The sequence below is a fragment of the Sporosarcina sp. P29 genome (assembly GCF_002743265.1).
Lineage (GTDB): Bacteria > Bacillota > Bacilli > Bacillales_A > Planococcaceae > Sporosarcina.
Map to the genome: position 1 here is coordinate 1 of NZ_PDYX01000003.1, position 230,686 is coordinate 230,686.

Sequence of the window (230,686 nt, forward strand, 5' to 3'; positions counted from 1 at the left end):
CGTCGCTACGCCTACCACAGCAGGCGCCTTCGTTAGATAGTGTGAATGGCAGTTCCTACACTTCTTTTTCAAGAAATACATACTAGCTATCACGATGTCCTGATCTTCTTCCTATTAGAACCACAACCAGAATAACTACCACTTAGTAGCGCAGGCACAACTGCGGGGTAGGCCGTGGCCAAGAGACAGTTGGCGGAACTTTGCCAGCTGGCTCCTGGCTGTAGGCAATCCCCCACGTGCCTGCGCGGTCCCAGAAAACAGACACTCACTAACTTCAATGCCCGACAGCCGGTCGAGAGACGCCCCGACGTAAAGTGACAAAGACTCGTATCCGTATAGTCATTCCGCCAACCGCATTTGAGGTTGGGTAAGATACGCAATTAATCATTCTTGGAACCACAACCAGAATAACTACCACTTAGTAGCGCAGGCACAACTGCGGGGTAGGCCGTGGCCAGGAGACAACTGGCGGCACTTTGCCAGATGGCTCCTGGCTGTAGGCAATCCCCCACGTGCCTGTGCGGGTCCAGAAAGCTGACCCTCACTAACTTCAATGCCCGACAGCCGGTCGAGAGACGCCCCGACGTAAAGTGACAAAGACTCGTATCCGCATAGTCATTCCGCTAACCGCGTTTGAGGTTGGGTAAGATACGCAATTAATCATTCTTGGAACCACAACCAAAATAGATTCCACTCACCAACTTCCGTCCCCAACAACCAGTCGAGCAACGCCCTCAACCCAAAAAGCCAAAGCCACGAAGCCGCCTAGTAACTCTGCCGGGTGAACCACACATCGATCCGGTCCTCTCAAGTAAATCCGAAACATTGAAAAACACCAATGGTAGATATCCGACATGCGTTAAAAGCATTATATTTCCAAGGATGAATAGCATGAATGGTACAGAGAAATAATATATTAATATTATATTGACAAGTTAAAGCGCTTTCATGGTAGAATGGTAATGTCTATGACTACAAATAGAAAAGGGGAGATGGTCACATGAAGAAAAACTCACTTCGCCTACTGGCGTTAGTTTCCATGCTCGCGCTTCTTGTGCTCGCAGCTTGCGGTAACGACGAAAAAGCTGACGGCGACAAAGGTGCAGACGGAAACAAAGAGGAAGGTAAGGCAGAGCAAGACTACAAGTTCTTGAGCTTACTTACTGGGGGAACACAAGGAACTTATTATCCACTAGGTGGATCTTTTGCTGAATTCATTACTCAAGAAACAGGCATCAAGACGACTGCTGAAGTATCTCAAGCATCTGCTGCGAATATGACAGCGCTTAAAGATGGAGACGCAAACATTGCATTCGTACAAACAGACATCGCATACTACGCTTCTAAAGGTGAAATGATGTTTGACGGAGATGTAATCGACGAGGTATCTGCTGTAGGTTCACTTTATCCTGAAACAGTTCAGTTGGTTACGTTGAAGAAAAGCAATATTAAGACATTTGAAGATCTAAAAGGCAAAAGCGTATCAATCGGTGCTCCAGGTTCTGGAACAGCTGCAAACGCTGAGCAATTACTTGAAATTCATGGTTTAGCTTTAGGCGATATCAAAGCACAAAACTTGGACTTCGGTGAGTCACAAGAAAGTCTACAAGCTGGACAAATTGACGCTGCATTCATTACAGCTGGAACTCCAACAGGTGCTGTTGAAGGTCTAAACGCTACTTCTGAAGTTTTCATTATTCCAGTAGAAGACGACAAGGCTGATGAATTAATTGAGAAATACCCATACTACGCTAAAGAAATGATTCCTGCTGGAACGTATGGTTCTGAAGTAGAGACGCCTGCAGTATCAGTAGGTGCAATGCTTGTTATGCAGAACGATATTTCTGAAGAACTTGGTTACCAGATCACAAAGGCGATTTATGAAAACGCTTCGAAAATTCAACATGCCAAAGGTGCTTTGATTAAAGCAGAAAATGGTTTGAATGGTATTGGTATTCCTGTACACCCAGGTGCACAGAAGTACTTTGACGAAGTGAACTAATAAACTGAGTTAGTTATCTGATAGGAGCACGTGGGGACGGTAAAGCGAAAGCTTTGTCCGTCCCATTCTTAATTTTTTAAAGTAATTAGCGAATTTCATACACTATTGTGCTTATTGCATGTATTGTAACAGAAAGGAATAGGCGGATGAAATCAAGAAAAATCGTTCTTCTGCTGACGTTTCTGATAGGAGTTGTAATGCTGATCACATTGTTTTATCCATATAGACAAATGATCATACTAGAAGAGGTTCGGAGCGAACAGCCAAAGGCGTATTATCTTCCATTACACGAGAGTCGACATTTTCAAATTCATTATATTCACTCCATCCATTTGTCTAATGTGAAAGAGCAATATCGCATTACCGACAATGGAAAGCTCCGTTTCGAATTTATGCAGTATGAAGATGTAGCCATCGGATTACCAGGTTATGCAGAAGAAGGCGAAGTACTGCAAGTTGAAGATGGTGTTTATACGCTTACATTCGAAAACCGCGTGATAGATTCGTTTGTTCTCTATATAGGTAGGGTGAATGCAGATCTGTCTTTGCGATATGAGCAACAAGATTATCATCTGAAAGAATTTCTTCAAAAGGGTCATTCTTATGAATTCCATGTGGCAAAGGTATCAAATTATAAGATGTTAAAAGGAGTCAGATTAAATGGAAAATAATAAAGACCGGGAAAAAGATATTCCCGCCATTTCCGATGAAGAAATGGGTACGCTTTCTGAACAAGAACAACTTGAAATTCTTCAAAAGTACGACCCAGAATCCAATACGAGAGATTTGAAAGGCTTATTTGGCAAGATTGTATTTTTCGGTTTGTTGGCATTTTCAATTTTTCAGTTATATACCGCGATTGGTAAACCATTTACAGCTCAAATTCAGCGATCTATTCACTTAGGTTTTGCTTTATCACTTATATTCCTCATGTTCCCTGCTAGAAAAAAGATCGGTGTGCGCCGCGACAAAGTACCGTTTTATGATATTATTTTATCTTTATTGGCGATAGCAGTTGGTTTATACTGGCCACTATTTATCAACGAACTAGTATTTCGTGTAGGGCGAGTATCTGATCTCGATTTAATTATCGGTATTTTAGCGGTACTACTAACATTAGAAGCAGCGAGACGGGCGGTAGGAATGCCAATCACCATCATCTCAGTTGTGTTTCTGGCTTATGCATTCTTCGGGCCTTATTTCCCAGGGTTCCTTGCACATAGAGGACAAAGCGTGGAAAATCTCGTTCAATTAATGTTCTTTACAACGGACGGGATCCTCGGTACGCCGATTAGTGTATCTGCCACCTTCATATTCGTCTTCCTTTTGTTCGGGGCGTTCTTAGTGAAGACGGGCGTAGGTAACTACTTCAATGACTTAGCTGTAGTATTGGCAGGTCGTTTGACTGGTGGACCTGCAAAAGTCGCAATATTCTCAAGTGCGTTGCAAGGTACTATTTCAGGTAGTTCTGTAGCCAACGTTGTAGGATCCGGTTCATACACGATTCCTATGATGAAGAAGCTAGGTTATCGTAAGGAATTCGCAGGTGGAGTCGAGGCAGCTGCCTCTACAGGTGGACAGATTATGCCGCCGATTATGGGAGCCGCTGCATTCCTAATGGTTGAATTTATCGGCGGTGTAACGTATTGGGAAATTGCCAAAGCGGCCGCTATCCCGGCGCTACTGTACTTCACTGGAATTTGGATTATGACTCATTTCGAAGCAAAGCGTGTTGGTTTGAAAGGATTGGATGCATCCCAGATTCCGAACCGCAAAGAAACGCTGAAAAAGATTTATTTATTACTACCGATTTTAGGCATTATCGTCTTCTTGTTGATAGGTATTCCAACAATGAAAGCAGCATTACTCGGTATCGTACTGACTATCGCTGTGAGTGCAATTAGTAAGGAAACAAGAATTGGATTTAAAGATATGATTGACGCGTTAGTAGACGGTGCTCGTACAGCATTGGCTGTAGCAGCGGCGACTGCCTGTGCGGGTATTATTGTCGGGGTTGTGGTTAAGACGGGTCTTGGACTTAGCTTGGCAACAGGCTTGATCTCAGCTGCTGGTGGTAACGTTTTGCTGACATTAATTTTCACAATGTTCGCAGCTATCATTTTGGGCATGGGTTCTCCAACGACGGCAAACTATGTTATTACGTCTACAATTGCAGCGCCTGCCATCATTACATTATTAATGCTAGATGAGCCTACAGGTGCAGCTGTGCCGATTGTAGTGGCAGTATCTGCACACTTATTCGTATTTTACTTTGGTATTATTGCGGATATCACGCCGCCTGTTGCATTGGCTGCCTTTGCTGCTTCAGGTATTTCGGGTGGAGATCCGATCAAGACAGGTATTACTTCTGCCAAACTGGCAATTGCCGCCTTCATTATTCCGTATATGTTCGTCTTTAATCCGGCAATGCTGATGCTCGACTCGAGTGTAACGGAGATTGTATGGGTGACGTTGACTGCCATTGTCGGTATGGTTGCCATCGGGGCAGGCATAATTGGTTATTGGTATCGTAAACTGAACTGGATTATGCGAATTATAACGTTAGGTACAGGCATGTTGTTGATCTATCCAGAAACGATGACAGATATCATCGGTTTAGTTTTATTCATCATCTTACTGGCGTTCCAGTGGATGGGGAATAAGAAAAATAATTCACCTAAATTAGCTTCTAATTAAATTACTTTTAAAAGACTTGTCGGCTTGAAATAAAGCTTGCAAGTCTTTTTATTTTATTTAGGATAAGAATTTTCGAAATCAACCTCTGTATTTTTGCGTTTTACTAGTCTGATTGAGTGAAAAGAACTAGATTAGATGGAATTTTCAATAAAGGACGAGACTAGTATAGACAAGGCTTTTACTGGAATGTGATTTGTGAAACACATGATAAAATAAAAGTCAAGAAGCCGAAGGACTAGAAATCCCTCGAACTAATTTGGACTAATTACGCAGTTTTACCATCGCGAGTTATGTATATACTACATGTAAGCGAATCAGTCATAACGAATAAAATATAGAGGTCGGTACAGAAACCAATCAAATCGAAAAGGAGAGAAAATACTATGAATACACAAGAAACATGGTGGGAAAACGTGTTTGAAGGGCATTTGGCACATGGCTTTAACAAAGAACGGATGAGTGAGCTGGATCATGAAGAGTTTTTATATTTTGAGAATGAACCAATAGAAGAACAAGTAAACCCCATGCAGTAAATGAAAGGAGAAGCGGCCCTGAATAATGTAACGAAATTCCATGAAAATCGGTAGTTTTTCTGATGGTATAGAAAAATTATCGATTTTTAATTTCTTTGTTTACAACCAGGATAGATAATGCTATTATAGTATTTGTGCTTGAGAGCCTAACTGGCTTACTTAAAATGCACATCCTAGTAAAATCGATTCCGTAGCTCAGCTGGGAGAGCGCCACCTTGACAGGGTGGAGGTCGCTGGTTCGAGCCCAGTCGGAGTCATAGGTGCCAAACCTAAGTTATTTACCGTAGGAACACGGTTTATAACAATAAACAGTCCTATTAGACCGAATGTCTAGGGGCTGTTTTTTTATGTCTAGATTTCAAATGAAGTTTTCATTACAATCAAATGATAGTACATACACTCACCAGTCATGCGGTGTATACTTATAGTGCGAATATTTATTTAGATAGGCAGGAGGAGTCATATACAATGAAGAGAAAACAGGTAACATCTAATGTAAAAGAATATACAGTGGAAGAACAGATAGAATTATTGCCGTATTTATTGAAGGTTATGTCAAAAAGCAGTAGGAATTCGGTGAAGTCCATTCTTACACGTGGCCAAGTTATGGTGGATGGTCAGATGACAACAAAACATAATCAGTCGTTAGCGCCTGGACAAAAGGTTGAAATACAAAGCAACAAAGCGGCTATAAACGTCTCGAAATTAGTAGGTGTATCTATTCTGCATGAGGATGACGATATCATCGTGATCAATAAAGAGGCAGGCGTTCTTTCTGTAGCTTCTGAAAAAGAAAAAGATCAGACAGCCTATCGAGAAATTACAAAGTACGTCAAGAGAAGTCATCCTGAAAATCGTATTTTTGTCGTGCACCGTCTTGATCGAGATACATCGGGCGTAATGATGTTTGCCAAAAATGAAGAAACGCAGCAAGCATTGCAAAGTACATGGAATGAATCGGTAAAGGAACGTTTATATACTGCACTTGTCGAAGGGAAAGTACGAACTGAATCAGGAACTATTTCTTCTTGGTTAACGGAAAATAGTGCATTCAGAGTCTATTCAAACCCTACCGACAATGGCGGACAGCACGCGATTACACATTATAGAAGAGTACAAGCAAATAAGGATTGTTCATTGCTGGAGGTTCTTTTGGAAACAGGTCGAAAAAATCAAATTCGTGTACATATGGAAGAATTGGGACACCCAGTTATAGGGGACAAAAAGTATGGTGCTACAGGCAACCCGTTGCGCAGAGTGGGACTTCATGCAACCGCATTGTCTTTTCTACATCCACGTACAGGGGAACTAGTTCGATTTGAAGCAGAAGTACCTCAGATCTTCGTTACGCGTTCAAAATAATACATCATGTATTTTGCAGTTCCTTGGAATCTCTAAGGAACTGCTTTTTCATGTCATTTCATTCAAATGAATGTTTGAATGATTGAATTGACAAAATATCTGGAATTGCATATACTAAAGCTAATCAATCAAATGAACGATTGAATGATGGAAACGTTAAAATGAACGATTTTTTGAGAGGACTGATCACATGGCTTCTGAGAAAAATGTCTATCGCCTGCAAAATTTGTCGTGCACAAGTTGTGCCGCGAAATTCGAGAAAAATGTTCGGCAGATTGATTCTGTTGAAGATGTACAGCTGAACTTTGGTGCATCCAAATTAACGGTTGCAGGAGAGGCCTCTATTTTACAATTAGAAGAAGCGGGTGCGTTTGACGGTATAAAGGTATTCCCTGAAAAGCAGCGGATTATTAAACAGCATACCCCTTTTTGGAAAAAACGTGAAAATCAAACGACTATTGCTTCGTTAGTTTTACTAGTAGCAGGGTATGCAGTATCTACCGCGAATGGTGCTAATAACTGGCTGTCGATTGCTTTGTTTCTCTCTGCCATATTAATCGGCGGATTCAGTTTAATGAAGGAAGGATTAACGAATCTTTTTAAACTTGAATTTGATATGTCTACATTAATGACAATCGCAGTGATCGGAGCTGCACTCATTGGTGATTGGGCAGAAGGCGCGGTTGTAGTCTTCCTGTTCTCCGTCAGTGAAGCATTAGAAAGTTACTCAATCGATAAAGCGAGAAATTCCATTACGTCTCTAATTGAAATCGCTCCCACTACAGCGATTGTACTTCGTGGTACGAATGAATTTGAAGTAGATGTGGAAGATTTACGAATTAATGATGTGATTTTGATTAAACCGGGACAAAAGATTGCGATGGACGGTGAAGTCATTCAAGGGGACTCATCTGTTAACCAGGCAGCAATCACAGGTGAGTCTGTGCCTGTCCATAAAGTACTAGGAGACGAAGTGTTTGCTGGAACGTTGAATGAAGAAGGTGTAATGCAAGTTCGTGTTACAAAGCTTGCTGAAGACACGACAATTGCCAAAATCATTCATTTAGTCGAAGAAGCACAGGCAGAAAAAGCACCGACACAGCAATTTGTCGATCGTTTTGCGAGATACTATACACCAGCCATTTTAGGTATTTCTTTACTGATCATGATCATACCGCCACTTTTACTCGGTGGAGTATGGGGTGACTGGTTCTACAAAGGTCTTGTCGTATTAGTAGTCGGCTGTCCGTGTGCATTAGTCATTTCAACACCTATAGCCATCGTTACCGCGATTGGTAACGCTGCACGTAATGGTGTGTTAATCAAGGGTGGCATTCATTTAGAAGAGACCGGACAAATTAAAGTCGTGGCGTTCGATAAAACAGGGACGCTAACTGAAGGGCGTCCGGAAGTAACTGATGTCGTGACGGTGTCCACATTAACTGAAGATCAAGTATTGCAACAAGCTGCTTCAATCGAGAAGTACTCCCAACATCCATTAGCCTCATCGATTATGCGAGCGGCAGAGAAATTACCACTAGGATTGCTAGCAGTGGAACAATTCCAATCGATTACAGGCAAAGGTGCAAAAGCTATGATTGGAGAGCACTTGGTGCATGTGGGAAGTCCGAATTTATTCAGAGAAATGAATACAGTCGAAGCATCAATTGAACAGCAGATTCTTACATTGCAGAAACAAGGCAAAACCGTCATGCTCGTCTGGTCTGAAGCAGGACTAGAAGGAATCATAGCAGTAGCTGATCAAGTCCGTAAAAGTAGCTTGAAAGTCATCGAGAAGCTTCATGAAATGGGCAAGAAGACTGTTATGCTAACGGGTGATAATCAATCAACCGCTTTAGCAATTGGAGCGCAACTTGGTTTGTCAGAAGTCAAAGCAGAATTATTACCGGATCAAAAAGTCGAGATGATTAAATCATTGAGTCAATACGGTAAAGTAGCAATGGTAGGTGACGGAGTGAACGATGCACCGGCTTTAGCTACAGCAAATGTTGGTATTGCGATGGGTGGAGCAGGAACAGATACTGCACTTGAAACGGCAGATATTGCATTGATGGCAGATGATTTGGAGAAACTTCCCTATACTATCAAATTAAGCTCACGCACAAAACAAATCATTCTTCAAAATATTTCGATCGCACTAGGTTTGAAAGTCATCGCGTTGCTACTCATCATTCCAGGCTGGCTGACATTATGGATGGCGGTCATGGCGGATATGGGTGCGACCGTCATTGTAGTATTGAATTCATTGAGGCTCATGAAAAATAAAATATAATGGAGAAACTTCAGTCGAATAAATCGTCTGAAGTTTTTTCTGTTGAATAAAATGGTAGACTGATAACAAGAACAAACATGAGGAGTGTGGATTATTTGGCAATGAGCAGTCTAGAACTTGAAATGATTATGAACAAACAGAAGCAATATTATACATCAGGAGTGACGCGCAGTATGTCATTCAGGAAAATGATGTTGGAAAAATTGTATAAAGCGATTCAGAAGCATGAAAAAGAAATCTCGGATGCATTGCATCAAGATCTACACAAACACCCGCTTGAAGCATATGTAGCAGAAACAGGATTTGTTTTATCGAGCATTACACATATGTTGGATCACTTGGATGAATGGGCAGCTCCTGAAAAGGTGAAAACGCCACTCCATTTACAACCAGCAACTAGCTTTATCGTAAAAGAACCATATGGCAGCGTATTGATTATTGGACCGTTCAATTATCCGTTCCAATTATTAATTGATCCACTAATCGGTTCAATAGCAACAGGGAACTGTACGGTGTTGAAACCTTCAGAAGATGCAGTGCATACGGCGGCAGTCGTAGACAAAATCATTACAAGTGTATTTCCACCGGAGTTTGTATCCGTTGTGCATGGTCAAAAAGAAGAGACACAACTATTACTTGGCGCGCCATTTGATTATGTATTCTTTACAGGCAGTGCAAAAGTAGGGAAAATCGTTATGAAAGCTTGCGCGGAAAGATTGACTCCATTGACTTTAGAATTGGGTGGTAAAAGTCCAGCCGTTGTCGACCATACTGCAGATATTAAAAAAGCGGCGGAGAAAATTGTTTGGGGTAAGTTCATGAATGCAGGTCAAACATGTGTAGCACCAGACTATGTACTGGCTGACGTTTCGATTCATGATGAATTAATCCATGAAATGAAGAGTGCGATCCAGCGCTTTTACGGGAGTGACGCACAGAAGAGTGCTGATTACGGTCGCATCATAGCAGATCGTCATTTCGATCGATTAGCGAAAATATTAGATGAAGATCAAGCATATATCGTAGAAGGTGGCAAAACAGATGCTGCGGATAAATACATTGAGCCGACGATTTTAGCGCTATCAGACTGGAATAGCGCAAGTATGCAAGATGAGTTATTTGGTCCGATCTTGCCTGTCCTGCCTTATGACAATTTAGGGGTTGCACTTCAGCAAATCAGCATGTTGCCTAAGCCGCTAGCTGCATACTTTTTCACTGAGAATGATGAGGCCGCTAATCATTTCATTGAAGTATTGCCATTTGGTGGCGGATGTATCAATGACACCGTTTCTCATGTCGCAAACATTCATTTGCCATTTGGTGGAGTAGGTCCATCTGGAATGAATCAATACCATGGAAAAGCAAGTTTTGAAACATTCTCCCATTCGAAATCGATGATGAAAAAGAGCACAGCAGTATCGGTGCCGCTCGCATTTCCTCCGTACAAAGGAAAATTGCCATTAGTGAAGCGTTTCTTGCGCTAACGGTAAGGAAATTCAAACTTTTGTCCACGCGCTTTGCTGGTTTTCGACTAGCAAAGTGCCTTTGTGGTCAACTAGATTTTTTGAAATGAACATACTAAGTCCTGCGCCATTTTCTGTTGTATATTCTGTCTCAAGATACACCTATCCACCTCGAGTACAGGGTGGATGCAATAAGAAAAGACGCGTATGATATAGGTAATTGATTAAGTAGATGCTACTTCATTAAACAGAATAAAAAAGCGTTTATGAATTACTTTTTGTTTATTTGCTATAATTATAAGAGTTATTCACCAACCTATTGGAGGAAACCATATGAACACGAAAGAATTACTATCAGTGCTACCTGTAAAAACCATCAAAGGAACATTGCCAGAAAATGTGACAGACGTGGCAGTGGATTCAAGGGCTGTTCAAGATGGAGGGGTATTTGTTTGTCTGAAAGGTTATACAGTGAACGGTCATCAATTCGTTAAGAGTGCATTGATGAGTGGGGCGCGCGTCATTATCGCATCAGAGCCGATTATGATAGATGAAGATCGTACAGCAGTTGTCTATGTAGAAAACACATCAAAAGCAATAGAGTTACTGGCGTCTAAGTACTATCAGTATCCTTCAAAGCGCATGAAGATGATTGGTGTGACGGGAACCAATGGAAAAACAAGTGTTGGTAACATCATTCATGATATGCTGCGACAGACGGAAGAAAAAGCAGCCGTTTCAGGTACGATTGGCTTTAAATTAAATGATATCCTTTATGAAACAGAAAATACTACGACCGATGTTTTGACAACGCAGCAAATGATTGCACAAGCAGCAAATGAAGGCTGTGAATCGATGATCATGGAAGTTTCTTCACATGGCTTAGTTGAAGGCCGACTGGCAGGAACTGAATTTGATATCGCGATTTTCACTAACTTAACGCATGACCATTTGGACTATCATAAAACGATGGAGAATTACAGTGCAGCGAAAGGTTTACTGTTTGCACAACTAGGTCAGCAACTTGATCAGCAAAAGTTTGCGATCATTAATGCAGATGATCCATGGAGTAGTAAAATGATCGAAATGACTTCTTTCCCCATTTTTACATACGGTATTCATGTGAAGTCTTCATTCCAAGCGACAGCGATTGACATGCATTCGAACTATACGAAATTTCAATTGCAAGCACCGGACGGAACGTTCTCGGTCAAGATGCCGTTAATTGGAGAGTTTAATGTCTATAATGCCTTGGCTGCAATTGCAGCGTTATATGCTAAAGGAATGGCGACAGAAGATATTTTACCGCTGATTGCGAATGTATCCACAGTGAAAGGCCGCCTGGAAAAAGTGGAGACCTCTCTACCACTGACGATTTTCATTGATTATGCACATTCACCGGATGCGATTGAAAAAGCGATTGCGACCGTGCAACCTTTAAAAAAGGAAGGCAACCGTCTATTATTCCTAATTGGAACGGGAGGCAATCGTGATCGGCTGAAGCGCCCGATTATGGGAGAAAAAGCAGCGGCTGCAGATTATGTAGTCTTTACGACAGATGATCCACGAGATGAGCCGTATGAGTCCATCATATCGGAACTTAGTGCCACAATGCCGCATAATCAGTATGCATGTATAGGTGATAGAGAAGAAGCAGTCCGTCATACTATAGAGCAAGCGAATGCAGGAGATATCATTATATTTGCCGGAAAAGGACATGAAGATTTTCAGATTATCGGCAGTACGAAATATCCACATTCAGATGCGAAAATTGCCCTTCTAGAAGCAGCTAAAAAGTTTGGCGATACAACCATTAATAAATGAAGGACAGTTTGAATTTGAGAGTCTATAGTTTTTTAGTCAATTCAATGAAAATCATTGAAATGCATCCCTATTCTCTCTATGATAGAAAACGTAAGCAAAAGGAGAGTACGATTGATGCAAAAGAATAAACATGATGAAATTACATCGCGACGAACGTTTGCGATTATTTCTCACCCAGATGCGGGTAAAACGACAATTACTGAAAAGTTACTATATTTTGGCGGAGCGATTCGCGATGCAGGAACAGTTAAAGGAAAGAAATCAGGGAAATTTGCTACGTCTGACTGGATGGAAATTGAAAAACAACGGGGAATATCGGTAACATCTTCGGTTTTGCAATTTGATTATGCTGGCAAACGTGTCAATATTTTGGATACACCCGGACACGAAGACTTCAGTGAAGATACGTATAGAACATTAATGGCAGTAGATGCCGCCGTCATGATGGTGGATTCAGCTAAAGGAATTGAGCCACAGACGATTAAATTGTTCAAAGTATGTAAAATGCGCGGGATTCCAATATTCACATTCATCAATAAAATGGACCGACAAGGTAAAGAACCATTGGAACTAATGGAAGAATTGGAAGAAGTGTTAGAAATCCAATCATATGCTATGAATTGGCCGATTGGTATGGGGAAAGAGTTCCTAGGCATTTACGATCGATTCAATGAACGTATAGAGTTGGCACGCCCGAATGCAGATGAGGAACGTTTCCTCCCAATCGACGATGAAGGCGAGCTTGCAGTAGAGCATTCTATGAAAGAGACGTCTTATTATAAGCAAGCACTAGAAGATGTCATGCTATTGAATGAAGCAGGAAACGACTTCGATGAAGAACGTATCGCGAAAGGTGATTTAACACCTGTATTCTTCGGTAGTGCATTGACTAACTTCGGTGTTCAAACATTCCTAGAAACGTTTTTACAGTTCGCACCTGAGCCACAACCTCGGTTGACGAAAGATGCTGAATACGTAGATCCTGAATCTGATGTTTTTTCAGGTTTCATCTTCAAAATTCAAGCGAATATGAATCCTGCACATCGGGATCGTATTGCATTCGTCCGAATTGTATCAGGTGAGTTCGAGCGTGGCATGACTGTAACCGTTCCGCGTCTATCGAAAAACTTTAAGTTAACTCAAACGACTCAATTCCTTGCAGATGATCGTGAAACCGTCAATCAAGCAGTAGCGGGCGATATCATTGGGTTATATGACACGGGTAACTATCAAATCGGTGACACGGTCATCAGCGGTAAAGCGAACTTCCAGTTTGAAGCCCTTCCGCAATTTACTCCTGAGCTATTTGTTAGAGTAAATGCCAAAAACGTAATGAAATCAAAACAGTTCCACAAAGGAATCCTACAGCTCGTGCAAGAAGGAGCTATTCAATATTATAAAACCTTGCATACTGAAGAAGTCATTTTGGGTGCAGTAGGTCAGCTTCAATTCGAAGTATTTGAACATCGCATGAGAGCGGAATACCACGTAGAAGTGCAAATGGAAACGATGGGATCCAAAGTAGCACGCTGGATTGAAAACGAAGAAGATGTGAAAGAGTCCATGGCAGGACAACGCGCGTTACTCGTAAAAGATCGACATGATCAAAAAGTATTCTTGTTTGAAAACAATTTTGCTATGCGTTGGTTCCAGGATAAATTCCCGGACATTAAGCTGTATAACCAATTATAATATATATAACAAACATACCCGGTCGGATTAATGGTAATCCGACCGGGTTATTTGTTAAAATTGTGAATAAGTTTTGTGCATATTCGCTATTATTCGAGCAAATCATGGTGAAAGTACTCTATTCAGGTGGTATGGTGGAAAGATGAAAAGGCTTTCCCCAACTGGAGTGCTGAGAAGAGAGAGGAATAGATAAATGAAGATTAGTAGTTTTTCGGTCAAACGGCCAGTTTTTACGTTAGTCACTATGTTTCTTGTCATTATTTTAGGTGCGGTATCCTTCTTTAAAATTCCCGTAACATTGATTCCTGACCTAAATCCGCCTGTAGCGGTAGTTGTCACGAATTATGCGGGCGCTTCCCCAACAGAAGTGAGCGAGAAAATCACCAAGCCATTGGAAGAAAGTTTATCGACAGCCCCTGGCTTAAAGTCGATGCAGTCTTCTTCTCAAGAAGGAGCAAACTTAGTATTCTTACAATTTGATTGGGATTCCTCGATTGATGATGTCCAAATGGATATCCTCCAACGGATAGATCAAGTAGAAGTGCCTGATGGGGCGAACAAACCGCGTTTCATGAAGTTTGATCCATCTCAATTCCCAGTCATCCAACTATCTTTACGCTCCGTCGATAAAGATACGAATATACGGAAGATTGCAGAAGAGCTGGAGAAAGAATTACGCCGTATTGACGGTGTAGCCAGTGTGAACGTGTCTGGTAAAATCATTGAAGACGTCCAGGTTATTTTAGATCCTGATAAATTAAAAGAATTTGGATTAGCGCAATCAGATGTCGTGCAGGCGATACAGGCTAGTAATGTATCTATGCCAGGTGATCCGATTGACACGAGTGATGGAAGAAAGTTAACTACAAGAATTTTAAGTACAGTTCAAAATATCTCGGATGTACGAGGGATTCAAATAGGTGCCAATCCTCAGACAGGTGACAAAATTAAAGTCTCTGACGTGGCGGATGTAGCATTATTGGAGCCGAAAGTACAAACCGAAACACGAGCCAATGATGAGCAGGCCGTACTATTGTCTGTGCTTCAAGAATCAGGAGCAAATACTGCAACTGTCTCTAAAGAATTTAAAAAGTCTTTAGATAAGTTATTGGAGAAAGATGCATACAAAGATATTGAATCCGATGTTATTTTTGACCAAGGGGATTATGTACAGCTGGCAATTGGCAATATCGGTCAGTCACTAATTCTCGGTGGGTTGTTCGCCATGCTCGTATTATTTGTCTTCTTACGTGGCATTAAGAGTCCAATCATTATTGGAGTAGCCATTCCGTATTCAGTTATTGTGACGTTCGTTCTCATGTATTTTGCAGACTTCTCATTGAATATTATGACACTCGGTGCACTTGCCCTTGGTATAGGGATGTTAGTCGATAATGCTATCGTCGTAATAGAGAATATTGAGCGGCATTTAGCTATGGGGAAAACACCAACAGAAGCAGCAAAAGATGGTTCAAAGGAAGTGGGCGGAGCTATAACCGCGTCTACGTTAACGACTCTAGCAGTATTTGTACCGGTAATCTTCATTACGGGGATCATTGGTCAAATCTTCACAGAGTTCGCGTTAACCATTTCGTTCAGTTTATTTGCATCGTTAGTCGTAGCATTGACTGTCGTGCCAATGCTTGCGAGCCGTTTGTTGAAGACGCCTACTGAAGAAACACTTGAGAAAAAGAATCGTGTGAAGAAAAATCAGAGATTCGAAAAGACTGTCAAATGGGCATTGAGCCATCGTTTGATTGTGTTACTGTTAACAACTGCTTTACTTGCAGGAAGCGTATTCGGGATTATAAAAGTAGGAACCGAATTCCTACCTGCTACGGATGAAGGAGCTTTCAGTATTAATGTTAAGTTACCAAACGGTGCTTCACTTGATGCGACAGATGACGTAGTTGAACGAATTGAAGAAGAAATGAAAAAGCAAGAAGATGTAGAAGTGTACGTCAGTTTAGTTGGGGGAACCCAGCAAAGTATGGCGCAAGGCGGATCAGAGAGTAATATGGCAGAAGTGTATGTGAAACTTATCCCACTCGACGAACGCGATCGCTCTGTCTTTGAATTTGTAGATAAAGTACAGCCAATCGTTGAGGATGAAGTTGGGGATGACGCAGAAGTCAGTTTCAACTTGCAGACCGCTGCCGGTTCGAGTCCGAATACATTAACATTCTCCCTAAATGATACTAATGAAGAACGTTTAGGAAAAGCAGTATCAAAGCTAGATAAGAAGTTACGCGAGCTGGATACTGTGACGGACGTTGAAAATGATTTAGTAGATACAGTGGAAGAAATAAAAATTGAAGTGGATCGTGAAAAGGCTTCAGATGTAGGATTGACACCCTATCAAATAGCGCAAACGGTTAGTGACGTTACGCGTGGTGTCTTTGCTTCACAAATCGTCTTTGAGAAAACAGGCGAAGTAGTCGGAGTAAACGTTGGGTATGATGAGCGTTTCCGCAATAGTATAGATAAATTAAAAGAATTGGAATTAAAAACACCACTGGATACGTTTGTTAAGTTGAAGGATATAGCAGATGTGGAAATCGCGGAAGGTCCTGCAGCGATTGTACGTGTAGATCAAGCACATTCGATCGCGTTTACTGTGAAATATCTATCCAGTGAATCATTGGGAGATATGACGAAAAAGGTAAATAATATTGTAGATGATCTGGATTTACCAAGTGAAGTGGAACTTTCATATGGTGGAGATCGCGAACTATTTGAAAGTGCAATTAACGATATGCTGTTGGCAATAGTACTGGCAGTTGTATTAGTCTATATCGTAATGGCTGCACAGTTCGAATCGTTCAAATATCCATTTGTTATCATGTTCTCTGTACCACTCATGCTAATTGGTGTTTCACTTGCGTTATTCTTTACGAATACACCAGTCAGTGTAACGGCAGTCATAGGACTTCTCATATTGGTGGGAATTGTCGTCAATAACGGAATTGTGTTGGTTGACTATATTAATCAGCGTAAGGAAGCAGGACTTAGTTCGTACGATGCGATCCTATCGTCTGTACGCGACCGTGTCCGTCCAATCCTAATGACAGCTCTCACAACTATTCTGGGCTTACTACCGCTAGCACTAGGCCTTGGTGAAGGTTCTGAGTTGAATCAGCCGATGGGGATTGCAGTAATTGGTGGATTGATCAGTTCTACATTCTTGACGTTGTATATCGTACCGATCATTTATAGTTTGTTGGATCGGGAGACGCGTAGAGGTATGAATAAGCCAAAAAAAGCACAACCGATAACGGGAGATCAACCCGTCACGGTAACTGAAACGGTAACCGTGACCGAGACAGTAACGGAAACTGTAACTGTAAGAGAATCTAAGTAAAACATACTGCCGGCAGATGGAACCTTCCATTTGCCGGCATTTTTTTATATGTTGAATAAATAGTGCTAATGAAAAGTATAGTAGTACTAGTAAACAGTACAATAGGGAGTCGCTTAACGATATACCTGTTTAATTCATTACATCTATACTCTTAATTTAATAGCTAGATAGGCATCCCAAATCATTTGCAAATCAAAGTTATCATGTTATAATACTTTAAAAGTATCCGATATCTTAATAACTTTTGACGCAATGTCAAAGGGGAGTAGCTATAGGGAAACCTATTTCATAATCGTCAATACGTGACTGCCACAACGGTCATCGGTTATGATAGCTGGATTTTGAACGTGAAATTCCGACTTAGCGAGACCTTTGCCTATTTATTAGGTGAGGGTCTTTTTATTTTGTAGAAAACAAGGAGGAATTATGTTGGATCCGATTTTATTAGAATATGCATGGGTACTCTTAGTACTAATCGTACTCGAGGGCCTATTAGCAACAGACAACGCAGTCGTAATGGCAGTAATGGTAAAACACTTACCGAAACTACAACAAAAGAAAGCATTATTTTATGGTTTACTAGGGGCATTCGTCTTTAGATTCACTGCACTATTTATGATTACGTTTTTAGTGAAGTTCTGGGAGATACAAGCGATCGGTGCCATTTACTTACTGTTTATATCCGGTAAAAGTATATACGATAAAGTTACTCATAAGCCGGAAGGGCATCCGAAAAAGAAGCCGAAAAAACAATCAGGTTTCTGGATGACCGTGTTAAAAGTGGAACTTGCCGATATTGCGTTCGCATTGGACTCCATGCTTGCCGCTGTTGCACTTGCGGTAACGTTGCCAGAATTAGGTAACTTCCACGTCGGTGGCATCAACGGCGGACAGTTCATTGTAATGTTGCTAGGTGGTATGATTGGTTTAGTCATGATCCGTTTTGCAGCGAAACAATTCGTGGTTATGCTTGAAAAATACCCAACATTGGAAACAGCAGCATTCTTAATTGTAGGATGGGTAGGTGTAAAGCTAGTTGTGTTAACTCTGGCACATCCTGCACTCCTCATCATTCCAGAATCATTCCCGCACTCTACATTGTGGAAAACGACATTCTGGGTTGTGTTATTAGCCCTAGCAATCGGTGGATATCTACTGGCCGTTGCAAAGTCTAAAGTGAAAGCTAACAGATAATACGAAAACAGTCTCTTCCAAGTAAATTGGAGGGACTGCTTTTTTCTTCTGTAGTGTAGAAGAGTGTAAAGTTCTGTATATAGCTATCTTTTCATCATGGGATTTGATAAAGTAGGAAAATGAAGTTTCCGTTATGAAAGGAATTTGAAAAGATGAGGCTTTCCAGGGAAGTTTTTCATAAGTTTACTCCAGCACAGATTATCGCCTTCTACTACTTTTTGGCAATTGCATCCTCTTTTCTCTTGTTGAATTTGCCGGGTGTATATAAACCGGGAGTGAAAGTGGCCTTTATAGATAGTTTGTTTACCGCTGTGAGCGCTGTGAGTGTAACGGGGTTGTCACCTATTAGTATAGGAGAAACATACTCTGTATTCGGCCTATGCATGATCATGCTCGTACTTCAACTCGGTGGTATCGGCATCATGTCATTAGGAACATTTTTCTGGCTACTTGTAAAGAAGAAAATCGGCATGAGAGAGCGACAACTGATTATGATTGACACGAATCAGTACACATTACAAGGTGTCGTTCAATTAATTCGTCAAATCATCCAACTGATCGTAGCCATAGAGATTATTGGTGGCGGTATTTTAACATTATATATTTATCGTTTTTATAACTCATTTAGTGAAGCGTTGTTGAATGGCATGTTCATGGCAGTTTCTGCCACTACCAACGCAGGTTTTGACATTACCGGTTCATCGATGATGCCTTATCATGATGATTACATCGTGCAGCTACTACTTATGATATTAATTATTTTAGGTGCTATTGGGTTCCCAGTTCTGATTGAAGTGAAAAGTTTCTTTTCGAAAAAAGTACCACATTTTCGTTTTTCGCTTTTTACCAAGATTACGACGGCGACATTCGGTGTTCTATTGCTCGTAGGCACATTAACTATTTGGTTGCTAGAATCATTCAATTCATTTAAAGGAATGAGCTGGCATCAGCAATTTTTCACGGCGTTATTCCATTCAGTTTCTGCACGATCTGCAGGTCTTGTGACGTATGACGTGACGCAATTTAGTGAAGCGACAGATATTTTTGTCAGTGCGCTCATGTTCATTGGTGCTTCACCAAGTTCAGTTGGTGGCGGAATTCGCACGACGACGTTTGCTATTGCACTATTATTCCTCATTAACTTTGCGAGAGGTAATGACGTCATACACATTTTTAAACGCCAAATTAAGCTGATTGACGTATTTCGATCGTATGCAGTCATTCTCGTAGCGTGTTTTATGGTGTTGGCTGCATTATTGTTGTTGTTAGTTACGGAGCCTGGGATACCTGTTATTCCATTATTATTTGAAATCACTTCAGCCTTCGGAACATGCGGTATGTCACTCGGTATTACAAGTGATTTATCGGTGTTTGGTAAGTTGATTATTATGGTACTCATGTTTATCGGGCGAGTAGGATTAATATCGTTTATCTACACGATAGGTGGAAAGTCGAATAAAACGCCTTATCATTATCCAAAAGAGCGTGTCATTATTGGGTAATTTAAATTAAAAAACGCAGCAAGCGAATTTCGCATGCTGCGTTTTTATTATGAAGAGACGGTTTCTAGTACTTGTTCGGATAAATGATAGTGCTGTGCTTTTTCACCTGGTGTGTATTGGACAATTAGATAACCCGAACTTTTTGTTACGGAAAGGTCTTCATTCAATTGAGCGAAAGTCTTGGTAACAAAAACTTGCTTTCGAATCGTTCGTTCAGTATAACCAGTTGATTCAAACAGATCACCGAGCAAATGTGGTGAACGTAAGAGTGTCTGATACACCTCTTTTAACTCTTCTTCAGGAACAACAGCACTCCACCAAATCTTTCTTGGTAAAAACTTTTGGTGAAGTAGATAATCGATTTTCAAGAGACTTTCTACTATTGAAGTATCGATTTTCAATATTTCTACTAAGAAGCGTTCTAGACGGGTGAACAAGTCTTCAAACTGATGACCGATTCGTGACCAGCCTTGCTTCTCCCAAAATGCGCCGAATAATTGGAAGAAGTCGAATGGTGTATCGACCAATTCCGTGACAATATACTCCATAGAGTGTATGAATCGACCTGAATTCCAATATTTCTCGAGAATGTCTTCTGTTTGTTTAATCCTCAGCATATCATCAAATGACAGGACATTATTTGATACAATTTCATAAGGAGCGGTGTCGATGTAACGATAACCATATTGCTCTGCTTGGATCCGTAAACCAGTTCCACGGAGAAGTTTCAAAAACCCTAACTGTAATTCTTCAGGTCGTAAAGCAAACACTTCGTTAAATGTGTCACGGAAAGACGCATAATCTTCTTCAGGTAGTCCTGCAATTAAATCAAGATGTTGATCAATTTTGCCACCTTCTTTAACCATCGTGACTGTACGTGATAATTTAGTGAAATTTTGTCTTCTTTTTACCAGTTCATTTGTTAGATCATTAGTAGATTGGACTCCGATTTCAAAACGGAATAGGCCTTTAGGAGCATTATCGTTTAAAAACTGAATCACTTCTGGTCGCATGATATCGCCTGTAATTTCAAATTGAAATACGGTTCCAGGCAGATGTTCATCAATTAGAAATTGGAACATTTCCATTGCATAACTTCTACTAATATTGAATGTACGATCGACAAATTTAATCGTTTTAGCGCCATGCTGCATTAAATAGCGGATGTCTTCTTTTATGGCTTCTCGATTGAAGTATCGGACACCCACTTCAATTGAAGAAAGGCAGAATTGGCAAGAGAAAGGGCAGCCACGGCTTGTTTCGATATACATTACACGATTTGAAAGATGCGGAACATCCTCTGGAAAACGAAAAGGAGAGGGGAGTTCACGAAGATCCAATTTAGGACCTGGAGCAGTAATCTTTAATTTTCCTTCTTCACGATATGCAATGCCTTGTACAGAAGAGAGTACAGTTTGTCCATCTACTGCTTGAAGTATATCTTTAAATGTCTTTTCGCCTTCGCCTATCGCAATAATATCTATTTCGGGTACTCTTTTTAACCACTGATCATAGTCATACGTCACTTCAGGTCCACCACAGACTATAACGGTTTTAGGACTTGTCAGTTTCAGCAGACGAATTACTTTTATTGTTTCTTCTATATTCCAAATATATACGCTAAAACCAACGACGTCTGGCGAATGTTGATATAGCTCTGAGACGATAGATAGTGTAGGATCATGAATAGTGAATTCAGCTAGTTCGCAATGGAATTCTGGTGCTGCATAAGCCTTTAAATAGCGAATTGCTATATTCGTGTGTATATATTTAGCATTTAATGTAGATAGAACGATGTTCATGATAAAACTCCTAATCTTAAAATAATGTGAGAATATAAAAAACATAAAAAAGACTATAGGCCTATGTGAACGAGTACGTCAATATGGCATAATAAGAATCTAACAGGATTTATTTCCAAAATTGAAAATAGGTTACAGAATAATGGTGGATAATTGCAATTGAATTGAGGGGGTACTGCTATAGTGTTAAACACACTAGATATCAATCGTTATCTAGAAAGTTCGCTTTTTAAAATCGTCTTAGATGAAGACGGCGATATACTTGATATGACAGAAGCTGTTAAATTACTAATGCCTAAAGACTTTATACCACATCATATATCTGAAATATTTGATCTTAGTTTATTGCAACAAATAGAGAAACGCTTACTTCTTTCTAAAACAGAAACGATAGCGGATCAAAATGTATTGACTGGTTTCCTAGACGTGCCGAATAAAAATCCAGAACCTTGTTATATTATATACCAGCAATATAGGGGTAGGGCGATTTTAACAATAAAAATTGGTGAACAAAATCATAAATTACATCAACTGTATGAAAGCGCCTATGTCACAGCGACTATGCCAATGGCGCTTGTGAATGAATCGGGTTATATTATTTCGACGAATGATTTATTTTCGGAAATATTCCCAGACCAAATTTCTAAAGAACTACTACATTTACAAGATCTTTTTAATTTAATGGTTCCAACCTCCGCATTTGCTTTTGAAGAATATATTTTAAAAGCACTAACACAAGAAACTTCGACAGTGAAAATGTCATACACATCTAAGGGAATACAAAGTTACCAAGATGTTAGCTTGAAATTAGATTGTAAAACACAAATGTTCATTTTACGAATTGAAGATATTACGGAACGTGAACGCTTATTTGATCAACTGGCTCACTCCGACCAATTATCCACGACTGGCGAAATTGCTGCAAGTATTGCGCATGAAGTCCGCAATCCGATGACGACATTACAAGGGTTTCTCCAACTGCTGGAACATGAAGTAACGGGTAATGCCAAAATGTATGTTTCAGTCATTCAGGATGAGGTCAAACGTATGAATCATATATTGAATGAGATGTTAGCAATGTCAAAACCGACTGTTGATGAAATCACGATATTCTCTTTATCCGTTTTAGTAGAAGATGTGCTACTCTTGCTTCGTCCTAAAGCATTATTGGATCAAATTAATATAGTAAATGAAATCAATGCTAAAGAGCCGGTGCTTATTCAAGCAAACCCCAATCGTATTAAACAAGTGTTTGTTAATCTTTTGAAAAATGCAATGGAAGCAATGAGTGCAAAAGGTACCTTGTCTATTTTGATAAGCGAGACTGATCAGGAAAGCGTAGATATCTTTATATCTGATACAGGGGTTGGAATGAAAGAAGAAATGCTAGAAACTATTTTCTTACCATTTATTACGGATAAACCAGGAGGAACCGGTTTAGGACTTCCGTTTGTTAAAAAAACTATTCAAGAGCATGGTGGCTCTATATTAGTTACGAGTGAGATTGGTAAAGGTACAGTTTTCCATTTATCGTTTCCTAGAGTTTCGGTATCATTATAAGAATAATTATAAGATCATATTGAAAAGGCCGAATCCAGAGGATCGGCCTTTTCAATATGCAATATTACTTGATTGTTGCTGCCATATCTTTGAAGTCTTTTAGATGTTCATTATCTTCTTTAGCATAAATGGTTACACGAATTAATTTGTCTTCACGTTCGATGACATAGCCTGTAAAATGACCTTCGGGGGAATCTACTTCTGCGCCTTTAACTGATTTGATATCGTCAGCTTGTGGAAGATCTGCTTCATCTGTGAGCTCAACAGGTGTTTCACCGTCACTGGAAGCTTTCAATAATTCTAGTGTGTTTTCATAGAGTTCATCAAACGTATAAGACTCTTCATCTTTAGGCGTAGTTTCGATACGCATGAACATTTCGCTATCTTCTTCTAAAATCAGACTGTCTCTGCCTGGTTCTTCACTTGTAAGTTTATATCCAGGGAACACCATCATTGAGTAATCCTGTTCATCGCTTGCTGTCTCCACAGCGTCTTTCATAGCATCCACGCTTGTTTTTTCGTCGCTGTCTGTTTCAATTTCAGCATCATTTTCGGAAGAAGTGTCTTCTCCTGCATCTGTTTCGGGAGCAGCAGGTTCTTCTATAGCATTACCTGTTGTTTCTTTTTCAGGGTCTACATCAGAAGTTCCGCACGCAGCCAGCATAATTGAAGCTGTTAGTGAAGTGAAAATAATACGCCATTTGTTGTTCATATGTAACCACTCCTTCATATACTATTCTATTCTATTAGACGGACTACAGCGAGGAAGGTTTCATTCTCGTAAACTATTAGTCAAGATAGTATAACGTTTATGATTGATTACTGTTTTTTCCTGCATTACCAATGCATCAAAACTCTCCATATACGCTAAGTTTACAATTACAGAGTTTTCGTTCACCTTTTCAACAATTCCTTGTAAGCCTTCTTTGAATTCAATGATATCACCAATTTCTGCGATCGTCATTCCAGTCATCCTTTCTTCAATCATCAATTAGGTCATACGAAATGATAAAGATGTAAAAATGGGAATTCCTTTCTAGTTTGCCCTATTATCTACGAAACGTAAAGACTTATTTTTTAGAAACGAAAGAACATTACATAAACATATTGTCACTAAATGTCGAGAATATTGCGGTTTAACAATAGCGAGTTGTTGGTATATTAAAGGATAGGGTAATAACAGATGAAAGGTGTGCAAGTAGTGCATAATTGTAAATTAGAAATAGAACGTGTCAGAGAACAATTAATCCAAGTTGCAGAAGAATACGGTATGAACGCTGAAGGCACCATTGAACTTAGTCGTAAATTAGATGTATTAATTAATGAATTTAACGAGAAAAATGAAATAAAATTACCCTGAAATTATACCTAAATTCAATGTTTAACTCATAATAAAAGTGGGGATAATATAAAAGAACACAGCAACATTCTCATTTCCCCCTTTTGTGGACCAATCTTGTATTGGTCCTCTTTTTTGTTTGCCTAATTGTAAAAATATTTGAACTTCTGTACGATAGAAATAATCATACATAATGAGGAGTGAGAATATGCAAAAAGAAAAAATTTCATTTATTGGAACAGGTGTTATGGGTTCGAGTATTATAAAGCATTTACTTAACGCATCTTATGAAGTTACGGTTTTCACTAGAACGAAAACAAAGGCTGAACCGCTAGTAGCACTAGGAGCAAAATGGGCGGATAACGTTGCAGAAGCTATTGAACAGGCTGACATTATTTTCACGATGATTGGCATGCCGTCCGATGTGGAAGAGGTGTATTTATCCGATCAAGGTATATTTGCAAATAGCCGTCCTTCTCAAGTCGTAGTGGATATGACTACTTCAAGCCCTGAGCTGGCTATTGCTATTGCAGAAAAGGCTGCTTCTTTACATATGGAGGCACTAGATGCACCTGTATCTGGTGGGGATATTGGGGCTCAGAATGGCACACTTTCTATCATGTGCGGTGGTCAAAAAGAATTATTCGAAAAATTATTACCGATTTTATCTGTTTTCGGTAAACAAATTGTCTATCAAGGACAAGCGGGAGCTGGGCAACACGCTAAAATGTGCAACCAAATCACTGTCGCTGGAAATATGATTGGGGCATGTGAAGCGATTGCTTATGCTATGGAGTCGGGACTTGATCCGGATACTATGTTACAATCCGTCACTTCGGGTGCAGCAAATTCCTTTAGTTTATCTGATCTCGGACCTCGAATTATTAACCAAAATTATGAACCAGGATTTTATGTAAAACATTTTGTGAAGGATCTAAATATTGCCTTACAAGAAACAGAAAGACTGAATCTACAATTGCCAGGATTACAACTTGCTCGTGATATGTATGCCGACTTACTAGATAAGGGCTATGGAGAAAAAGGAACACAAGTCCTGATCAAAAAATATATAAAGTAAAAACTAAAGACTAAAGACTCTTTATGTATGTCGTGTAAAGAATCCAAAATAATAAACCCGTTATACATTGAATAATATTTTTTGCGAATGATCTGTTGAGTGTTAAATGCACATACTTTCTCACTTATTGCACATGCTCTTTACTATAGTATGTACGAAAAGGAGGGAGTTATGATGTGGGATATTTGGTTATGGCCTATGGTGTTTGTATCAGTCGTTATGTTGGGGATCGGGTTAGCTGGAGTACGGAAAACAAGTCGTTCATTTCAGTTGAATGAAAAAAATCGTATACCTGATATTGCAGCGGAGCATCCGTATGCTATGAATCCATTACTGTGGATTATCGTGGTCGCATCAGTTTTCATCTTTATCATCATATTTTATTATTGGGCCTCTTTCTATTAAAGAAAGAGGTTTTTTGTTTTGTGAATCCGCTTTCTTTTAAGGTGAGAAATGGCTTTTTGTGGTATGATGGAAAAGAAGCAGTGAACGGATTTTTAGGTACATGTATTTAGATGAAGAACAGAAGGAGCGATCACCTATGGTTTCCATAAACAATAAAGATTTTCTTACTGCGCCCATCATAGATCGAATTATTTCTTCGGAAAAAGTTGCCCACGTACAAATAGGGAATAACGCAGAGCACGCACTACTTGTTTTGACCAAGACTGGCTATTCTGCAATTCCTGTACTGGATAATCAGTATCATTTAAAAGGCCTTCTTGGAATTGGGATGATTACGGATTCTATTCTAGGTATGGAGCGCATTGAATATGAGAGATTAGAAGATATTAAAGTAGATGAAATTATGGATACGAATCTGCCAACGATCCGTGTAAATGACCGCTTTCAACGCGCAGTAGATCTATTGATTAATCATCCGTTTTTATGTGTCACTGAAGAAGATGGAACATTTGCGGGCATAATTACAAGACGTGTAATTATGAAAGAATTTAAAAAATATATTTACAACGTATAACGTATACTGAAGTGGGATAAATAAAGCAATGAAGAAGTGATCATAGTAATATGTTAAAGGGCTCCGATAAAGGAGTCTTTTTCTAATAGAAGGAGTTGAAATAGCTGTGCGTAAAGAAACTAATCGGCCCTTTGTGCTTGCTGCCGTTATGCTCGCTATGTTTGTAGGGGCAGTGGAAGCGACAATTGTTACCACCGCAATGCCGACAATAGCTTCTGAATTAGGTGGATTTTCACGATATAGTTGGATATTCTCGTCTTATTTATTAATGAGTACCGTAACGGTTTTAATTTACGGAAAGTTAGCGGATTTATTTGGTCGAAAGCCGATTTTTTTTATGGGCTTGACGATTTTCTTAATCGGTTCCGTACTTTGTGGGTTTGCTGTCTCTATGGAGCAGTTAATATTCTATCGTCTCATACAAGGTTTAGGGGCGGGGGCTGTCATGCCAATTGCGACTACGATCATCGGGGATACTTATTCCACTGAAGAGCGTGCGAAGATACAGGGGTATTTATCGAGTGTCTGGGGCATTTCTGCAGTTTCAGGTCCTGTAATTGGTGGATTGATTGTACAGTACGTTAGCTGGCAATACATATTTTGGGTGAACGTGCCACTTGGACTCCTTTCAATGGCTGTTATTTATTTCTTTTTACATGAACCAAAAGAAACGCAGAAAGCTTCTGTCGATTACAAAGGTGCTTTTTTCCTGACATCTGCACTGGCAACTATTTTAATCTGGCTAGTAGAAGGAGGCCAAGGATTCGGTCGATTCTCTGCTATCGGAATAGCGTTAATCATTCTTTCAGGCATTTCATTTTGGTTATTTTTCAGACAAGAAAAGCTGGCAAAAGATCCACTAATCTCTTTTAGCATTTGGAAAAACCCCGTTATCTTATATGCGAATCTCGTGTCGTTGACTACTGGAGTTATTTTAATAGGGGTTTCTTCTTATTTACCTACTTATGTATCCGGAGTTATGGAACAACCAGCAATCATCGCAGGTTTCACTTTAACTGCTATGTCCATTGGCTGGCCTTTAGCATCCTCCATGGCAGGGCATTTACTCATACGCTTCGGCCCATTTCTCGTATCGTTTGCCGGTGGTGTGTCCTTAGTGATTGGTACGACGATGTTTGTCTTTATGAACGCATCATTAGGACCCGTATGGGCAGGTTGTTCAAGCTTCTTCATCGGAGTAGGAATGGGGCTAACCAATACATCCTTCATTGTTACGATTCAAGGAGCTGTGCCGCGCGTACAAAGAGGCTCAGCTACTGCAGCGAATATGTTTATGAAGAATTTTGGCAATACGATTGGTGCTTCAGTGTTTGGTGCCATATTGAATGGTACACTCATTACCTATTTTGCGAAAGAAAAATTGCCCTACACGATTGATGACGTGAATACATTGTTAACCAAAGACGGTCGTTCGATGCTAACCTCGCAAGAGCTAGTCAGTTTACAAAATGGTTTAGACAGTTCCTTACACTGGGTGTACATAGCGATTGTCGTATTTGCAGTCATCAGTTTATTATTGATCTTACGAATTCCACGAGGGAAGGTGCAGGACCATGTCAACAATTGAACTGGATATAATTAAAGCGTTAGCTGAAGAGGGGAATATGCGTAAAGCGTCAGAGCGCCTTCATTTGTCGCAACCTGCTTTGTCACAACGCCTTCAGACGATTGAAAAAGAATGGGGCATGCAGTTGTTCATCCGTTCACAAAAAGGTCTTGAACCAACGCCTGCAGGTGAACACGTGATCAGCTATGCGAAAGAATCTTTGGCGAAGAAAGACGAGACGATGGAATTGATCGCCTCACTTGAAGATAAAGTACACGGAACATTGAAGATTGCTTGTGCCTCTATTATTGGTCAGACTTGGTTGCCACAAGTATTGAAAGACTATGTAGCACTTTATCCTGATGCCAAAATTTCCTTAATGACGGGATGGAGCTCGGAAATCTCCAAAGCTTTGTACGAAGGGGAAGCACATATCGGTATTGTTCGAGGGCAAACAGATTGGAAAAGTAATCGCGTCTATTTATTCCGTGATCAGCTGTATCTAGTAGATTCCGAAATCTCAACAATTGATGAATTAAAAGATACGAACCGTCACTTTATTCAGTATAAAAGTGATTCAAACTATTACATGGAAATCCAGCGCTGGTGGAATAAGCACTTTAATCAAAATCCAAGCCGGCAGATTGTAGTGGATCAGATTGAAATGTGTAAGCAACTCGCGTTAAAAGGTATCGGTTATGCCATACTGCCTTCCATCACATTGTCAGGTGATGAGAAAGTCAATCTGATTCCGCTACTCAATAGCGAAGAAGAGTTTGAGTTGACACGTGATACTTGGTTGATCGGATATGGTTCGACATTCGAATTGAAGCAAGTGAAGGCATTTGTAGAGATTGTGCAGGAGTATGCGGAGTTATTAAGAAAAGATCAATAAAAAAGAGCTTCCATTCATCGTGGAAGTTCTTCAACCAAAGACAAACTCTAGTAGTAATAGAGTTTGTCTTTATTAATTTACTAGTATTAAAGATTTAGAATTAGTGAATGTCTACCAATGACTGCTGTACCGCTACTATTTATGGTGTTCTCGCAGACTCTATAAGTGATTTGTTGTTCCTTGCCCAGTAGAAAGCAAGAATAAAGCAAAGTAGCAGAATGATCGTGCCGACTATATAGGGGGATTCCCTATTCATATCGAATATATATCCGGCTGTGGCAGGACCAATCATGTTTCCTAGACTCATATAGGCATTCATCATGCCGGCTGCGTAGCCCTGTTCTTTCCCGGCTAGTTTAGAGACTAACGTGTTGACTGCTGGTCGCAATAACGAAGTGGCGGTTGAGAAGATCGTTGCTACCAAAAGAATAGTGAAGAATGTATTGACGAATAAAATACCTAACATAGCGAAAGCCGCTAGCACTAAATTAATGAGAATGACACGCATTTCACCGAAACGTTTAAACAAACGATCGATAACAAACGTCTGGATGATGACGCCGACAAATCCGCCAACCGTAATGATGATAGCGATTTGAGAAGGTGTGTAATTGTATTTTTGATCGACATATAACGAGATCGTTGATTGGAAATTAGCCAATCCAAATGAAAATACAAACATGACAACCAGCATAATGAAATAGGACGTTTGTGTAGATCTACGCATTTGCTGGAAGATGTTTTCATTCGTTGTAGCTCCTTGCAAGACGGGCTTAGGATTAGGAAGAAGCAACAAGGACACAACCGCTGCTACAATGGATGCCGATGCGGCAAAGTAGAAAGGGAAGTATAAGCTGATTTTTGATAAAAAACCACCAATGCCAGGACCTATCATAAAGCCTAACGACATCGAAGCGCCAAGTAATCCCATTCCGCGACCACGATTTTTAGGAGATGTAATATCTGCCACAAATGCCATGGTAGGTGGAACAATAAAGGCGGCACCGAAACCGGAAAAGAACCGTGAGAGATAGAGCATCCATAGTTCAGTTGATAAACTGAAAGCTAATTGAGAAAGTCCGTAAACAACCAACCCGAAAATAATAATGCTTTTTCTGCCGTATTTATCGGAAAGATTTCCTGAAATAGGAGAGAAAATAAATTGTGCAAAAGAAAACATGGCGATCAATAGTCCGAGTGCACGTCCTGCAACTCCGAAAGTACCTAAGAATTCAGGCATAATAGGGATGATCAAGCCTACACCAGCCATGGCGATGAACATATTGAACATGAGAATATACATTGCTATATTTGTAGGTGTTTTGTTCATTCGGTAGCTCGCTTTCCAAAACTTTTTACTAATCTTATCACAAATAAATCTGCAATGTTTGTATGAGGGTTGCAATAGCGTATTATGAGGAAAATAGATGTAAAAAAACGACCCCATTTAGTAGGAGTCGTTGATAAAATTAATCTTCTTTTTTCATTTCATCTAGTACACGATTCACACGTTTTTCAAGCATTTTCATACCGCTGCCGCCCGCTTGGAAGTGGCGTAACTGACCCTCTTTGTCAAAGACATAGTACGCAGGGACATATTGGTTTTCAAATGCATCATTTAACTTCAATTCACTATCAACGAAAATCGGTTGTGTAATATCATGCTCAGCTGCTACGTTCTTGATTTGTTCAAGATCGACATCATCTTCTGAACGAGGCATGTGCACAGCCACAACATTCAGTTCATCTTTGTACTTATCCCTGAAGTTGTTTACATCCGGCATCGCTTCTTTGCACATATGACAACTTACAGACCAAAAGTGTATAAGTGTCGGTTTTTCTCCAACGAGTTCCGATTTAGAAGTTTCACCATTCAACCAAGTAGTAGCACCTTGAAATTCAGGCATTTGTTCACGTAATTTCATCAAGAATTCCTCCTAGCTAAGTGGGTATATATATTATGTGATAAAAAAATCCCCACGATTAGTGTAACGCGTGGGGATGGTTGTCCAAAAATTAAAGAGTTTCTTGACCTGGACGCCAGTTCGCTGGGCAAAGACCGCCAGTTTGTAGTGCTTGTAGTACGCGAAGAGTTTCGTCCACGTCACGACCGATATTGTTATGGAATACTGTCTGGTACTGAAGTTCGCCTTCAGGATTGATGATGTAAAGGCCGCGCAATGCAATACCTTCTTCTTCGATCAATACACCGTATTCGCGTGAAACGGAATGGTTAGTGTCTGCTGCTAGTGGGTATTTTAGTTGTTCAAGACCATTGTCTTTACGATCAGTGTTAATCCAAGCAAGGTGAGTGTGGATAGTATCAGTAGAAACACCGATTACTTCTGCATCCAAGTCTTCGAACTCATCGTAACGATCCGACATTGCAGTGATTTCTGTTGGACATACAAAAGTGAAGTCCATTGGATAGAAGAAAAGAACTGTCCATTTGTCGTTTTTAATGTTTTCTTGTAAACTAACTTTACCAAAAGATTTGTCAGCTAGTACTGCCTCCATTGTAAAATCTGGAGCTTGTTTACCTACCATACGTTCGGCCATTATATAAAACCTCCAATTAGTCTTTTGTACAACGACATGACTGTGTTGCACAATTCTTACCTAGAATAACAAAGTTCCGAGTTGAATTCAATTAGAATGACTCGAAGATAATAATAGTTATTATAAAGAACACTTAACCTAATATATATATTTAGGATCTGAGTATCTGATTACTCAAAGTCTTGTTTACAGTCAGAAGGTTTTACTGGGCGTGTTTGGCATGTTTTACAATTCGGATCGCAAATCATTTCTCGCCATTCATCGCAATCTTTACAGTAACGCGCGTCAAATTCATCGCTATAATGTAATGGTTCCATGCAATCTACGCAATGAGAAGCCATCTCTTTCCATGTTCGGATTTTCTTATTGTTTACTAGAAAAATTCCTTCTAGATGATTTTCTTTTGTTGCGGGCTCGACTTTTCGATTCCGCTTGGCATCAGAGTCCAGATAAAAAAATAAATGGTCTTCCAACTGAATCCCTCCTCAATATATGGTTTCATTCTACTATGTCATCTGCGAAAAAACAATTTTCATGACTATTTTCCTGTAGGCTGTTTTCGTATTCGACATTTAATATATGGTTGATTTCACTATCAATTTGTGTATAATAAGTAAGTTTACAACTATTGATATAGTACAAGAAATAATACGTTATGCAAGGAGGAAACCTATTGACTACTGAACCAATTATTCGTTTTGAGAATGTTACAAAGCGCTACAATGAATCTACAACTGTCCTTGATCGTGTTTCATTTGAAATGGAACGCGGTAAGTTTTATACATTACTTGGACCTTCAGGATGTGGGAAAACGACTATTTTACGTTTGATCGCTGGTTTTACGGAGGCGACAGATGGATCGATCTTCTTTAATGGAAAGAAGATCAATTCGGTACCCGCAAATGAACGTCAAGTGAACACGGTATTTCAAGACTATGCATTATTTCCTCATTTAAATGTGTATGAAAATGTTGCATTCGGTTTACGCATAAGAAAAGTGAAAAAGAATGAAGTGGATCGCCGAGTAAAAGAAGCGTTGAAATTCGTCAATCTGGAAGGGTACGAATCCCGTGAAATTACTGAAATGTCGGGTGGACAACGTCAACGCGTTGCGATTGCCAGGGCGATCATTAATGATCCAGAAGTGATTTTACTAGACGAGCCATTGTCCGCACTTGATTTGAAATTGCGTTCTGAAATGCAATATGAACTGAGGGAGCTCCAGCAGCGTCTTGGTAAAACATTTGTTTTTGTTACACATGACCAAGAGGAAGCACTTGCGATGTCAGATGAAATTTTCGTCATGAATAATGGAGAGATTCAACAGTCGGGGACACCGATTGATATTTACGATGAGCCGATTAACCGTTTCGTGGCAGACTTTATTGGAGAGTCCAATATAGTTTCAGGAAGAATTATTGAAGATTATTTAGTGGAATTCACAGGCAAACAATTTCCATGTGTAGATGGCGGATTCTATCCTAATGAAAAAGTGGATATCGTCATTCGTCCTGAAGATTTGGAAATGACAACTGTTGAAAAAGGAAGGTTAAGCGTCACTGTAGATACGCAATTATTCCGGGGAGTGCATTATGAACTTTCCACGTATGACTCTGATGGTAATGAGTGGCTAGTTCATTCAACAAAACCAGCGGACGTAGGGACATTAATCGGTTTGGATTTTGAACCGGCAGACATTCATGTAATGCGTCTAAATGAATCGGAAGCTGACTTTGATGCACGTCTGGAATCGTTTGGAGTGGCGGAAGATGAGGAGTAAAAACCCGTTACGTTTTATATATGCCACACCGTATGCAGCCTGGTTATTATTATTTGTGCTGGCACCGATTGCTGTCATCGTGTATTATTCATTTTTCGATTTATCGGGCCATTTAACGCTGGCTAACTATCGCAATTTCTTTACGTCAATTTACTTCAAATTAACACTGAGCTCATTTTGGTATGCTTTTCTCATAACCTTTTTTGCTTTATTAATATCATATCCAACAGCCTACTTCTTAACAAAAACGAAGCATAAGCAGTTATGGTTGTTACTCATTATCATACCATCGTGGATTAACCTATTGTTAAAGACGTATGCATTCATTGGATTGATGGGTATTTATGGCCCGATAAATGGTTTTTTAGAAGCTGTTGGTATAGGCAACCAGCAAATACTATTCACCGATTTTAGTTTCGTGTTTGTCTCTGTGTACATTTTTATTCCATTTATGATCTTGCCGATCTTTAACTCCTTGGATAAAATCAATCCTACTTTACTTGATGCCTCGAAAGATTTAGGAGCGAATGCATGGGTGACGTTTAAACGAGTGATTTGGCCGATGACTACTGATGGTGTGAAATCAGGTATACAAGTCGTGTTTATTCCGGCGCTATCCTTATTTATGGTTACCCGTTTAATTGCAGGTAATAAAGTAATGACACTGGGTACCGCAATCGAGCAACAATTCCTCGTTACACAAAACTGGGGAATGGGTTCTACGATAGCTGTGTTTCTAATTATCTTCATGTTCTTAATTATGATACTGACATCTGGTAAAAAAGGGGGCATCATTAAATGAAGAAACTGGGTATTATGCCGAGAACTTATTTGGCAGCAGTCTTTGTGATTTTATATGCTCCTATTTTTTATCTCATATATTACTCCTTCAATTCAGGAGGTGGGATGTCGCATTTTGAATCATTCACATTGGAACATTATCAAGCGGTATTTCAAGATACCCGACTGTTAATTATTGTCTTGAATACGGTGATTATCGCATTATTATCCGCACTACTATCCACTACAATTGGCGTGATTGGTGCGCTTGCCATTTATTTTATGAAAAACAAATCTGCACGCCAGACGGTATTGTCACTGAATAATATATTGATTGTTAGTCCGGATGTCATTATCGGTGCATCATTCTTAATCTTGTTCACGCTGATCGGTGTGAAGTTGGGCTTTGCTTCGGTACTCATTTCTCATATCGCTTTTAGTATACCAATCGTTGTCATCATGGTGCTGCCAAAGTTGTTAGAAATGAGTACTACATTAATAGATGCCGCACTGGACTTAGGAGCTTCACGTAAAGATGTACTGACGCGTGTCATTTTACCTTATATTAAGCCGGGTATTTTCGCAGGTTTCTTTCTTGCGTTGACCTACTCATTGGATGACTTTGCCGTGACTTTTTTCGTGACAGGAAATGGATTCTCTACATTATCCGTAGAAATTTACTCTATGGCCCGCACAGGAATCACTTTGACAATCAATGCATTATCAGGATTGATATTCTTAATTACAATGGTCCTAGTGCTTGGTTATTATATAATCGGAAATAAAGCAAAATCACCTCAGGGGGTGAAGAAATGAGAGGATTAATTAGCAGTGCGTTTGTAATTATACTCGTTTCGGGTCTTCTGTTGTTCACTAATTATCAGCTTGAGCATAAGACGGGGCGCGTAGGAAAAGATACGATTACGGTGTATAACTGGGGCGAATATATAGACCCGGATCTTCTAAAACAATTTGAAGAAGAAGAAGGCATCAAAGTGATTTATGAAACATTTGATTCGAATGAAGGCATGATGGGGAAAATCGAACAAGGGGGAACTGCTTACGATGTGACAGTCCCGTCTGAATATGCGGTACAGATGATGGAAGAGAAGGATCTCTTACTGCCACTAGATTTCTCGAAAATTCCGAACGTTACACATATCGATCCATACTTCATGAATTTGCCATTTGATCCAGACAATAAATATTCGATTCCTTACTTCTGGGGAACTGTAGGGATTGCATATAATGCATCCTTATTAGAAGGTCAGACGTTTGAGAGCTGGGAAAGTTTATGGGATGCTTCATTGCGGCAGAAGCTTATTTTAGTAGATAGTGCGCGTGAAGTGATCGGAGTATCATTGAATTCACTAGGTTACTCATTGAATTCGACTAGTTTGCAGGAACTAAAAGAGGCGACAGACAAGCTAGAAACGATGGGTCCGAACGTTAAAGCAGTTATAGGTGATGAAGTCACGCAGCTAATGATTAATAATGAAGCGTCCGTAGCGCTCACATGGTCTGGCCAGGCAGCAGATATGATATCTGAGAACGACGATATCAATTATATCGTGCCGGAAGAAGGTTCGAATTTATGGTTTGATAATATTGTCATCCCAAGAACGTCTACGAATGTCGAAGGAGCCTATAAATTTATTAATTTCATGTTGGATCCTAAAGTGGCAGCACAAAACGCGGAATACGTAGGTTATTCCACTCCAAATACTGCAGCACTGCCATTTATGGATGAAGAAATTACAGAAGATGAACGATTTTATCCGGATGAAAAGGCGAGGGAGAACTTCGAAGTGTATGAAAACTTAGGATTAGAAACACTTGGAGTGTATAATGAGTTATTCCTGAAATTTAAAATGGGATTGCGATAAGACATGTAACTATTCGCAATAGCGAGGAGTAATGAGATGAAAAAGGAATTTGTAGTAATTGGCTTAGGTCGTTTTGGCGGTAGTATCGTTAAGGAATTGATTGAACTGGAAGCAGACGTTATGGCGATTGATAAGTCGCAAGAACGCGTGGAGGAATTTGCGAATATTGCTACACAGGCTGTAGCTGTCGATACCACCGATGAAGCAGCATTACGTTCACTAGGTATACGAAATTTCGAACATGTGGTTATCGCAATCGGAGAAAACATTCAAGCGAGTATCTTGACTACGTTGATATTGAAGGAAATTGGTGTACAGCGTATTACGGTGAAAGCGCAAAATGACTATCATGAAAAAGTGTTACGAAAGATCGGAGCGGATCAAGTCGTTCACCCTGAGCGGGATATGGGGAAGCGAATTGCAAATAACTTGGTTTCGAATAATATTCTGGATTATCTAGAATTATCCGATGAATACTCCATCGTGGAGATTCAAGCGAATAATCACATCGCAGGCTCTTCGCTGATCGATTTGGACATTCGTGCCAAGTACGGTGTGAATATCGTAGCGATCAAGCGTGGAACGCATATACTAGTCTCTCCACAGGCGATTGAACAGATAGAAGTTAATGACGTGTTGATTGTAATTGGTTCAGATTTGGATATTCATCGATTTGAACGGAAGGCATTGCATTAAACGTGCGGAGTGGGAGAGAGCAGTAGTATCGATATAGACGACTTAAATTATGTTGGATCATAAAAATGAAAAACTGAAGGCATGCTCCTAGTTTATAGGAGTTGCCTTCAGTCTGGAGCAAGTGCTAAACTGCACTTGCTTTTTTTTATGCATTTTTTAAAGTTCCATGATGACGGGAAGGATCATCGGTTTACGCTTCGTTTTCTCATATAAATATGGAACGAGTGTATCGATGATGTCGCCCTTCAAGTTGTTGATGGAATCAGGTTTGGCAGCTAGTTTGCGCTGTAATGTTTTGGAAAGCATATATTGTGCTTCGTTGATCATGGCACCTGATTCACGCATATAGACAAATCCTCGTGAGATAAGATCAGGACCGGATACTAAGCGGTTCTTTTTCGTGTCGATTGTTGCGACGACGATGACCAGACCATCTTCTGAAAGAATTCGTCTGTCGCGTAGTACGACGTTGCCAATATCACCAATGCCGCTTCCGTCGATGTAAACATCGCCCGAAGGTACACGTCCAGCAAGTCTAGCTGTCGAGTCAGTAAGTGCGAGTACGTCGCCGTTACCCATGATGAAAATATTATCAGGCTCGACATCGCAGTCTACTGCAAGTTGAGAGTGCATATTCATCATACGGTATTCACCGTGGATAGGCATGAAGTATTTAGGTTTGATTAAACGTAACATGAGCTTTTGCTCTTCTTGCGATCCGTGACCAGATGTGTGGATATTGTTTAATGGGCCATGAATAACTTCCGCACCTGCACGGAACAAGGAGTTAATCGCTTTGTTAACGCTAAGCGTATTACCTGGAATGGGTGAAGAAGAGAAAATAACTGTATCTCCAGGTTGGATTTGAACTTGTCTATGCGTACCGTTTGCGATACGTGATAGTGCAGCCATCGGTTCACCTTGGCTACCCGTACACAAAATCATCACTTTATTAGCAGGAAGCCGGTTGAGTGATTGAGCATCCACGAATAAATCTTTCGGAGCGTCAATATAACCGAGTTCGCGGCCGATGGTAATCGCATTATCCATACTACGACCGAAGACAGCGATTTTGCGACCGAAAATCTGCGCTGATTCAATCACCTGTTGCAATCTATGGATATTTGAAGCAAATGTAGCAAAAATAATCCGCCCATCTACTGTACGGAAAATATCATTCAGGCTTTCTCCCACTTTACGTTCAGACATTGTAAAGTTAGGTACTTCTGCATTGGTACTGTCTGATAACAAACAAAGTACACCTTCACTGCCGATTTTAGCCATCTTATGCAAGTTAGCAGGTTCACCGACAGGCGTAAAGTCGAACTTAAAGTCTCCAGTATGAACGATATTACCGGATGGAGTTTTAACTACTACGCCGAATGCGTCAGGAATACTGTGCGTAGTTCTGAAGAATGATACTGCAGTTTTACGGAATTTAATAAAATCATCTTCTTCAATTTCATGAATTTCCGTAGTGCGCAACAATCCATGTTCTTCCAACTTATTGCGAAGTAATCCAATTGCTAGTTTACCGCCATAGACAGGAACATTTACTTTGCGTAATAGATAAGGAATTCCGCCGATATGGTCTTCGTGACCGTGTGTGATGAAAAGACCTTTAATCTTATCGATATTACGTTCAAGGTATGTGTAATCTGGAATTACATAGTCAATGCCTAGCAATTCATCTTCTGGAAATTTGATTCCGGCATCAATAATGATGATTTCATCTTGGAATTGTACACAATACGTATTTTTACCGATTTCACCTAGTCCGCCTAGGGCAAAAACGGCTGTTTCATTGTTTTTAATAGATTTCATTGATTAGACCTGCTCAACGTGAAAGTCTGGGGAGGCTTGTTCATATGTTAAGTGCTCGCCTTCCAGCTTTTGTACGTATTCAATCATCAGATCGCGACCTTTTAATTGATCACGGACTTCTTTTTCTGTTTCAGCTTCTACATACAAGCTGAGTGTGTTCTCGCGGACTGGAACTTCATGTACGTTTAAATGGTAATATACTTTGAAAATCATGTTTAACTCTCCTTTTTACGTTCCTAATAATACATATCATCAATAATAGCATGCAATTTCCCTAAAATAAAGAAAAGCCCACCAATTTAGTTGGCGGGCGTAAAAGTCTAAGCAATTGTCTTTTTACCGAGCAGGCCATTAAGTCGTCTTAGCAGTTTGCGTTTTAGACGTTTATACATGGCATCATCACTCCTTGACAAGACTGTAACAGAAAAACTTCGGTCTGTCAAGTGTAAGAGCTTTACTCTCTGTCAAATGCTATGGCGTCGGGGATGTCCTTGAACGGAGCGTTGTTGTCAATATGGTCATAGAACATAATACCGTTCAGATGATCCAATTCATGTTGGAAAGCAATTGCGGGCAATCCTTTCAAGCGTTTCTTGATTACGTTACCTTCCTTATCAAAAGCTTTCACTGTAATTCTTGCATACCGAGGAACATAGCCAGGAACTTCGCGATCTACTGATAAACAGCCTTCGCCGGTCTCTATATAGGTCTTTTCAACGGAATGGCTAATGATCTTAGGATTAATCGCTATAAAGTTTTCCAATAGAATCTCGCCATCGGGAATATGCAGAGCGAAAATTCTTTTGGATGCATTCACTTGTGGTGCGGCCAAACCGATACCAGAGCGTAAGCCGTATTTTTCACCCAGTTCGTCATTTTGGCTATTGACTACATATTCCAACAGCTCATCGCATAATTGACGGTCTTCATTACTTAAAGGAAAGCGCACCTCTTTGGCTTTTAAACGCAACGTCGGGTGGCCTTCTCGGATAATATCTTTCATTAAAATCATTTCTACTCTTCCTCTCGGATATATTAGGTTTAGTACAATCTACGATAAGCGGGTAACAAATGTGCTTAATGGGTATATAATCGTAAAAACCAATTTCCTCTTATACAGTATAAACGAATGAGAAAAATGGTGAAAGAAAAAAGTATATAAAGCGTCAGGAGGGTTATTAATGAAGAAAGTAATTTGTTTATTGTTCATACTCCTTCTACTAATTGGTTGTTCCAAAGAGTCTGAAGTAACTCAACAACTTACAGATTTCCTTGTTGTTATGAATGAAAAAGAAAAACAAGGGAACAACTTTGGGAGGAAGTTATTTGAGAAAGAGCAGAAAGAACAAATATTGTTCATTGAGACGATGGAATTGACTCAACAGCAATACCAGGAAGTGAAACAGCGAGTGGTTGCGATGAAAAAGTCAGCGCGTGAACGGGCTCTTTTGATAGAAAAAGAGGAAAGTGCTTCACGCGAATCGAAGAAAGCGATAGATCAGATGTCTGAATGGATGGAGCAAGTGGATTTAACTGATCATGTAGGTGAAGTGGTTGAAGCACTTTATGAACGGTCTGAAATACATGAAAACTTCATATTGCAGTATAAGAAGCTTATAGACAGTCAGACGCAATTGTATACACAGATTGAAGATCAGTCCATCCGTGAACGTGAACTGCAAAATCACGTCAGTGAAGTAAATGATTTAATCTCTTCTAGTCAACAGTTACTTACTGAATTCAATGAAGCGACTAGAGAAGTAAACAGATTAGCAACTCGCGCCGTGAAAAGTTTAGAAAAGCAATAAAAAGGAAATGTAAAATAGAGAGTATGACCTCTTAGATGGTTATTGAAATGAAGTGAGTTATTCATTGCGATCTGTTGTAAATGGCGGTTCGCAAATGGAGTAGGACCTGCAATCTGAAATGGCAATGTGAATCCTCAATGATCACTTGGACGAATGTAGATTACCTGGTAATTGTCAATAAAAAACACCACTGTACCAATACAGAATCGATATTGTGTTAGTACAGTATACTTTTAGAAAAATGTGAAAAACAAGCGAAAGTGTTTAATTACAATGGTTGACCAAGCGCTCAGTTTTGCGTATACTAGTAATTATAAGAAGTTGTATCAACTTTATTTGAAAACGATATAATACAGATATGAAGGAGAGATCAAGATATGGTAGCTAAAAAAGGTAATCAGTATGATCCAGTGAAAGCGCTTCAACTGATTGAAAGCCAATTTGATATGGTGCAAATATTGAATGAAGAAGGAAAAATCGTGGATAAGGACTTGGACCCGAAACTTCCGGACGAAGAATTAGTGGAATTGATGAACCGTATGGTTTACACACGTATCCTTGACCAACGATCCATTTCTTTAAATAGACAAGGACGACTTGGGTTTTATGCTCCGACGGCAGGACAAGAAGCTTCCCAGTTAGCTTCTCAATATGTGTTAGAAAAAGAGGATTTCATTCTCCCAGGATACCGTGACGTTCCTCAGTTATTATTCCACGGTTGGCCATTGCACATGGCATTTCTATGGTCGAGAGGGCATTATGCAGGTAGTGTTATTCCTGATGGACTCAACATTTTCCCACCACAAATCATTATTGGTGCACAGTATGTCCAAGCAGCTGGTGTAGGTTTAGGCTTTAAGAAAAAAGGACAAAAATCAGTTGTCATTACGTACACAGGCGATGGCGGAACATCTCAAGGGGATTTCTACGAAGGATTGAACTTTGCGGGAGCTTTTAAAGTACCAGCAATCTTCGTCATTCAGAATAACCAATATGCAATCTCCACACATCGTGATGTACAGACCGCGGCGAAAACACTGGCTCAAAAGGGTGTGGCTGCAGGCGTTCCAAGTGTACTAGTAGATGGAATGGATCCTTTAGCAGTATATGTTGCAACACGTGATGCAAGAGAGCGTGCAGTTAATGGAGATGGACCAACACTCATTGAAACAATGTGTTACCGTTATGGGCCTCATACGATGGCTGGTGATGATCCAACACGCTACCGTACATCCGACATTGACGATGAATGGGAAAAACGCGATCCAATCGTTCGTTTCAGAACCTATTTGGAAGCGAAAGGTATTTGGTCTAAAGAGCAAGAAGAAAAAGTAATTGAACGTGCAAAAGAAGAAATTAAAGAAGCAATCAAAAAAGCAGATGGACAGCCTAAACAAAAAGCAACAGACTTCATGAAGATTATGTATAAAGGCGATGTGCCGTTTAACTTACAAGAACAATTGGATGCGTATGCTGGAAAGGAGTCGAAATAACCCATGGCAGAATTAACAATGATTCAAGCGATTACAGATGCGCTTCGTACGGAGCTGAAATCAGATGAAAACGTATTGCTGTTCGGTGAAGACGTAGGCGCGAACGGAGGTGTCTTCCGTGCAACGGAAGGCCTTCATAAAGAATTCGGCGAAGAGCGTGTTTTTGATACGCCGCTAGCTGAATCTGGTATTGGTGGATTAGCAATCGGATTAGCACTTACTGGTTTCCGTCCTATTATGGAAATTCAATTCTTTGGTTTTCTGTTTGAAGTAATGGATTCCGTGAGTGGACAAATTGCAAGAATGAACTTTAGAACAGGTGGACATTTCAATGCACCGATCACAATCCGTGCACCATTTGGTGGAGGAGTAGCAACTCCTGAAATGCACGCGGACAGCTTGGAAGGTCTTGTAGCATCACAACCTGGTTTAACAGTAGTTATCCCGTCGACTCCGTACGATGCAAAAGGATTACTTATTTCTGCAATCAAGAGCGATGATCCGGTGATTTTCTTGGAGCATATGAAACTATATCGTTCATTTAGACAAGAAGTTCCTGAGGAAGAATATTCTATCCCTTTAGGAAAAGCTGATGTGAAGCGTGAGGGTAAAGATTTGACGATTGTCACATACGGTGCAATGGTGCAGGAAAGCCTAAAAGCTGCTGAAGCACTTGAAAAAGAAAATTACTCAGTAGAAGTAATCGATTTACGTACGATTCAGCCTCTTGATATCGAAACGATTATTCAATCAGTCGAAAAAACAAACCGTGCAATCGTAGTACAAGAAGCACAGCGACAAGCAGGAATTGCTGCTAACGTAGTAGCTGAAATTACTGAACGAGCTATTTTGAGCCTTGAAGCTCCCGTACTACGTGTGACAGCGCCTGATACGGTATATCCATTTGCAGCAGGCGAAAATACTTGGTTGCCTAATGCGAAAGACATTGCAGCGAAAGCGAAAGAAGTACTAACATTCTAAATACTTATTGGACAAACCAGGAAGGGTGAATTACGTGACTTATGAATTTCGATTACCAGATATTGGTGAAGGTATACACGAAGGGGAAATCGTCAAGTGGTTCGTAAAACCAGGCGATGAAATCCAGGAAGATGATACATTACTAGAAGTGCAAAACGATAAATCCGTAGTAGAAATTCCGTCACCTGTATCAGGTACTGTAGAAGAGATTTATGTTACTGAAGGTACTGTAGCAGTTGTTGGAGATAAATTAGTGCGTTTTGACGCACCGGATCATGGTATTCCAGATCATGAAGACGATGAAGAAAGCGCGGACTCTTCTAACGAAGAAGCGAGTGCAGAAAAATCTCATGAACAAGTAGGAGAAGCGCTTGGAAGCGTAGATTCCAAGAAACCTGAAGAGGCGTCTGATGGACAGTCGTCGACAGAACCGCCAAAAGAACAACCAGTCAATACATCTACTAATGAGGTCGATGAAAATCGCCGAGTCATCGCGATGCCGTCTGTTCGTAAATATGCACGTGAACAAGATGTTACGATAGCGCAAGTTGCGGGTAGCGGGAAAAATGGCCGCGTAGTAAAAGAAGACATAGATTCATTTAAAGCGGGAGATCAACAACAATCTGTTGAAGGAACGACTGAATCACAGCAAGCAACGGAAACATCTTCAAATTCAGAGAAACAAGCTCCTATCATTGAAGGTGAATTCCCAGAGACTCGTGAGAAATTATCACCTATGCGAAAAGCAATCTCTAAAGCCATGTCGAATTCTAAACACACCGCTGCACATGTTACATTGCTAGATGAAGTGGATGTGACTGCACTTGTTGCACATCGCAAAGAATTTAAAGCAATTGCAGCAGAGAAAGATGTTAAGTTAACGTATCTTCCGTATGTAGTAAAGGCGCTCGTAGCAACATTACGTGAGTTCCCTCAACTAAATACTTCATTGGACGATGCGACAGAAGAATTAATTCAAAAACATTATTATAATATTGGAATTGCAGCCGATACAGATCGCGGTCTAATGGTACCGGTCGTTAAAAATGCTGATCGTAAGTCCATGTTTGCTATTTCAAATGAAGTGAATGAGCTCGCTGGAAAAGCGCGCGACGGGAAACTTCAAGCAGCAGAAATGAAGGGTGCATCTTGTACAATTACGAATATTGGTTCTGCAGGTGGACAATGGTTTACACCGATTATTAACCACCCTGAAGTAGCTATTTTAGGTATTGGAAGAATTTCTGAAAAACCTGTAGTGAAAAATGGTGAAATTGTAGCAGCACCTATGTTAGCATTATCTTTAGTATTTGATCACAGAGTGATTGATGGCGTAACGGGACAATTAGCGTTAAACTATCTTAAGGAATTAATAAGTAATCCATCACTTTTATTAATGGAGGCGTAAATCACATGGTAGTAGGAGATTTTCCAATCGAAGTTGACACACTCGTAGTAGGTTCAGGCCCAGGAGGATATGTAGCGGCAATACGCGCAGCACAACTTGGTCAAAAAGTTACAATCGTTGAAAAAGATACAATCGGCGGTGTTTGTTTAAACGTTGGCTGTATTCCTTCTAAAGCAATGATTTCTGTTGGACATCGTTTTGTAGAAGCTCAGAATGCTGATACTATGGGAATCACTGCGAAGTCTGTCGAACTAGACTTTTCTAAAGCTATGAAGTTTAAAGAAAGCGTTGTTTCTAAGTTAACTGGCGGCGTATCGGGTTTACTTAAAGGAAATAAAGTAGAAACAGTTGCAGGTGAAGCATATTTCGTGGATGCGAACACTGTACGCGTGATGACAGATAATTCTGCTCAAACGTATAAATTCAACAACGTTATTATCGCTACGGGTTCACGCCCAGTTGAAATCCCTTCATTCAAATTTACTGACCGTGTTATCAATTCTACCGGCGCTTTAAGTTTGAAAGAATTACCGAAAAAGCTTGTCGTTGTTGGCGGTGGCTATATCGGTACAGAACTTGGTTCAGCTTATGCTAACCTAGGATCTGAAGTAACTATTCTTGAAGGTGCGGATGATATCCTTGCTGGTTTTGAAAAGCAAATGACACAAATCGTTAAAAAAGGCTTAAAGAAAAAAGGCGTTGAAGTAGTTGTCAAAGCATCTGCTAAAGGCGTTGAGGAAACAAAAGATGGCGTCGTAGTAACATACGAAGCTAAAGGTGAAGAAGTGAAAATTGAAGCGGACTACGTTCTTGTAACAGTGGGCCGTCGTCCGAATACAGATGAAATCGGTTTGGAAAGTCTTGGCTTGAACATGACTGACCGCGGTTTAATTGAAGTGGACAAGCAGTGCCGTACGAATGTCCCGAATGTATATGCAATCGGTGATATCGTAGCGGGTCCTCAGCTTGCGCATAAAGCTTCTTATGAGGCGAAAATTGCAGCAGAAGCTATTTCTGGAGAGAAATCTGAAGTAGATTATATGGCTATTCCTGCTGTATGCTTCACGGATCCGGAACTTGCAACGGTAGGCTTAAACGAAAAACAAGCAAAAGATGAAGGGTATGACGTAGTAAGCGGTAAATTCCCGTTTGCAGCAAATGGCCGTGCTCTTTCGTTGGATGCTACAGAAGGTTTCGTGAAGCTTGTTGGTCGCAAAGAAGATGGTTTATTACTAGGAGCTCAAATTGTTGGGGAAAATGCTTCTGACATGATTGCAGAACTTGGACTGGCGATTGAAGCAGGTATGACTCTTGAAGATATATCTATGACAATCCATGCTCACCCTACACTAGGTGAGATTTCTATGGAAGCAGCAGAAGTTGCTCTTGGTAAGCCGATTCACATGATGACGAAATAAAACAGCTAGAATTGAACAGCCCATGGGAGTGTTTTTCTCATGGGCTTTTTCACATTTTTAAAAAATGGGGGGATTTTCATGTGGAAAACTAGAGTGACGGAAATTTTTGGAATTGAATATCCGATTGTGCAAGGTGGGCTTGCGTATCTAGCTTATGCAGACCTCGCCGCTGCTGTTTCGGAAGCGGGGGGACTCGGTCAAATCACTGCAATGAGTCTACCTTCACCAGAAGCATTAAAAGAAGAAATCCGCAAAGTTCGCCAAAAGACTGATAAACCTTTCAGTGTAAATTTTGCGATTGGTAATCATGGTAGAACGTATGAAGCAATGGTGGAAGCGGCATTGGAAGAGAAAATCGATATTATATCGGTTACCGGGGGAAATCCTGCGCCGCTTTTTGATATGTTAACAGGCACTGATGTGAAAAAGATGGTATTGGTGGCTGCAAGAAGACAAGCGCAAAAAGCTGAAGAGATTGGTGCGGATGCTGTCATAGCGGTTGGACAAGAAGGTGGAGGACATTTAGGTCGTGATGATATTGGCACGATGGTTTTAATTCCAAGGATTGTAGATTCCGTCAGTATACCGGTCATTGGATCGGGTGGTATTGGTGATGGACGGGGCTGGATGGCAGCCCAAGCACTCGGAGCAGAAGGAATCGAAATGGGTACTCGTTTCATAGCGACAAAAGAATGTGTCGATGCATCACCTGCTTATCTTGAAACTCTGTTGGCGAGCAGTGAACAAGATACAACGATTATCAAACGAACAATCGGTGCACCCGCACGTGCTTTATCGAATGACTGGACTGATAAAATTTTGAAGTTGGAAGCGGAAGATGCGGGTTACGAAGGACTGAAAACATTTATTAGTGGAGATGCAAATCGTAAGTTCATCCATGATGGTATAAAAGACCAAGGCTTTGGTTGGGGCGGTCAAGTAGCGGGTATGATTGAGGATGTCCCAAGCGTCGCCGAATTGTTTGAACGAATGAAAAATGAAGCGAGTACTATACGAGAAAAATGGAGTGTCAGATAAGGAGAGAAGTAGATGGCAGGTTATCAATATCCACTACGTGCGGATTGGTCAACAGAAGAAATCGTGAAGGTGATCGATTTTTTCACAAAAGTGGAGCAAGCCTATGAATCAAATATCGAACGAGACGAATTTATGAGATACTATCGGGCTTTCAAAAGTGTAGTACCATCCATGGCTGAAGAAAAAACGCTATGCAAGGAATTCGAGGAAAGTAGTGACTATGTGGCGTTTCGTGTAGTGAAAGCGGCAAAAGAAAGCAAACCTGGCGAATTGCTAAAGGTGAAAAAATAAACAAAGCAAAAGACACCTATATCAAAAGGTGTCTTTTATTATGATTTCACATGTAAATACACTAATTTCTTCAGAATGCCAAATTAATTGATCGAGAATAAGAGTATTCGGGGGGAACAAGTATATGCAAATTGACAATTTTTATTTCACTCAAAAGAATGAATAACTACATCATAAACAGGCAATAACTTCGTGAACGTATCTTCTGCGTACTCATAAAATTGCTCTTCGCTCATTTTAGATGCTTCATCTTTTGATAGATGACGACCAACTAAAAACTCTGCTTTTTTCACGGTTTGCAGACGATCCAGCAATTTTTCGAGTCCTTCTGTCCCTACTTCACTAATGCGCTCAGCTTCAGGCTTCATGTGATCTCCGGAAACAACAAAATCTTTTGGTAACGAAGTAATAACTTCCATTTCTTTTTCTAAACGTTCAGCGATCCCTTTTTTATCGGGATTTTCATAAATAATTGCCAGTACGATGAATAAATGAGTGCCCCATAAGCCAATCTGAAAGTGAGGTAACGCTTTATAACCTCGCTTAGCAGGAGCGAATGCCACCCAGCTATCTCGTGGCGGATTTACAGTTCGTCTTGCGTGTTTTGCGACATGTGGAAAAAACTCACCCGTACCGTGTGCGGAAAGGCGGTGTGCAAAATGATTTCCTAATTCTATGAACTTCGGTTGTATCTTTTCCTGCAAAGCTTTCATGCGATGATCCAAGCCATCAACGGTAAAAACATTAAAATCATTTGATGACCAATAAGACTGAATCAAGAAAATCTCCTCCAGTTTGTAGTGACTACGTTTATCTTATCAGTAAACGGGGAATAATTTAAAATAACAAGGCTTCTAACCACTAAAAGTCGGAATTTTTGCATATCTTACTAATAAGACGGTTAGAGCAAATATTAACTAAAAGGGGTGCTACTTATGAAACAGGTCGTTCATTTTATCCGAAAAGAAGATGTTGAGAGAGAATATGTGAGAACTTTACAATTGGAATTGGATTATGAATTAGCTACTCTATACGACGCACTGCAAGACCAAGACACAGTTCAAGTTGATAAAAGTAAACTACGATTGACAGAAATTCACAATGAATTGGAGACACTTAATGTTTTCTCGATGTGAGTATGGCTTAGTTAAAGACATCCCCATTTACTTCAGAAATTGAAGGAAATGTGACGGGGTGTCTTTTTACTTAATATCCTATACCTGTTATCTCTTTTGTTCCGTTGTCCCTGTGTTATACTAGCGATAGTCGGAATGGGAAGAGGTGGCAGAATGAATCTTAATGCGATAGATCGATATGCGAAATCGTTAATCAAAGAGGCTGGCCACAAAATACGAGTGTCTTTTTTTAGTACAATTGACATCGATTCAAAGGCAGATGCTAATGATTTAGTTACCAATATCGATAGAGAAGTTGAAAGCTTTTTTGTTGAACGGGTAAGACAAGACTTTCCAGAGCATAAGATGGTTTCAGAAGAGGGATTTGGAGATAAGATTTCTTCGCTTGACGGAGTAATTTGGTTCCTAGATCCAATTGATGGAACGATGAATTTTATCCATCAGAGAAGAAACTTTGCGATTTCATTGGGGATTTATGTAGACGGCGTGGGGATGCTGGGCTACATATATGATGTAATGCGAGATGAGTTATACCATGCAGCGAAAGGTGAAGGTGCTTATTTCAACGATGAGCGTCTGCCACAGCTGGAGGTCACACCACTTGAAGAAGCGATCATCGGCATCAATGCTAGCTGGGTTGCGCCAAATCATCGAGTGGAAAACGAAAAAATTATTGAGCTCGTCACACGTTGCCGTGGAACGCGATCCTATGGTTCAGCAGCAATTGAGCTAGCCTATGTATCGTCTGGAAGAATTGACGCGTATATTTCTATGCGACTGGCACCTTGGGATATAGCTGGGGGAATTGTCATTGCGCAAGAAGTTGGAGCTATAGCAACGAATTTAGAAGGTGTGAGACCACATCTACTTGGATCTGACACATTTATTGTCACACGTCCAGGACTGCATGAGGAAATTTTATCAAAATATATCCGACTAAAATAAAAAAAGGGGCTGTTTGTTAAACCAAAATGGTTTAATGTACAGTCCCTTTGAGCTATTTATAGCGTGCCTTCTCTACGCATACGTGCTTTTGTTTTGAATCCATTACCCATTATTAATACTAGAGCGATTATCGCGAGAACGACAACTAATATGCTGCGCATACCTACTCCGATGCCAATAGCGGACATGGAAAGTACGGCGCCGAGTGAATAAATTACGAAAATCCACTTAATGTCTTTCAAAAAAATCCCTCCATATAAATTAAAATATTATTTAATTGGACTATCTTGTGCTATAATAACACAGTTGAACATCTGAAATAAAGATAAACGGAGTGAAAAAATGACAAACGAACGTACTGATCTTAGAAATATTGCAATTATTGCCCACGTAGACCATGGTAAAACGACATTGGTCGACCAATTACTTAAACAATCCGGTATTTTCCGGTCGAATGAGCACGTAGATGACCGCGCAATGGACTCAAACGAACTAGAGCGTGAACGAGGAATTACGATTCTAGCTAAAAACACAGCTATTGAATATAATGACACAAAAATCAACATCTTGGATACACCAGGACACGCTGACTTTGGTGGCGAAGTGGAAAGAATCTTGCGTATGGTTGACGGCGTAATTTTAGTTGTTGACGCATTCGAAGGATGTATGCCACAAACTCGATTCGTATTGAAAAAGGCTTTGGAAACAAACTTGAAGCCAATTGTTGTAGTAAATAAAATTGACCGTGATTTCGCAAGACCAGAAGAAGTAGTAGACGAAGTACTTGAATTGTTCATCGAGCTTGATGCAAACGACGAGCAATTGGAATTCCCGGTTGTTTTTGCATCCGGATTCAATGGTACAGCAAGTCTTTCTCCTGATCCTGAAACACAAGAAGACACATTACGTGTTCTTTATGAATCAATTCTTGAAAACATTCCATCACCAATCGACAACCGTGACGAGCCACTTCAGTTCCAAGTATCACTACTTGATTATAACGATTACGTTGGTCGTATCGGAATCGGACGTATTTTCCGTGGAACAATGAAAGTTGGAGAACAAGTCGCAGTTCTTAAGCGGGATGGCTCTGTAAAGACTTTACGTGTAACAAAATTATATGGTTTCTTAGGCTTGAAGAGAGTCGAAGTTGAAGAAGCGTACGCGGGTGACCTCGTAGCGGTTTCAGGAATGGGAGACATTGATGTCGGCGAGACAGTTTGTCCAACTGATCATCAAGAAGCACTTCCAGCACTTCATATCGATGAGCCAACGCTACAAATGCGTTTCTTAGTAAATAACAGTCCATTCGCTGGTCGCGAAGGGAAATGGGTTACTTCACGTAAGATTCAAGAGCGTTTAGATCAACAGCTTGAGACAGACGTTTCATTGCGTGTAGATCCAACTGATTCTCCAGACGAATGGATCGTATCTGGACGCGGAGAGCTTCATTTGTCTATTCTTATCGAGAATATGCGACGTGAAGGTTTCGAACTTCAAGTATCCAAGCCACAAGTAATCATCCGTGAAATCGATGGTAAGCGTAGCGAGCCATTCGAACGCGTTCAAATTGACGTGCCGGAAGAACATACTGGTTCAATCATTGAATCTATTGGTGAACGTAAAGGTGAAATGTTGGACATGATTAATAACGGTAACGGCCAAGTACGTTTGATCTTCTTGGTACCTGCTCGTGGATTGATCGGTTATACAACAGACTTCCTTACTTTAACTCGTGGATACGGTATCTTAAACCATACATTCGACAGCTATAAGCCAGTCACTACAGGTAAAATCGGTGGCAGACGTCACGGAGTACTTGTGTCTATGGAGAACGGTACAGTAACTGGTTATGGTGTTATGCAACTAGAAGATCGTGGAACTATGTTTGTAGAGTCAGGTGTAGAAATTTATGCTGGTCAGGTAGTAGGCGAAAGTAACCGAGATAGCGATTTGACGATTAACTTAACGAAAATCAAGCACGCTACTAACGTACGTTCAGCTTCTAAAGACCAAACTGTTACAACGAAAAAACCGCGTATTATGTCGCTTGAAGAAGCATTGCAATACATTGGTGATGACGAGTACTGTGAAGTTACACCAGAATCTATTCGTATACGTAAAAAAGTTCTAGATAAGAGTGAACGTGAACGTGTAAATAAAAAGAAGAAACTTGGCGAATAATAAAGGTAGAAGGGAATGTATGGAATGAGAGTTGAAGATTCAGAAATGGTCTACAATCGGTTGTCAGGAACTGCTCGTATAATTTATGAGTACGCGCCAAATTTCACGACAGCCGGCTATATTCTGTTTGCGCTCGTTTTCATCATGTCTGCTATTGTGTATAAACTTGGATTTGCGAGGAAGATCAGTTTTGGTCGAAATGTTATTATTTATGCGTTCTTATTTATTGGCTGTATAATACTAACATTCTTAGCTTTCTTCCTTCCAATCGTAGAAGGACTGTTTGTGGCTGCTGCCATTCTCATTATCTATCGTGTTCGACGAATGAATGAACATAAAAAAGACTCCGTTACTCAGTAACGGAGTCTTTTTATTCATTAAAAATCTTTTTCGGTAGGATCGGAACTGCGGTAGAAAACAAAATTACCAGTTGCAATCCGTTTCTCTGTCAAGCTGCCGATCCGCTCCCGACAAGTGGGACACATATACGTATGAATGGGTCGGTTTCGTAATTTTTTGGCAAGTGGATTGTCATCCTCTAATTGATCGTTTTGGTCACATATGACACATTTAACGCGCATTGGAATTTCTCCTTCAATCCACTTGGATAGCCTGAACATAACGAATCGGTGAATCTTGATTCGAACCATCTTTAAACAGTACATGTACGGGACCGTCTTCTCGAAGAGGTTTACCGTTATGGCTGAATTTGAAAATAATGTTGGCTGCTTCCTCCAGTGGATATGTGTATTTTTCATCATTTGTAATGAGTGTAAAAGTTGTTGCGTTTGCTGATGGAACCGCATTGTGTATAAATGGTTTCAATACAATACCGAAGCTGCTTGACAACATTTTATCTTTTTCATATCTTTTTTCGCTTTTTAAAGTGGGTGGATAAGTTGCACCTTCCATAATTTCTCTGGACCAGTGTTTACCCATTCTTTCTTTATACTCTTCCATTTCATCCTTTTCGACAAAATCCTCCGAGAAAAATTCATCCAGATCGATACGACGATCATCAAATATCCAAACAGTAGGATCTAATGTAATTACATGTTTCACATTCCCGGTAATCGGTATAATAAGTTCCAAAATATATCCTCCTCAATCCATAGTCACTAGATTAAGTATACCTTTTCATAGAAGAAGTGAAAAGGATTTCATTTCAGTTCGTTTTTTTCATTGGGTAACACTTGCATTTTGTAAGAGCAAAAGATACAATTTAGACATTAACAACTTGCGGGAATAATGAATAATGGGGGCGTCTCCATGGATATAGAAGTTCAAGATACGTACAAAGAACAGGCCATGAAACAACTGCAAATCGATGCAGAGAAAATTGCAAAGCTGATCAAAGTTCAAATGGATAATTTAACGATGCCGCAATGTCCACTATATGAGGAAGTGCTTGATACGCAAATGTACGGATTATCCCGTGAGATTGATTTTGCTGTTAAGCTAGGTCTAGTTGAACATGACAAAGGCCGTGAAATAATCTCTGTTTTGGAAAAAGAGTTAAATGTTTTACACGAACTGTATACAAAAAAATAAATGGAAGACTCAAACTACTCCAACAGTTTGAGTTTTTTATTTAGGACGAAGAGGTACTATGAAAATGAAGACTTATATGAATCGAATTTTACGCAATTTTGACTATCCTTTATTTATCGTATATTTACTGCTCTGTTTATTTGGGTTAATTATGATTTACAGTGCAAGCATGGTATGGGCCGTGAATATTTATAACTTTGAACCTTCCCATTTCTTTAAGAAACAAGTAACAAACCTAGCCATTGCAATCCCGGCGTTTCTGTTAGTGTCTATTATTCCTTATAGACATTATAGAAATAAAAAGTTCTTGTCTGGCGCGTTAATCGTCATGTTTACTTTATTGGTCCTTGTAAAGTTCATCGGATTTGGTGATGCGGTAGGAGCGAAAAGCTGGCTTTCATTACCATTTGGAATAGGGAACTTACAGCCAACTGAAGTAGCGAAAATTGCTTTTATCGTATATTTCTCAGGTGTTTTTGCCAATAAATATTATGCAGGAACATTGGATGAAATAAAAACCACTATCTTCCCAACATTTTCCGTTTTAACAGCCTCTCTTTTATTAGTTTTGTTGGAACCGGACTTTGGAGCAACTATGATTTTATTCCTTGTTGCTATATCGGTAATCATGGCCAGCGGAATGAAAGTGAAGAATTATCTGATCATCAGTCGTTTCTTTGCTTTGCTTGGCGTATTGATTGGGATTGTACTCTGGATTAAGTGGGATACGGTGATGACTGTATCGCGTATGGGTCGCTTTCTAGCCTTTACGGATCCCTTTGAATACATACAAGGTTCAGGTCTGCAAATCGTCAACGGATACATTGCTATCGGTGCTGGAGGGCTCAAAGGAGTGGGTTTAGGAAACAGTATTCAGAAACTTGGCTATTTACCTGAGCCACATACAGATGTTATCATGGCAGTAATCTCTGAAGAAACTGGATTACTCGGAACGACGCTTGTTCTTGGAGGTCTCTTTTTCATCGTGATGAGAGCGTTTACTGTTGCTTTGCGTACAAAAGACGCACATGCAAGAATGCTCGCAGCTGGTGTAGGTAGCTTGATAGCTATTCAAACACTGGTAAACTTAGGTGGATTGACAGGTTTGATTCCGTTAACAGGAGTTACATTGCCGTTTATCAGTTATGGCGGTACATCTGTTGTGTTCTTGTCGATTGCGCTTGGTATATTGATGAACGTTTCGATGTTTGTGAAGTATGAGAGAACAGAGTAGAGGGGATTGATTTGTTGGTGGAGAGAAGAGAGATTAAGAAAGTACTAGTCGCAAACCGCGGCGAAATTGCAATTCGTGTTTTTCGAGCGTGTACAGAATTAGGTATTGCGACAGTTGGTATTTATTCAGCTGAAGATCGTGCCTCACTACATCGTTACAAATCCGATCAGTCGTTTATAGTGGGTGAAGGTAAGAAGCCTATCGATGCATACTTGGATATTGAAGGGATTATCGACATTGCGAAAAAAGCAAATGTCGATGCAATTCATCCTGGTTATGGATTTTTAGCAGAGAATTCTCAGTTCGCAGCACGTCTGGAAGAAGAGGGGATTATCTTTATTGGACCGACATCAAGCCATTTAGAAATGTTCGGTGATAAGGTAAAGGCTAGAGAACAAGCAATATTAGCTGACATCCCCGTAATACCAGGTAGTGATGGACCGGTTACTTCCGTAGAAGAAGTTGCAGCATTTGGTGAACAGCATAGCTACCCGATCATTATTAAAGCTTCGTTAGGTGGCGGAGGACGTGGTATGCGAATCGTCGAATCACCAGAAGAAGTGCAAGAGGCTTATAACCGGGCGAAATCCGAAGCGAAATCCGCATTTGGCTCTGATGAAGTTTATGTCGAAAAATACATCACCAACCCAAAACACATAGAAGTACAAATACTTGGTGATACATATGGAGAAATAGTCCATTTGTACGAACGAGATTGTTCTATTCAGCGTCGCCATCAAAAGGTAGTAGAGATAGCTCCTTCCATTTCTTTGACAGAAGAATTACGCCATGAGATTTGTAATGCGGCTGTTAAACTATCAAAAAATGTATCTTATATCAATGCGGGGACAGTAGAGTTTTTAGTAGCTGACGATTCCTTTTATTTCATCGAAGTCAATCCACGTATCCAAGTGGAACACACAATCACTGAAATGATTACAGGAATTGATATTGTGCAGTCACAAGTACTCATCGCAGCAGGAGAACCACTTCATTCTGAGCAAGTGAATATACCAGAGCAACAAGATATCCCATTGTTTGGTTACGCTATTCAATCACGTGTGACAACGGAAGATCCGTTAAATGATTTCATGCCTGATACAGGCAAAGTAATGGTCTATCGTTCGAGTGGAGGATTTGGGGTTCGCTTGGATACAGGCAATGCATATCAAGGTTCTGTTATTAGCCCTTATTATGATTCATTACTAGTGAAAGTTTCGACTTGGGGCCCGACCTTTGGGGATGCTGCAAGCAAAATGCACAGAAATTTGAAGGAATTCAGAATTCGTGGAATTAAAACAAATATACCTTTCCTGGAAAATGTCGTATGCCATGAAAACTTTTTATCCGGCAATTACAACACGAGCTTTATTGATAAAACTCCAGAATTATTCGCGTTTGCCAAGAAACAAGATAGAGGAACGAAAGCTTTATCGTATCTTGGAAACGTTACCATTAATGGATTCCCTGGCATTGATGACCCGACACGTCCTGTTCTGCATCCGGTACGCATTCCGAAAATCGATTATAACGCGCCAATCCAAAAGGGGACAAAGCAGATTTTGGATGAGCAAGGTGCAGATGCGTTAGTCGAATGGGTTTTAAAGCAAGACGATGTATTGCTGACAGATACTACCTTCCGTGATGCGCATCAGTCTTTACTGGCTACACGCATGAGAACGAAAGAGTTAACGCAGATTGCAACCGAAAGTGCGCATCTATTACCTGATCTCTTCTCATTCGAGATGTGGGGAGGCGCGACATTCGATGTAGCGTATCGGTTCTTGAAAGAAAGCCCGTGGGATCGACTCGAGAAATTACGCAAGCAAGTACCTAATGTGTTGTTCCAGATGCTCTTCAGAGGAGCAAATGCAGTTGGCTATACAAACTACCCTGATAACGTCATCCGTGAATTTATAAAAGAATCAGCTGCGTCAGGTATAGATGTATTCCGTATTTTCGACAGCTTGAATTGGATCAAAGGTATGGAAGTTGCAATTGATGAAACGCGTTCAACTGGAAAGATTGCAGAAGCGACGATCTGTTACACTGGAGACATTCTGGATGACAATCGTGCAAAATATACGGTCAATTACTACAAAGAGATGGCCAAAGAACTTGAATCGGTCGGTGCTCACATATTGGCGATTAAAGATATGGCAGGCTTGCTTAAGCCTGAAGCTGCTTATCGGTTAGTATCAGAATTGAAAGCGTCAACAAGTCTGCCAATTCATTTGCATACGCACGATACGAGCGGTAATGGTATTTATATGTACGCCAAAGCGGTTGAAGCTGGAGTGGACATTGTCGATACGGCAATTGGTTCCATGGCGGGTATGACATCACAGCCGTCTGCCAATTCACTTGCTTATGCGATGCAAAACAATGAACGTCATGTACGTGCAAATACAGAGTCATTAGAAAAACTTTCGCATTACTGGGAAGATGTGCGGAAATATTACAAGCCGTTTGAAAGTGGTATGAACAGTCCTCATTCAGAAATTTACGTACATGAGATGCCGGGCGGCCAATATTCGAATTTGCAACAGCAGTCTAAGGCTGTTGGGCTTGGAGAGCGTTGGGAAGAAGTAAAGAAAATGTACTCCCGCGTGAATTTCCTCTTTGGAGATATTGTCAAAGTGACACCGTCTTCGAAAGTAGTGGGGGATATGGCGTTGTTCATGGTACAAAATGAATTAGACGAGCACACGGTTATTGAAAAAGGACAAACTATCGATTTCCCGGAATCCGTTATTGAGTTTTTCGAAGGTTCAATCGGTCAGCCATATGGCGGTTTCCCGAAAGAGCTACAGGAAGTAATATTAAAAGGTCGCAAAGCGATTACGGTACGTCCGGGTGAGTTATTGGCGCCAGTTAACTTCCAGGATGTACTGAAGAAGCTGACGGAAAAAATGGAGAAGCCTGCTACTATGCATGATGCGCTCGCTTACGTTCTGTATCCGAAAGTCTTCGAAGAATATATTGAAACGAGAAAACAGTTTGATGATGTTTCTGTCATCAATACACCAGAATTCTTGTATGGTTTACGTTTAGGTGAAGAAATTGAGATTGAGATTGAGTTTGGTAAAACACTTATCGTCAAATTGGTGTCGATCGGTGAACCCAATCCCGACGGAACACGCACGTTGTATTTCGAGTTAAACGGACAATCACGTGAGATCATCATCCAAGATTTCCAAGTGGAAACAAAAGACGATACTAAGCAAAAAGCCGATCCTTCAAATGAGACGCATATTGCGGCTACTATGCCAGGAACTGTTCTACAAGTAGCAGTCTCGATTGGTGCTAAAGTGAAACGCGGCGAACACTTGTTGATTACAGAGGCTATGAAAATGGAAACAACGATTCAAGCTCCTTTTGCAGGGGTTGTGAAGGCAATATATGCAGGCCCAGGGGATTCTATCTCATCAGGAGACTTGTTAATTGAATTAGAACATTAAAAAACAGCTATCACATGTCGCTCAGACAGTGATAGCTGTTTTTCTACACCTGTATACAAAAATCGCGTAACAGCCTTTAAAAAGCCGCTACGCGCTCTTGTATTACTTCTTCTGGCTGCGAGAGACAAGAAGAACGAGATATGTTAATAAACCAAATAATAAAGTGATAAACAATGAATGTAACAATGCAAAATAGAGATTTAATTTAGTCAGTACGACAATCATCCCTGTTGTTGCTTGTGCAAGTACTAATCCGAACGCTGTAATCCAACCCCAGTAAATGACACGTTGATCACTATAATGTTTAATGGCTTTAATTGCGATGAACCCAATCCATACGACAATCAATGCTGCAGCTAAACGGTGACCCATCTGTATCCACTCATACATATTATTCGGTAAACTGAATTCGTTATTGCGGCACAGAGGCCAGTCTGAACATACTAGGCCAGAGCTAGTATGACGAACAAGAGCACCAGTGTAAATAACAAAGTATGAATAAATAGTTACGCCAATAGTGTGGAAACGTAATGATTTACCTATGCGTATTTTATCTGCGTCAAACTTCTGGTCTACTTCAAACACTAATAAAGTCAGTAAGAAGACTGACGCAAAGGATATGAGTGAAATCCCAAAGTGCAAGGCTAGAATGAAATCACCTTGTCCCCATAATACTTGCGCTGCTCCAATCAAAGCCTGTAGAATCAAGAAAAATACTGCCATAAAAGCTAAAAATTTCGTTTCACGGACATGGCCAAGTGCTTTCCATGACCATACAGCCAGTATGACGATGAAAATACCTACTGAACCGGTAACTAAACGATGTGAGAACTCGATTAATACTTCTGCTGTGATGTCATCAGGAATCAGTTGTCCATTACATCCTGGCCAATGTCTTCCACACCCCATACCGCTGTCGGTTTTGGTAACTAGCGCGCCACCCAGTAAGATAGCGAGCATTCCGATTGTAGAAGCTACTCCAAACCATTTTAAAAATCTGTTGTATCGCAAGTACGAAACACCTTCTTCTATTGAATTGACCATCAAAGGGTCGATTTACGTAAAAATTTGCCTGAACTCCAGAAATATTTTTATTGAGATATACAGTCGGATCTCAAAGGTTTCTATGGAATTGAAGCATCTATTGCAAGCTTTATGATAACGAAAAATTGCCAGAAACACAATGCATGAAGGTAATAAACCACTGATGTATAAGGCTTTTCACAAATTGTTCATAAAATAGTCTCTTTAACTTCACAAATGACAGTCGGAAATGGATTACTATATAGAAGGTGAAGGATAAAGACACAAAGGTTGCACAAACCGCTATAAATTGAGAAATGGTCTGGAAATGTGAGACGATTTTAGATATAGTAGGTGATAGGGTCTTCGCTGAAAACTTTGAAAGGAGGGTTATTATGTCAAACGGTCGAACGCTTTCGACAGTTGCAGATCCAAAAGTAGAGACCATTACCTTGTGGAAAGACTTTTTGGCGCTGATCAAAATAGGAATTGTTAACTCAAATTTGATCACTACGTTCACCGGTCTTTTTTTGGCATTTCAATTCACTGGTAAAAGTTTTCTCCATAACTTCGATCTACTGGTATTTGCGATTCTAGGTACTGGATTGATCATCGCATCTTCGGGCGCAATGAATAACTTGATTGATCGCGATATTGATCCTGTCATGTCGAGAACAAAGTCGAGACCGACAGTAACAGGTAGATTTAAGGCTCCCGCTGTGATGACATTAGCCGTTACATTCCTAGTGGCCGGTGAAGTATTGTTATTCTCTGCATCAGCTATGGCAGGATGGCTTGGTATCTTGGGTGTATTCGCTTATGTTGTTTTGTATTCCATGTGGTCTAAACGTAAGCATGTAAGCAATACTGTAGTAGGAAGTCTTTCAGGAGCAATTCCACCCCTAATCGGATGGGCAGCTGTTGATCCTACACTGCCAATGGGAGCATGGGCATTGTTTTTAATTATGTTCATATGGCAACCACCGCACTTCTATGCGTTGGCAATGCGTAGAACAGAAGAGTATCGGGCGGCTAACATTCCGATGTTACCAGTAGTAAAAGGATTTGAACGGACGAAAAAGTCCATGCTTATGTGGGTATTGTTACTATTTCCACTGCCTTTTTTGTTACCACAGCTCGGTACCGGATTTATAGTATTTGCAACACTGTTGAATGTTGGGTGGCTTTATCTAGCTATCAAAGGATTTAAAGCCAAAGAAGATTTAAAGTGGGCAACCGGAATGTTCGTATATTCTTTAAATTATATGACAATCTTGTTTGTATCCATGATTATTTTCTCTATATTCATCTAACGTATCGGAATTCTTTCTTTAAAACAGGAATTCATCATAAAGGGGCACTCAGTCCTCCATAGTAGAAAAACATTTTTTTAGAAAGAGAGGTATTAGTTAGCGATGATTAAAGGACTCAAAAAGTGGCGTCTCTTTTCTTTACTAGCGGTTTTCGCACTGTTCATGGCAGGTTGTGGTAATGAAGAAATTTCAACATTCCAACCAGCTGGACAAGTCGCTAATGACCAGTTCAAGTTGTTGCTATTAGCATCAGGAATTATGTTACTGGTTATCATTGTTGTAGTAATTATTTACACTGTTGCATTATTCCGCTTCAGACGTTCGAAGTTGGGTGAAGATCACATACCAGAGCAAGTGGAAGGAAGTCACACACTTGAACTGCTTTGGACATTCATTCCAATAGTATTACTTTTGATTCTAGCTATTCCTACTGTTCACTACACGTATAAATTAGGTGATGTGAAAGCAATGGGAGCAGTTGATGAAGATGGTAACGCAGAGAACTTAGTGGTAGACGTTACCGCGAAGTTGTATTGGTGGGAGTTCGAGTATCCTGATCTAGGCATTGTTACTGCTCAGGAACTAGTAGTACCTACTGATGAAAAAGTTTATTTCAACTTGATCGCAGCGGACGTAAAGCACTCATTCTGGATTCCGTCAGTTGGCGGTAAGCTAGATACGAACGTTGAGAACGTGAATAAATTCTATCTATCGTTTGAGAAAGAATCTGAAGGCTTGAAAGACGGCGTTTTCTACGGAAAATGTGCTGAGCTATGTGGACCTTCTCACGCGTTGATGGACTTTAAAGTAAAATCATTACCGAGAGATCAATTTGACAGCTGGGTTGCAGCTATGCAGGAAACAGCAGAAAAACCTGTTGTTGCAAATGCTGATGGCGAAGAAGTCTTCTCTCAAAGCTGTATCGGTTGTCACGCGGTTTCAGGTGTAGGTGAGTCTGGTGCACAAGGACCAAACTTGGCTTCATTCGGTGATCGTAATCGTGTAGCTGGTTTCCTAGAACACGATGAAGAGAACTTGAAAGACTGGATTCGTGATACACAGAAACATAAACCTGGCAATACGATGCCTTCATTCAGTAAAGATCAAATCTCTGATGAAGACTTAGATGCATTAGCTGAATACTTAATGGGCTTAAAGGTTGCAAAATAATTTTCAATCGGAAATTGAATAGGAGGTAACACAGTGAGTTCAGTTGCTCAAAAAAGTGGCTTTGGCGCAACACTATGGGATTGGCTGACAACAGTCGACCATAAGAAGATCGGAATTCTGTATCTCCTTGGGGGATTATTCTTCTTCGTTCTAGGTGGTATTGAAGCGATGATCATTCGTCTTCAGTTGATAACCCCAAACAACGATCTCGTAAGCGCAGGGCTTTTTAATGATTTAATTACAATGCACGGAACGACCATGATTTTCTTGGCAGCAATGCCGATTCTCTTTGGTTTTATGAACGCAATCATGCCGCTTCAAATCGGAGCGCGTGACGTAGCGTTCCCATTCATTAACTCATTAGGTTTTTGGATGTTCGCATTTGGTGGTTTATTCCTTAACATCTCTTGGTTGTTCGGTGAAGTTCCGGATGCTGGATGGACATCTTATGCGTCGTTATCACTTCACTCACCAGGACATGGTGTTGATTTCTATGCAATTGGTTTACAAATCGCGGGTGGCGGTACGTTAATGGCGGGAATTAACTTCCTTGTAACAATCATTAACATGCGTGCTCCGGGAATGACGTATATGCGTATGCCTTTGTTTACATGGACTACGTTTGTTGCGTCAGCGATGATTTTGTTCGCATTCCCTCCGTTGACTGTTGGATTGTTTTTCCTAACGTTTGATCGAATGTTTAGTGGTAACTTCTTTGATCATACGATGGGTGGAAACACGATTATCTGGGAGCATATTTTCTGGATCTTTGGACACCCTGAAGTATATATCTTGATCTTACCTGCATTCGGTATTTTCTCTGAAGTATTCTCTGTATTTGCTCGGAAACGTCTTTTCGGTTACACAGCGATGGTATTCGCAACAGTGTTAATCGGTTTCTTAGGATTTATGGTATGGGCTCACCATATGTTTACAGTTGGTCTTGGACCGACAGCGAACGCAATATTTGCGGTTGCTACAATGGCGATTGCTGTACCTACAGGAGTTAAAATCTTTAACTGGTTGCTGACAATTTGGGGCGGTAGTATTAAGGTTACGACTCCAATGCTTTATGCTTTAGGTTTTATTCCTTCATTCGTAATGGGTGGAGTAACAGGCGTAATGCAAGGGGCAGCACCACTTGATTATCAGTTACACGATTCATATTTCATCGTAGCTCACTTCCACTACGTAATTGTAGGTGGGGTAGTACTGGCTATTTTTGCAGGTCTTCACTACTGGTGGCCGAAAATGTTCGGTACTATGTTGAATGAGTTATTAGGTAAAATTACTTTCGTATTCTTCTTTGTCGGTTTCCACATGACATTCCTAATTCAACACTGGTTAGGTTTCTGGGGAATGCCACGTCGTGTTTGGACATTTATGGATGGACAAGGTTGGAACATTGCGAACTTAGTAAGTACAATCGGTGCTCTATTAATGGCGGTTGGTTTTACAGTAATGGTGATCAACATCATTATGACAACTATTAAAAATGAGCGCGTTGGAAATGATCCTTGGGGTGACGGACGTACACTTGAGTGGGCGATTCCATCTCCACCACCTTTCTATAACTTCCCAGCAACTCCATTAGTTCGTGGTTTAGACACTCTTTGGATTGAGAAGATGGAAGGTAGTAAGGAAATGATTACACCAGCTGAACCTATTACGGACATTCATATGCCGCACGGTTCAATCATCCCAATGTTGATGACTCTTGGATTATTCATTGCTGGATTCGGTGCAATGTTCCACCAAGAAACTTCATGGGGATTAGGAGTATTGATCTTTGGTCTTGCTTTCACATTCGTTGCAATGGCAGTTCGGTCATTGAAAGATGATCTTGGTTATTATGTAACGAAAGAGCAAATCTTGCAGGATCAAGAAAATATTAAAAGGGGGCGTAACTAATGGATTTGAATACAAAATTCACCCCTGAAACGTGGCCTGCTCATCCTGAGAGAGCTACTATGGAAGCAAAGAATAAATTCGTTGGTTTCTGGCTATTCCTTGGCGGAGAGACTATTCTCTTCGCTACGTTGTTCGCAACGTATATGGCTTTGAAAAACAAAGGTCCAAGTGGCTTTGGTTTCACAACGCAAGAATTATATACACTACCGTTAGTATTTGTTATGACAATGCTTCTTTTAACATCTTCACTAACAAGTGTGTACGCAATGTATCATTTGAAGAGTTTCAACTTCAAAAAAATGCAGTTATGGTTAGGTCTAACAGCATTATTAGGACTTGGATTCTTGATGTTAGAAGTGTATGAGTTTTCTCATTACGTTCAAGAAGGATTTACATTCAGTAATAGTGCGTTCAGTTCCGCGTTCTATACACTAGTAGGAACACACGGATTCCACGTTGCGGTTGGTTTAGTATGGATCACATTGTTGATCTTCCGTAACTCAAAGCGTGGATTGAACTTGTATAACGCAACTAAGTATTATACATTTTCACTTTACTGGCACTTCATTGACGTAGTCTGGGTATTCATCTTTACTGTAGTCTACTTGATGGGAGTGGTCGGTTGATGTCAGAAGTTCAAATGATTAAAAGATCTCCTGCTGAACAGTCACTGTCTCAACGTCGTGCAAAAGAAGCAATGCGCAGCCAAGTTGCGATGTTTGCTCTGATGATTTTCTTAACACTTGTATCATTTTCTATGGTGTTTGCTCATCTAAATGACGTTGCTGGTTTCTCAAAATTCTTTATCATTCCAACATTATTCCTCTTTGCAGCTGTACAAGTTGGTCTTCAACTTTACTACTTCATGCATATGAATGAAAAAGGACATGGCATTCCACAAATGTTTATGTTTACAGGTGCAATGTTAGGATTTTTAATCCCACTTACATTTGTAACAATCGTTTGGTGGTAAGCAACAAAAAGAGCTTATGGATTCTTCCATAAGCTCTTTTTCTATTCACTTTTAGATGAAATTGTCAAAGTTCGTACATTGAGTTATGCGATGTATGCTCGTATAATAGGCATAGGAAAGACTTTCGTTAACTTTGTGCTGTGATGGTGAGTGCATTGCGAATATCTCAGCACTACACACAGAATAGATTCAGCGAATTGATTATAAAAGGAGAGTGATTGTTTTGCCGTTAAGTATTTTTGGTTTTAGAGCTTTGTGGAGTCCTTATTTCTTAATAGCCATAGCACTTGGAATCGTTTTATATTATCTCATTACAGTTAAATGGCGTGATCGTTTCGAAGGGTCACAGCCGTTAAAGAAACACCAAGCTGTTTATTTTTTATCTTCCATGGTGTTGCTCTATATTGTCAAAGGTTCTCCAATGGATTTAATTGGTCATATTTTATTTTCCGTCCATATGGCTCAAATGGCTATATTGCTTTTAATCGTAGCACCGTTCTTCATTATCGGCATACCAAACTGGGTATGGGAAAAGCTTCTATCCTTCACGATTTTCAGAAAAGTATTCATGCTATTGACTAAACCGCTCATTAGTTTGTTAGTATTTACATTTATGTTCTCAATGTACCACTATCCACTCATACTGGACCAAGTGAAGTTAAGTTTGCCATTACACACTATTTTCACCATCACGCTTTTCTTCTCTGCTATTTGTCTCTGGTGGCCTGTAGTCAATACGGTAAAAGGACAGCCACAATTACACGGTTTGAAAAAAATCGGTTATGTAATATTGAGCGCTTTGCTCATTACACCTGCCTGTTCTTTAATCATCTTTGTCGACGTACCTGTTTACGAAACATACAGCAGTGGTGAAGCGTGGCTACAAGCGATGGCATTATGTGTGCCAAGTGGAACTCTAGCTGGACTGTCAGGCCTTGGCATCTCGGGACCTGAGCTGTTCACAAATATGCCTACGCTGTACGATCAGCAATTAGGTGGTATCCTGATGAAAGTCATCCAGGAACTCGTTTATGTAGTTATTATCGGTCGCATTTTCTTAAGCTGGTCACAGTATGAAAGAGATAATGCGGAAGAAATTACTAGACAAGATTTACTCAAACGCCAGAACTTGACGATGCATGGCTGATTGAGCGAAAAGGAGTTAGTGTAGGATGGGACTACCACTATTACCGACGATCAGTACATTTTTCATCATCTTATCTGCGATTTTGGTTGCGGTTGGCTGGAATTTGATACGACAAAGAAAGATAGAAGCGCATCAAAAAACGATGATCGCAGCCGCTGTGTCTGCAGTTCTGTTCTTTATTATTTATATCTCTAGAACGGTATTTATAGGCAATACTGCTTTTGGTGGACCTGATGAGTTGAAAATTTATTACACAGTGTTTTTAATATTCCACATCATATTAGCAACGACAGGGGCCGTATTCGGAGTTATTACGATCAATGCAGGCTTGAAGAACAATCTTGCACGCCATCGTAAAATCGGTCCTGTTACAAGTATCATCTGGTTCTTCACGGCCATTACAGGAGTTGCAGTGTACTTGTTGCTGTATGTCTTCTACACAGGCGGAGAGACTACTTCTGTATTTAAAGCAATTCTTGGTATATGATATTTTACGTAAAACAGAAGCTACTCCCAATAGGGCGTGGCTTCTGTTTTTTATCGTTATATGCTATACATACTAAAAAGGATACCTACATCGAGGTATCCCTTTTAGTATTAAATCTTGAAATTCAGTTTAATGATGCCTGCTTCTCTTGCTGTATTAAAGAGTATGACGAGCAATGGTCCAATGAAGAAACCGAGAACGCCGAACAGTTTCAAACCGATGAACATCGCAATCAAAGTAGGTAATGGAGACAAACCGATTTGGGAGCCCATTACTTTTGGTTCAATAGTTCTTCTAATAACCAAGAGGATTACAGCTAATATTGCTAATTTTGTCCCCATTGCGATATCGCCTGAAATATACTGATAGATCGACCAAGGTGCCAAAATAATAATGGAGCCGAGTATCGGAATAATATCTATAATCCAGATGACCAAAGCCATCACTACCGCATACTTGGGAATAATCATTAGTAAACCGATAAAGGAAACGACTAGGATAATTAAACTAACAAGTAATTGAGCTTTGACGAATCCTAATATGACATACCGTAATCTGTTCATCATATAGTGTACTTTCTCTGCCGTAGCTTCTGTTAAATGAAAATAAAAGGTCTTTTTCAGGTTTGGTAATTCCAACATGAACAAAAATAATGCGATCATGAACACAATAAAGCTGACGAGGAAATTTGGAATGTCCGATATTAAGGCCAAAATGCGGTCGTAACTTAAAAGTGTAATGATTGAAATTCGAATGGATTCAATAATTTCATTGAATTCATTCTCCAGCATAGCCAAGATATCCTCAGGCATGCCAACCGTGTACTGAAATAGTTTACTTTGTGTGTTAATCCACACACTTGAGAGGGAGTTTAAATAGTTCGGTATTTCTTTTGTAAAATGAACTATTTTACCAATGAGTGTAGTGACTGTATAGAAAAGGAAAAGTACACTGATTCCAACAAATACAATAAAATTCACAATGACAGAAACTTTACGCTTCCATTTAAACCGTACTTCTACCCATTTTACAAGAGGGTCTAAAAAAAGGGCCGTTAGCAAAGCCAAAATGATGGGAATGGAAACGGGTAAAATATAGAATATAATGACCAATAGTACGATGATACTGAATGCAATCATGATATTTCGTTTTGTAAGCAATTTCAAAAGTGATCGTCCTCCACGTAGATACTGTTTTTATTATAACCAAATTAGTGGAGTAATAGTAGAAAAGCCGAAGAACATTTAGCTCTCCGGCTTTTTCGTATCATTACAAACTATATTGCTTTAACTCGTCATATACTTTCTTTAATGTTAGTTCGCAGTCCTTAACTAAGCTAGCAGGGAAGTCTTCTTCTTCGCCATACTCCACACCGTGTGGGTAGTAGTGCTTTCCTAGAACTGGTTGCTTTAGACGAACTGTAGCTTTTCTACCATCGATGTCGCCTTCTACGAGTTCACCGAAAACGCGCAAGTAGTATGTACCTTCTTTAACAATATACTTCTTGTCGAAAGTTACACGCTCATAATCCCATTGTCCGTCAATTTCAAGATTATTTTTATTCATGATTTCTTCCATTACTCGTAAATCTGCTACAAGGCCTTTAAGACCAATATTTTCAACATACATCTGTATATCCCCCTCTATGTTCGTCCTGACGAATACGTATACTATTATATCATAAAACAAATCGATTTTAGTTGCAATGACAACATTGTGTCAACGCTTTCTTTCCTGGCTAATATAGGTGACTATAGTGTATGTCTTCTGTACAATATAAGAAAGTTGCTGTTTTAGAATAGATGTTCATCTTAAATAAATATTCATTTCAAGATGATTTCTTGCGTTGCGCAATACTATCATAGAAGTAGCATATAAAGAGTGGAAAGGGAGATCACATGTGGAGAGTAGGATGGAAGATTCTTGTTTTGCTTTTGATTGTAATGGGAGTCTTTTATTTCATGACTGATAAAATAAGTGAAAATCTGCCTCTTGAGTCGCCAGTACAACACGGCTCACCGATTGCTGTACCTGAAAAAGGTCCACCGATAGCCGGCGAGGGTATGCCGAGACCAGAAGAAGGCATGTCAGTACATGTCGGGCAGAAAGTTGATGAGTTGGAAGAGGAATTTGGTAAACCGTCTAGGATTGAACCTTCGAGTTTTCAGTACGAATGGTGGGTATATACGGAACAACCGCGTTTTATGGCGGGAGTTTTGAATGGGAAAGTGAACCAAATATATACCGCTGATGGTACAACAGATGTAGCACCGTTTAAAATCGGACAAAATGTACAGGATATTCATCGTTTTACACCGATTGAATCAGAAATTGATGTAACGATTAAAGAAAACATTTATACATTTTCATTAAATAGTGAAGATATTAAAAATCGTATCCTAATACCATATGAGAATTTATTTGTACAATTATATATTGATCAAGAAGATGGTGGAATCGAAGGTGTACGGTTTATCAGTCCAAGTACTTTGGTTAAACATCAGCCTTATGATATGACCTATCTTGGAGAAATGATGGAAGCGCCAAAACCATCATCGACTGTTCAGACAGAAGTAGATCGCGCGATGGAGAGACAAACGTTTGAATTAACCAATCAATTGCGTGAAGAACATCAACTGCCTCTTTTATCATATAACGATAAGCTGGCCACACTTTCAAGAAAGCATAGCCAGGAAATGATATTCCGTAAATATAGTTCTCATGAAGAAGGACCTGTGGAAGTGTTTGCAGATCGTTTAAAAGATGTTGGACTAACTCCAAGCAAAGCAGGTGAAAACATAGCATTTAATTATATCGATGCGATTGAGACCGTGCACGGTTGGTTAAATTCTCCAAAACACCGGGATGTCTTACTGAATCCGAATTTCACGCATACCGGCATTGGTGTTTATAATAAATACTATACTCAGTCTTTTATAGCGCAGAATGAATTAGAAAACTCCATACATGACGACTAAGGAAGAATCCATGTACCTTCCTCATTTGATGCGATGCCTCGTATATGAAGGGGCATCGTTTTTTGCTTTGCATAAACTGCTGCTTTTTCTTGAATAACGGGTCGATTACATTTTAGTAATGGAAGGAATTCATCGAATGTGAGTTGGTCAAACCGTTTATAGTGAGAAGTGGTATGAGGATCTGCTGACATGACACCCGGCACATCTTTAAAAAATTCTACATGACGGGCTTGCAATGCAGAAGCTAATGCAATCGCCGTCAAGTCACTGCCACCTCTACCGAGCGTCATAAACTTCCCATGTATATTCATCCCTTGAAATCCAGGGACAATGATGCATGAGTGAGTTTGAAGCGTATTGACGATATGTGTACTATTAATTTTATCAATCGTTGCATTGCAGAATTCTCCGGATGTTCGAATGCCTGTATTTTGTCCATAGATAATCGTGTTGTCTATACCTTCCGTAGATAATTCTGCAGATAATACGGCTGCAGCGATTAATTCACCGCATGCAGCGGCCAAATCTCTGGCTTCGCCGGATTTTGAGAAGGAGTCCGTAAGGGTTAGCAAATCGTCTGTGGAATAGGCGTCGCCTCCTCTTCCCATTGCAGAGACTACAACGATGACGGCACGGTGTTTCGACAATGCTTGTCGAATATGCTGGATACACTTTGCTCGTTGTTGTTGATTCTGCATGGCAATTCCGCCGAACTTCTGGATAATCATAGGATCCCAACTTTCTTCGTGACATTCTTCTTACGCCTTTCATAGAATACTTTATGCTTCGTTTCATTATATTCTCTGATGAATAAAATGTTCGGGAAGGGGCGAGAGACCTTGCTTTTATCTGAATTACTTAAGGATTGGCCATGCACTATTTTACAGGGCTCAATTCGGCGGACAGTCGATGGAATCACGGAATCTTCAAAGAGGGTCAAGAAAGATTATGTATTTGTGGCAAAGAAAGGCGTTATGGCAGATGGAATGGCATTTATTGAAGAAGCGATAGTAAATGGAGCAAAAACGTTGGTAATCGATCGAGATAACCTAGATCTAACACGTATACCGGCAGAAATTACGGTAGTTCTCATACCCGATAGTTCGCTATTTATATCATATGGAAGCGCGAAATTTTCAGATAATCCTGCCGAAGAATTACTTATTATTGGCGTTACGGGAACAAACGGTAAAACAACAGTTAGTCACTTTATCGGTCAATTATTAAGAGAACTGGGACATAAAACAGCCGTTATAGGAACGACAGGTCTTTATATTGACGGCAAGCTGGCAGAGTCGATACAAAACTCCATGACGACGATTCCGGCTGAACAATTTCATCCTATTTTACGCAGATGTATTAATCAACAGGTGACCCATGTTGTTCTCGAAGCGTCTTCAATTGGATTATCCACTAATCGTTTAGCACACTGCCCGTTAACTGTAGGTGTTTTTTTAAATATTGGAATGGATCACTACGCAGAACATGGAGGTAGACAGCCGTATATCGATGCTAAAAAACTACTAATTCCATTGGCTGATCAGCTTGTGATGAATGAAGATGACGAGACAATTCACGCGATAGGGGAGGAGTTATCTGAAACACCTATTTATTTCAGTAGACGACATATTAATGGCAAGCTACAACAACAGGTACTACTCCCAAATCTAGGTCATCATAACGAAATGAATGCAAGAGCAGCTATAGCGGCTCTTACGGCACTTGGCTATTCATTACGCGTGATAAAAGCTCACTTGCATGCGTTACGACTACCGATTGGACGTTTGGAGAAATATGAAGAGGCGGGAGTTGAAGTGTATGTAGACTATGCACACACACCGGATGCATTGCAAGCGGTGTTGGAAGCTTTGTCTGAGTCCTCCAAACGGTTGACTACTGTATTTGGATGTGGAGGGGAAAGAGACCGTGAGAAGCGTCCACAAATGGGTGCAGTAGCCGCTCATTACAGTTCACATGTGATATTAACATCAGATAATCCGAGAACAGAAGAGCCATCCCAAATTATTGTGGACATTTTGGCAGGCATGGTGGGATTTGCAACACCTGTCGAAATCTTCGTCAATCGTCACCAGGCAATTCGTTATGCCATTACACAAGCGCAGCCAGGCGAGATTGTGCTCATAGCAGGAAAAGGGCATGAACAAATACAACAAATAGAGAATCAGACGATGCACTTTTGTGATATGGAAGAAGTGAAGAAATCATTTAGTTATAGAAATGCTAAAAACTAAAAATGTTAATGAATAGTCGAGGAAGCAGTTTTTTGTTATGATAGGTATGATAGGAGGTGCGGCAATTGGTAATGATGACAGATGAGTGGATGCGAGTCATCGATATGGCGGAAGAACTTTCCGAGATGCTGCTGTGTTCTGAAGTGGTGAAAACCTATCAAGACGCACATGACCGTGTATATTCAAACGCTGATCTGCGAAAAAAGATCATTGATTTTACTAAAATGAAAGAACAATATGAGGACGTGCAGCGCTTTGGGCGCTATCATCCAGATTATAAAGTAATTATGAAGGAAATTCGTCTTCAAAAGCGTGAACTAGATTTACAAGATGAAGTGGCTGCGTTACGCCTGGCTGAAAACGACGTACAGGATTTGTTGGATGAAATAGGTATCCTAATTGGTCAGTCCGTTTCAGAAGCTGTGAAAGTACCAGCTGGCGACGGGACTTTCTCTAACAGTTCTTGTGGCGGCGGTTGTGGATCAGGCGGCAGCTGTTCTTGTTCAGCATAAATCATTTCATAAGAATGAGTAACCCCCTGCAGAAAAATCTGCAGGGGGTTACTTTTTTAAAATGATAGTAGAGAAAGAAGAAGGGAAAATGAATCGACGTTTCGGAGAGAAGTTTGCCTCACGCGCTAACGACGAGTCATCTAGTCACTTTGTATATCTAATTTTCATTGAAGAACGTCAATAAGTGTTGTGGGTGACTTGTTATAAAACCGTCCACATCCAATTTGGCTAGTTTCGGAAGTTCGTCCGTCTCATTCAACTCATAAAATACCTTGATATTGAGATCTTGCAAAAAGCGAACAAATCCTTCTGAAGCCAGTGGGAATACACCGAGTTTTTCGGGTAGGCAGAATAGGTCTGCGTTCGGCCGGTACAGATGACCGAATTTGCTCGTGTAAGCGACGTATGCTTTTTTTATTTCTTCGCTACCGGCACCTAATGCAACCGAATTTTGCGCATATAGATTAAACCGATCAATTTGTTCATCGAATAGGCTAGTTACTACCACGCGTTCAGTAGCATCCATTTCTTTTAGTAATCGCCATAGTTTGGAAGGAATTAAACTTCCTTCATACGTTGTAGGACAATCACTCATAGAAACGACAAGTAATAGTTGAGGAAACTTTTCTAACAGTTCACGTAAAGACACAACAGATAGATCTCCATGCAGAGTATCAAAATTTTTAGCGTTATTATATTCGGTAAGGAGTTCATCTACTGTATAGTCGGCGATTTCATTGGAAAGCAAAAGTTCTTGGTTGGGCACTAAAAGAATTTCTTCATCTTTCGTAAGTTGTACATCGACCGCGAATCCGTGAACACCTAAATCAGCTATTTTCGTATAAGCGGTAAGTGGGTCAACTTCTGCATCAAGGCACAGTTGCGCGTTAATTAAAATAGCTACTTCTGAAAAATTTAGCGCTATCTTTTCAGCGCGAGGTTCTTGTTTTGCTATCACTTTTGAAGCCGCCCAAGCAGCTACACTGGCAGCCCCCACAGTTAATGCGACGTTTGTTTTCCTTCCCAATTTAAAACCTCCTCCATCTTATAGTAAGTTCTCACTTTTTTGTTTAGCCGATGTTTATACTTCAACTGAACAGAAAATACTTGTATCCAGTCATCTTGTAAAAGAAAAGATCGAGTGGATTCAGATAAATGTCTTATTAAGTGTAACCTATTCCAGAGAAGGTGTGCAAACAAAGATTGAGGATCGGCCAGATATCACATATGTCCACGCAAACATTTCGTATGCAAGGTTGCAGGACTTTTCTCACCTATGGTATTGTATGGAGTAAGAAAGAGGGGGAGAATCATGATTGATCGACAAGGAATAATTGTCTATCTCCATCATTTAAAACAAGCAAAATCATTGCGCAAATTTGGGCATGTTCATTATATTTCAAAGCGAATGAAATACGTTGTGCTTTACTGTGATATGGAAGACGTGGAAACAACAATCACTAAGTTGGAGCGTTTATCGGCTGTACGGAAAGTATTGCCCTCACAGCGTCCCTTTGTCAGCACAATATATGAAAATGCAAAGCCAGATAAAGCAAAAGAATATGATTATAAAACAGGCTTGTAACTTGCTGCCGCCTATTAATTAAGCGGCGGCAACAAGTGATTTAAACGTAAGATACCAGTAATGTATTGGTAAAACAGCTCGTTCTCAGCGAATTCGGAGGAATGTTTTATTTCCACTCTGACGGGCTTTTTATTCAATGACTCTGCATGCTCAACAAACAAGTCATAACGTTTTGATGGTTTCTCTGCAGAATACCGAATTCCTTCTCTGCAAATATAGATTGGCATGAAGTGATTATTTTCAGTTGCAGGAGTAAGAGAAACGGCTAATGACAATTGTTCATTAGAATTGTGTTTGGATGAAAAAACATAGGACTTATGAATTCGGTGGGAGTTTGTAGACATTATTTCGAGTAATTCGTAGATGTCACTATAGCCTTCCCCTAGTTCGATAAAACGTTGTTGGATCATAATCAAGCGCTTCCTTTCAGGCGATTAGTAATGGTTCGTGTCCATCATACCATGTGATGAGGTGTTGTACGTTGAAAGTTATTATAAGGATACTGTTTCTTTTGGCGGCAGTAAACGGTGGACTCGTTTATTTGCATTATAGCCAATCGGTCAATGCAAATGGGGAAGGCACGAATTCAGGTACGTATCGTCAGGAAATCGAGGTCATCAACCGGGCGGATGGATTGTACATTCGTCACCACTTTTATAACTTATCCGAAGGTAGATACGAGATTATCTGGCCGGAAGGAAGCGTAGAGCGCGGATGCGAAGTAGAGGGTTCCTCTTCATGTGCTCGTCTGAATGATTCTAGTGTGGCGTTTGAAGTAGGTGAACGTCATCAACAATCTATTGCTTATAAATTGCCGAAAAAAACACCCCTTACCGGGCGTAAACTATTTAAGAAGCCATTTGTGTTTCTTCAGAATGCAAAACCATTAACTACAGTTCTTCACGTGACTGATGAGCAAGGTATTGGTGGCATGTGGGTGACGGGGTTGGAACGTGTAGGAAAAGCAAATAAAGAGCGGATTACCTATCGTTTATACCGTGGTGTAGGATTTGTAAATGAGCTGTATTGGCAACCGCAAGATATCCCAATTGCCTACTCTTCAAACAAGCTGACAATTTACGGTGAAGGTATCGACAAAAAGTATAATGAACGACTAGTGAAAATGCTGGAATCCATCGGTGGAAGTCATGTAAGTGTAGTGTTAGCTTCAGATAATCAGCCGCTGTATGCCGAGCGCTTTATTGTGGAGAAAACGAACAATATGTCGCAAGTAAGTAAACAAGTAGCCAGAATGAGTGTCCAGTCACGTTTTATTTTACAAGCGGACGAGCCGTCTATGAGTAGCATGATTGCATCTATTCTTGGAGACGAGCCTGTAGGAACAAAAGCGGAACAGGCAGCGTTTAGTCGATTGAAAGAATCTATCTCAGCAGAGCAGTATCAACAATTCCGTCAAAATGTCCAGAAGAAAATAGGTAAAGATCTTACATCATCGGATTTGGATCAGTCGTTATCCACGATACTAGCGTTTGACACTCAGTATTTTAAAATGACGATGAAAGAGCAACGGTATAACTATCCATTCCTGTTACTTGATCCACGCAGTGTATTGCTTGACGGAGAAAAAGTTCCAGAAGTGAAAGTCATCGTACAGGACGGTAAAAATTTTTACCCCGCAAAAGAGTTATTGACGAAGATGGGCTATTCGATACGTTCAAACGAGCAGTCGATTTATATCGACAGTCCAAATCGCACGTATCGTTTTTCTAAAGTACAACCTTTCTACATTATGAATAATCGCAAATATGATTATACGGAAAAGCCCTATACGTCCATCAATAAAAAGTTATACTTTGATGAAAATTGGTTACGACGAATCTTTTTAGTGTTAATTGATAAGTCGGATGAAACCATTTCTATCGAACAAATTGAAAAGTTGATAAAGGAGATGGAAGAAGAGTGAGAGTCATTTCCGGTTCGAGAAAAGGTACGACTCTGAAATCCTTGCCAGGCACCTCTACACGACCGACATCAGACAAAGTGAAAGAGTCTGTTTTCAACAAAATCGGCCCTTATTTCGATGGAGGGATTGTTGTCGAGTTATTTGGCGGCAGTGGCTCCATTGCGATTGAGGCGTTATCAAGAGGAATGGAACAGGCAATTGTATTTGAAAAGAATCCTAAAGCGTGCGCTATTATTAAAACAAATGCAGAAAAGTGCCGAATGGAAGAATCTCTGCGGATTGAAAAAAAAGATGCCCGACAGGCTGCTGCAATTCTTAAGCAGAAAGAAATCTCTATTGATCTGCTATTTATAGATCCCCCCTATGCAACGGTCGAATACTATGATGTGATTAAAGACGTAATAGCACAAGGATTATTGGCAGAAGATGCGACCATCATTTGTGAACATGATAAGCACATAGACTTGCCCGAACAGTACGATACATATAGTCAAATCAGTTCTGCCGTTTATGGAAGTACGGCTATTACGATTTACAAGAAAAGAGGCTAACAGCATGACGCAAATTGCAATCGTACCAGGGAGTTTCGATCCGGTGACGAATGGACATTTAGATATCATAGAACGAGCAGCAAAAACATTTCAGGAAGTACATGTTGCTGTAATGAATAACTCTTCTAAAAAACCGTTATTTACAGTGGAGGAGCGCATTGCGCTTATTCATGAAGCTACATCAAAGTATGACAATGTCAAGATCGATACATCTTCAGGACTGTTGATAGATTACGCACAAGAAATTAATGCATCTGTTATCGTTCGTGGCTTACGTGCAATTTCAGATTTTGAGTATGAAATGCAAATCACGTCGATGAACCGAGTACTGGATGAAAGTATTGAAACGTTCTTCGTAATGACAAAGAGTCAATATTCTTTCCTCAGCTCAAGTATTGTCAAAGAAGTGGCACGCTACGGAGGAGATGTCTCCACGCTTGTACCGCCACATGTCAATGTAGCATTAAAGGGGAAGTTCGAAAAGTATGGAAAGTAAATAATAAAAGGATGTCCTTTAAGGGCATCCTTTTTTATGTGGAATGAAGTGTACATACGAATAATTTTCCAAGTGTGAGTTAACAGTGAGTACGAAAAGATAGAAGCTCTAGTTAGCGACGTCTTCCCGGGGAGAAATCTAGAGCCTCCTCGTCCGCTAACTGCAAAGATGTGCTCCTACTGCTCCTACCGCTCCGCTTTCGCTATCTGTGGGGTCTTAAGGATACTCTGATTCCCAAGCGGTCGCTGCCAACTTCCGCTACTTGCTATCTCCGCATGTTCACTACTTCAATAAATCCAAATGAACAGCACAGGCACCAGCAACGTGTTCCAGACCCTTGCAATCACATAGGGGAGTATTCGTATGCCAGCGCTCTTGGCGATCGTCATGACCTGCATATGGATGCTCATACCGTTGATCGAAAGAATTGCCGCGATGAGCATCGGATACATCGCATCTTCGGCAAAATGTTCGGTAGCAGACTGGACGCCCGAAGTCATTTCAAACAGAGCGAGTAATAACGTTTTTGTCACTCCCATATCCACTGTGATGACGGAAGATATAGAATGCGATAACACATTGCCGAGAGAAGAGAAGAAAATCACTGTGGTGGCCACTAACAATATGACGGATGAACTGTCTTTAATAGAGCGAAGCAATGGAGATGTTTTATGTTGTATAGGGATGATCGGCGTAGTCGTCTGCTGATATCGGCTTCCCACAAGTGACATGGTCAGTACGAAAAATACGATATTAGCTAGATGGATGGCAATCAACAATTTCCAACCACTTGAAGTGCTGCCGAATAATTCGTTACCAACAAAGCCTATAATGAACATAGGTCCTGGTGCGTGACAGGATGCTACAAGTAAACTACTTTCAGCTGCAGAGATCTCACCATTTTTTTTCATTTCACTAACCGTCACGGCACCTACTGGAAAGCCTCCAAACGAACCAAGGACATAAGCTTTTATGTAACGACTCCATTGACTAGTGCCTTGCCTACTAGGCATCTTCAATAACCACTGAGTTAAAATGATATAGGGTAGCAAATAGGGAAGTAACGCATGCGTGAATAATTGGGCACCCGAAACGGCTCCTTCATGTGCGACATCGGGTTGTAAAATAAATAAAATAATCAGCGCCCAGATGAAGAGTATATTACTCATAGTTCGGTACGGCAGGTTTGTGAATTCATAAGCATCTGTCGCACTCCTTCCTAATTTTTGAAATAGATTAAAATCTACCGTAATATATATGTAGTATTCGTACAGGCTATTAATGGAGGTGAACATTTATGAAAATGCGTAAATGGGGGATAGCAGCGTTAATCCTCGTGGTGGTAGCTGTTTTAGCACTTTATCCGTTAGATATGTATATTTCTCGACCAGGCGGAGCCTATGACCTGGCACCACTCGTAGAAGTAGTTGGCGGAGATACGGATGACGTGGGAACATTTAGTTTGATGACAATTGCAATTGGCAAGGCAACCCCTGTAACGTATGCTTGGTCAAAGTTTTCTAATAAAATGAAGTTATTGCCGGCTACGCAAGTGAGAAGGCATGGCGAAAGTGATGAAGAGTATGGAGTGCGTCAGAAAAAATTGATGACGGATTCTAAAACACATGCCATATCGGTAGCGTTTGAGAAGGCAGGATTGCCAATCGACAGAAAATTCGCGGGCGTCTTTGTAGCGGGTGTTCTACCGGTAGGTGCGTCAGCAGGAAAGCTTGAAGTGGGGGATATCATTCAATCGATTGATCAATTACAGCTCGCCTCAACAGAAGCGTTTATGCAAGAAATCAGTGATATGTCTGAAGGTCAGAAAGTTCATTTGCAAGTAGAACGGGGACAACAGAAATTGGATGTTCCAGTAGAATTAAAGGAACTTCCCGAGACGGATGGTCGAGTAGGCCTTGGGATAGAGTTTGAAGAGCAAGTCAAATTGGAAACAAAACCAAAAGTAAATATCCGTACAGAAGAAATCGGAGGGCCTTCAGCAGGATTGATGTTCACGTTGGAATTGATGAATCGTCTGGTGGATGTCGATTTAACGAAAGGGTATACGATCGCAGGGACTGGCGAGATGCTCGAAGATGGTTCAGTGGGGCGGATTGGTGGAATAGATTTTAAAGTCATGGCAGCTGATCGTCAAGATATCGAAATATTTTTCGCGCCTGATGATGAATTACCAGAAGAAGTGAAAAAGAAGAATCCGCAGCTTCGCTCAAATTATGAAGAAGCCAAAGAAACTGCGGATAAAATTGGTACGAAAATGAAAGTAGTCCCAGTAAAAACGATTGATGATGCATTAAGTTATTTGGAAAAGCTAGAAGAAAAGTAAGTTATCACAGCAAAATGGGCGGTGTTTTAAAATCGAGACCTGGCTCTCTTTGAATACCACACATATATATGTCTGTACTTTTAATATCCATCAGGAGTGATGGGTCTTTGTGAGAACCAGCTCGACTTATAAGCGGCAAAGTCACTTCTTTTTTCACTGTGCGCAAATAACTTCTTCCGTTTACAGACAAACCTAGTAGCCGTAAATAAGACGGACTGGTAATTTGTGCGCGGGTCGATTTTCGATAACCAGTCAACACATGTACTAACATTCGTTGTATTCGTGTCCATGTGTAACGTTTGGATTTGACGGCTTGCATGAATTCTTGGAAAGTGGCGTGTTCTTTTGCAGCGCGCCATAAAGAAAACTCAATACCTTCCGTGATATCTGCAATGGAAGCCAACTGTTCAGGCCCTTCGCGAAGAATCACGAACCGAAGAAATGGGTAGAGATGATCCCAGCTTTGATGAGGCTGTTGATGAAGTAATTTAAAGGAAGATGAAGGCATGAAAGATTGTACGTGTTCGACATCTGTCGCGAACAATTCTTTGCGTATTCCTGTTGCGCTGGCAATAGAATCTTCGGGTAACGCTTCATCATGATAATGTGTGCCTTTTCGCTCGAGCGTAACAGCCATCATGTTCGACTGAATTTCTCTTATGGCTTTCATATAATGAAAACCTAGGATGTTATTCGGTTCGGATAAATCAGCGAGTGGTTCATCAGTAGAGCGTGAAATTTCTTCATAAGCAATTCGCATTGCGTTCGGATAACTGATACCTTCTTGCATGGAACTCTTTATTGTTTTTTCATAAAGTTCATTATGTGTATTCATTGTGTCCAAACTATTCATAAATGACGAGATGTGGCCTTCTTCACTGCCAAAGCAAATATACTCGCATTGAAGGGCATCCAGGATTTGTATGGCCCCTTTCGCAAATTGAGGTGCATGGGCTGTGGAAAAAGCATAAGGTAACTCGATGACGAGGTCTGCACCACTCGCGAGGGCCATGCGCGTTCGTGTCCATTTATCGACAATCGCAGGTTCACCACGCTGAAGAAAATGCCCACTCATCACCGCGATGATGACATCTGCGCCCGTGAGCCTTTTTGCTTCATTGAGATGGAACAAATGGCCGTTATGGAAAGGATTATATTCGACGACAATACCAGTAGCAATCAATGAAATCCTCCTCTGTACTTGCGTATAATGAATTATACCGTTAAACTTATTAAGGTGACAAGAAAATATCTTGACATCCCATATTTAAAATACTATAATCAACATTGTTGTCTTGAGGTGATAGACATGAAATGGTCCATTCATCAATTACGGAAACATAGGCAAGGCCCGCTACTGTTTGACGAAGCAGTGAATTTGGATTCCGTGAAAAATCGGAATGAAGAAATTAGGGCAATTCAGCCTGTTCGAGTAAGTGGAACATGTACAATTGGTGAGAAAAAGTTAACATGCCGGCTTAAGTTAGAAGGTTCAATGACTTTGCCTTGTGCACGTACGTGGGAAGACGTCGATTATCCATTCTCCATTGAAACGGTTGAGCAATTCAGCTGGGACGAGGGGACACTTCAGACGGATGATGAAATTCATCCGGTTGATGGGGAAATAATTGATTTTACTCCTGTATTGGAAGAACTGATTTTGCTTGAAATCCCGATGCAAGTATTCTGTGAAAATGCAGATGAGATGCAGCAGGTGGAAGGCAAAGGTTGGTCCTATACAACCGATGAAGAATTGGAAGCGCAACGACAAGAAGCAGGAGAAAAAGTGGATCCTCGCTTAGCGGGATTGGCTAATTTTTTTGAAACCGATAAAGAGTAAACCCTTATAAGGAGGTGCCCCCCAATGGCAGTACCAAAGAGAAGAACTTCTAAAACGAAGAAAAATATGCGTCGAACTCATTTCAAAATCGAAGCGCCAGGTATGACTACTTGTAACAACTGTGGCGAAATGAAATTGGCACACCACGTTTGCAAATCATGCGGACACTACAAAGGAAAAGACGTTGTAGGCGAATAATTTAGATTCTACACAACGAATGTAAGACTACCTTGAGACCATGGCTCAAGGTAGTCTTTTTTGTTTTGTACAAAAATGGTATGCTAAATGAAAAAGGGGGAATTTTTTTGTCTTATTCTATAAAGATTGATCAATCAATAGCTTATTTTACAATTAATCGTCCTGCAATGCGAAACGCGGTAAATTATGATGTCATGAAAGGGCTTGAATCCTTTCTAGATAAAATCGAGGATGATCCTGAAGTTTCTTTCGCTGTCATTACAGGAGAAGGTGACTTGGCATTTTGTTCAGGCGGTGATCTTAGTGATTTTCACGGCTTTCAGACCTCGGAGGATGCATTCCCGATGCTGAGCAGGGGGGCTAGTATTTTATATCGAATCGCGACATTGCCGATGCCGACAATAGCGCTAGTAAATGGTGCAGCGGTTGGTGGCGGCTGTGAACTGGCAACGGCTTGTGATTATCGTTTGGTTGCATCGCATGCAAGAGCTGGATTCATTCAAGGTACGCTAGCAATTACGGCTGGTTGGGGAGGAGCCACACTGTTATTCGAGAAAAACGGCCCACATGACCGTTTACTGCAGTTTACAAGCATAGCGAGCATTCATTCACCTGAACAATTACTAGAGCTTGGCTGGGCAACTGAAGTGTATGAAGGGGATACACAAGCAGCGCTAGATCAATTTCTGGCTCCTCAGCTAAAAGTACATAGAAATGTACACCGTGCGTATAAATCGATCGCCACTAGGAAATGGAAAGCAAACGGGCTGGAGCACGCTATGCAAGAAGAGGCGCGTGTCTGCTCCGTTCTTTGGGAAAGTGACGCGCATCACGAAGCGGTTCAAAGATTTTTAACGAAAAGTAAGTAAACTTCCAGTCCCGACAGGCATACACTGTCGGGACTGTTTAAAATTTACTTGTAAACGGTTTCATGAATAAGATACACTAGTTAGTAAAGATAGTATTTTCAGCAAGTGTCAGCACTTAGAATAGAAGGAGTGATAGTATGCAAGAAGTAAAAGCAACTATGGCAGGGACAATCTTTCAGATTGAAGTGAAAGAAGGAGATACAGTGACGAAGGGACAAGTTGTCGTCATTTTAGAATCCATGAAGATGGAAATTCCACTAGAAGCTGAAGTGGATGGAACAGTGAGTAAGATCCACGGCACAGAAGGCGATTTTGTAGATGAAGATGAAGTGTTAGTTACCATTCAATCGTAACGAAAGGTGGGAAGTTCCTTGACTAATGAAACAACAAAGACAGCGTATAATGAAAAACTGCAAGAACTCACTGCTGATGTGATGGCGGGTGGTGCAGAAAAGTATCATGAAAAATTAGAACAACAAGGTAAGTTATTCGTCAGAGAACGGTTACGTCTTTTATTTGATGAAGGTAAATATGCCGAGGATGGTAAATTTGCGAACTGCGAAGCTAAAGATTTACCGGCAGATGGAGTAGTTACAGCTACGGGGAAAATCGATGGTCAAACAGTGTGTGTCATGGCTAACGACTCTACAGTTAAAGCGGGATCTTGGGGTGCGAGAACAGTAGAAAAGATTATCCGTATCCAAGAAACGGCTGAAAAGCTTCGTGTGCCATTACTTTATCTAGTGGATTCTGCAGGTGCACGTATTACAGATCAGCTAGACATGTTCCCGAATCGTCGTGGAGCTGGCCGCATATTCCATAATCAAGTGCGCTTATCGGGTGTCATCCCACAAGTTTGTCTTCTATTTGGGCCCTCGGCAGCAGGCGGTGCCTATATTCCGGCCTTCTGTGATATTGTCATTATGGTAGAAGGCAACGCCTCGATGTATTTAGGTTCACCACGGATGGCTGAAAAAGTCATAGGTGAGAAAGTAACACTGGAAGAAATGGGTGGGGCACGCATGCATTGTACAGTAAGTGGCTGTGGTGACGTGCTAGTAGATACTGAGGAGCATGCAATTTTAGAAGCTCGTAAATATCTCTCCTACTTCCCTGGGAATTTTGAAGCGTCTGCGAAATTTGCAGAACCACGCGAGGTGAAGCAAGGGCGTTCATTGGAAGAAATCATTCCCGAAAACCAGAATGCTCCATTTGATATGCATGAGGCAATCGATCAATTAGTGGATGACAATTCCCTTTTTGAAATCAAAAAGTTGTTTGCATCGGAAGTCATAACGACTCTTGCGCGTATTGACGGACGTCCTGTAGGGATCATTGCGAATCAGCCCAAAGTTAAGGGGGGCGTGCTGTTTGTGGACTCAGCGGATAAGGTAACGAAGTTCATTACATTATGTGATGCATTCTCTATTCCGTTGTTGTTCCTTGCAGATGTGCCGGGGTTCATGATTGGGACGAAAGTGGAAAGACAAGGAATTATCCGACATGGTGCGAAGTTAATTATGGCAATGAGCTCCGCTACTGTACCGAAGATTTCAGTCGTTGTACGTAAAGCATACGGAGCGGGCTTGTACGCAATGGCTGGTCCTGCATTCGAGCCAGATGTCTGTATCGCGTTGCCAACTGCGCAAATCGCCGTCATGGGTCCTGAAGCAGCTGTCAATGCGGTATACTCGAATAAAATCGAAGCCATTGCAGATCCGAAAGAGCGAATTGCATTTATTAAAGAAAAGCAACAAGAATATAAAAAAGAAATCGATGTCTATAAAATGGCCTCAGAATTGATCATTGATGAAGTGGTTGCGCCTCATAATCTACGGTCCGTGCTTGCTGAGAGATTTAGTTATTATGAAACGAAACAAATTACGAATTCTTCGAGAAAACATCCTGTCTATCCTGTATAATAAAACGTACCAACAGAGACGCCTTCACTGGGTCTCTTTTTTAAGGAGGAAAACTATGCGATTTGTAGTGGTAGGAGCGGGATCTATTGGATTATTGATCGGTTCTTATTTAGCTCAACACCAAGCAAATGTCAGTTTCTGGGTAAGGCGAGAGGAACAAGCGAAGCAGTTACGTGGTGGTCTTGTGAGAAGGCCAGAAAATAGTACATACGAAGTTGAATCAACAGTACATATTGAAGAGTTGCCAACAGATGCGTTATGGATTATTGCTGTGAAGTATGATGCATTGCCTATTGTACTCTCCGAAATTAGCGCTCTACCTATACAACCAAATTTATTGTTCATTCAAAATGGAATTGGACATTTGTCGCTGATTGAGCAGTATTCACTTGGGCATGTGTCATTCGCGACAGTCGAGCATGGTGCGGCAAGAATAGATGATCGGACAGTTTCACATAACGGTATTGGACCTATTAACATTGTGGAAAATGACAAAATTGCGCCAACTATACAATGGATGCAAGAAATTGACCCACAGAACTTTCCTATTACTAGGCAACAAAATGCAAAACAGTTATTATTTCGTAAAGTACTAATCAATTGTGCGATCAACCCACTGACGGCATTGTTGGAAATCAGGAATGGACAGTTATTAGACAATCCTTACTTCCAGTTGTTATTCCGCCAGTTGTGTGAGGAATTGCTCAATAACTTTGAAGAGTATAGCGATCTATTGAGCTATAAAGATATAGAAGAAGTATGCCGTAAAACAGCGGATAATCAGTCTTCTATGCTGGTAGATAGAATAAAAGGACGGAATATGGAAATTGAAACTATTTTAACAGCAGTGTTGAAAGAAATTAATCAAAAAGGTGGCAGTGCTCCGTTTTTGCAAATTCTTGAGACTGCACTGCTTGGAATAAACAGGAGTGAATGTGGAGGATGTTGACGAATATACTCGGAGCGTTATTATTGTTCCCTTTTATTATTTTAGTTGTATTAATTATTGTTGCAAAAAAAATAGGATTACCTAAGAAAAAGAGAGTCGGATGGGCGGTAGACTGGACTACGCCGTTTATGGTTCTTACCGTTTTAATTTTGATTCGTGCGATTTGGGATGTTTGGGTACCTATCTTGTTAATCGGAGTATTGTGTTTGATTGCTATCGGATTTGCAGTTATAGAACGATCTAGGGAAAAAGAATTTCGTACATCTTGGGTGTTACGTCGAACATGGCGAGCGTATTTTCTACTCTTAACAGTAGCTTACTTTTTACTGTTTATTGTTGGAATTACGGTACAAATCATCCGCTACGTGAACTAATGAGTACTCATAAGCGTATCTATTCAACCTATTCGGAGGAGATGATATACTTGCGGTAGTATGGTACATAAAGGAGTTTGTGAGATGGACTTGGACACAATGGAGTTGCCAAAAAAGAATAAATTGATGGAAGCGTATCGTCACGATCCACAATTTTTCCATAGATTTTTTGAATATGAAATGACAACTGTAGGGTATGAAGACAGAGCAGAAGAATTACAGCGACGTTCTTTTCAAAGAGAGCAGCTAGCTGCTGCGGTAGAAAATTATATGTTGCCATTTGGAATATCAGACTTGGCTGCTCAGTATATACAAGAGCTGTCTAAAGATGCGTTGGTAGTGATTGGCGGACAGCAAGCGGGGGTTTTAACAGGGCCTTTATATTCTGTTCACAAAGCTATATCCGTAATATTATTGGCACAAAAACAACGAGAATTACTCAGGAAACCTGTAGTCCCAGTTTTTTGGATTGCTGGGGAAGATCATGATATCAATGAAATCAATCATACATATACTGCAAAGGCAGGAAAAGCGATCAAACGGCAGTTTAAACAACCTACCATTTTAAAAACGATGGCTTCAGACACGTATTATGATCAAAAGGAAATGACCGCGTACATTAAGAAGATTTTTAAAAGCTATGGAGAGACATCTTATACGCAAAAATTATTGCATGATGTGCTGCAAACGGTAGAACAACAACAGAATTTCACGAATTTTTTCACTGCACTGATGAATGAACTATTTACTGAGCATGGATTATTATTTATGGACGCCGCTTATAAACCATTGCGTCAATTGGAATCGCCTTATTTCTCACAGATGATTGAAAACTCAGAAGCCATAGCGAAAAGCATTTACTATACAGAACAACAGCTTCACGCTTACGGCTATGCAAAACCAATTGAATCGGAAGAGCAAGACGCCAATCTGTTTTATGTTCATGATACAGGCAGGGTAATACTCCGAAGAAAAGATGGCAAATTTGTCAATGAGCAAGCAGGAGTAACTTTTACAGAACAAGAAATGCATTATCTTGCAAAAAACGAGCCTTGGTTGCTAAGTAACAACGTAGCTACAAGACCTATTATGCAAGATCTCGTGTTCCCTGTTTTAGCATTTGTCGGTGGACCTGGTGAAATTGCCTATTGGTCTTTATTGAAAGAAGCATTTCAAATCATGGGAATTCATATGCCGGTAATCGTACCAAGGCTTTCCATTACTTTGGTCAACAGACAAGTCCAGGAAGCACTAAAGCTTACGGATATTACAATAAACCAAGTAATGAATCATGAACTACCGGAACTTCTGGAGAAATGGTTAGAGCAACAACGAGATGAACAATTCGATCGTTTGTTGACAGAAACGAAGAGTCAATTACAAACGCAATATGAACAGTTGCAGTCCCACCTAGAAGCAACAGATCCAGGACTCATTCAATTACTTAGTAAAAACTTACAATTCCATAATAGTCAGTTCGATTATTTACTGAAGAAAAAAGAGCAGACGATTTTGCTTAAGCATCACGTGCAATACGAGCGTTTTCATGTGATTTCAGAACAGCTATTTCCAGAAGGTTCCCTGCAGGAGCGTCTCTACTCGCCATACTTTTATATGAACCAGTTCGGTGAAGGGTTGATTGACGAGTTACTACAACAACCTTATACGTTTAATGGATCGCATCAGCTAGTCTATTTATAAGAAACCACTTAAACCCGTCATTCGTTCTATGAATGGCGGGCTTTGTTTGTGTGTAAAAGATTCTTTTGTAGATTTTTTCTGGGAGTTGAATCTCTTTCGTTGCACTTCATGTTATAAAGCGAAGAAAAGGTTGATGTTTTTTATGGGTGAACTGGATCTAAAAACAAACGTACATAAGTTTAAATACAACACTATATCCCATACTAACTTCAGTAAGTGATCTGTTGCTCACCCTCGCTTTCCCTGCTGACTTGAATCATCACTAACAGGAGCTTCTAGCCTTCCGTACTTACCAGTTGACTCTCCGATTGTTTCTGGAAAATGTTGAAAGATAATAACTAGAGAAAATTGCGAAAAAAGTGGTTTTTTCGGGATACGGGCGAGAAAGTAAATCAGAAAGAAGTACTATTGACACATTTTAAAAAATATGCGAAGAAAAATGGCATAGTGGGTGGAGGAAAGTGGGGGGATGTGGTACATTATTTCATACAGTGGGGTGAATTATATGTTCATGGGTGAGTATCAGCATTCAATCGATATGAAAGGTCGACTGATCGTTCCTTCTAAATTTCGGGAGCTATTAGCAGAAGGCTTTATTTTAACCCGTGGACTGGATAATTGCTTGTTTGGATATCCACTGGATGAATGGCAAAAGCTTGAAGAAAAATTGAAAGCGTTGCCGGTTACAAAAAGAGATGCTCGTGCATTTACTCGTTTTTTCTTCTCAGGAGCATGCGAAGCAAGTTTGGATAAGCAGGGGAGAGTCAATATACCTGCAAACTTACTAGAATTCGCAAAGATTGAAAAGGACTGTATGATTATCGGTGTATCCAGCCGGATTGAAATCTGGTCTGCAGAACTGTGGGAAGCGTATTACGAGGAGTCAGAGGAATCATTCAATGACATTGCAGAAAACCTTATTGATTTTGAATTTTGAAAGCAGGCGGAATAACCATGTTTAACCACACAACAGTATTACTGCATGAAGCCGTCGAAGGCTTGAATGTAAAAGAAAACGGCATTTATGTGGATTGCACACTTGGTGGTGCAGGTCACAGTGAAGAAATTGCCAAACTACTTTCATCTGAAGGACAACTAATCTGCTTCGACCAAGATATGACAGCAATTGAAGCAGCGCAAAAAAAACTAGCGAACTTTACAGCACAAGTACACTTCGTACATGCCAACTTTAAAGACTTGAAAAATGAATTAGCAAAATTGGGAATCTCTCATGTAGATGGAATTTTATATGACCTAGGAGTTTCTTCTCCGCAATTGGATACACCTGAGCGAGGCTTCAGTTACCATCATGATGCACCGTTGGACATGCGTATGGATACATCTGCGCCATTGACAGCTTATGAAGTAGTCAATGAATGGTCGTATTCAGATTTGGTCAGAATATTCTTCCGCTATGGTGAAGAGAAGTTCTCAAAGCAAATCGTTCGTAAAATTGAAGAAGCACGCGCCAATGCGCCTATACGTACAACGGGAGAACTAGCTGAGCTTATTAAAACAGGTATTCCAGCAGCAGCCAGAAGAACTGGAGGCCACCCTGCTAAACGTGTTTTCCAAGCGATCCGAATTGCGGTCAATGATGAGTTGGGAGCAGCTGAACAATCTTTAACTGATGCGCTTACATTATTACGTGAAAATGGTCGGATTAGCGTCATTACGTTCCATTCACTTGAAGACCGCTTATGTAAAACTATTTTCAAGGAAGCTTCTTCTATGCCGGAATTGCCGCCAAACTTACCTATTATACCTGAGGGCATGGATCCAGATTTTCGTCTTATTACACGAAAGCCGATCATCCCTACAGATGAAGAAATAGAACATAATAAACGTGCCAGATCAGCGAAGTTACGAATTATAGAGAGAAAATAGAAAAGGGGAAACGAGCCATGGGACTAGAACAACGGAACTTAAATACGTCACAGACACCGGAGATCGAACAACATACAGACCAAAACCAGCCACAGGTTGTGCGCCGTGTGAAAAAACGTTTTTCTAAGGGCGAAAAGATATTGTTCACTTTATTTGCAGCATTTACAATCGGATCTTCATCTATGCTCTTACAGACACATTCTGATATAAACGCTGTAAATAAAGAAGTGCAGTTGATGAATACTGAAATTGAAAATACTGCCAAACAGAATAATGAATTGTCCATTCAAGTGAGTGACAAATCCACTTACGAACGTATTTGGAAAAAAGCACAAGAGAATGGTTTGAACCTTAACGAAGGTAACGTAAAGGTCGTACCTGGACGATGAAGAAGTTTCGCTTTCAATGGGGAGCCTTTCTAATGTTTGTAGTATTCGGAGGGCTCTTTTTCATATTATTCGGCAGAATTCTTTTTATTCAGATGACGGGCCAAGTAGATGGTAAAGAATTAGCGAAGATCGCTTCTAACCAATATGAAAGAAATGCAGTTTTACAAGCAAGTCGCGGGGCAATTGTAGATCGAAATGATGTGCCGATAGCATCGGATACATTAAGCTACCATGTGGTGGCTGTAGTGAACGAAGCTGCAAGTAAAAACAGCAAAAAGAAATATCACGTAGTCGATTATAAAGAAACGGCGAAAGTTTTAGCGAAGTATTTGCCGCTAAAAGAACGTGAAATTTACGATAAAATGAAAAATGCTAGAGAAGGCGCATGGCAAATTGAGTTTGGTCGTGCAGGCAAAGATCTTAATCGCGAAACGATGATGAAAATGAAGGAAGAACTCGATAGGAAAAAATTATCGGGTATTTTGTTTGTAGAAGGTAAAAAACGATTCTATCCTAACGGTCGATTTGCTTCTTACTTAGTGGGCTTTGCCCAGAAAGAAGAATTGGAAAACAACTTAACCGTTACCAAAGGGAAAATGGGGCTTGAAAAAACGTATAACAAGCAACTAACAGGTGTCGACGGAAAAGTGAATTACCAATCAGATGGTTGGGGGTATTTATTGCCCACCGCAAGCAAACAAATTGAAGAACCTCAAGATGGTCAAACGATTAAACTTACATTAGATAAGACAATTAGTAACTTCGTAGAAGAAGCGATGGATCAAGTTGAAGAAGAATATTCTCCGAAGAAAATGCTAGTTCTTGTGTCTAATCCTAAAACGGGTGAAATCCTGGCCATGAGTCAACGGCCGACGTTTAACCCAATGACGCGAGAAGGTTTGACAGAAAACTGGTTGAATGATGCAGTTGAGCAGACGATTGAACCAGGGTCTCCTATGAAAATGTTCACACTGGCTGCGGCGGTGGAAGAAGGTAAATGGGAGCCGGATGAATATTTTAAATCTGGATCGTATCGAATCTACGACCGAGTGATTAGAGATGTGAAAGTGGATGGCTGGGGCACGATTACTTTCATGGAAGGATTGCAACGTTCCTCTAACGTGGGAATGGCATACTTACTAGAAAGAATAGGCGATCAGAAATTCATTGAATACGTTCATAAATTTGGTTTTGGCAAACAAACTGGAATCGATTTGCCAAATGAAGCGCCAGGTGTTGTGCTAGATAATTATCCGGCTGAACGATTGACTACTTCCTATGGACAAGGATCTACAGTTACACCACTACAGATGATCCAAGCCGCTTCAGCTATCGCGAATAACGGTGTGATGATGAAACCATATGTGATCGACCAAATCATTGATCCGAATACGAACAAAGTGTTGGAGAACCATGAACCTGAAGAAAACGGCACACCAATCTCCGCAGCGACGGCTAAAGAAGTGCGTGAAATACTTGCGACAACAGTGACTTCAGAAAATGGTACTGCACAAAAGTATCATCTGGAAAATTACGCAGTAGGCGGTAAAACCGGTACAGCCGAACTTCCTAAAACAGAAGGAAAAGGGTATATGTCTGGCTCCGGGAACTACTTATACTCGTTCCTTGGAATGGCGCCGATTGATGACCCACAGCTCCTAGTTTATGTAACTGTTCAGCAACCTGAACTAAAAGCAGGAGAACTAGGGTCTGACCCTGTATCGAAAGTCTTTAATCCGATTATGGAAAACAGCTTGAAATATTTGAACATAGCGCCAGATGATGAACAAGTGATTCCCGTGAAAAAAGTTGGGGATTATGAAGGAGAAGATGCAGAAACGGCTGCTTCTCTAGCAGTCGAGGACGGCTTCCAAACTGTGTTAATCGGTGAAGGCGGCAAAGTAACTAAACAAATACCAAAAGCTGACACGAAATTAACGGAGGACTCAATTGTTTTATTGGAAACAAAAGGGGATACGACATTCCCAGATATGACAGGTTGGTCTAAAAAAATGGTGCTCTCATTTACAAACCTTTCAAAGTTGGATATTCGAATCAACGGTGAAGGGTATGTGATTGGACAAAGCGTAACGGAAGGAACGTTAGTAAACAAGAAAGATCCGATTGTCGTTGAGCTTCGGACGCCTGAGCAGCAGTATAATAAAAAGAAAAGTAATGAAGATAAAGAAGAGAACGAAGAGGAGCAAATCATGGGCGGCTAATGTATAGCGTACGATTTCACAGCATACCTTAATAGAAAAAAAGGTAGTGAGTCATTGCGTTCATTTATTGATATGCAGTCAAAAAAACGTTTACGTGCAGCCTTCTTGTGCTTTCTTATCTGTCTATTACTCGTTATAGGAAAACTATTCCACGTCCAAATCATCAAGCATGAATGGCTAAAAGAAAAAGCAGAAGAAAATTGGGATATTGAAATACCTTTTGGCGCTATGCGTGGAAATATTACAGACCGAAATGGTAAATTGATCGTTGGTAATAAACTAGCGCCTACACTGTATTTCATGCCAGCTCAAAATCCTGACATTTCCAACGACATACCTGCAATTGCCAAAATCCTTAACATGCCGCCAGAAAAGTTGGAAGAAAAGCTTAAGAAAAAAACATATATGGTGAAATTAGCTCCGGAAGGAAAAAACATCACGAAGGAGCAGGGGGATGAGATTACGAAACTGCAAGTAGCCGGCTTGTATGTAGGTGTCGATTTCGTCCGCCATTATCCATACGATGATCTGTTGGCACGTTTGATTGGTTTTACCGGCTATGACGGCAACGGCTTGGCAGGTATTGAGTATGCGTATGATGAGATTCTGAACGGAACAGGGGACAAAGTGCGACTGTTCACTGATGCTAAAGGAATTGCATTACCCCATGTAGAGGATAGCTTCGAACACGGAAAAGACGGCTCGACCTTGGAACTGACTATCGATCTGAAAATGCACCAAATTGTAGAGCGTGAACTGATCCAGGCGATGGAGAAATATGATGCAACACAGGCTCTTGCTATTATAATGAATCCAAAAACAGGAGAATTATTATCGCTAGCATCCGTACCTGGATTTGATCCACGTGAATACCAATCAGCGGATTCCACTATCTATAACCGGAATTTGCCTGTATGGATGACATACGAGCCAGGTTCCACATTCAAAATTCTGACATTGGCAGCAAGTTTGGAAGAAGACGTCATCGATTTGGAGAATGAAAGTTTTTATGACCCTGGTTACAAAGTCGTTGCAAACGCCAGATTACGATGCTGGAAACGAGAAGGTCATAAAGATCAAACATTTTTGGAAGTTGTAGAAAATTCATGTAACCCTGGATTCATTACGATGGGTCAGCGACTTGGTAGTGAAAGATTAGATCGCTATATTCGTGAATTCGGCTTCGGAAGCTCAACAGAATCAGGCATTGCTGGAGAATCGAAAGGTATTTTGTTTTCCAAGGAAGCATTTGGTCCGGTTGAACAGGCAACCACTTCGTTTGGGCAAGGAATCTCTGTCACCCCAATCCAACAAGTGCAAGCAGTTGCCGCAGCGATTAATGGCGGTAAACTCTATAAACCCTATATTGTAAAATCAATAAAGGACTCTGAAGGTAAGACAATAAAAGAATTTGAACCTGAATTGAAAAGACAAGTAATCAGCGAAGAAACATCAGCTAAAGTGCGTTACGCGCTTGAATCCGTTGTGGCAAATGGATCAGGTCGTAATGCTTTTGCAGACGGACTACGAATAGGTGGTAAAACAGGGACAGCACAGAAAGTTGAGAATGGTCGCTACAAAGATGGTGACTATATCGTCTCCTTCATTGGTTTCGCCCCTGCAGATGACCCTGAACTACTCGTATACCTTGCTATCGATAGTCCAAAGAACTCTATTCAATTCGGAGGCGTCATTGCTGCACCGATTGTTGGACGGATCATTGAAGAAATTGCACCGATTGCTAACATCGAAAGAAGAAAAGAACAGTTGGAAAAAGAATACCGATGGGGGGACGCGATAACATTCCGTTCACCCGATTTACTTGGAATGAATGAAAAAGAATTGCTGTCTCAAAATTATACGTTCAAAATGAAGTGGCATGGAAAAGGTAAGAAAGTGATTCGACAGTTACCCGCTCCCAATACTTTGATGACGGTAGAGGACACCATTCATTTGTACACAGAATAAGCAGTACTTCATTGCCACGCAATTGATAGTAGAAGGAGAACTTAACATGACACTCGGCACTACAGTAACGATAATCGCTGTTTCATTTTTCGTATCAGCGATTATCGGGGTGATCATCATCCCATTACTTAGAAGGTTGAAATTTGGTCAAAGCATACGGGAAGAGGGTCCGCAAGCGCATTTGAAGAAAGCAGGCACTCCCACGATGGGCGGGCTCATCTTCCTTCTTTCCATATTAATTTCAACACTCACTTTATCTTACATAAACGACACATTAACTACTCATACGATTGTGTTATTGATCGTGCTGATCGGTTTCGGAATCATCGGCTTCCTAGATGACTTTATTATCATCGTCGCGAAACGCAACTTAGGATTGACATCACTTCAGAAATTAATCGGACAGATCATCATTGCGATCGTTGCCTTTTTCTTACTGAAACTCGGACCATTCGAAACGACGGTAATGATTCCTTTCACGGAATTTGGAATAGATCTAGGTGTGTTTTATGTGGCATTTTTGGTCTTTTGGCTTGTAGGTTTTTCAAATGCAGTCAACTTAACGGATGGATTGGATGGTCTCGTTGGAGGTACATCGACTATCGCATTCTCTGCATTCGGAGTATTTGCTTTAGCGTATGAGCAAAACGATATCGCGTTATTCGCATTCGTTGTAGCGGGCGCAATGCTTGGGTTTTTGTTATTTAATATTAAACCTGCGAAAGTATTTATGGGAGACACAGGTTCATTGGCATTAGGCGGTGCGCTCGCTATGATTTCAGTATTGATTAAACAGGAATTACTGTTGTTGATCATCGGAATTGTATTCGTAGTCGAAACGCTTTCTGTCATCATTCAAGTTATCAGCTTTAAATTGACTGGAAAACGTGTCTTTAAAATGAGTCCCATTCATCATCACTTTGAATTATCAGGCTGGTCTGAATGGAAAGTAGTGATTGTGTTCTGGGGTGTGGCATTGCTTGCTGCCCTTGTACCGGTCTTTTTGGAGGTCATGTAGATGAAGAATACAGAACAATTCATAGGGAAAAAAGTACTTGTAGTCGGTCTAGCGAAAAGTGGAGTGGCAGCAGCAGGTTTACTTCAACGTCTAGGTGCGGAAGTGGTAGTCAACGACTCTAAGCCGCTAGAAGGAAATGAAGAGGCAATAGAGCTTCAAACTCAAGGAATTGAAGTCATTGGTGGAGGGCATCCAAGTGATTTACTAGAACGAAATTTTGACTTCATCGTGAAAAATCCAGGGATCCCTTATAGCAATTCATTAATAGCTAGTGCTGTGGAACGAAAAATCCCGATTTGGACCGAAGTGGAACTGGCAGGTATTCTCAGTGAAGCACCGATTATAGCCATTACGGGTTCAAACGGTAAGACCACAACCACTACATTGCTTTATCACATGCTCAATATGGCAAAGAAAAAACCGTTGATAGCTGGCAATATTGGCACTGTATCTTGTACAGTGGCAGAAAAAGCGCATGCGAATGAAGTAATTGTACTTGAAGCCTCTTCGTTCCAATTAGCCGGAACGGAAAGCTTTGCTCCGCGCATTGCAATTTTTACGAATTTATATGAAGCGCATTTAGATTATCATGGGTCGATGAAAGAATACTTGGATGCGAAGTTGCAAGTGGCTCGCAATCAAACTTCGGAAGAATACCTGATTTTTAATGCGGATCAAAAGCTCATTAAAGAAGCAATAGAATCATTCGAATCTCAAAAAGTTCCTTTCTCAGTACACGGAAAAACTAGAGAGGGTATTTCAGCAGATGAAGAATGGATTTATTGGTTAGGGGAACCTTTCATAGAAATTAAGCATATTAAATTACCGGGCCGTCACAATTTAGAGAATATCTTATCCGCAACAGCGGCAGCCATCTTGTCAGGGTGTGAAAAAACAGCGATAGAAAATGTATTGAGTTCTTTCACTGGTGTTCGCCATCGCATGCAATTTGTCCGTGAAGCGAAGAGCCGTACAATATACAATGACTCAAAAGCGACTAATACATTAGCGACGAAAAGTGCACTTTCCTCATTTAAGATGCCAATCGTCTTGATTGCAGGCGGACTGGACAGAGGTCATTCGTTTGAAGAATTACGGCCTTATATGAAAAATGTCCGTGCTGTCGTGACGATAGGGGAGACAGCAGAGCGTTTTGCAGAGTTTGCAATATCCTGTGGTGTGACAGAGACGGCCCAGGCATCTACTATGCAGGAAGCTGTGCAGAAGGCGTATGCGTGTAGCTGTGAAGATGATGTAATTTTATTATCGCCGAGCTGTGCAAGTTGGGATCAATACAAAAGTTTTGAAATTCGGGGCGACGAATTTATTGATGCAGTAATGAAGTTGTAAATTCTTTGTAATAGTTGGAGAGTAAAATGAAGAACTGACTGATTAATTTGAGGAAGGATGCGAACGCTGGAGAGAACCTACCGAATAATCTTTTTAACAACCGCCTTACTATTGTCGCTGATTGGATTAGTGTTTGTGCAATCGGCAGGATCTTATTGGGGAGAAGTGCATTATCAAGATTCTTCTCCATTTATCGTCAAGCAAGGCATTTATATGATTATTTCTTTGGCTGTTGCGTATGTGCTGGTCAAAAGTCCGTTAACATCACATCCTAAATTCTGGACCTATTGTTATATAGCTTCGATCCTCATGTTGGTAGCGGTATTAATCCCAGGTATTGGAGCGGTGCGAAACGGATCTCAAAGCTGGATTGCGTTCGGTCCAATCAGTTTGCAACCAGCGGAATTCGTAAAGGTAGCGTTGCTTGGGAAATTAGCAAGCGGTATGAAGAAACATAAAGACAAGTCTTGGCAATGGCAGCATTTCGCTTGGATATTATTACCGGCAACTTTAATCATGTTGCAACCTGACCTTGGCTCTGCCGTCATCATGATAGTATCTGCTTTTGTCATTCTTTTCTTAGCGGGCTATCCATTGTCATTCTTTATCTTTCTTTTCGTCTCAGGACTCGGTGCTTTTATCGCACTCATTCTAGCTGCACCGTATCGTTTGGATCGAATTAAGTCCTACATTGATCCGTGGAATGATCCTCTCGGTACAGGGTTTCAAAGTATTCAATCGTTATTTGCAATTGCCCCTGGTGGATTATTTGGTCATGGCTTCGGGAATAGTCGTCAAAAGTTTTTGTACTTGCCTGAACCTCAAAATGATTTTATCTTTTCCATCATCGCAGAAGAGATCGGCTTTATCGGAGCGGCATCTATCGTGTTGCTGTTTATCTTGTTATTCGCTTCTGCATTCGGTATAGCGATTCGACTGAACAACTGGAATTCGTTTTTAATTGTCACCGGTATGGTGTCCATGATTACTTTCCAAACATTTTTAAATATGGGAGTCGTCTCAGGTTTGCTTCCTGTGACAGGAGTGACGTTGCCTTTCATTAGTTACGGAGGGTCCTCGCTGTTGACCACGTGGCTAGCTGTTGGAACGATTCTACACTACTCTGCGAATAAAAGGGCAGGATGAAGGGAGAACAGGATGTGGAAAAAGTAATAGATATTGAAGATCGGATTCCATCCATGCGTAAAAAACGCAGAAGAAAGGCCAACATCAGCTTTCTTCTGCTCGTCGTGATATTCGTCCTTGTTCTTCTTGCCTTGTTGTATTTTCAATCTTCATTAAGTGATGTTTCAAAAATATCTATTAATGAGACTGTTTTACACGAAAGTGAGGAGTATAAAGATCAGAGTGGATTGTATAAGGGACAATCACTGTGGGGATTCCGTGCTAAAGATATTGAAAAAAATATCAAGGGGATTCCTGGTGTGAAAGATGCTAAAGTGAAACGTGATTTTTACAATGACGTTTCCATTCACGTAACGGAATGGGAACCAGTCGCTTATATAGAGAATCAAACACAATATGATCTATTGTTGGAAAATGGTGATCGCTTAGCAACGACTGATCCTGATATCCTTTCACATGCACCCATCCTAACTGGTTTTACCGATCCTGAAGTGACGGAACGAATGATCAATCAATTACAAGAGATGGATAGTACAGTTTTTGAACTCCTCTCAGAGCTTCGTTATCAAGAAGAAGATAAAATTGACGTATTTATGAGTGATGGATATGAAGTACATGCAGTGATTTTAGGTTTTGCTGATAAAATGTCCTACTATCCAGATATCATTGCTCAATTGCCTAAAGAAGAAAAAGGCGTGCTAGACATCGAAATTGGCGTGTACTTTAAAACATATACAGATTTCTACAAAGAACCAGTACCGATAGATGTGGAGCTTCCACAGCCTACTGAAGGGTCAAACGTAACAAAGGGCAAACCGGTCGAAGTAGAAATGAATAAGGAGGAAAAAAGTGAGCAAGAAACTGAAGAAAACTAGAGAGAAGCGCGGCAAGCAACTAGTGTTTTCCATCGTATTTCTAGTATTGGGCTTCATGCTTGCATTTTCCTATCGAACTATTGGCAGTAAGCAACAAGTGCTGGATTCAGAGCAAACCAATTTATTTCAGCAAGAGGAACAGTATCGCGCGGATTTAATCGATCAGCAAGAAAGAAACAAGGAATTGACAAATGAGTTACTCGAGAAACAACAACAAGTGCATTCGTATGAACAAGACTTCTCCGATAAAGAAAAGAATCATGCGGTTCTTGTAGAAAAAGCACGAGATTTACGATTATTGCTTGGAGATATTCCGTCAAAAGGTGCGGGGGTCAAAGTGACACTCGAAGATGCGGATTATGATCCTTCAGTACAAAACCCGAATGATTATATCGTCCATGAAAGTCACGTCTTACGTGTAATCAATGAATTGAAAATCGCAGGTGCGCAAGGAATGACGATCAACGGGCAACGGATTAATTCGAATTCGTACATAAAATGTACAGGCCCTGTTATTATGGTTGATGGTAGAACGTTTCCAGCACCTTTTATTATAGAAGCAGTAGGGGATCCGAAAGTGCTTTCTCCGGCGCTACATTTAAAGGGCAGTGTCATAGATGGCTTGTTGCGAGATAATATCGTCGTCACACTAGAAGAAATGAAGGAAGTTCAACTGCCTGCGATTCGTGACGAAGTATGATGGATTGTGGGGGGGTAGAGTGAAGCAAAAAACACACTGGAAGTTCACGTTGATTCTCGGTATAGTGGGATTTGTATTGGCTTTACAATATAATTCAATGAATACTACATCTCCACGGGACACACGGGATTTATGGGCGATTCGTAAAGAATTATCAAGTGAAAAGAAAATTCACTCTGAACTCTTGGATGAGATCAGGGGAATTGATCAGACGCTTGCAGCTTATAATGCATCACCTGAAGCCAATGCAGCAAGTGTATTGCAAGACACGTTGGATAAATTGTATAAACAAGCGGGATTCATGCCGACCACTGGTCCAGGATTTGTAATAGAGGTTGCGCCATCCCCAGAAAGTATTGCGTTCGGTTATGAAATAGAGCCAGTATCATCTGAACTGCTGGCTTGGTTTATTAATGTGGTGAATCAACAACAAGGTAATGAGTTGGAGATTGATGGCAAGCGCTTTACTACTTTGAGTTGGATCCGGGAAATCAATGGTAATCTGACAGTCAGTGGGGAAGTGGTTTCTACACCACCGTTCGATATTAAAGTCGTCTCACCTACGAAGGAAGCAAGTGAAAAATTGTACAATCAATTACTGACCACTACCATACAAGATGAGTTTTATTTGGACGACTTAATTTTGACAATTAGTGAACCAACGGACCGCGTTACGTTACAAGGCTGGACGGGCGGTTTTGAAAATCGATTTTTAAAAGAACAAACAAAGGAGTGATGACAAAATGTGGCTACCCTTACTTGGGCTCCTCCTTGGCGTTTCTCTAGGTTTGCTCTCGGATATACAGATTCCGCAAGTATATAATAATTATTTAACTATTGCGATTCTCGCTGCATTTGATACACTATTTGGTGGAATCAGAGCCTATCTTCAGCAAGTGTATGACGACCGAATATTCGTCAGCGGATTTTTCTTCAACATACTATTAGCAGCAGCACTTGCTTTTATTGGTGTACACTTAGGTGTAGATTTATACTTGGCAGCAGTTTTCGCATTTGGCGTACGATTATTCCAGAATATCGCGGTCATCAGAAGAATTCTGCTTGCGAAATGGACGGGTAGAAACAAAAATCCCGACACAAATGTGTAATATTAAATGTTTTTAGAAGAGGGTGTTGAAAATATTTAGACAAAGCAGTCATAATACAATAGAATGGAAGTTACTAGTTACATTAAGGAGGTGTCAATAATTGAGTAAATCAAATCATTACGTATCACTTGATATAGGATCATCCACAATTAAAGTCTTAATTGGGGAGATGGATCAAAATGCCCTGCATGTAATCGGTGTAGGAAATGTACAATCTGCTGGAATTCGCAAAGGAACAATTATTGATATTGATGCCACTGTCCAGTCAATCCGTAAAGCGATTGAACAGGCTGAAAGAATGACAGGCTTAAAAATTGAGGAAGTAGTTCTTGGCATACCTGCAAATGGTGTCCAGTTCCAAAACGTCAAAGGCGTTGTGGCAGTGAACTCTGAAAATCGTGAAATTACAGATGATGATCTAGAAAGAGTTATGAAATCATCACAAGTAATGAATGTTCCACCTGAAAGAGAATTCGTCAATTTAGTGCCAAAGCAATTTATTGTCGATGATTATGATGAAATCACAGATCCCCGTGGTATGATGGGAGTAAGATTGGAAATGGACGCAACGTTAATTACGACGTCCAAAACTCAACTACATAACATTTTACGCTGTGTAGAAAAAGCCGGTTTACAAATTCGTGAAATTTATTTGCAACCGTTGGCGGCAGGTACATTCGCATTATCTGAAGATGAAATGTATCATGGAAGTGCCTTTATCGATATTGGCGGAGGGTCAACTACGGTTTCGGTATTCGCTGAAAATCGTTTGATCAGTACGTCTGTATTACCAGTTGGCGGAGATCATATTACAAAAGACTTATCAATCGTCTTAAAAACACCTACAGAACAAGCTAGAATGATTAAGCATCAGTATGGACACGCTTATTATGATGACGCTTCGGATGAAGAATTATTTGAAGTACCAGTAGTAGGTTCAGATGCAAAAGATCAATACAGTCAGCGTTATATCTCTGATGTGATCGGTTCACGTCTTGAAGAATTGTTTGAATTGATTCTCGAAGATTTGTATGCAACAGGTATCCGTGACTTGCCTGGCGGTATCGTGATCACAGGCGGTACAGCTAAGCTGGACGGAATATTGCAGTTGGCTCGTGATGTCTTTAAAACAAGAGCTAGATTATACACACCAGAATATATTGGTGTCCGTGAGCCGATGTATTCTACTGCGGTTGGCTTGATTCGCTATGCGTATATGGAAGATGTGTTCTTTGGTTATGAAGAAGAGCCAGTTGGTTCACCTCAATCATCAGACTCCATTTATGAAGTTGCGGAACCTTTAGCTAGGCCAGTCAAACCGAAAAAGGAAAAAAGTCAAGGATTCATGAAACGCGCTAAAAAAGTATTCGACAATTTCTTTGAGTAAACATTGTGTTAGGTGGGAAATTGCAGATAATTTAGAGGAGGAAAATCAATGCTTGAATTTGAGACGAACATAGATGCATTAGCGGTAATTAAAGTTATTGGAGTAGGCGGCGGCGGAAACAATGCGGTCAACCGTATGATTGAACATGGAGTGCAGGGCGTAGAGTTTATCGCGGTAAACACGGATGCTCAAGCATTGCAATTATCATCGGCTGAAATTAAACTACAAATCGGTGAGAAGCTTACTAGAGGACTAGGCGCAGGTGCTAACCCTGAAGTAGGAAAAAAAGCAGCTGAAGAAAGTAAAGAGCAGATTGAAGAAGCTCTACGTGGCGCTGATATGGTCTTCGTTACAGCTGGTATGGGGGGCGGAACGGGTACGGGTGCAGCACCGGTTATTGCTCAAATCGCTAAAGATATTGGCGCGTTGACTGTAGGCGTGGTTACACGTCCGTTCACTTTCGAAGGAAGAAAGAGATCTACTTCCGCAGCTGGCGGTATCGCAAGCATGAAAGAAGCAATCGATACGCTAATTGTTATTCCAAACGATAAATTGCTTGAGATTGTTGATAAGAACACTCCAATGCTTGAAGCGTTTAGAGAAGCTGACAATGTATTGCGTCAAGGTGTACAAGGTATCTCTGATTTGATCGCAGTACCTGGATTGATCAACCTTGACTTTGCTGACGTGAAAACAATCATGTATAACAAAGGTTCTGCATTGATGGGAATCGGTATGTCTACTGGTGAAAATCGTGCAGCGGAAGCAGCAAAAAAAGCTATTTCTAGTCCGTTGCTTGAAACATCCATCGATGGAGCCAAAGGTGTCTTAATGAATATTACAGGCGGCTCGAACTTGAGCTTGTTTGAAGTCCAGGAAGCGGCAGATATTGTTGCTACTGCATCAGACGAAAACGTCAATATGATCTTCGGTTCTGTGATTAACGACGACTTGAAAGATGAAATCATCGTAACAGTTATCGCGACAGGATTTAACGAAGAACAGTTAGCTCCTTCAAGACAAAGAGGTGCTGGTGTAACGGGTGGCATTCGCCCACAACGACCTGTACAACAGCAACCGCCAACACAAAGCAGATATGAAGAGCAACCACGTTACGAGCAACAATCTGAGCCTAGACAGCCACAGGTTAATCAGCATCAGCACGAAGAACAACTGGATATCCCAACGTTCTTACGTAATCGTACGCGTCGTAAATAATAAATAGAACAAGCTTCCCGCAGGAGATGAACTTCTCATGCGGGAAGCTTTTTTATGTTTGTTTAAGAGTGATTACGCTAAGTGCTTAAAAATATGTCGAAGATTTTATCGTAAACCATCCAAAGCCCGACAGGTTTTTCATTAAAGCCATGATAATCTGTTTGTAAGGAGGCCGGCATATGTATGGAGAACTGATGATAGGGATCAATATGCTCTTTAACTACGCCATCCTATCATTCACTAATAAAGTTGGAAATCATCAAACGAGCAGGAGGAGGTTATGGAGCGCAGCATTTCTCGGAGCCTTCTTTATTACGTTGTTCCCGTATTCTGTGCTAGCGATGATCTTCACTTTCTTAGGAATGACGTATATTGCATTTGGACAAACGTTTGGTAGTTGGAAAAGTTCGATCCTCGCAGTACTGATCGCGGCTTTCTTCGCAGGAGGAATGTTGACCTTGATCTACGCACAGATTAGTATCAGCGTAAATCAGAGCTTTTTATTCGTAGCAATTGGTCTAACCTATCTTTCGTTATACATCGTGAAGCATAAATGGATTGATACACGCATGATGAATAAGTTAATGAGTTTCACGCTCGATTCAGAATTGAATTTATGGGGGGAAGTAATTCCGCTTAAGGTATTCATCGATACGGGTAATCATTGCGTAGAACCATTATCAGGAGATCCTGTACATTTTATTGGCTATCAGGCAGTAAAAGAACAGCTACCAGTCGACTTCGCTTCAGCACTAGAGTCATGGAATCCTGAAAAATCGCCAGACTTGGCTAGTTTTCCTACCACTTACCAAAGATGTCTTCGGTTAATACGATTGCAGACTGTTCAAGGAGCTTCGTGGGCTGTCGGAATCAAGTACGATAGGTGGTTGCTCGAAGGTGAGTTAATGCCTGTAGGATATGTCGTCTTGACGAGAGAACAGCGTCAATACCCTCAAGGTGCAGCAGCTATTTTGCAAATGAGTGCGATGGATGTACTAAAAGAAGAAGGGAGAACGGCTATATGTTGATAGAAGTGAAAAAATGGGTGTCTTATATTGCGGGATTCTTCAGACGAAAAGGCGGCATATTTTATATTGGTGGACATGAATCCCTTCCTAAGCCTCTCGATAAAGAGCAGGAAGCAAAAATGATTGCAGCATTAATGAAAGGTGACCCAGCAGCACGTGACACATTGATCGAAAAGAATTTACGTCTCGTTGTCTATATCGCAAGACGCTTCGATAATACGAACACGAACATTGAAGATCTTATTAGTATAGGAACGATTGGACTAATCAAAGCAATCGAAACTTTTAAAGCGGATAAAAACATTAAGCTTGCAACGTACGCTTCCCGTTGTATTGAAAATGAAATTTTAATGCATTTGCGTAAAACAAATCGAATTCGTTCAGAAATTTCATTTGATGAGCCGTTGAATTCAGATGCGGATGGAAATGAGTTGCTTCTATCAGATATCTTAGGTACAGATGAAGATATCATTACAGACGACGTAGAGAAAAAGCTGGAGCGTCAATATATGATTGATGCCATTTCCATTTTAGATGAAAGAGAACGTTATATTATGGAACAGCGATTCGGATTGATGGGAACGAATGAAATGACGCAAAAAGAAGTGGCGGATCTTCTTGGTATATCGCAATCTTATATATCTAGACTGGAAAAGAAAATAATTTCTGAGCTACGAGATCGACTAAATCAGCCCATTTCATAACTGGACTTATCGGCAGAAATTGGCGATTCGTGAATTCGCATATTCTAAAGAGTTGAGGACACACTACTCTGTACACTCACCTATAGAATGCGGAGGAAGAGCCAATGGTACGTACAAGAGTAGAGATTTGTGGGATCAATACGTCCGAGCTGCCTTTATTAACTGCAGATGTGATGAAAGAGACATTCATCCGTTTGCAAAGCGGTGACGAATTTGCCAGAGATGAATTGGTATTTGCGAATTTGCGTCTCGTACTTAGTCTTGTTCAGCGCTTTAACTATCGTGGAGAGCAGGCTGATGATTTATTCCAGGTTGGTTGTATTGGGTTGTTGAAAGCCATAGACAATTTCGATTTAAAACATAATGTCCGGTTTTCCACCTACGCTGTGCCGATGATCATTGGAGAAATCAAGCGACATCTTCGTGATCACCATGCTGTTCGTGTATCCAGATCATTACGTGATATCGCGTATAAAGCCATCAGGGCAAAAGAACAATATGTCAACGAACATCAACACGAACCAAGAATTTCAGATCTCGAGAAGATTACAGGCATACCGGAAGAAGATATACTCTTCGCCTTAGATGCTATACAAGACCCTATGTCTTTGCACGAGCCAATGAATAGCGATGGCGGCGATCCGATTTATATGATGGATCAGCTACATGATCAGAGAGTATCTGAAGACCGCTGGATGAACTACGTGTCCATTAAAGATAAGATGGGCGAGCTGGACGAACGTCAACAGCTAATCGTCTCCAAACGATTTTACCTCGGTCAGACGCAAACCGAAATCGCCAAGGAGCTCGGGATCTCACAAGCGCAAATCTCGAGAATTGAGAAGCATGCGATGGAACAGATTCGGCTTGGGATTGAGCAGAAGAAATAGTGATTGCGATTGATATACAGAGACTGTCCTTGCCACTTGAGAGTGGGGAGGGCAGTTTTTGTATTGTTAGCAATGCGAATGTGCGCCTAAAACGATAATCCACGTGTGTGATCATTGGCAGCATTATAGTATCCCAAACCCTATAACTATCACGGCAAGCGCTCATTAATTCGCCTAAGTGATCATAATAACTGTATAAGCGCTCATCAATCACCATAAGCGATCATACTTAGTCGGTGAACGCTCTAAATAGCCAATAAGTGATCAAACCGCTTTCGTAACCGCTCATTAAGCTTTTGCTCTATACCGTACATGAACTTATACATAGAAAAGTTAAAAAGCGCCACTATTTAAAATGAAGTCTGGAACTACTTACAGTCTAACGTGACGATGTAAGTGTAAGAGGTGGCGACTCCTGGAGGACCAGCGCAATATTTCACTTTGAAGTCAGTTTTCCGACGTTCTCATTAAAACTCACTATGCATAGTATGAAAGAAGGAGGGGAAACTATGCGTTTTTCCAGCTTGCAGAAAAAAGAAGTCATTGAACTGAAAAAAGGTTCTTTCCTTGGTTTTGTTCAAGATGCCACAATTGACATCGAAAAAGGTGAGATTGCGCAACTTCATATAGGCGAACTTGAACGCTCCTTTTTCTCAGACAGCAAGTCAAAGGGTGTTCAAAAAATCAATTACAAAGACGTCATGACGATTGGAAAAGATATTATCTTGATTGAGAATAAACGTCTCAACTAATGACTTATCGTTGATATATAATGCCCTAATTGATACAATGAAATAAAGATGATGAAAAGTAGTGATAATATGGAACAAGTAGAACAACGACTAGCAACTATACAAAAACAAATAAACGAAGCATGTGAAACATCAAATCGTAGCTCGAATGACATCACGCTAATAGCTGTCACGAAGCAAGTGTCTCCCGCTAGAGCGCAGTCCCTACTAGATATTGGGATTACGGACTTAGGAGAAAATCGTCTCGAAGGATTGCTCGAAAAACAAGAAGCGATTGAAGATCGGGTAAAGTGGCACTTCATCGGTAACTTACAGACGCGCAAAGTTAAAGAATTAGTCAATACGATTGACTGCCTTCATTCTTTGGATCGGTTAAGTCTTGCGAAAGAAGTGAATAAGCGGGCAAGTAAGCCGCTAGATTGTTTTGTACAAGTCAATGTTTCAGGCGAAGAATCTAAATCCGGGATCACTCCGGATGAAGTAGATATGTTCTTTGAACAATTGGCAACTTACGAAAATATTCATGTAATTGGACTCATGACAATGGCGCAAAATACCGATGATGAATCTGTAGTTCGCAACACATTCCGTTCTTTACGTGAACTACGAGACAGAATCGTAGCTAAAGGATTGTCTTATGCACCGTGTACCAAACTATCCATGGGTATGTCTAATGACTTTACAATCGCGATAGAAGAAGGTGCAACGCATATACGTATCGGCACTGCATTGGCCGGGTCAGAAAGCGGGGAAACTGAATGAGCCTCAAAAAACGACTAGAAAAAATGTTTTGGGTACAGGAAGAAGACTTAGTTCAACAACCGAAAGCTCAAAATAAACCAACAAAAGGTGAACAAGCAATGGCTCGTAAAGAGATGAAGAAGTTAGGTGGTAAGAAACGAGCTGTCAATAGTCGTCCTCAAGCATCTCAGCAACCACCATCATCTACACAAGCGCCAGTAATTAGTCTGCAAAGTCTACAAAAATCATCAAAAGTCATTCTACTCGAGCCGCGTTCATATGCAGAAGTAGAGGATATTGCAGAACATCTGAAAAACCGCCGTTCTGTCGTAGTGAACTTACAGCAGATAGAACGGGATCAAGGATTTCGTATTATTGATTTCCTGAGTGGTACAGTTTATGCCCTTGGTGGCGACATTCAACGAATTGGCGCAGATATATTTTTATGTGCACCCGACAACGTAGAAGTAGCCGGTAAAATTACGGAATTTCTATCAGAACAACAAGAACGATAGGCTACGCAACTTAGAACTTTCAACCAATGAAAGTCGAACAATTTGAATGAGGTGTACATGTTATTATGATCGCATTATTAAATAATTCTTATTTATTGATCTCTGGAGCCCTACAATTATATTCTATCCTGTTGGTCATTTATATTTTAATGTCATGGGTTCCTTCTACTAGAGAAACCAAATTTGGGCAGCTTATAGCAAAAGTAGCAGAACCATATTTAGGTTTTTTCCGTAAGTTCATACCGCCGTTTGGTATGATTGATTTTTCACCGATTGTCGCATTACTATCATTACAATTAATTAGCCGAGGGATTGGTCAGATTTATTTAATGATTTTCCAAGCATTAGTAAATTAAGTATAACCTTAACTGAAATTGGAAATCCTCACAAGGTGGGGATTTTTTTATATAAGGAGAAGAAATAGAATGGATTCGATATTTCAACATTTTCGTAAAGAAGAACAACCGTTTATTGAAAAAGTAAATAGTTGGGTGAAAGAAGTAGAAGATACGTACGCACCTAAGCTAACAGAGTTTATGGATCCACGTCAGCGCTTTATAACAGAATCAATTGTGAGGAATTCAGATCTTACGTTGACGGCTGAAGGTGGTTTTCACGATGCGGAACGCCAGCGTGTGTTAATCTATCCTGATTATTACACTCCGACCAAAGAGGATTTTCAAATCAGTATATATAAGGTGAACTATCCGCAAAAATTCGTCACAATGAAGCATTCCCAGCTTCTTGGATCTTTACTGTCTGTTGGAATTGAGCGTTCGCGGTTTGGTGATATTCAACTAACCGAAGAAGCAGTACAATTTGCGGTTGCTCAGGAAGTGTCTGAATACATCCATGTCCATTTCACTCAAGTCGGCAAAGTGAAAGTTTCTGTAGAGCCAGTTCTGAACACAGAAGACTTCATCAATGTAAAAGAAGAGTGGACAGAAGAGCTTCATATTGTGAGTTCATTGCGTTTGGATGTAGTTGTAGCGGCATTAACAAACAGTTCAAGAGCTAAAGCTTCGTCACTTATTAAGGCGGAGAAAGTAAAAGTGAACTGGGCTATGATTGATCAACAAGCATTTGAAGTAGAAGAATATGATGTTCTATCCATCAGAGGATATGGCCGCTTTAGAATCATGAGTATCGAAGGCCGTACAAAGAAAGATAAAATTCGGGTGATGATCGGTGCGCTAGTCTGAATTGAATCCTTGATAAATTAAGAAAAGTAGTGTTTAATCAAGTAGTAAACACAATCACATTGTAAACTATGTAAGCATACTGAAAGGAGAAAGCGTATTATGGCTTTAACCCCTACGGATATACATAACAAAACGTTTAATACGAAATTTCGTGGCTATGATGAAGATGAAGTGAATGGTTTTCTAGAACAACTGATGAAAGACTATGAAAATGTACTAAAGAAAAATGAAGATCTTGAAAAAACGGTTTCTGACAATGAAGTAAAGATTACTCACTTTAATTTAATAGAAGAAACGATGCAAAAATCGATTCTAATTGCACAAGAAGCTGCAGAAGACGTTCGTAAAAATGCTATTCAAGAATCAAAGTTAATCATTTCCGAAGCAGAAAAGAATGCAGATCGTCTTGTAAATGACGCACTTGCGCAGGCAAGAAAGATTGCACTCGAAGTGGAAGTGTTGAAGAAACAGTCAAAAGTATTCAAAAGTCGTTTCAAGATGATGGTAGAAGCACAACTTGATATGATCAATACAGAAGATTGGGACGACCTATTGAAGTATGAGTTGGATACATCTAGCGTAGAAAGTGTAGCTGAGCAAGAGTTAGATATTCCGAATGTAGACAGTCTAGACGAAGAACTAGTTAAGAAGAAGGAAGAAGCTTGACAACTTCCGAACACATTTTTATAATGAAAAGTAAATCAAAATGAAGAAGCGTTGACGGAAAGAGTACTTTCTGATATTGCCCATAGCGAGCCGGGGGCGGTGTAAGCCCGGTGGTACATCAAAAAGGAAAATCACTCCTGAGCTAGAACCTTTATGTAACTCTTGGTTCTCGGTATCACACTGCCGTTATTAGTGTCTAAGCGGCAATTGCTTTATGCAATTGCAAGTAGGGTGGTACCGCGAGAATGAACCTCGTCCCTTTTTGGGATGGGGTTTTTCTGATTTCTCAAGCGTAAGAGTGCCTGGAACTAGTTGATTTCATTTCTACAGAAAAAATGAATCACCCATATTTTAAGGAGGAATTATAATGGAATATAAAGATACATTGCTTATGCCAAAAACTGATTTCCCTATGCGTGGCAACCTGCCAAATAATGAGCCGAAAATGCAGGAAGAGTGGAATGAAAAGAATATCTATCAGCAAGTGCAGGAACGTACTGCAGATCGTCCGTCCTTCATATTGCATGACGGACCTCCCTATGCGAACGGTGACTTACACATGGGTCACGCACTTAACAAAGTATTAAAAGATTTTATCATTCGTTATAAATCAATGTCTGGCTTCCGTGCTCCGTATGTACCGGGGTGGGATACACATGGTTTGCCAATTGAGCAAGCACTTGTGAATAAAAAAGTCGATCGCAAGAAAATGAGCACAGCTGAATTCCGTAAAATGTGTGAAGAGTATGCACTTCAACAAATCGACAATCAGCGTAAACAATTTAAGCGTCTCGGTGTTCGCGGAGATTGGGAAAATCCATATATCACGTTGAAGCCTGAATTTGAATCTCGTCAAATTCAAGTATTTGGTGAAATGGCTAAAAAAGGATATATCTATAAAGGATTAAAGCCTGTTTATTGGTCACCTTCAAGTGAGACAGCGTTAGCAGAAGCAGAAATCGAATATCAAGATAAAAAGTCCGCATCTATTTATGTAAGCTTCCCAATCCAAGACGGAAAAGGTGTACTGGATCATGATGTGAAGTTCCTGATCTGGACAACAACGCCTTGGACAATTCCTGCAAACTTAGGAATTTCTGTTCATCCTAAATTTACGTATGCAGTAGTAAAAGTACAAAACGAGAAATTTGTAGTAGCAAAAGACTTAGTGGAGTATTTGGCGAAAGAATTGGAATGGGAAGAGTACTCAATCGAAAAGGAAATTCAAGGTGTAGAGCTTGATCGCATCGTTGCGAGACATCCATTCTATGATCGTGATTCATTAGTTATGCTAGGTGAGCATGTTACTGCAGATGCTGGTACAGGCTGTGTTCATACAGCACCAGGTCACGGTGAAGATGACTTCTACGTGAGTAAGCAATACGGAATTGATGCATTATCTCCAATTGATGACCGCGGTGTCATGACGGAAGAAGCACCGTTTTTCGAAGGTATGTTCTATGAAGATGCGAATAAAGCAGTGACTGAAAAACTGGAAGAAGTCGGAGCGCTTCAAAAGTTGTCATTCTTCACTCACTCGTATCCGCACGATTGGCGTACGAAGAAGCCAGTCATCTACCGTGCAACTTCGCAATGGTTCGCTTCTATTGAATCGTTTAGAAGTGATTTACTCGAAGCAATTCGTACTACTACATTCACGCCATCTTGGGGTGAAACGCGTTTATTCAATATGGTCCGTGACCGTGGCGACTGGTGTATTTCTCGTCAGCGTGTATGGGGTGTTCCAATTCCGGTATTCTATGCGGAAAATGGCGAAGTAATTCTGACAGATGAAACGGTCAGTCATGTAGCAGATTTATTCCGGGAACATGGATCAAATGTTTGGTTCGAACGTTCTGCAAAAGAACTATTACCTGAAGGCTACACGCACGAAGGAAGTCCGAATGGCGAGTTCACGAAAGAAACAGACATTATGGATGTCTGGTTCGACTCTGGAACAACACATCAAGGTGTACTTGATGAACGTGATAACCTTCGTTATCCGGCAGATTTATATCTTGAAGGTTCGGATCAATATCGCGGTTGGTTTAACTCTTCATTGACGACTAGCGTAGCGATCAATGGTATTGCACCGTACAAAGGCATCTTGAGCCATGGTTTCACATTGGACAAAAATGGCCGTAAGATGAGTAAATCTCTAGGGAATGTAATCGTCCCTTCAAAAGTCATCAATCAACTTGGCGCAGACATCGTGCGTCTATGGGTATCATCTGTAGATTATACTGCTGATGTTCGTGTGTCTGATTCGAACTTTAAGCAAGTTTCAGAAGTCTACCGTAAGATTCGTAATACTATTCGTTTCTTGCATGGTAACGTAGCTGACTTTAATCCAGCTACAGATCGTGTAGCATTTGATGATATGCGTGCAGTTGATCAGTACGTCTATGTGAAGTTGCAAGATTTGACTGAGGAAGTGCTTACAGCATACGAGCAGTATGCGTTCCCTACTGTCTACCACGCAATCAATAATTTCTGTACAGGTGTACTCAGCTCGCTTTACCTGGACATTGCGAAAGATGTAGTCTATATCGAAGCTGAGAATCATCCAGATCGTCGTGCAATGCAGTCGGTGATGCATGATACCTTGATTACACTAGTCAAGCTCATCACACCAATCTTGCCACACACAGCAGACGAAATGTGGAAATATATTCAGTACGTTGAAGAAGATAGTGTCCAATTGACGGATATGCCTGAAGCTGATCATAAAGGCGAAGTAGCGGACAAGCTTCGTGAGCGCTTCGATAACTTGATGGATATTCGTGATGATGTTTTGAAAGCTCTTGAAGAAGCACGAAACGCGAAAGTAATCGGGAAATCTTTGGAGGCAAAAGTTACTGTTGTGTTGCCTGAAGCTCAACGTGGTATTTTGCAAGCAGAGGATATTGATTTCGCACAATTCTTCATCGTCTCGGACTTTGAAGAGAGTACAGATGCAGAGTTGCCGAATGCATTGAAACTAGAAAATGCAACGGTCTTGGTAGAACCTGCTGAAGGTGAAAAATGTGAACGATGCTGGACAATCTCTCAAACGGTTGGAGAAGATGCAGAACATTCGACACTATGTACACGATGCGCGACTGTTGTGAAAGAAAACTATGCGTAAGCAATTTTGATGTTACAGCCATCATCATTCATTCGTGGATGATGATGGCTTTTTTTGCATAGCGGGACTAAGAAACGTAATGGAAGACGAGTTTTTGTGGTAAACTAAAGAAGAAATTAGCTGGACGGAGGGTAATGAAGTGATCGTTTATTATGCAATCGCTGCACTGATCGTTGGCTTGGATCAGTTGACGAAATGGCTAGTTGTGAAAAATATGGAGTTGGGTGAACATATCTCTGTTCTGGATCCTTATATTGCATTGCTATCTCACCGTAATCGTGGTGCTGCATGGGGAATGCTTGAAGGGAAGATGTGGCTATTTTTTATTGTGACCATTGTAGTTGTAGCGGCTATAATTTATTTCTTCCATACAGAAGGTAAAAAGGATCGACTACTAGGTGTGAGTCTAATGTTATTGCTAGGCGGTGCGATAGGGAACTTTATCGATCGACTGGTAAGAGGAGAAGTAGTAGATTTCATTAGCGTCTTGATTCCTGTTATAAATTATGATTTTCCGATATTTAATGTGGCAGATGCCGCGCTGACAATTGCTGTCATACTTATTTTGTTACACGTAGTGCTTGATGAAAAAAAGAAAAAGAAAAAGGTGTCGTAATGGGAAGATTTGAATATGAAATAACAGAAGAACTTACAGGTAATCGAATAGACAAAGCATTGGCTACTCTACAACCGGACTGGTCACGTACGCAAATCCAGCAATGGGTAAAAGATGAACATATTAAGGTAAATGACAGTTCAGTTAAACCGAACTATAAAGTGAAAACAGATGATCAAGTCATTGTAGAGCTACCAGAAGTGGAAGAGTATGATGTAGAAGCTGAAAATTTACATCTTGAAATCGTTTACGAAGATCAAGACGTATTGGTTGTCAACAAACCGGTCGGAATGGTTGTTCACCCATCAGCAGGTCATGTGAGTGGAACTTTAGTGAACGGATTGATGCACCAAGTAACAGATTTGTCAGGCATTAATGGTGTCTTACGTCCTGGTATTGTGCATCGTATTGATAAAGATACTTCGGGGTTATTGATGGTAGCCAAAAATGATAAAGCGCACGTTTCATTAGTTAATCAGCTCGTCGCTAAATCAGTTAATCGTGTATATACTGCTCTAGTTCACGGACATATTCCGCATGATAACGGTACAATAGATGCACCAATCGGGCGTGACAAACGTGATCGTCAACGAATGGCGGTTGTGGACGAGGGGAAAAATGCAGTTACACACTTTAAGGTTCTTGAACGTTTTGGCGCATATACATTGGTTGAATGCCGCCTGGAAACAGGAAGAACTCACCAGATCCGTGTGCATATGAAATATATTGGTTATCCTCTTGTAGGAGACCCGAAATACGGTCAGAGAAAAACAATTGATTTTGGCGGTCAAGTACTGCATGCGGGTACTGTTGGTTTTGATCACCCGACAACAGGTGAATATATGGAGTTTACCGCGCCGTTACCTGAAAATTACAAACAATTACTCAATGAATTACGTTCGTAATAAGCGTTGACAAACGCTTATTACGAGTTGTATACTCTATTAAGCAATTGAATAGCGATACCTTTAACGTCAGTCCTGTGAGGCTGGGAAGGTTGCACGGAATTACATGATAGCTTACTGCGGTAAGTATCGATGTATGCTTTTTTCTGCACGTCCGCCCTCCAGTCTACTCTGACTGGAGGGCTTTTTTTATAAAAAAAGGTAAAAGGAAAGGGGATTCAATGATATGACGGAAAAAGCAGAAATACTAGATGAACAAGCTATCGCACGGGCGGTCACACGCATTGCCCATGAAATTATTGAAAAGAACCGAGGCATTGATCACTGTATATTAGTTGGCATCAAGACAAGAGGTGCGATATTAGCGAAACGCTTAGCAGATAAAATTGAACTGATTGAAGGTAAACCTATTAAAACAGGTGAACTGGACATCACATTGTACCGGGATGATCTTCAATTAAAGAATCAGCAAGGAGAAGCATTTGTACAACAGGTAGATATTGAACATGATGTAGCGAATCAAAAAGTCATCCTTGTAGATGATGTTCTCTATACAGGTAGGACGGTTCGGGCTGCATTAGATGCCATCATGGACTTAGGAAGACCTTCTTCCATACAGCTAGCTGTATTAGTAGACCGAGGTCATCGCGAATTACCGATACGTCCGGATTTTGTCGGAAAGAATATCCCGACTTCAAATGAAGAACGAGTAGTAGTGAGTGTGATTGAAAAAGATGGAACGGATGGAGTTACCATTCACACACGAACATTATAAGCGGCTGGGGGAAATGATAGATGAGTGTAAAAGTATTGGATGTACATGAAAAACCGCAACCTATTCGCTGGCTGGCACTAAGTTTACAGCATATGTTCGCCATGTTTGGCGCTACAATTTTAGTACCACAACTAGTAGGTTTAAGCCCTGCCATCGCTCTATTAACGAGTGGAATCGCAACGATCGTATTTATTATCGTGACAAAGTTTCAAGTACCAGCCTATCTAGGCTCTTCATTCGCTTTTATTGTACCGATTCAGATGGCGACACAATCGGGTGGTATAGGAAGCGCAATGATCGGTAGTATGTTCGTGGCATTGGTCTATGCGATTATATCGTTACTGATTTATAAAACTGGCTACAACTGGATTATGAAGTTATTACCACCTATTGTAGTGGGACCTGTCATTATGGTCATCGGATTGGCCATTGCACCGACAGCTATTAGTATGGCGAGCACGATTAATGTTAACGGAGCGGATGTATACAGTGGCTTACACTTTTCCGCGGCTTTAGTAACACTGGCTTCGGCAGTATTCTGCTTGATGTTCTTTAAAGGAATTATCAGCTTGATGCCAGTTCTCATAGGTATCGTAGTTGGATATATCTACTCCGCTTTCATTGGTATTCTAGATTTTAGCCAAGTGGTAGAAGCCAAGTGGTTTGCGGTACCGGAGATGCTGATTCCGGGTGTTGATTACGAGTTCGTCGTAACACCGACATTGCTGATCATTATGGTACCAATCGCGATTGTCACTATCTCTGAGCATATTGGGCACCAACTTGTTCTAGGAAAAGTAGTAAACCGAAATTATATTGAAAATCCTGGATTACACAGATCATTGCTTGGCGATGGACTGGGGACACTAATGAGTGGTTTAGTCGGAGGACCACCCAAAACTACATACGGTGAAAATATCGGTGTACTTGCTATCACGCGGGTCTACAGTGTTTATGTGATCATGGGGGCTGCAGTATTTGCGATACTCTTCTCCTTTATAGGTAAAATTATGGCGTTGATTGCCACGATTCCTACAGCAGTACTCGGCGGGATATCCATTCTGTTGTTTGGTATCATCGCTTCATCAGGAATGCGGATGCTCATCGACCACAAGATCGACTTTGATAATCAGCGGAATCTTGTCATCGCATCCATCATTCTCGTCATAGGAATCGGTGGGGCGACAATCAACATAAGCGAAACATTCCAAATCGGTGGTATGGCACTGGCTGCAATTGTCGGAGTTCTGCTGAACCTAGTATTGCCAGGTAAAACAGATGATACCTTGATGGATGAGGAAGAATAAAAACAAAAAGCAGTTCGTGCATGAAGTACTTGCATTTCGTGAAGGAGGAACATCTGATGGAACATTTAGTTTCAATGAAAGACCTGACAGTGGAAGAAATCATGCTCATACTCGATCGGGCAGCGATTTTTAAGCGGCTAGGCTTCAGGGAATTGCCTGGAACATACACCGTCTGCAACTTGTTTTTTGAACCGAGTACGAGAACGAAAACAAGTTTTGAAATGGCAGAACGTAAAGTAGGCGCGCAAATCATCCCCTTTGAGACGAGTTTCTCAAGTACCTTAAAAGGTGAATCTTTGTATGATACGATTAGGACGTTGGAAGCAATAGGTTTGGATGCCTTAGTCATTCGTCATCCAGCAGATGGTTTCTATGAAGAACTAATTAAACGAACGAATGTTGCAATCATTAATGCAGGCGATGGGTCAGGTCAACACCCGACACAATCCCTGCTCGATATCTTCACAATACAAGAGGAATTCGGTCATTTTGAAGGACTGAAAGTATTGATTGCGGGAGATATCGCTCACAGTCGTGTAGCTCGCTCAAATGCAGAAGCTTTGCGGAAGTTAGGAGCTGAGGTCACGTTCCTTTGCCCACCAGAATGGGCGGGGGAATTCGACAGTGTCGATAATTGGGACGAAGTAATTGAAACGAGTGATGTTGTTATGCTCCTTCGAGTACAACACGAACGTCACAATACAGAGATGGCATATACGAAAGCTGCTTATCACGAGCAATACGGTCTAACTATAGAACGAGCAGCTAGAATGAAAAAAGGTGCAATCATCATGCATCCAGCTCCAGTAAATCGTGATGTAGAAATAGCGGATAGTTTAATAGAAAGTCCACAATCACGAATTTTTAAACAGGTAGAAAACGGTGTCTACATTCGGGCAGCTGTTCTAGAACTTATATTGAAGGGGCGGAAGTAATATGAACACGTTAATTCAACAAGTGCAAATGGTAAACGAAGAAGGCAAGATCGTTGAAACAGATATTAAAATTGCAGATGGAAAGATTACGGAAATAGGTAATCAACTAGCAACAGACGGATATGAAGTAATCGAAGGAAAAGGGTTACTCGTATCACCGGGGTTCATCGATGTACATGTACATCTGCGTGAGCCAGGTGGGGAACATAAAGAAACAATTGAAACAGGTACACATTCGGCAGCTAAAGGTGGATATACGACAATTTGTCCAATGCCCAATACGCGTCCAGTACCTGACACAATAGAAAACCTTGAAAAGGTCAATACATTAATTAAAGACAATGCTAAAATTCGTGTGCTTCCTTATGCGTCGATCACAATCAGAGAAGCGGGAAAAGAACGCACTAATCTTTCTGAATTAAAAGAACATGGCGCATTCGCTTTCACGGACGACGGTGTAGGTGTACAAGAAGCAGGTATGATGTACGAAGCGATGCAAGATGCAGCGAAGATCGACATGGCTATTGTGGCGCACTGCGAAGACAATACATTAATCTATGGTGGCGCAATGCACGAAGGAAAACGTAATAAAGAACTAGGCTTACCAGGAATTCCTTCCATCGCAGAATCCGTACATATTGCACGCGATATTTTACTTGCGGAAGCGGCGGGCGCACATTATCACGTATGTCATGTCAGCACAAAAGAATCGGTTCGCGTAATCCGAGACGCAAAAAGAGCAGGTATTCATGTAACAGGGGAAGTCAGCCCTCACCACTTGTTGTTGACAGAAGATGATGTGCCTGGAGATGATGCAGATTGGAAAATGAATCCTCCGCTTCGTGCCATCGAAGACCGCGAGGCATTACGTGAAGGTTTGATGGATGGCACATTAGATTGTATTGCAACTGACCACGCACCGCATACAGCGGATGAAAAAGCAGTAGGTTTTGCAAAAGCACCGTTTGGCATCACAGGATTTGAAACAGCATTTCCTTTACTCTATACAAATTTCGTCAAGCCAGGATACTGGACACTCAAACAACTTCTTGATTGGATGACAGTGAAGCCTGCAGAAGTGTTCAACTTGCCGTACGGTAAGCTTGAAGTAGGTGCTGAAGCAGATCTAGTATTACTTGATCTGGAAAAGCAACAAAAAATCGACCGTACGACATTTGTTTCAAAAGGTAAGAACACACCATTTGACGGAGTAGAATGCGCTGGATGGCCTGTAATGACAATTTTCGGTGGGAACATCGTATGGAAGGATGGTCAATGATGACAAAAAGATACTTAGTATTGGAAGACGGTTCCATTTTTGAAGGAAAAGCATTTGGAGCAGAAAATGCTTCAATAGGAGAAGCTGTGTTTGCAACAGGCATGACAGGATATCAGGAGACGATTTCAAATCCTTCAGGTTGTGGACAAATCGTTGTAATGACCTATCCGCTAATCGGTAACTATGGTATTAACCGAGACGATTATGAATCCATCGACCTAGCAATCAACGGTTTAGTCGTCAGAGAGTTGACAGAAGAGCCTTCAAATTTCCGTAGCGGCATGTCACTAGGAGACTTGCTTATCTTAAAAGGGATCCCAGGCATCCAAGAGATTGATACGCGTAAACTAACACGCCTATTACGTGACAAAGGTTCGTTACGAGGGAAATTAACTGCTGCTGGAGAAGAGATCGATACCGATGCAACTGTTGCAGAACTTCAACAATATGAATTGCCTACAGATTTAGTAGCCAAAGTATCTACTAAGCGTCCATATCCAAGCCCAGGCTTAGGCAAGCGTGTCGTCGTCATCGACTATGGTATTAAACATGGCATTTTGCGTGAATTAAATAAGAAGGACTGCGATGTTATAGTCGTACCTCACGATACATCAGCAAAAGAAATTTCAGCGTTGTTCCCAGACGGAATTTTATTATCAAATGGACCAGGAAATCCTGAGGACGTAGAAGGTGCAGTCGAGACAATCAAGGAATTACTTGGCAAGAAACCTATCTTCGGTATCGGACTGGGCCATCAATTATTTGCCCTCGCATGCGGTGCTAAAACAGCGAAAATGAAGAACAGCCATATTGGCGGTAACTATCCAGTAAAAGACTTGAATACGAATCGTACAGATCTAACAGCGCAAAGTCATGGGTATGAAGTACTTGAAGATTCTTTAGCAGGAACAGGTCTTGAAGTGACACATAGAGCGTTGAATGACAATTGTATTGAAGGGCTTCGAAGTGAAAAGCTGGAAGCATTCGCTGTACAGTTTCACCCGGAAGCATCACCAGGACCACAAGATTCTAACTATATATTTGAGCGTTTCATTCAACTAATGACTGCAAGCAACCGAAAGGAGAATACTAATGCCTAAACGTACTGACATAAAATCCATCCTCGTGATCGGTTCAGGTCCAATTGTAATTGGACAAGCAGCAGAATTTGACTATGCAGGTACACAAGCCTGTTTATCTCTTAAAGAAGAAGGGTATCGAGTCATTCTGATTAACTCAAACCCAGCAACTATTATGACGGATACTGAAATGGCGGATAAAGTATATATCGAGCCTATCACACTTGAATTCGTTAGCCGCATTATTCGTAAAGAACGCCCAGATGCACTACTAGCGACTCTAGGCGGTCAAACTGGTTTAAACATGGCCATTGAATTGCACGAATCAGGAATTCTAGATGAACTAGGAATTGAGATTTTAGGTACAAAACTCGATGCAATCCATAAAGCGGAAGACCGCGATTTGTTCCGTACATTAATGAATGAAATGGGTGAACCTGTTCCAGACAGTGATATCATCCATAACATCGATGAAGCCTATGCATTTGTTAAGGAAATTGGTTATCCAGTGATCGTCCGTCCGGCGTTTACGCTTGGTGGAACGGGTGGCGGAATTTGTCACAATGATGAAGATTTAGAAGAAATCGTAGCGAGCGGTTTGAAATATAGCCCAGTTACACAGTGTCTTTTAGAGAAATCCATCGCAGGCTTCAAAGAAATTGAATATGAAGTAATGCGTGACTCCGCAGATAATGCAATTGTCGTATGTAACATGGAGAACGTCGATGCTGTGGGTATCCATACAGGAGATTCTATCGTAACGGCGCCATGTCAGACATTAACTGACCGTGAAAACCAGATGCTTCGTAACGTTTCATTGAACATCATTCGCGAGTTGAAAATCGAAGGTGGCTGTAACGTACAGCTAGCACTCGATCCGGATAGCTTTGATTATTACATTATTGAAGTGAACCCGCGTGTGAGTCGTTCATCTGCATTAGCTTCCAAAGCGACAGGTTATCCAATCGCGAAACTTGCTGCGAAAATTGCTGTCGGTTTAACGCTGGATGAAATGATGAATCCGGTAACAGGTAATACGTATGCTTGCTTTGAGCCTACATTAGACTATGTAGTAACGAAAATCCCGCGTTGGCCATTCGATAAATTCGAATCGGCGAAACGAAACTTGGGTACGCAGATGAAAGCGACAGGTGAAGTAATGGCGATGGGCCGTACTTTTGAAGAGTCCATCATGAAAGCTGTCCGTTCTTTGGAAACAGGTCAATTCGATTTATCACTTCCAGGTGGCAATGAAATGTCCGATGAATGGATCGAACAACGGATTCGCAAAGCTGGCGATGAGCGTCTATTCTTCATCGGAGAAGCATTACGTCGGGGTGTAACAATCGAAACTATACACGAGTGGAGCGCAATCGATTTATTCTTCTTACGTAAATTCGAAAACATTGTTCGGTATGAAGAGATATTGAAAGATAATCCGTATGATAAGGAAATTGGTTATAAAGCAAAACGTCTTGGATTCCCTGACATGACGATTGCGAAGTTATGGAAAACAACAGAACGTGAAGTATATGACTGGAGACAAGCTCAAGGTTTAGTTCCTGTCTATAAGAAAGTGGATACATGCGCTGGGGAATATGAGTCGGATACACCATACTTCTACGGTACGTATGAAGACGAAAATGAATCTGTAAGAACGGATAAGAAGAGCGTGATCGTCTTAGGTTCAGGCCCAATCCGTATTGGACAAGGTGTCGAGTTCGATTATGCGACCGTACATTGCGTATGGGCTATACAACAGTCAGGTTATGAAGCAATCATCGTCAATAATAATCCTGAAACAGTTTCGACCGACTTCTCAATCTCTGATAAGTTGTACTTCGAACCGTTAACGATTGAAGACGTCATGCATATCGTAGATCTTGAGCAACCTGAAGGTGTCATTGTACAGTTCGGTGGTCAAACAGCGATTAACTTAGCGGATGAATTGGAAGCGCGCGGCGTGAAAATTCTAGGTACATCACTTGAAGATATCGACCGTGCAGAAAATCGTGATAAATTTGAGAGTGCTTTGCATGAAATTGGTGTACCACAGCCACTTGGAAAGACGGCTTTATCAGTTCCAGAAGCAGTCGTTATCGCAACAGAAATTGGTTATCCAGTTCTAGTCCGTCCATCGTATGTATTAGGTGGTCGTGCAATGGAAATCGTCTACTATGAAGAGGAATTACTTCAATACATGGAGAACGCGGTAAAAGCTAGCCCTGAACATCCAGTATTGATCGACCGGTACTTAACAGGAACGGAAATCGAAGTCGATGCAATTTGTGACGGAGAAACGGTGTTAATTCCTGGCATCATGGAACATATCGAGCGTGCAGGCGTTCACTCGGGTGACTCAATTGCAGTCTACCCTCCACAAAACTTGTCGCAATCCATGATCGAAACGATTGCTGACTATACGAAACGTTTGGCACTTGGGCTCAAAATTCGCGGGTTAATGAATATCCAGTTCGTTATTTCAGAAGGACAAGTTTACGTAATCGAAGTGAACCCACGTTCAAGCCGTACAGTACCATTCTTGAGTAAAATTACGAATATCCCAATGGCAAATGTCGCAACTCAAGCGATCTTGGGTAAATCTATTTTGGAACAAGGCTATACCGACGGACTTGCACAAGCACCAGCAGGCGTCTATGTCAAAGTACCAGTCTTTTCTTTCGCAAAGCTTCGTCGTGTAGACATTACACTTGGGCCTGAAATGAAATCAACAGGTGAAGTAATGGGTAAAGATGTAACATTGGAAAAAGCTTTGTACAAAGGCTTAGTAGCGGCTGGAATGGAAGTAAAAGAATACGGTACTGTGCTAATGACAGTTTCCGATAAAGATAAAGAAGAAATTGTTGATATCGCAAAACGTTTCATTGAAACGGGATATCGTATTGTGGCAACAGAAGGTACGGCTAAAGTACTTGAAGCAGAAAATATTGAAGTGAGAACAGTAGGTAAAATCGGAACAGAAGGTCCGACGTTGATCGATGTTATCCAAAAAGGACAAGCGCAATTGGTGATCAACACTTTGACAAAAGGAAAACAACCGGCACGTGATGGCTTTAGAATTCGACGCGAAACAGTTGAAAATGGTGTACCTTGCTTAACTTCGATTGACACAGCTGCAGCGATGTTATCCGTCATCGAATCCATGACATTCCAGACGGATGCTATGCCAAAGCCGCAGGTGGTTCAATGATTATCCAAGATTTGATGACCGTCGAATCGCAACAGGAAATCGCGAAAAATATTTTTGAAATGAAATTAACAGGCAAGTTGGTCGGAGAAATTACTTCTCCGGGCCAATTTGTTCACATACGAGTGTCGGATTCATTTGAACCGTTATTACGACGTCCGATTTCAATAGCCGAAATTAATCCTGAGAAAGATGAAATGACTATTATCTATCGCGCAGAAGGACGAGGCACTTCGCTTTTGTCTGAAAAGCGTGAGGGAGATATAGTGAATGTACTAGGACCCTTAGGAAATGGTTTTCCCGTTGAAGAAACAGCGGCTGGGCAAACAGCTGTATTGATTGGTGGCGGAATCGGTGTGCCTCCTCTTTATGAGTTGTCAAAACAGCTAACTGCAAACGGAGTGAACTGTATTCACATTCTTGGTTTCGAATCGGATCAAGTCGTTTTCTATGAAGAAGAATTTGCGGCTTTAGGTGAAACATATATCGCAACAGTTGATGGCAGTAACGGTACACAAGGATTTGTTACGAACGTCATGAGTGAGATATCTGATGACTTTGAAACATTTTATAGTTGTGGACCTATGCCGATGCTTGATGCTGTACAAAAAGCGTATGTGCATAAAAAAGGATTCTTATCATTTGAACAACGTATGGGTTGCGGAATCGGGGCTTGTTTCGCTTGTGTTTGTCATACGAATGAAAATGCAACAGATCAGCCATACGTCAAAGTGTGTTCGGATGGGCCAGTATTTCCAGCAGGGGTGGTGCAGATATGAATAGATTAGCGATGACGTTGCCAGGACTTGAATTGAAAAATCCAATTATGCCTGCATCCGGATGTTTCGGTTTTGGTAAGGAGTATGGTAATCTGTACGATTTGTCAAAGCTTGGAGCCATCATGATTAAAGCGACTACGGAAGAAATGCGTTACGGTAACCCAACACCACGTGTCGCTGAAACATCATCGGGCATGTTGAATGCTATTGGTCTTCAAAATCCTGGGCTACAAGGCGTGTTGAGTAATGAATTACCATGGTTAGAGAAATTCGATGTTCCTATCATTGCGAACGTCGCAGGATCTGAAACTGCTGATTACGTAGAAGTGGCGAAACAAATTTCAAATGCACCAAACGTTCATGCACTCGAATTAAATATTTCCTGTCCGAATGTTAAATGTGGAGGGATCCTGTTTGGCACAGATCCTGAAATAGCAAAAGAACTGACGGCAGCTGTCAAAGCGGTTTCTTCTGTACCTGTTTATGTAAAGCTGTCACCAAATGTCACGGATATTAAAGCAATGGCAGTGGCGGTAGAAGCAGGTGGAGCAGATGGCATTACGATGATCAATACATTGGTCGGCATGCGTCTGGATGAAAAGACGGGTAAGCCGGTCATTGCGAATAAAACAGGTGGTTTATCTGGTCCTGCCATTAAACCAGTGGCAATTCGCATGGTCTATGAAGTAAGCCAAGTGGTTAACATTCCAATCATTGGAATGGGTGGCGTTACGTGTGTACAAGATGTCGTGGACTTTTTGTCTGCCGGTGCAAGTGCAGTAGCGGTAGGCACAGCAAACTTTGTTGACCCATTTATTTGTCCAACCATCATCGAGCAGTTACCAGCAAAATTGGATGAACTGGGAATTGACCACATTTCAGAATTGGTTGGAAGGAGTCATCGCGTATGAACCACTCACCAATTATCGCATTAGATTTTGATTCAGCTGAAAAGACATTCGATTTCCTAAAAGCATTTGATCACTCGGTCAATGTCAAAGTAGGAATGGAATTGTACTATAAAGAAGGACCTGCTATGATCGCACGATTGAAGGATGAAGGGTATTCCATCTTCTTAGACTTGAAATTACATGATATTCCGAACACGGTTAAATCAGCAATGAAAGTATTGGCTTCACTTGAAGTGGATATGGTCAATGTTCATGCGGCTGGCGGCAAGCCGATGATGGAAGCAGCACTTGAAGGACTGGAAGCTGGAACTGCTGTAGGCGTTAAACGTCCTGCATTAATCGCAGTGACTCAACTCACATCGACAGATGACCGTCAAGTGAAAGAAGAACAACTAATTAGCGTACCGCTTCGTGAATCAGTAGAGCATTACGCGAAATTGGCTTCATCCGCACAGTTGGATGGTGTGGTGTGTTCCGTACAAGAAGCTAAAATCATTGAACAAGTATGCGGCAAGAATTTCTTCAAAGTGACACCTGGAATACGCTTGGCTCAAGGTGATGTCCACGATCAGAAGAGAGTGGCAACTCCGGCGAAAGCAAAGCAGGAAGGCTCTACACATATCGTAGTGGGCCGTGCGATTACAGGTGCTAACGATCCGCTTGAAGCTTATCAACATATAAAGACATTGTGGGAGGGAATTACATCATGACGAGAGAAAAAGAAGTTGCACACATCCTATTAAATGTAGGAGCAGTTGCAATCAATCCAGAAGAGCCGTTCATTTGGGCTTCGGGAATCGAGTCACCGATCTACTGTGATAATCGCTTAACTATGGCAGATCCGGTAGGACGCAAAGAAATTGCAGAAGGACTTGCGGCATTGATCCGCGTTCATTATCCTGAAACTACAGTCATTGCTGGAACGGCAACAGCGGGTATCCCGCACGCAGCATGGGTTGCAGATATTCTAAAGTTACCGATGGTCTATATCCGATCTACTGCTAAAGCACATGGTAAGAGCCGTCAAATCGAAGGGAAAATCGAGCCGAATGCAAAGGCTGTTATTATTGAAGATTTAATTTCGACAGGTGGAAGCAGTCTGAATGCAGCGAATGCGTTGATCGCAGAAGACGTAGAAGTATGCGGAATTGTTTCGATCTTTACATACGAGTTGCAGAAAGCCGATGAGAAGTTTGCGGAGGCGAATCTTTCGTATCATAGCTTGACAAACTTTGCGGCGCTTGCTGAAGTTGCGAAGGAAGAAGGCGCGGTTAAGGAAGAGTCCATGAATGAATTGATGGAATGGCATGCAAAGTTGAAGCAAGGCACGTTGTAAGTGAATAAGTAAAAAACGGTTCCCAACTTCTGGAGCCGTTTTTTACTTTGAAAAGGAAAGAGGGGGCGTCGTTGATTGACGTTCTAGGGGGAACTATTCCCTACTGTTGAATGCTGAAGAATTGATTATAGGAGTAGAAAGCTGACCACTACTAATGAAAGTGGTCAGCTTTTTTAACTATACAATGATTTTATTTTCGGAGTTTACGTACTAAATCTTCGTCAGGTGTAACGAACGCTGTTTTCTGTTCAAAGTAAATGACGAAACCTGGCTTTGCGCCCGAAGGCTTTTTGACGTGACGAATTTGTGTGTAATCAACAGGTACGGAAGATGAATCCCGGGCTTTGCTGAAGTACGCTGAGAGTCCCGCTGCTTCTTCGATTGTTTGAGCATCTGGGTCGATGTCGTGAATGACGACGTGTGAGCCAGGTATGTCTTTTGTATGAAGCCATACGTGATCTCGAGCCGCTAGCTTGAATGTCAGGTAGTCATTTTGTTTATTGTTTTTTCCTACTGAGATTGGAATACCTGTGGAAGAAACGAATGCTTCCGGTTTTGGTTTCTTCAGCTTTACTTTCTTCTTACTTCTACGAGCACGCATGAATCCAAGTTCTACTAATTCTTGACGGATTTCTTCTATATCGATTGGAGAAGCTTGGTATACTTGCTGTTTGACCATTTCGAAGTATTCGATGTCGTCTTTAGTTTTTTCAAGCTGTTCTGCAATCCGAACAAGTGCTGTTTTTGCTTTTGAGTAACGTGAGAAATAGCGTTGTGCGTTATCAATTGGTGATTTTCTTGGATCAAGTGGAATGGTGACGGTTGTGCCTTGTTCGTAATAGTTTTCTACAGTTACTTCTTTATCACCTTTATGCAGCATGTAACTATTCGCGGTTAATAATTCACCATATAATTTTAACGTATCCAAGTCTTGTGCTGTTTCTTGTTCTTTTTGCAATTTCTTTGTTTTGTTTTCTAATTTGGCAATCTCATTTGACAACCAACGTTCTAAATCGATGGCCTGAGATTTCACGCGTTCCCGTTCCGCTCTCGCAAAATATACTTTGTCGAGTAAATCACCTAAAGTTGTGAACGTTTGCTTGGTTCCTTGTGCATGAGTTAATTCAATTGCAGAAAATAAAGTTTTTCTATCGTTCTCTACGACAGTTGGTTTCATCGCACCCAAGCTGAAGCTCTCAAGAAATGATCGCCACACAGTAAATGATTGCTTATCATCCTCTAAACGAGACAATAATTCCGCAGCGGTTAATGGGGAAAAACCTGCGAAATGTTTTACTACGTCTTTTGGTTCCTGCAAAGCGCCTACCAGTGTATTGAATTCCACTTCGGTTACCTCGAACGGATCCACTTTATCTTGTGGTGGTGCCGGAATATAAGGTTGCCCGGGTAAAACAGTACGGTAACTGTTCACAGAAGGTGGTAAATGTTTCATGCTGTCAATAATCATATCGCGTGAAGCGTCCAGTAAAATCAAGTTACTGTGACGCCCCATGATTTCAATGACTAACTTCCGTTCGATTTGGTCACCCAATTCATTTCTAGCTTGAACATGGATATTTACAATCCGGTCATTTTCAAGCTGTTCAATCGACGTAATCATCCCGCCTTCAAGTTGTTTGCGTAATACCATACAAAACAACGGTGGCTCTGGAGGGTTCGTTAACACTTCTTCAGTCAACTGCAATCGTGAAAATGAAGGATGTAACGATACTAATAATTTATGATTTTTATTATTGGCGCGGATTTGAAAAATAATTTCTTGAGAATTCGGCTGATGAATCTTCGAAATCCGACCAGTCTTCAGTTGTTGCAGTTCGCTTACCATTGCTTTCGTAAATAAACCATCAAATGCCATACGGATTCCTCTTTCATTTCGTTTTGTTCCATTTTAGCACTCATCGTATGATTATGGTATAATATGAACAGATTGCACACATGGGCCTTTTCATTTTAATGATAAATTTCTAGTATTTCCTAGACTTTCTTGTTAAAGTTACATGTTAGGAAGCATTATTAGTTGATTGGAGCGTAAGGCGGCGACTCCTAGGGGATTAGCGTGTGTCTTGAGACCCTGGACTGAACGAAGTGAAGGAAGCGGCTCAAGTCCACGCCCCCTGGAAAGCGTCCGCCTGAAGCGCAAATCAACGGTGCGTAACAGGTATGGCGTGCTAATGAATACATAACAAAGAGGGATTACATGTACAAACATCGAGGACTCCTTATCGTCCTTTCTGGTCCATCCGGCGTCGGAAAAGGAACCGTACGAAAAGAATTGTTTTCAAGTCCGGACACCAATTACGAATATTCCATATCCATGACGACAAGAAATCCGCGTGAAGGTGAAGTTGACGGCGTTGACTACTTCTTCCGTTCAAAAGAGGTATTTGAAGAAATGATCGGAGAAGGAAAACTTCTCGAGTACGCAGAATATGTAGGGAACTACTACGGAACACCACTCGACTACGTTAACGCAACACTTGACGCTGGTCGTGACGTATTCCTTGAAATTGAAGTAGTCGGTGCAGCACAAGTGCGTGAAAAAGTACCAAACGGCCTGTTTATTTTCTTGGCACCTCCAAGTTTAAGTGACCTGGAAACTCGTTTGATTGGTAGAGGCACAGAAGCATCTGATATCATTGCAGACCGTGTATTAAAAGCAAGAGAAGAACTCGAAATGATGCACCTGTACGATTATGTAGTAGAGAACGACGAGGTCTCCAAAGCATGTGATCGAATCAATGCGATAGTTACGGCAGAGCATTGCAGAAGAGAACGTGTGGAACAGAGATACTTACAGATGTTGGAGGGAGAATAAACTATGTTATATCCATCAGTTGATTCACTAAAAGGAAAAGTAGATTCTAAATACACTTTAGTTACATTGGCAGCTAAGCGTGCGCGTGAACTACAAGAAAAGCAGAATGAATCACTTCAATCATACCGCTCGGTAAAAAGTGTTGGTAGAGCACTTGAAGAAGTAGCAGCAGGCGTCTTGATCAACATTGCAGCAGACGAATCAATTATTTACGAAGATGAAGTATGATTTGAAATAAAAACAACTCCCTTGGAATTCAACCGTTCTCAGGGAGTTTATTATTTTTGGAAAGGAAGAGAGTTCTATGAAGATCGATAATAAAAACATTTTACTCTGCGTCACAGGTGGTATCGCAGTTTATAAAGCTGTCGCGCTCGTCAGCAAATTGAGTCAGGCAGGCGCGAATGTAAAAGTCGTGATGACCGATTCTGCGAAAGAATTTGTTCAGCCATTATCCTTTCAAGTCATGTCACGCAATGATGTATATTTTGATACATTTGATGAAAAAGATTCCCGCGTCATTGCACATATAGATCTAGCTGACTGGGCCGATTTAGTGGTCGTGGCGCCCGCTACAGCTAACGTCATCGGCAAACTTGCAAACGGAATTGCAGATAATATGGTGACGACTATCTTACTTGCAACACAGGCAGACGTTTGGATTGCGCCTGCAATGAATGTACATATGTATGCCCATCCCGCAGTTAGGCGTAATATTGACCAATTGCATATGGATGGCTATCAGTTTATCGAACCTTCAGAAGGTTTTTTAGCTTGCGGTTATGTAGGTAAAGGTCGCTTAGAAGAGCCTGAAAAAATTACTGAGTTAATTAGCAATCACTTTAACGAAGTTTCCTATCAGCCGTTACGCGGTAAAAAAGTTGTCATTACAGCTGGTCCAACCCGTGAACGTATAGACCCGGTCCGCTATGTATCCAATTTTTCAAGTGGCAAGATGGGTTACGCAATGGCGGAAGCAGCACAGAAGCTGGGTGCTCATACCGTACTAATCTCAGGACCTGTCGAGCTATCAGTTCCAACAGGCGTTCAGGTGATACATGTAGAAAGTGCCGCTGAAATGTTTGATGCTGTAATCAGTCAGTATGATGATGCATCGATTGTAGTAAAATCGGCAGCTGTTGCAGACTATCGACCAAAAAGCATCCATGGTCAGAAAATGAAGAAAAAAGATGGCGACGATGTACTTGAATTGGAACGGACTACTGACATTCTTAAAACACTTGGAAAGCGCAAAGAACATCAATTACTCATTGGCTTTGCAGCAGAAACGACAGATGTGATTGCTTATGGACAAAAGAAATTAGAATCTAAAAATCTGGATTATATTATCGTCAATGATGTCACCGATCCTAGTGGCGGTTTTGGTAGTGACACAAATGTTGTGACATTGCTTTCTAGAGAAGGAGACGCAATTCCTTTTTCCGCTATGCCGAAAGTTCAACTGGCCGAACAATTATTTGAAACCATTCTTCAGCAAGAAAGTAGTAAACTGCATGATCGCTGAAGTCATTGTAGATGTAGCAGCCTATCCAATTGACCGGCCGTTTGATTATGCCGTTCCTATTGATTGGGAACATGTCATGGCACCGGGATTACGGGTCAAAGTTCCTTTTGGTCCACGAAAAGTTGCGGGCTATGTAACGGGGATTAAAGAGGAAAGCGAACTAGATTTTAATAAAATCAAACCAATAGCGGAAATTATAGATTTAGAGCCGGTTTTATCTACAGAATTATTAGCATTGTCAAAGTGGATGGCAACGGAAACGATTGCCTACGAAATCGATGCACTGCAAGTTATGTTACCTGCAGCTATGCGTGCTAAATATGAAAAGATCATGACTGTCATTAAGCCGGAAGAGCTTGACGACTCATTCCGTGCATTTTTGGGCAATCGCCAGCAAGTCACATTGAAAGCTATTCAAGATGCCAACTTATTAAATGAAGTAAAGAAATATAATGAACTAGGGATTGTTGAAATTGATACGGCAATCCAACAAAAAACCAAAATGAAAAAAGTGAGAATGATTCATGTACCGGATGCGAAGCAACTGAAAACTGCGCTGGATGAAGTACATCCAAATGCAAAAAAACAACAAGAACTACTTCGTTGGCTGTTGCTGCATCCTACGGAATCAATTGAAGCAAGTAAAATCCTCGATGAATCCGGCGTTACAGCTACTGTTTTAAAGTCACTTATAGATAAAGAAATAGTAGAACAATCGCAAGTTGAAGTGTACCGTGAATTAGAATCGCCTAAAATGCAAGATAGCGGTAAACCGGAACAACTAACAGACGAACAACAAGTTGCTCTTTCCGCGATTGAACAGTCGAGTGACAAGAACATTCAAGAAACCTTTTTACTTCACGGTATTACGGGAAGCGGTAAGACGGAAGTTTACTTACAGGCTATCGATCATGTGTTGAAACAAGGAAAAGAAGCGATTGTGCTCGTACCTGAGATTGCCTTGACACCTCAAATGACGGCCAGATTTAAAGGTCGGTTTGGAGAATTGGTTGCAGTTTTGCATAGTGGCCTGTCTGCTGGTGAAAAATATGATGAATGGCGCAGGATTCATCGTGGTGAAGTGAAAGTTGCGATTGGTGCACGTTCAGCAGTATTTGCTCCTTTTACAAACTTGGGGTTATTGATCCTTGATGAAGAACATGAGACTACCTATAAACAAGAAGAATCACCGAGATACCACGCACGAGATGTAGCTATTTGGCGTGCTGAGTACTATCAGTGTCCTGTTATTTTAGGAAGTGCGACACCTTCATTAGAGTCTTATGCTCGGGCTTCCAAAGGGGTCTATTCATTATTAATGCTATCAAAACGCGCGAAGAATCAAGCGTTGCCAAGTGTTGAAGTGGTGGATATGCGAGAAGAACTGAAAGCAGGAAACCGTTCGATGTTTTCTGTGGCACTTGCTGAAGGGATCCGAGATCGGTTAGCGAGAAAAGAACAAATTGTTTTGTTGCTTAATAAACGTGGATTTTCGAGTTTCGTGCTTTGTCGTGATTGCGGGACGGTTGTTGAATGTCCGAACTGCGATATTTCATTGACATACCACCGCGCTAGCGAAAGTTTGAAGTGCCATTATTGCGGTCATGAAGAGCGGGTACCTACGGAATGTCCGCAATGTACAAGCGAGCATATACGGTTCTTCGGAACTGGAACGCAGAAAGCGCAAGAAGAATTATATAAATTAGTACCTGAAGCTCGCGTAATTCGGATGGATATTGATACGACGAATACAAAAGGCGCTCATGAACGACTGCTATATGATTTTGGTGAAGGAAAAGCAGACATTTTACTTGGAACTCAAATGATTGCCAAAGGATTGGATTTTCCACGCATCACGTTAGTAGGCGTATTGGCAGCCGATACCTCTCTTCATCTGGCGGACTTCCGCGCTGCCGAAAAAACATTCCAACTATTGACACAAGTGAGCGGTAGAGCGGGACGTGATCAACTACCAGGTGAAGTGGTTATTCAGACATATGATCCTGAGCATTACGCGATTGAATTATCTAAAACACAGAATTACGTACCTTTTTATGAAATGGAAATGGATAGACGAAGACAACTCGGTTATCCACCGTACTATTATGTGACGGTTGTACAGTTCAGTCATGAAGATGTATTAAAAGCAGCTGACTATGCACACAAAGGCACTGAATTTATGGCAGAGCGTTTATCACCTGGTACAGTCATGATCGGACCGACAGCCGCCGCCATCAGTCGTCTCAACAATAGATATCGCTATCAAAGTTTGATAAAATACAAACATGAACCCGCACTTATACCGGTTCTGCAACAACTGTTGAAACACTACAAAACAAGTTGGGCAAAAGACGGCTTGGTCATGTCGATTAACCGTGAACCAACCTCGATCTTTTAACCTTTCTTCGAAGAAATGAGGAAATTATTTTGACTATATTAAAAATCGTACAGCACCCGTCGCCTATTCTCACGAAGCCATGCGAAGAAGTGACAGTATTTGATGATGAATTGGGTGTTTTACTTGATAATATGCATGAAACGATGATTGAACATGACGGTGTGGGCATAGCAGCACCACAAATCGGGAAATCCATTCGTGTAGCGATTGTAGACTTTGATGAAGAACAAGATATTATCGAAATGATCAATCCTGTCGTTACGGCAACTGGAGGATCGGAAGTAGAAGTAGAAGGATGCTTAAGTTTCCCTGGATTATTCGGAGAAGTAGAACGTCCTTTCTTCGTTAGGATTGAAGCGCAGGAACGTGATGGTAAGCTTTATGAATTAGAAGCAGAAGGCTATGAAGCGCGTGCAATTTTGCATGAGATTGACCATTTGAACGGAGTTTTATTCGATAAGAAGATTCAACGTATCGTGGACCCGTCTGAATTCGAAGACGACGAGGAGGATGACGAATGACAAAAATCATTTTCATGGGAACGCCTGAATTTTCTGTAGGTGTTTTGACGATGCTATATAATGATGGATATGAAATTCTTGCTGTTGTGACTCAACCGGATCGTCCGGTGGGCCGAAAGCGCGTATTGACACCTCCTCCTGTCAAGGAAGAAGCGCTACGTTTAGGTCTGCCCGTCATTCAGCCTGAGAAACTAAAAGGCTCTGTAGAGTTGCAGGAAATCCTCGAACTACAGCCGGATTTAATCGTAACAGCTGCATTCGGTCAATTGCTTCCGAATGAACTACTAGAAGCACCGAAACTGGGTTGTATAAATGTCCATGCTTCTTTATTACCTAACTATCGTGGTGGTGCACCGATTCACCAGGCAGTCATGGATGGCAAGAAAGAGACCGGCGTCACAATCATGTACATGGCTGAGAAACTGGATGCGGGTGATATCATTTCACAAGTCACTACTCCAATTGAAGAAACAGACGATACGGGAACGATGTTTACAAAACTATCTATAGCAGGAACTACACTATTAAAAGAAACGTTACCATCGATTATTGAAGGCACGAATGAGCGTACAGTACAGGATGAGACGCAAGTGACGTTTGCTAGAAACATCTCGAGAGAACAGGAAAGAATTGACTGGACGAGTTCTGCTCTTTCAATTTATAACCAAGTAAGAGGCTTACATCCTTGGCCTGTAGCCTATACAAAATTTGCTGGTGATCAAGTGAAGATTTGGTGGACACAAGTGGAAGAACAAGTATCTGATGCAATGCCAGGAGAAATCATCGGTCTAGAAAAAGATCGTATTATCGTACAGACAGGTGAAGGCTCATTGGCAATTACCGATTTACAACCAGCAGGAAAAAAACGAATGACAGCTACCGTATTCTTAAATGGAATCGGATCAAAATGGCAAGTGGGAGACAAGTTTGAATGACAAATTATAAAAAGAAAATTTGGCGTGGCAATGTACGTGATGCGGCATTATCCATGTTGATGCAAATAGAAGAAGAGCAAGCGTATAGTAATTTATTGCTTCATAAAACAATTGAAATCTATGATCTTCAACCAAAAGACCGTGCATTATTGACGGAACTAACTTACGGTACGTTACAACAACAAATGACACTGGATTATTACTTAGAACCATTTGTTAGAGGAAAGCTACAACCATGGGTACGACAGCTACTTCGTCTATCCGTTTATCAAATCATTTACCTATCGAAAATTCCTGAGCATGCGGTTGTCAATGAAGCAGTAAAAATTGCCAATAAGCGTGGACATAAAGGTGTTTCGTCGATGGTCAATGGAATTTTGCGTTCGATACTACGTGAAGGTGTGCCATCTTTAGATGAAATTGAAGATCCTGTCACTCGTTTGTCTATAGAGACAAGTCACCCTGAATGGTTAATCCGAAGATGGATTGAGCAATACGGCATGGAGGAAGCTACCGCTGCGGCAGTAGTCAACAATCAGCCGCCGATCACAACTGCGCGAATCAATAGAACGAAAACCAATATAGGTGAGGTAATCGGCTTGCTGAAAAAAGAAGGGATTACGGCAATTGCTGGCACTCTTTCTGACAGCAGTATACAAGTTGAATCGGGTAACCTCGCTTCTACAGAAGTCTTTAAACAAGGTTTATTGACAATCCAAGATGAGAGCTCTATGCTTCCGGCCATCGCGTTACAAGTGGAACCAGGTATGCGTGTATTGGATATGTGCGCTGCTCCAGGTGGTAAGACTACACATATTGCAGAACGTATGAAAAATGAAGGAGAAATTCAGGCGCATGATCTGCATCCACATAAATTACGTTTAATTGACCAAAACGCAGAACGGCTCGGGCTGACTTCTATTCATACAAATAGCGGGGATAGCAGAGAGTTATTGAAAACATACGAACCTCAATCGTTCGACCGAGTGCTAGTAGATGCGCCATGTAGTGGGCTAGGTGTTATTCGCAGAAAGCCTGAAATTAAATATAAAAAAACTCTACAAGATATTGAAAATCTGACAATCATTCAAAAAGAATTACTCGAAGTTGCCTGTCAGTTAGTAAAGAAAGATGGTCTTTTAGTATACAGTACATGCACGATTGATAAATCGGAGAACGAAGAGATTGTGGAATGGTTCTTGAAAGAGCAGCCAGACTTCGCACTCGTTCCACTCCATATACTTGAAGGAGACAATGAGCACCGCTATTTGCAGATATTACCGCACGACCATCAAAGTGACGGTTTCTTCGTAGCGACGTTACAAAGAATCAAGTAACCTGACCAATTGGAATGGAGGGTAGCCTATGGAATATGAAATACGGTCAGATACAGGACGAAAACGAACTGTCAATGAAGATGAAGCCGCCGTATTCGTTCATTCAGAAATGAAGACGATGCTCGCAGTCATTGCAGACGGAATGGGTGGTCATAAGGGCGGAGATTTTGCCAGTGCCACAGCGGTGCGTATGCTAGGTGAGCAATTCATGTCGGCTGATAAAGAAGTAGTAACGGAGCAGGATTGGATTGACTTGCTGTATGATGCAATCGTCGATATTAATCAGTTTTTGTATATAACCGCCCAAGAAGATGACACGTATAAAGGCATGGGAACTACGCTAGACCTTGCACTCATTTTGGATGATCACTGTGTAGTTTTTCATGTGGGAGACAGCCGGATTTATCAAGTGACAGGCAAAGCGATTCGTCAAATAACAAAAGACCATTCTTTTGTGAATGTGCTGATTGATAGCGGGGAAATTACGGAACAGGAAGCCGAAGTGCATCCACAGCGTAATTGGATTATGAAAGCGGTAGGTTCAGAGAAATCCATCGTACCTGATCGCTATTCATTTCCATTACTGCCACACTCGTATGTATTACTTTGTACAGATGGTTTGAGCAATAAAATCGAAAAAGAAAAAATGCTCGATATTATGTTGAATCAAAGTTCATTAGCCGACAAAGCAGATGAGTTTATCGACTTGGCGAACCAACGTGGTGGAGAAGATAATATTACAGTAATACTACTGGCTATTCCTGAAATCGAGGTGACTCCCGTATGATTGGAAAACGAATCGGAAAACGATACGAAATTATTCGGGTGATTGGTGACGGAGGTATGTCCAGGGTTTATTTGGCGCACGATATTATTCTCGACCGCGATGTAGCGATCAAAGTATTGCATTATGATTTTTCCAATGAAGAAGAATTAAAAAAACGATTTCAGCGGGAAGCACTTTCCGCTACGAGCTTGACACATCCTCATATTGTCAATATTTATGATGTCGGTCAAGAAGATGAGCTCCATTACTTGGTGATGGAATACATAGCCGGCAAAACATTAAAAGATTACATCCACACTCATGGCGCATTGTTAGCAGAACATGCTGTGTCCATTATGAAGCAGCTTGTATCTGCCATATCACACGCTCATCATAACGGTATTGTTCATCGTGACATTAAACCTCAAAATGTGTTGATGAACGGTGAGGACGATGTGAAAATAACAGACTTTGGAATTGCAATGGCTTTGAATTCTACGGTACATACGAAGACGAACTCTGTTATCGGAACTGTCCACTACCTGTCTCCTGAACAAGCTAGGGGCGGTATGGCTACGAAGCGATCAGATGTATATTCACTTGGCATCGTATTTTATGAATTACTGACAGGAGAATTGCCATTTTCAGCGGAGACAGCGGTCGCGATCGCGTTGAAGCACTTACAAGAAGAAACACCATCCGTCCGTGATCAGTATCCTGAAATACCTCAAAGTGTAGAAAATGTCATTCTTAAGGCAACAGCTAAAGATTCAAGCTATCGCTATGCGACTGCAGATGATATGTATGATGACTTATTAACCGTTTTATCACCCGAACGATTGAATGAAAGTAAATTTGTCTTGCCGTTTGATGATGATAAGACTATGGCTATTCCTGCTATTAAAAGTGTTCCGAAATCAGCAATGGCAGAAGAAACTATGAAAATAGCTCCCGTAAAACCTGACCCAGTAGCACCAGTGAAAATTAAAAAGAAGAAATGGCCATATGTATTGGTTGGGAGCATTCTGTTACTAGTGTTACTGACATTCTTATTGGTTATGATGATGAAACCCAAAGAGATTATCGTACCTAAAGTAGTGGGTGAAGAAGAACTTGTCGCTACAGAGATACTTGAAAAAGAGGGCTTTGTCATAGATGAGCGTTTTGAAGAGACATCTGATGAATACACCGTAGGACAAGTGATTAAAACAGTACCTCAAGCGGGAAAGAAGCGTAAAGAGGGCGACGGCGTGAAATTATTTATCAGCTCTGGAAAAGATCCTATGGTGCTTAGTGATTATACGGGGCGTAACTTTGAAGCGACTAAACGCTTTTTAGATGGTTATGGATTTTTACCTATTGAATCAGTCGAAGTCTTTTCTGACGAGCCAAAAGGAACCATTCTTAGCCAACAACCTGAAGCCGATCAGTCTGTCATTCCTGAAGAAACGGAGTTGATCTTCACAGTAAGTAAAGGCAGAGAGTTGCAATCACTAGATGATTTATCGGGTATGTCCGCTAAACAACTAGAAGACTATGCGAAGAAATCTGGCCTGAAGATCCACATCGTCAGTGAGGAACATTCGGATAAAGTGGATAAAGGATATGTTATTTCTCAGAAGCCTTCTAAAGGAGAAAAAATGGAGAAAGGACAACGTGTGGATGTTGTAGTGTCGAAAGGGCCAGCGTCCAAGCCGATTAAATTGTTAGTGAAGACAGTGACGATTCCATATAACTATCCAGAAGAGCTGAAAGATGAAAATGTTGAAAATGATGAAGAAGATGAAATAGATTCTGAAGGAGATCCGAAACCTGAACCGAAGCTCATTCCTCAGAAAGTACAGATTTATATACAGGATCGTACGCACACGATGAATGATCCTATTGAGGAATTTGAGATTACTGAAGATACGACACGTAAGCTTACGATCGAACTTCTAGAAGGTGAGCGCGGAGGATATAAAATTATGCGTGATCAAACGGTAATTGAGGAAGATAAGTTCAACTATACAGATTTAGAATAGAGGAGGAGTTCGATGGCTGAAGGCCAAATTCGTAAAGCAATCAGTGGGTTTTATTACGTAGAGCATAATGGGAATTTAATTCAATGTAAAAGCCGTGGGGTTTTTCGATTAAAGAAAATTAATCCCTTGGTAGGAGACTTTGTTACGTATGTGCCTGACGGAGCTAATGATGCGACGATCACAGACGTTCATCATAGGAAGAGTGAGTTAGTCAGACCGCCCATTGCCAATGTAGATCAAGTGTTACTGGTCTTTTCAGTCGTGGAACCAAATATGAGTCTTCGTTTACTAGACCGATTCTTAACAGTCATTGAATCACATCAGTTAGAACCGATTTTGTATATTTCTAAAGAAGATATTGCCAACCCCAAAACACTAGAAGAAAATGAAGTGAATCTTGCATATTATCGACGTATCGGTTATACCGTACTACGTAATGTAGAGAATAAGCATTCATTACTTGAAACACTTCGCCCATATTTTAGCGGTAAGACTACCGTACTTGCAGGTCAGTCCGGTGTGGGGAAATCCACGTTATTGAATACGATATTACCTGAACTTCAACTAAAAACCGGTGTCATCTCGGATGCTCTTGGACGGGGTAAACATACTACACGTCATGTAGAGTTATTAGAAGTGGCGGATGGTTTGGTAGCTGATACACCTGGGTTTAGTTCTTTGGATTTCGAACATATCGAAAAAGAAGAACTGCGAGATTATTTTGTGGAGATTTCAGAAGCGGGTACGGATTGTAAATTTAGAGGATGTCTTCATCTAAAGGAACCGGGTTGTGCAGTTAAAGCACAAGTGGAAGAAGGAAAGATTTCGGAAGGTCGCTATAAGAACTATTTGCTATTCTTGCAAGAAATTACGGATAGAAAGCCGAGGTATTGATTATGATTAAAATTGCCCCATCTATTTTAGCAGCAGACTTTGCAAGACTTGGTGAAGAAGTGAAAGAAGTAGAGAAAGCAGGAGCTGAATTAATTCACATCGATGTAATGGACGGACATTTCGTACCAAATATTACAATGGGCCCCATTGTCGTCGAAGCGTTGCGTCCTTTGACGAAGTTACCGCTTGATGTCCATTTGATGATTGAGAATCCAGACGCTTATATCGAGGACTTTGCGACAGCGGGTGCGGATTATATTACTGTACACGTAGAAGCATGCCGGCATTTGCATAGAACATTGCAATTGATCAAATCGACGGGTGCTAAACCAGGAGTTGTATTGAATCCTCATACACCGATTGAGCAAATCATGCATGTCCTTGAAGATATCGATATGGTGTTGTTCATGACAGTCAATCCAGGTTTTGGTGGACAGTCGTTTATTCATTCGGTCCTACCGAAAGTGAAGCAACTCTCTGATATTATTAAACAACGAAATTTATCTATTGAAATCGAAATAGATGGCGGTATTAACGAAGAAACGATCAAACCTTGTGTGGAAGCAGGTGCGACGATTTTTGTTGCAGGCTCCGCGATTTATGGTAAAGAAGACCGTGCCAAAGCACTTCAAGCTATTAAATTAGCTGGTGAAAGTGTGATGGCGAAATGAAATATGCTATCGTGTGTGCAGCAGGCCCTATAGAAGAAGTGGTTGACTTAGCTGAATATAATCAAGAAGATACCGTGTATATCGGTGTAGACCGTGGTGCGTTGTATTTATTGGAAAAGGGAATTCAGCCCAACGAAGCAGTTGGCGATTTTGATTCTGTGACGGAAGAGCAGTTTAAGCAGATCAACACGAACGTAGAAATTGTCCATCGTGCGAATGAAGATAAAGATGAGACAGACACAGAACTGGCTGTGCAGCGAGCGCTAGCATATGAACCCGATTACATTGTCTTGACTGGTGTGACGGGTGGTCGCTTGGATCACTTACAGTCTGCTTTGCATTTATTGTATCGCATGCAAGCAGAAAATCGTAAAGTGAAATTCAAGATACACAATACGACGAATGATATCCGTGTCATGCTACCTGGTGTGAGACGAGTTAAGAAAGATTCACGCTATCCGTATACTTCTTTTTTCTCGTTTGGCCCCGTCGTAACAGGGTTGACGTTGACAGGATTTAAATACGAAACGGTAAATGAGCGATTAGAAATTGGTGTAACTCGTTTTACAAGTAATGAAACAGTGGCGGATGTTTGTACTATCTCTTTCCGTGAGGGCATATGCTTAATGGTAAGGAGTTCAGATTCCTGAAAGGAGTTGGGGGATTTGCGAGTATACACATTCACGCTTCCGAAGTTTGTCAGTAACATTGTGAGAAAGTGCGCAGTAGCTTTTCAAAAGGATGGCCGTACTAAATCAACCGTTGCTGCCAATCCAAAAGCCGCCAAGACAAAAAAACGCAAAAAAGAAAAATCACAAAGCGCCTAAGAAGGTGCTTTGTGTTTTTTTTTGATTTTACATAAGCAAAAAAGCACTGGTGATTCCTCGACCATTTGTCGAGGTTAACCGGTGCTTTCAGCTTTTAATCATTATACTCGTTGTACTTTGCCTGATTTTAAAGCTCTTGCAGATACCCAAACGCGTTTAGGTTTGCCGTCGATTAGGATTCTAACTTTTTGAAGGTTAGCGCCCCAAGTGCGCTTGCTAGAGTTCAAAGCGTGAGAACGAGTGTTTCCAGAACGAGCTTTACGTCCAGTAATAACACATTGTTTAGCCATTTTAGTTCCTCCTCGTGAATTATTTAGCGATTCACGTTACAATTCGCATACCATAGTACTTTATCATAAGCATCGAGTCGATGCAACATTTTATTTTGATACTCTCAAGGTTTTTTCCTTTACACTATATTTTAAGGGTTTCAATACTTTCATTCCTGATGAATTACCGTATAATGTACGTATGATGTGTCTAGAGATGGGGAGGAGAAGAGGAATGTCAATCGAACTGAAAAATGAGCATGGTACGATAGATATTACAAATGATGTAATTGCGCAAGTGGTTGGAGAGGCTGCGGTCGAATGTTATGGAATTGTGGGTATGGCTTCCCAACACCAAATTCGCGATGGTCTTACAGAAATTCTTCGCAAAGAAAACTTTTCCCGTGGCGTAATTGTACGTAACGAAGGCGATGCATTCCATATCGATATTTACGTCATCATGAGCTATGGCACGAAAATTACTGAAGTCGCCTATCAAGTACAATCAAAAGTGCAATATATAGTGAAAACGACATTGGGGCTATCAGTGAGTTCTATAAATATTTTTGTTCAGGGTGTTCGTGTAACGAACGTGTAAAAGGAGGCCTTTTAGTCAATGAGTTCAATCAATGGATTGCAATTTGCGAAGATGGTAGAAATGGGTTCGCATCATCTTCATCAAAATGCGGATTATGTGGATTCTTTAAATGTATTCCCGGTGCCAGATGGCGATACGGGAACGAATATGAATTTATCCATGACATCCGGTGCGAAAGAAACAGAAAGAAATGCTCAGGAACATATCGGTTTGACGGCACAGGCATTTTCAAAAGGGTTGCTTATGGGTGCTCGTGGAAATTCTGGTGTAATTTTATCTCAGTTATTCAGAGGGTTCAGCAAGCAAATTGAGAATGAGGCGGAAGTAAACGTAAAGCAATTTGCGGAAGCACTTAAATATGGTGTGGATACAGCCTATAAAGCTGTTATGAAACCTGTAGAAGGAACCATTTTGACAGTCGCCAAAGATGCAGCAAACGCGGCAGTTGAGCATATAGAAGATTCATCGGATTTAACAGCACTACTAGAAATTATTGTGGAAGAGGCTAAAGCTTCGCTGAAACGGACACCTGATCTATTGCCTGTGTTAAAAGAAGTGGGAGTAGTAGACAGTGGTGGACAAGGTCTCGTTTACGTATATGAAGGATTTTTGGCATGCCTAAAAGGTGAAGACTTACCTGAGAAGGTAGTCATGCACTCAATGGATGACTTAGTTATGACAGAGCACCACCGCAGTATACAAGGATTCATGAACTCAGAAGACATCGAGTTCGGCTACTGTACGGAATTCATGGTCAAATTGGATTCGGCTAAGTTGCTCGGTAAACCATTTGATGAGGCTATATTCCGTCAAGATCTAAGCGAACTAGGTGACTCACTGCTTGTCATTTCGGATGATGAAGTAGTAAAAGTACATATTCACACGGAAGAACCTGGAGATGCTTTATCTTACGGGCAGAAGTATGGTTCATTGACGAAGATGAAGATCGATAATATGCGTGAACAACATAGTGATATTATGGATCGAGATGAAGCGTCAATTTCGAAACCAGTCCAGCATAAATACGCGATCGTAACGGTCTCGATGGGCGAAGGAATTGCAGAACTTCTAAAAAGTATCGGAGCATCTGCCGTGATCGAGGGCGGACAAACGATGAATCCTTCTACGGAGGATATAGTTAAAGCAATTCAAGAGATCGGTGCAGAAAAAGTTTTGATCTTGCCGAATAATAAAAACATCATCATGGCTGCTGAACAAGCGGCTGAAGTGTTGGAGATTGAAGCTGCAGTCGTAGCAACGAAATCCGTACCGGAAGGCTTAGCGGCTATTTTGGCATTCAACCCTGAAGCAACGGTAGAAAAGAATGCCAAAGCAATGTTACAAGCGGCATCTGTTATTAAAACCGGTCAAGTCACTTATGCTGTTCGTGATACATCGATTGATGGTGTAACGATCCGTAAAGACGACTTCATGGGAATCGCACAAGGGAAAATCACTAGCTCCGAATCTTCATTGGAAGGCGTGACGAAGAACCTCATTTCTTCTATGATTGATGAAGAAGATGAGATCGTCACAATTATTTATGGTGAAGATGTAACCGCTGAAGAAGCAGAAAAGATTAGTGGTTATATCGAGGAACAATTCGAGCATGTGGATATAGAATTGTATGCTGGTAAACAACCGCTCTATCCTTATATTATCTCTGTTGAATAAAATACATTACGTTGTCCTGTAAGTAGGGACAACGTTTTTATTTTCCTGTCTTTTCATGGTAAACTGAAAAGAAGAACATTCGTTTTCTAACCAGGTTATAGAAAGGAGGTAATATTCACGTGGAGAACATCTTGAAAAATAGTGTAGGTACAGTAAAAGGAATCGGCAAAGCAACCACTGAACAATTTGAAAAACTGGGAATTTTGACGATTGAAGATTTGTTGTATACTTTCCCATATCGTCACGAGGATTTTCGTATGAAAGATTTGACTGAAACGCCGCATGGTGAGCGTGTCACAGTAGAAGGTCGGGTAGAGTCCGAACCGGCAGTGTTTTATTCCGGGAAAAACCGTTCAAGAATGCAAGTCCGTTTATTGGTCGGCCATCATTTGGTGAAGGCTGTATTTTTCAATCAGCATTACTTAAAAGATCGTCTGATCACGGGAATGCAAATAAACGTTACCGGTGCATGGGATCGGGGCCGTCAAACGATTACGGTGAATCGTCTACATACAGGTGAGCAAACTGACTTTGAGCCGGTTTATAGTTTGAAGGGGATTATGCATCAAAAAACGTTTCGTCGCTATATGCGAACTGTAATAGACTTAACAGCTCAAGATATAGAAGAGACACTACCGGTCGAGATGATGCAAGCATACAAGCTACCTTCTATAGCGCAAGCCTTAGAAATGGTCCATTTCCCAACTAAAGCTGAAGACGTGAAGCATGCTCGTAGACGTTTCGTTTATGAAGAATTATTACTGTTTCAGTTGAAAATACAAGGAATGAAAAAACTACGTAAAGAACAAGAAAAAGGACTTATTATCCAATACGATTTGGATTTGCTAAAGAAGTTCATCAGTACGTTGCCATTTGAATTAACGAATGCGCAAAAACGTGTAGTGAATGAATTATGTGCAGAGCTGAAATCACCACTCCGCATGAATCGATTACTGCAAGGAGATGTGGGGTCAGGTAAGACAGCTGTCGCAGCCATCGCTCTGTATGCAGTAGTTACAGCAGGATTTCAAGGAGCATTGATGGCACCGACAGAAATATTGGCTGAACAACACGCCGAATTATTAGCCAACTGGTTCGAACCATTCGGTGTGACGGTCGCTTTTCTTGCTGGATCTACAAAAGCGAAAGCAAGAAGAGAGTTGCTGGAACGCTTAGAAGCGGGGGATATTGACTTGCTAATCGGAACGCACGCGCTCATCCAACCTGAAGTGCAGTTTCATAAACTGGGCTTTGTCGTGACGGATGAACAACACCGTTTTGGAGTGCAACAACGTCGTGTCTTGCGTGATAAAGGCTTAAACCCTGATGTGCTATTCATGACTGCGACTCCTATTCCAAGAACATTAGCGATAACGGTATTTGGTGAAATGGATGTTTCGATCTTAGACGAATTACCAGCAGGGCGGAAAGAAATTGAAACACATTGGTTGAAGGAAGACTCTTTAATACCTGTGTTACAGAAGATGGAAAAAGAGTTGCGTGGGGGAAGGCAGGCGTATGTCATTTGTCCATTAATCGAGGAATCCGATAAATTGGATGTTCAGAACGCAGTAGAGGTGCACGCCGAATTGAGTAATTATTTCGGTGGTCGCTATACGGTAGGTTTGATGCATGGTCGATTGCCTTCAGCTGAGAAGGATCAGGTCATGCGGGAATTCAGCGAAGGACAGTTAAACATCCTTGTTTCCACGACAGTTGTAGAAGTAGGCGTCAATGTGCCGAACGCAACTTTTATGCTGATTTATGATGCAACAAGATTTGGCCTAGCTCAGTTACACCAATTAAGGGGGCGCGTTGGACGAGGATCAGATCAGTCATATTGTGTATTGCTCGCTAATCCTTCAACAGAAGAAGGAAAGATGCGGATGCAATCGATGACAGAAACAAATGACGGATTTGTTTTAGCGGAAAAAGATTTGGAATTGCGAGGGTCAGGAGATATTTTCGGCAGGAAGCAAAGTGGAATGCCGGAATTTAAAATGGCAGACTTGGTCCATGATTTTAAAGCACTCTCTATAGCCCGTGAGGATGCGGAACGCTTATTGAATTCGGATACGTTTTGGAAAAATGATGAGTATGCTACGTTACGTGGACGTCTTGAACAGTCAGGTGCACTCACTGATAAGCGGATAGACTGATAGAAGTGAAACATAGTATATTAGATAACCACTTGCAATCTGATATGCCTCTTTATATACTTAGTATTAATACCAAGTGCTAATCTGGAGGGGTGTAGTAATTGAGAGTTCCGAAACAGAAGAGGCAACAATTACTCGTAACGCTGCTTGAAGGAGATCCATTTCTGACAGATGAAGACATTGCTAGACATTTTTCCGTGAGCATTCAAACCGTTCGATTGGATCGGCTAGAGTGTCATATTCCAGAATTGAGAGAGCGGTTAAAAACCGTAGCGTCACAACAAATGTTAGGTACAGTGAAGTCTATGCAAGCTGAAGAAATATTTGGAGAAATTATTGATGTGGAATTGGATGATAAAGCAATTTCAATCTTTGATGTAAAAGATGTGCATGTCTTTAAACGAAATGGTATTGCCAGAGGTCATCATTTGTTTGCTCAGGCGAATTCATTGGCTGTTGCAGTCTTAGATGATGATTTGGCATTGACGGTTCGTTCTACACTGCACTTCCAAAAGCCGGTTAGAGCCGGGGATCGTGTAGTGTCTCGTGCTACTGTGCGCAAGGAAACCTTGAAAAATAAAAGTACGGTCGTCGATGTCCTATCAACAGTAGAAAATGAGCCTGTTTTTTCGGGAGAGTTTCAGATGTACCGTACAACAAAAAAAGGCGGGTAAGTACATATGATTATTGCAGTAGACGCAATGGGTGGAGATAACGCACCCGGAGAGATTGTTAAAGGAGTATTACAGAGTCTTCATGCATTTGATGACATAACGATACATATATTTGGTGATGAGCAAAAAATGGCCCCATACCTCGAAACGCATCCACGTCTTCAAGTAGTGCACTGCTCTGAAATCATTGAACCTGATGATGAGCCTGTGCGTGCAATTCGAAAGAAAAAAGATGCTTCCATGGTTCGTATGGCGCAAGCTGTAAAAGACGGAGAAGCACAGGCATGTGTGTCAGCTGGTAATACAGGTGCACTCATGTCGGCAGGACTCTTTATCGTGGGGCGCTTGGATGGTATTCAAAGACCTGCACTGGCACCGACATTACCGACGATTGACGGTAGTGGTTTCGTATTGTTAGATGCTGGAGCGAATTCAGACAGTAAACCTACACAATTGGCACAGTTTGCTGTCATGGGTAGTATTTATGCTGAGAAAGTACGCGGAATCGACAAGCCTCGTGTAGGACTATTAAATATTGGAACGGAAGCTGGAAAAGGTAATGAGCTGACAAAACATGCCTACGAAGAGTTACAAGCTGCACCCATTAATTTCATTGGTAACGTGGAGTCGCGTGATTTGTTGAATGGCGTGGCGGATGTAGTTGTTACGGACGGCTTTACTGGGAATATGGTGTTGAAAACTATTGAAGGCACTGCCATGAATGTGTTTTCCATGATCAAAGATGTGTTCATGTCTTCGTTGAAAACCAAGCTTGCAGCGGGATTAGTGAAAGATGATCTCAAAGGTTTGAAGAAGAAGATGGATTACTCGGAGTATGGTGGAGCAGGCTTATTTGGTTTGAATCATCCTGTCATCAAAGCACATGGTTCATCGAATGCCAATGCACTTTTTAATGCAGTTCGCCAAGCCAGAACCATGGTACAATACCAAGTATGCGAAACGATTAAAAAAACAATCGGAGAGGAAGAGGAATCTTGAGTAAACTGGCATTTGTTTTCCCGGGACAAGGCTCACAAGCTGTAGGGATGGGGAAAGTATTCACAGAGAAGAATGAAGCGTGTAAGGCATTCATGCAAAAAGCTGATGAAGCTCTTGGTTTTGAACTGAGCTCATTGATGCTCCAAGGCCCTCAAGATGAATTGACGTTAACTTATAATGCTCAACCGGCTCTACTCACAGTTGGAGCGATGATCGCAGCACGTTTGGAAGAAGAAGGCATTACTCCAGACTATACAGCGGGACATAGTCTAGGTGAGTATACAGCTCTTGTTGAGTCCAAAGTTCTTTCATTTGAAGACGCGGTAGTGGCCGTTCATAAAAGAGGCTTGTATATGAATGAAGCTGTACCAGCGGGTAAAGGTGCTATGGCAGCCATACTTGGAATGGATCGTGATGTATTGGAGTCGATCACAGCGAATATCACCGAGTCAGGACATCCTGTACAACCAGCCAACTTAAACTGCCCTGGGCAAATTGTTATTTCAGGTGCAAAAGAAGGTGTGGATAAAGCATGTACAGCTTTGAAGGAAGCAGGTGCGAAACGTGCATTGCCCTTGAATGTAAGTGGACCTTTCCACTCCGTTCTCATGCAACCTGCAGCCGGAGAGTTACAAAAGACACTTGAAGGCATCGATATGAAGGATGCAGAAATCCCGATCATTGCAAACGTTACAGCGGATGAAGTAACGAAGCAGGATGAAATAAAAAAATTATTGGTTGAACAATTGTACTCGCCCGTACGCTGGGAAGAGTCTATTGAAAAACTACTTGAATTGGGTGTAACTCGTTTCGTAGAGTGTGGGCCAGGAAAAGTATTGAGCGGACTGATTCGTAAAATTGACCGTACAGCTAAAGTGTACCCAGTATATGATGAAGAAACGCTTGAAAAGTTGCTTGAAGAAGCGAAAGGATGGTCATGATGGGAAGATTCGATGGAAAAACAGCGGTAGTCACAGGGGCATCCAGAGGGATTGGGCGCACTGTCGCTTTACGTTTAGCTTCAGAAGGTGCTAAGGTAGTCGTCAATTATAGCGGTAGCCAAGATCGTGCAGAAACTGTAGCGGCTGAAATTCGTTCTGCAGGCGGGGAAGCACTTGTATTTCAAGCAAATGTCTCCGATGCTGATCAAGTAAAAGCTATGATGGATGAGACAATTAAACAATTCGGTAGTATTGATATCCTCGTCAATAATGCGGGTATCACGCGAGATAATTTATTGATGCGCATGAAAGAAGACGAGTGGGATGATGTATTATCGATTAACTTAAAAGGGGTATTCCTCTGTACAAAAGCTGTTACGCGCCAAATGATGCGTCAGCGTGCAGGAAGAATCGTTAATATGGCTTCTGTCGTAGGTGTTGTGGGAAATGCAGGGCAAGCAAATTATGTGGCGGCAAAAGCAGGCGTCATTGGTTTGACGAAAACAACTGCAAAAGAATTGGCAGCACGTAATATTTTAGTAAATGCTGTTGCTCCAGGATTCATCACGACGGATATGACAGATGAATTGGGCGATGATATGAAAGAGCAATTATTGTCAACTATCCCTTTAGGCAAGCTAGGAAGTGCGGAAGATGTAGCGGGCACCGTTGCATTCTTACTATCCGATGAAGCTAAATATATAACCGGTCAGACCATCAATGTAGACGGCGGCATGGTGATGTAAACGAACTACTTCTTTGAAAGGGCTATTTATGGTTGCGTAACGAGGGGACTACCCTCTATAATTCAATAGTAGCTAATGAGCCGACTTTGGCCTTGAGAGGAGGTGACTATGTTGTCAACAGTACTTGAGCGCGTAACAAAAGTAGTTGTCGACCGTCTAGGCGTCGATGAAAGCGAAGTAAAACCTGAGGCTTCTTTCCGTGAGGATCTAGGAGCTGATTCACTAGATGTAGTAGAACTTGTTATGGAATTTGAAGATGAGTTTGAAACGGAAATTTCTGATGATGATGCAGAGAAAATTGCAACTGTCGGAGATGCAGTAACGTACATTACAGCAAAAGTAGGCGAATGACCTTTTTGGTGAGACACTTTCTTCCTTTCATCTGAAAAGGAGAAAGCGTCTCTTTTCGCTTTACAAGTGTGTACAGACTATTAATAGATGAGAGGCAGAGTAGTTTATGAAAAATAAAAGAACTTCGAAAGAAACCGTATCACATCCTACATTGCCACAAGCTGTACGCGAGAAATTCAGTACGCTCCAGCAGGAATTAGGCGTTCAATTCAAGGATGATAATCTATTGTATAATGCATTCACCCATTCATCCTATGTCAATGAACACCGTCGCAAGAAATTTTCCGATAATGAACGATTGGAATTTCTTGGAGATGCCGTATTAGAACTAGGAGTATCTAAATTTTTATTCCGTACAGAACCGGCAAAAAGCGAAGGGGAACTAACGAAACTTCGTGCAGCGATTGTTTGTGAGCCATCACTAGTCAAGTTTTCAAATGAATTGAACTTTGGAGATTATATTCTTCTTGGCAAGGGAGAAGAACTAACTGGAGGTAGAATGCGTCCAGCATTACTAGCGGATGTATTTGAAGCATATATCGGTGCGCTCTACTTGGATCAGGGTATGGAAGTCGTTGAAGAGTTTCTAAAGCGAATCGTTTTTCCGAAAATTAGTATCGGAGCTTTTTCGCATGTGACAGATTATAAGAGCCGCCTGCAAGAGTTGGTGCAGCAGAAAAATAACGGACCCCTTCAATATGAAGTCATTGAAGAAAAAGGTCCTGCACATGCGAAAAAGTTTGTTACTGTAGTTAACCTTAATGAACAACAACTTGGAAAAGGAATCGGTAAATCCAAGAAAGAAGCAGAACAGGAAGCTGCCCGTCGAGCGATAGAATATTTATTGATGCAGACAACCGAAGGGGAGAACTAATCGTGTTTTTGAAGAGGCTGGAAATCGCAGGCTTTAAATCTTTCGCGGAAAAAATCCATATAGATTTCGTACCGGGAGTAACGGCCATCGTAGGACCTAATGGAAGTGGAAAAAGTAATATTATTGATGCGATTCGTTGGGTGCTGGGTGAACAATCTGCAAAATCATTGCGTGGCAGTAAAATGGAAGATGTCATTTTTGCAGGTAGTGATTCTCGGAAAGCGGTTAATTTTGCAGAAGTCACACTCATTTTGGATAATACACAAAATCTATTTCCACTTGACTACACTGAAATCAGTGTAACGAGAAGGGTTTTTCGATCCGGAGATAGTGCATACCTACTGAATGGTCAGACCTGCAGATTAAAAGACGTCACCGCGCTATTTATGGATTCAGGATTAGGTAAAGAAGCATTCTCTATTATATCGCAAGGTCGGGTAGATGAGATTTTGAATAGTCGTGCGGATGAAAGACGTAATGTCTTTGACGAAGCGGCAGGTGTCTTGAAGTATAAAACTCATAAACTGCAGGCGGAGCATAAATTGTTTGAGACAACTGATAATTTAGATCGAGTACTGGATATACTAAAAGAAATCGATGATCGGCTCGTCCCCCTTGAAAAGGAAGCGGGTTTGGCTCGTAAAGCGTCTAATTTGCGTACTGAACTTCGAGAGGCAGATGTTCGTTTACTCCATCACGATGCATCTGCCTTGCAACAGCAGATCTCCGAAAAAGAGGTAGTTGTGAACAATGATGAAGCAGAACAGCGAAAGATTTCAGCGATTCTCACACAATATGAACAGGAACTTGATCTTGACAAGAAAGACCTGATGAAAGCAGAGTTGCAACTGGATGATTTCCAAAACGAATTGATCAAACAGACAGCTGAAGCGGAAAAGTGGGAAGGTAGAAGATTACTGTCCGTTGAAAAGACCCGCAATACGAAGCAGCAAGTGGAGCGTATTAGACAAGAACTACAAACTGCAGAGCAAACACACCGAATGGCCAAAGATAAACTTAGTACTATGCAAATGAAGCAGAAAGCGGCCAAGCATGAACTGGAAGAAGTTACAAAAGAAAGTAAGCAAGTCACGGCCATGTTAAACAGTTCATTAAAAGAAACTGAACAGCAGATTGAACAGTTAAAATCGGTCTATATTGAGCGTCTCAATGAAGAGGCTACTGTGCGTAGTGAGATCAAGCATGTAGAGGAGCGGCTTCAGGGAGAAAAGTCTTCTACAGAAAAGATTACGGTTCAGACTACGTTGCTTTCCGAACGCAAACAACAACTTGCTAAAGAACAGCGGGAAAAGACTCAGCAAATGAATACCGTTCAACAACAGCTAGACGAGCTAGAGAAGTCAGCTAGAACTTGTCAACAACAATTAACAGATGAAGAGCAGCGTCTATCTACTCAACAGCAAATTTTGCAGAAAGCATTGCGAAAACAATCTGAAATGCAAGGAAGACTTCGTGCCCTGGAAAGTCTTGAAAAGGATTTTTCAGGGTTCTATTCTGGTGTCAAAGAAGTACTTCATGCGAAGCAACAACAACGTATACAAGGAATCGAAGGGGCTGTAGTGGAGCTCATTACGACAGAGCCGGCTTATACAAAGGCAATCGAAACAGCTCTTGGCGGTGCCATGCAACACATCATTACCACGACTGAGCGTGATGCAAGACAAGCTATCGGTTATTTAAAAACGAAAAACTTCGGTCGCGCTACGTTCTTACCAATGGATATCTTGAAGCCGCGTGAGCTTCCTATGAATAGCCGGCAAATACTCACTCAACGTCAAGGGTTCATCGGTACAGCGTTTGAACTGATTCAAACGTCCGCTGCCTATGAATCAGTCGCCAAAAATTTATTGGGCCAGACGATTATTGCTAGTGATTTAGAAGCCGCATCAGGTTTAGCAAAGACAATAGGTCATCGTTATCGCATAGTGACACTCGATGGGGATATTATCAACGCAGGCGGTTCATTGACGGGTGGTGGTGCGAAAGGTCAGTCCACGCTGTTTTCCCGTAAGGCGGAGCTGGAGACACTTTCAAATCAATTACAACAAATGGACGAATCGATTCAACAGGCTACTGCACAAACATCTGAAACTCGCAATTTAGTTGGCGCGAGTTTACATCTTCGTGATCAATTGCGCGTAAAGTTAGAAGAAACCCAACAGAAAAAGTCCTTTATTCATGCGTCTTTACAGGAAACAGAAATGGAATTGCGTTCCGTCGAAATGGAAATATCCACAATTGAAATCGGGCGTACAGATACAGTTTCTGCAGAAAAGCAGTTATCTACTAAAAAACAAGAGTTACAAACTCATCATGAAGCATTGAAAAGTGAACTTCAAGAGACGTTGGAAAAGCTAGAGAGCTTGGAGAGACTGGTAGAGAACAGACGCGAAGAGCAACAGTTATTACAGAAGAGATTGCATGATCTACAGCAAAAAATCGCTGTATTAAAAGAGCAAACCGCCTATCATTCGAGCAGTATAGTAGAAACGATCACTCAATTAAATGAATTAGAGTTAACAATTAGCCGCTTGCAAGAAGAACAGCAATATGTGCAGGAGTTTGTAATTGGCAAAGAATTAACTCCTGAAGAAATAGAGAAGCGAAGTCAACTAGCGAATGATGCAAAACAATACGTGCAACAAACGATTGAGGTAGAGAAAGCTAAGCGTGTTGAACAAGCTAAACGTGTTCGCGACCATGAACAGCGTATAAAAACGATCCGACAACAAGTAAGCACTATTTCAGAGCGCTTAAACACAATGAGGATCCAGTTATCCAGACTTGAAACGCAATATGAAACGGTCAGGGATCGGTTGGATGAAGAGTACGGTTTAAGACCGAATGAATTGCAGATTGAGTCATTGGACATTCCGTTACTTCGCAAAACAGTGGAAGATTGTAAGCAACAACTAGCAATTATAGGACCGGTTAACCCGAATGCGATTCAGGAATTCGAAGAGGTATCAGAGCGTCATGAATTTTTGCAATCACAGCGCAATGACTTAGTCGAAGCTAAAAATACGTTACAAGAAGCCATGGCAGAAATGGATCAGGAAATGAAGAGTCGATTTGAGACAACCTTTGAGGCGATCCGCAGTCATTTCCGTCGCGTGTTTAAGGATATGTTTGGTGGTGGAGAAGCAGATCTAGTTTTAACAGATCCAACGAACTTACTCACTACTGGGATTGATATCGTGGCACGACCCCCAGGAAAGAAATTGCAGAATTTACGTCTTTTATCCGGCGGAGAACGCGCATTAACCGTTATTTCCTTGTTGTTCTCTATTTTAGAAGTTCGCCCTGTTCCATTTTGTATTCTCGATGAAGTGGAAGCTGCACTGGATGAAGCGAACGTAGTACGATATAGTAATTATTTGAAGAAAGTTTCGGATCAGACACAATTCATCGTAATCACACATCGAAAAGGTACGATGGAAGGTGCGGACGTCCTATATGGCATTACGATGCAGGAATCAGGTGTCTCGAAACTACTTTCTGTTAAACTATCTGAAGTGGCAGAAGAAATCAGTAGCTAAGGAGTGAAATGAATGTCTTTCTTTAAGAAGATAAAAGATAAAATATCAGGGACGAATGAAGTGGTAGCAGAGAAGTTTAAAGATGGACTGACGAAGACACGCGATTCATTTACATCGAAAGTGAACGATTTAGTATTTAGATTCCGTGTGGTTGATGAAGAATTCTTCGAAGAACTGGAAGAAGTATTACTTCAAGCGGATGTCGGTTTTGAAACCGTTATGGAACTGATTGATTTGCTGAAAGAAGAAGTCCAACGCAAGAACATTAAAAACACGACTGGTATGCAGTCATTGATTTCAGAGAAACTTGTAGAAATCTATAATTCAGGCGAAGTAGTTTCTAGTGAGTTGAATATCGAAGAAGGTAGACTGAACGTAATATTGATGGTTGGCGTGAACGGTGTAGGTAAGACGACAACGATCGGTAAAATGGCTGCCCGCCTTAAAAATGAAGGGAAAACCGTTATGCTTGCTGCTGGGGATACATTCCGCGCAGGCGCCATTGAACAGCTTGTTGTCTGGGGAGAGCGTACTGGTGTAGAGGTTGTCCGTCAAGCGGAAGGTTCAGATCCGGCTGCCGTTATTTTTGACGCAGTGAAAGCAGCTAAGAAGCGTAACATAGATGTTTTAATTTGTGATACAGCGGGCCGCTTACAAAATAAAGTAAACTTGATGAATGAGCTTGAAAAAGTACATCGCATCATTGGTCGTGAAATTGAAGACGCTCCTCATGAAGTATTGTTAGCTTTGGATGCGACGACTGGTCAGAACGCATTAATCCAAGCGCAAACATTTAACGAAGTGACGAACGTAACAGGTATTGTATTGACAAAACTAGATGGTACAGCAAAAGGCGGCATTGTACTGGCAATTCGTAATAAGCTCGATATCCCTGTGAAGTTTGTCGGTCTTGGTGAAGGTATCGATGACTTACAACCTTTCGACCCAGAGAAATATGTCTATGGGTTATTTGCGAACGGCTTAGAAATGGAAGAAGCAGAAGAAATTGAAACCGAAACTGAAGAAGACAAGTAAAAGTACTTGACAGCAATACATGTGCACGATATTATATAATAGTGACTGAAGGAGGTCGTGATCTTGCTTGAAAAAACGACAAGAGTGAACTTCCTCTTTGATTTTTATCAATCATTATTAACTGACAAACAACGTTTATATATGCAATTATATTATTTAGATGATCTTTCTCTCGGTGAAATTGCTGAGCAATATGGCGTATCGAGACAGGCAGTGTACGACAATGTGAAACGGACTGAGGCTATGCTCGAAGATTACGAGAAGAAACTCAATCTGTTCGAAAAGCATGAAGGTCGACTTGAAATTGTAGAGTTGCTAGAAGAAATGGCGCCTACTGAAAATTCAAATCGCTTCATGAAATTGCTACATACCTTAAAAGACTTTGAATAGGGGGGATTGTCTATGGCATTTGAAGGTCTAGCCGAACGCCTGCAAGGAACCATGAATAAAATTACAGGCAAAGGTAAAATCAACGAAGCTGACGTAAAAGAAATGATGCGTGAAGTGCGTTTTGCACTAATTGAGGCAGACGTTAACTTGAAAGTCGTTAAACAATTTGTCAAGACGGTCAGCGAGCGCTCAGTAGGTCAGGATGTAATGAAGAGTTTGACACCTGGTCAGCAAGTGGTGAAAATCGTAAAAGACGAATTAACGAATCTAATGGGTGGAGAACAAAACCCTATTCAGTTCGCGCGTAAATCGCCTACGGTTATCATGATGGTAGGCTTGCAAGGTGCTGGTAAAACGACAACTACTGGTAAATTGGCCACAGTTTTACGTAAAAAACATAATAAGAAACCTCTGCTTGTGGCGGCGGATATTTATCGTCCGGCAGCGATCCAACAACTCGAAACATTAGGTAAACAGATCACGGTACCTGTATTTTCTATGGGAACTGATCAATCACCTGTTGAAATTGCTCGCAAAGCGATGGAAGAGGCAGAACGTGAGCATAATGACGTTGTAATCATTGATACAGCGGGTCGACTCCATGTGGATGAAGCACTCATGCAAGAATTGAAAGATATTCGTGAGTTGACTAATCCTGATGAAGTCTTCCTCGTAGTGGACGCGATGACAGGTCAAGATGCAGTCAACGTTGCCAAAAGTTTCGATGATACAATAGGAATCACTGGCGTCATCCTGACAAAACTTGATGGGGATACACGTGGTGGTGCGGCGTTATCGATTCGTACCGTTACTGAAAAACCAATAAAATTTGTTGGTATGGGTGAGAAGATGGATGCACTCGAACCATTCCATCCAGAGCGTATGGCATCACGGATTCTTGGTATGGGCGATGTCATGTCTTTGATTGAAAAAGCACAGGAAAATGTGGATGAGGATAAAGCGAAAGAGTTAGAGCAGAAATTGCGCACTCAAAGCTTTACACTTGATGACTTTCTCGATCAAATGCAACAAGTAAAGAAGATGGGGCCACTCGACGAAATTTTGAAAATGATGCCGGGTGCAAACAAAATCAAAGGACTCGACAATGCTAAAGTGGATGAGAGTCAGATGGGTCGTGTAGAAGCAGTCATTTATTCTATGACGCTTGCTGAACGGGAAAACCCAGAAATTATTAATGCGAGCCGTAAAAAAAGAATTGCTACAGGGTCTGGAACTTCCACACAGGAAGTCAACCGTTTGCTGAAGCAGTTTGAGGAAATGAAGAAAATGGTTAAGCAAATGACCAACATGCAACAAAAAGGTAAGAAGAAAGGTAAAATGCCTGGTTTTGATGCGTTTTTTAAATAAAATAGAGGGTGTTAAGAAAAAACCCTTTACAAACAAATAAAAACTTGGTAATATACTATCTTGTGTGAAACTATTCGGAGGTGTAGATAATAATGGCAGTTAAAATTCGTCTAAAACGTATGGGAGCTAAGAGATCTCCTTTTTATCGTATTGTAGTAGCTGATGCACGTGCACCACGTGACGGCCGTCAAATCGATCAGGTTGGTACATACAACCCGCTTACAAAGCCAGCAACAGTTGAAATCAACGAAGAATTGGCTTTGAAATGGCTTCAAGATGGAGCTAAACCATCTGATACAGTTCGTAACTTGTTCTCAGAACAAGGTATCATGGAAAAATTCCATAACGCTAAATACAGCAAGTAATTTGGAGGGGTGGACATGAAGCAGCTGATTGAAACAATTGTAAAACCGTTAGTCGATTACCCGGACGACGTGAAAGTGGTATCTGAAGAACAGTCTCAACGAGTCGTTTATCAGTTATCAGTGAATGCGGAGGATATGGGTAAAGTGATCGGGAAGCAAGGTCGTGTGGCAAAAGCGATCCGTACGATTGTTTACTCAGCAGCAGGCAGCCACCACGGCAAAAAAGTGTATTTGGATATCTTGGATTGATCCAAAAGGAAGGAGCCTCGGTTCCTTCCTTTTTTGCACGTATAAATACTTTTAGTCATATAATGGAGGCGAAATAATGGAATGGTTTAATGTAGGCACGATTGTGAATACGCATGGTATTAAAGGTGAAGTTCGCGTAATGTCCAAAACAGATTTTCCAGATGAACGATATGAAGTGGGAAGTGAGCTCGCGATCTTCATGCCGAAAAGCAAAGCACCTACGTTTGTCAAAGTGATCAGTCATCGTAAGCATAAAAACTTTGATTTACTGATGTTCGAAGGATATCCGAATATTAATGACGTCGAGAAGTTTCGCGACGGTGTGATCAAGGTATCGGAGAAAGAATTGACAGAACTCGGGGAAAATGAATTTTATTATCATGAAATCATTGGCTGCCGTGTGATTACAGAAACAGGTGAAGAAATCGGTACGGTTACAGAAATTATCGAAACGGGTGCCAATGATGTATGGGAAGTAACGCCTACTGAAGGCAAGCCGCATTATATTCCCTATATCGAAGATGTTGTAAAGGATATCGATATTGATGAGCAGATTATCAAAATTGAATTGATGGACGGATTACTTTCATGATGAAAATCGACGTTCTCTCTTTGTTCCCAGAGATGTTTGAGGGTGTACTTCATTCTTCCATCATGAAAAAAGCGCAAGAACAACAAGCTGCATCGTTTAAAGTCACAGACTTTCGTGACTTTTCGACAAACAAACATAGAAAAGTGGATGATTATCCGTACGGAGGCGGTGCGGGAATGGTATTAAAACCCGAACCACTCTTTGCGGCTGTCGAAGCCGTCACTAACACTAGTAATGGTAAGCCTCGCGTTATCCTCATGTGTCCGCAAGGCGAACGATTCACGCAGAAGAAAGCAGAAGAACTTGCGAAAGAGCAGCATCTAGTTTTCATTTGTGGTCACTATGAAGGATACGATGAGAGAATTCGTGAATATTTGGTTACGGATGAAATCTCACTCGGTGACTTTGTATTAACTGGTGGAGAAGTGGCTTCTATGGCGATCATTGATAGTGTTGTGCGATTACTTCCTGACGTTCTAGGTAACGACCAGTCGGCTGTCCACGATTCGTTTTCGACGGGTATGTTGGAACATCCACAATACACTCGACCTGCTACGTTCAACGGCCTTGAGGTGCCTTCTGTGCTGTTGTCGGGCAATCATGCCGAGATTGATAAGTGGAGAGAAGAGCAGGCATTCATTCGCACGGCACAACGCCGTCCTGAATTATTGCAAGAAGCGCCGTTAACAGATTATCAAAAAAAACTCTATCAGCAATGGAAACAAAAAAGAGACTAAATTTGCTTGATTCGTTAACAGGCGTGTGCTATGATTTATAAAGCGCTTTTTAAGAGCGCCTATTTTACTGTTGTTCCGCTGCAAAGCAAAACGTGCAAGAGCATCAGAAAAGAAGGAGAGAAAAAATATGCAAAAACTAATTGCAGATATTACAAAAGATCAGTTACGCACTGAACACCCTTCATTCCGTCCTGGCGATACACTTCGCTTGCACGTGAAGATCATCGAGGGAACTCGTGAGCGTATCCAGTTATTCGAAGGTATTGTTATCAAACGTCGCGGTGGCGGAATCAGCGAAACTTTCACTGTGCGTAAAATTTCAAACGGTGTTGGAGTGGAGCGTACATTCCCATTACACACGCCTAAGCTAGCTCAAATTGAAGTGACTCGTCGCGGTAAAGTTCGTCGTGCGAAGTTGTACTACCTACGTAAACTACGTGGTAAAGCAGCACGTATCAAAGAACTCCGCTAATAAGATAAACAGAAACGAAGGGGGCCTTGCACTTGGCCTCCTTTCTTTTTGCTCAGAAAGACAATTGGCTGTACAATAATAACAGACAGGGCAGGAGGCTGGATTGATGGAAGAGAAAAAAACGAGAAGTGAAGGACTAGAATGGATTAAAGCATTATTAATAGCGTTTGGATTAGCCGCCATTATTCGTATCTTTTTATTCACACCCATCGTCGTTGATGGTATTTCCATGATGCCAACGTTGGAACATGGTGACCGCATGATCGTTAATAAAATCGGCTATACGATAGGTGAACCTCATCGTTTTGACATCGTAGTATTCCATGCACCTGAGCAGAAAGATTATATTAAACGTGTAATTGGTCTGCCAGGAGATACAGTGGAGTATAAAGATGATGTCCTTTATGTAAATGATGAAGCATATGAAGAACCGTATCTCGAACAATACAAATCTGAAGTACAGGATGGCACACTGACGGAAGATTTCACACTGCAAGATGTGCCGCAAATCGATGCGCAAACAGTTCCGGAAGATCACATATTTGTTATGGGTGATAACCGTCGGAAAAGTAAAGATTCTAGACATATTGGAGCCGTATCAATCGATGAAGTCATCGGTAGTACGAGTGTAGTATTCTGGCCGATTAAAGATTTCGGTCTTGTGAAATAACGAAAGGAGACGATTCGAATGACTATTCAATGGTTTCCGGGCCATATGGCGAAAGCGAGACGAGAAGTCTCAGAAAAGTTAAAATTAGTTGATATAGTATTTGAATTAATTGATGCTAGATTGCCACTTTCATCACGTAATCCTATGATAGACGAAGTCACGCAACAGAAACCGAGATTGCTGATTTTGAATAAGATGGACTTAGCGGATGAAATACAAACTAAACGCTGGATTACCTACTTTGAAAAGCAAGGCTTACGTACAGTTGCTATTAATTCATTTGAAGGTAAAGGTCTCCAAACAGTCACCAGGGCTGCTAAAGAAATTTTGCAGCCGAAGTATGATCGCATGAAGCAGCGAGGCATACGTCCTGGGGCAATTCGCGCCATGATTGTCGGCATTCCAAACGTTGGTAAATCTACGTTGATTAACCGATTAGCTAAGAAAAATATCGCTAAAACAGGAAATAAGCCAGGCGTAACGAAAGCGCAACAATGGATCAAATTCGAGAAAGAATTAGAACTTCTGGACACGCCGGGAGTGCTTTGGCCGAAATTTGAAGATCAACAAGTAGGTTATAAATTAGCTCTAACGGGGGCAATTAAAGACTCCGTATTGAATATGGAGGAGCTTGCAGTATATGGACTTCGGTTTTTGGAGTCGCATTATCCTGATAGACTGGCACAGCGCTATGAAATGACAACAGTGGGTGACAATATCCAATCGTTGTTCGATAAAATCGGCGAACGTCGAAAAGTATATACAGTAGGCGGAGAAATCGATTATGACAAAGTAGCAGAAATGATCGTACAAGACATCCGCGACCAGCAAGTAGGTAAATTAACATTCGATTTTCCTGAAGAATTCGAATGACTAGAAGCAACGGCTTGGAACTCTGTTTCCGAACCGTTGCTTTTTTGTCGAAAAAACCATATGGAAACCGATATAATACGTAGACAAACATATTTTAGATGGACAGGTGAAGAAATTGACAACGATACAGCAAATAAAAAAACAATTACTAGAGTTACAAGAACCAAATGATTGGCTTACAGAACTTGAAACCGACACTAGAAAGGGTGTCCAGCAAGCAATTATTCAATGGCGCACTCGATATACTAAAAAACAAGCACTTATTCAAGAATTTCAAAAGAAAATAGCGTTTGATGATTCCTATAGATCCTCAAGAGTTTTGTTAGTCGCTGGAATTGACGAAGCTGGGAGAGGACCTCTGGCGGGACCGGTAGTTACAGCTGCGGTTATACTACCTGAAGATTGTTCGGCCCTTATCGGATTGGACGACTCGAAAAAAGTTTCCAAGGAGAAGAGGCAGGAATTTGCTCGACTAATTAAGGAACAGGCTGTGGCGTACGCCATACACGTGCAGCCTGCTAAAGTAATAGATGAATTGAATATATACCAGGCAACAAAGCAATCAATGGAAGTAGCTATAAGTGAACTTGAGATTGCGCCAAATGCGGTTTTAGCAGATGCCATGAATTTGCAAACAGTTTGCCCGTGTTATTCCATTATAAAAGGAGATGAAAAAAGCTTAACTATCGCAGCTGCTTCTATATTAGCCAAGACTACACGTGATGAACTGATGAATGAATTGCATGAGGAGTTTCCTTGGTATGCATTTAATGAAAATGCAGGATATGGAACTGCGAAACATTTACAAGGACTTGAAACGCATGGATTTTCCGAACACCATCGCAAATCATTCGAGCCGATCAAAACGATGTGGAGGGATCGACAATGAATTTACATTCATTATCTGCTTCATTTGCAAAAACTGCTACGGAAACTCAGCCGCTATCTCTAAAAGAAGGACAAATGATACATGGAAAGATCACACAATTATTTCCTGGTCAAATGGCGCAAGTTCAAGTTGGAAATCAACAGTTGTTTGCTAAATTGGAAGTACCCATGCAAGCGGGAGATCATTATTACTTCAAAGTCAATGGCACTGAACCTGAATTGCAGTTGCAGGTTGTTTCCGGTCCAATGCGTGGTGGAGAAGGTCAGTCGGCTCAATTAACCCAGTTAATGGATTCACTGCATGTACCTAAATCACAAGAAATGAAAGATATACTCGCGACGATGATTAAGCAAAAAATTCCTATGACAAAAGAAAATATGCTTGAGGCTGTCCAACTTCTGAAATCGTTACCAGATGGAATGAAAGCTGAGGCACTTGCTACGCTTAGTAAAATCGCTGAAGCAAAACTACCTTTCACGCCAGTTATATTTCAATCGCTTCTACAAGCTCAGACAGGCACGATTGCGCAGCAAATGAAGACGTTACTAGCTACCATCCAAAATGAGCCTAATCTTCCTCCAACGATGCGTGAGCAGCTTCTAACGACGATGCAATCTCTGTCTTCCCCTATGAGCCGAGTGATAGGTAAGGAACTGCTTAGTCAAAGTGTATCTCAATTGCTAAATCCACAAGCGAGTAAAGCGGATCGGTTTGAAGCGCTGCGCTTATTAAAAAATGCTGATATACTGCCAGCTCGAACATCTTTGGCCAATTTGCCTCAAGTACTGGCTGACCTGGTCACTAAAGCGAGTATGCAACCTGCTAGTGCTACAAGTAGCATAACGAATCAAGCAGATGCTAGTAAAACCATCCACTCTTTATTAAGTCAACTGGGTCAAACACCGGCCGCAAATCACCAAACAATAAAAGCGATTGTGAAAAATATTACACAACAATTACCGAACACAGCGCTTTCGGAACCTGTAAAAAATGCGTTGCAGACTGTAATTAATCAGTTGACCGAACAACCGCTGACGGATCGTTCTAAAGCTACTGTGGTTGAACAATTTAGTAAAGTGTTTATCCAAGCTCAAGCTATCGCAACACAAACCACCGCGACATCGGGACTAACTAGCATAGCGCAACAAGCTGTAGTTACCCCAGCTACCATGCAATCGGTCCATACAGCAATTGGTCAAATAAGCCAATTGCCAGTAGCAAACCAAGAAGCAATTAAAATAAACGTACAGCATTTGACCCAACAGCTGAGTAGTAATCCAGCTTTACCTGAATCAATGAAAAATGCATTACAAAATGTATTGAATCAATTTGCTCAGCAACCAATGACAGATGGTGCAAAAACAATGCTAGTCGAACAACTTAGTCAAACATTGGTGCAACAAGCGAGCAAGCAAGAAACAGCCGTTGTGCCATTACAGCAACAAACTATCATGAAAGAGGTACAACAGTCAGTTCCGTCGCTCTTAGTACCGCCTGAGAAAGTGGATGAGGTACTTCGGGCATTGATGCAAACGGCTGAAAAATCAGGGAATAATCAAGTGAAACAACTCATCCATACAGCTGAAGCTCAAGCATCACAGACGATGAACGGAGCTGCCATGAAAGAGACTATCCAACACGTATTCAGTACATTAGGAGTGAATTATGAAGCAATGCTTGGAGGAAAAGAATCTGATGCAGCCAATTTGGCAAGTACATTAAAACCACAATTACTAGCCATGCTTCAGGACCCATCGCTTTCACCCGCATTACGTGATGCAGCAGAGACAATGGTGCTTCGCATGAATGGGACTTTACTCCAATCAGGGGATACAGGCACACAACAACAGCTGATTATGCAACTACCACTTGAACTATTCGGTAAGAAAATCGATGCTACGCTGCAATGGAATAGTCGGATGAAGGAAAATGGGAAAATCGATCCGGCGTTTGCGCGGATATTGTTTTATTTAGACTTGGAATCACTATCGACAACATTGGTTGATATGCATGTGCAAAACAAAGTTGTAAACTTAACGGTTTTTAATGATTTACCATCTCTAAAAACGACTGGACCACTCTTTCAAGATGTATTAAAGGATGGCCTAGAAGGAGTTGGCTACAAACTTTCTGGTGTTACTTTCAAACCATTCACAGAAAAACAGCACGATATCAAAAAAACGGTCAGCACCTTCCAATTAGATGAGGGAGGAGTAGATTACAGGATATGAAAGAACAACAACGATTTACTAGAAAAGAAGCCATTGCACTGTCCTATGACCCTGAAGTATCAGATGCTCCGAAAGTAATAGCCAAAGGTAAAGGGAAAATAGCGGAGAATATTCTGGAACGTGCGAAAGAACATGCTATTCCTGTGCAAGAAGATCCAAGTCTGCTGGAGTTACTTGGTCAATTAAATGTCAATGAAACAATACCAGAAGAACTATATCAAGCTGTATCGGAAGTATTCGCTTATATATATCGTTTAGATCGTGAAAAAAGTAAGATGAAATAAGAGGGAGTTTAAATTGTTGAAAATTAAAGAATTTTGTTTTGCAATAGCGATTCTTGGACAAAGTGTGACGGTTTGATTACAATAAAGCAGTAGTTGAACTTCAAGCAATTGTAAATCGAATGGAGGCAGTACGTATGAACATCCATGAATATCAAGGGAAGCAGCTATTAAGAGATTATGGAGTGGCTGTTTCAAAAGGCCGTGTCGCGTTTTCACCGAAAGACGCAATGGCAGTGGCAAAAGAAATTGGGACAGTACCTATCGTGGTAAAGGCCCAAATCCATGCAGGTGGACGAGGTAAAGCAGGCGGAGTCAAGATTGTGAAAACTCTTGACGAAGTGCGCGCAGTGGCAGCTGATTTAATCGGTAAGCAACTCGTTACACACCAAACAGGTCCTAAAGGACAAGAAGTAAAGCGTCTTCTTGTTGAAGAAGGAATTGATATCGAAAAAGAATTTTATATTGGTCTTGTCGTTGACCGGGCAACAGATCGTGTAACATTGATGGGATCTGCAGAAGGCGGCGTGGAAATCGAAGAAGTGGCAGAACATAGCCCTGAAAAGATTTTCTATGAAGTAATCGACCCAGTAGTTGGATTGGTTCCTTTCCAAGCGCGTCGTATGGCGTTTAATATGGAAATTCCTAGCAATTTAATTAATAAAGCAGTAAGCTTTTTCCTAGGTTTATATAAAGTGTTCAGCGAAAAAGATGCATCTATCGTTGAAATTAATCCACTTGTTGTTACAAAAGATCAACGAGTACTTGCGTTGGATGCGAAATTCAACTTTGACGACAATGCTACATTCCGTCATAAGGACATTATGGAATTACGCGACTTTGATGAAGAGGATCCGAAAGAAATTGAAGCATCCAAGTATGACCTAAGCTATATTTCCCTTGATGGAAATATTGGTTGTATGGTAAATGGAGCCGGTTTAGCGATGGCTACAATGGATACGATCCATTTCTACGGCGGAGAACCCGCTAACTTCTTGGACGTTGGGGGCGGTGCAAAGAAAGAAAAAGTTGCTGCCGCTTTCAAAATCATTTTATCCGATCCAAAAGTTAAAGGTATTTTTGTCAATATCTTTGGTGGAATCATGAAATGTGACGTAATTGCTGAAGGTGTCATTGAAGCAGCTAAAGAAGTTGGTCTTCAAGTACCACTTGTTGTACGTCTTGAAGGAACGAATGTAGAACGCGGGAAAGCCTTGCTGAAAGAATCCGGTATTAATATCGTTGCAGCGGATTCCATGGCAGAAGGCGCGAAAAAAATCGTTGAGTTGATAGGATAAGAAAGGCAGGTACAAATCATGAGTATTTATGTGAATAAAGATACAAAAGTCATTGTACAAGGAATTACAGGTTCCACTGCCCTGTTCCATACACAGCAAATGTTGGAATATGGTACGAAAATTGTCGCTGGCGTAACGCCTGGTAAAGGCGGTCAGACGGCGGAAGGCGTGCCGGTATTTGACACTGTGGAAGAAGCAGTAAAAGAAACAGGCGCAACAGTTTCCATTATTTATGTACCTGCACCATATGCAGCAGACGCAATTATGGAAGGCGTTGACGCAGGACTAGAAATGGTAATCTGTATTACAGAACATATTCCTGTCCTTGATATGATTAAAGTGAAACGTTATATGGAAGGCAAAGAGACGCGATTGATTGGTCCGAACTGTCCGGGTGTTATTACGGCAGACGAGACGAAAATTGGTATCATGCCAGGCTATATTCATACAAAAGGGCACGTGGGCGTAGTTTCTCGTTCAGGTACATTAACTTATGAAGCGGTTCACCAGTTAACTCAAGAAGGCATTGGTCAAACTACAGCTGTCGGAATTGGTGGAGACCCGGTAAATGGTACGAACTTTATCGATGTCTTGAAAGCATTCAACGAAGATCCAGAAACATATGCAGTAGTCATGATCGGTGAAATTGGTGGTACTGCAGAAGAAGAAGCAGCCACTTGGATTAAAGAAAATATGACGAAGCCTGTAGTAGGCTTTATCGGCGGTCAAACTGCACCTGAAGGTAAGCGTATGGGACACGCAGGTGCTATAATTTCCGGTGGTAAAGGGACAGCTGCAGATAAAATCAAAGCTCTACAAGCAGCTGACGTTCAAGTTGCGGAGACACCTTCAGTCATAGGTGAAACATTAATTAAAGTTCTGAAAGAAAAAGGACTATACGAGAAATGTAAAACAAAGTAAACTGAAAGGAGTAGCTTAATTGCTACTCCTTTTTTCGTGCTCATGCTTGTAGTGTCGAACGGAGGAGAATTCGATGCTATATACCCATCAGCAACTACAATTACTGAACATACAATATATCCATCCCGTACCTTTTAATCGTTTTACAAGGCTTTTGAAGGAAAACCCTTCATTAGAAGATTTACATTCTTATTCAGCTCTGCAATGGTCGCGGATTTTTAATATACCGATAGAAAGATTGGAACAGTTTTCAGTGAAATTTAATGAGATATCTTGTTTTCCGATAGTAGAAATGCTGAAGGAAAACGGTGTAACCCCCATTACTTATTTTCATTCGAATTATCCTAGTGAATTAAGACAATTATGTGATCCTCCTGCGGTTCTTTATACTAAAGGGAATGAGGTTTTGTTGAAAAAGCAACTTCGTGTAGGGATCATTGGCTCTCGTAAAGCTACAAGCTATTCCAAAATGGCGCTGGAATTTATTGTGCCACCGCTCGTCGATCATCAAATCCCAATTGTTTCAGGCTTAGCAGATGGAGCGGACACGATGGCTCATCAAGCGGCTATCGAATATGGCGGGGAAACAATTGGCGTACTAGGTCATGGGTTCTCACATATGTATCCAAAAAAGAATCAAAAAATAGCTGAAGAAATGGCGAAAAATCATTTACTCGTGACGGAGTATCCACCATACTTTCCGCCAGCAAAATGGACATTTCCTATGCGCAATCGAATTATCAGTGGTTTGTCTAGCGCGCTAGTCATTACAGAATCTGTCGAAAGAAGCGGAACGATGAGTACAGTGGAGCATGCTCTTGATCATGGAAAAGAAATATTTGCAGTACCTGGTGCTATAGATTCCCCTCTTTCAGCGGGTCCAAATAAGCTGTTGGATGAAGGAGCCAAGCCGTTGTGGAGTGGTTATCAGATTGTTGATTCTTTACTATAAACCGGCATAACCTCTTTTTGGCAGATGTTTAAAAGGTTGCATTATCCTGAAAACTGTTATACATTTTGCAACAGATATTCTTTTGCTGAATAAATATAAAGAAATCTCTCTGAGGAGGGAACGATATGGCAGATTACTTAGTAATAGTGGAATCGCCTGCTAAAGCGAAAACGATTGAACGTTACTTAGGAAAAAAGTATAAAGTTAGTGCATCACTTGGTCATTTACGTGATTTACCCCGCAGTCAAATGGGTGTAGATACCGAAAATAACTATGAACCGAAGTATATTACGATTCGAGGAAAAGGACCGATACTTCAAGATTTAAAAAAAGAAGCAAAAAAAGCGAAGAAAATTTTTCTCGCGGCTGACCCGGATCGTGAAGGGGAAGCAATAGCTTGGCATTTATCACATCAATTAGGTGTAGATATCGAATCAGATTGTCGCGTAGTATTCAATGAAATTACAAAAGAAGCAATCAAAGAATCATTTAAACATCCACGACCTATTGATATGGATTTAGTAGACGCGCAACAAGCCAGAAGGATTTTGGATAGATTAGTAGGCTATAACATCAGTCCGATCCTTTGGAAGAAAGTTAAGAAGGGATTATCCGCAGGGCGTGTGCAATCAGTGGCTTTGCGTTTGATCATCGACCGGGAAAATGAAATCAATGCATTTGAACCAGAAGAGTACTGGTCCATCACTTCACAATTCACTAAAGGTGATAAAACTTTTGAAGCACAATTTTATGGCGATGCTTCAGAAAAAGTGAAACTGACGAATCAGGAACAAGTGGAAAAAATAGTCAACTCAATAAAACCGGACGAATTCGAAGTATCCAAAGTAGTGAAGAAAGAACGTAAACGTAATCCGGCATTGCCGTTTACAACATCATCCCTTCAGCAAGAGGCAGCACGTAAGCTGAACTTCCGCGCGAGGAAGACGATGATGCTTGCACAACAATTATATGAAGGAATTGCGATTGGAAAAGAAGGTACAGTCGGTTTGATTACGTATATGCGTACCGATTCGACGAGGATTTCTGATACCGCAAAAGAAGAAGTGAAATCATTCATCCATACGATGTATGGTGAAGAGTATATTTCAACTAGTACGAAAAAAGCGAAAGCTAAAGCGAAGACACAAGATGCGCATGAAGCAGTAAGACCGACTTCAGCTATGCGACCACCAGATGCAATGAAAGCGTTCTTAACGAGAGACCAACATCGTCTATATAAACTGATCTGGGAACGTCTCATCGCAAGTCAGATGGCGCCAGCGGTTTTGGATACAGTAACTGCTGATTTTTTAAATGGAGATATTCGTTTCAGAGCATCGGGATCACAAGTGAAATTCCCAGGCTTTATGAAAGTTTATATCGAAGGCAATGATGATCAACAAGAAGAAAAAGAGAATATACTACCGCCGCTTGAAGAAGGCGAGCGAATTAAATATGCAGACATAGATCCAAAACAGCATTTCACACAACCGCCACCAAGGTATTCGGAGGCACGTTTAGTGAAGACACTTGAGGAGCTAGGTATAGGTAGGCCTTCTACGTATGCACCCACACTTGATACCATTCAAAAGCGTGGCTATGTCACACTAGATGCCAAGCGGTTTATTCCAACAGAACTTGGGGGAATCGTACATCAGGCAGTTAATCAATACTTCCCAGATATTATCGATATCGAATTTACAAGACAGATGGAGCAGCGTCTTGACCATGTGGAGGAAGGCACAATCGAATGGCGTACAGTGATCGATGATTTCTATCGCGATTTCGAAAAGCACGTAGAAGTAGCCGATGCCGAAATGGAAAAGATTGAAATTAAAGATGAGCCAGCGGGTGAAGATTGTGAAAAATGTGGTTCTCCGATGGTTTATAAGATGGGCCGCTACGGAAAATTCATGGCGTGCTCTAATTTCCCGGACTGTCGTAATACAAAAGCCATTATTAAACCAATTGGCGTAAAATGTCCAAAGTGTAAAGAAGGCGAAGTCGTTGAACGTAAAAGTAAAACGAAGAGAATCTTCTTTGGTTGTGATCAATATCCTGAATGCGACTACGTTTCATGGGATAAACCGATCACAAGACCATGTCCGAAATGTCAGCACACAATGGTCGAAAAACGCCTGAAAAAGGGTGTTCAAATCCAATGTACTGATTGTGATTATAAAGAGGAACCGCAAGGCTAAAGTGATAAAAGTAATTCAACATAATGAGAAAGAGGTAGTTGTAATGACGCAAATTGTAAATGTGATTGGTGCAGGATTAGCTGGAAGTGAAGCTGCTTGGCAATTAGCTAATAGAGGAGTCCAAGTGAAATTATTCGAAATGCGTCCCGTGAAGCAAACCCCAGCCCATCATACAGATAAATTTGCGGAGTTAGTATGCAGCAACTCGTTGCGTGCCAATAACCTGACGAACGCAGTAGGTGTGATCAAAGAAGAGATGCGTCAATTCAATTCATTAATTATTCAAGCTGCGGATGATTGTGCAGTACCTGCTGGCGGTGCGCTTGCAGTAGACCGTCATGAATTTGCTGACAACGTTACTGAAAAGATCCGGAATCATCCGAATATAGAAGTCATTAATGAAGAAGTGACAAAATTACCGGAAGGAATTACGGTAATCGCATCTGGACCACTAACGTCGCCGGCGTTAGCTGAAGAAATTCGACAGCTAACTGGAGAAGATTATTTATACTTCTATGATGCCGCAGCTCCCATCGTAGAAGCCGATTCCATCGATATGGATAAAGTTTATTTGAAATCACGTTATGATAAAGGTGAAGCTGCTTATTTAAACTGTCCTATGAACACGGAGGAATTCGAGCGTTTCTATGAAGCCTTAACTTCAGCTGAAGTGGCTCCTTTAAAGGATTTTGAAAAAGAGCTTTACTTTGAAGGATGTATGCCAATCGAAGAGATGGCGAAGCGCGGTGTAAAAACGATGTTATTCGGTCCGTTAAAACCGGTTGGACTAGAAGATCCTAAAACAGGAAAAGAACCAAAAGCGGTTATTCAATTACGGCAGGATAACGCAGCTGGAACATTATATAATCTAGTAGGATTTCAGACGCATCTTAAATGGGGAGCACAAAAAGAAGTATTGAAACTAATACCTGGATTGGAAAATGTGGATATCGTGCGCTATGGTGTGATGCATCGTAATACATTCATCAACTCACCTAGAGTCTTGAATTGCACGTATCAACTTAAATCACAGCCGACTGTTCTGTTTGCGGGTCAGGTAACAGGTGTAGAAGGTTATGTAGAGTCAGCGGGATCAGGATTGATTGCTGGTATTAATGCAGCACAATTGGCAAAAAGCGAGAAACCTGTTCGATTTCCGAGAGAAACCGCACTTGGCAGCATGGCGCGTTATATCACAGAAGCTGATCCAAATAACTTCCAGCCAATTAATATCAATTTCGGATTATTCCCTGAGCTGAATAGAAGATATAGAACGAAAGCCGAACGTGCAAACAAACATGCAACACGCGCATTGGATGCAATACAAGAATTTAAATCAACGACAAATGTATAACTAAAATCTTTGCTTTAATAACTTGAGGTCGTACTGAAGACAGAACTCCATCTAATCGGGGTTCTGTCTTCAGTTTTTTAGTTGAAGTAGCATTATGCAACTTCCTAATGTATATATCGTCTTATATTGAGGAAGAAATGATGATCAGTATGATGAAAAATTACTTAGCTATTAAAGCAATTTGACTGTTATGTGACGAAAATAGTTCTTATATCTAAAAATGATCAACAATCAGTTTTTCAAAGTTGCCCAAATTTCCTTGCTAATGTATAGTGTTTTAGGGACAACATTCGGCTTTGATAGTTTATTTCGAACTATATGTAATCAATAATCTTTCGAATCTTCAGGTGCACGTTGTACGAGGATAAATTCGTATCGAGGTGATAAAATGATTCCTGAAATAAATCAATTGGCAGAAGAATATGTATCCTATATTCGTCTAGAGAAAAACTACTCATCCTACACGGTCGCGGAGTATGAAAAAGATCTTCGGGATTTTTTATTATTCTTGCAAGAAGAGGGAATAGAGAAAATGGAAGACGTCGACTACCCCGTAGCTAGACTGTATGTTACACGTCTATATGATCGTTCTTATGCGAGAACAAGCATTTCCAGGAAAATATCAGCTATCCGGTCGTTTTTTAAATTCATTAATGCGCGATACGGGATTGAAGATCAAGCATTTCGATTATTGTATCATCCGAAGCAAGAAGAACGCCTTCCTGCTTTTTTCTATGAGCAAGAGCTAGAAAAGCTTTTTGAAGTGACGATGGGAGAAGATTTTCGCTCTTTGCGAGATCGTGCTTTACTCGAGTTGCTTTATGCAACGGGGATCCGGGTCGGTGAACTAGTAGAAATCGAAGTGCAAGATGTGGATCATTATTTAGGAATTGTGAAAGTAATGGGTAAAGGACGAAAAGAACGTTTTGTGCCATTCGGGAGTTTTGCAGAGGAAGCTTTGCAACACTATATAGACAGTAGTCGTCCAAGATTGATGAAGCAAAAGAAGCATACAAAATTGTTCGTCAATCTACGTGGAGATCCTTTAACAGATCGTGGTGTGCGCTACGTATTAGATGACTTAATGAAAAAAGCATCCTTGCATACTAATATAACGCCACATATGATCCGTCATACGTTTGCGACTCATTTACTTGGCGCTGGAGCAGATCTCCGGTCCGTCCAAGAACTTCTGGGACATAGTCATCTATCGTCAACTCAGGTCTATACCCATATCACAAATGAACATTTACGCCAGACTTATTTACAAACGCACCCTCGTGCTTAGGAGGAACTATAATGAAATTTCATGCAACTACGATATTTGCTATTCATCATGATGGGCAATGTGCTATGTCAGGTGATGGGCAAGTGACGATGGGTGAATCAGTCGTCATGAAACACACAGCGAAGAAAGTCCGTAGATTATATAACGGCAAAGTCTTAGCTGGTTTTGCTGGTTCTGTAGCGGATGCATTTACGCTATTTGACTTATTTGAAGCGAAACTCAATGAATACGATGGAAATCTTCAACGGGCGTCAGTTGAACTTGCTAAAGAATGGCGTGGAGATCGAATCCTGCGTAAGTTAGAAGCGTTGTTACTCGTTATGGACGAAAATACACTGTTACTTGTCTCGGGTACTGGTGAAGTAATAGAACCGGATGACGGAGTATTGGCAATTGGTTCCGGAGGTAATTATGCACTAGCAGCCGGACGTGCACTGAAGAAACATAGCAGTGAATTGACAGCGAAAGAAATAGCTGAAATTTCACTTGAGACAGCGGCCGATATTTGTGTGTTCACCAATCATAATATTATCGTGGAGGTGCTTTAAGTGATGAAGCAAGAAATGACTCCTAAAGCGCTCACAGCGTATTTAAATCGTTATATTATTGGGCAGGAAAAAGCTAAAAAAGCAGTTGCAGTGGCTATGCGAAATCGTTATCGTCGTATGCAATTGACTGCTGAAGAACAAGAAGAAGTCATTCCGAAAAACATTTTGATGATCGGACCTACCGGTGTCGGTAAAACAGAAATTGCACGAAGGATTGCAAAGCTGATCCATGCACCTTTCGTAAAGGTAGAAGCGACAAAATTTACGGAAGTCGGATATGTTGGAAGAGATGTTGAGTCAATGATTCGCGATTTAACTGAAGTCGGAGTACGCATGGTAAAAGAGGATATGCGCGAAGCGGTTAAAAAGCAGTCTCAAAAGCTTGCGGAAGAACGTTTAGTAAAGTTACTAGTGCCTGAAGCAAAAAAGAATACAGAAGGTCAAAATCCTTTCGAAATGTTTTTCGGTCAAAAAACGCAGCCTGAGCCTGAACAAACTGAAGATCAATCCGAAATTAGACGAAAGCGTTCAGACATAGCTGTACAACTTGCGAATGGTCAAATCGAAGAAAAAATGGTGACGGTAGAAGTGCAAGCGCAACAACCATCTTTATTCGATGCATTGCAAGGGTCCGGTATGGATCAAATGTCAGGCATGCAAGACGCTTTATCATCACTCATGCCGAAGAAGAAAGTTCAGCGTCGCATGAAAGTAAAAGACGCGAGAATCGTATTGGAAGCAGAAGAAGCGGATAAGTTAATTGATCAAGATGAAGTAGCACGCAAAGGAATTGAATTAACAGAACAAGCGGGAATTATTTTCCTTGATGAAATGGATAAAATCGCAAGTAGCAACCAAAAGTCTTCTGGTGAAGTATCTCGCGAAGGTGTCCAACGCGATATTTTGCCAATAGTCGAAGGTTCTACAGTCACAACAAAATACGGGGCTGTTAAGACAGATTATATTTTGTTCATTGCTGCTGGAGCCTTCCATATGTCGAAGCCATCTGATATTATTCCGGAGCTTCAAGGTAGATTCCCGATTCGTGTAGAATTAGACAAATTGACAAAAGATGATTTTGAGCGCATACTGCGAGAACCGGATTTTTCTTTATTAAAACAATATGAACGCCTTCTTGCGACAGAAGAAGTTGAAATTGAATTTACAGACGAAGCGATCAGCAAACTGGCTGAAATTGCATACGAAGTAAATAATGAAACAGAAAATATTGGTGCTAGAAGATTGCATACGATTTTGGAAAAGTTGCTAGAAGATTTATCATTCGAAGCGGCGGAAATCGGCCCTGCATCTATTAAGATCACACCAGCTTATGTGGACGAAAAGCTGGATGGAATTGTAAAGAACAAAGATTTGTCACATTTTATTCTATAAGGAAGTCGTAATAGTTTATTTAACGATTGAAAACCTTTAGAATATTCATTAAAGTCAGAAGAAATCCTTGAGGAGGAACAATAGAAATGAGTTTATTAGTTAAAACAAGAAAAATCAATGCAATGTTACAAAAAGGTGCGGGCGGTCCTGTTAACTTTAAAGAGATGGCAGAAGAGCTAAGCGACGTAATCGATTGTAATGCTTTTATCGTAAGCAGAAAAGGTAAATTACTTGGTTTAGAAATCCACCATCAAATCGACAATGATCGTATGAAGAAGATGTTCGAAGATCGTAAATTCCCAGAAGAGTATACGACTCGCTTGTTCCAGATTAATGAGACATCTCCAAATATCGATATCGAGAGCGAACATACAGTATTTCCTATCGAAAACAAAGAACTATTCCAAGAAGGTTTAACTACGATCGTACCAATCATTGGTGGTGGCGAGCGCTTGGGTACTTTGATTCTTGCACGATTAAAAGAAGGATTTACAGAAGATGATTTAATCCTTGCTGAATATGGTGCAACGGTAGTTGGTATGGAAATCTTACGTGAAAAGTCTGAGGAAATTGAACATGAAGCTCGCAGTAAAGCGGTTGTACAAATGGCAATCAACTCATTGTCTTACAGTGAGCATGAAGCAATCGAGCACATCTTCAAAGAGTTAGACGGAAATGAAGGGTTGCTTGTAGCATCTAAAATTGCTGACCGTGTTGGAATTACACGTTCAGTTATCGTCAATGCACTTCGTAAACTTGAAAGTGCTGGTGTTATTGAATCGCGTTCTTTAGGAATGAAAGGTACGTATATTAAAGTATTGAACGATAAGTTCCTAGAAGAGCTTGAAAAGCATAATTCATAATAGTAAATATCAATTAAAAATAATGTTTAAACACTGAAGGGCCTTCCGTAATTACGGATTCCCTTCAGTGTTTTATTTTTTTTATATACTTTCTCTATGTTAGAGCGGAACTCATATACAGTTTTATATATTTCGTAGGAAATATTAATTAGATCCGTATTAATTCATAAAAGGTGTTGGTGAGCTGGGAAGCATCATATCATCTGTCAGAGCAAGCCGTTTACACTATACGACAAATTGTGATAAAATAACCCGATTTTATAAAAAAAACCACACTTACTAATTATATTAAAAATAAATTCATATCAGACTAAGTGATTAGTGTTAATGTATAGACTACTCTGAATACCGTGTAGTGGTTACTTTATACTATAAAATCATTTAGAAAACATTGGACAAAAATCATTAGTCTCAGCTACAATAGGAAAGTAGAATAATAAGAAATAACCTTTTTGATTAAAGATATTATTAAAGATTAGTATGAACTATAAAGAATTCTAAAATAACCGCGAAAAATGTACTAATTTACGGAAAGGTGGGGAAACGATGGAGATTTATGGTGGTACCATCAACCTGCTTGAAAAAGGATTGGACTACTCATCTGCGAAAGGTAAAGCAATTTCGCAAAATATAGCGAATGTAGACACTCCCAACTATAAAACTAAAAATGTCAATTTTAAAGAAGTGTTTTCTGATGAGAAAAGTAAAGGCATAGAGGCATACAAAACCGACTCGAAGCATTTAGACTTTACACATTCTACGACAAGTAAAACATTCGATGTATCTAATTTACGTTATCGACAAGATCGCAATGGTGTTGATATGGACAAAGAACAAGCAGATTTAGCTGCAAATCAAATTTATAACTCTGCTTTGATAGAACGATTAAACGGGAAATTCAATTCATTACAAAGTGTTATTAAAGGAGGTCGTTGATCATGAGTATATTTCATAGTCTGAACTCGTCGACTTCTGCATTGACTGCTCAACGGTTACGTATGGATGTCATATCTTCCAATATGGCGAATGTTGATTCTACTCGGGCCAAGCAAGTAGAAGGCGAGTGGGAGCCGTATAGAAGAAAAACAGTCACTTTACAACCGAAGGAAGGTCAGTTCTCTTCATTCTTGCAAGCAGCAAGAGGTGTTCACTCACATGGTAATGCGGGAAATGGTGTGGCCGTAACACGTGTGAAAGAAGATCGGGAGACTCCGTTCAAATTGGTATTTGATCCCTCTCATCCTGATGCGAATGAAGAAGGTTATGTAGAGATGCCAAATATTGACCCATTGCGCGAAATGATTGATTTAATGTCTGCAACGAGATCGTATGAAGCGAATGTAACTGCGTTGAATGCAAATAAATCTATGCTTATGAAAGCGCTGGAGATCGGAAGATAATATAGTAGTATTCAAATAGGAGTGAACTAGATGGCTATACAATCTATTACAGGTGCTATGCCTGCAATGACGATGCAGCAACCCGAAGTGAAAGCACAGCGAACACCTTTTGAAGCTCAACAGAATTTCTCGGCAATGTTGAACGACGCAATTCATCAGGTAGACAACACGCAAAAGGTCTCAGATACTATGACAGCGAAGCTTGCTAAAGGTGAAGATGTCGATTTACACAATGTGATGATTTCGGCACAAAAAGCGAGTATTGCATTAAATGCAACAGTAGAAATGCGAAATAAAGTAGTAGAAGCATACCAAGAAATCATTAGAATGCCTGTCTAACAGATAGAGAGCACTGGGCACAAGTGGAATCTGGCCTAGTGAGGCTGACCGGGGGATTAGAATGAAAGAAAGATTGACAAAGCTCAGAGCCGATCTCAAAGCTTTCTGGGGAAGTCGGACAAAAAATCAAAAGATTATATATATAACGACAGCGGCGGGCATAATAGCACTGGCGGTTTTTTTAACAATGACTATGTCCCGTACTACATATGTAACGCTCTATTCAGAAGTGTCACCTTCTGAAATTGGACGGATAAAAGAAGTCCTAGATGGACAGGGAGTGCCATATTTAGTGGAACCGGGTGGTACTGCAATTTCAGTGCCTGAAAAACAACTGGATAATTTACGTGTATCACTAGCGGCAGAAGGTTTCCCAGATTCGGGTCTAATCGATTATTCATTCTTCTCGGATAATGCCGGGTTTGGTACTACGGATAATGAATTTAATATGATTAAGCTTGCTGCAATGCAAACAGAATTAGCTAATCTAATAAAGGGTATAGAAGGTATTAAGGATGCAAAAGTAATGCTTACTTTACCGACAGAGGGAATTTTCGTAAATGACACGACATCGGAAGCTAGTGCAGCGATTATGTTGAAGACAAATCCCGGACAAAGCTTTTCTGAACAACAAATCACATCACTTTATAATCTAGTATCAAAAAGCTTGCCTAACCTATCTAATGAGAATATCGTCATTCAAAACCAATATTTTGAGTACTTTGATCTAAAAGATGCAGGAGATTCTTACGGAGCTAGTGTGACGGATCAAATGGGTGTGAAAAAGACCATTGAGCGCGACTTGCAACGACAGGTTCAAATGATGCTCGGTACGTTGATGGGGCAAGACAAAGTAGTTGTATCCGTTACGACAGATATCGACTTTAAAAAAGAGCAACGTGAAGAGAATCTTGTGACACCGGTGGATCCTGAAAACATGGAAGGTATTGCACTGAGCGTGCAAAGGATAACTGAATCATTCTCAGGTACCAATCCGGCAGTAGGCGGTACACCTGAAGGGGAAGATCCGACTGATAATCGGACTACCTATGTTGAAGGTGAAGGTGGAGACGGAGATTACGAGCGTCTAGAAGAAACAATTAATAATGAAGTAAATAGAATTAGAAAAGATATAGTAGAGAGCCCATACAAAATTAGTAATATCGGTATCCAAGTGATGATTGAACCCCCTACTGCTGATGATCCAACCTCATTGGAGCCTGAAGTACGACAGGATGTTGAACGTATTTTAGAGACGATAGTACGTACTTCATTGGATACAGAAGTAGCTGGAGAATTAACAGAGGAAATACTGGCTGAGAAAATAGCAGTTTCAGTTCAACCATTAAAGGGGAAAAACATCGCGTTTGAAGATACTAAGACATTCATTCCATGGTGGGTATATGTGATTGGCGGTGTATTGCTACTTGCAATTATTGTTTTAGTTGTGCTGTTCTTGCGTAAGAGACGCAATGAAGCAGAAATGGAAGAAGAGCTGGCGTTGGAACAAGCTCAGACTCAATTAGATTCAGTACAAATCGATGACATCAACATGGAACAAGAGACAGAAGCGACAGCGCGTAGAAAACAATTGGAGAAAATGGCTAAAGAAAAACCTGAAGAGTTTGCGAAACTATTGCGAACATGGATCGCCAAAGAATAACGGAGGGGTTTAGTTGGTTAAGAAAAACAAAGACATGTCAGGGAAACAAAAAGCTGCCCTTCTGCTTATCTCATTGGGTCCTGAAGTCTCAGCCTCAGTCTATAAGCATTTGAATGAAGAGGAGATCGAGCAACTGACGTTGGAGATTTCAGGTGTGAAAAAAGTAGAATCCTCAGTAAAAGAAGAGATTATTGAAGAGTTTCATCATATCGCTCTTGCACAGGATTACATTTCTCAAGGTGGTATTGGCTATGCCAAGACAGTACTTGAAAAAGCACTCGGAAAAGAACATGCCCAAGCAATTATTAACCGTCTGACATCTTCCCTACAAGTGCGACCGTTTGATTTCGCTAGACGTGCAGAACCTTCACAAATACTAAACTTTATCCAAAATGAACACCCACAGACAATTGCATTAATTTTATCTTATTTGGAGGCGGAACAAGCAGGATTAATCCTGTCACAGCTTCCACAAGAAACGCAAGCGGATATTGCAAAACGAATAGCTACAATGGAATCGACTTCTCCTGAAGTAATCAGTGAGATCGAAGCAGTACTTGAACGAAAATTATCATCTACTGTAACTCAAGACTTTACCGAAACAGGCGGCGTAGACGCGGTAGTTGAAGTGTTAAATGGTGTAGATCGTTCGACAGAGAAAACAATTCTCGATGCTCTTGAAATTCAAGATCCTGAGCTTGCTGAAGAAATCCGGAAAAGAATGTTTGTCTTCGAAGATATTATCACATTGGATAACCGATCAATTCAACGCGTCATACGTGATTGTGAAAATGAAGATTTGATTTTAGCGATGAAAGTGTCTAGTGAAGAAGTAAAAGATATACTATTCAAAAACATGTCACAACGTATGGCAGAATCATTCAAAGAAGAAATGGATGTAATGGGACCTGTGCGACTGCGTGACGTGGAGGAAGCACAGTCTCGAATCGTAGGAATCATCCGTAGACTTGAAGATGCGGGAGAAATCATCATAGCGCGTGGTGGAGGAGATGACATCATTGTCTAATCTGTTTCGTTCCGAGCGAACTATATTGAATCAAAGCCCGACAAAAGCGATATCAATACGCAACTTGCAGTCGGTGGAACCAACTGATGAAGCGGAAGAGCCAGTGAGCACAGGCATGATGTTTATGGAGCGCAATCGCTTATTGCAGGAGATAGAGCAACGAAAGAATATTATAGATACTGAAATTCAACAGCGATTGGAACAAGCGGCAGCGGATATCGAATCGATGCATGCGGCTTGGGCAAGTGAAAAAGAAGAGCTGCAACAACAAGCATATGACGAAGGGTTTCAAGTCGGATTCGACGATGGACGCAATAAGGCAATCGCGGAAATGAGTGAAATGATAGAGTCTGCGAACGAAATTACTACAATATCTTATGAGAATGCTACGCAATATTTAATAAATCAAGAACGGGTGATTTTAGATATTGGAATGCACTCAGCAGAACGAATAATTAATAAAGTGATAGAAGCAGATGATGAGGCGTATTTATCCATCGTAAGGAAAGGGATTAAGGAAGCACAGGAGAGCAAAGAGATAAAATTATTCGTACCAACTGAACAGTTTAAAATGGTAACGACACATCGCTCTGAGCTAGCTTCAATATTTCCGCCAGAAACTCCATTCCTTATTTTTGTCAATGAAGATTTCAATGCAACAGATTGTTTTATCGAAACGAACCATGGCCGAATCGTAGTGAGTGTAGATGAGCAACTGAATGAACTGAAAGAACAATTGGTGAAAATTATGGAAGATGGTGTGTGAATGTGAAAAAAGCCGAAGATTTAATTCCAATCATTCCAAATATCAACACCTTTAAAAAATATGGTCGGGTAATACGGGTTGTTGGATTGCTAATTGAATCCAAAGGTCCTGAGTCATCGATTGGAGATGTATGTTTTATCCATTTGAACGTTCCTGAAGGAGGACGCTCTCTAATTCAAGCAGAGGTTGTAGGTTTTAGGGAAGAGATTGTCATGCTGATGCCTTACACGGATATACGCAATATATCAAGTGGCTGTCTAGTTGAAACTCTTGGCAAGCCACTTGAAGTAAAAGTAGGCATGAATTTATTAGGACAAGTCCTCGATTCTTTAGGTAAGCCTATTGATTCAAGTGCATTGCCTAAAGGCTTGGCAACTGTTCGTACAGAAAACAGTCCACCGAACGTTTTGACACGACCTACAATTAATGACAAGTTAGCTGTAGGTGTGAAAGCCATCGATGGCATGTTAACGGTAGGTAGCGGTCAACGTGTAGGTATTTTCGCGGGATCCGGTGTCGGCAAGAGTACATTATTAGGGATGATCGCACGCAATACGGAAGCGGATATTAACGTGATTGCCCTAATAGGTGAACGTGGCCGTGAAGTACGTGAATTTATCGACAGAGACTTGGGTCCAGAAGGTCTTAAGAAAACAATTGTAGTAGCGGCCACTTCTGATCAGCCGGCACTTATGCGAATTAAAGGCGCTATGACAGCAACGGCCATTGCAGAATACTTCAGGGATAAAGGACTGAACGTGATGTTGATGATGGATTCAGTCACACGTGTAGCCATGGCACAGCGTGAGATTGGTCTGGCGGTTGGAGAACCACCAGCAACACGGGGATATACTCCTTCTGTTTTCGCTATTTTACCTAAGCTTTTGGAACGTAGCGGAACTAATGAAAAAGGAGCTATTACTGCATTCTATACCGTGCTAGTTGACGGTGACGATATGAATGAGCCTATAGCGGATGCTGTTCGAGGTATTCTAGACGGTCATATAGTCTTGGACCGTACACTTGCCAATAAAGGTCAGTACCCTGCAATCAATATTTTGAAAAGTGTCAGTCGTCTGATGAATCATATTGCAGATCCTGAACATTTGAAGGCAGCCGCGAAATTACGCGAACTGTATTATGCCTACGACAAATCCGAGGATTTAATTAATATTGGTGCATATAAAAAAGGGACGTCTCGTGAAATTGACGAAGCGATTGAATATGAGCCGATCATTACCGATTTTCTAAAACAAAAATTTAATGAGAATATCCAATTGGAAGATACGGTAAATGAAATGATCGCGTTAGCTTCTGGAGGAGGAGAGCGCAGATGACTTCATTCCTTTATCGTTTTGATAAAGTGCTGAATTTACGTGAACAAGAACGTGATGAAACAGAAATGGCTTATAAAGAAGCAATCGAAGAATTTGAAAAGATCGCAACACAATTGTATGACCAGATGAAAAAGAAAGAAAATGTCTTGGAAGAACAGCAACAACGAATGACTACAGGTTTTTCCATTGATGATTTGCACAGCTATTCTCGATTCATAAACACACTTGATTTGACGATTGATCATATACAGCAAGAAGTAATGAAATCCCGAACGAAAATGAATTGGTATGAATCTCAATTATTAGACAAGAATATTGAAGTGAAAAAGTTTGAGAAGATGAAAGAAATTGGAAAAGAACAATATGATGCTGAAATGGAACACGTAGAGACAAATCGAATTGACGAGCTATCGACGATGAAGTTTCGTTCAAGAGAAGACGGGTGGTAAAGTGGCTAAGTTGAAAAAGAAAAGAGTGGTTGGAGAATCAGTGGATAGGCAAAGCAAAAAGTCTATTGGCTTTTTCCAAATATTGCTCGCGTGGATCATCATCCCTCTTATGTTCACAACGGCTGTCGTTCTGATCATAGCCAAAGTAGCTGATGTCAATGTCTTTGATCAGGCGAAGGAGTGGACATCAAAAGTTCCATTCCTTGAACAAAAAGAAACGGATGAAAAGGTCGAGGGAGATCTAATATTGGAGGAACGTGTCATTTCTCTTCAAGCAGAGATTCAAGAAAAAGAAGCGCAGTTATTTGAAGTTCAAGATGAACTCACACAAGTAAAAGATTCGAACGAAACACTTGTAATAGAGAAAGAAAAGCTGAATGAAGAAATCGAGAAATTAAAACTTGCGCAAAGTGAATCTACACGTGATTTCAAAGAAATTGTCACAACGTACGAGCAAATGTCAGCCAAATCCTCAGCTCCTGTCATTACGAAAATGGGAGACGCGGAAGCTGTTCAAATATTATCTAGTCTAAAGCCCGCTACTTTAGCATCTATACTAGAGAAAATGTCCCCTGAAGATGCCGCAAAATATACTTCTATGCTCACGAAGTAGTACAATAGTGTATGAGGGAGGTGAAATAGTGAATTTAGGACTACTAATGAACATTGGTGCACCAAGCATGCCTATGAATTCATCCGCTTCAACAGCGAATGTTGAAGGGAAAGGATTTGGTAGTGTGTTCCAAGATCTTATGTCTGCTACAGCTTTGCCTGTTGCAATCAAGTTAATAGATACGGAACAAGAGTTAACCGAATTACTTGGTGATGTTCTAAACGCTGGCTCTTTGGAAGAGCTAGAAGGATTCCTTAAAGAGTTAGAGCGGCCTGTTAAGTCAACAGCTGTTGCCGGTTTTTTAAAAGATTCAGGAATGCTTCGGGATATTACGGAAAATGATGTAGCTGTTAAAACGTTGCTTTCAGGAATACTAGAAGGAGACCAGCTCCAAAATAAACCAGTAGAGTTAAGTGAAGATGCTGAATTAAGGTTAACGGATCTACCAAACTTGCAGGAGTTCCCTAGTCTGCAACAATTAGCACATCTTATTAGTGAAAAACCTGATAAACTAGTAGAAACGATTACAAACGTCCTAGAAGATGTTGGTATGACCAAAGAACAGCTTGATCAGATGGCAACTACAGGGGATATCTGGTTCATGCTCGATGTACTACAGAAATTACCTACTGAAAAAGTTCAAGCTGCGATTGAGAAAATACTACCTAAAGTAACAGTAGAATTAACGGTATTGCTTAAAGCAATTGAACTAGCGGCACCTAAAATGGATATATTTACAAAACAGATAGATCTTGTAGAAACGATCAAGCCAATTCTTTCACAATTTGCAGGTCAACTGGAACAAAAGATTGTTCAACCTGAAGTGAAGCAACCTTTACAAATTCCACCGACAATGCAGCATATCGTTCGGTTCATGACAGAACAATCTGCCGCGGATACAAAGCAACAAGATCAACAGTCGAAGCCAAATGAAACTGTAACTCCAGTTTTAGCCGCTACGCAGAATGAAACAAGACCGGTCTTCCAAATGAATGCTACAGAGAAAGTACCGGAGAGCCGAAGTGAGGCATTGATGCGGGAATTCCAAGCAGTACTAAACAGGGCGAATTTCGGTCAAACAAATGGAATGAATCGGATTTCAATTAAATTATATCCAGAACATCTTGGACAAATACGTGTTGAACTTTTGGAAGTGAATGGTGTTATGACTGCAAGGATTTTAGCATCTACTGCGATGGCGCGTGAAATGCTCGACAGCCAAATGCATCAGTTGCGCCAAGCTTTCACACAACAGAACTTACAAGTAGAACGGATCGATTTATCACAAACGCTACAAGATCCTTCAAAGAGTGATCGGGAACAGGCATTTAATAAACAAAATCAGCAACAAAAAGAACAAGCTACCGAACAAAATGAAACACCAGATGAACAGGAACAAACATTCCAAGAATTCATGATTGAACTGGAGGTGTAAATATTGCCAGAAGGAACAAATTCCACAACAACGAAAAATGCAATTACAGATTCGATGTATTTAGTTAATAAGCAACGCGACCAGCGCAAGACTGGACCCGATACGATGGGGAAAGACGCATTTATGAAAATCTTAATTGCTCAGATGGCAAACCAAGATCCAACCAACCCGATGAAGGATACCGAGTTTGTCGCTCAGATGGCACAGTTTTCATCATTGGAACAAACAATGAATCTAGCAAAGGCGTTTGAGAAATTCGCAGATTCACAAAATCAGAGTCAGTTAATTCAGTACAATAGCTTTGTGGGAAAAGAAATACGTTGGCATGAAGTTTCAGATAAAAAAGGTGAAGACGATAAGCCGATTATTAATGAAGGTACTGGTGTTATACAGTCGATCAAGTATATTGACGGTTCGGTCATCTTCACGATGGCGGATGGTAAGGAATTATCACCTGGAAATATTTCTGAAGTAATGGGGAACGGATCTACTTCGGGCTCGGGTGCAGGTGGTCAACCAAATAGTCTAGTTCAGGCGAGTATGCTGATTGGTAAGACGGTAGGCTATATGGAAGGCGAAGACGAACGTACAGGTAAAGTTGTATCAGTTACAAATAAAGAAGGTAGTCTTCATTACGTATTACAAGACGGTACAAAAATCGAAGGTAATCAATTTACAACTATTAGTGAATAATTGAATGGAGCGATGTCATGAACAAGATCGATGCCCATCGCATTCCATCACCGCCACTCATACGCCAAGGACAGATACCAGCACAATCAAAGCAGTCATTTCTTGAACACTTACAGCAAGCAACACAGCCAGAGAAATTAAAGATTAGTAAACATGCTAACGACCGGATGCAAGAACGTGGAATTCAAATGACCGACGTAGAATGGGCGCGTATCTCAGAAAAAGTGGATGAGGCGAAAAGGAAGGGAATTCGTGACTCACTTGTGTTGACTGATCAAGCCGCACTCATAGTCAGTGCGAAAAACTCAACCGTCATCACCGCGATGAACCGCATGGAAGCGAAAGATCAACTGTTTACAAATATTGATGGCACGATATTACTCAGCTAAATTCGGCAGGACCTTAACAGGATGCCAACCGCACCGTCGACTGAATGACGCGGTGCACTCTAAAACCGAGAGGGGAAACTTTATTATGATTCGCTCAATGTACTCAGGGATTTCTGGCCTAAAGAACTTCCAAACGAAACTAGATGTAATTGGTAACAATATTGCTAACGTAAATACGTACGGCTTTAAGAAAGGGCGTACGGTTTTTAAGGATTTGTATTCTCAGACTGTGGCGGGGGCTACTGGACCCGGAGATACGAGAGGTGGAGTGAATCCTAAACAAGTGGGATTAGGTTCGCAAATAGCAGCTATTGATACAATGCACAGTCCGGGTTCTACACAATTCACAGGAAACACTCTAGATTTAGCTATTGAAGGTGACGGTTTTTTTGTAGTTGAGGATGGAAATGGTGAAAAACTATATACTCGTGCAGGAAATTTTTATCTCGATAAAGATGGAAATATTGTGGATGGAGATGGAAGATATCTTTCGGCAGAGGGTGGGGGGCCAATCGAAGTTCCGCTAGAAGCGACATCACTTTCAATAGGGCAAGATGGAATAGTTAAATATGTACTGAATGGTGTTTTAGAGGGTGAAGATGTAGTGGCATTAGCAAAATTCTCAAATCCAGGTGGTTTAACAAAAATAGGTGGCAACTTGTACCAGGAAAGTGCTAACTCAGGAGTTGCAGAAGATGGAACAGGGGCACCATTAGTAGATGGCCGTGGTGCTATCAAATCCGGCTCCCTAGAAATGTCCAACGTAGACCTATCCGAAGAATTCACAGAAATGATCGTTGCACAACGCGGTTTCCAAGCCAATACGCGGATCATTACTACGTCAGATGAGATTTTACAAGAACTAGTAAACTTGAAGCGATAACATAGCATAGTTTGAGAAGGAGGGTCGGGCCGGCCTTGGCCTGGCCCCTTACATATGATTAAAGTGACAAGATTGAATCGTACGACTTTCACGTTAAACGCATTGTACATAGAGAGAGTCGAGTCGTTTCCAGATACGACGATCACGTTGACGACTGGATCAAAGTATGTCGTTCTTGATTCAGCTGAAGAAGTAAATAACCGAATCATTGAATTTTATCAAGCGGTCCAGCTGCTATCCAATCCGCATATCCGGGGTGATGAAGAAGATGAAGAATAAATTATTGACGATTTCACTAATTATTTTAGTGAGTATTACATTAATCGGTGTCGTGGCGGTCGTATTGATATTGAATTTCAATAAAGACAGTGACGGAGAAGAAAAAGCACCTTCAATAGATGAAATAATTGAGTCGTCCGTAGATATGGAAGAAATCACAACGAACTTGTCTGGTCGTAATTTTGTCCGTGTGTCACTGAAAATCCAGACAGATAGTAAAAAGGCAGCAGAAGAATTGACAAAACGTGACTTTCAAGTGAAGAACCTAGCGATTCAAGAACTGTCTGAAATGACAGCGAAAGATCTTGAAGGAAAAGCGGGGAAACAGCAATTTGAAGATACCATAAAAGCAAAGCTGAACGAGCTAATGCAAGATGGTGAAATACAGAAGGTGTATATTGTCTCTTATATCATCCAGTGACGGCTAAAATGATCTACTAGAGATGTATGTGCTATGGGAGGTGGGTCTATGTCGGGAGACGTATTGTCCCAAAATGAAATAGATGCGCTGCTGTCTGCTTTATCGACGGGTGAAATGTCAGCAGAAGAAATGAAGAAGGAAGAAGAAACAAGAAAAGTACGTGTCTATGACTTTAAGCGTGCACTTCGTTTCTCTAAAGACCAAATTCGAAGTTTGACTAGGATCCATGAAAACTTTGCTAGACTACTGACGACGTACTTCTCAGCGCAACTACGTACGTATGTACAAATTAATGTGATGTCGGTAGATCAGATTCCATTTGAAGAGTTCATTAGCTCGATACCCAATATGACATTGATCAATATATTTGATGTATCCCCTCTTGAAGGGAATATTTTGATGGAAGTCAATCCGAATGTTGCCTATTCCATGTTGGAGCGACTCATGGGTGGCTTTGGATCGAGTTCAGGAAAAACGGATAATATGACAGAGATTGAAACGAAGATTTTGACAAATTTGTTTGAACGTTCGTTTGACAGCTTACGGGAAGCTTGGTCAGGGCTAATTGATATAGATCCATATTTAACAGAGATGGAAGTCAATCCTCAGTTTCTTCAAATGATTTCACCTAACGAAACCGTAATCGTTATTTCATTTAATATTATGATTGGTGAATCTAGCGGGATGATCAATATGTGTATCCCTCACGTTGTATTGGAACCAATTATTCCAAACCTCTCTGTGCAGTACTGGATGCAGACAAATAAAAAAGAACCAACCGCTGAGCAAAGCATACAATTGGAAAGACGTATTAAAAATGCAACACTCCCTATAGTTGCTGACCTTGGGAAAGGCGAAATATCTATTGAAGATTTCCTGCATTTGCAGCTTGGGGATGTAATTTCATTGAATACAAGTATTGAGGAGCCTTTAACGATCAGGATAGGAGATAAGCCTAAATTCACAGCACAGCCAGGGAAGTTACGAAATCGTATGGCTGTTCAAATACTGGAAATATTGAATACGGGAGAGGATGACGATGATGAGTGATAATATTCTCTCACAGGAAGAAATTGAAGCGTTGTTACGGGGTGAAACATTAGAACCTGCCCAAGCAGATGAACCTGAACCTGAAACTATCGATATTAGTGATTACTTGACCGAAATGGAGCAAGATGCATTAGGTGAAGTAGGTAATATTTCATTCGGTAGTTCTGCAACTGCCCTTTCCGCTTTACTGGGACAAAAAGTAGAAATCACAACACCCAAACTATCTCTGATCCAACGGGATAACTTGGAGGATGATTTCGTCCATCCGTATGTAGCCATCAAGGTTGAATATACAGAAGGATTAAGTGGTGTCAATCTGTTAGTAATTAAACAAAGTGACGCGGCAATCATTGCAGACTTAATGCTTGGAGGCGACGGAACAGCTCCTAATCAAGAGTTAAGTGAAATCCATTTGAGTGCAGTACAAGAAGCAATGAATCAAATGATGGGGTCTTCAGCGACTTCGATGTCTACCATTTTTAATAAAAAAGTAGATATTTCACCGCCCACTATTGATTTAATGAATATACAAATAGATCAGGGAACCGAAAATATTCCAGCGCATAATTTATTAATCCGCGTGTCATTCAATTTGAAAGTTGGCGAATTGATTGATTCTGATATTATGCAATTGTTCCCACTGGAGTTCGGTAAAAAATTGGTATCTACATTAATGGGAGAAGAAGAAGCGGCCACTATGACAGAAGTACCACCGAGTCCACCGGAACCCCAATATTCGGAACCTGAGCCTGCATATACACCGGATCCTGCGCCAATGCAACAACAGCAACCTGTATATCAAGCACCACCCATGCAACAAACTGCAGTACCACGTCAGACGCAAGCTCCAGTGCATGTCCAGCAAGCAGAGTTTGCGAGTTTCCAAGCGCCTACTTTGAATAAGGAAGAATCAAATAATTTAAATTTACTACTTGATATACCACTTCAAGTAACAGTAGAATTAGGACGTACGAAGCGTTCTGTTAAAGAAATACTCGAAATGTCTGGTGGTTCCATTATTGAACTGGATAAATTGGCAGGGGAGCCTGTCGATATATTAGTCAATAATCGCTATATTGCAAAAGGGGAAGTAGTAGTCATTGACGAAAACTTCGGAGTCCGCATTACGGATATATTAAGTCAAATGGATCGATTAAACAATTTACGATAGAAGAAACTTGGAGGGAATATGAATGGGAAAACGAATTTTAGTAGTAGATGACGCGGCATTTATGCGCATGATGATCAAGGATATCTTAACAAAGAATAATTATGAAGTAGTAGGAGAGGCAGCAGATGGTGCTCAAGCCATTGAAAAATATAATGAATTGAAACCAGACTTGGTTACAATGGATATTACGATGCCTGAAATGGATGGAATTGCAGCATTAAAAGCAATTAAAAGTACGCACCCATCTGCGACCATCATCATGTGTTCTGCAATGGGGCAACAGGCAATGGTAATCGATGCGATCCAAGCAGGAGCAAAGGACTTTATCGTTAAACCATTCCAGGCTGACCGTGTGATTGAAGCAATCGACAAAGCGCTGAGCTAAGAGCAGCATATGAATGTAAAACAAGTAACTCAGTATTTACTACTATTCGTTCTGTGCTTTACTATCACACCATTTGCACATGCAGAAACTGATCCTGATGTCAGCGTATCAGACTGTATTGGAAGAGATAAAGATTGCGAAGAGAAAGCTCCGGTTGCTGAGAATGATAATAAATTAGTGACAAATAATGAATTGGACGAACCTAAAGGACTTACAGCAAAAGATTACATAAGAACTCTTTTTGCTTTTGCATTTGTAATTGGTTTGCTCGTGTGGTTACTACGCTTCATGAACAAACGCAATAGAAATTTCGACTCTAATCGACTTATGACGAATATGGGTGGTGTTCCGTTAGGTCAAAATAAGTCTATTCAACTAGTGAAAATGGGTAACCATTATTTCGTAGTAGGTGTTGGTGAAAATGTACAACTATTAAGAGAAATAGAAGATCCTGATGAAATTGCTGAACTACTTGCACGTTATGACCAAGGCAATGAAGTTCAAAAAGGTATACTTTCACAACTGTATACACGGTTTTTCTCAAAGGCTGAACACTCACCATCAGAAGAAGCCACTTTCAGTCAATTGTTTTCTACCAAAATGGACGAAATCAAAACTGAGCGCAAAGAACAGTTAAAACGTTTAAATCGGAAGGAGAGCGACCGCGATGGTTGATTTTCTGGACACGTTTTCCGACAGTGATCCCACCAATGTCTCTACTTCCATTAAGATGTTGCTATTACTAACGGTATTATCACTTGCACCAGCAATTTTAATCCTAATGACTTCGTTTGCTAGGATTATCATAGTGTTGTCATTTGTACGGACGGCGCTAGCTACACAGCAAATGCCTCCCAACCAAGTGTTGGTTGGATTAGCATTATTTCTGACGTTCTTCATCATGTCACCGGTGTTATCTCAAGTGAATGAAGAAGCATTGACACCATTGTTTGATGAAGAAATCAGTTTGGACGAGGCATACGAGCGGGCCAGTGTGCCATTCAAAGAATTCATGAGTCAACATACTAGGCAGAAAGATTTGGAGTTATTCATGCGGTATAACCAGATGGAGCGACCGGATACAATTGAAGATATTCCGCTTACTATGATGGTGCCAGCGTTTGCACTCAGTGAAATTAAGACTGCATTTCAAATGGGTTTTATGATTTTTATTCCTTTTCTCGTTATTGATATGATCGTTGCTAGTGTGCTAATGTCTATGGGGATGATGATGCTTCCACCCGTTATGATTTCATTACCGTTCAAGATATTATTATTTGTTCTAGTAGACGGTTGGTATCTCATTATCCAGTCATTGCTACAAAGCTTTTAGGGAGGAATTTGAATGACGAGTGAATTTGTTATATCCATTGCAGAACGGTCAGTTTGGGTTATTCTCCTTGCATCAGGACCTCTCCTAATCGTAGCTTTAGTGACAGGACTTGCCGTGAGTATATTTCAGGCAACTACACAAATCCAAGAACAGACATTGGCATTCGTACCAAAAATCGTAGCGGTTATGGTTGCTATCATATTTTTTGGGCCTTGGATGTTATCTTATGTTACCGGCTATGCCAGCGAAATCTTTTCCAATCTCTCCAGGTATGTTGGGTGATTAAATGAATGAACTTATTCCATCCTTACCCGCATTTTTACTTATCCTTACTCGTGTTACCTCATTCTTCGTGACACTGCCATTATTCTCTTACAAGACCATCCCTGCTACGCAACGGCTACTATTCGGGGCAATATTGGCATGGATGATGTCTTACTCTATTACGATGCCAGAAATTGAGATCGATGGTCAATACATATTACTTGTACTTAAAGAAGCGGTAGTCGGCTTATCAATCGGCATTGCCGCTTTTATTATTATGTCGGCTATTCAAGTGGCTGGTGGATTTATTGACTTTCAAATGGGCTTTGCCATTGCGAACGTCATTGATCCTCAAACGGGCGCGCAGTCACCATTGCTTGGACAATTTCTTAATTCGCTAGCGATGTTATTATTATTAGTTGTAAATGGCCATCATTTGCTTTTGGATGGGATATTTTATAGCTATGAATTTGTACCCATCACGGCTATGTGGCCACCTTTTGGTAGTCCTAATATGGCAGAATTTATCGTCTTGACCTTCGCCAAATCCTTTGCGATTGCGTTTCAAATGGCGATTCCAGTCGTAGCTACGTTATTCCTGGTCGATTTGGCACTCGGTATAACCGCTCGTGCTGTGCCACAACTGAATATTTTTGTAGTTGGATTTCCAATTAAAATTGGCGTTAGTTTCTTGGTAATCGTGACAATGTCTAGTGTCTTCATAGTCGTAATGAAGAAAATGTTTGAAATTATGATTGTAACGATGAGAAATCTGATGATACTGCTTGGAGGTGGCTAACTTGTTACTAAGGCTGAATTTACAATTTTTTGCCGGTGAGAAGACGGAAAAAGCTACCCCGAAAAAGCGGGAAGATTCCAGAAAGAAAGGGCAAGTACTAAAGAGTCAAGACGTAACAGCTGCAATTGTACTGTTCTCTATTTTTACATTTATGTTCTTTTCCGCAGGTTTTATGAGGGATAATTTCTTCGTGTTTTTCCGAGAATCCTTTACTCATCTTATTCCTATCAAGTCGCTGGATGAAGAACAAGTCATGTTAGTATACATAAGCGTTATTAAACAAATGGCAATCATATTATTGCCGATAATGTTGATCGCAGTTATTGCGAGTATTGCAGCGAACCTGCTACAGTTTGGTCTCTTATTTACTGCAGAGACGTTAAAGTTTGATTTAAAGAAAATAGATCCAATTAAAGGATTAAAGCGAATTTTTTCTATTCGTGCAATTGTAGAGTTATTAAAATCCATATTAAAAATTTCGTTTATTGGAACCGTTACAACACTTATTGTATGGAGTAATCTAGGACAAGTGCTCGACTTGGCATTTAAAACACCGCAAGTCACACTCGTGACTGTTGCAAAATTAGTCGGAATGATGGGGATTATCGCGTCACTAGTATTATTATTCATTTCCATCTTGGATTTTCTTTATCAGAAATTTGACTATGAAAAAAATCTAAAAATGTCTAAACAAGATATTAAAGATGAAAGTAAAAATATGGATGGGGATCCGCTGATCAAGTCCCGCATTAGACAGCGTCAGCGTGAAATGGCAATGCGCCGGATGATGCAGGAGATACCTGAAGCAGATGTTGTGATTACCAATCCTACTCACTTTGCCATTGCGTTAAAGTATGATGAAGATCAGATGGATTCACCAATTGTCGTTGGAAAAGGTGCAGATTTTGTCGCACAAAAAATTAAAATGATTGCGGCTGAACACGACATTGTGATGGTAGAAAATCAACCTTTAGCACGTGCTATGTATGACGAAGTAGAAATTGGTGATCGAATACCTGAGCAGTTCTTTAAAGCAATTGCAGAAATTCTAGCCTATGTATATCGCATTCAAAAGAAAATATAAGTTAAATAAGAAAGTAGGGGTGGCATGCAGTTTAAAGATATAGGAGTACTCGCGGCGGTTATTATGATCATAGCGATGCTTGTCATCCCGTTACCACCTTGGTTATTAAGTTTCTTGATTATTATTAATATTACACTTGGGTTAATGGTTTTACTGACTGCGATGAATATGCAGGAAGCATTGCAATTCTCTATCTTTCCATCGTTATTATTATTACTCACATTATTCCGTCTAGGTCTTAACGTTTCTACAACACGTGCGATTCTTTCAGAAGGTAATGCAGGTGGAGTAGTTGATACATTTGGTACATTCGTTACTGGTGGAAATATTATTGTGGGACTCGTAGTTTTTGTTATTTTGATCATCATTCAGTTTATTGTAATAACGAAAGGCTCGGAGCGTGTTTCCGAAGTTGCTGCACGTTTTACTCTCGATGCTATGCCAGGTAAGCAAATGAGTATTGATGCCGACTTAAACGCAGGTATGATTTCAGATGTAGAAGCCCGAACACGTCGTGAAAAAGTAAGTAACGAAGCTGATTTCTATGGTGCAATGGATGGTGCGACCAAATTCGTTAAAGGGGATGCTATTGCCGGGATCATTATTGTTATGATCAACTTATTGGTTGGCATGATTATTGGTGTCGTGCAGATGGGATTGCCGTTTGCGGAAGCAGCACTTCAATTTTCTACACTTACTGTCGGGGATGGTATTGTTTCACAAATACCAGCACTTCTAATTTCCACGGCAACAGGTATCGTAGTTACACGAGCTGCATCAGAAGGAAACTTAGGGACAGACATTACGAATCAATTACTAGGTCAGCCTAAATTACTTTATGTAGCATCCATTACAATTTTTTTACTGGGCCTTGCCACACCGATTAATGACATATTAACCATTCCGATAGCGGGTGCACTGGCAATTGGTGCGTTTATGATGTCACGTAAAGAAGATGAAGATCCAGATGAATTATTAGAGATGGAAGAAAATGTAGAGGCTGAAGGGTTAAAACGGCCAGAAAATGTCGTTGACCTCTTGAATGTGGATCCAATTGAGTTTGAATTCGGCTATGGCCTTATCCCACTCGTAGATGCAACGCAGGGAGGGGATTTACTGGATCGAGTCGTTATGATTCGTCGGCAGTTAGCGATAGAACTTGGACTCGTCATTCCAGTTGTTCGTATCCGTGACAATATTCAATTACAACCAAATGAGTATCGAATCAAAATTAAGGGAAATGAAATGGCTAGGGGAGAACTTTTGCTAGACCACTATCTAGCTATGAGTCCCGGCGGCGAAGATTTAATAGAAGGAATAGATACTGTAGAACCTTCGTTTGGGTTGCCGGCGAAATGGATTACAGAGGAAACGAAAGAAGAAGCAGAAATCATGGGTTACACAGTAGTGGATCCACCAAGTGTTGTATCTACACACTTGACTGAAGTTATTCGTGCAAATGCTTCCGATTTACTTGGACGTCAGGAAACCAAGCAACTAGTAGATCACGTACATGAAACATATCCAATTTTGGTCGATGAACTTACGCCGACTCCATTGTCAATAGGCGAAATACAAAAAGTGCTTGCTAAATTATTGAATGAACAAGTTTCGGTTCGCAATTTACCCATCATTTTTGAGACGCTTGCAGATTACTCCAAGTACACGTCCGATGTAGATGTACTAACAGAATACGCCAGACAATCACTGGCACGTCAGATTACTGGTCAATTTGTTGTAGGTAATGGCGCGTTAAAAGTACTAACAGTCTCTGGTAAAGTAGAGAAACTCATTGCAGATAGTATCCAACAAACTGAACAAGGGAATTTTCTTTCCATTGATCCATCACAATCTCAAACAATCTTGGAACGAATTGCGCAAGAAGTCGAACGGGTAGCTATGCTTGACCAATCACCTGTAATTTTATGTTCACCTGCCATTCGTATGTACTTACGTCAAATAACGGAGCGGTATTTCCCACAGATACCTATACTGTCTTATAATGAATTGGAAGCATCAGTGGAAGTCCAAAGTGTAGGGGTGGTGGATATTTAATGAAAATGAAAAAGTATACAGCATCTACTATGGTTGAAGCTATGAGGAAAGTCCGTGAAGATTTTGGAGAAGACGCTGTCATCCTTAGTTCAAATGTCACAAAAACAAAAGGGTTTCTTGGTCTCTTTCGTAAACGTTCAGTAGAAGTTGTCGCAAGCTATGATAAAACGAATGCTGGGCGTACATATGAATCACAAGTTCGTTCTGTGCAACCGCCTGTTGCGGAACCAGAGTCTGTTGAACGTATGCAACGAGAAATGCGAGAGATCAAGCAAATGCTGAAAGATATACAGCAAGTGGATCATACATTTGAAAAATATCCTGATGAACTACTACCCATATTGAAGAAGTTACAGACGCAAGGTCTGGCAAACGAATATATCATGGAAATCGGCAATCTAGTTTACAGTCGAATGAAGCAAGATAAAATCGATTTTACTGAAGAACAGCAAATGGAATTGATTAGAGCATGGTTTAGTGATCGTCTTGGCGACATACCTTTTGGTGGAATTTCTTATCAGAAAAAGTTTATTAATGTACTTGGTCCGACTGGTGTGGGGAAAACAACGACCATTGCGAAAATCGCTGCACGTGCATTGTTGGAAGAAAAAAAGAAAGTCGGTTTTATTACGACTGATACGTATCGAATTGCGGCCATTGAACAATTGCGTACATACGCCAATTTGCTTCAGGCGCCAGTTGAAATTGCTTATAACGAAGAAGATTTTCGTATAGCGATCGAAAAGTTGAAAGATCTCGATCTCATATTTATCGATACAGCAGGACGGAATTATAAAGAAGCAAAATTTGTCGATGATTTATCAAAGCTCATTGACTTTTCATTAGATATGGAAACATTTCTTGTGTTATCTACGACGTCAAAAGAACAGGATATGGATACGATCATCAGACAATTTGATCAGTTTCCAATTAAAAAATTTATATTTACCAAAACAGATGAAACCAATTCGGTTGGGTCAATTATTAATTTAATGCTGAAATACGGAATAGGCGTATCCTACATCACCGATGGGCAAGAGGTACCGGAAGATTTAACAGAAGCCAGTTTGGAAAAGATAGTAGATCTTCTATTAGTAGGTGATTCACGTGCATGATCAGGCTGAAGCACTGCGACTAAAAATGATGAATAGTCAAAGACAAGTAGCTCGCTCAATTGCTGTCATCAGTGGTAAAGGTGGAGTAGGTAAATCGAACTTCACTGCTAATTTCTCATACGCACTTGTAGCGAAAGGAAAGAAAGTATTAATTGTCGATATGGATATTGGGATGGGAAATATTCATATATTATTTGGGGCTACACCCACGTATCATCTAAAAGATTATTTGACTGACCAACAACAGTTACAGAAAGTCGTAACTCCCATCGAAGAAAATCTTGCGTTTATTGCAGGTGGTTCTGGACTGGAAAATGTAGTGGAGTGGTCGGGACAAATGTTTGACCGATTGATTGAAGCGTTTTCTGTATTGCAGACGGAATATGATGTCATTTTATTCGATATGGGTGCAGGAGCGACGAAGAGTTCAATTGATTTGATCTTAGCGATGGACGAGGTTATTTTAATTGCGACACCAGAGCCTACCTCTATTACGGACGCGTATTCAATGATTAAGTTCATTTGTCTGCAAGATACGAATAAAACGATTCACATAGTCAGTAACCGTGTTCTTAAAGAGCAAGATGGGCGTGATTCTGTCGCACGTCTTCAGTTAGCGATTAGAAAGTTTTTATCCATGGAAACGAGCATTTTAGGTTTTTTGCCAGACGATATTCATGTGCGGAATGCGGTCATAGCACAGGTTCCTTTCGTCAAATTATATCCCAATGCAAAAGTTAGTAAGCGAATGATGGCGATAACTGATACATTTTTACACAATAATAAACCAAGTACTACTATTGAAAGCTCTGGATTCATAGACAAAATCAAAGGCGTTTTTCTGAAGGGGCGTGTGTAATTTGATTACCGCAAAGAAAAAACGAATTCTCGTAGTAGACGACTCAGCTTTTATGCGGAAGCTAATCTCGGATATGTTAAATAAACACCCCATGATGGAAGTCATCGGCATCGCTAGAAATGGTAAAGATGCAGTAGAAAAAGTGCGCGATCTTCAGCCAGATGTTCTTACAATGGACATTGAAATGCCTGTGATGAATGGACTGGAAGCTTTAAAGTTCATTATGGATCAAATGCCAGTCCCTGTAGTGATTTTATCGAGTACGACAAAACATAATACAGAGAATGCAGTTCTGGCAATAGAATACGGAGCTGTCGACGTGATAGCAAAGCCTGGTGGTGCGATTTCATTGAATCTTCATGAAATCGAAAAAGAAATTGTCGAGAAAGTGTTTGCTGCATCAAATGTAGTAATTCAAACACTTACGCGTCAAATAACAATGACACAAAAACGTTATACAACAACGACGAGCAACCAAAACCAAGCGAATGAAAGCAGAAGTGCTTCGATATTTCCAATACAAACAGTAAGCATACCTAAAAAAAAGACACTTATTGCTAAAAAGTTTGTTATAATAGGTACATCGACTGGTGGACCAAGGGCCTTGCAAGAAGTTATTACTAGGTTTCCGGCGGAATTCCAATACCCGATTCTAATTGTCCAACATATGCCACCTGGATTCACCAAATCATTAGCAGAACGACTGAATGGTTTGAGTGAAATAGTCGTCAAAGAGGCTGAACATGGAGAGCTGATTGAAAATGGAACGGCTTATATTGCGCCAGGCGGCTTGCATCTGAAGTTTGAGAAATCGAGAACAGGCTATCAAATTGTATTGGATGGAGACGAGGCACCTCGTTCTGGACATCGCCCGGCAGTAAACGTGTTATTAGAATCAGCGGCAACACATAAAGAACTAGAATATGTAACGGCAATCATGACAGGTATGGGGTATGACGGTAAAGAAGGCATGGAACTATTGCGTACTTCATGTAAAACGATTACTATAGCGGAATCTAAAAATACGTCCGTTGTATATGGAATGCCCAAAGCTATAATTGATGCAGGCCTCAGCGACGAAATTAAAGATGTACAACAAATCGCAAATGCGATAATAGGAAATTTGAAGTAACTAGGGGGCTTTACAATGGATGTAAGTCAATATTTGGATATGTTCATCGAAGAAAGTAAAGAACACTTGCAAGCTTGTAGTGAACAGTTGCTAGCGTTAGAGAATAATCCTGATGACCTGGCCATTGTCAATGAAGTATTTAGGGCTGCACATACCCTTAAAGGAATGTCAGCGACAATGGGATATGAAGATATTGCAGATTTAACACATAAAATGGAGAACGTCCTTGATGCAATTCGAAACTCAAAAATTAGTGTTACAACAGAAATATTAGACGTAGTATTTGAAGCAGTGGATGATCTTGAATTAATGGTACAAGATATCGAATCAGGTGGTAACGGAAAGAAAGACGTCAGCAAGTTAGTAGACACTCTTAACCGAATAGAAGCCGGACAACCACTTGATTTAGTAACTGAGCCCGCAGCGACAACTGAGGAACCTTTCATTGAAGTCGTAACTTCGACGGGAATTCATTATGATGAGTTTGAATTGACGGTTATTTCCCAATCTGCTGAACAAGGCTTTAATGCTTTAGAAATCACAGTTACATTACGTGAGGATTGCTTGTTAAAAGTAGCTCGCGTATTTATGACGTTTGAGATTTTGGAAAAGTCAGGCGAAGTCATAAAAACCGTTCCTACAGTAGAACAATTAGAAAATGAAGATTTCGATCAAAAGTTTACGATTGTTCTATTGACACAAGAAGACGCCGAAGATCTAAAGGCAAAAGTCCTGAAAGTTTCTGAAATAGAAGATGTACATATTACATACATTACGGATGAATACGTGCAAAAGTATAAACAAGCTGCATTGAATACAAAAGATCCAGAACCGGAAGTCGTGGAAACGATAATCGTACCTGTTGCGGAAGCTGCGACAACTAAAGAAGTACCTAAGGAAGCTGTAAAAACAAAAAAGGCCACATCTTCCAATTCTAATAAAACCATTCGAGTGAATATTGACCGACTAGATATTTTAATGAACTTATTTGAAGAACTTGTCATTGATCGTGGACGCCTTCAATCTATTGCCAGTGAATTGCATAACCCTGAATTGAATGAATCCGTTGAAAGAATGACACGGGTATCAGGGGATTTACAAAACATCATTTTGAACATGCGAATGGTACCTGTAGAAACAGTCTTCAATAGATTCCCAAAAATGGTTCGGCAATTGGCGCGTGATCTGAATAAGAAAATTGATTTGGAGATTGTCGGCGCTGAAACAGAGTTGGACCGAACCGTAATTGACGAAATAGGAGATCCCCTCGTGCATTTGATTCGAAATGCTTTAGATCACGGTATCGAAATGCCGGAGGAGCGCATTGCGAATGGCAAGCCAGAGATTGGAACTGTAACATTGCGCGCCTATCATTCAGGTAACCATGTATTTATCGAGCTAGAAGATGATGGAGCGGGTGTGAACCGCGAACGCGTAGTGGGTAAAGCAATTGAAAGGGGAATTATCAGTCCTGAAGCTGCCGATTCTTTGACGAATAAACAAGTAGCGGAATTGATATTAGCCTCAGGATTTTCAACTGCGGCTTCTATTACCGACGTATCAGGTCGTGGTGTGGGTCTGGATGTTGTGAAAAACACAATCGAATCTCTTGGCGGACATATTTCGATCGATTCCACTGAAGGAAAGGGTTCGTTATTCCAGGTTCAGTTACCTCTTACTCTTTCTATTATTTCGGTAATGTTAGTAGAGTTGGATAAAGAAATTTATGCAATCCCCTTGTCGTCTATAATCGAAACTGCCATTATTCAAAAGTCTGATATTTTAAATGCGCATAATCAGCCAGTAATCGATTTCCGTGGAACAATTGTGCCGTTGGTGGACTTAAAAGATATATTCGAAATGAAAAATAGAAGCAATGAAGAAGATGAGTTTCAATCGATCGTCATCGTTCGTAAAGGTGAAAGTTTAGCTGGGTTAGTCGTAGATTCATTTATTGGTCAACAGGAAATCGTGCTGAAATCACTCGGCGAATACTTGCAGAATGTCTTTGCGATTTCAGGCGCGACAATTTTAGGAAACGGTCAAGTTGCATTAATTGTTGACTGTAATGCATTGATTAAATAATCGAGGTGATGACATGACAAAAGCAGCAGAAGTAAACGAAATGAAAGTGATCGTCTTTCAATTGATGAATAAGGAATATGCGATTGGACTTGACGTTGTAGAATCCATCGAGAAATCGCTATCGATTACACGAGTTCCCCGTATGCCTTCTTATGTAAAGGGGGTATTAAATTTACGTGGTGTAGTGACACCGGTAGTGGACTTACGTGAACGTTTTGATATGGAGTATAAAGAATTTGATGAAACAAGTTGCATTATTATTGTTTCGCATGCGGGTTCAGAGGTCGGTTTAATTGTAGATGATGCCAATGATGTGATGGATGTTCCAACGAGCGCAATAGGCCCTCAACCGGAAGTGGTGGGTTCTGTAGAATCAGAATTCATTTCTGGAGTGGCGAAAGTTGGTAAGCGATTGTTAGTCATGTTGAATTTGGAAAAAGTACTGCAACCAATAAAGAAGGGGAATACGGATGGATTCTAAAAATGACATCACCGAAATGCATCTGGATGTCTTAAAGGAAATCGGGAATATTGGCGCAGCGCATGCTGCAACTTCTTTATCTCAGTTGCTAGGTCAGAAAATTGACATGCGTGTACCTAAAGTCGAACTCGTTACATTTGATGAAATGTTTGATTTAGCAGGCGGCACTGAAAAAGTGGTAGCGGGTATCTTTTTGCGTATAGAAGGTGAAGTGACCGGCACCATGTTCTTCGTACTGACTATTGAATCTGCAACACAATTTATTCGTAAACTGACGGGTGATGTAGCATTTAGTATTAACGATGTAGGGGATTTGGGAATGGGTGCTTCTGCGCTACAGGAGTTGGGAAATATATTGTCAGGTTCTTATTTATCTGCACTTTCTGATTTCACTTCCTTAAATATCTACCCAACTGTACCTTCATTAAGTATTGATATGGTGGGTGCCATTGTTAGCTTCGGCCTGATCGAAGTATCTCAGTACAGTGATGAAGTAATCGTCATTGAAACGGAAATATTACAAGAGGGCGAACAGGGAATGTCGAGTTTAGCGGGGCATTTCTTCTTGTTACCCGACCCGCAATCTTACCGCACAATATTCAGTTCGTTGGGTGTCTTATAGATGGCAAGCGTTCAAACGGTAGTGCGCGTAGGGATAGCGGATATGAATATTGCTAAATCCCCTCATACGATACGCACATCAGGACTGGGTTCGTGTGTTGGTGTAGTACTATATGATTCTTCGAAAAAAATCGCGGGCATGGTGCATGTTATGTTACCTGACAGTGAGTTGGGTAAATCGACAAAACTGAATGTGGCAAAATTCGCAGATACAGGTATTCACGCTATGTTGGAACTTTTGAAATCACAAGGAGTTAGACCTTTCAGCATTAAAGCAAAAATTGCTGGCGGAGCGCAAATGTTTCAGTTCGGTTCAAATGATACGATTCGTATCGGTCCACGCAATGTAGAAGCGGTAAAAAAAGAATTGAAAAGATATTCGATTCCGATTGTTGCAGAAGATACAGGCGGATCAAGCGGACGTACAATTGAATTTGATCCTGATACGAGTATCCTATCTGTTCGTACCGTCAATGCTGGAACACAGGAAATTTAACAGTGCAAACGAAGGCGGCTAATGCATTAGTCGCCTTTATCTATTGCGATTTGCTATACTTATACATAAGAGATGATATCGGTACAAGGAACCTGACAGGAAAGGCGTGAATTCGATGACAAATCAAGATGTAACTGAACGGTATCAGTGGAAGTTATGGATTGAAAATCGTGACCCTGATGCAGGTGATACGCTAGTTCGAATGTATACACCTCTTGTGAATTATCACGTTCAACGAATCAGTGCTGGACTGCCGAAAAACGTATCACGTGATGAAATCAAATCTCTCGGCTATCAAGGACTTTTCGACGCGTTAACAAAATTTGATCCATCACGTGATTTGAAATTTGACACGTATGCCTCATTCCGAATTCGGGGTACGATTATAGACGGTTTACGAAAAGAAGATTGGTTATCACGCTCTTCGAGAGAAAAAACCAAGAAAATGGACGAGGAAATTAGTAAACTTGAACAGTCATACTTGAGAACAGTTACACCTGAGGAAGTAGCTGATCATTTAGGCATTACAACGGATCAAGTTTATCAAACCGTGCATGAACAGTATTTTGCTAATGTATTGTCCATCGATGAAAAAATGAATGATGAAGATGATCACGATCAAACCTTCGTGTTACAGGATGAACAAACGAAAACACCTGAACAACAAGCGGTCAAAGGCGAATTAATTGAAGACTTGATAACAAAAATTAAAGAACTAAATGAAAATGAACAATTGGTACTCAGTTTATTTTATCAAGAAGATATGACGCTAACAGAAATCGGAGAAATTTTAAGCTTATCTACATCAAGGATCTCACAAATACATTCAAAAGCATTATTTAAGTTACGGTCGCTGCTGGCGGCTGAAATTACAGATGGAGGGATTTTATGAGTTTGAAAGCGATTGAACTTCAAATTGCAATCCCGAAAACATTTGAGGCAGGTAAAATAGCAGAGCAAAAGCAGCAACAGTCTCAACATGCTCAGGACAGTGCCAATATGCAAACAGAAAAGCAAGCGTTAAAAAGTAAGGAAACCGTTTTGGAATCATTACCATACGCAAAATTGGATGGAGATGATCAGCAACCAAGCGATGAGTCCCAACAAAAACAAAAACAAGAGAAAGAACGACAGCAAGCCAAGCACCCATTTAAAGGTTCGTTTGTTGATTATAGCGGATAATATCATGGGAATAATACTAGCTCTTTTGTTCATCTTACAAATCATTGGATTTATGCTACTAACATTGCTGTACTTGAAAATATCGAAATTCAATAATCTGGAGACAAAGCAACAACGACTGATGAAAGAAATGGATCAATCCGTATTAGCTTATCTAGAAGAAATTAAAGAGGAAAACGACCGTTTAATTCATCAACTGAATCAACGATCGAATGCTCAAGTGAAAGAAACTACAGACTCTGTGCCGCAAGAGCAGTCAATACCAGAAGCTTCTGAAATGCCTGATCTGAGACCGAGGTTGCATCCGGTTCCTGTTCATTTTGCTTTGCGTTCCTACCAGAAAACGGTGGCGATCGAAAAGAATGAACAAGAAAAGAACGCAGAATTACCCCCTAAATCACTTGACGACAAAGAAAAAGCAAAACAGCTCTATGCAGAAGGTAAATCAATAGAAGAAATTGCAAGAGAGTTGAATAAAGGTAAGACAGAAATTGAATTGATAATAAAATTCGACTAAAATTATACACAGTAGTTGCAAACAACGTAGAATTGTGTTAATTTAATAGATGGTATTACTACACACGCGTGCGGATGAATGAGTGGGTGCCATTATGGTCACTTATTCGCTGGAAGTACGCGGAGGATAAAAAACCAATAGGAGGAATTAAACATGTCAGTAATCTCAATGAAACAATTGCTAGAAGCTGGTGTACATTTCGGACACCAAACACGTCGTTGGAACCCAAAAATGAAGAAATATATCTTCGTGGAGCGTAACGGCATCTACATCATTGACCTTCAAAAAACGGTCAAAAAATTAGAGGAAGCTTACAACTTCATGCGCCAAGTCGGTGCTGATGGTGGTAAAGTTCTTTTCGTAGGTACGAAGAAACAAGCACAAGAAGCAATCAAAGAAGAAGCGGAACGTGCTGGAATGTACTACATCAACCAACGTTGGTTGGGTGGAACATTGACTAACTTCGGTACTATTCAAAAGCGTGTAGCGCGTATGAAAGCTATTGAGAAAATGGAAGAGGATGGCACGTTTGATGTACTTCCTAAAAAAGAAGTTTCTCAATTAAATAAAGAACACGAACGTCTTGTGAAATTCCTAGGCGGTATCCGTGACATGAAAGGCTTGCCAGATGTAATCTTTATCGTGGATCCACGTAAAGAGCGTATCGCGGTAGCTGAAGCAATCAAATTGAATATTCCACTCGTTGGAATCGTTGATACTAACTGTGATCCGGACGAAATCGACTATGTCATTCCTGCGAACGACGATGCAATCCGCGCAGTACGTTTACTAACAAGCAAAATGGCAGATGCTTTGATTGAATCCCGTCAAGGTGAAGACGACGAAGTAGCTGAAACAGTAAACGAAACAGCAACTGTTACTGCAGACTGAAATGAGTAAATGATGAGACGATAAGTGGCGTACCCCTTATCGTCTCTTTTTAAAGTAATAAGCAACTTCAAATGATATCTAATAGGAGGAATTTTCAAATGGCAACAATTACAGCCCAAATGGTTAAAGAACTTCGTGAAAAAACAGGTGCAGGTATGATGGACTGCAAAAAAGCATTAACTAAAGTAGACGGAGATATGGCCGCTGCAATGGAATATATGCGTGAAAAAGGCCTTTCAAGTGCAGCGAAGAAAGCAGATCGTATTGCAGCTGAAGGTGTCGCAAACATTTTAGTTCAAGGTAACGAAGCAGTTATTCTTGAAGTAAATGCTGAGACAGACTTTGTAGCGAAAAACGAAGGCTTCCAAACACTTGTTAAGGAAATCTCTGAGTTTTTACTTGCTACGAAACCTGCTTCAGTAGAAGAAGCAAACGCAGCGAAATTAGACAACGGTTTAACTGTGTCTGAGCATATTTCAAACGCGGTAGCTAAAATTGGAGAGAAAATTACTCTTCGCCGTTTTGAAATCCGTGAGAAAACAGATCAAGACGCTTTCGGACCATACCTACATATGGGCGGACGTATTGCTGTGTTGACTGTTCTTGAAGGTTCAACTGATTCTGATGCAGCGAAAGATGTAGCAATGCATATCGCAGCAATGAACCCTAAATACATTTCACGCGACCAAGTATCTGCTGAAGAAGTAGAAAAAGAGCGTAACGTATTGACTGAGCAAGCTTTGAACGAAGGTAAGCCAGAAAACATCGTAGCGAAAATGGTAGAAGGACGCCTTGGAAAGTATTTCGAGGAAATCTGTGTCTTGGATCAAGCATTCGTTAAGAATTCTGATCAAAAAGTTGGCGATTTCGTGAAATCAACTGGCGGAACATTAGTAGAGTTCATTCGTTATGAAGTGGGCGAAGGTATTGAAAAGCGTGAAGACAACTTTGCTGACGAAGTAATGAGCCAAGTTAAAGGTAACTAAGTATAATCCAATCGTACAGAGGGGCACATCCATCATGTGTTCCTCTTTTTTGAGAATAGGAAATTGCAGGAGGGCCAACATGAGTATTCCAAAATATAAGCGCATCGTGTTAAAATTAAGTGGGGAAGCATTAGCTGGTGATCAAGGCTACGGATTATCTCCGGAAGTTGTTAAATCAGTTGCGAACCAAGTGAAAGAAGTAGTAGAGCTTGGTGTAGAAGTAGCTGTAGTAGTTGGTGGCGGAAACATTTGGCGTGGGAAAGTCGGAAGTGAAATGGGAATGGACCGGACAACAGCTGACTACATGGGAATGCTTGCAACGGTTATGAACTCTCTTGCTCTTCAGGACGCTCTTGAAAAGCTAGGACCAGAAACTCGAGTCATGTCTTCCATTGATATGAGACAAGTAGCTGAACCTTACATACGCCGGAAAGCAATCCGTCATTTAGAGAAAAAGCGTGTGGTAATATTTGCGGCAGGAACTGGAAACCCTTATTTCTCCACAGATACTACCGCTGCTCTACGTGCTGCTGAAATCGAAGCAGATGTCATTTTAATGGCGAAGAACAACGTAGACGGTGTTTATTCTGCTGATCCGATGAAAGATTCAACAGCTACCAAATACTTAGAACTGTCCTATCTTGAAGTGATCAGTCAAGGGCTTGAAGTTATGGATTCTACTGCTTCAACTCTATGTATGGACAATGATATCCCGCTCGTAGTATTCTCAATTATGGAAAATGGCAATATCAAAAAAGCCGTACTTGGTGAAAAAATCGGGACGGTCGTCAGGAGGAATAAAAAATGACAAAAGAAGTAATGGATCAGACGAAAGAACGTATGGATAAAGCACATAGCGCCTATTCACGACAATTGGCATCTATCCGTGCTGGAAGAGCTAATGCGAGCCTGTTAGACAGAATTTCTGTTATTTATTATGGAGCGCCTACACCATTAAATCAAATGGCTGGAATTTCCGTGCCCGAACCACGTTTATTAGTAGTTCAACCTTATGACAAGACTACAATCAGCGAAATCGAAAAAGCTATCATGAAATCAGACATCGGTATTACACCGTCTAACGATGGGTCAGTTATTCGTCTTGCTGTACCTGCACTTACAGAAGAACGTCGTAAAGATTTGGTGAAAGATGTAAAGCGTGAAGCTGAAGATGCGAAAGTAGCGATTCGTAATGTTCGTCGCGATAGCAACGAAGATTTGAAGAAGCTTGAAAAAGATGCAGAAATTACTGAAGATGAATTACGCCGTTACAATGAACAAGTACAAAAGATGACAGATGAATTTATCGAAAAGATTGACCAAACTGCAAAAGATAAAGAAAATGAAATCTTGGAAATCTGAGTACAGAACTTTCTATAAGGAGGAGCGTCCTACTTTTAGGACGCTCTTTTCTTTCTTTTGCATGCTATTTACCATGCAATTTGGTAGGATAGTCAGTAGGAGTATCCGAATTGAGCCAAGTGGGGGAACGCTATGCTTAGAAAACTAATGCGAAAAAAGACGGTAGACATTCAATTCCTGGACGAACGGATTGAAGCCGTTAAAAATAGACAAATTCCTAACCATGTGGCAATTATCATGGATGGAAATGGAAGATGGGCGAAGCAACGTAAAATGCCACGTATTGCTGGCCACCATGAGGGAATGAAAACTGTTCGCCAAATTACTAATTTCGCGAACGCTTTGGGTGTGAAGGCACTCACTCTCTATGCATTTTCCACTGAAAATTGGAAGAGACCGAGGATGGAAATTGACTTTTTGATGAATCTTCCAGGCGAGTTCCTCAATACGTATTTACCTGAGTTGATGGAAAAAGGTATTAAAGTGGAAATGATCGGAGATATGGATGCGCTTCCGAGCCATACAGAGAAAGCAATTAGGAAAGCAATGGAACAAACTAAAGATAACCAAGGTTTGGTTTTGAATTTTGCGATGAATTATGGGAGTAGAGTGGAACTAGTTCATGCGATGAAAGAATTGGCGGAAGAAGTGGCTGCCGGAAATTTAAAAGTAGATCAAATTGATGAAAGTTTAATCGGATCCAAATTAATGACCGCGCACTTGCCGGAGCCTGACCTACTGATTCGCACAAGCGGTGAAGTACGTTTATCTAATTTTATGTTATGGCAACTTGCCTATGCAGAATTCATTTTTACCGAAGTATTATGGCCGGATTATGATGAAGACTGCTTTTTACAAGCAATAGAAGATTTCCAAAAGAGGGATCGGCGCTTTGGAAGCTTGGAAGGAGATCAGAAAAGATGAAGCAAAGAATCATCACGGCTATTGTAGCTCTCGCATTTTTTGTGCCATTGATTATTGTCGGTGGATTACCGTTTATTTTGATGATTTTTGCGATATCTACGATTGGCCTATACGAACTATTACGCATGCGTAATATGTCCCTTTTTTCTATCGGCGGATTTATCTCTTGGTTACTTCTACTCGTCATTTTACTTCCATCTAGGTGGACAGAACAAGTAGAAAGTTTCCTGAAATTAGAGAAACTTGAAATGATCTATGTATTGATATTATTGTTATTGGTTTATACTGTAGTAATGAAAAATAAATGGACATTCGAAGATATTGCATTCAGTGCAATTAGTGCGCTGTATGTCGGTATCGGATTCTATTATTTAATTGAAACTCGTTTATTTGGTTTAGAGTACATAGGCTATGCGTTACTTATTATTTGGTCTACAGATTCCGGTGCGTATTTTGTTGGACGTAAAATTGGTAAACGAAAACTCTGGCCGGATATTTCACCTAATAAAACGATTGAAGGTTTTGTTGGGGGCATAATTTCTGCGATCGTGATTACGTTGATTTATAATATGTTTTACCCTATCGCCACGTCATTCGTATCGTTTATTATCATTACAATAGTGGCATCAATTGTAGGTCAAATGGGGGACTTAGTTGAGTCTGCACTAAAACGTTTCTATAACGTAAAAGATTCCGGGAAGCTGTTGCCTGGACATGGTGGTATTATGGACCGATTTGACAGCTTGCTATTTGTACTCCCATTGCTTCATTTTGTTCAATTTATAGGATAATGGAAAGGAAGTTCATAATATGAAGAAAATCAATTTGCTTGGTGCTACGGGTTCTATCGGTACTCAAACATTAAGCATTATTGCAGCTCATCCTGACCGCTTTGAATTAACTGCAATGTCGGCAGGAAGAAATATTCAGAAAGTAAGTGAAATTATTGCAAAGTTTCATCCTAAATTAGTTTCTGTTTTGGAAGAATCAGACGCAATGCGCTTACAAAATGAGTTTCCTGAAGTTCAATTCGTTCATGGTGATGAAGGACTTATTGAAGCGGCGGTAGGACTGGAAGCGGATGTCTTGTTGAACTCAGTAATCGGTAGTGTAGGACTGAGACCGACACTCGCAGCGATTAAAGCGGGCATGACGATAGCTATTGCGAATAAAGAAACACTGGTAGCAGCAGGTAATCTTGTCGTAGAAGCAGCAAAACGACATAACGTCCCACTTGTTCCAGTAGACAGTGAACACTCTGCATTATTTCAGTCATTAAATGGTGAAAATCCGAAACGCATCACAAACTTAATATTAACAGCATCTGGTGGGAGTTTTAGGGACTATACGCGGGATCAACTTCAGAACGTTACAGTGGAACAAGCACTCGCGCATCCAAACTGGTCGATGGGCAATAAATTAACTATTGATTCAGCAACAATGATGAACAAAGGATTAGAAGTCATAGAAGCACATCATTTATTTGCGATGCCATATGATAAAATAGAATGTCTACTACATAAAGAAAGTATAATTCACTCAATGGTGGAGTTTGAAGATACAAGTGTCATGGCGCAACTAGGTTCACCTGACATGCGTGTTCCTATTCAATACGCACTGACCTACCCGGATCGTATTCCGATGGCCAATGCTAAGCGTCTTCGTCTCGATGAAATTGGTAAATTGCATTTTGAAAAAATGGATTATAAACGATTTAAAGCCTTGTCACTTGCATATGATGCAGGTAGGGAAGGGGGCACTATGCCTACAGCGATGAATGCGGCCAATGAAGTGGCGGTTCAACTGTTCATGGAAGGTCATATTTCTTTCATGCAAATTGAAGAAATAATTGAAGAAATGATGCAGCAACATCAAACTATTCAAAATCCTGATTTGGAAGAAATTTTGGAGACAGATCGCGATACGCGAAAAAGAGTCTATGGTATAGTTAAGTATCAAGATTAATTTCAGGCTGTCACAGCCGGTGAAGGTGGTTACTGAATGGAAACGGTTATTGCGTTTATAGTAATATTCGGGACACTTGTAGCATTTCATGAGTTTGGTCATTTCTTATTTGCTAAGAGGGCTGGCATCATGGTTCGAGAGTTCGCTATCGGAATGGGACCTAAAATTTTAGCGATCCGCAAAGGTGAAACGCAATACACAATTCGCTTGTTACCTTTAGGGGGATATGTGCGGATGGCTGGTGAAGATTTCGATACTGTCGAATTACAGCCGGGTTACCGCGTTGGTTTATTATTGAATGCACAAGACGAAATAGAAAAGATTTACTTAAATCGAAATGTTTCCAATCCGAATATTTTAAACGTGGAAGTTGAAAAGTCGGATCTGGATAAAGAATTATATATTGAAGGATATGACGAAGATGGACAATTCGTTCATCTGAAAATTTCCAGAACGGCTATGATTATCGAAAAAGGGCAAGAAACATTAATTGCTCCATATGATCGTCAGTTTGAATCTAAATCTTTGGGTAGCAGGGCATTGGCAATATTTGCAGGGCCGCTTTTCAATTTCATCTTAGCGTTTTTCATATTCTTGGCTTTAGGTTTAATGAATGGTGTACCAACCAATGAACCGATTATTTCGGAAGTGAAGCCGGATACTCCGGCAGAGCTAGCTGGAATGAAAAAAGATGACTTAATCACAGGAGTAGACGGTAAGTCGATTGATTCCTGGCCGAAGTTTTCTGAAGCGATCCAAAAAAGTGCTGGAGTCCCGATGTCTATAGAAGTCGATCGAGCGGGCAAACAAGTTGTTTTAGACGTAGTACCTGATACAGTGGAAGATGCTGGACAGGAATTCGGTCAAATTGGTGTTATGTATTCAAGCCCACTGGAAAAAGGGTTTATCAAATCCATTGTTTTCGGTGCTGAACAGACATACACGTGGACTGTGAAGATCTTTGAATTATTAGGTATGCTAGTTACAGGTCAGTTTACAATAGACGCATTGTCCGGTCCTGTAGGCATCTATAAAGCGACTGAAGAAGTTGCTCAACACGGTATTTTCAATTTAATGAATTGGGGCGCTGTGCTAAGTATTAATCTAGGAATCATGAACTTACTGCCATTACCTGCGTTAGATGGTGGGAGACTATTGTTCTTCCTATTTGAAGGCTTAAGGGGCAAACCGATTGATAAACAAAAAGAAGGTATGGTGCATTTTGTAGGTATCATGTTATTAATGGTTTTGATGCTTGTTGTGACATGGAATGACATCCAACGATTTTTCTTCTAAAAAGGTGGAAGTATATGATGAAACAATCGAAAACGTTTATACCCACAATGCGTGAAAATCCATCTGAAACAGAGATGCGTTCGCATCAGTTATTGCTGCGTGCAGGCTATATCCGACAGAATGCCAATGGTGTTTACACATATTTAACTCTTGCACAAAAAGTCTTTAGAAAAATCGCGACGATTATTCGTCAAGAAATGGAAGCCATTGAAGGTATTGAAATTTCTTTGCCGGCGTTGCAAAGTTCGAGTATTCTAAAAGAAACTGAACGGTGGGATTCATACGGTAAGGAAATGTTCCACGTCGCTGACAGACAAACCAATCAATTGGCATTAAGCTCAAGTGATGAGGAAGCAATCATCGACTTACTACGTGATGAAGTTCGATCGTATAAAAAGTTACCATTAACGATTTTTCAAATTAAAACAAAGTTCCGTGACGAAATAAAACCGCGTGCGGGTCTACTTCATAGCAGAGAATTTATTAGAAAAGACGCCTATTCATTCCATTCAACGCAAGAGAGCTTGGATGAAAAGTACTTGGAAGTTATGCAAGCATACACTAATATGCTAACTCGACTAGGCATGCATTTCCGCATGGTTATATCAGATGGTGGAACAGGTTCCCATGAGTTCATCGCGTTAACCGAAAACGGAGAGGATCGTATTGCTTATAGCGATAGTTCTACCTACGCCGCGAATATGGAGTTTGCTGAAGTTCATGTAGATTACGAAATGCCGGATGAAAAACAGTTGGAGATGATAAAAGTCTCCACTCCGAACCAACGAACCATTGAAGATCTCGCTACATTTTTATCAGTTAGTCCTGAGCGTGTAATCAAATCATTGGTGTATAAAGTGGATAATGATTTTGTCATGGTGGTTTGTCGAGGCGATCATACTGTCAATGAATATAAATTGAAACGGTTTTTACATGTAAAGCATATGGAATTGGCAACAGAACAACAGATAGAAGAATTACTAGGCTGTCATATCGGTTCGATTGGTCCTGTGAAACTACCGATTGGTGTAAGGGTATATGCAGATCATGCAGTTAAAGCAATGGTGAATGTAGTAGCGGGAGCAAATATTGACGACTATCACTTATTGAACGTCAACCCGGAGCGCGATTTTGCTATTGATGATTATGTGGATATCCGTTTCGTTCAAGAAGGGGATGCTTCTCCTGATGGAATGGGTACGATTAAATTCACTGAAGGAATAGGTGTAGGACATCTCCGTAAACTAGGCACTGTCTTTAGTGAGCAGATGAAAGGAACATTCCTTAATGAACATGGCAGAACAAAGCCTTTCATTATGGGAAGTTATAGTCTCGGAATTTCTCGTTTACTAGCTACAATTGCCGAGCAGTTCAATGACGAAAAAGGCTTGAAGTGGCCGAAGCATTTAGCACCATTTGACATTCATTTAATTACAATGAATGTTAAAGATGAAATTCAAACGCAGCTGGCGGATGAGTTATATGCAGTTCTAGAGTCTTATCGATACGATGTATTGTATGACGATCGTGCAGAACGAGCAGGTGTGAAGTTTGCTGATGCAGACTTGATTGGTTTGCCAGTCCGCATTATAATTGGTAAGAGAGCAGACGAAGGTATTGTGGAAGTCATGTACCGCCACAGTGGAGAATCAATAGATTGGCAAAAAGAAGAAGTGTTGGAAAAACTACAATCCTTCTTTAGTGCAGATTAATCCAAGAAGGGGAGTCCGTTAACGGAACTTCCCTTCTTTTCGCGATAGAACGGAGGAATATATAATGGATGCCGCTCAAAAGTTTTTAACTTTGCTGCAACAGACGGGACTGACAGATGATCAGTTTATGACTTATTTTCAAAACGGTGAATTAAATCGTGTAACTGTACAGAAAAAAACAAGAGTGTGGAAATTCAATATAACACTGGATGAAGTGTTACCTATAGAGGTATTTCAGATTATGCAACAACGTGTTCATGAATCGTTTGCTGCTATAGCGAATGTACATCTTGAAATGGAAGCAAGAAAAAATGAAGTGAATGAACAATTAATTATAGATTATTGGCCGCTTATTATAGATGAGTTAGCGGATATTTCTCCTCCTATACGCCAATGTTTAGTGGAACAAAAGCCCACGATACACGGCGAGAAATTAATGCTTAATTGCTCGAGTGATTTGGAGTGTCAGACATTAAAGAATAAATATGTGGAACTATTATCGACACTTTATCAACAATTCGGTTTTCCAAAGTATATGTTCGATGTTTCGATTGTTGAAAATCATAATGCTGAAGAAGAGCGTCAGCAATTCCTCACGCAAAAGCAGCAGGAAGAAGATGTGTTGTCCAAGCAAGCCTATCATCAGTTACAACAACGTGAATCGATGAAAAGTGAACAAGGAGATTCTGATAAAGTACTTGCTCTTGGTACACCGATCAAAGCTAACGAGCCAATCGTTCCAATCCATGAAATACAGGATGAAGAAAGACGTTTGATTATAGAAGGTTTTGTATTTGATGCAGAAGTACGTGAATTAAGAAGTGGTCGTTCTTTATTGACATTAAAAGTAACGGATTATACCGATTCTATCTTAGTCAAAATGTTTTCTCGTGATAACGAAGACGCAGAAATTATGAAATCTTTCAAAAAGGGTATGTGGGTACGAGCTCGTGGCGGTATCCAGAACGATACATTCGTCAGGGACTTAATCATGATGGCACAAGATATTGCTGTTATTCCGACTATTGAACGGAAAGACAAAGCGCCTGATGGACAGAAACGTGTGGAGCTACATGCGCATACATCCATGAGTCAAATGGATGCAGTCGTTTCCGCTTCAGCATTAGTAGCGCAAGCAGCTAAGTGGGGACACCCAGCGATTGCGATCACAGATCATGCGAACGTTCAGTCTTTCCCTGATGCTTATAATGCCGGTAAAAAACATGGTATTAAAGTGTTGTTTGGTTTAGAAATCAATCTGGTGGATGATGGTGTTCCAATTGTCTATGAAGAGCAACACCGCTTACTTGAAACAGATACGTATGTTGTATTCGACGTGGAGACGACAGGATTGTCAGCTGTATACGATACGATTATCGAGCTTGCAGCTGTGCGAGTGAAAGATGGAGAAATCATTGATCGATTTGAACGCTTTGCCAACCCGCATCATCCGTTGTCATCCGTTACGACAAATTTGACAGGTATTACAGATGACATGGTAGAAAATGCACCAGAAGTGGAAGACGTCATGGCGGAGTTTATAGAGTTTATCGGGGATGCAGTATTGATTGCACATAATGCTTCGTTTGATATGGGCTTCTTCTATGCATCATGTAAGCGTGCAAAAATAGAAACGGTCGCTTATCCAGTCATCGATACATTGGAGCTTTCTCGTTTCCTTTATCCAGAACTGCGAAATCACCGATTAAATACATTGGCTAAAAAATTCGATATCGAATTAACTCAGCACCACCGTGCCATTTATGATACAGAAGCTACAGCGTATCTATTTTTACGCCTGCTGTCAGAGGCGTTAGAAAAAGGTATCGAGTGGCTTGATGATCTCAATAAGAATATTGGAGAAGGAGATGCTTATAAGCGTTCACGACCTTCACATTGTACTTTGCTGGCAACAGATAATGAAGGGTTGAAAAATCTGTTTAAACTCGTATCAATTTCACATATGGACTTTTTCTATCGCGTGCCCCGTATACCTCGATCGTTACTTGTGAAGTATCGAAAGGGAATAATTGTCGGTTCGGGCTGTGATAAAGGGGAAGTATTCGAAGGGTTAATGCAAAAGCCGATGGAAGAAGTAGAGGAAATCGCAAGTTTTTATGATTACCTTGAACTTCACCCTAAGCCAGTCTACTCACATTTACTAGAACTTGATTTAATTCGAGATGAGTGGAACCTTGAAGACATTATGCGCAAAATGATCAAACTTGGTAAAAAAACAGGCTTACCGGTTTGTGCAACGGGGAATGTGCATTATCTAAATGAAACGGACGCCACTTATCGAAAAGTTCTTGTGCGTTCTCAAGGTGGAGCAAACCCGTTAAATCGGCACACGTTACCTGAAGTTCATTTCCGGACAACAGATGAAATGTTGAAAGAATTTGATTTTTTAGGCGAAGACGTAGCGAAAGAAATCGTAATTGACAATCCATTGAAAATTGTAGAGCGTGTAGGTGATGTGAAACCTATCAAAGATGATCTATACACACCGACAATTGAAGGTGCTGAAGACGAAGTACGCGATTTAACTTATTCTATGGCGCATCAAATATATGGTGAAACATTGCCGGAGATTGTTGAAGCACGAATCATAAAAGAATTAACATCTATAATTGATAATGGTTTCTCTGTTATTTATCTGATTTCGCATAAACTAGTTAAAAAATCTTTAGATGACGGCTACTTGGTCGGTTCGCGTGGGTCTGTTGGTTCGTCATTTGTTGCAACCATGATGGAGATAACAGAAGTAAATCCACTAGCGCCACATTACGTTTGTCCATCATGTAAAACATATGAGTTTTTTGATGATGGTTCAGTTGGTTCTGGATATGATTTGCCGGATAAAGAATGCCCGAATTGCCAGACGATGTTTAAAAAAGATGGTCAGGATATCCCGTTTGAAACCTTCTTAGGGTTTGCCGGCGATAAGGTTCCGGATATCGACTTAAACTTCAGTGGTGAGTATCAGGCGCATGCGCATAACTATACGAAAGAGCTGTTCGGAGAAGATTATGTGTTTCGGGCAGGAACGATAGGGACAGTCGCTGAAAAAACTGCATATGGATATGTTCGAGGATATATGAATGACAATGATATTCAAATGCGTGGTGCAGAAATTGATCGGCTAGTACAAGGCTGTTCAGGCGTTAAACGAAATACGGGGCAACACCCCGGAGGTATCATTGTTGTGCCGGACACAATGGACATCTTTGATTTTACACCCATTCAATTCCCAGCGAATGATCTTGAATCTAGTTGGAAAACAACACACTTTGATTTCCACTCCATCGATAATAATTTATTGAAACTAGATATTCTAGGTCATGATGATCCGACGATGATCAAAATGTTGGAGGATTTATCAGGTATCGACGCGATGACCATTCCGCCTGACGATAAAGGCGTTATGGAATTGTTTAGTGGAACGTCTTCCCTTGGCGTTACGGAAGAACAAATTGACTGTAAAACAGGGACTCTCGGTGTACCTGAATTCGGAACACGATTTGTTAGGCAGATGTTGGAAGAAACGAAACCGTCTACGTTCTCTGAATTGATTCAGATATCGGGACTGTCCCACGGTACTGACGTTTGGCTAGGCAATGCACAGGAGTTAATCCAAAATAAAACATGTCAACTGTCAGAAGTAATTGGCTGTCGTGATGATATTATGGTTTATTTGATCTATCAGGGGCTAGAGCCTTCACTTGCATTTAAGATTATGGAATCTGTACGAAAAGGGAAAGGACTAACTCCTGAGTTTGAAGAAGCGATGAAAGAGAATAAAGTGCCAGGCTGGTACATTGGATCATGTAAGAAGATCAAGTACATGTTCCCGAAAGCTCACGCAGCGGCATACGTATTAATGGCTCTTCGAATTGCATACTTCAAAGTTCATCACCCAATCATGTACTATGCGACGTACTTCACCGTTCGAGCGACTGATTTCGATTTGGTGACAATGTGTAAAGGTTCAGCAAGTATTCGAGCGAAAGTTAAAGAAATCAATGCCAAAGGATTGGACGCTCTTCCAAAAGAAAAGAACTTAGTAGTTGTTTTGGAGATTGCGCTTGAAATGGTTGAGAGAGGATTTACATTTGCGAAACCTGATCTCTATAAATCGGATGCGACACAGTTTCTCATCGAAGACAATAAACTAATTCCACCATTTAACTCGATCCCTTCACTAGGAACTAACGTTGCGAAGACGATTGTAGAGGCGAGAAAAGACGGTGAGTTTTTATCAAAAGAAGACTTCCAGAAAAGAGGCCGGGTTTCTAAAACTGTAGTTGAGTATCTGGATAACCTCGGTTGCATGGAAGGAATGCCAGAAGCGAACCAACTATCCCTATTCTAATGGGCTTGTGGCGGTTGCTTCAGTTGCATTGTAAATGCCCTTGTGATACGATTAAAACAACTTTTGCTATACGTCTTGCGGAAAAGAGTGGGGCTTCCCGCTCTTTTCTGTTGTTATTTTGAATTTCGGGAGGGATACCATTTGAGTAAAATTATAGAGGAAGTCGAACAGTTAGCAAGACCAATCGTAGAAGAATTGGGTCTTGAACTGGTTGATGTTGAGTTCTTGAAAGAAGGTCGCGATTGGTTTCTACGCGTCTACATCGATACGCCTGAAGGCAACATTGACATAGATCAATGTGCGGCTGTTAGTAATAAATTAAGCGAGGAACTAGACCTTGTGGACCCGATTCCGCAAAATTACTTCCTTGAAGTGTCTTCTCCCGGGGCGGAAAGACCTTTGAAAAAAGATGAAGATTTTGAAAAAGCCGTGGGCCAATATGTGTTCATCAAAACGTATGAGCCGATTGATGGAATGAAAGAATTCGAGGGATATTTACTCGGGTACGGACCGGACCATGCAAAAGTGGAAATACGGATCAAGACGAGAAAAGTACTAGTAGAAATTGACAAAACAAAAATTGCACTTGCACGACTAGCAATTGATTTTTAAAGTGTAAATGAAACTCTGTCTAGCCTTGCGCTAGCGACAGATGAACCAAGAGCAACAACAATTGGAATGTAGGAGTGATGAACATGAGTAGTGAGCTACTCGACGCACTGACAGCTCTTGAGCAGCAAAAAGGTATTTCAAGAGACGTAATAGTCGATGCAATTGAAGCAGCGCTTGTAACAGCGTACAAACGAAATTTTAACCAAGCACAAAACGTGCGTGTGGACTTGAACTTAAACAAAGGCACAATGGCTGTCTATTCACGTAAAGACGTAGTTGAGGAAGTAGAAGATGAGCGTTTGCAAATTTCATTGGAAGATGCACAACTCATCAATCCAGTATATGAACTGACCGATATCGTTGAAGAAGAAGTCACACCGCGTGATTTTGGACGAATCGCAGCCCAAACCGCCAAGCAAGTAGTAACACAACGTGTACGTGAAGCTGAACGTGGTTTGATCTATGAAGAGTATATTGATCGTGAAGAGGACATTGTAAATGGAATCGTAGAGCGTATGGATCCGAAGAACTTATTCGTTGGTTTAGGAAAAGTGGAAGCGGTATTACCGTCAAGCGAACAAATTCAAACAGAAACATATGCGCCACACGATCGCATTAAAGTATACATTACAAAAGTTGAAAGAACAGCGCGTGGACCGCAAGTGTTTGTTTCGAGAACACATCCAGGCCTATTACGACGTTTATTTGAACTTGAAGTGCCTGAAATATATGATGGTACAGTAGAAATCAAATCGATTGCACGTGAAGCGGGAGACCGTTCAAAAATCTCTGTTTACACAACAAACGAAGAAGTAGATCCAGTAGGTTCTTGTGTAGGTTCAAGAGGGGCACGAGTACAAACCATTTCGAATGAATTGAATGGCGAAAAAGTCGATATCGTAGAGTGGTCTGAAGACCCGGTTATCTTCGTGGCAAATGCTTTGAGTCCTTCAAAAGTAATTGATGTACAAGTGAATGAAGAAGAGCGTTCCACTACGGTTGTTGTTCCAGATTATCAACTTTCATTAGCTATCGGAAAAAGAGGTCAGAATGCACGATTGGCTGCTAAATTAACGGGCTGGAAAATTGATATTAAAAGTGAAGCAGATGCAAGGGAATTAGGGATCTATCCTCGTGAAGAATCTCTTGCAGTTCCGTTAGAAGAGTTAGAGGCTCATACAGATGAGTTCTTGGAAGCTTATGAGTATGAAGAAGAAATACCAGCTGAATCAGTTGAAGATTTTGATTTATACGCAGATGAAGAAAAAGAAGATTGATTTGGAAAGGATTGCATGCTGATGTCGAACAATCGGAAAATCCCTTTGCGTAAATGTGCAGCGACTGGTGACATGTTACCCAAAAAAGAAATGATTCGAATTGTCCGTACGAAAGAAGGCGAAGTATTCGTAGATTTGACAGGAAAGAAGTCAGGCCGCGGTACATATGTTTCCAAAACGGAGGATGCCGTAGAAAAAGCACGTAAGCAACACTCGATTGAACATCAATTGGGTGTCAAAGTACCGGAGCAAATCTATGAAGACCTTTTGCATGCAATTCGTCGAGAGGCAATTAAATGACAAAAGATCCGACAAAGATTTATCAACTACTTGGTATGGCAGCCCGCGCACGTAAAATTGCAACGGGTGAAGATTTAGTCGTACAGGCGGTTCGTTCAGGCGAAGCGCATCTGGTCATCCTATCAGGTGATGCATCTAAGAACACAATGAAAAAATTAACGAATAAATGTAATACGTATAACGTTGAGAAGTATGTATTTGGAGGCCGTGAAGAACTAGGGCATGCAATTGGAAAAGAAGCTCGAGTCGTCTTGGCACTTACAGATAAAGGATTCGCTAAAAAGTTATCCGAGCTTCTCAATGAATTTAATCGGGGGTGGGCTAATGACGAAAATGAAAGTACATGAATATGCCAGATCAATAGGAAAAACAAGTAGAGATCTTGCTGCAGAATTACTGAAGAGTGATATTGTGATTAAAAGCCATATGGAAGAACTGGATCCAGTTTCAATTGCAAAATTAGATGAAAAGTTCGGAGACTTGAAAAAGCCTGAGGTGAAAACTACTACAGTTAAGCCAGCGAGCAAACCAGCAAACCAAAGAACGGATCGTCCAAGCAATACAAATAAACCAGCCGCAGCACAAGGTACTAACCGTCCTGCTAGTAGCCAAGGCGGATCGAATCGCCCAGCTTCAACACGTCCTCAAGGACCATCTACATCAGCTCCAAAAGCGGGTAGCACTCAACCACCACGTCAAGGGCAAGGTGCGGGTTCATCTCGTCCAGCTGGCGGAGGCGGACGTCCAGGCGGCGGTCGCGGTGGAAGACCACCAGCGCGCGGTATTAACCAAGGACGCCGTAGATACCGTCCGGCAGTACCAGCACAAAAGGTTGAAGTACCACTACCGGATAAAATTACTTTTTATGAGTCATTATCAGTAGGTGAGCTAGCTAAGAAATTAGGTAAAGAACCTTCTGAGATTATCAAAAAGTTGTTCATGCTAGGTGTAATGGCGACGATTAACCAAGAATTAGATAAAGATGCAATTGAGTTAATTTGTGCCGAATACGAGGTTGAAGTTGAAGAAGAGATCCGTATTGACGTAACTGACTTGGAAATTTATTTCGAAGATCCTGAAGAGGAAGAAGAAGTACCAGGTGAACTAACAGAAAGACCACCAGTTGTCACAATTATGGGTCACGTTGACCATGGTAAAACGACGTTGCTTGACTCAATTCGTAACACTAAAGTAACACAAGGTGAAGCGGGTGGAATTACGCAGCATATTGGTGCGTATCAAATTACAGCGAGCGGCAAGAAAATCACATTCCTAGATACACCAGGTCACGAAGCTTTCACAACGATGAGAGCACGTGGTGCGAAAATTACAGACTTAACCATTCTAGTTGTAGCAGCGGATGATGGTGTTATGCCACAAACAATTGAAGCGATTAACCATGCGAAAGCAGCAGAAGTTCCAATTATTGTAGCAGTTAATAAAATGGATAAGCCTTCTGCCAATCCTGATCGCGTTATGCAAGAATTAACTGAACACGGTTTAGTTGCAGAAGACTGGGGTGGCGATACAATTTTCGTGCCGATTTCCGCACTAAAAGGTGAAGGTATTGACCAGTTACTTGAAATGATTCTATTAGTTGCAGAAGTAGGAGAATTTACTGCTGATACTTCTATTAGAGCTAGAGGTACTGTAATTGAAGCGCAGCTAGACAAAGGAAAAGGTTCTGTTGCTACATTGCTTGTACAAAATGGTACATTACATGTAGGAGATCCAATCGTTGTCGGAAATACGTACGGTCGTGTTCGGGCAATGGTCAGTGACCTTGGTCGTCGCGTAAAAGAAGCAGGACCTTCAACTCCAGTAGAAATTACAGGGTTGAGCGATGTTCCGTTTGCAGGGGATCGTTTCGTCGTATTTAAAGATGAAAAAACTGCCCGCCAAATTGGTGAAACACGTGCTGGAGAAGCACTTCAAGAACAGCGTGTGGAGAAAACACGTGTAACACTTGATAACTTGTTTGATCAAATGAAACAAGGTGAAATGAAAGAATTGAACTTAATTGTTAAAGCAGACGTACAGGGTGCGGTCGAGGCAATGGCTTCTTCTCTTATGAAGATTGAAGTAGAAGGCGTTAACGTCAAAATTATCCACACAGGTGCAGGGGCGATCAATGAGTCCGATATTTCTTTGGCAGCTGCATCTAACGCAATCGTTATTGGATTTAACGTACGTCCAGATACGAATGCAAAACGTGCTGCAGAAGCAGAAGGCGTAGACATTCGTCTGCACCGCGTCATTTATAAAGTGATTGAAGAAATCGAATCAGCTATGACTGGCTTACTTGACCCTGAGTATGAGGAGAAGGTAATAGGTCAAGCGGAAGTTCGTGAAACGTTTAAAGTATCGAAGATTGGAACGATTGCAGGAAGCTATGTAATCGATGGTAAAATCACAAGAGACGCTGGCGTTCGCGTTTTGCGCGATAATATTGTAGTCTTTGAAGGCGAACTGGATACATTAAAGCGTTTCAAAGATGATGCAAAAGAAGTTGCAAAAGGTTATGAATGTGGTATCACAATTAAAAAATTCAATGATGTCAAAGAAGGAGATATCATCGAAGCGTACGTAATGGAAGAAATTAAAAGAGTATGATTGTTTACGCGGAATGTTCTTTCCACATCCCATCAGCGGCCTCATTAAAAGACAAACGAGCCGTCTTGAACCGGATGAAGGATCGGGTGAAAAACTCCTATAATGTATCGGTTGCTGAAATTGATCATCAGGACTTATGGCAACGTACCACATTTGCTTTAGTTTCTGTGGCATCTTCCAAAGATGCCGCAGAACGAGAAGTGAGACGTGCAATTCGTCTGTTTGAATCCAATCCCGATTGGGAAATGACTACGTGTACAGTAGACTACTTATGAGCAAAGAACGAGGTGAATTGCCATGTCAGTGCGTGCTAATCGTGTAGCCGAGCAAATGAAGAAAGAGTTGGGCGATATTATCGGCCAAAAACTAAAAGATCCGCGTATCGGATTTGTGACGGTGACTGGTGTAGATGTAACTGGAGATTTACAACAAGCGAAAGTCTTTATTTCTGTTCTAGGGACAGATAAAGAAAAGGAAGATTCTTTACTTGGCCTCTCTAAAGCAAAAGGTTTCATCCGATCAGAAATTGGTCAGAGAATCCGCTTACGCAAAACACCTGAAATTGAATTCGAGATCGATGAATCAGTCGCTTACGGTAACCGGATTGAAAGCTTGATTCGCAAAGTAAATGACGAAACCGAACAATAAACACGAGGAGGAAGTTCATAGTCGCTTAGGCGGCATGACTTCCTCCCTTCTTACATAGAGCAAGTTTTTTGAATGAATTGAGGAAGAAGGGGTAAGATGAACGGTATTCTGCCTTTGTGGAAAGAAAAAGGTATGACGTCGCATGACTGTGTCTTTAAACTACGAAAGATATTACGGACAAAAAAAGTGGGACATACAGGTACCTTGGATCCTGAAGTAGAAGGTGTCTTGCCTATCTGTATAGGAAGAGCCACAAAAGTCGCTTCTTATATTACAGATGCAGGTAAAGAGTATATCGCCACAGTTTCTATAGGGCGCTCCACGGAAACCGAAGATGCGCAAGGTGAGACTGTAACGAGTGATTTGACACACAAAGAATTCACGAGGAACCAAATTGAAGAGGTATTACAGCAACTAACAGGGGAAATCACACAAATTCCCCCCATGTATTCGGCGGTAAAAGTAAACGGCAGACGTCTGTATGAATATGCGCGGAAAGGCATCGAAGTAGAACGGCCGGTACGTAAAGTACAGATCGATCAAATTGATTTATTGAATGAAGATCAATTTTTTAGTGGTGAAGAAATAACATTTTCTATTAGAGTGCGATGTGGTAAGGGAACGTATATCCGGACGTTAGCTGTACAAATTGGCGAACTTCTCGGATATCCAGCACATATGGATTCGTTAGTCCGAACTGTTTCCGGGAATTTTGATGAATCACATTGTAAAACTCTCGCAGAAGTGGCACAAGTGATGGAACTAGATCAAGTGCAGACGATCTTGCGTCCGATCGAAGAAGTATTGACTGAATTTCCGCAACTTGAAATCGAAGAGTCTTCATTGGAATCTATACAGAATGGTCAAGTGCTTCCCGCGGTACCGCTTCTAACTGATCATCCGTCCATCATGATGATGTTCGAAGGTCGTGTGTTGGCAATCTATCAAAATCATCCAACAAAACCTGGGTTAATGAAACCCGAAAAAATGTTGCTAGCTAGTGAGTGAGGAGAGATAGAAATGGAAATCTATAGATTACGATATCCCGATTCGGTAAACATTCGACAATATCATGCATCTTCTTTAGCTATTGGATTTTTTGACGGTGTACATAAAGGACATCAAGAAGTCATTCGCAATGCGAAAAAAATCGCAAATGATTTATCGATAGAGACAGCTGTCATGACATTCGATCCCCATCCATCACAGCTATTTTCAGGAAAAAACGTTGGATATATTACACCGATTGAAGAGAAAGTCAGAGTGCTCGAATCACTTGGTGTGGATACGTTATTCATTGTCAGTTTTGATTGGGAACTGGCTAGTCTTTCACCGCAAAGATTTATCGATATCTTTATCAAAGAGCTTGAGGTCAAACATGTTACTGCTGGCTTTGATTTTACGTTTGGCTCGAAAGGTTCTGGGACGATGAAAGATATGCAAGAGCTTTCGGAGGGTAAGTATGGAACAACTGTCATTTCTAAAGTGACCTTCGATCAAGAGAACAAAGTATCGTCGACGGAAATTCGGCGACTGTTATCTAACGGTGATGTAGAAGCAGCAGCAGTACTTCTCGGTCGTCCATTCCGTACATTGGGTGAAGTGATACATGGAGAGAAACGGGGCCGTCAGCTAGGTTTCCCTACAGCTAATATCCAAACTGCTGAGGAACATATAGTTCCTGCCAATGGTGTATATGCCGTACGTTGCCTGATCGGAGATACTTGGTACCGAGGTGTCTGCAATATGGGTGTGAAGCCAACATTCCATGATCCAGAACACCGGATTCCTACAGCTGAGGTGCATCTGCTGGACGTGAATATGGATCTCTACGGACAGAAAATGGCGATTGAATGGTTGTATCGTATACGTTCTGAACAAAAATTCGATTCACTTGATGCATTAAAAACACAAATTGCTAAAGACAAGCAAACAGCAAAGGACTTATTAAACGACTAGTTGGTTGTTGCAACTGACATAATGCCGTGATATGATACAATAGTGTTCAATACACGAACCTCTTCTTGGCAACACGAGTCACCAACGTTTGCTCGGGAGACGGGGATACTTTTATTTAGGAGGTGAAAAGGATGGCTATTACACAAGAGCGCAAAGCTGAATTGATCAACGAATTCAAGACTCATGAAAATGATACTGGATCTGCTGATGTTCAGATTGCTATCCTTACTGAAGAGATCAATAACCTGAACGGCCACTTACGTACTCACAAGAAAGATCACCACTCACGTCGTGGTTTGTACAAAATGGTTGGTACACGTCGTCGTCTATTGAGATATCTTCGTGAAACTAACGTTCAACGTTACCGTGATCTTATTGCATCACTTGGCTTACGCCGTTAATAAGACTGAGAAGCGGGCTTTGCCCGCTTTTTTCTATGGAATTAAGATGAAATATTTCGCATACATGTATCACTTTTGATACACTATTACTAATTACATACTAGATGTATACAGTTTTACAATAGAGAGGAGTTCTACAATGTCAGAACAGAAAAAAGTTTATACACTCGATTGGGCTGGACGTACGCTTACAATCGAAGCCGGCCAACTTGCAAAGCAAGCTAACGGTGCGGTGCTCGTTCGATATGGCGAAACAACAGTACTTTCCACGGTGACAGCTTCCAAGAAACCAAAACCTCTAGACTTCTTCCCACTTACAGTGAATTATGAAGAACGCATGTACTCGGTTGGTAAAATTCCTGGAGGATTTATCAAGCGTGAAGGACGTCCTTCAGAAAATGCAGTGCTGACTAGCCGGTTGATTGACCGTCCAATCAGACCTTTATTCCCTGATGGCTTCCGTAACGATGTACAAGTAATTTCACTTGTTATGTCAGTAGATCAAGACTGTTCATCTGAGATTTCAGCAATGATCGGTTCATCTTTGGCTTTATCCATCTCGGATATTCCATTTGATGGTCCAATTGCAGGCGTTCAAGTAGGTCGTATCGATGGAGAATTCATCGTCAACCCTACACCGAGTCAGCTTGAAACTTCAGAAATTGATTTAGTCGTTGCAGGAACAAAAGATGCAATCAACATGGTAGAAGCAGGAGCTAAAGAAGTTTCTGAAGAGATCATGTTAGAAGCGATTATGTTTGGTCACGATCAAATTAAAAAATTAGTCGAATTCCAAGAGAAAATTATAGCTGAAATTGGCAAACCGAAGTTTGAAATAGAATTATTCGAGCTGGATGCAGACATCAGCAAAGAAGTTAAAGATCGTTGTGAAAATGAACTAATGGCAGCAATCCAGACTGAAGAAAAGCATGCACGTGAAGAAGCGATCAACGAAGTGAAAGCTTCGGTTCTTGAGCATTACACAGAAGCTGAAGCTGACGATGCTACAATTAAGCAAGTAAAAGCTGTTCTAGAGCAAATGGTGAAAGATGAAGTACGTCGTCTAATTACAGTCGACAAAGTTCGTCCAGATGGCCGTGGTCTTGACGAAATTCGTCCACTATCATCTGAAACAGGACTTCTACCTCGCTCCCATGGTTCTGCATTATTCACACGTGGACAAACGCAAGTGCTAAGTGTATGTACACTAGGTGCGCTTGGTGAAAATCAAATCATTGATGGTTTAGGTTCAGATGAGTCTAAGCGCTTCATGCATCATTATAACTTCCCGAACTTCAGTGTTGGTGAAACAGGCCCAATTCGTGGTCCAGGCCGTCGTGAAATTGGTCATGGTGCATTAGGAGAGCGGGCATTACAGCCTATGCTTCCGAATGAAGTGGAATTCCCTTACACAATGCGTCTAGTTGCAGAAGTATTGGAGTCTAATGGTTCTTCTTCACAAGCATCAATCTGTGCCTCTACAATGGCTATGATGGACGCTGGTGTACCACTTAAAGCTCCAGTAGCAGGAATTGCTATGGGATTGATCAAAAAAGATGAAGATTATTCTATTCTGTCAGATATTCAAGGAATGGAAGATCACTTAGGCGATATGGACTTTAAAGTAGCAGGTACTAATAATGGTATTACTGCCCTTCAAATGGATATCAAAATCGACGGATTATCTCGTCAGATATTAGAAGAATCTCTTGCACAAGCAAAAATTGGTCGTATCAAAATTCTAGATCATATGTTGACTACAATTTCTTCAACACGTGAAGAATTATCTGAGTACGCTCCGAAGATTATCGTCATCCATATTAAACCGGACAAGATTCGTGATGTAATTGGACCTGGTGGAAAAGTAATTAATAAAATTATCGAAGAAACTCAAGTGAAAATCGATACAGAGCAAGACGGAACGATATATATCGCGTCACCAAACTCTGAAATGAATGAAAAAGCCAAGAAAATGATTGAAAATATCGTACGTGAAGCAAAAGTAGGCGAGTACTACTTGGCAAAGGTTAAGCGTATTGAGAAGTTTGGCGCATTCTTGGAAATCTTCCCTGGCAAAGATGGCTTGCTTCATATTTCTGAAATTCAGGAAGCACGTACCAAAGAAGTGGAAGATGTATTAAAATTAGATGATGAGCTATTTGTAAAAGTAATTGAAATCGACAGACAAGGTCGGGTAAATCTTTCACGAAAAGTAGTCATTCTAGAAGAAAAAGAAAAAGAGCAAAAACAAGAACCAAAACAAGAACAAGAACAAGAACAAGCTAGCAAAGAGTAATCAATACGTTAAAAAAGCCTCTTCCTGCACAAGTTGCGGCGAAGAAGGCTTTTTGTACTTTATATAAGGAGTGAAGTCTATGATTCAAAAATATAATTGTTCAAATGGTGTACGTATTATCCATGAAAAGATGCCGCATTTACAGTCCGTAGCGATTGGTATCTGGGTTCATGCAGGTTCAGCTAATGAAACAAAAGAGCAAGGGGGTATCGCTCACTTTATTGAACACATGCTGTTTAAGGGAACAGATACACGAAGTGCTCGAATGATTGCTGAACAATTCGATCAGATTGGAGGCGATTTGAATGCCTTTACTTCTAAAGAAATGACCTGTTATTACACTACTGTTTTAAGTCATCATGCCTCATACGCATTGACAGTTTTATCCGATATGTTTTTCCATTCCCAGTTCAAAGAAGAAGAGATGGAAAAAGAGAAATCTGTCATACTGGATGAAATATCTTCTGTTGAAGACATGCCGGATGAAGATGTAGATGAAAGGTTATGGGCTGGAATGTTCCCGGAAGATGCAATTGGAAAACCAGTAGGAGGACGAATTGAAACAATCAAGTCATTTACGAAAGAAATGGTCGAGGAATTCATGGTAAAACACTACCGTCCGGAAAACTTGGTAATTTCGATTGCAGGAAACTATGATGAACGTTTGATCAAGCTGATAGAAGCAAACTTCGGAAGCTATCAAGGTAAAGAACAATCCTCTGTTTCGATACTAGATGAAAGTGTACCGAACTTTACGGCACAACAAATCATCAAAGCAAAAGATATTGAACAAGCCCATGTATGCTTTGGTTATCCTTCCTTGCCTTCAACGCACGATAAGATTTACGAGTTAAGTTTATTTGATAGTATCCTTGGCGGAACGATGTCTTCTAGGTTGTTTCAGGAAGTTCGAGAAAACCGCGGATTAGCCTATTCGGTCTACACGTATTATGCTGCATATGAAAACGCTGGATCCTTTGTAATATATTGTGGCACCTCTCCTGAAAACTTTCAAGAGACGTATCGTACAATCGACCAGGTCATTGCAGAAGTACTTCATGACGGTCTAACAGATAAAGAATTACGCAATGCTAAAGAACAACTTAAAGGCAGTTTTGTGCTTGGTTTGGAAGGCTCTGAATCGCGGATGTACCGAAACGGCCGTAATGAATTAGTGCTTGGTAAACACCAAACCATTGATGAAGTGGTCGAACACATTGAAAATGTAGAAAAACGAAGTGTTTATCGACTTGGACAGCAAATGTTGGCAAGTGATCGAGCGATATCGATAATCGCGCCTAAATCAAATATTCAACAATTAAAAAAACTGCAGAACTAGTCGACTTCCCACCTCCCATACATATGATGAAAGAGATCTTATATGAGGGAGGACTTCCATGCGATTATCAGAACTAGCACAAAAAGAGCTGATTCAAGTAGAAGAGGGCATGAGGTATGGCTTCTTGGCAGAAACTGATTTGCTGTTCGACCGCAAATCAGGAGCAATCATTGGATTTGAAATTCGGAAAAAGTTAGGGAAAACACTTTTTCGGCAAAAAGACCAGGATATTATTGAATATATTCCATGGCATGAAATTGTGCTGGTCGGGGAAGACAGGATTCTATTTGGCAAAACACATGAACTAAACAGAAAGGAAGTGGAAGGGTATGACTAAGTGGCTTGTAGTAGGGACTGATCAACGTTTGCGGATTGCCAATGAGCTTTTAGTAGAATTAGGGATTGATAGTAAATATATAAATTCTGATACGTTTAATGATCAGTTGAAGCAAACCCTGATTGATACAAAGCCAGATCATCTTCTACTTCCTTTGTTGTTAATGGAACAAAGCATACCCGTCGACTATTTGAAAGAAGGCTCTTCTGTCTATTCCGGTAATTCTTCGGCGGAATGGAGACAAGAGCTTGCGAATAAAGGTATTTCGCATACGAATTATTTGGAAAATGAACACTTTATTTGGAGAAATGCTCAATTAACTGCAGAGGCGTTCGTTCATGTTTTTTATGAACAAACCAAACGACAGATTGCGGGTAAGCATTTTTACATCGCAGGATTTGGCAGAGTAGGAAAAGCACTTGCCCATATATTAAAACAACTACAGGCTACTGTCACAATAGCTGCGCGTGCTGATGAGCAACTAGCGGAAGCGGGGATCTTAGGATATAACACACTGCAGCTCAATGAAACGACACAATTCACACGTGGCTACTTACTAAACACTATTCCTGCACCGTGGCTCGATTTAAATCAAAGTGGTGCTGTTCATGTTTTTGATGTCTCTTCAGCACCCGGGTGCCTAAAGCATGCTGATTCCTCTGAATACTATACGATACACCTCAAATTGCCCGGGAAGCACTTTCCCGAGGATGCGGCAGCTGTATTGGTTGACGCGATTTTGAGAATAAGTATAGATGAAAGGGGAACTAAATGCTCAAAGGAAAACGAATCGGATTAGGCATCACTGCTTCGCACTGCACATATGACCAATTGCTTCCGATGATCGCTTCGTTGCAAAAGGAAGGAGCGATTGTCGTTCCAATCATTACACATTCAGTTCTTCATGCTGCAACGCGTTTTGGTACAGGTGAAGAGTGGATTAAACGAATAGAAGAGGCGACTGGCGAGAAGGTAGTGTCAAGTATTGTCGAAGCCGAACCATTTGGTCCATCCAATCCACTAGACTGCATGGTAATTTCACCGCTCACAGGTAACTCCATGAGTAGGTTCGCTAATGCCGCTACTGACTCACCTGTTTTGATGGCAGCCAAAGCCACATTGCGTAATGGTAAACCAGTAGTACTTGGTATATCTACAAATGACGCATTAGGGCTTAATGGAATGAATCTCATGAAGTTATTGAATATGAAACATGTCTTTTTTATTCCGTTTGGTCAAGACGATTGCATAAAAAAGCCGAACTCTTTAATATCGGATTTCTCATTACTACCCGCTACTGTTGCATCCGCAATAGAAAGCAAGCAATTGCAGCCATTACTAATCATTCATAATAATGCATGAAAATAGATTTTTAAATTCTGCAAAATATGTTATAATTCGTTCAATAACAATTAACGAGACAAGGACATAACCATCTGTCCTTAATATTGCTTGTTAATAATTGAAAGGAAGATATAGATGAAGAATGTTAATGTTGCAATTGTCGGCGCGACCGGAGCTGTAGGAACAAAAATACTTGAGAAATTGGTGGAACGTAATTTCCCTGCCACTTCCATTAAGCTACTTGCATCTAAACGTTCTGCGGGCAACGAAATCAAAGCGGGTGGAAAAACGTACATTGTACAAGAAACAACACCGGAAGCTTTTGAAGGTATCGACATTGCATTCTTTAGTGCAGGTGGGAATATCTCTGAGAAGTTTGCACAAGATGCAGTGAAGAGCGGAGCGGTTGTAATTGATAACACAAGTGCATTCCGAATGGACCCTAACACACCACTCGTTGTTCCGGAAGTAAATCCACAAGAGTTGAAAAATCATTCAGGTATCATTGCGAATCCAAACTGTTCTACAATTCAGATGGTAGCAGCATTGAAGCCTATTAAAGATCAATATGGACTTAACAAGCTAATCGTATCTACTTACCAGGCAGTCTCAGGTGCTGGTGTGGAAGCGATTGAAGAACTAGCAGAACAAAGCAAGCAATTCACGGATCGTAGTGAAATTGAGGCAGGAGTATTACCATCCGCTTCTGCAAAGCGTCATTATCCGATTGCATTCAACGCGATCCCACAGATTGATTCATTTGATGAATCGGGCTATACATTGGAAGAACTGAAAATGATCAATGAAACGAAGAAAATATTCGGCGATCAAAACATGGCAGTAGCAGCCACTTGTGTCAGATTACCGGTTGTATCCGGACATTCAGAATCCGTCTATATTGAAATTGATCAAGATAACGTTACGGTTAAAGATATCCAGTCATTGATGGAGAATGCCCCAGGAATTGTCTTGCAGGATGATCCCGCTTCACAACTATATCCAATGCCGCTTTATGCAGAAGATAAAGATGAAGTATTTGTAGGAAGAATTCGTAAAGACTTGGATAACCCAAAAGGATTCCATCTCTGGATTGTCTCCGATAACTTATTAAAAGGTGCTGCATTAAACTCTGTGCAAATCGCAGAGGCTCTTATTAAATAAATTTTGTAGGTAGATTTATGAATGATAACGTAAAGGAATGATCTATGTGCAACTTGGAAATGTAGGGACAGCAATGGTCACCCCTTTTTCTCCTGACGGCACGATTGATTACGTTCAAACAGCGATCTTACTTGAGCATTTAATCGCAAATGGGACAGATTCTGTCATCGTCAGTGGTACGACTGGTGAATCACCAACGCTTACCATTACGGAGAAGAAGGAATTACTGGACTTTGTAATAAAGGTTGTGAATAAGCGTATTCCGGTGATAGCAGGTACGGGGACAAACAATACTACCGAATCTATAGAGCTGACTAAGGCTGCTGAGCTATCAGGGGCTGACGGAATTATGCTGGTGACACCTTACTATAATAAGCCAGACCAAAAAGGAATGTATGCACACTTTTCTAAAATTGCTAATGTTACGGCATTGCCTGTATTGCTATATAATATTCCAAGTCGTTCCATCGTCAACTTGCTTCCGGAGACGGTTATTGCATTATCGAAAATAGATAATATTAAAGCAGTCAAAGAAGCAAGTGGAAATTTGGAGCAGATGGCAGAAATCATTGAAGGAACTGCTGAAGATTTTGAAGTATACAGTGGAGACGACGGGCTGACTTTGCCATTGCTTGCAATTGGCGGAAGAGGAATTATTTCAGTTTCTGCACACGTGGTAGGCAATGAAATGCAAAAAATGATTCAAGCGTTCCAAAACGGCAATATAAAAGAAGCTGCTGACCTCCATCGTTCATTATTACCGGTATTCAAAGCGTTATTCTCAAAGCCGAATCCTGTGCCTGTGAAATACGCGCTAGGAAAAGCAGGTGTACCAACGGGTGGCGTTCGTTTACCACTTATAGAAATGGACGAAAGTGAAGCCGCGATAATCGATGAAGTGCTTGAAAAATTTGAAAAAAGAACACGGATTCTGTAATAAACAAAAGCCGGACGACCATTCCGGCTTTTTTTGTTTGTACTGAACGCCTACTATCTCGTATAATGGTGTTTAGTCGTTGTGGGCGGGAATAGAATATAGGAGGAAACAATGTGACGAAAATACAAAATGAATTAATTAGAGTGATTCCACTGGGTGGAGTAGGGGAAATTGGAAAGTCTATGTATGTCGTTGAAGTCGACGATGAACTATTTGTTATGGATTCAGGATTAATGTTCCCAGAAACGGAAATGCTAGGTATTGACTTTGTAATACCTGATATGACGTATCTGGAAGAAAATAAAGATCGGATCAAAGGAATCTTCTTAACTCACGGTCATGAAGATGCAATAGGATCTATCGCTTATTTATTACAGAAAGTACAAGCTCCTGTCTACGGTACAAAGTTGACATTAGCGTTAGCGAAAGAACATTTGAAGAAAATGCCGGCACCATCTAATGTCCGCTTCTTTGAAGTGACAAGCAAAAGCCGGATGAACTTCAAGCGCACGCATGTGACATTCTTTTACACGACGCACAGTATTCCGGATTCTCTAGGAATTGTCTTCCATACAAGTGAAGGTGCCATCGTTAATACAGGAGAGTTTAAATTTGACCAAGCAGCGAAAGGCAAATATCGCCCTGATTTTGCGAAAATGGCTACTCTTGGTGAAGAGGGTGTCTTTATCTTGATGTCCGATTCTACAGAAGCAGAACGTCCGGGGTATACGACGTCTGAATCTGTAATCGAAAAACGTCTATTCAAAACATTCCATGAAGCGCAAGGAAGAATTCTAGTAGCTTTGTATGCATCAAACTTCATTCGAATTCAGCAAGTACTAGACCAGGCAGCTGCAAAGAAAAAGAAAGTTGCGGTTGTTGGTAAAAGTTTGGAGAGCTACTTTGAAGTTGGGTTAAAACTAG

General features: G+C 40.8%; 229 protein-coding genes, 1 tRNA gene and 1 other annotated feature (1 of these 231 cut by a window edge). Of the genes, 206 read left to right on the forward strand and 24 right to left on the reverse strand.

Annotation, left to right across the window (positions count from 1 at the left end; all coding sequences use genetic code 11):
• Positions 1 to 1,000 precede the first annotated feature (1,000 nt).
• The 13 genes from CSV68_RS03620 to CSV68_RS03675 all read left to right on the forward strand — a co-directional run bounded on the left by CSV68_RS03620 (position 1,001) and on the right by CSV68_RS03675 (position 19,923).
• Positions 1,001 to 2,002, forward strand: a complete 1,002-nt coding sequence (locus CSV68_RS03620; RefSeq protein ID WP_099633025.1) for a TAXI family TRAP transporter solute-binding subunit — start codon at positions 1,001 to 1,003, stop codon at positions 2,000 to 2,002.
• 146 nt (positions 2,003 to 2,148) lie between these two features.
• Complete coding sequence (locus CSV68_RS03625) at positions 2,149 to 2,673, forward strand: DUF1850 domain-containing protein (protein WP_099661488.1); 525 nt, start codon at positions 2,149 to 2,151, stop codon at positions 2,671 to 2,673.
• Positions 2,663 to 4,699, forward strand: coding sequence for a TRAP transporter permease (locus CSV68_RS03630; RefSeq protein ID WP_483315664.1), 2,037 nt, complete (start codon positions 2,663 to 2,665; stop codon positions 4,697 to 4,699). Before CSV68_RS03625 ends, CSV68_RS03630 begins: the two co-directional genes overlap by 11 nt.
• A 383-nt stretch (positions 4,700 to 5,082) precedes the next feature.
• A complete protein-coding gene (locus tag CSV68_RS17285) occupies positions 5,083 to 5,232 on the forward strand; it encodes a hypothetical protein (protein ID WP_169535185.1) in 150 nt (49 codons plus the stop codon).
• Positions 5,233 to 5,416: 184 nt separating this feature from the next.
• Positions 5,417 to 5,489, forward strand: a tRNA-Val gene (locus tag CSV68_RS03635).
• A 211-nt stretch (positions 5,490 to 5,700) separates the two neighbouring features.
• Positions 5,701 to 6,594, forward strand: coding sequence for an RluA family pseudouridine synthase (locus CSV68_RS03640; protein ID WP_099633027.1), 894 nt, complete (start codon positions 5,701 to 5,703; stop codon positions 6,592 to 6,594).
• A gap of 190 nt (positions 6,595 to 6,784) precedes the next feature.
• A complete protein-coding gene (locus CSV68_RS03645; RefSeq protein WP_099661489.1) occupies positions 6,785 to 8,887 on the forward strand; it encodes a heavy metal translocating P-type ATPase in 2,103 nt (700 codons plus the stop codon).
• A 95-nt stretch (positions 8,888 to 8,982) separates the two neighbouring features.
• A complete protein-coding gene (locus CSV68_RS03650; RefSeq protein WP_099661490.1) occupies positions 8,983 to 10,371 on the forward strand; it encodes an aldehyde dehydrogenase in 1,389 nt (462 codons plus the stop codon).
• A gap of 312 nt (positions 10,372 to 10,683) precedes the next feature.
• Positions 10,684 to 12,174 (forward strand): UDP-N-acetylmuramoyl-L-alanyl-D-glutamate--2,6-diaminopimelate ligase, encoded by a 1,491-nt coding sequence (locus CSV68_RS03655; RefSeq protein WP_099661491.1) that lies wholly within the window; start codon positions 10,684 to 10,686, stop codon positions 12,172 to 12,174.
• Between the two features lie 114 nt (positions 12,175 to 12,288).
• A complete protein-coding gene (locus tag CSV68_RS03660) occupies positions 12,289 to 13,866 on the forward strand; it encodes a peptide chain release factor 3 (RefSeq protein ID WP_099633031.1) in 1,578 nt (525 codons plus the stop codon).
• A gap of 193 nt (positions 13,867 to 14,059) precedes the next feature.
• A complete protein-coding gene (locus CSV68_RS03665; protein ID WP_099661492.1) occupies positions 14,060 to 17,227 on the forward strand; it encodes an efflux RND transporter permease subunit in 3,168 nt (1,055 codons plus the stop codon).
• 429 nt (positions 17,228 to 17,656) lie between these two features.
• Positions 17,657 to 18,421: a TerC family protein gene (locus CSV68_RS03670; RefSeq protein ID WP_099633304.1), complete on the forward strand. Its 765-nt coding sequence runs from the start codon at positions 17,657 to 17,659 to the stop codon at positions 18,419 to 18,421.
• Positions 18,422 to 18,573: 152 nt separating this feature from the next.
• Entirely contained in the window at positions 18,574 to 19,923 is a 1,350-nt protein-coding gene (locus CSV68_RS03675; protein ID WP_099633033.1) for a TrkH family potassium uptake protein, read from the forward strand.
• A gap of 47 nt (positions 19,924 to 19,970) precedes the next feature.
• On the opposite strand, the gene CSV68_RS03680 is transcribed toward CSV68_RS03675, so the two are convergent.
• Positions 19,971 to 21,725 (reverse strand): B12-binding domain-containing radical SAM protein, encoded by a 1,755-nt coding sequence (locus CSV68_RS03680; protein ID WP_099661493.1) that lies wholly within the window; start codon positions 21,723 to 21,725, stop codon positions 19,971 to 19,973.
• 183 nt (positions 21,726 to 21,908) lie between these two features.
• Between CSV68_RS03680 and CSV68_RS03685 the strand changes: the two genes are divergently transcribed.
• The gene (locus CSV68_RS03685) at positions 21,909 to 23,285 is read left to right on the forward strand and encodes an ATP-binding protein (protein WP_099661494.1); all 1,377 of its coding nucleotides are present in this window, start codon (positions 21,909 to 21,911) and stop codon (positions 23,283 to 23,285) included.
• A gap of 64 nt (positions 23,286 to 23,349) precedes the next feature.
• Here the strand turns inward: CSV68_RS03685 and CSV68_RS03690 are convergent, their stop codons facing one another.
• Together CSV68_RS03690 and CSV68_RS03695 are read right to left on the reverse strand one after the other, a co-directional pair.
• Positions 23,350 to 23,997 (reverse strand): hypothetical protein, encoded by a 648-nt coding sequence (locus CSV68_RS03690; RefSeq protein WP_099661495.1) that lies wholly within the window; start codon positions 23,995 to 23,997, stop codon positions 23,350 to 23,352.
• 60 nt (positions 23,998 to 24,057) lie between these two features.
• Positions 24,058 to 24,249 (reverse strand): YkvS family protein, encoded by a 192-nt coding sequence (locus tag CSV68_RS03695; protein ID WP_099633037.1) that lies wholly within the window; start codon positions 24,247 to 24,249, stop codon positions 24,058 to 24,060.
• 219 nt (positions 24,250 to 24,468) lie between these two features.
• Between CSV68_RS03695 and CSV68_RS03700 the strand changes: the two genes are divergently transcribed.
• From CSV68_RS03700 to CSV68_RS03725, 6 genes are all read left to right on the forward strand, one after another.
• Positions 24,469 to 24,645, forward strand: coding sequence for an aspartyl-phosphate phosphatase Spo0E family protein (locus CSV68_RS03700; RefSeq protein ID WP_099661496.1), 177 nt, complete (start codon positions 24,469 to 24,471; stop codon positions 24,643 to 24,645).
• A 187-nt stretch (positions 24,646 to 24,832) separates the two neighbouring features.
• Complete coding sequence (locus CSV68_RS03705; RefSeq protein ID WP_099633039.1) at positions 24,833 to 25,702, forward strand: NAD(P)-dependent oxidoreductase; 870 nt, start codon at positions 24,833 to 24,835, stop codon at positions 25,700 to 25,702.
• 174 nt (positions 25,703 to 25,876) lie between these two features.
• Positions 25,877 to 26,107 (forward strand): hypothetical protein, encoded by a 231-nt coding sequence (locus tag CSV68_RS03710; RefSeq protein WP_099633040.1) that lies wholly within the window; start codon positions 25,877 to 25,879, stop codon positions 26,105 to 26,107.
• Between the two features lie 136 nt (positions 26,108 to 26,243).
• Positions 26,244 to 26,681, forward strand: coding sequence for a cyclic-di-AMP-binding protein CbpB (cbpB, locus tag CSV68_RS03715; protein ID WP_099633041.1), 438 nt, complete (start codon positions 26,244 to 26,246; stop codon positions 26,679 to 26,681).
• Between the two features lie 148 nt (positions 26,682 to 26,829).
• The gene (locus CSV68_RS03720; protein WP_199175009.1) at positions 26,830 to 28,269 is read left to right on the forward strand and encodes an MDR family MFS transporter; all 1,440 of its coding nucleotides are present in this window, start codon (positions 26,830 to 26,832) and stop codon (positions 28,267 to 28,269) included.
• Positions 28,256 to 29,143, forward strand: coding sequence for a transcriptional regulator CcpC (locus tag CSV68_RS03725; protein WP_099633043.1), 888 nt, complete (start codon positions 28,256 to 28,258; stop codon positions 29,141 to 29,143). Before CSV68_RS03720 ends, CSV68_RS03725 begins: the two co-directional genes overlap by 14 nt.
• Positions 29,144 to 29,282: 139 nt before the next feature.
• Here CSV68_RS03725 and CSV68_RS03730 read toward each other — a convergent pair whose 3' ends face one another.
• The 4 genes from CSV68_RS03730 to CSV68_RS03745 form a co-directional block, all read right to left on the reverse strand.
• Positions 29,283 to 30,473, reverse strand: coding sequence for an MFS transporter (locus CSV68_RS03730; protein ID WP_099633044.1), 1,191 nt, complete (start codon positions 30,471 to 30,473; stop codon positions 29,283 to 29,285).
• 139 nt (positions 30,474 to 30,612) lie between these two features.
• Entirely contained in the window at positions 30,613 to 31,068 is a 456-nt protein-coding gene (locus tag CSV68_RS03735) for a redoxin domain-containing protein (protein ID WP_099633045.1), read from the reverse strand.
• A gap of 91 nt (positions 31,069 to 31,159) precedes the next feature.
• Positions 31,160 to 31,702 (reverse strand): peroxiredoxin, encoded by a 543-nt coding sequence (locus CSV68_RS03740; protein WP_099633046.1) that lies wholly within the window; start codon positions 31,700 to 31,702, stop codon positions 31,160 to 31,162.
• 170 nt (positions 31,703 to 31,872) lie between these two features.
• A complete protein-coding gene (locus tag CSV68_RS03745) occupies positions 31,873 to 32,175 on the reverse strand; it encodes a hypothetical protein (RefSeq protein ID WP_099633047.1) in 303 nt (100 codons plus the stop codon).
• 200 nt (positions 32,176 to 32,375) lie between these two features.
• Here CSV68_RS03745 and CSV68_RS03750 point away from each other — a divergent pair, with 200 nt between their 5' ends.
• From CSV68_RS03750 to CSV68_RS03770, 5 genes are read left to right on the forward strand one after another with little or no spacing between them, the layout of a single operon-like run.
• Entirely contained in the window at positions 32,376 to 33,482 is a 1,107-nt protein-coding gene (locus tag CSV68_RS03750; RefSeq protein WP_099633048.1) for an ABC transporter ATP-binding protein, read from the forward strand.
• The gene (locus CSV68_RS03755; RefSeq protein ID WP_099633049.1) at positions 33,472 to 34,284 is read left to right on the forward strand and encodes an ABC transporter permease; all 813 of its coding nucleotides are present in this window, start codon (positions 33,472 to 33,474) and stop codon (positions 34,282 to 34,284) included. Before CSV68_RS03750 ends, CSV68_RS03755 begins: the two co-directional genes overlap by 11 nt.
• The gene (locus CSV68_RS03760) at positions 34,281 to 35,078 is read left to right on the forward strand and encodes an ABC transporter permease (RefSeq protein ID WP_099633050.1); all 798 of its coding nucleotides are present in this window, start codon (positions 34,281 to 34,283) and stop codon (positions 35,076 to 35,078) included. Before CSV68_RS03755 ends, CSV68_RS03760 begins: the two co-directional genes overlap by 4 nt.
• Positions 35,075 to 36,148, forward strand: coding sequence for an ABC transporter substrate-binding protein (locus CSV68_RS03765; RefSeq protein ID WP_099633051.1), 1,074 nt, complete (start codon positions 35,075 to 35,077; stop codon positions 36,146 to 36,148). The genes CSV68_RS03760 and CSV68_RS03765 overlap by 4 nt, the downstream gene beginning before the upstream one ends.
• Before the next feature lie 36 nt (positions 36,149 to 36,184).
• Positions 36,185 to 36,844, forward strand: coding sequence for a potassium channel family protein (locus tag CSV68_RS03770; RefSeq protein WP_085428510.1), 660 nt, complete (start codon positions 36,185 to 36,187; stop codon positions 36,842 to 36,844).
• Between the two features lie 156 nt (positions 36,845 to 37,000).
• Here CSV68_RS03770 and rnjA read toward each other — a convergent pair whose 3' ends face one another.
• From rnjA to def (CSV68_RS03785), 3 genes are all read right to left on the reverse strand, one after another.
• Positions 37,001 to 38,668 (reverse strand): ribonuclease J1, encoded by a 1,668-nt coding sequence (gene rnjA, locus CSV68_RS03775; RefSeq protein ID WP_099626313.1) that lies wholly within the window; start codon positions 38,666 to 38,668, stop codon positions 37,001 to 37,003.
• Between the two features lie 3 nt (positions 38,669 to 38,671).
• Positions 38,672 to 38,881 carry a DNA-dependent RNA polymerase subunit epsilon gene (locus CSV68_RS03780; RefSeq protein WP_099633052.1) on the reverse strand — a complete coding sequence of 70 codons (210 nt, stop codon included), beginning with the start codon at positions 38,879 to 38,881 and terminating at the stop codon, positions 38,672 to 38,674.
• A 241-nt stretch (positions 38,882 to 39,122) separates the two neighbouring features.
• The gene (def, locus tag CSV68_RS03785; RefSeq protein ID WP_099661498.1) at positions 39,123 to 39,680 is read right to left on the reverse strand and encodes a peptide deformylase; all 558 of its coding nucleotides are present in this window, start codon (positions 39,678 to 39,680) and stop codon (positions 39,123 to 39,125) included.
• 169 nt (positions 39,681 to 39,849) lie between these two features.
• On the opposite strand from def (CSV68_RS03785), the gene CSV68_RS03790 reads away from it, so the two are divergent.
• The 7 genes from CSV68_RS03790 to CSV68_RS03820 all read left to right on the forward strand — a co-directional run bounded on the left by CSV68_RS03790 (position 39,850) and on the right by CSV68_RS03820 (position 47,105).
• Positions 39,850 to 40,476, forward strand: coding sequence for a YkyA family protein (locus CSV68_RS03790; RefSeq protein ID WP_099661499.1), 627 nt, complete (start codon positions 39,850 to 39,852; stop codon positions 40,474 to 40,476).
• A gap of 377 nt (positions 40,477 to 40,853) precedes the next feature.
• Positions 40,854 to 41,969, forward strand: coding sequence for a pyruvate dehydrogenase (acetyl-transferring) E1 component subunit alpha (gene pdhA, locus CSV68_RS03795; RefSeq protein ID WP_099633055.1), 1,116 nt, complete (start codon positions 40,854 to 40,856; stop codon positions 41,967 to 41,969).
• A gap of 3 nt (positions 41,970 to 41,972) precedes the next feature.
• The gene (locus tag CSV68_RS03800) at positions 41,973 to 42,950 is read left to right on the forward strand and encodes an alpha-ketoacid dehydrogenase subunit beta (protein ID WP_099633056.1); all 978 of its coding nucleotides are present in this window, start codon (positions 41,973 to 41,975) and stop codon (positions 42,948 to 42,950) included.
• 34 nt (positions 42,951 to 42,984) lie between these two features.
• Positions 42,985 to 44,358 (forward strand): dihydrolipoamide acetyltransferase family protein, encoded by a 1,374-nt coding sequence (locus tag CSV68_RS03805; protein ID WP_099661500.1) that lies wholly within the window; start codon positions 42,985 to 42,987, stop codon positions 44,356 to 44,358.
• 5 nt (positions 44,359 to 44,363) lie between these two features.
• Entirely contained in the window at positions 44,364 to 45,776 is a 1,413-nt protein-coding gene (gene lpdA, locus CSV68_RS03810) for a dihydrolipoyl dehydrogenase (protein ID WP_099633058.1), read from the forward strand.
• 78 nt (positions 45,777 to 45,854) lie between these two features.
• The gene (locus CSV68_RS03815) at positions 45,855 to 46,814 is read left to right on the forward strand and encodes an NAD(P)H-dependent flavin oxidoreductase (RefSeq protein WP_099633305.1); all 960 of its coding nucleotides are present in this window, start codon (positions 45,855 to 45,857) and stop codon (positions 46,812 to 46,814) included.
• 12 nt (positions 46,815 to 46,826) lie between these two features.
• Entirely contained in the window at positions 46,827 to 47,105 is a 279-nt protein-coding gene (locus CSV68_RS03820; protein ID WP_085133120.1) for a UPF0223 family protein, read from the forward strand.
• 146 nt (positions 47,106 to 47,251) lie between these two features.
• Here the strand turns inward: CSV68_RS03820 and CSV68_RS03825 are convergent, their stop codons facing one another.
• On the reverse strand, positions 47,252 to 47,881 hold the full coding sequence (locus CSV68_RS03825; protein WP_099661579.1) for a YktB family protein: 630 nt from the start codon (positions 47,879 to 47,881) through the stop codon (positions 47,252 to 47,254).
• A 159-nt stretch (positions 47,882 to 48,040) separates the two neighbouring features.
• Between CSV68_RS03825 and CSV68_RS03830 the strand changes: the two genes are divergently transcribed.
• Together CSV68_RS03830 and CSV68_RS03835 are read left to right on the forward strand one after the other, a co-directional pair.
• The gene (locus CSV68_RS03830; protein WP_085133121.1) at positions 48,041 to 48,241 is read left to right on the forward strand and encodes a hypothetical protein; all 201 of its coding nucleotides are present in this window, start codon (positions 48,041 to 48,043) and stop codon (positions 48,239 to 48,241) included.
• A gap of 153 nt (positions 48,242 to 48,394) precedes the next feature.
• A complete protein-coding gene (locus tag CSV68_RS03835) occupies positions 48,395 to 49,186 on the forward strand; it encodes an inositol monophosphatase family protein (protein WP_099633059.1) in 792 nt (263 codons plus the stop codon).
• A 56-nt stretch (positions 49,187 to 49,242) separates the two neighbouring features.
• On the opposite strand, the gene CSV68_RS03840 is transcribed toward CSV68_RS03835, so the two are convergent.
• Positions 49,243 to 49,428: a YlaF family protein gene (locus CSV68_RS03840; protein ID WP_099633060.1), complete on the reverse strand. Its 186-nt coding sequence runs from the start codon at positions 49,426 to 49,428 to the stop codon at positions 49,243 to 49,245.
• A gap of 100 nt (positions 49,429 to 49,528) precedes the next feature.
• Here CSV68_RS03840 and typA point away from each other — a divergent pair, with 100 nt between their 5' ends.
• Both typA and CSV68_RS03850 read left to right on the forward strand, forming a co-directional pair.
• The gene (gene typA, locus CSV68_RS03845; protein WP_099633061.1) at positions 49,529 to 51,370 is read left to right on the forward strand and encodes a translational GTPase TypA; all 1,842 of its coding nucleotides are present in this window, start codon (positions 49,529 to 49,531) and stop codon (positions 51,368 to 51,370) included.
• A gap of 24 nt (positions 51,371 to 51,394) precedes the next feature.
• Positions 51,395 to 51,730 carry a YlaH-like family protein gene (locus CSV68_RS03850; protein ID WP_368665169.1) on the forward strand — a complete coding sequence of 112 codons (336 nt, stop codon included), beginning with the start codon at positions 51,395 to 51,397 and terminating at the stop codon, positions 51,728 to 51,730.
• A gap of 17 nt (positions 51,731 to 51,747) precedes the next feature.
• Here the strand turns inward: CSV68_RS03850 and CSV68_RS03855 are convergent, their stop codons facing one another.
• Together CSV68_RS03855 and CSV68_RS03860 are read right to left on the reverse strand one after the other, a co-directional pair.
• Positions 51,748 to 51,951, reverse strand: a complete 204-nt coding sequence (locus CSV68_RS03855) for a YlaI family protein (protein WP_099661502.1) — start codon at positions 51,949 to 51,951, stop codon at positions 51,748 to 51,750.
• A gap of 13 nt (positions 51,952 to 51,964) precedes the next feature.
• Entirely contained in the window at positions 51,965 to 52,462 is a 498-nt protein-coding gene (locus tag CSV68_RS03860) for a hypothetical protein (protein WP_099661503.1), read from the reverse strand.
• A gap of 177 nt (positions 52,463 to 52,639) precedes the next feature.
• Between CSV68_RS03860 and CSV68_RS03865 the strand changes: the two genes are divergently transcribed.
• The 3 genes from CSV68_RS03865 to CSV68_RS03875 all read left to right on the forward strand — a co-directional run bounded on the left by CSV68_RS03865 (position 52,640) and on the right by CSV68_RS03875 (position 57,616).
• Positions 52,640 to 52,921, forward strand: coding sequence for an Fpa/YlaN family protein (locus CSV68_RS03865; protein ID WP_099661504.1), 282 nt, complete (start codon positions 52,640 to 52,642; stop codon positions 52,919 to 52,921).
• 64 nt (positions 52,922 to 52,985) lie between these two features.
• Complete coding sequence (locus CSV68_RS03870) at positions 52,986 to 54,155, forward strand: FtsW/RodA/SpoVE family cell cycle protein (protein WP_099633064.1); 1,170 nt, start codon at positions 52,986 to 52,988, stop codon at positions 54,153 to 54,155.
• Between the two features lie 14 nt (positions 54,156 to 54,169).
• Positions 54,170 to 57,616, forward strand: a complete 3,447-nt coding sequence (locus tag CSV68_RS03875; RefSeq protein ID WP_099661505.1) for a pyruvate carboxylase — start codon at positions 54,170 to 54,172, stop codon at positions 57,614 to 57,616.
• Positions 57,617 to 57,718: 102 nt separating this feature from the next.
• Here the strand turns inward: CSV68_RS03875 and CSV68_RS03880 are convergent, their stop codons facing one another.
• On the reverse strand, positions 57,719 to 58,660 hold the full coding sequence (locus CSV68_RS03880) for a COX15/CtaA family protein (protein ID WP_099633066.1): 942 nt from the start codon (positions 58,658 to 58,660) through the stop codon (positions 57,719 to 57,721).
• Positions 58,661 to 59,034: 374 nt separating this feature from the next.
• Between CSV68_RS03880 and cyoE the strand changes: the two genes are divergently transcribed.
• From cyoE to CSV68_RS03915, 7 genes are all read left to right on the forward strand, one after another.
• Entirely contained in the window at positions 59,035 to 59,952 is a 918-nt protein-coding gene (cyoE, locus tag CSV68_RS03885; protein WP_099661506.1) for a heme o synthase, read from the forward strand.
• 102 nt (positions 59,953 to 60,054) lie between these two features.
• Positions 60,055 to 61,122 carry a cytochrome c oxidase subunit II gene (gene coxB / locus CSV68_RS03890; RefSeq protein WP_099661507.1) on the forward strand — a complete coding sequence of 356 codons (1,068 nt, stop codon included), beginning with the start codon at positions 60,055 to 60,057 and terminating at the stop codon, positions 61,120 to 61,122.
• Between the two features lie 33 nt (positions 61,123 to 61,155).
• The gene (locus tag CSV68_RS03895; protein ID WP_099661508.1) at positions 61,156 to 63,033 is read left to right on the forward strand and encodes a cytochrome c oxidase subunit I; all 1,878 of its coding nucleotides are present in this window, start codon (positions 61,156 to 61,158) and stop codon (positions 63,031 to 63,033) included.
• Entirely contained in the window at positions 63,033 to 63,659 is a 627-nt protein-coding gene (locus CSV68_RS03900; protein WP_099633070.1) for a cytochrome c oxidase subunit 3, read from the forward strand. Before CSV68_RS03895 ends, CSV68_RS03900 begins: the two co-directional genes overlap by 1 nt.
• Positions 63,659 to 64,006, forward strand: a complete 348-nt coding sequence (locus tag CSV68_RS03905) for a cytochrome C oxidase subunit IV family protein (protein WP_099633071.1) — start codon at positions 63,659 to 63,661, stop codon at positions 64,004 to 64,006. The genes CSV68_RS03900 and CSV68_RS03905 overlap by 1 nt, the downstream gene beginning before the upstream one ends.
• Positions 64,007 to 64,229: 223 nt before the next feature.
• The gene (gene ctaG, locus CSV68_RS03910; RefSeq protein ID WP_099633072.1) at positions 64,230 to 65,153 is read left to right on the forward strand and encodes a cytochrome c oxidase assembly factor CtaG; all 924 of its coding nucleotides are present in this window, start codon (positions 64,230 to 64,232) and stop codon (positions 65,151 to 65,153) included.
• A gap of 25 nt (positions 65,154 to 65,178) precedes the next feature.
• The gene (locus CSV68_RS03915) at positions 65,179 to 65,640 is read left to right on the forward strand and encodes a DUF420 domain-containing protein (protein ID WP_099661509.1); all 462 of its coding nucleotides are present in this window, start codon (positions 65,179 to 65,181) and stop codon (positions 65,638 to 65,640) included.
• A gap of 110 nt (positions 65,641 to 65,750) precedes the next feature.
• Here CSV68_RS03915 and ytvI read toward each other — a convergent pair whose 3' ends face one another.
• Both ytvI and CSV68_RS03925 read right to left on the reverse strand, forming a co-directional pair.
• A complete protein-coding gene (gene ytvI / locus CSV68_RS03920; protein WP_099633074.1) occupies positions 65,751 to 66,806 on the reverse strand; it encodes a sporulation integral membrane protein YtvI in 1,056 nt (351 codons plus the stop codon).
• Between the two features lie 103 nt (positions 66,807 to 66,909).
• Positions 66,910 to 67,269, reverse strand: coding sequence for a YugN family protein (locus CSV68_RS03925; RefSeq protein WP_099633075.1), 360 nt, complete (start codon positions 67,267 to 67,269; stop codon positions 66,910 to 66,912).
• A gap of 332 nt (positions 67,270 to 67,601) precedes the next feature.
• Here CSV68_RS03925 and CSV68_RS03930 point away from each other — a divergent pair, with 332 nt between their 5' ends.
• Positions 67,602 to 68,618, forward strand: coding sequence for a CAP domain-containing protein (locus CSV68_RS03930; RefSeq protein WP_158232982.1), 1,017 nt, complete (start codon positions 67,602 to 67,604; stop codon positions 68,616 to 68,618).
• On the opposite strand, the gene CSV68_RS03935 is transcribed toward CSV68_RS03930, so the two are convergent.
• Positions 68,615 to 69,346 carry an amino acid kinase family protein gene (locus CSV68_RS03935; RefSeq protein ID WP_099633077.1) on the reverse strand — a complete coding sequence of 244 codons (732 nt, stop codon included), beginning with the start codon at positions 69,344 to 69,346 and terminating at the stop codon, positions 68,615 to 68,617. The genes CSV68_RS03930 and CSV68_RS03935 overlap by 4 nt on opposite strands.
• Positions 69,347 to 69,457: 111 nt before the next feature.
• Between CSV68_RS03935 and CSV68_RS03940 the strand changes: the two genes are divergently transcribed.
• From CSV68_RS03940 to CSV68_RS17515, 3 genes are all read left to right on the forward strand, one after another.
• Entirely contained in the window at positions 69,458 to 70,870 is a 1,413-nt protein-coding gene (locus CSV68_RS03940; RefSeq protein ID WP_158233486.1) for a UDP-N-acetylmuramoyl-L-alanyl-D-glutamate--2,6-diaminopimelate ligase, read from the forward strand.
• 71 nt (positions 70,871 to 70,941) lie between these two features.
• Positions 70,942 to 71,382, forward strand: coding sequence for a YlbF/YmcA family competence regulator (locus CSV68_RS03945; protein ID WP_099633307.1), 441 nt, complete (start codon positions 70,942 to 70,944; stop codon positions 71,380 to 71,382).
• Positions 71,383 to 71,443: 61 nt separating this feature from the next.
• Positions 71,444 to 71,566: a hypothetical protein gene (locus CSV68_RS17515; protein ID WP_255407185.1), complete on the forward strand. Its 123-nt coding sequence runs from the start codon at positions 71,444 to 71,446 to the stop codon at positions 71,564 to 71,566.
• Here the strand turns inward: CSV68_RS17515 and CSV68_RS03950 are convergent.
• Positions 71,540 to 72,409 (reverse strand): glycerophosphodiester phosphodiesterase, encoded by an 870-nt coding sequence (locus CSV68_RS03950; protein WP_099661511.1) that lies wholly within the window; start codon positions 72,407 to 72,409, stop codon positions 71,540 to 71,542. The two genes, CSV68_RS17515 and CSV68_RS03950, sit on opposite strands and share 27 nt — an antisense overlap.
• A gap of 285 nt (positions 72,410 to 72,694) precedes the next feature.
• On the opposite strand from CSV68_RS03950, the gene CSV68_RS03955 reads away from it, so the two are divergent.
• Positions 72,695 to 72,967, forward strand: a complete 273-nt coding sequence (locus tag CSV68_RS03955; RefSeq protein WP_029052395.1) for a YlbG family protein — start codon at positions 72,695 to 72,697, stop codon at positions 72,965 to 72,967.
• Positions 72,968 to 72,981: 14 nt separating this feature from the next.
• On the opposite strand, the gene CSV68_RS03960 is transcribed toward CSV68_RS03955, so the two are convergent.
• Complete coding sequence (locus CSV68_RS03960) at positions 72,982 to 73,377, reverse strand: DUF7147 family protein (RefSeq protein ID WP_099633080.1); 396 nt, start codon at positions 73,375 to 73,377, stop codon at positions 72,982 to 72,984.
• Between the two features lie 71 nt (positions 73,378 to 73,448).
• Between CSV68_RS03960 and CSV68_RS03965 the strand changes: the two genes are divergently transcribed.
• From CSV68_RS03965 to coaD, 3 genes are read left to right on the forward strand one after another with little or no spacing between them, the layout of a single operon-like run.
• On the forward strand, positions 73,449 to 74,891 hold the full coding sequence (locus CSV68_RS03965; protein ID WP_143560980.1) for a hypothetical protein: 1,443 nt from the start codon (positions 73,449 to 73,451) through the stop codon (positions 74,889 to 74,891).
• Positions 74,888 to 75,442, forward strand: a complete 555-nt coding sequence (gene rsmD, locus CSV68_RS03970) for a 16S rRNA (guanine(966)-N(2))-methyltransferase RsmD (protein ID WP_099661513.1) — start codon at positions 74,888 to 74,890, stop codon at positions 75,440 to 75,442. The genes CSV68_RS03965 and rsmD overlap by 4 nt, the downstream gene beginning before the upstream one ends.
• 4 nt (positions 75,443 to 75,446) lie before the next feature.
• Positions 75,447 to 75,938: a pantetheine-phosphate adenylyltransferase gene (gene coaD, locus CSV68_RS03975; RefSeq protein WP_099633083.1), complete on the forward strand. Its 492-nt coding sequence runs from the start codon at positions 75,447 to 75,449 to the stop codon at positions 75,936 to 75,938.
• Between the two features lie 287 nt (positions 75,939 to 76,225).
• On the opposite strand, the gene CSV68_RS03980 is transcribed toward coaD, so the two are convergent.
• Positions 76,226 to 77,107: a hypothetical protein gene (locus CSV68_RS03980; RefSeq protein ID WP_143560981.1), complete on the reverse strand. Its 882-nt coding sequence runs from the start codon at positions 77,105 to 77,107 to the stop codon at positions 76,226 to 76,228.
• 128 nt (positions 77,108 to 77,235) lie between these two features.
• Between CSV68_RS03980 and CSV68_RS03985 the strand changes: the two genes are divergently transcribed.
• On the forward strand, positions 77,236 to 78,282 hold the full coding sequence (locus CSV68_RS03985; protein ID WP_099633085.1) for a SepM family pheromone-processing serine protease: 1,047 nt from the start codon (positions 77,236 to 77,238) through the stop codon (positions 78,280 to 78,282).
• 4 nt (positions 78,283 to 78,286) lie between these two features.
• Here the strand turns inward: CSV68_RS03985 and CSV68_RS03990 are convergent, their stop codons facing one another.
• Entirely contained in the window at positions 78,287 to 79,465 is a 1,179-nt protein-coding gene (locus CSV68_RS03990) for a nucleotidyltransferase (protein WP_099661515.1), read from the reverse strand.
• A 126-nt stretch (positions 79,466 to 79,591) separates the two neighbouring features.
• Here CSV68_RS03990 and CSV68_RS03995 point away from each other — a divergent pair, with 126 nt between their 5' ends.
• The 44 genes from CSV68_RS03995 to pyrE all read left to right on the forward strand — a co-directional run bounded on the left by CSV68_RS03995 (position 79,592) and on the right by pyrE (position 124,159).
• Entirely contained in the window at positions 79,592 to 80,122 is a 531-nt protein-coding gene (locus CSV68_RS03995) for a YceD family protein (RefSeq protein ID WP_099633087.1), read from the forward strand.
• Positions 80,123 to 80,146: 24 nt separating this feature from the next.
• Positions 80,147 to 80,320, forward strand: a complete 174-nt coding sequence (rpmF, locus tag CSV68_RS04000; protein ID WP_085133152.1) for a 50S ribosomal protein L32 — start codon at positions 80,147 to 80,149, stop codon at positions 80,318 to 80,320.
• A 107-nt stretch (positions 80,321 to 80,427) separates the two neighbouring features.
• Entirely contained in the window at positions 80,428 to 81,189 is a 762-nt protein-coding gene (locus CSV68_RS04005) for an enoyl-CoA hydratase/isomerase family protein (RefSeq protein ID WP_233192855.1), read from the forward strand.
• Positions 81,190 to 81,326: 137 nt separating this feature from the next.
• Complete coding sequence (locus CSV68_RS04010; RefSeq protein WP_099633088.1) at positions 81,327 to 81,542, forward strand: acetyl-CoA carboxylase biotin carboxyl carrier protein subunit; 216 nt, start codon at positions 81,327 to 81,329, stop codon at positions 81,540 to 81,542.
• An 81-nt stretch (positions 81,543 to 81,623) separates the two neighbouring features.
• Positions 81,624 to 83,111 (forward strand): acyl-CoA carboxylase subunit beta, encoded by a 1,488-nt coding sequence (locus CSV68_RS04015; protein ID WP_099661581.1) that lies wholly within the window; start codon positions 81,624 to 81,626, stop codon positions 83,109 to 83,111.
• A gap of 55 nt (positions 83,112 to 83,166) precedes the next feature.
• Positions 83,167 to 84,060, forward strand: coding sequence for a ketopantoate reductase family protein (locus CSV68_RS04020; RefSeq protein WP_158233487.1), 894 nt, complete (start codon positions 83,167 to 83,169; stop codon positions 84,058 to 84,060).
• Positions 84,054 to 84,434 carry a DUF3397 family protein gene (locus CSV68_RS04025; RefSeq protein WP_158232985.1) on the forward strand — a complete coding sequence of 127 codons (381 nt, stop codon included), beginning with the start codon at positions 84,054 to 84,056 and terminating at the stop codon, positions 84,432 to 84,434. The genes CSV68_RS04020 and CSV68_RS04025 overlap by 7 nt, the downstream gene beginning before the upstream one ends.
• 84 nt (positions 84,435 to 84,518) lie before the next feature.
• Entirely contained in the window at positions 84,519 to 86,135 is a 1,617-nt protein-coding gene (gene bshC / locus CSV68_RS04030) for a bacillithiol biosynthesis cysteine-adding enzyme BshC (RefSeq protein WP_158233488.1), read from the forward strand.
• A gap of 505 nt (positions 86,136 to 86,640) precedes the next feature.
• Positions 86,641 to 87,072 carry a division/cell wall cluster transcriptional repressor MraZ gene (gene mraZ, locus CSV68_RS04035; protein ID WP_099633092.1) on the forward strand — a complete coding sequence of 144 codons (432 nt, stop codon included), beginning with the start codon at positions 86,641 to 86,643 and terminating at the stop codon, positions 87,070 to 87,072.
• Positions 87,073 to 87,089: 17 nt separating this feature from the next.
• The gene (gene rsmH, locus CSV68_RS04040; protein ID WP_099633093.1) at positions 87,090 to 88,022 is read left to right on the forward strand and encodes a 16S rRNA (cytosine(1402)-N(4))-methyltransferase RsmH; all 933 of its coding nucleotides are present in this window, start codon (positions 87,090 to 87,092) and stop codon (positions 88,020 to 88,022) included.
• Positions 88,023 to 88,039: 17 nt separating this feature from the next.
• Positions 88,040 to 88,411, forward strand: a complete 372-nt coding sequence (gene ftsL / locus CSV68_RS04045; protein ID WP_099633094.1) for a cell division protein FtsL — start codon at positions 88,040 to 88,042, stop codon at positions 88,409 to 88,411.
• 32 nt (positions 88,412 to 88,443) lie between these two features.
• Positions 88,444 to 90,633 carry a penicillin-binding protein gene (locus CSV68_RS04050; protein WP_233192856.1) on the forward strand — a complete coding sequence of 730 codons (2,190 nt, stop codon included), beginning with the start codon at positions 88,444 to 88,446 and terminating at the stop codon, positions 90,631 to 90,633.
• A gap of 72 nt (positions 90,634 to 90,705) precedes the next feature.
• On the forward strand, positions 90,706 to 92,601 hold the full coding sequence (locus CSV68_RS04055) for a penicillin-binding transpeptidase domain-containing protein (protein ID WP_099633310.1): 1,896 nt from the start codon (positions 90,706 to 90,708) through the stop codon (positions 92,599 to 92,601).
• 46 nt (positions 92,602 to 92,647) lie between these two features.
• Positions 92,648 to 93,619, forward strand: coding sequence for a phospho-N-acetylmuramoyl-pentapeptide-transferase (gene mraY / locus CSV68_RS04060; protein ID WP_099633096.1), 972 nt, complete (start codon positions 92,648 to 92,650; stop codon positions 93,617 to 93,619).
• A complete protein-coding gene (gene murD / locus CSV68_RS04065) occupies positions 93,620 to 94,969 on the forward strand; it encodes a UDP-N-acetylmuramoyl-L-alanine--D-glutamate ligase (protein WP_099661519.1) in 1,350 nt (449 codons plus the stop codon).
• Positions 94,970 to 95,026: 57 nt separating this feature from the next.
• Positions 95,027 to 96,115, forward strand: a complete 1,089-nt coding sequence (gene ftsW, locus CSV68_RS04070) for a putative lipid II flippase FtsW (RefSeq protein WP_099633098.1) — start codon at positions 95,027 to 95,029, stop codon at positions 96,113 to 96,115.
• Between the two features lie 14 nt (positions 96,116 to 96,129).
• Positions 96,130 to 96,990 (forward strand): cell division protein FtsQ/DivIB, encoded by an 861-nt coding sequence (locus tag CSV68_RS04075; protein ID WP_158233489.1) that lies wholly within the window; start codon positions 96,130 to 96,132, stop codon positions 96,988 to 96,990.
• Positions 96,965 to 97,690, forward strand: a complete 726-nt coding sequence (locus tag CSV68_RS04080) for a DUF881 domain-containing protein (RefSeq protein ID WP_233190376.1) — start codon at positions 96,965 to 96,967, stop codon at positions 97,688 to 97,690. The genes CSV68_RS04075 and CSV68_RS04080 overlap by 26 nt, the downstream gene beginning before the upstream one ends.
• Before the next feature lie 19 nt (positions 97,691 to 97,709).
• Complete coding sequence (locus CSV68_RS04085; RefSeq protein ID WP_099633100.1) at positions 97,710 to 98,426, forward strand: DUF881 domain-containing protein; 717 nt, start codon at positions 97,710 to 97,712, stop codon at positions 98,424 to 98,426.
• 7 nt (positions 98,427 to 98,433) lie between these two features.
• On the forward strand, positions 98,434 to 98,799 hold the full coding sequence (locus CSV68_RS04090) for a small basic family protein (RefSeq protein ID WP_099633101.1): 366 nt from the start codon (positions 98,434 to 98,436) through the stop codon (positions 98,797 to 98,799).
• A gap of 100 nt (positions 98,800 to 98,899) precedes the next feature.
• On the forward strand, positions 98,900 to 100,186 hold the full coding sequence (gene ftsA / locus CSV68_RS04095; RefSeq protein ID WP_099633102.1) for a cell division protein FtsA: 1,287 nt from the start codon (positions 98,900 to 98,902) through the stop codon (positions 100,184 to 100,186).
• A gap of 48 nt (positions 100,187 to 100,234) precedes the next feature.
• Positions 100,235 to 101,404, forward strand: a complete 1,170-nt coding sequence (gene ftsZ / locus CSV68_RS04100; RefSeq protein ID WP_099633103.1) for a cell division protein FtsZ — start codon at positions 100,235 to 100,237, stop codon at positions 101,402 to 101,404.
• A gap of 179 nt (positions 101,405 to 101,583) precedes the next feature.
• Positions 101,584 to 102,432 carry a sigma-E processing peptidase SpoIIGA gene (locus tag CSV68_RS04105; protein ID WP_099661521.1) on the forward strand — a complete coding sequence of 283 codons (849 nt, stop codon included), beginning with the start codon at positions 101,584 to 101,586 and terminating at the stop codon, positions 102,430 to 102,432.
• Entirely contained in the window at positions 102,426 to 103,136 is a 711-nt protein-coding gene (gene sigE, locus CSV68_RS04110; RefSeq protein WP_099633105.1) for an RNA polymerase sporulation sigma factor SigE, read from the forward strand. Before CSV68_RS04105 ends, sigE begins: the two co-directional genes overlap by 7 nt.
• A 104-nt stretch (positions 103,137 to 103,240) precedes the next feature.
• On the forward strand, positions 103,241 to 104,026 hold the full coding sequence (gene sigG, locus CSV68_RS04115) for an RNA polymerase sporulation sigma factor SigG (RefSeq protein WP_099633106.1): 786 nt from the start codon (positions 103,241 to 103,243) through the stop codon (positions 104,024 to 104,026).
• A 509-nt stretch (positions 104,027 to 104,535) separates the two neighbouring features.
• Positions 104,536 to 104,778 (forward strand): PRC-barrel domain-containing protein, encoded by a 243-nt coding sequence (locus CSV68_RS04120; protein WP_158232988.1) that lies wholly within the window; start codon positions 104,536 to 104,538, stop codon positions 104,776 to 104,778.
• A gap of 69 nt (positions 104,779 to 104,847) precedes the next feature.
• Complete coding sequence (locus CSV68_RS04125) at positions 104,848 to 105,540, forward strand: YggS family pyridoxal phosphate-dependent enzyme (protein WP_233192857.1); 693 nt, start codon at positions 104,848 to 104,850, stop codon at positions 105,538 to 105,540.
• Complete coding sequence (locus CSV68_RS04130; protein WP_099633109.1) at positions 105,537 to 106,034, forward strand: cell division protein SepF; 498 nt, start codon at positions 105,537 to 105,539, stop codon at positions 106,032 to 106,034. The genes CSV68_RS04125 and CSV68_RS04130 overlap by 4 nt, the downstream gene beginning before the upstream one ends.
• Positions 106,035 to 106,099: 65 nt before the next feature.
• Positions 106,100 to 106,390 (forward strand): YggT family protein, encoded by a 291-nt coding sequence (locus tag CSV68_RS04135; protein WP_099633110.1) that lies wholly within the window; start codon positions 106,100 to 106,102, stop codon positions 106,388 to 106,390.
• Positions 106,391 to 106,459: 69 nt separating this feature from the next.
• Positions 106,460 to 107,236 (forward strand): YlmH family RNA-binding protein, encoded by a 777-nt coding sequence (locus CSV68_RS04140; protein ID WP_099633111.1) that lies wholly within the window; start codon positions 106,460 to 106,462, stop codon positions 107,234 to 107,236.
• A 99-nt stretch (positions 107,237 to 107,335) separates the two neighbouring features.
• Positions 107,336 to 107,902, forward strand: coding sequence for a DivIVA domain-containing protein (locus tag CSV68_RS04145; RefSeq protein ID WP_099633112.1), 567 nt, complete (start codon positions 107,336 to 107,338; stop codon positions 107,900 to 107,902).
• A 42-nt stretch (positions 107,903 to 107,944) separates the two neighbouring features.
• Positions 107,945 to 108,165 (forward strand) — a binding site (T-box leader).
• A 104-nt stretch (positions 108,166 to 108,269) separates the two neighbouring features.
• Positions 108,270 to 111,029 carry an isoleucine--tRNA ligase gene (ileS, locus tag CSV68_RS04150; RefSeq protein WP_099661523.1) on the forward strand — a complete coding sequence of 920 codons (2,760 nt, stop codon included), beginning with the start codon at positions 108,270 to 108,272 and terminating at the stop codon, positions 111,027 to 111,029.
• A 139-nt stretch (positions 111,030 to 111,168) separates the two neighbouring features.
• Entirely contained in the window at positions 111,169 to 111,645 is a 477-nt protein-coding gene (gene lspA, locus CSV68_RS04155; RefSeq protein ID WP_099633114.1) for a signal peptidase II, read from the forward strand.
• A complete protein-coding gene (locus tag CSV68_RS04160) occupies positions 111,645 to 112,550 on the forward strand; it encodes an RluA family pseudouridine synthase (protein ID WP_099633115.1) in 906 nt (301 codons plus the stop codon). Before lspA ends, CSV68_RS04160 begins: the two co-directional genes overlap by 1 nt.
• 226 nt (positions 112,551 to 112,776) lie before the next feature.
• Positions 112,777 to 113,325 carry a bifunctional pyr operon transcriptional regulator/uracil phosphoribosyltransferase PyrR gene (pyrR, locus tag CSV68_RS04165; RefSeq protein WP_099633116.1) on the forward strand — a complete coding sequence of 183 codons (549 nt, stop codon included), beginning with the start codon at positions 112,777 to 112,779 and terminating at the stop codon, positions 113,323 to 113,325.
• A 20-nt stretch (positions 113,326 to 113,345) separates the two neighbouring features.
• Positions 113,346 to 114,632: a uracil-xanthine permease family protein gene (locus tag CSV68_RS04170; protein WP_099661524.1), complete on the forward strand. Its 1,287-nt coding sequence runs from the start codon at positions 113,346 to 113,348 to the stop codon at positions 114,630 to 114,632.
• Positions 114,633 to 114,688: 56 nt separating this feature from the next.
• Complete coding sequence (locus CSV68_RS04175; protein WP_099633118.1) at positions 114,689 to 115,567, forward strand: aspartate carbamoyltransferase catalytic subunit; 879 nt, start codon at positions 114,689 to 114,691, stop codon at positions 115,565 to 115,567.
• A gap of 1 nt (position 115,568) precedes the next feature.
• The gene (locus CSV68_RS04180; RefSeq protein ID WP_099633119.1) at positions 115,569 to 116,846 is read left to right on the forward strand and encodes a dihydroorotase; all 1,278 of its coding nucleotides are present in this window, start codon (positions 115,569 to 115,571) and stop codon (positions 116,844 to 116,846) included.
• Entirely contained in the window at positions 116,846 to 117,946 is a 1,101-nt protein-coding gene (locus tag CSV68_RS04185) for a carbamoyl phosphate synthase small subunit (RefSeq protein ID WP_099661525.1), read from the forward strand. Before CSV68_RS04180 ends, CSV68_RS04185 begins: the two co-directional genes overlap by 1 nt.
• Entirely contained in the window at positions 117,939 to 121,136 is a 3,198-nt protein-coding gene (gene carB, locus CSV68_RS04190; RefSeq protein WP_099633120.1) for a carbamoyl-phosphate synthase large subunit, read from the forward strand. Before CSV68_RS04185 ends, carB begins: the two co-directional genes overlap by 8 nt.
• Positions 121,133 to 121,912: a dihydroorotate dehydrogenase electron transfer subunit gene (locus CSV68_RS04195; protein ID WP_099661526.1), complete on the forward strand. Its 780-nt coding sequence runs from the start codon at positions 121,133 to 121,135 to the stop codon at positions 121,910 to 121,912. The genes carB and CSV68_RS04195 overlap by 4 nt, the downstream gene beginning before the upstream one ends.
• A complete protein-coding gene (locus CSV68_RS04200) occupies positions 121,909 to 122,823 on the forward strand; it encodes a dihydroorotate dehydrogenase (protein ID WP_099661527.1) in 915 nt (304 codons plus the stop codon). The genes CSV68_RS04195 and CSV68_RS04200 overlap by 4 nt, the downstream gene beginning before the upstream one ends.
• Positions 122,820 to 123,533 (forward strand): orotidine-5'-phosphate decarboxylase, encoded by a 714-nt coding sequence (pyrF, locus tag CSV68_RS04205; RefSeq protein WP_099633123.1) that lies wholly within the window; start codon positions 122,820 to 122,822, stop codon positions 123,531 to 123,533. The genes CSV68_RS04200 and pyrF overlap by 4 nt, the downstream gene beginning before the upstream one ends.
• Entirely contained in the window at positions 123,530 to 124,159 is a 630-nt protein-coding gene (gene pyrE / locus CSV68_RS04210) for an orotate phosphoribosyltransferase (RefSeq protein ID WP_099633124.1), read from the forward strand. Before pyrF ends, pyrE begins: the two co-directional genes overlap by 4 nt.
• Positions 124,160 to 124,349: 190 nt before the next feature.
• Here pyrE and CSV68_RS04215 read toward each other — a convergent pair whose 3' ends face one another.
• Positions 124,350 to 126,035 (reverse strand): Rqc2 family fibronectin-binding protein, encoded by a 1,686-nt coding sequence (locus tag CSV68_RS04215; RefSeq protein ID WP_099661528.1) that lies wholly within the window; start codon positions 126,033 to 126,035, stop codon positions 124,350 to 124,352.
• 342 nt (positions 126,036 to 126,377) lie between these two features.
• On the opposite strand from CSV68_RS04215, the gene gmk reads away from it, so the two are divergent.
• From gmk to spoVM, 13 genes are all read left to right on the forward strand, one after another.
• A complete protein-coding gene (gene gmk, locus CSV68_RS04220; RefSeq protein WP_099633126.1) occupies positions 126,378 to 126,995 on the forward strand; it encodes a guanylate kinase in 618 nt (205 codons plus the stop codon).
• Between the two features lie 3 nt (positions 126,996 to 126,998).
• Positions 126,999 to 127,223, forward strand: coding sequence for a DNA-directed RNA polymerase subunit omega (gene rpoZ / locus CSV68_RS04225; protein WP_099633127.1), 225 nt, complete (start codon positions 126,999 to 127,001; stop codon positions 127,221 to 127,223).
• Between the two features lie 76 nt (positions 127,224 to 127,299).
• Positions 127,300 to 128,520 carry a bifunctional phosphopantothenoylcysteine decarboxylase/phosphopantothenate--cysteine ligase CoaBC gene (coaBC, locus tag CSV68_RS04230; protein WP_099661529.1) on the forward strand — a complete coding sequence of 407 codons (1,221 nt, stop codon included), beginning with the start codon at positions 127,300 to 127,302 and terminating at the stop codon, positions 128,518 to 128,520.
• Positions 128,510 to 130,918, forward strand: a complete 2,409-nt coding sequence (gene priA / locus CSV68_RS04235) for a primosomal protein N' (protein WP_099661530.1) — start codon at positions 128,510 to 128,512, stop codon at positions 130,916 to 130,918. The genes coaBC and priA overlap by 11 nt, the downstream gene beginning before the upstream one ends.
• Positions 130,919 to 130,947: 29 nt before the next feature.
• Positions 130,948 to 131,439 (forward strand): peptide deformylase, encoded by a 492-nt coding sequence (def, locus tag CSV68_RS04240; RefSeq protein ID WP_099633130.1) that lies wholly within the window; start codon positions 130,948 to 130,950, stop codon positions 131,437 to 131,439.
• On the forward strand, positions 131,436 to 132,374 hold the full coding sequence (gene fmt, locus CSV68_RS04245) for a methionyl-tRNA formyltransferase (RefSeq protein WP_099633131.1): 939 nt from the start codon (positions 131,436 to 131,438) through the stop codon (positions 132,372 to 132,374). The genes def (CSV68_RS04240) and fmt overlap by 4 nt, the downstream gene beginning before the upstream one ends.
• Positions 132,371 to 133,711: a 16S rRNA (cytosine(967)-C(5))-methyltransferase RsmB gene (rsmB, locus tag CSV68_RS04250; protein ID WP_099633132.1), complete on the forward strand. Its 1,341-nt coding sequence runs from the start codon at positions 132,371 to 132,373 to the stop codon at positions 133,709 to 133,711. Before fmt ends, rsmB begins: the two co-directional genes overlap by 4 nt.
• A gap of 28 nt (positions 133,712 to 133,739) precedes the next feature.
• Complete coding sequence (locus CSV68_RS04255; protein ID WP_099661531.1) at positions 133,740 to 134,498, forward strand: Stp1/IreP family PP2C-type Ser/Thr phosphatase; 759 nt, start codon at positions 133,740 to 133,742, stop codon at positions 134,496 to 134,498.
• Complete coding sequence (gene pknB, locus CSV68_RS04260) at positions 134,495 to 136,501, forward strand: Stk1 family PASTA domain-containing Ser/Thr kinase (protein WP_099661532.1); 2,007 nt, start codon at positions 134,495 to 134,497, stop codon at positions 136,499 to 136,501. The genes CSV68_RS04255 and pknB overlap by 4 nt, the downstream gene beginning before the upstream one ends.
• A gap of 12 nt (positions 136,502 to 136,513) precedes the next feature.
• Entirely contained in the window at positions 136,514 to 137,395 is an 882-nt protein-coding gene (gene rsgA, locus CSV68_RS04265) for a ribosome small subunit-dependent GTPase A (RefSeq protein WP_099633135.1), read from the forward strand.
• Between the two features lie 2 nt (positions 137,396 to 137,397).
• Positions 137,398 to 138,066: a ribulose-phosphate 3-epimerase gene (gene rpe, locus CSV68_RS04270; protein WP_099661533.1), complete on the forward strand. Its 669-nt coding sequence runs from the start codon at positions 137,398 to 137,400 to the stop codon at positions 138,064 to 138,066.
• Entirely contained in the window at positions 138,063 to 138,716 is a 654-nt protein-coding gene (locus CSV68_RS04275) for a thiamine diphosphokinase (protein ID WP_099661534.1), read from the forward strand. The genes rpe and CSV68_RS04275 overlap by 4 nt, the downstream gene beginning before the upstream one ends.
• 15 nt (positions 138,717 to 138,731) lie before the next feature.
• The gene (spoVM, locus tag CSV68_RS04280) at positions 138,732 to 138,893 is read left to right on the forward strand and encodes a stage V sporulation protein SpoVM (protein ID WP_099633137.1); all 162 of its coding nucleotides are present in this window, start codon (positions 138,732 to 138,734) and stop codon (positions 138,891 to 138,893) included.
• Between the two features lie 101 nt (positions 138,894 to 138,994).
• Here spoVM and rpmB read toward each other — a convergent pair whose 3' ends face one another.
• Complete coding sequence (rpmB, locus tag CSV68_RS04285) at positions 138,995 to 139,183, reverse strand: 50S ribosomal protein L28 (protein ID WP_029052334.1); 189 nt, start codon at positions 139,181 to 139,183, stop codon at positions 138,995 to 138,997.
• Between the two features lie 214 nt (positions 139,184 to 139,397).
• Between rpmB and CSV68_RS04290 the strand changes: the two genes are divergently transcribed.
• From CSV68_RS04290 to CSV68_RS04755, 94 genes are all read left to right on the forward strand, one after another.
• Positions 139,398 to 139,760: an Asp23/Gls24 family envelope stress response protein gene (locus CSV68_RS04290; protein WP_085428607.1), complete on the forward strand. Its 363-nt coding sequence runs from the start codon at positions 139,398 to 139,400 to the stop codon at positions 139,758 to 139,760.
• 18 nt (positions 139,761 to 139,778) lie between these two features.
• Positions 139,779 to 141,434: a DAK2 domain-containing protein gene (locus tag CSV68_RS04295; RefSeq protein ID WP_099633138.1), complete on the forward strand. Its 1,656-nt coding sequence runs from the start codon at positions 139,779 to 139,781 to the stop codon at positions 141,432 to 141,434.
• A 119-nt stretch (positions 141,435 to 141,553) separates the two neighbouring features.
• Positions 141,554 to 143,593, forward strand: a complete 2,040-nt coding sequence (gene recG / locus CSV68_RS04300; protein ID WP_099633139.1) for an ATP-dependent DNA helicase RecG — start codon at positions 141,554 to 141,556, stop codon at positions 143,591 to 143,593.
• A gap of 101 nt (positions 143,594 to 143,694) precedes the next feature.
• A complete protein-coding gene (fapR, locus tag CSV68_RS04305) occupies positions 143,695 to 144,267 on the forward strand; it encodes a transcription factor FapR (RefSeq protein WP_099661535.1) in 573 nt (190 codons plus the stop codon).
• A gap of 6 nt (positions 144,268 to 144,273) precedes the next feature.
• Positions 144,274 to 145,266, forward strand: a complete 993-nt coding sequence (gene plsX / locus CSV68_RS04310) for a phosphate acyltransferase PlsX (RefSeq protein ID WP_099633141.1) — start codon at positions 144,274 to 144,276, stop codon at positions 145,264 to 145,266.
• Positions 145,263 to 146,207 (forward strand): ACP S-malonyltransferase, encoded by a 945-nt coding sequence (fabD, locus tag CSV68_RS04315; RefSeq protein ID WP_099661536.1) that lies wholly within the window; start codon positions 145,263 to 145,265, stop codon positions 146,205 to 146,207. The genes plsX and fabD overlap by 4 nt, the downstream gene beginning before the upstream one ends.
• Positions 146,207 to 146,953: a 3-oxoacyl-[acyl-carrier-protein] reductase gene (gene fabG / locus CSV68_RS04320; RefSeq protein ID WP_099633314.1), complete on the forward strand. Its 747-nt coding sequence runs from the start codon at positions 146,207 to 146,209 to the stop codon at positions 146,951 to 146,953. Before fabD ends, fabG begins: the two co-directional genes overlap by 1 nt.
• Positions 146,954 to 147,064: 111 nt before the next feature.
• Entirely contained in the window at positions 147,065 to 147,304 is a 240-nt protein-coding gene (locus CSV68_RS04325) for an acyl carrier protein (RefSeq protein WP_085133672.1), read from the forward strand.
• A gap of 106 nt (positions 147,305 to 147,410) precedes the next feature.
• Complete coding sequence (gene rnc, locus CSV68_RS04330) at positions 147,411 to 148,178, forward strand: ribonuclease III (protein WP_099633143.1); 768 nt, start codon at positions 147,411 to 147,413, stop codon at positions 148,176 to 148,178.
• A 2-nt stretch (positions 148,179 to 148,180) separates the two neighbouring features.
• The gene (gene smc, locus CSV68_RS04335) at positions 148,181 to 151,738 is read left to right on the forward strand and encodes a chromosome segregation protein SMC (RefSeq protein ID WP_158233490.1); all 3,558 of its coding nucleotides are present in this window, start codon (positions 148,181 to 148,183) and stop codon (positions 151,736 to 151,738) included.
• A 12-nt stretch (positions 151,739 to 151,750) separates the two neighbouring features.
• Complete coding sequence (gene ftsY, locus CSV68_RS04340; RefSeq protein ID WP_099661538.1) at positions 151,751 to 152,773, forward strand: signal recognition particle-docking protein FtsY; 1,023 nt, start codon at positions 151,751 to 151,753, stop codon at positions 152,771 to 152,773.
• 63 nt (positions 152,774 to 152,836) lie between these two features.
• A complete protein-coding gene (locus CSV68_RS04345) occupies positions 152,837 to 153,163 on the forward strand; it encodes a putative DNA-binding protein (protein ID WP_369802859.1) in 327 nt (108 codons plus the stop codon).
• 12 nt (positions 153,164 to 153,175) lie between these two features.
• Positions 153,176 to 154,531 carry a signal recognition particle protein gene (gene ffh, locus CSV68_RS04350; RefSeq protein ID WP_099633146.1) on the forward strand — a complete coding sequence of 452 codons (1,356 nt, stop codon included), beginning with the start codon at positions 153,176 to 153,178 and terminating at the stop codon, positions 154,529 to 154,531.
• A gap of 92 nt (positions 154,532 to 154,623) precedes the next feature.
• A complete protein-coding gene (rpsP, locus tag CSV68_RS04355) occupies positions 154,624 to 154,896 on the forward strand; it encodes a 30S ribosomal protein S16 (RefSeq protein WP_029052320.1) in 273 nt (90 codons plus the stop codon).
• Positions 154,897 to 154,911: 15 nt separating this feature from the next.
• Positions 154,912 to 155,145, forward strand: coding sequence for a KH domain-containing protein (locus CSV68_RS04360; protein ID WP_081244337.1), 234 nt, complete (start codon positions 154,912 to 154,914; stop codon positions 155,143 to 155,145).
• A 76-nt stretch (positions 155,146 to 155,221) separates the two neighbouring features.
• Positions 155,222 to 155,737, forward strand: a complete 516-nt coding sequence (rimM, locus tag CSV68_RS04365; RefSeq protein WP_099633147.1) for a ribosome maturation factor RimM — start codon at positions 155,222 to 155,224, stop codon at positions 155,735 to 155,737.
• Positions 155,734 to 156,474, forward strand: a complete 741-nt coding sequence (gene trmD, locus CSV68_RS04370) for a tRNA (guanosine(37)-N1)-methyltransferase TrmD (RefSeq protein WP_099633148.1) — start codon at positions 155,734 to 155,736, stop codon at positions 156,472 to 156,474. The genes rimM and trmD overlap by 4 nt, the downstream gene beginning before the upstream one ends.
• 127 nt (positions 156,475 to 156,601) lie before the next feature.
• The gene (gene rplS, locus CSV68_RS04375; RefSeq protein ID WP_085133217.1) at positions 156,602 to 156,946 is read left to right on the forward strand and encodes a 50S ribosomal protein L19; all 345 of its coding nucleotides are present in this window, start codon (positions 156,602 to 156,604) and stop codon (positions 156,944 to 156,946) included.
• A 103-nt stretch (positions 156,947 to 157,049) separates the two neighbouring features.
• Entirely contained in the window at positions 157,050 to 157,616 is a 567-nt protein-coding gene (lepB, locus tag CSV68_RS04380; protein ID WP_369823470.1) for a signal peptidase I, read from the forward strand.
• A gap of 18 nt (positions 157,617 to 157,634) precedes the next feature.
• A complete protein-coding gene (gene ylqF / locus CSV68_RS04385; protein WP_099633150.1) occupies positions 157,635 to 158,489 on the forward strand; it encodes a ribosome biogenesis GTPase YlqF in 855 nt (284 codons plus the stop codon).
• A 115-nt stretch (positions 158,490 to 158,604) separates the two neighbouring features.
• Positions 158,605 to 159,378 carry a ribonuclease HII gene (locus tag CSV68_RS04390; RefSeq protein WP_099661539.1) on the forward strand — a complete coding sequence of 258 codons (774 nt, stop codon included), beginning with the start codon at positions 158,605 to 158,607 and terminating at the stop codon, positions 159,376 to 159,378.
• A complete protein-coding gene (locus tag CSV68_RS04395) occupies positions 159,375 to 161,609 on the forward strand; it encodes a hypothetical protein (RefSeq protein ID WP_099661540.1) in 2,235 nt (744 codons plus the stop codon). Before CSV68_RS04390 ends, CSV68_RS04395 begins: the two co-directional genes overlap by 4 nt.
• On the forward strand, positions 161,606 to 161,893 hold the full coding sequence (locus CSV68_RS04400) for an EscU/YscU/HrcU family type III secretion system export apparatus switch protein (RefSeq protein ID WP_099633153.1): 288 nt from the start codon (positions 161,606 to 161,608) through the stop codon (positions 161,891 to 161,893). Before CSV68_RS04395 ends, CSV68_RS04400 begins: the two co-directional genes overlap by 4 nt.
• Positions 161,894 to 162,027: 134 nt before the next feature.
• On the forward strand, positions 162,028 to 163,188 hold the full coding sequence (gene sucC, locus CSV68_RS04405; RefSeq protein WP_099633154.1) for an ADP-forming succinate--CoA ligase subunit beta: 1,161 nt from the start codon (positions 162,028 to 162,030) through the stop codon (positions 163,186 to 163,188).
• An 18-nt stretch (positions 163,189 to 163,206) separates the two neighbouring features.
• Complete coding sequence (sucD, locus tag CSV68_RS04410) at positions 163,207 to 164,109, forward strand: succinate--CoA ligase subunit alpha (protein WP_099633155.1); 903 nt, start codon at positions 163,207 to 163,209, stop codon at positions 164,107 to 164,109.
• 73 nt (positions 164,110 to 164,182) lie between these two features.
• On the forward strand, positions 164,183 to 165,061 hold the full coding sequence (dprA, locus tag CSV68_RS04415) for a DNA-processing protein DprA (protein ID WP_099633156.1): 879 nt from the start codon (positions 164,183 to 164,185) through the stop codon (positions 165,059 to 165,061).
• A gap of 125 nt (positions 165,062 to 165,186) precedes the next feature.
• On the forward strand, positions 165,187 to 167,262 hold the full coding sequence (topA, locus tag CSV68_RS04420; protein ID WP_099633157.1) for a type I DNA topoisomerase: 2,076 nt from the start codon (positions 165,187 to 165,189) through the stop codon (positions 167,260 to 167,262).
• Between the two features lie 43 nt (positions 167,263 to 167,305).
• Positions 167,306 to 168,616 carry an FADH(2)-oxidizing methylenetetrahydrofolate--tRNA-(uracil(54)-C(5))-methyltransferase TrmFO gene (gene trmFO / locus CSV68_RS04425; RefSeq protein WP_099633158.1) on the forward strand — a complete coding sequence of 437 codons (1,311 nt, stop codon included), beginning with the start codon at positions 167,306 to 167,308 and terminating at the stop codon, positions 168,614 to 168,616.
• A 388-nt stretch (positions 168,617 to 169,004) separates the two neighbouring features.
• On the forward strand, positions 169,005 to 169,904 hold the full coding sequence (xerC, locus tag CSV68_RS04430; RefSeq protein WP_099633159.1) for a tyrosine recombinase XerC: 900 nt from the start codon (positions 169,005 to 169,007) through the stop codon (positions 169,902 to 169,904).
• An 8-nt stretch (positions 169,905 to 169,912) separates the two neighbouring features.
• A complete protein-coding gene (hslV, locus tag CSV68_RS04435) occupies positions 169,913 to 170,452 on the forward strand; it encodes an ATP-dependent protease subunit HslV (protein WP_099633160.1) in 540 nt (179 codons plus the stop codon).
• A 3-nt stretch (positions 170,453 to 170,455) separates the two neighbouring features.
• On the forward strand, positions 170,456 to 171,844 hold the full coding sequence (gene hslU, locus CSV68_RS04440; RefSeq protein ID WP_099633316.1) for an ATP-dependent protease ATPase subunit HslU: 1,389 nt from the start codon (positions 170,456 to 170,458) through the stop codon (positions 171,842 to 171,844).
• Between the two features lie 86 nt (positions 171,845 to 171,930).
• A complete protein-coding gene (gene codY / locus CSV68_RS04445; RefSeq protein WP_099633161.1) occupies positions 171,931 to 172,707 on the forward strand; it encodes a GTP-sensing pleiotropic transcriptional regulator CodY in 777 nt (258 codons plus the stop codon).
• A 546-nt stretch (positions 172,708 to 173,253) separates the two neighbouring features.
• Positions 173,254 to 173,643: a flagellar basal body rod protein FlgB gene (gene flgB / locus CSV68_RS04450; RefSeq protein ID WP_099633162.1), complete on the forward strand. Its 390-nt coding sequence runs from the start codon at positions 173,254 to 173,256 to the stop codon at positions 173,641 to 173,643.
• Positions 173,644 to 173,645: 2 nt separating this feature from the next.
• The gene (flgC, locus tag CSV68_RS04455; RefSeq protein WP_099633163.1) at positions 173,646 to 174,107 is read left to right on the forward strand and encodes a flagellar basal body rod protein FlgC; all 462 of its coding nucleotides are present in this window, start codon (positions 173,646 to 173,648) and stop codon (positions 174,105 to 174,107) included.
• Positions 174,108 to 174,137: 30 nt separating this feature from the next.
• Positions 174,138 to 174,446, forward strand: coding sequence for a flagellar hook-basal body complex protein FliE (gene fliE / locus CSV68_RS04460; RefSeq protein WP_099633164.1), 309 nt, complete (start codon positions 174,138 to 174,140; stop codon positions 174,444 to 174,446).
• 61 nt (positions 174,447 to 174,507) lie between these two features.
• The gene (gene fliF / locus CSV68_RS04465) at positions 174,508 to 176,109 is read left to right on the forward strand and encodes a flagellar basal-body MS-ring/collar protein FliF (RefSeq protein ID WP_099633165.1); all 1,602 of its coding nucleotides are present in this window, start codon (positions 174,508 to 174,510) and stop codon (positions 176,107 to 176,109) included.
• A gap of 13 nt (positions 176,110 to 176,122) precedes the next feature.
• A complete protein-coding gene (gene fliG, locus CSV68_RS04470; protein ID WP_099633166.1) occupies positions 176,123 to 177,136 on the forward strand; it encodes a flagellar motor switch protein FliG in 1,014 nt (337 codons plus the stop codon).
• On the forward strand, positions 177,129 to 177,902 hold the full coding sequence (gene fliH / locus CSV68_RS04475; RefSeq protein ID WP_158233491.1) for a flagellar assembly protein FliH: 774 nt from the start codon (positions 177,129 to 177,131) through the stop codon (positions 177,900 to 177,902). The genes fliG and fliH overlap by 8 nt, the downstream gene beginning before the upstream one ends.
• A 2-nt stretch (positions 177,903 to 177,904) precedes the next feature.
• Positions 177,905 to 179,239, forward strand: a complete 1,335-nt coding sequence (gene fliI, locus CSV68_RS04480; protein WP_369823475.1) for a flagellar protein export ATPase FliI — start codon at positions 177,905 to 177,907, stop codon at positions 179,237 to 179,239.
• Positions 179,236 to 179,688, forward strand: a complete 453-nt coding sequence (gene fliJ / locus CSV68_RS04485) for a flagellar export protein FliJ (protein ID WP_099661542.1) — start codon at positions 179,236 to 179,238, stop codon at positions 179,686 to 179,688. Before fliI ends, fliJ begins: the two co-directional genes overlap by 4 nt.
• A gap of 10 nt (positions 179,689 to 179,698) precedes the next feature.
• On the forward strand, positions 179,699 to 180,301 hold the full coding sequence (locus CSV68_RS04490) for a MotE family protein (protein WP_143560982.1): 603 nt from the start codon (positions 179,699 to 179,701) through the stop codon (positions 180,299 to 180,301).
• Positions 180,302 to 180,329: 28 nt separating this feature from the next.
• On the forward strand, positions 180,330 to 181,736 hold the full coding sequence (locus CSV68_RS04495; RefSeq protein ID WP_158233492.1) for a flagellar hook-length control protein FliK: 1,407 nt from the start codon (positions 180,330 to 180,332) through the stop codon (positions 181,734 to 181,736).
• 3 nt (positions 181,737 to 181,739) lie between these two features.
• Positions 181,740 to 182,429 (forward strand): flagellar hook assembly protein FlgD, encoded by a 690-nt coding sequence (flgD, locus tag CSV68_RS04500; protein ID WP_233190378.1) that lies wholly within the window; start codon positions 181,740 to 181,742, stop codon positions 182,427 to 182,429.
• A 17-nt stretch (positions 182,430 to 182,446) separates the two neighbouring features.
• Positions 182,447 to 182,818: a TIGR02530 family flagellar biosynthesis protein gene (locus CSV68_RS04505; protein ID WP_099633172.1), complete on the forward strand. Its 372-nt coding sequence runs from the start codon at positions 182,447 to 182,449 to the stop codon at positions 182,816 to 182,818.
• 85 nt (positions 182,819 to 182,903) lie between these two features.
• Positions 182,904 to 183,701 carry a flagellar basal body rod protein FlgG gene (gene flgG / locus CSV68_RS04510; RefSeq protein WP_099633173.1) on the forward strand — a complete coding sequence of 266 codons (798 nt, stop codon included), beginning with the start codon at positions 182,904 to 182,906 and terminating at the stop codon, positions 183,699 to 183,701.
• Between the two features lie 54 nt (positions 183,702 to 183,755).
• Positions 183,756 to 183,980, forward strand: coding sequence for a flagellar FlbD family protein (locus CSV68_RS04515; protein WP_099633174.1), 225 nt, complete (start codon positions 183,756 to 183,758; stop codon positions 183,978 to 183,980).
• The gene (gene fliL / locus CSV68_RS04520; protein ID WP_099633175.1) at positions 183,970 to 184,401 is read left to right on the forward strand and encodes a flagellar basal body-associated protein FliL; all 432 of its coding nucleotides are present in this window, start codon (positions 183,970 to 183,972) and stop codon (positions 184,399 to 184,401) included. The genes CSV68_RS04515 and fliL overlap by 11 nt, the downstream gene beginning before the upstream one ends.
• Before the next feature lie 48 nt (positions 184,402 to 184,449).
• Positions 184,450 to 185,451 (forward strand): flagellar motor switch protein FliM, encoded by a 1,002-nt coding sequence (gene fliM / locus CSV68_RS04525; protein ID WP_099633176.1) that lies wholly within the window; start codon positions 184,450 to 184,452, stop codon positions 185,449 to 185,451.
• Entirely contained in the window at positions 185,444 to 186,622 is a 1,179-nt protein-coding gene (gene fliY / locus CSV68_RS04530; RefSeq protein ID WP_099633318.1) for a flagellar motor switch phosphatase FliY, read from the forward strand. The genes fliM and fliY overlap by 8 nt, the downstream gene beginning before the upstream one ends.
• A 22-nt stretch (positions 186,623 to 186,644) precedes the next feature.
• Positions 186,645 to 187,007, forward strand: coding sequence for a response regulator (locus CSV68_RS04535; protein WP_085133244.1), 363 nt, complete (start codon positions 186,645 to 186,647; stop codon positions 187,005 to 187,007).
• Between the two features lie 9 nt (positions 187,008 to 187,016).
• Positions 187,017 to 187,682, forward strand: a complete 666-nt coding sequence (locus tag CSV68_RS04540; RefSeq protein ID WP_099633177.1) for a flagellar biosynthetic protein FliO — start codon at positions 187,017 to 187,019, stop codon at positions 187,680 to 187,682.
• Positions 187,675 to 188,340, forward strand: coding sequence for a flagellar type III secretion system pore protein FliP (fliP, locus tag CSV68_RS04545; RefSeq protein WP_029053195.1), 666 nt, complete (start codon positions 187,675 to 187,677; stop codon positions 188,338 to 188,340). The genes CSV68_RS04540 and fliP overlap by 8 nt, the downstream gene beginning before the upstream one ends.
• 12 nt (positions 188,341 to 188,352) lie before the next feature.
• Positions 188,353 to 188,622: a flagellar biosynthesis protein FliQ gene (gene fliQ, locus CSV68_RS04550; RefSeq protein WP_099633178.1), complete on the forward strand. Its 270-nt coding sequence runs from the start codon at positions 188,353 to 188,355 to the stop codon at positions 188,620 to 188,622.
• A 4-nt stretch (positions 188,623 to 188,626) separates the two neighbouring features.
• Positions 188,627 to 189,403, forward strand: coding sequence for a flagellar biosynthetic protein FliR (gene fliR, locus CSV68_RS04555; protein ID WP_099633179.1), 777 nt, complete (start codon positions 188,627 to 188,629; stop codon positions 189,401 to 189,403).
• Complete coding sequence (flhB, locus tag CSV68_RS04560; protein ID WP_099661544.1) at positions 189,396 to 190,487, forward strand: flagellar biosynthesis protein FlhB; 1,092 nt, start codon at positions 189,396 to 189,398, stop codon at positions 190,485 to 190,487. The genes fliR and flhB overlap by 8 nt, the downstream gene beginning before the upstream one ends.
• 24 nt (positions 190,488 to 190,511) lie before the next feature.
• The gene (flhA, locus tag CSV68_RS04565; protein ID WP_099633181.1) at positions 190,512 to 192,542 is read left to right on the forward strand and encodes a flagellar biosynthesis protein FlhA; all 2,031 of its coding nucleotides are present in this window, start codon (positions 190,512 to 190,514) and stop codon (positions 192,540 to 192,542) included.
• Positions 192,542 to 193,657, forward strand: a complete 1,116-nt coding sequence (flhF, locus tag CSV68_RS04570) for a flagellar biosynthesis GTPase FlhF (RefSeq protein WP_099633182.1) — start codon at positions 192,542 to 192,544, stop codon at positions 193,655 to 193,657. Before flhA ends, flhF begins: the two co-directional genes overlap by 1 nt.
• Complete coding sequence (locus tag CSV68_RS04575; protein WP_099633183.1) at positions 193,650 to 194,516, forward strand: MinD/ParA family protein; 867 nt, start codon at positions 193,650 to 193,652, stop codon at positions 194,514 to 194,516. Before flhF ends, CSV68_RS04575 begins: the two co-directional genes overlap by 8 nt.
• 52 nt (positions 194,517 to 194,568) lie before the next feature.
• Positions 194,569 to 195,648, forward strand: coding sequence for a protein-glutamate methylesterase/protein-glutamine glutaminase (locus CSV68_RS04580; protein ID WP_369823477.1), 1,080 nt, complete (start codon positions 194,569 to 194,571; stop codon positions 195,646 to 195,648).
• Positions 195,649 to 195,663: 15 nt separating this feature from the next.
• Positions 195,664 to 197,733, forward strand: coding sequence for a chemotaxis protein CheA (locus CSV68_RS04585; RefSeq protein ID WP_099661545.1), 2,070 nt, complete (start codon positions 195,664 to 195,666; stop codon positions 197,731 to 197,733).
• 13 nt (positions 197,734 to 197,746) lie between these two features.
• On the forward strand, positions 197,747 to 198,214 hold the full coding sequence (locus CSV68_RS04590) for a chemotaxis protein CheW (protein ID WP_099633186.1): 468 nt from the start codon (positions 197,747 to 197,749) through the stop codon (positions 198,212 to 198,214).
• Positions 198,204 to 198,836 carry a chemotaxis protein CheC gene (locus tag CSV68_RS04595; RefSeq protein ID WP_099633187.1) on the forward strand — a complete coding sequence of 211 codons (633 nt, stop codon included), beginning with the start codon at positions 198,204 to 198,206 and terminating at the stop codon, positions 198,834 to 198,836. Before CSV68_RS04590 ends, CSV68_RS04595 begins: the two co-directional genes overlap by 11 nt.
• Positions 198,837 to 199,331, forward strand: coding sequence for a chemotaxis protein CheD (locus CSV68_RS04600; protein ID WP_099633188.1), 495 nt, complete (start codon positions 198,837 to 198,839; stop codon positions 199,329 to 199,331).
• 115 nt (positions 199,332 to 199,446) lie between these two features.
• Positions 199,447 to 200,223 carry a FliA/WhiG family RNA polymerase sigma factor gene (locus CSV68_RS04605; RefSeq protein WP_099633189.1) on the forward strand — a complete coding sequence of 259 codons (777 nt, stop codon included), beginning with the start codon at positions 199,447 to 199,449 and terminating at the stop codon, positions 200,221 to 200,223.
• Complete coding sequence (locus CSV68_RS04610) at positions 200,220 to 200,513, forward strand: RNA polymerase subunit sigma (RefSeq protein ID WP_099661546.1); 294 nt, start codon at positions 200,220 to 200,222, stop codon at positions 200,511 to 200,513. Before CSV68_RS04605 ends, CSV68_RS04610 begins: the two co-directional genes overlap by 4 nt.
• A 4-nt stretch (positions 200,514 to 200,517) precedes the next feature.
• Entirely contained in the window at positions 200,518 to 201,030 is a 513-nt protein-coding gene (locus tag CSV68_RS04615) for a helix-turn-helix domain-containing protein (RefSeq protein ID WP_099661547.1), read from the forward strand.
• 153 nt (positions 201,031 to 201,183) lie between these two features.
• Positions 201,184 to 201,921, forward strand: coding sequence for a 30S ribosomal protein S2 (rpsB, locus tag CSV68_RS04620; RefSeq protein ID WP_029053181.1), 738 nt, complete (start codon positions 201,184 to 201,186; stop codon positions 201,919 to 201,921).
• 98 nt (positions 201,922 to 202,019) lie between these two features.
• Positions 202,020 to 202,907, forward strand: coding sequence for a translation elongation factor Ts (gene tsf, locus CSV68_RS04625; RefSeq protein ID WP_099633191.1), 888 nt, complete (start codon positions 202,020 to 202,022; stop codon positions 202,905 to 202,907).
• A 79-nt stretch (positions 202,908 to 202,986) separates the two neighbouring features.
• Positions 202,987 to 203,715: a UMP kinase gene (pyrH, locus tag CSV68_RS04630; protein ID WP_099633192.1), complete on the forward strand. Its 729-nt coding sequence runs from the start codon at positions 202,987 to 202,989 to the stop codon at positions 203,713 to 203,715.
• Complete coding sequence (gene frr, locus CSV68_RS04635) at positions 203,712 to 204,269, forward strand: ribosome recycling factor (protein WP_099633193.1); 558 nt, start codon at positions 203,712 to 203,714, stop codon at positions 204,267 to 204,269. Before pyrH ends, frr begins: the two co-directional genes overlap by 4 nt.
• A gap of 132 nt (positions 204,270 to 204,401) precedes the next feature.
• Positions 204,402 to 205,193, forward strand: a complete 792-nt coding sequence (locus CSV68_RS04640) for an undecaprenyl pyrophosphate synthase (RefSeq protein ID WP_099633194.1) — start codon at positions 204,402 to 204,404, stop codon at positions 205,191 to 205,193.
• Positions 205,190 to 205,984 carry a phosphatidate cytidylyltransferase gene (locus CSV68_RS04645; protein WP_099633195.1) on the forward strand — a complete coding sequence of 265 codons (795 nt, stop codon included), beginning with the start codon at positions 205,190 to 205,192 and terminating at the stop codon, positions 205,982 to 205,984. The genes CSV68_RS04640 and CSV68_RS04645 overlap by 4 nt, the downstream gene beginning before the upstream one ends.
• A 19-nt stretch (positions 205,985 to 206,003) precedes the next feature.
• On the forward strand, positions 206,004 to 207,158 hold the full coding sequence (locus CSV68_RS04650) for a 1-deoxy-D-xylulose-5-phosphate reductoisomerase (protein ID WP_099661548.1): 1,155 nt from the start codon (positions 206,004 to 206,006) through the stop codon (positions 207,156 to 207,158).
• A gap of 36 nt (positions 207,159 to 207,194) precedes the next feature.
• Positions 207,195 to 208,454 (forward strand): RIP metalloprotease RseP, encoded by a 1,260-nt coding sequence (rseP, locus tag CSV68_RS04655; RefSeq protein ID WP_099661549.1) that lies wholly within the window; start codon positions 207,195 to 207,197, stop codon positions 208,452 to 208,454.
• Between the two features lie 17 nt (positions 208,455 to 208,471).
• Positions 208,472 to 210,166, forward strand: a complete 1,695-nt coding sequence (locus CSV68_RS04660; RefSeq protein WP_099633319.1) for a proline--tRNA ligase — start codon at positions 208,472 to 208,474, stop codon at positions 210,164 to 210,166.
• Between the two features lie 64 nt (positions 210,167 to 210,230).
• A complete protein-coding gene (locus CSV68_RS04665; RefSeq protein ID WP_099661550.1) occupies positions 210,231 to 214,538 on the forward strand; it encodes a PolC-type DNA polymerase III in 4,308 nt (1,435 codons plus the stop codon).
• A 141-nt stretch (positions 214,539 to 214,679) separates the two neighbouring features.
• Positions 214,680 to 215,150 (forward strand): ribosome maturation factor RimP, encoded by a 471-nt coding sequence (rimP, locus tag CSV68_RS04670; protein WP_085133267.1) that lies wholly within the window; start codon positions 214,680 to 214,682, stop codon positions 215,148 to 215,150.
• Between the two features lie 83 nt (positions 215,151 to 215,233).
• On the forward strand, positions 215,234 to 216,427 hold the full coding sequence (nusA, locus tag CSV68_RS04675; protein WP_099661551.1) for a transcription termination factor NusA: 1,194 nt from the start codon (positions 215,234 to 215,236) through the stop codon (positions 216,425 to 216,427).
• A 21-nt stretch (positions 216,428 to 216,448) separates the two neighbouring features.
• Positions 216,449 to 216,727 carry an RNase P modulator RnpM gene (gene rnpM, locus CSV68_RS04680; RefSeq protein WP_083036161.1) on the forward strand — a complete coding sequence of 93 codons (279 nt, stop codon included), beginning with the start codon at positions 216,449 to 216,451 and terminating at the stop codon, positions 216,725 to 216,727.
• Positions 216,724 to 217,074 (forward strand): YlxQ family RNA-binding protein, encoded by a 351-nt coding sequence (locus CSV68_RS04685; protein ID WP_099633200.1) that lies wholly within the window; start codon positions 216,724 to 216,726, stop codon positions 217,072 to 217,074. Before rnpM ends, CSV68_RS04685 begins: the two co-directional genes overlap by 4 nt.
• Entirely contained in the window at positions 217,052 to 219,340 is a 2,289-nt protein-coding gene (gene infB, locus CSV68_RS04690; RefSeq protein WP_099633201.1) for a translation initiation factor IF-2, read from the forward strand. Before CSV68_RS04685 ends, infB begins: the two co-directional genes overlap by 23 nt.
• Entirely contained in the window at positions 219,337 to 219,615 is a 279-nt protein-coding gene (locus CSV68_RS04695; protein WP_099633202.1) for a DUF503 domain-containing protein, read from the forward strand. Before infB ends, CSV68_RS04695 begins: the two co-directional genes overlap by 4 nt.
• 22 nt (positions 219,616 to 219,637) lie before the next feature.
• Entirely contained in the window at positions 219,638 to 219,988 is a 351-nt protein-coding gene (gene rbfA, locus CSV68_RS04700; protein ID WP_099633203.1) for a 30S ribosome-binding factor RbfA, read from the forward strand.
• A gap of 96 nt (positions 219,989 to 220,084) precedes the next feature.
• Entirely contained in the window at positions 220,085 to 220,996 is a 912-nt protein-coding gene (gene truB, locus CSV68_RS04705) for a tRNA pseudouridine(55) synthase TruB (protein ID WP_099661552.1), read from the forward strand.
• A gap of 12 nt (positions 220,997 to 221,008) precedes the next feature.
• A complete protein-coding gene (ribF, locus tag CSV68_RS04710; protein ID WP_099661553.1) occupies positions 221,009 to 221,947 on the forward strand; it encodes a riboflavin biosynthesis protein RibF in 939 nt (312 codons plus the stop codon).
• 131 nt (positions 221,948 to 222,078) lie between these two features.
• On the forward strand, positions 222,079 to 222,348 hold the full coding sequence (gene rpsO, locus CSV68_RS04715) for a 30S ribosomal protein S15 (RefSeq protein WP_029053162.1): 270 nt from the start codon (positions 222,079 to 222,081) through the stop codon (positions 222,346 to 222,348).
• A 139-nt stretch (positions 222,349 to 222,487) separates the two neighbouring features.
• On the forward strand, positions 222,488 to 224,644 hold the full coding sequence (gene pnp, locus CSV68_RS04720) for a polyribonucleotide nucleotidyltransferase (RefSeq protein ID WP_099661554.1): 2,157 nt from the start codon (positions 222,488 to 222,490) through the stop codon (positions 224,642 to 224,644).
• A 79-nt stretch (positions 224,645 to 224,723) separates the two neighbouring features.
• The gene (locus CSV68_RS04725) at positions 224,724 to 225,983 is read left to right on the forward strand and encodes a M16 family metallopeptidase (RefSeq protein WP_099661555.1); all 1,260 of its coding nucleotides are present in this window, start codon (positions 224,724 to 224,726) and stop codon (positions 225,981 to 225,983) included.
• Positions 225,984 to 226,041: 58 nt separating this feature from the next.
• Entirely contained in the window at positions 226,042 to 226,320 is a 279-nt protein-coding gene (locus tag CSV68_RS04730; protein WP_099633208.1) for a YlmC/YmxH family sporulation protein, read from the forward strand.
• Positions 226,313 to 227,119, forward strand: a complete 807-nt coding sequence (locus tag CSV68_RS04735) for a hypothetical protein (RefSeq protein ID WP_099633209.1) — start codon at positions 226,313 to 226,315, stop codon at positions 227,117 to 227,119. Before CSV68_RS04730 ends, CSV68_RS04735 begins: the two co-directional genes overlap by 8 nt.
• Positions 227,092 to 227,682, forward strand: a complete 591-nt coding sequence (locus tag CSV68_RS04740) for a dipicolinate synthase subunit B (protein WP_099633210.1) — start codon at positions 227,092 to 227,094, stop codon at positions 227,680 to 227,682. Before CSV68_RS04735 ends, CSV68_RS04740 begins: the two co-directional genes overlap by 28 nt.
• A 117-nt stretch (positions 227,683 to 227,799) precedes the next feature.
• The gene (gene asd, locus CSV68_RS04745) at positions 227,800 to 228,825 is read left to right on the forward strand and encodes an aspartate-semialdehyde dehydrogenase (RefSeq protein WP_099633211.1); all 1,026 of its coding nucleotides are present in this window, start codon (positions 227,800 to 227,802) and stop codon (positions 228,823 to 228,825) included.
• 46 nt (positions 228,826 to 228,871) lie between these two features.
• Positions 228,872 to 229,762 carry a 4-hydroxy-tetrahydrodipicolinate synthase gene (dapA, locus tag CSV68_RS04750; RefSeq protein ID WP_483315665.1) on the forward strand — a complete coding sequence of 297 codons (891 nt, stop codon included), beginning with the start codon at positions 228,872 to 228,874 and terminating at the stop codon, positions 229,760 to 229,762.
• 113 nt (positions 229,763 to 229,875) lie between these two features.
• Positions 229,876 to 230,686 carry the 5' end (the start) of a ribonuclease J gene (locus CSV68_RS04755; protein WP_099633213.1) on the forward strand. 857 nt of this gene lie beyond the right edge of the window, so 811 of the gene's 1,668 nt are visible here — the first part of the coding sequence; its start codon is at positions 229,876 to 229,878; the stop codon falls past the right edge of the window.

What these genes read in the sequence shown, in the direction of transcription:
- CSV68_RS03620 (WP_099633025.1), top strand. Translation starts at nt 1,001, where the DNA reads ATGAAGAAAAACTCACTTCGCCTACTGGCGTTAGTTTCCATGCTCGCG.
- CSV68_RS03625 (WP_099661488.1), top strand. Translation starts at nt 2,149, where the DNA reads ATGAAATCAAGAAAAATCGTTCTTCTGCTGACGTTTCTGATAGGAGTT.
- CSV68_RS03630 (WP_483315664.1), top strand. Translation starts at nt 2,663, where the DNA reads ATGGAAAATAATAAAGACCGGGAAAAAGATATTCCCGCCATTTCCGAT.
- CSV68_RS17285 (WP_169535185.1), top strand. Translation starts at nt 5,083, where the DNA reads ATGAATACACAAGAAACATGGTGGGAAAACGTGTTTGAAGGGCATTTG.
- CSV68_RS03640 (WP_099633027.1), top strand. Translation starts at nt 5,701, where the DNA reads ATGAAGAGAAAACAGGTAACATCTAATGTAAAAGAATATACAGTGGAA.
- CSV68_RS03645 (WP_099661489.1), top strand. Translation starts at nt 6,785, where the DNA reads ATGGCTTCTGAGAAAAATGTCTATCGCCTGCAAAATTTGTCGTGCACA.
- CSV68_RS03655 (WP_099661491.1), top strand. Translation starts at nt 10,684, where the DNA reads ATGAACACGAAAGAATTACTATCAGTGCTACCTGTAAAAACCATCAAA.
- CSV68_RS03660 (WP_099633031.1), top strand. Translation starts at nt 12,289, where the DNA reads ATGCAAAAGAATAAACATGATGAAATTACATCGCGACGAACGTTTGCG.
- CSV68_RS03665 (WP_099661492.1), top strand. Translation starts at nt 14,060, where the DNA reads ATGAAGATTAGTAGTTTTTCGGTCAAACGGCCAGTTTTTACGTTAGTC.
- CSV68_RS03675 (WP_099633033.1), top strand. Translation starts at nt 18,574, where the DNA reads ATGAGGCTTTCCAGGGAAGTTTTTCATAAGTTTACTCCAGCACAGATT.
- CSV68_RS03680 (WP_099661493.1), bottom strand. Translation starts at nt 21,725, where the DNA reads ATGAACATCGTTCTATCTACATTAAATGCTAAATATATACACACGAAT.
- CSV68_RS03690 (WP_099661495.1), bottom strand. Translation starts at nt 23,997, where the DNA reads ATGAACAACAAATGGCGTATTATTTTCACTTCACTAACAGCTTCAATT.
- CSV68_RS03695 (WP_099633037.1), bottom strand. Translation starts at nt 24,249, where the DNA reads ATGACGATCGCAGAAATTGGTGATATCATTGAATTCAAAGAAGGCTTA.
- CSV68_RS03700 (WP_099661496.1), top strand. Translation starts at nt 24,469, where the DNA reads ATGAAAGGTGTGCAAGTAGTGCATAATTGTAAATTAGAAATAGAACGT.
- CSV68_RS03705 (WP_099633039.1), top strand. Translation starts at nt 24,833, where the DNA reads ATGCAAAAAGAAAAAATTTCATTTATTGGAACAGGTGTTATGGGTTCG.
- CSV68_RS03710 (WP_099633040.1), top strand. Translation starts at nt 25,877, where the DNA reads ATGTGGGATATTTGGTTATGGCCTATGGTGTTTGTATCAGTCGTTATG.
- cbpB (WP_099633041.1), top strand. Translation starts at nt 26,244, where the DNA reads ATGGTTTCCATAAACAATAAAGATTTTCTTACTGCGCCCATCATAGAT.
- CSV68_RS03720 (WP_199175009.1), top strand. Translation starts at nt 26,830, where the DNA reads ATGCTCGCTATGTTTGTAGGGGCAGTGGAAGCGACAATTGTTACCACC.
- CSV68_RS03725 (WP_099633043.1), top strand. Translation starts at nt 28,256, where the DNA reads ATGTCAACAATTGAACTGGATATAATTAAAGCGTTAGCTGAAGAGGGG.
- CSV68_RS03730 (WP_099633044.1), bottom strand. Translation starts at nt 30,473, where the DNA reads ATGAACAAAACACCTACAAATATAGCAATGTATATTCTCATGTTCAAT.
- CSV68_RS03735 (WP_099633045.1), bottom strand. Translation starts at nt 31,068, where the DNA reads ATGAAATTACGTGAACAAATGCCTGAATTTCAAGGTGCTACTACTTGG.
- CSV68_RS03740 (WP_099633046.1), bottom strand. Translation starts at nt 31,702, where the DNA reads ATGGCCGAACGTATGGTAGGTAAACAAGCTCCAGATTTTACAATGGAG.
- CSV68_RS03755 (WP_099633049.1), top strand. Translation starts at nt 33,472, where the DNA reads ATGAGGAGTAAAAACCCGTTACGTTTTATATATGCCACACCGTATGCA.
- CSV68_RS03760 (WP_099633050.1), top strand. Translation starts at nt 34,281, where the DNA reads ATGAAGAAACTGGGTATTATGCCGAGAACTTATTTGGCAGCAGTCTTT.
- CSV68_RS03765 (WP_099633051.1), top strand. Translation starts at nt 35,075, where the DNA reads ATGAGAGGATTAATTAGCAGTGCGTTTGTAATTATACTCGTTTCGGGT.
- CSV68_RS03770 (WP_085428510.1), top strand. Translation starts at nt 36,185, where the DNA reads ATGAAAAAGGAATTTGTAGTAATTGGCTTAGGTCGTTTTGGCGGTAGT.
- rnjA (WP_099626313.1), bottom strand. Translation starts at nt 38,668, where the DNA reads ATGAAATCTATTAAAAACAATGAAACAGCCGTTTTTGCCCTAGGCGGA.
- CSV68_RS03780 (WP_099633052.1), bottom strand. Translation starts at nt 38,881, where the DNA reads ATGATTTTCAAAGTATATTACCATTTAAACGTACATGAAGTTCCAGTC.
- def (WP_099661498.1), bottom strand. Translation starts at nt 39,680, where the DNA reads ATGATTTTAATGAAAGATATTATCCGAGAAGGCCACCCGACGTTGCGT.
- CSV68_RS03790 (WP_099661499.1), top strand. Translation starts at nt 39,850, where the DNA reads ATGAAGAAAGTAATTTGTTTATTGTTCATACTCCTTCTACTAATTGGT.
- pdhA (WP_099633055.1), top strand. Translation starts at nt 40,854, where the DNA reads ATGGTAGCTAAAAAAGGTAATCAGTATGATCCAGTGAAAGCGCTTCAA.
- CSV68_RS03800 (WP_099633056.1), top strand. Translation starts at nt 41,973, where the DNA reads ATGGCAGAATTAACAATGATTCAAGCGATTACAGATGCGCTTCGTACG.
- lpdA (WP_099633058.1), top strand. Translation starts at nt 44,364, where the DNA reads ATGGTAGTAGGAGATTTTCCAATCGAAGTTGACACACTCGTAGTAGGT.
- CSV68_RS03815 (WP_099633305.1), top strand. Translation starts at nt 45,855, where the DNA reads ATGTGGAAAACTAGAGTGACGGAAATTTTTGGAATTGAATATCCGATT.
- CSV68_RS03820 (WP_085133120.1), top strand. Translation starts at nt 46,827, where the DNA reads ATGGCAGGTTATCAATATCCACTACGTGCGGATTGGTCAACAGAAGAA.
- CSV68_RS03830 (WP_085133121.1), top strand. Translation starts at nt 48,041, where the DNA reads ATGAAACAGGTCGTTCATTTTATCCGAAAAGAAGATGTTGAGAGAGAA.
- CSV68_RS03835 (WP_099633059.1), top strand. Translation starts at nt 48,395, where the DNA reads ATGAATCTTAATGCGATAGATCGATATGCGAAATCGTTAATCAAAGAG.
- typA (WP_099633061.1), top strand. Translation starts at nt 49,529, where the DNA reads ATGACAAACGAACGTACTGATCTTAGAAATATTGCAATTATTGCCCAC.
- CSV68_RS03850 (WP_368665169.1), top strand. Translation starts at nt 51,395, where the DNA reads ATGAGAGTTGAAGATTCAGAAATGGTCTACAATCGGTTGTCAGGAACT.
- CSV68_RS03855 (WP_099661502.1), bottom strand. Translation starts at nt 51,951, where the DNA reads ATGCGCGTTAAATGTGTCATATGTGACCAAAACGATCAATTAGAGGAT.
- CSV68_RS03865 (WP_099661504.1), top strand. Translation starts at nt 52,640, where the DNA reads ATGGATATAGAAGTTCAAGATACGTACAAAGAACAGGCCATGAAACAA.
- CSV68_RS03870 (WP_099633064.1), top strand. Translation starts at nt 52,986, where the DNA reads ATGAAGACTTATATGAATCGAATTTTACGCAATTTTGACTATCCTTTA.
- CSV68_RS03880 (WP_099633066.1), bottom strand. Translation starts at nt 58,660, where the DNA reads ATGGTCAATTCAATAGAAGAAGGTGTTTCGTACTTGCGATACAACAGA.
- cyoE (WP_099661506.1), top strand. Translation starts at nt 59,035, where the DNA reads ATGTCAAACGGTCGAACGCTTTCGACAGTTGCAGATCCAAAAGTAGAG.
- coxB (WP_099661507.1), top strand. Translation starts at nt 60,055, where the DNA reads ATGATTAAAGGACTCAAAAAGTGGCGTCTCTTTTCTTTACTAGCGGTT.
- CSV68_RS03900 (WP_099633070.1), top strand. Translation starts at nt 63,033, where the DNA reads ATGGATTTGAATACAAAATTCACCCCTGAAACGTGGCCTGCTCATCCT.
- CSV68_RS03905 (WP_099633071.1), top strand. Translation starts at nt 63,659, where the DNA reads ATGTCAGAAGTTCAAATGATTAAAAGATCTCCTGCTGAACAGTCACTG.
- CSV68_RS03915 (WP_099661509.1), top strand. Translation starts at nt 65,179, where the DNA reads ATGGGACTACCACTATTACCGACGATCAGTACATTTTTCATCATCTTA.
- CSV68_RS03925 (WP_099633075.1), bottom strand. Translation starts at nt 67,269, where the DNA reads ATGTATGTTGAAAATATTGGTCTTAAAGGCCTTGTAGCAGATTTACGA.
- CSV68_RS03930 (WP_158232982.1), top strand. Translation starts at nt 67,602, where the DNA reads ATGACTGATAAAATAAGTGAAAATCTGCCTCTTGAGTCGCCAGTACAA.
- CSV68_RS03935 (WP_099633077.1), bottom strand. Translation starts at nt 69,346, where the DNA reads ATGATTATCCAGAAGTTCGGCGGAATTGCCATGCAGAATCAACAACAA.
- CSV68_RS03945 (WP_099633307.1), top strand. Translation starts at nt 70,942, where the DNA reads ATGATGACAGATGAGTGGATGCGAGTCATCGATATGGCGGAAGAACTT.
- CSV68_RS17515 (WP_255407185.1), top strand. Translation starts at nt 71,444, where the DNA reads ATGATAGTAGAGAAAGAAGAAGGGAAAATGAATCGACGTTTCGGAGAG.
- CSV68_RS03955 (WP_029052395.1), top strand. Translation starts at nt 72,695, where the DNA reads ATGATTGATCGACAAGGAATAATTGTCTATCTCCATCATTTAAAACAA.
- CSV68_RS03960 (WP_099633080.1), bottom strand. Translation starts at nt 73,377, where the DNA reads ATGATCCAACAACGTTTTATCGAACTAGGGGAAGGCTATAGTGACATC.
- coaD (WP_099633083.1), top strand. Translation starts at nt 75,447, where the DNA reads ATGACGCAAATTGCAATCGTACCAGGGAGTTTCGATCCGGTGACGAAT.
- CSV68_RS03980 (WP_143560981.1), bottom strand. Translation starts at nt 77,107, where the DNA reads ATGAGTAATATACTCTTCATCTGGGCGCTGATTATTTTATTTATTTTA.
- CSV68_RS03985 (WP_099633085.1), top strand. Translation starts at nt 77,236, where the DNA reads ATGAAAATGCGTAAATGGGGGATAGCAGCGTTAATCCTCGTGGTGGTA.
- CSV68_RS03995 (WP_099633087.1), top strand. Translation starts at nt 79,592, where the DNA reads ATGAAATGGTCCATTCATCAATTACGGAAACATAGGCAAGGCCCGCTA.
- rpmF (WP_085133152.1), top strand. Translation starts at nt 80,147, where the DNA reads ATGGCAGTACCAAAGAGAAGAACTTCTAAAACGAAGAAAAATATGCGT.
- CSV68_RS04010 (WP_099633088.1), top strand. Translation starts at nt 81,327, where the DNA reads ATGCAAGAAGTAAAAGCAACTATGGCAGGGACAATCTTTCAGATTGAA.
- CSV68_RS04015 (WP_099661581.1), top strand. Translation starts at nt 81,624, where the DNA reads ATGGCGGGTGGTGCAGAAAAGTATCATGAAAAATTAGAACAACAAGGT.
- CSV68_RS04020 (WP_158233487.1), top strand. Translation starts at nt 83,167, where the DNA reads ATGCGATTTGTAGTGGTAGGAGCGGGATCTATTGGATTATTGATCGGT.
- CSV68_RS04025 (WP_158232985.1), top strand. Translation starts at nt 84,054, where the DNA reads ATGTTGACGAATATACTCGGAGCGTTATTATTGTTCCCTTTTATTATT.
- bshC (WP_158233488.1), top strand. Translation starts at nt 84,519, where the DNA reads ATGGACTTGGACACAATGGAGTTGCCAAAAAAGAATAAATTGATGGAA.
- mraZ (WP_099633092.1), top strand. Translation starts at nt 86,641, where the DNA reads ATGTTCATGGGTGAGTATCAGCATTCAATCGATATGAAAGGTCGACTG.
- rsmH (WP_099633093.1), top strand. Translation starts at nt 87,090, where the DNA reads ATGTTTAACCACACAACAGTATTACTGCATGAAGCCGTCGAAGGCTTG.
- ftsL (WP_099633094.1), top strand. Translation starts at nt 88,040, where the DNA reads ATGGGACTAGAACAACGGAACTTAAATACGTCACAGACACCGGAGATC.
- CSV68_RS04050 (WP_233192856.1), top strand. Translation starts at nt 88,444, where the DNA reads ATGTTTGTAGTATTCGGAGGGCTCTTTTTCATATTATTCGGCAGAATT.
- CSV68_RS04055 (WP_099633310.1), top strand. Translation starts at nt 90,706, where the DNA reads ATGCAGTCAAAAAAACGTTTACGTGCAGCCTTCTTGTGCTTTCTTATC.
- mraY (WP_099633096.1), top strand. Translation starts at nt 92,648, where the DNA reads ATGACACTCGGCACTACAGTAACGATAATCGCTGTTTCATTTTTCGTA.
- murD (WP_099661519.1), top strand. Translation starts at nt 93,620, where the DNA reads ATGAAGAATACAGAACAATTCATAGGGAAAAAAGTACTTGTAGTCGGT.
- ftsW (WP_099633098.1), top strand. Translation starts at nt 95,027, where the DNA reads ATGCGAACGCTGGAGAGAACCTACCGAATAATCTTTTTAACAACCGCC.
- CSV68_RS04090 (WP_099633101.1), top strand. Translation starts at nt 98,434, where the DNA reads ATGTGGCTACCCTTACTTGGGCTCCTCCTTGGCGTTTCTCTAGGTTTG.
- ftsZ (WP_099633103.1), top strand. Translation starts at nt 100,235, where the DNA reads ATGCTTGAATTTGAGACGAACATAGATGCATTAGCGGTAATTAAAGTT.
- CSV68_RS04105 (WP_099661521.1), top strand. Translation starts at nt 101,584, where the DNA reads ATGTATGGAGAACTGATGATAGGGATCAATATGCTCTTTAACTACGCC.
- sigE (WP_099633105.1), top strand. Translation starts at nt 102,426, where the DNA reads ATGTTGATAGAAGTGAAAAAATGGGTGTCTTATATTGCGGGATTCTTC.
- sigG (WP_099633106.1), top strand. Translation starts at nt 103,241, where the DNA reads ATGGTACGTACAAGAGTAGAGATTTGTGGGATCAATACGTCCGAGCTG.
- CSV68_RS04120 (WP_158232988.1), top strand. Translation starts at nt 104,536, where the DNA reads ATGCGTTTTTCCAGCTTGCAGAAAAAAGAAGTCATTGAACTGAAAAAA.
- CSV68_RS04125 (WP_233192857.1), top strand. Translation starts at nt 104,848, where the DNA reads ATGGAACAAGTAGAACAACGACTAGCAACTATACAAAAACAAATAAAC.
- CSV68_RS04130 (WP_099633109.1), top strand. Translation starts at nt 105,537, where the DNA reads ATGAGCCTCAAAAAACGACTAGAAAAAATGTTTTGGGTACAGGAAGAA.
- CSV68_RS04135 (WP_099633110.1), top strand. Translation starts at nt 106,100, where the DNA reads ATGATCGCATTATTAAATAATTCTTATTTATTGATCTCTGGAGCCCTA.
- CSV68_RS04140 (WP_099633111.1), top strand. Translation starts at nt 106,460, where the DNA reads ATGGATTCGATATTTCAACATTTTCGTAAAGAAGAACAACCGTTTATT.
- CSV68_RS04145 (WP_099633112.1), top strand. Translation starts at nt 107,336, where the DNA reads ATGGCTTTAACCCCTACGGATATACATAACAAAACGTTTAATACGAAA.
- ileS (WP_099661523.1), top strand. Translation starts at nt 108,270, where the DNA reads ATGGAATATAAAGATACATTGCTTATGCCAAAAACTGATTTCCCTATG.
- CSV68_RS04160 (WP_099633115.1), top strand. Translation starts at nt 111,645, where the DNA reads ATGGGAAGATTTGAATATGAAATAACAGAAGAACTTACAGGTAATCGA.
- pyrR (WP_099633116.1), top strand. Translation starts at nt 112,777, where the DNA reads ATGACGGAAAAAGCAGAAATACTAGATGAACAAGCTATCGCACGGGCG.
- CSV68_RS04170 (WP_099661524.1), top strand. Translation starts at nt 113,346, where the DNA reads ATGAGTGTAAAAGTATTGGATGTACATGAAAAACCGCAACCTATTCGC.
- CSV68_RS04175 (WP_099633118.1), top strand. Translation starts at nt 114,689, where the DNA reads ATGGAACATTTAGTTTCAATGAAAGACCTGACAGTGGAAGAAATCATG.
- CSV68_RS04180 (WP_099633119.1), top strand. Translation starts at nt 115,569, where the DNA reads ATGAACACGTTAATTCAACAAGTGCAAATGGTAAACGAAGAAGGCAAG.
- CSV68_RS04185 (WP_099661525.1), top strand. Translation starts at nt 116,846, where the DNA reads ATGACAAAAAGATACTTAGTATTGGAAGACGGTTCCATTTTTGAAGGA.
- carB (WP_099633120.1), top strand. Translation starts at nt 117,939, where the DNA reads ATGCCTAAACGTACTGACATAAAATCCATCCTCGTGATCGGTTCAGGT.
- CSV68_RS04195 (WP_099661526.1), top strand. Translation starts at nt 121,133, where the DNA reads ATGATTATCCAAGATTTGATGACCGTCGAATCGCAACAGGAAATCGCG.
- CSV68_RS04200 (WP_099661527.1), top strand. Translation starts at nt 121,909, where the DNA reads ATGAATAGATTAGCGATGACGTTGCCAGGACTTGAATTGAAAAATCCA.
- pyrF (WP_099633123.1), top strand. Translation starts at nt 122,820, where the DNA reads ATGAACCACTCACCAATTATCGCATTAGATTTTGATTCAGCTGAAAAG.
- pyrE (WP_099633124.1), top strand. Translation starts at nt 123,530, where the DNA reads ATGACGAGAGAAAAAGAAGTTGCACACATCCTATTAAATGTAGGAGCA.
- CSV68_RS04215 (WP_099661528.1), bottom strand. Translation starts at nt 126,035, where the DNA reads ATGGCATTTGATGGTTTATTTACGAAAGCAATGGTAAGCGAACTGCAA.
- gmk (WP_099633126.1), top strand. Translation starts at nt 126,378, where the DNA reads ATGTACAAACATCGAGGACTCCTTATCGTCCTTTCTGGTCCATCCGGC.
- rpoZ (WP_099633127.1), top strand. Translation starts at nt 126,999, where the DNA reads ATGTTATATCCATCAGTTGATTCACTAAAAGGAAAAGTAGATTCTAAA.
- coaBC (WP_099661529.1), top strand. Translation starts at nt 127,300, where the DNA reads ATGAAGATCGATAATAAAAACATTTTACTCTGCGTCACAGGTGGTATC.
- priA (WP_099661530.1), top strand. Translation starts at nt 128,510, where the DNA reads ATGATCGCTGAAGTCATTGTAGATGTAGCAGCCTATCCAATTGACCGG.
- fmt (WP_099633131.1), top strand. Translation starts at nt 131,436, where the DNA reads ATGACAAAAATCATTTTCATGGGAACGCCTGAATTTTCTGTAGGTGTT.
- rsmB (WP_099633132.1), top strand. Translation starts at nt 132,371, where the DNA reads ATGACAAATTATAAAAAGAAAATTTGGCGTGGCAATGTACGTGATGCG.
- CSV68_RS04255 (WP_099661531.1), top strand. Translation starts at nt 133,740, where the DNA reads ATGGAATATGAAATACGGTCAGATACAGGACGAAAACGAACTGTCAAT.
- pknB (WP_099661532.1), top strand. Translation starts at nt 134,495, where the DNA reads ATGATTGGAAAACGAATCGGAAAACGATACGAAATTATTCGGGTGATT.
- rsgA (WP_099633135.1), top strand. Translation starts at nt 136,514, where the DNA reads ATGGCTGAAGGCCAAATTCGTAAAGCAATCAGTGGGTTTTATTACGTA.
- rpe (WP_099661533.1), top strand. Translation starts at nt 137,398, where the DNA reads ATGATTAAAATTGCCCCATCTATTTTAGCAGCAGACTTTGCAAGACTT.
- CSV68_RS04275 (WP_099661534.1), top strand. Translation starts at nt 138,063, where the DNA reads ATGAAATATGCTATCGTGTGTGCAGCAGGCCCTATAGAAGAAGTGGTT.
- rpmB (WP_029052334.1), bottom strand. Translation starts at nt 139,183, where the DNA reads ATGGCTAAACAATGTGTTATTACTGGACGTAAAGCTCGTTCTGGAAAC.
- CSV68_RS04290 (WP_085428607.1), top strand. Translation starts at nt 139,398, where the DNA reads ATGTCAATCGAACTGAAAAATGAGCATGGTACGATAGATATTACAAAT.
- CSV68_RS04295 (WP_099633138.1), top strand. Translation starts at nt 139,779, where the DNA reads ATGAGTTCAATCAATGGATTGCAATTTGCGAAGATGGTAGAAATGGGT.
- plsX (WP_099633141.1), top strand. Translation starts at nt 144,274, where the DNA reads ATGATTATTGCAGTAGACGCAATGGGTGGAGATAACGCACCCGGAGAG.
- fabG (WP_099633314.1), top strand. Translation starts at nt 146,207, where the DNA reads ATGGGAAGATTCGATGGAAAAACAGCGGTAGTCACAGGGGCATCCAGA.
- rnc (WP_099633143.1), top strand. Translation starts at nt 147,411, where the DNA reads ATGAAAAATAAAAGAACTTCGAAAGAAACCGTATCACATCCTACATTG.
- ftsY (WP_099661538.1), top strand. Translation starts at nt 151,751, where the DNA reads ATGTCTTTCTTTAAGAAGATAAAAGATAAAATATCAGGGACGAATGAA.
- ffh (WP_099633146.1), top strand. Translation starts at nt 153,176, where the DNA reads ATGGCATTTGAAGGTCTAGCCGAACGCCTGCAAGGAACCATGAATAAA.
- rpsP (WP_029052320.1), top strand. Translation starts at nt 154,624, where the DNA reads ATGGCAGTTAAAATTCGTCTAAAACGTATGGGAGCTAAGAGATCTCCT.
- CSV68_RS04360 (WP_081244337.1), top strand. Translation starts at nt 154,912, where the DNA reads ATGAAGCAGCTGATTGAAACAATTGTAAAACCGTTAGTCGATTACCCG.
- rimM (WP_099633147.1), top strand. Translation starts at nt 155,222, where the DNA reads ATGGAATGGTTTAATGTAGGCACGATTGTGAATACGCATGGTATTAAA.
- trmD (WP_099633148.1), top strand. Translation starts at nt 155,734, where the DNA reads ATGATGAAAATCGACGTTCTCTCTTTGTTCCCAGAGATGTTTGAGGGT.
- rplS (WP_085133217.1), top strand. Translation starts at nt 156,602, where the DNA reads ATGCAAAAACTAATTGCAGATATTACAAAAGATCAGTTACGCACTGAA.
- ylqF (WP_099633150.1), top strand. Translation starts at nt 157,635, where the DNA reads ATGACTATTCAATGGTTTCCGGGCCATATGGCGAAAGCGAGACGAGAA.
- CSV68_RS04395 (WP_099661540.1), top strand. Translation starts at nt 159,375, where the DNA reads ATGAATTTACATTCATTATCTGCTTCATTTGCAAAAACTGCTACGGAA.
- CSV68_RS04400 (WP_099633153.1), top strand. Translation starts at nt 161,606, where the DNA reads ATGAAAGAACAACAACGATTTACTAGAAAAGAAGCCATTGCACTGTCC.
- sucC (WP_099633154.1), top strand. Translation starts at nt 162,028, where the DNA reads ATGAACATCCATGAATATCAAGGGAAGCAGCTATTAAGAGATTATGGA.
- sucD (WP_099633155.1), top strand. Translation starts at nt 163,207, where the DNA reads ATGAGTATTTATGTGAATAAAGATACAAAAGTCATTGTACAAGGAATT.
- dprA (WP_099633156.1), top strand. Translation starts at nt 164,183, where the DNA reads ATGCTATATACCCATCAGCAACTACAATTACTGAACATACAATATATC.
- topA (WP_099633157.1), top strand. Translation starts at nt 165,187, where the DNA reads ATGGCAGATTACTTAGTAATAGTGGAATCGCCTGCTAAAGCGAAAACG.
- trmFO (WP_099633158.1), top strand. Translation starts at nt 167,306, where the DNA reads ATGACGCAAATTGTAAATGTGATTGGTGCAGGATTAGCTGGAAGTGAA.
- xerC (WP_099633159.1), top strand. Translation starts at nt 169,005, where the DNA reads ATGATTCCTGAAATAAATCAATTGGCAGAAGAATATGTATCCTATATT.
- hslU (WP_099633316.1), top strand. Translation starts at nt 170,456, where the DNA reads ATGAAGCAAGAAATGACTCCTAAAGCGCTCACAGCGTATTTAAATCGT.
- codY (WP_099633161.1), top strand. Translation starts at nt 171,931, where the DNA reads ATGAGTTTATTAGTTAAAACAAGAAAAATCAATGCAATGTTACAAAAA.
- flgB (WP_099633162.1), top strand. Translation starts at nt 173,254, where the DNA reads ATGGAGATTTATGGTGGTACCATCAACCTGCTTGAAAAAGGATTGGAC.
- flgC (WP_099633163.1), top strand. Translation starts at nt 173,646, where the DNA reads ATGAGTATATTTCATAGTCTGAACTCGTCGACTTCTGCATTGACTGCT.
- fliE (WP_099633164.1), top strand. Translation starts at nt 174,138, where the DNA reads ATGGCTATACAATCTATTACAGGTGCTATGCCTGCAATGACGATGCAG.
- fliF (WP_099633165.1), top strand. Translation starts at nt 174,508, where the DNA reads ATGAAAGAAAGATTGACAAAGCTCAGAGCCGATCTCAAAGCTTTCTGG.
- fliJ (WP_099661542.1), top strand. Translation starts at nt 179,236, where the DNA reads ATGACTTCATTCCTTTATCGTTTTGATAAAGTGCTGAATTTACGTGAA.
- CSV68_RS04505 (WP_099633172.1), top strand. Translation starts at nt 182,447, where the DNA reads ATGAACAAGATCGATGCCCATCGCATTCCATCACCGCCACTCATACGC.
- flgG (WP_099633173.1), top strand. Translation starts at nt 182,904, where the DNA reads ATGATTCGCTCAATGTACTCAGGGATTTCTGGCCTAAAGAACTTCCAA.
- CSV68_RS04515 (WP_099633174.1), top strand. Translation starts at nt 183,756, where the DNA reads ATGATTAAAGTGACAAGATTGAATCGTACGACTTTCACGTTAAACGCA.
- fliL (WP_099633175.1), top strand. Translation starts at nt 183,970, where the DNA reads ATGAAGAATAAATTATTGACGATTTCACTAATTATTTTAGTGAGTATT.
- fliM (WP_099633176.1), top strand. Translation starts at nt 184,450, where the DNA reads ATGTCGGGAGACGTATTGTCCCAAAATGAAATAGATGCGCTGCTGTCT.
- fliY (WP_099633318.1), top strand. Translation starts at nt 185,444, where the DNA reads ATGAGTGATAATATTCTCTCACAGGAAGAAATTGAAGCGTTGTTACGG.
- CSV68_RS04535 (WP_085133244.1), top strand. Translation starts at nt 186,645, where the DNA reads ATGGGAAAACGAATTTTAGTAGTAGATGACGCGGCATTTATGCGCATG.
- CSV68_RS04540 (WP_099633177.1), top strand. Translation starts at nt 187,017, where the DNA reads ATGAATGTAAAACAAGTAACTCAGTATTTACTACTATTCGTTCTGTGC.
- fliP (WP_029053195.1), top strand. Translation starts at nt 187,675, where the DNA reads ATGGTTGATTTTCTGGACACGTTTTCCGACAGTGATCCCACCAATGTC.
- fliQ (WP_099633178.1), top strand. Translation starts at nt 188,353, where the DNA reads ATGACGAGTGAATTTGTTATATCCATTGCAGAACGGTCAGTTTGGGTT.
- fliR (WP_099633179.1), top strand. Translation starts at nt 188,627, where the DNA reads ATGAATGAACTTATTCCATCCTTACCCGCATTTTTACTTATCCTTACT.
- flhA (WP_099633181.1), top strand. Translation starts at nt 190,512, where the DNA reads ATGCAGTTTAAAGATATAGGAGTACTCGCGGCGGTTATTATGATCATA.
- flhF (WP_099633182.1), top strand. Translation starts at nt 192,542, where the DNA reads ATGAAAATGAAAAAGTATACAGCATCTACTATGGTTGAAGCTATGAGG.
- CSV68_RS04580 (WP_369823477.1), top strand. Translation starts at nt 194,569, where the DNA reads ATGCGGAAGCTAATCTCGGATATGTTAAATAAACACCCCATGATGGAA.
- CSV68_RS04585 (WP_099661545.1), top strand. Translation starts at nt 195,664, where the DNA reads ATGGATGTAAGTCAATATTTGGATATGTTCATCGAAGAAAGTAAAGAA.
- CSV68_RS04590 (WP_099633186.1), top strand. Translation starts at nt 197,747, where the DNA reads ATGACAAAAGCAGCAGAAGTAAACGAAATGAAAGTGATCGTCTTTCAA.
- CSV68_RS04595 (WP_099633187.1), top strand. Translation starts at nt 198,204, where the DNA reads ATGGATTCTAAAAATGACATCACCGAAATGCATCTGGATGTCTTAAAG.
- CSV68_RS04600 (WP_099633188.1), top strand. Translation starts at nt 198,837, where the DNA reads ATGGCAAGCGTTCAAACGGTAGTGCGCGTAGGGATAGCGGATATGAAT.
- CSV68_RS04605 (WP_099633189.1), top strand. Translation starts at nt 199,447, where the DNA reads ATGACAAATCAAGATGTAACTGAACGGTATCAGTGGAAGTTATGGATT.
- CSV68_RS04610 (WP_099661546.1), top strand. Translation starts at nt 200,220, where the DNA reads ATGAGTTTGAAAGCGATTGAACTTCAAATTGCAATCCCGAAAACATTT.
- CSV68_RS04615 (WP_099661547.1), top strand. Translation starts at nt 200,518, where the DNA reads ATGGGAATAATACTAGCTCTTTTGTTCATCTTACAAATCATTGGATTT.
- rpsB (WP_029053181.1), top strand. Translation starts at nt 201,184, where the DNA reads ATGTCAGTAATCTCAATGAAACAATTGCTAGAAGCTGGTGTACATTTC.
- tsf (WP_099633191.1), top strand. Translation starts at nt 202,020, where the DNA reads ATGGCAACAATTACAGCCCAAATGGTTAAAGAACTTCGTGAAAAAACA.
- pyrH (WP_099633192.1), top strand. Translation starts at nt 202,987, where the DNA reads ATGAGTATTCCAAAATATAAGCGCATCGTGTTAAAATTAAGTGGGGAA.
- frr (WP_099633193.1), top strand. Translation starts at nt 203,712, where the DNA reads ATGACAAAAGAAGTAATGGATCAGACGAAAGAACGTATGGATAAAGCA.
- CSV68_RS04640 (WP_099633194.1), top strand. Translation starts at nt 204,402, where the DNA reads ATGCTTAGAAAACTAATGCGAAAAAAGACGGTAGACATTCAATTCCTG.
- CSV68_RS04645 (WP_099633195.1), top strand. Translation starts at nt 205,190, where the DNA reads ATGAAGCAAAGAATCATCACGGCTATTGTAGCTCTCGCATTTTTTGTG.
- CSV68_RS04650 (WP_099661548.1), top strand. Translation starts at nt 206,004, where the DNA reads ATGAAGAAAATCAATTTGCTTGGTGCTACGGGTTCTATCGGTACTCAA.
- rseP (WP_099661549.1), top strand. Translation starts at nt 207,195, where the DNA reads ATGGAAACGGTTATTGCGTTTATAGTAATATTCGGGACACTTGTAGCA.
- CSV68_RS04660 (WP_099633319.1), top strand. Translation starts at nt 208,472, where the DNA reads ATGAAACAATCGAAAACGTTTATACCCACAATGCGTGAAAATCCATCT.
- CSV68_RS04665 (WP_099661550.1), top strand. Translation starts at nt 210,231, where the DNA reads ATGGATGCCGCTCAAAAGTTTTTAACTTTGCTGCAACAGACGGGACTG.
- nusA (WP_099661551.1), top strand. Translation starts at nt 215,234, where the DNA reads ATGAGTAGTGAGCTACTCGACGCACTGACAGCTCTTGAGCAGCAAAAA.
- rnpM (WP_083036161.1), top strand. Translation starts at nt 216,449, where the DNA reads ATGTCGAACAATCGGAAAATCCCTTTGCGTAAATGTGCAGCGACTGGT.
- CSV68_RS04685 (WP_099633200.1), top strand. Translation starts at nt 216,724, where the DNA reads ATGACAAAAGATCCGACAAAGATTTATCAACTACTTGGTATGGCAGCC.
- infB (WP_099633201.1), top strand. Translation starts at nt 217,052, where the DNA reads ATGACGAAAATGAAAGTACATGAATATGCCAGATCAATAGGAAAAACA.
- CSV68_RS04695 (WP_099633202.1), top strand. Translation starts at nt 219,337, where the DNA reads ATGATTGTTTACGCGGAATGTTCTTTCCACATCCCATCAGCGGCCTCA.
- rbfA (WP_099633203.1), top strand. Translation starts at nt 219,638, where the DNA reads ATGTCAGTGCGTGCTAATCGTGTAGCCGAGCAAATGAAGAAAGAGTTG.
- truB (WP_099661552.1), top strand. Translation starts at nt 220,085, where the DNA reads ATGAACGGTATTCTGCCTTTGTGGAAAGAAAAAGGTATGACGTCGCAT.
- ribF (WP_099661553.1), top strand. Translation starts at nt 221,009, where the DNA reads ATGGAAATCTATAGATTACGATATCCCGATTCGGTAAACATTCGACAA.
- rpsO (WP_029053162.1), top strand. Translation starts at nt 222,079, where the DNA reads ATGGCTATTACACAAGAGCGCAAAGCTGAATTGATCAACGAATTCAAG.
- pnp (WP_099661554.1), top strand. Translation starts at nt 222,488, where the DNA reads ATGTCAGAACAGAAAAAAGTTTATACACTCGATTGGGCTGGACGTACG.
- CSV68_RS04725 (WP_099661555.1), top strand. Translation starts at nt 224,724, where the DNA reads ATGATTCAAAAATATAATTGTTCAAATGGTGTACGTATTATCCATGAA.
- CSV68_RS04730 (WP_099633208.1), top strand. Translation starts at nt 226,042, where the DNA reads ATGCGATTATCAGAACTAGCACAAAAAGAGCTGATTCAAGTAGAAGAG.
- CSV68_RS04735 (WP_099633209.1), top strand. Translation starts at nt 226,313, where the DNA reads ATGACTAAGTGGCTTGTAGTAGGGACTGATCAACGTTTGCGGATTGCC.
- CSV68_RS04740 (WP_099633210.1), top strand. Translation starts at nt 227,092, where the DNA reads ATGCTCAAAGGAAAACGAATCGGATTAGGCATCACTGCTTCGCACTGC.
- asd (WP_099633211.1), top strand. Translation starts at nt 227,800, where the DNA reads ATGAAGAATGTTAATGTTGCAATTGTCGGCGCGACCGGAGCTGTAGGA.